General features: G+C 72.1%; 211 protein-coding genes and 6 pseudogenes (1 of these 217 cut by a window edge). 108 read left to right on the top strand and 109 right to left on the bottom strand.

What is annotated here, in order from left to right; genetic code table 11:
- Positions 1–515 carry the 3' portion of a citrate:proton symporter gene (locus ACFMQL_RS39510; protein WP_364068034.1) on the top strand. It extends 811 nt beyond the left edge of the window, so the window shows 515 of its 1,326 coding nt (coding positions 812–1,326); the start codon falls outside the window, past its left edge; the stop codon is at positions 513–515.
- Positions 516–529: 14 nt separating this feature from the next.
- The gene (locus tag ACFMQL_RS39505) at positions 530–2,035 is read left to right on the top strand and encodes a CocE/NonD family hydrolase (RefSeq protein WP_364068033.1); all 1,506 of its coding nucleotides are present in this window, start codon (positions 530–532) and stop codon (positions 2,033–2,035) included.
- An 85-nt stretch (positions 2,036–2,120) separates the two neighbouring features.
- Here ACFMQL_RS39505 and ACFMQL_RS39500 read toward each other — a convergent pair whose 3' ends face one another.
- Both ACFMQL_RS39500 and ACFMQL_RS39495 read right to left on the bottom strand, forming a co-directional pair.
- Entirely contained in the window at positions 2,121–2,978 is an 858-nt protein-coding gene (locus tag ACFMQL_RS39500) for an aldo/keto reductase (protein WP_378789884.1), read from the bottom strand.
- Between the two features lie 8 nt (positions 2,979–2,986).
- On the bottom strand, positions 2,987–4,000 hold the full coding sequence (locus ACFMQL_RS39495) for a hypothetical protein (protein ID WP_364068031.1): 1,014 nt from the start codon (positions 3,998–4,000) through the stop codon (positions 2,987–2,989).
- 101 nt (positions 4,001–4,101) lie between these two features.
- Between ACFMQL_RS39495 and ACFMQL_RS39490 the strand changes: the two genes are divergently transcribed.
- The 4 genes from ACFMQL_RS39490 (at position 4,102) to ACFMQL_RS39475 (ending at position 8,441) form a co-directional block, all read left to right on the top strand.
- Positions 4,102–4,803, top strand: coding sequence for a TetR/AcrR family transcriptional regulator (locus ACFMQL_RS39490; protein WP_364068030.1), 702 nt, complete (start codon positions 4,102–4,104; stop codon positions 4,801–4,803).
- Positions 4,804–5,211: 408 nt separating this feature from the next.
- Positions 5,212–6,123: a sugar ABC transporter permease gene (locus ACFMQL_RS39485; protein ID WP_364068029.1), complete on the top strand. Its 912-nt coding sequence runs from the start codon at positions 5,212–5,214 to the stop codon at positions 6,121–6,123.
- 12 nt (positions 6,124–6,135) lie between these two features.
- Positions 6,136–7,077: a carbohydrate ABC transporter permease gene (locus tag ACFMQL_RS39480; protein WP_364068028.1), complete on the top strand. Its 942-nt coding sequence runs from the start codon at positions 6,136–6,138 to the stop codon at positions 7,075–7,077.
- Positions 7,077–8,441: a sugar ABC transporter substrate-binding protein gene (locus tag ACFMQL_RS39475; protein ID WP_364068027.1), complete on the top strand. Its 1,365-nt coding sequence runs from the start codon at positions 7,077–7,079 to the stop codon at positions 8,439–8,441. Before ACFMQL_RS39480 ends, ACFMQL_RS39475 begins: the two co-directional genes overlap by 1 nt.
- A gap of 94 nt (positions 8,442–8,535) precedes the next feature.
- On the opposite strand, the gene ACFMQL_RS39470 is transcribed toward ACFMQL_RS39475, so the two are convergent.
- Complete coding sequence (locus ACFMQL_RS39470; protein WP_364068055.1) at positions 8,536–8,784, bottom strand: sensory rhodopsin transducer; 249 nt, start codon at positions 8,782–8,784, stop codon at positions 8,536–8,538.
- A 31-nt stretch (positions 8,785–8,815) separates the two neighbouring features.
- Here ACFMQL_RS39470 and ACFMQL_RS39465 point away from each other — a divergent pair, with 31 nt between their 5' ends.
- Together ACFMQL_RS39465 and ACFMQL_RS39460 are read left to right on the top strand one after the other, a co-directional pair.
- Positions 8,816–8,965: a hypothetical protein gene (locus ACFMQL_RS39465; protein WP_378789881.1), complete on the top strand. Its 150-nt coding sequence runs from the start codon at positions 8,816–8,818 to the stop codon at positions 8,963–8,965.
- A 70-nt stretch (positions 8,966–9,035) separates the two neighbouring features.
- The gene (locus tag ACFMQL_RS39460) at positions 9,036–10,052 is read left to right on the top strand and encodes a zinc-binding alcohol dehydrogenase family protein (protein WP_378789879.1); all 1,017 of its coding nucleotides are present in this window, start codon (positions 9,036–9,038) and stop codon (positions 10,050–10,052) included.
- Positions 10,053–10,170: 118 nt separating this feature from the next.
- On the opposite strand, the gene ACFMQL_RS39455 is transcribed toward ACFMQL_RS39460, so the two are convergent.
- On the bottom strand, positions 10,171–10,503 hold the full coding sequence (locus ACFMQL_RS39455; RefSeq protein ID WP_378789878.1) for a hypothetical protein: 333 nt from the start codon (positions 10,501–10,503) through the stop codon (positions 10,171–10,173).
- Positions 10,504–10,636: 133 nt separating this feature from the next.
- On the opposite strand from ACFMQL_RS39455, the gene ACFMQL_RS39450 reads away from it, so the two are divergent.
- Positions 10,637–11,044, top strand: coding sequence for a four-helix bundle copper-binding protein (locus ACFMQL_RS39450; protein ID WP_364068024.1), 408 nt, complete (start codon positions 10,637–10,639; stop codon positions 11,042–11,044).
- Here ACFMQL_RS39450 and ACFMQL_RS39445 read toward each other — a convergent pair whose 3' ends face one another.
- Together ACFMQL_RS39445 and ACFMQL_RS39440 are read right to left on the bottom strand one after the other, a co-directional pair.
- Complete coding sequence (locus ACFMQL_RS39445) at positions 11,045–11,491, bottom strand: ATP-binding protein (RefSeq protein WP_378790264.1); 447 nt, start codon at positions 11,489–11,491, stop codon at positions 11,045–11,047.
- 171 nt (positions 11,492–11,662) lie between these two features.
- Positions 11,663–12,118: a helix-turn-helix domain-containing protein gene (locus ACFMQL_RS39440; protein WP_364068023.1), complete on the bottom strand. Its 456-nt coding sequence runs from the start codon at positions 12,116–12,118 to the stop codon at positions 11,663–11,665.
- Positions 12,119–12,366: 248 nt separating this feature from the next.
- On the opposite strand from ACFMQL_RS39440, the gene ACFMQL_RS39435 reads away from it, so the two are divergent.
- The gene (locus tag ACFMQL_RS39435) at positions 12,367–13,647 is read left to right on the top strand and encodes an MFS transporter (RefSeq protein ID WP_378789876.1); all 1,281 of its coding nucleotides are present in this window, start codon (positions 12,367–12,369) and stop codon (positions 13,645–13,647) included.
- 11 nt (positions 13,648–13,658) lie between these two features.
- Here ACFMQL_RS39435 and ACFMQL_RS39430 read toward each other — a convergent pair whose 3' ends face one another.
- The 4 genes from ACFMQL_RS39430 to ACFMQL_RS39415 all read right to left on the bottom strand — a co-directional run bounded on the left by ACFMQL_RS39430 (position 13,659) and on the right by ACFMQL_RS39415 (position 18,092).
- On the bottom strand, positions 13,659–15,005 hold the full coding sequence (locus ACFMQL_RS39430) for an MFS transporter (protein WP_364068021.1): 1,347 nt from the start codon (positions 15,003–15,005) through the stop codon (positions 13,659–13,661).
- A gap of 144 nt (positions 15,006–15,149) precedes the next feature.
- Positions 15,150–16,325, bottom strand: a complete 1,176-nt coding sequence (locus ACFMQL_RS39425; protein ID WP_378789874.1) for an MFS transporter — start codon at positions 16,323–16,325, stop codon at positions 15,150–15,152.
- A 91-nt stretch (positions 16,326–16,416) separates the two neighbouring features.
- The gene (locus ACFMQL_RS39420) at positions 16,417–17,034 is read right to left on the bottom strand and encodes an NAD(P)H-dependent oxidoreductase (RefSeq protein ID WP_364068019.1); all 618 of its coding nucleotides are present in this window, start codon (positions 17,032–17,034) and stop codon (positions 16,417–16,419) included.
- On the bottom strand, positions 17,031–18,092 hold the full coding sequence (locus tag ACFMQL_RS39415; protein WP_364068018.1) for an LLM class flavin-dependent oxidoreductase: 1,062 nt from the start codon (positions 18,090–18,092) through the stop codon (positions 17,031–17,033). Before ACFMQL_RS39415 ends, ACFMQL_RS39420 begins: the two co-directional genes overlap by 4 nt.
- A 188-nt stretch (positions 18,093–18,280) precedes the next feature.
- Here ACFMQL_RS39415 and ACFMQL_RS39410 point away from each other — a divergent pair, with 188 nt between their 5' ends.
- On the top strand, positions 18,281–18,754 hold the full coding sequence (locus ACFMQL_RS39410) for a MarR family transcriptional regulator (protein ID WP_364068017.1): 474 nt from the start codon (positions 18,281–18,283) through the stop codon (positions 18,752–18,754).
- Between the two features lie 172 nt (positions 18,755–18,926).
- Positions 18,927–19,760 (top strand): alpha/beta fold hydrolase, encoded by an 834-nt coding sequence (locus ACFMQL_RS39405; protein WP_364068016.1) that lies wholly within the window; start codon positions 18,927–18,929, stop codon positions 19,758–19,760.
- A gap of 9 nt (positions 19,761–19,769) precedes the next feature.
- On the opposite strand, the gene ACFMQL_RS39400 is transcribed toward ACFMQL_RS39405, so the two are convergent.
- From ACFMQL_RS39400 to ACFMQL_RS39385, 4 genes are all read right to left on the bottom strand, one after another.
- Complete coding sequence (locus ACFMQL_RS39400) at positions 19,770–20,108, bottom strand: DUF3140 domain-containing protein (RefSeq protein WP_364068015.1); 339 nt, start codon at positions 20,106–20,108, stop codon at positions 19,770–19,772.
- 4 nt (positions 20,109–20,112) lie between these two features.
- Positions 20,113–20,340: a DUF2945 domain-containing protein gene (locus ACFMQL_RS39395; protein WP_364068014.1), complete on the bottom strand. Its 228-nt coding sequence runs from the start codon at positions 20,338–20,340 to the stop codon at positions 20,113–20,115.
- A 92-nt stretch (positions 20,341–20,432) separates the two neighbouring features.
- Positions 20,433–21,734, bottom strand: a complete 1,302-nt coding sequence (locus tag ACFMQL_RS39390; protein ID WP_378789870.1) for an aKG-HExxH-type peptide beta-hydroxylase — start codon at positions 21,732–21,734, stop codon at positions 20,433–20,435.
- Positions 21,731–22,840: an FxsB family cyclophane-forming radical SAM/SPASM peptide maturase gene (locus ACFMQL_RS39385; RefSeq protein WP_364068012.1), complete on the bottom strand. Its 1,110-nt coding sequence runs from the start codon at positions 22,838–22,840 to the stop codon at positions 21,731–21,733. Before ACFMQL_RS39385 ends, ACFMQL_RS39390 begins: the two co-directional genes overlap by 4 nt.
- Positions 22,841–22,944: 104 nt before the next feature.
- Here ACFMQL_RS39385 and ACFMQL_RS39380 point away from each other — a divergent pair, with 104 nt between their 5' ends.
- The 3 genes from ACFMQL_RS39380 (at position 22,945) to ACFMQL_RS39370 (ending at position 27,679) form a co-directional block, all read left to right on the top strand.
- Positions 22,945–23,127 carry a hypothetical protein gene (locus tag ACFMQL_RS39380; protein WP_364068011.1) on the top strand — a complete coding sequence of 61 codons (183 nt, stop codon included), beginning with the start codon at positions 22,945–22,947 and terminating at the stop codon, positions 23,125–23,127.
- A 64-nt stretch (positions 23,128–23,191) separates the two neighbouring features.
- Positions 23,192–26,737, top strand: coding sequence for an FxSxx-COOH system tetratricopeptide repeat protein (fxsT, locus tag ACFMQL_RS39375; RefSeq protein ID WP_378789868.1), 3,546 nt, complete (start codon positions 23,192–23,194; stop codon positions 26,735–26,737).
- A gap of 15 nt (positions 26,738–26,752) precedes the next feature.
- Positions 26,753–27,679 (top strand): hypothetical protein, encoded by a 927-nt coding sequence (locus ACFMQL_RS39370; RefSeq protein WP_364068009.1) that lies wholly within the window; start codon positions 26,753–26,755, stop codon positions 27,677–27,679.
- Positions 27,680–28,796: 1,117 nt separating this feature from the next.
- Here ACFMQL_RS39370 and ACFMQL_RS39365 read toward each other — a convergent pair.
- The 13 genes from ACFMQL_RS39365 to ACFMQL_RS39305 all read right to left on the bottom strand — a co-directional run bounded on the left by ACFMQL_RS39365 (position 28,797) and on the right by ACFMQL_RS39305 (position 47,418).
- The gene (locus ACFMQL_RS39365; RefSeq protein WP_364068008.1) at positions 28,797–30,950 is read right to left on the bottom strand and encodes a hypothetical protein; all 2,154 of its coding nucleotides are present in this window, start codon (positions 30,948–30,950) and stop codon (positions 28,797–28,799) included.
- Positions 30,947–31,780 (bottom strand): hypothetical protein, encoded by an 834-nt coding sequence (locus tag ACFMQL_RS39360; RefSeq protein WP_378789865.1) that lies wholly within the window; start codon positions 31,778–31,780, stop codon positions 30,947–30,949. The genes ACFMQL_RS39365 and ACFMQL_RS39360 overlap by 4 nt, the downstream gene beginning before the upstream one ends.
- 71 nt (positions 31,781–31,851) lie before the next feature.
- Positions 31,852–32,508 (bottom strand): hypothetical protein, encoded by a 657-nt coding sequence (locus ACFMQL_RS39355; protein ID WP_364068006.1) that lies wholly within the window; start codon positions 32,506–32,508, stop codon positions 31,852–31,854.
- Positions 32,509–32,781: 273 nt separating this feature from the next.
- A complete protein-coding gene (locus ACFMQL_RS39350) occupies positions 32,782–34,071 on the bottom strand; it encodes a cytochrome P450 (RefSeq protein ID WP_378789863.1) in 1,290 nt (429 codons plus the stop codon).
- Positions 34,072–34,255: 184 nt separating this feature from the next.
- Positions 34,256–36,865 carry a CBM35 domain-containing protein gene (locus tag ACFMQL_RS39345; protein WP_378789861.1) on the bottom strand — a complete coding sequence of 870 codons (2,610 nt, stop codon included), beginning with the start codon at positions 36,863–36,865 and terminating at the stop codon, positions 34,256–34,258.
- Positions 36,866–36,906: 41 nt separating this feature from the next.
- A complete protein-coding gene (locus tag ACFMQL_RS39340; protein WP_364068003.1) occupies positions 36,907–37,785 on the bottom strand; it encodes a carbohydrate ABC transporter permease in 879 nt (292 codons plus the stop codon).
- The gene (locus ACFMQL_RS39335; protein WP_378789859.1) at positions 37,782–38,726 is read right to left on the bottom strand and encodes a carbohydrate ABC transporter permease; all 945 of its coding nucleotides are present in this window, start codon (positions 38,724–38,726) and stop codon (positions 37,782–37,784) included. Before ACFMQL_RS39335 ends, ACFMQL_RS39340 begins: the two co-directional genes overlap by 4 nt.
- Before the next feature lie 28 nt (positions 38,727–38,754).
- Positions 38,755–40,077, bottom strand: coding sequence for an ABC transporter substrate-binding protein (locus ACFMQL_RS39330; RefSeq protein ID WP_378789858.1), 1,323 nt, complete (start codon positions 40,075–40,077; stop codon positions 38,755–38,757).
- Positions 40,078–40,118: 41 nt separating this feature from the next.
- Positions 40,119–42,329 carry an alpha-galactosidase gene (locus tag ACFMQL_RS39325; RefSeq protein ID WP_378789856.1) on the bottom strand — a complete coding sequence of 737 codons (2,211 nt, stop codon included), beginning with the start codon at positions 42,327–42,329 and terminating at the stop codon, positions 40,119–40,121.
- Between the two features lie 802 nt (positions 42,330–43,131).
- Positions 43,132–43,413, bottom strand: coding sequence for a peptidase inhibitor family I36 protein (locus ACFMQL_RS39320; protein ID WP_364067999.1), 282 nt, complete (start codon positions 43,411–43,413; stop codon positions 43,132–43,134).
- A gap of 449 nt (positions 43,414–43,862) precedes the next feature.
- Positions 43,863–44,912: a LacI family DNA-binding transcriptional regulator gene (locus ACFMQL_RS39315; RefSeq protein WP_364067998.1), complete on the bottom strand. Its 1,050-nt coding sequence runs from the start codon at positions 44,910–44,912 to the stop codon at positions 43,863–43,865.
- A gap of 600 nt (positions 44,913–45,512) precedes the next feature.
- Positions 45,513–46,748, bottom strand: a complete 1,236-nt coding sequence (locus tag ACFMQL_RS39310; RefSeq protein ID WP_378789853.1) for a lectin — start codon at positions 46,746–46,748, stop codon at positions 45,513–45,515.
- 103 nt (positions 46,749–46,851) lie between these two features.
- Positions 46,852–47,418 carry a CGNR zinc finger domain-containing protein gene (locus ACFMQL_RS39305; RefSeq protein ID WP_378789851.1) on the bottom strand — a complete coding sequence of 189 codons (567 nt, stop codon included), beginning with the start codon at positions 47,416–47,418 and terminating at the stop codon, positions 46,852–46,854.
- Positions 47,419–47,503: 85 nt separating this feature from the next.
- Between ACFMQL_RS39305 and ACFMQL_RS39300 the strand changes: the two genes are divergently transcribed.
- Positions 47,504–48,382 (top strand): alpha/beta hydrolase, encoded by an 879-nt coding sequence (locus ACFMQL_RS39300; RefSeq protein ID WP_364067995.1) that lies wholly within the window; start codon positions 47,504–47,506, stop codon positions 48,380–48,382.
- Here ACFMQL_RS39300 and ACFMQL_RS39295 read toward each other — a convergent pair.
- The 3 genes from ACFMQL_RS39295 to ACFMQL_RS39285 all read right to left on the bottom strand — a co-directional run bounded on the left by ACFMQL_RS39295 (position 48,363) and on the right by ACFMQL_RS39285 (position 52,067).
- The gene (locus ACFMQL_RS39295; protein WP_378789849.1) at positions 48,363–50,882 is read right to left on the bottom strand and encodes a polysaccharide lyase family 8 super-sandwich domain-containing protein; all 2,520 of its coding nucleotides are present in this window, start codon (positions 50,880–50,882) and stop codon (positions 48,363–48,365) included. The two genes, ACFMQL_RS39300 and ACFMQL_RS39295, sit on opposite strands and share 20 nt — an antisense overlap.
- 126 nt (positions 50,883–51,008) lie before the next feature.
- Complete coding sequence (locus tag ACFMQL_RS39290) at positions 51,009–51,188, bottom strand: hypothetical protein (protein ID WP_364067993.1); 180 nt, start codon at positions 51,186–51,188, stop codon at positions 51,009–51,011.
- A gap of 528 nt (positions 51,189–51,716) precedes the next feature.
- Positions 51,717–52,067 carry a bacteriocin fulvocin C-related protein gene (locus ACFMQL_RS39285; protein ID WP_378789847.1) on the bottom strand — a complete coding sequence of 117 codons (351 nt, stop codon included), beginning with the start codon at positions 52,065–52,067 and terminating at the stop codon, positions 51,717–51,719.
- Between the two features lie 91 nt (positions 52,068–52,158).
- Here ACFMQL_RS39285 and ACFMQL_RS39280 point away from each other — a divergent pair, with 91 nt between their 5' ends.
- A complete protein-coding gene (locus tag ACFMQL_RS39280) occupies positions 52,159–53,142 on the top strand; it encodes a BtrH N-terminal domain-containing protein (RefSeq protein ID WP_364067990.1) in 984 nt (327 codons plus the stop codon).
- Between the two features lie 71 nt (positions 53,143–53,213).
- On the top strand, positions 53,214–53,804 hold the full coding sequence (locus ACFMQL_RS39275; RefSeq protein WP_364067989.1) for a WHG domain-containing protein: 591 nt from the start codon (positions 53,214–53,216) through the stop codon (positions 53,802–53,804).
- 489 nt (positions 53,805–54,293) lie between these two features.
- On the opposite strand, the gene ACFMQL_RS39270 is transcribed toward ACFMQL_RS39275, so the two are convergent.
- The 4 genes from ACFMQL_RS39270 to ACFMQL_RS39255 form a co-directional block, all read right to left on the bottom strand.
- A complete protein-coding gene (locus ACFMQL_RS39270) occupies positions 54,294–55,265 on the bottom strand; it encodes a threo-3-hydroxy-L-aspartate ammonia-lyase (RefSeq protein ID WP_364067988.1) in 972 nt (323 codons plus the stop codon).
- Between the two features lie 74 nt (positions 55,266–55,339).
- The gene (locus tag ACFMQL_RS39265) at positions 55,340–55,867 is read right to left on the bottom strand and encodes an MATE family efflux transporter (protein WP_364067987.1); all 528 of its coding nucleotides are present in this window, start codon (positions 55,865–55,867) and stop codon (positions 55,340–55,342) included.
- Positions 55,783–56,625 carry a hypothetical protein gene (locus ACFMQL_RS39260; RefSeq protein ID WP_364067986.1) on the bottom strand — a complete coding sequence of 281 codons (843 nt, stop codon included), beginning with the start codon at positions 56,623–56,625 and terminating at the stop codon, positions 55,783–55,785. Before ACFMQL_RS39260 ends, ACFMQL_RS39265 begins: the two co-directional genes overlap by 85 nt.
- Positions 56,626–56,686: 61 nt before the next feature.
- A complete protein-coding gene (locus tag ACFMQL_RS39255) occupies positions 56,687–57,646 on the bottom strand; it encodes a DUF523 and DUF1722 domain-containing protein (RefSeq protein ID WP_364067985.1) in 960 nt (319 codons plus the stop codon).
- 92 nt (positions 57,647–57,738) lie between these two features.
- On the opposite strand from ACFMQL_RS39255, the gene ACFMQL_RS39250 reads away from it, so the two are divergent.
- A complete protein-coding gene (locus tag ACFMQL_RS39250; protein WP_364067984.1) occupies positions 57,739–58,263 on the top strand; it encodes a CGNR zinc finger domain-containing protein in 525 nt (174 codons plus the stop codon).
- 109 nt (positions 58,264–58,372) lie between these two features.
- Here ACFMQL_RS39250 and eno read toward each other — a convergent pair whose 3' ends face one another.
- Complete coding sequence (gene eno, locus ACFMQL_RS39245) at positions 58,373–59,650, bottom strand: phosphopyruvate hydratase (protein WP_378789843.1); 1,278 nt, start codon at positions 59,648–59,650, stop codon at positions 58,373–58,375.
- Positions 59,651–59,793: 143 nt separating this feature from the next.
- Between eno and ACFMQL_RS39240 the strand changes: the two genes are divergently transcribed.
- Both ACFMQL_RS39240 and ACFMQL_RS39235 read left to right on the top strand, forming a co-directional pair.
- Positions 59,794–60,738 carry a winged helix-turn-helix transcriptional regulator gene (locus ACFMQL_RS39240; protein ID WP_378789842.1) on the top strand — a complete coding sequence of 315 codons (945 nt, stop codon included), beginning with the start codon at positions 59,794–59,796 and terminating at the stop codon, positions 60,736–60,738.
- Positions 60,739–60,816: 78 nt separating this feature from the next.
- Positions 60,817–61,719 (top strand): alpha/beta hydrolase, encoded by a 903-nt coding sequence (locus ACFMQL_RS39235; RefSeq protein WP_378789840.1) that lies wholly within the window; start codon positions 60,817–60,819, stop codon positions 61,717–61,719.
- A 128-nt stretch (positions 61,720–61,847) separates the two neighbouring features.
- Here the strand turns inward: ACFMQL_RS39235 and ACFMQL_RS39230 are convergent, their stop codons facing one another.
- Entirely contained in the window at positions 61,848–62,159 is a 312-nt protein-coding gene (locus tag ACFMQL_RS39230; protein WP_378789839.1) for a hypothetical protein, read from the bottom strand.
- Between the two features lie 94 nt (positions 62,160–62,253).
- A complete protein-coding gene (locus ACFMQL_RS39225; protein WP_364067979.1) occupies positions 62,254–62,556 on the bottom strand; it encodes a hypothetical protein in 303 nt (100 codons plus the stop codon).
- A gap of 142 nt (positions 62,557–62,698) precedes the next feature.
- Between ACFMQL_RS39225 and ACFMQL_RS39220 the strand changes: the two genes are divergently transcribed.
- Complete coding sequence (locus ACFMQL_RS39220; protein ID WP_378789837.1) at positions 62,699–62,845, top strand: hypothetical protein; 147 nt, start codon at positions 62,699–62,701, stop codon at positions 62,843–62,845.
- A 242-nt stretch (positions 62,846–63,087) separates the two neighbouring features.
- Positions 63,088–64,197, top strand: coding sequence for a histidine kinase (locus ACFMQL_RS39215; protein ID WP_378789836.1), 1,110 nt, complete (start codon positions 63,088–63,090; stop codon positions 64,195–64,197).
- A gap of 177 nt (positions 64,198–64,374) precedes the next feature.
- Here the strand turns inward: ACFMQL_RS39215 and ACFMQL_RS39210 are convergent, their stop codons facing one another.
- From ACFMQL_RS39210 to ACFMQL_RS39195, 4 genes are all read right to left on the bottom strand, one after another.
- Entirely contained in the window at positions 64,375–64,608 is a 234-nt protein-coding gene (locus tag ACFMQL_RS39210) for a DUF6289 family protein (protein WP_378789834.1), read from the bottom strand.
- Positions 64,609–64,889: 281 nt separating this feature from the next.
- Complete coding sequence (locus ACFMQL_RS39205; protein WP_378789832.1) at positions 64,890–68,234, bottom strand: family 16 glycoside hydrolase; 3,345 nt, start codon at positions 68,232–68,234, stop codon at positions 64,890–64,892.
- A gap of 349 nt (positions 68,235–68,583) precedes the next feature.
- Positions 68,584–69,261, bottom strand: a complete 678-nt coding sequence (locus ACFMQL_RS39200; RefSeq protein ID WP_378789831.1) for a hypothetical protein — start codon at positions 69,259–69,261, stop codon at positions 68,584–68,586.
- A 21-nt stretch (positions 69,262–69,282) separates the two neighbouring features.
- Positions 69,283–69,612, bottom strand: a complete 330-nt coding sequence (locus tag ACFMQL_RS39195) for a helix-turn-helix domain-containing protein (RefSeq protein ID WP_364067974.1) — start codon at positions 69,610–69,612, stop codon at positions 69,283–69,285.
- A 160-nt stretch (positions 69,613–69,772) separates the two neighbouring features.
- Between ACFMQL_RS39195 and ACFMQL_RS39190 the strand changes: the two genes are divergently transcribed.
- The gene (locus ACFMQL_RS39190) at positions 69,773–70,204 is read left to right on the top strand and encodes an STAS domain-containing protein (protein WP_364067973.1); all 432 of its coding nucleotides are present in this window, start codon (positions 69,773–69,775) and stop codon (positions 70,202–70,204) included.
- 153 nt (positions 70,205–70,357) lie between these two features.
- Positions 70,358–71,362, top strand: a complete 1,005-nt coding sequence (locus tag ACFMQL_RS39185) for a substrate-binding domain-containing protein (RefSeq protein WP_364067972.1) — start codon at positions 70,358–70,360, stop codon at positions 71,360–71,362.
- 8 nt (positions 71,363–71,370) lie between these two features.
- On the opposite strand, the gene ACFMQL_RS39180 is transcribed toward ACFMQL_RS39185, so the two are convergent.
- A complete protein-coding gene (locus tag ACFMQL_RS39180) occupies positions 71,371–72,201 on the bottom strand; it encodes an alpha/beta hydrolase (protein ID WP_364067971.1) in 831 nt (276 codons plus the stop codon).
- A gap of 471 nt (positions 72,202–72,672) precedes the next feature.
- On the opposite strand from ACFMQL_RS39180, the gene ACFMQL_RS39175 reads away from it, so the two are divergent.
- On the top strand, positions 72,673–74,106 hold the full coding sequence (locus tag ACFMQL_RS39175; RefSeq protein ID WP_378789829.1) for a cellulase family glycosylhydrolase: 1,434 nt from the start codon (positions 72,673–72,675) through the stop codon (positions 74,104–74,106).
- A gap of 75 nt (positions 74,107–74,181) precedes the next feature.
- Complete coding sequence (locus tag ACFMQL_RS39170; protein WP_364067969.1) at positions 74,182–75,027, top strand: universal stress protein; 846 nt, start codon at positions 74,182–74,184, stop codon at positions 75,025–75,027.
- Between the two features lie 12 nt (positions 75,028–75,039).
- Here the strand turns inward: ACFMQL_RS39170 and ACFMQL_RS39165 are convergent, their stop codons facing one another.
- Positions 75,040–75,285 (bottom strand): hypothetical protein, encoded by a 246-nt coding sequence (locus ACFMQL_RS39165; RefSeq protein ID WP_364067968.1) that lies wholly within the window; start codon positions 75,283–75,285, stop codon positions 75,040–75,042.
- Positions 75,282–75,872, bottom strand: a complete 591-nt coding sequence (locus tag ACFMQL_RS39160) for a TetR/AcrR family transcriptional regulator (RefSeq protein ID WP_364067967.1) — start codon at positions 75,870–75,872, stop codon at positions 75,282–75,284. Before ACFMQL_RS39160 ends, ACFMQL_RS39165 begins: the two co-directional genes overlap by 4 nt.
- A gap of 123 nt (positions 75,873–75,995) precedes the next feature.
- Between ACFMQL_RS39160 and ACFMQL_RS39155 the strand changes: the two genes are divergently transcribed.
- From ACFMQL_RS39155 to ACFMQL_RS39120, 8 genes are all read left to right on the top strand, one after another.
- Positions 75,996–76,424 carry a hypothetical protein gene (locus ACFMQL_RS39155; RefSeq protein WP_364067966.1) on the top strand — a complete coding sequence of 143 codons (429 nt, stop codon included), beginning with the start codon at positions 75,996–75,998 and terminating at the stop codon, positions 76,422–76,424.
- Between the two features lie 152 nt (positions 76,425–76,576).
- The gene (locus tag ACFMQL_RS39150) at positions 76,577–76,984 is read left to right on the top strand and encodes a nitroreductase family deazaflavin-dependent oxidoreductase (protein WP_378789826.1); all 408 of its coding nucleotides are present in this window, start codon (positions 76,577–76,579) and stop codon (positions 76,982–76,984) included.
- 657 nt (positions 76,985–77,641) lie between these two features.
- Positions 77,642–77,959, top strand: a complete 318-nt coding sequence (locus ACFMQL_RS39145) for a DUF3040 domain-containing protein (protein ID WP_364067964.1) — start codon at positions 77,642–77,644, stop codon at positions 77,957–77,959.
- 167 nt (positions 77,960–78,126) lie between these two features.
- Complete coding sequence (locus ACFMQL_RS39140) at positions 78,127–79,134, top strand: LacI family DNA-binding transcriptional regulator (protein ID WP_364067963.1); 1,008 nt, start codon at positions 78,127–78,129, stop codon at positions 79,132–79,134.
- Positions 79,135–79,151: 17 nt separating this feature from the next.
- Positions 79,152–80,720, top strand: coding sequence for an FAD-dependent oxidoreductase (locus tag ACFMQL_RS39135; protein ID WP_378790263.1), 1,569 nt, complete (start codon positions 79,152–79,154; stop codon positions 80,718–80,720).
- A 12-nt stretch (positions 80,721–80,732) separates the two neighbouring features.
- On the top strand, positions 80,733–81,953 hold the full coding sequence (locus ACFMQL_RS39130) for a sugar ABC transporter substrate-binding protein (protein ID WP_364067962.1): 1,221 nt from the start codon (positions 80,733–80,735) through the stop codon (positions 81,951–81,953).
- A 2-nt stretch (positions 81,954–81,955) separates the two neighbouring features.
- The gene (locus ACFMQL_RS39125; RefSeq protein ID WP_364067961.1) at positions 81,956–82,873 is read left to right on the top strand and encodes a sugar ABC transporter permease; all 918 of its coding nucleotides are present in this window, start codon (positions 81,956–81,958) and stop codon (positions 82,871–82,873) included.
- Positions 82,863–83,681 carry a carbohydrate ABC transporter permease gene (locus ACFMQL_RS39120; RefSeq protein ID WP_364067960.1) on the top strand — a complete coding sequence of 273 codons (819 nt, stop codon included), beginning with the start codon at positions 82,863–82,865 and terminating at the stop codon, positions 83,679–83,681. The genes ACFMQL_RS39125 and ACFMQL_RS39120 overlap by 11 nt, the downstream gene beginning before the upstream one ends.
- Positions 83,682–83,942: 261 nt before the next feature.
- Here ACFMQL_RS39120 and ACFMQL_RS39115 read toward each other — a convergent pair.
- Both ACFMQL_RS39115 and ACFMQL_RS39110 read right to left on the bottom strand, forming a co-directional pair.
- A pseudogene (locus ACFMQL_RS39115) lies at positions 83,943–84,065 on the bottom strand (FAD-binding protein); the annotation flags it as partial.
- A gap of 133 nt (positions 84,066–84,198) precedes the next feature.
- Entirely contained in the window at positions 84,199–85,092 is an 894-nt protein-coding gene (locus ACFMQL_RS39110; protein WP_364067959.1) for an LLM class flavin-dependent oxidoreductase, read from the bottom strand.
- A 64-nt stretch (positions 85,093–85,156) separates the two neighbouring features.
- On the opposite strand from ACFMQL_RS39110, the gene ACFMQL_RS39105 reads away from it, so the two are divergent.
- A complete protein-coding gene (locus tag ACFMQL_RS39105; RefSeq protein ID WP_364067958.1) occupies positions 85,157–85,510 on the top strand; it encodes a helix-turn-helix domain-containing protein in 354 nt (117 codons plus the stop codon).
- A gap of 191 nt (positions 85,511–85,701) precedes the next feature.
- On the opposite strand, the gene ACFMQL_RS39100 is transcribed toward ACFMQL_RS39105, so the two are convergent.
- A complete protein-coding gene (locus ACFMQL_RS39100) occupies positions 85,702–87,240 on the bottom strand; it encodes a polysaccharide lyase family 1 protein (protein ID WP_378789821.1) in 1,539 nt (512 codons plus the stop codon).
- Positions 87,241–87,651: 411 nt separating this feature from the next.
- Between ACFMQL_RS39100 and ACFMQL_RS39095 the strand changes: the two genes are divergently transcribed.
- On the top strand, positions 87,652–87,996 hold the full coding sequence (locus ACFMQL_RS39095) for an STAS domain-containing protein (RefSeq protein WP_364067956.1): 345 nt from the start codon (positions 87,652–87,654) through the stop codon (positions 87,994–87,996).
- A gap of 12 nt (positions 87,997–88,008) precedes the next feature.
- On the opposite strand, the gene ACFMQL_RS39090 is transcribed toward ACFMQL_RS39095, so the two are convergent.
- From ACFMQL_RS39090 to ACFMQL_RS39080, 3 genes are read right to left on the bottom strand one after another with little or no spacing between them, the layout of a single operon-like run.
- Entirely contained in the window at positions 88,009–88,167 is a 159-nt protein-coding gene (locus tag ACFMQL_RS39090; RefSeq protein WP_378789820.1) for a hypothetical protein, read from the bottom strand.
- Positions 88,149–88,511, bottom strand: a complete 363-nt coding sequence (locus ACFMQL_RS39085; RefSeq protein WP_378789818.1) for a hypothetical protein — start codon at positions 88,509–88,511, stop codon at positions 88,149–88,151. The genes ACFMQL_RS39090 and ACFMQL_RS39085 overlap by 19 nt, the downstream gene beginning before the upstream one ends.
- 28 nt (positions 88,512–88,539) lie before the next feature.
- Positions 88,540–89,466 carry an amidoligase family protein gene (locus tag ACFMQL_RS39080; RefSeq protein WP_378790262.1) on the bottom strand — a complete coding sequence of 309 codons (927 nt, stop codon included), beginning with the start codon at positions 89,464–89,466 and terminating at the stop codon, positions 88,540–88,542.
- Between the two features lie 3,148 nt (positions 89,467–92,614).
- On the opposite strand from ACFMQL_RS39080, the gene ACFMQL_RS39075 reads away from it, so the two are divergent.
- Entirely contained in the window at positions 92,615–93,157 is a 543-nt protein-coding gene (locus tag ACFMQL_RS39075; protein ID WP_378789816.1) for a hypothetical protein, read from the top strand.
- Entirely contained in the window at positions 93,158–93,817 is a 660-nt protein-coding gene (locus tag ACFMQL_RS39070) for a hypothetical protein (protein ID WP_378789814.1), read from the top strand.
- Positions 93,818–94,036: 219 nt separating this feature from the next.
- Here the strand turns inward: ACFMQL_RS39070 and ACFMQL_RS39065 are convergent, their stop codons facing one another.
- The 6 genes and pseudogenes from ACFMQL_RS39065 to ACFMQL_RS39040 all read right to left on the bottom strand — a co-directional run bounded on the left by ACFMQL_RS39065 (position 94,037) and on the right by ACFMQL_RS39040 (position 98,745).
- Positions 94,037–94,252, bottom strand: coding sequence for a hypothetical protein (locus tag ACFMQL_RS39065; protein ID WP_364067953.1), 216 nt, complete (start codon positions 94,250–94,252; stop codon positions 94,037–94,039).
- A gap of 424 nt (positions 94,253–94,676) precedes the next feature.
- Positions 94,677–94,808: pseudogene (locus tag ACFMQL_RS39060) on the bottom strand (S-adenosylmethionine--2-demethylmenaquinone methyltransferase); the annotation flags it as partial.
- 21 nt (positions 94,809–94,829) lie between these two features.
- On the bottom strand, positions 94,830–95,597 hold the full coding sequence (locus tag ACFMQL_RS39055; protein ID WP_364067952.1) for a DUF899 family protein: 768 nt from the start codon (positions 95,595–95,597) through the stop codon (positions 94,830–94,832).
- Between the two features lie 93 nt (positions 95,598–95,690).
- A complete protein-coding gene (locus ACFMQL_RS39050) occupies positions 95,691–96,173 on the bottom strand; it encodes a CoA-binding protein (RefSeq protein WP_364067951.1) in 483 nt (160 codons plus the stop codon).
- Entirely contained in the window at positions 96,170–97,528 is a 1,359-nt protein-coding gene (locus ACFMQL_RS39045; protein ID WP_378789812.1) for an O-acetylhomoserine aminocarboxypropyltransferase/cysteine synthase family protein, read from the bottom strand. The genes ACFMQL_RS39050 and ACFMQL_RS39045 overlap by 4 nt, the downstream gene beginning before the upstream one ends.
- The gene (locus ACFMQL_RS39040) at positions 97,525–98,745 is read right to left on the bottom strand and encodes a homoserine O-acetyltransferase (RefSeq protein WP_364067949.1); all 1,221 of its coding nucleotides are present in this window, start codon (positions 98,743–98,745) and stop codon (positions 97,525–97,527) included. The genes ACFMQL_RS39045 and ACFMQL_RS39040 overlap by 4 nt, the downstream gene beginning before the upstream one ends.
- A gap of 79 nt (positions 98,746–98,824) precedes the next feature.
- On the opposite strand from ACFMQL_RS39040, the gene ACFMQL_RS39035 reads away from it, so the two are divergent.
- From ACFMQL_RS39035 to ACFMQL_RS39025, 3 genes are all read left to right on the top strand, one after another.
- A complete protein-coding gene (locus ACFMQL_RS39035) occupies positions 98,825–99,373 on the top strand; it encodes an OsmC family protein (protein ID WP_364067948.1) in 549 nt (182 codons plus the stop codon).
- A 10-nt stretch (positions 99,374–99,383) separates the two neighbouring features.
- Positions 99,384–100,625, top strand: coding sequence for an FAD-dependent oxidoreductase (locus ACFMQL_RS39030; protein WP_378790261.1), 1,242 nt, complete (start codon positions 99,384–99,386; stop codon positions 100,623–100,625).
- Positions 100,626–100,829: 204 nt separating this feature from the next.
- Positions 100,830–101,138 carry a YbaB/EbfC family nucleoid-associated protein gene (locus ACFMQL_RS39025; RefSeq protein WP_364067947.1) on the top strand — a complete coding sequence of 103 codons (309 nt, stop codon included), beginning with the start codon at positions 100,830–100,832 and terminating at the stop codon, positions 101,136–101,138.
- Positions 101,139–101,303: 165 nt separating this feature from the next.
- On the opposite strand, the gene ACFMQL_RS39020 is transcribed toward ACFMQL_RS39025, so the two are convergent.
- From ACFMQL_RS39020 to ACFMQL_RS39005, 4 genes are all read right to left on the bottom strand, one after another.
- Entirely contained in the window at positions 101,304–102,254 is a 951-nt protein-coding gene (locus ACFMQL_RS39020) for a hypothetical protein (protein WP_364067946.1), read from the bottom strand.
- 10 nt (positions 102,255–102,264) lie between these two features.
- Complete coding sequence (locus ACFMQL_RS39015) at positions 102,265–102,666, bottom strand: hypothetical protein (protein ID WP_364067945.1); 402 nt, start codon at positions 102,664–102,666, stop codon at positions 102,265–102,267.
- A 229-nt stretch (positions 102,667–102,895) separates the two neighbouring features.
- Positions 102,896–103,909 (bottom strand): NADPH:quinone reductase, encoded by a 1,014-nt coding sequence (locus ACFMQL_RS39010; protein ID WP_364067943.1) that lies wholly within the window; start codon positions 103,907–103,909, stop codon positions 102,896–102,898.
- Positions 103,910–103,935: 26 nt separating this feature from the next.
- Positions 103,936–104,538, bottom strand: coding sequence for an LLM class flavin-dependent oxidoreductase (locus ACFMQL_RS39005; protein ID WP_378789808.1), 603 nt, complete (start codon positions 104,536–104,538; stop codon positions 103,936–103,938).
- 102 nt (positions 104,539–104,640) lie between these two features.
- Here ACFMQL_RS39005 and ACFMQL_RS39000 point away from each other — a divergent pair, with 102 nt between their 5' ends.
- Positions 104,641–105,015 carry a helix-turn-helix domain-containing protein gene (locus ACFMQL_RS39000; RefSeq protein ID WP_364067939.1) on the top strand — a complete coding sequence of 125 codons (375 nt, stop codon included), beginning with the start codon at positions 104,641–104,643 and terminating at the stop codon, positions 105,013–105,015.
- Positions 105,016–105,138: 123 nt separating this feature from the next.
- On the opposite strand, the gene ACFMQL_RS38995 is transcribed toward ACFMQL_RS39000, so the two are convergent.
- Positions 105,139–106,089 (bottom strand): teichoic acid biosynthesis protein C, encoded by a 951-nt coding sequence (locus tag ACFMQL_RS38995; RefSeq protein ID WP_364067937.1) that lies wholly within the window; start codon positions 106,087–106,089, stop codon positions 105,139–105,141.
- A 221-nt stretch (positions 106,090–106,310) separates the two neighbouring features.
- Between ACFMQL_RS38995 and ACFMQL_RS38990 the strand changes: the two genes are divergently transcribed.
- Positions 106,311–107,819: an alkaline phosphatase D family protein gene (locus tag ACFMQL_RS38990; protein WP_378789806.1), complete on the top strand. Its 1,509-nt coding sequence runs from the start codon at positions 106,311–106,313 to the stop codon at positions 107,817–107,819.
- On the opposite strand, the gene ACFMQL_RS38985 is transcribed toward ACFMQL_RS38990, so the two are convergent.
- On the bottom strand, positions 107,803–107,940 hold the full coding sequence (locus ACFMQL_RS38985) for a hypothetical protein (RefSeq protein WP_364067933.1): 138 nt from the start codon (positions 107,938–107,940) through the stop codon (positions 107,803–107,805). The two genes, ACFMQL_RS38990 and ACFMQL_RS38985, sit on opposite strands and share 17 nt — an antisense overlap.
- A 119-nt stretch (positions 107,941–108,059) precedes the next feature.
- Here ACFMQL_RS38985 and ACFMQL_RS38980 point away from each other — a divergent pair, with 119 nt between their 5' ends.
- The 3 genes from ACFMQL_RS38980 to ACFMQL_RS38970 all read left to right on the top strand — a co-directional run bounded on the left by ACFMQL_RS38980 (position 108,060) and on the right by ACFMQL_RS38970 (position 111,735).
- Positions 108,060–109,892: a serine hydrolase domain-containing protein gene (locus ACFMQL_RS38980; RefSeq protein WP_378789804.1), complete on the top strand. Its 1,833-nt coding sequence runs from the start codon at positions 108,060–108,062 to the stop codon at positions 109,890–109,892.
- A gap of 192 nt (positions 109,893–110,084) precedes the next feature.
- Complete coding sequence (locus ACFMQL_RS38975) at positions 110,085–111,323, top strand: Ig-like domain-containing protein (protein ID WP_364067929.1); 1,239 nt, start codon at positions 110,085–110,087, stop codon at positions 111,321–111,323.
- A gap of 103 nt (positions 111,324–111,426) precedes the next feature.
- Positions 111,427–111,735, top strand: coding sequence for a hypothetical protein (locus ACFMQL_RS38970; RefSeq protein WP_364067927.1), 309 nt, complete (start codon positions 111,427–111,429; stop codon positions 111,733–111,735).
- A gap of 237 nt (positions 111,736–111,972) precedes the next feature.
- On the opposite strand, the gene ACFMQL_RS38965 is transcribed toward ACFMQL_RS38970, so the two are convergent.
- The 3 genes from ACFMQL_RS38965 to ACFMQL_RS38955 all read right to left on the bottom strand — a co-directional run bounded on the left by ACFMQL_RS38965 (position 111,973) and on the right by ACFMQL_RS38955 (position 114,979).
- On the bottom strand, positions 111,973–112,248 hold the full coding sequence (locus tag ACFMQL_RS38965; protein ID WP_364067925.1) for a hypothetical protein: 276 nt from the start codon (positions 112,246–112,248) through the stop codon (positions 111,973–111,975).
- Positions 112,245–112,895 (bottom strand): SPFH domain-containing protein, encoded by a 651-nt coding sequence (locus ACFMQL_RS38960; RefSeq protein ID WP_364067923.1) that lies wholly within the window; start codon positions 112,893–112,895, stop codon positions 112,245–112,247. The genes ACFMQL_RS38965 and ACFMQL_RS38960 overlap by 4 nt, the downstream gene beginning before the upstream one ends.
- Before the next feature lie 590 nt (positions 112,896–113,485).
- The gene (locus ACFMQL_RS38955) at positions 113,486–114,979 is read right to left on the bottom strand and encodes a phosphoesterase (protein ID WP_364067921.1); all 1,494 of its coding nucleotides are present in this window, start codon (positions 114,977–114,979) and stop codon (positions 113,486–113,488) included.
- Between the two features lie 168 nt (positions 114,980–115,147).
- Between ACFMQL_RS38955 and ACFMQL_RS38950 the strand changes: the two genes are divergently transcribed.
- Positions 115,148–115,945 carry a GNAT family N-acetyltransferase gene (locus ACFMQL_RS38950; protein WP_378789801.1) on the top strand — a complete coding sequence of 266 codons (798 nt, stop codon included), beginning with the start codon at positions 115,148–115,150 and terminating at the stop codon, positions 115,943–115,945.
- 48 nt (positions 115,946–115,993) lie between these two features.
- Positions 115,994–116,425: a nitroreductase family deazaflavin-dependent oxidoreductase gene (locus ACFMQL_RS38945; protein ID WP_364067917.1), complete on the top strand. Its 432-nt coding sequence runs from the start codon at positions 115,994–115,996 to the stop codon at positions 116,423–116,425.
- Positions 116,426–116,483: 58 nt separating this feature from the next.
- Here ACFMQL_RS38945 and ACFMQL_RS38940 read toward each other — a convergent pair whose 3' ends face one another.
- The 8 genes from ACFMQL_RS38940 to ACFMQL_RS38905 are packed head-to-tail and all read right to left on the bottom strand — an operon-like array spanning position 116,484 to position 123,394.
- Positions 116,484–116,768 (bottom strand): YciI family protein, encoded by a 285-nt coding sequence (locus tag ACFMQL_RS38940; protein WP_364067915.1) that lies wholly within the window; start codon positions 116,766–116,768, stop codon positions 116,484–116,486.
- 34 nt (positions 116,769–116,802) lie between these two features.
- On the bottom strand, positions 116,803–117,696 hold the full coding sequence (locus tag ACFMQL_RS38935; RefSeq protein ID WP_378789798.1) for an amidohydrolase family protein: 894 nt from the start codon (positions 117,694–117,696) through the stop codon (positions 116,803–116,805).
- A gap of 5 nt (positions 117,697–117,701) precedes the next feature.
- Positions 117,702–118,817, bottom strand: a complete 1,116-nt coding sequence (locus ACFMQL_RS38930; RefSeq protein ID WP_378789796.1) for a VWA domain-containing protein — start codon at positions 118,815–118,817, stop codon at positions 117,702–117,704.
- On the bottom strand, positions 118,810–119,694 hold the full coding sequence (locus ACFMQL_RS38925; RefSeq protein WP_378789795.1) for an AAA family ATPase: 885 nt from the start codon (positions 119,692–119,694) through the stop codon (positions 118,810–118,812). Before ACFMQL_RS38925 ends, ACFMQL_RS38930 begins: the two co-directional genes overlap by 8 nt.
- Positions 119,684–120,700 carry a molybdopterin cofactor-binding domain-containing protein gene (locus ACFMQL_RS38920; RefSeq protein WP_364067908.1) on the bottom strand — a complete coding sequence of 339 codons (1,017 nt, stop codon included), beginning with the start codon at positions 120,698–120,700 and terminating at the stop codon, positions 119,684–119,686. The genes ACFMQL_RS38925 and ACFMQL_RS38920 overlap by 11 nt, the downstream gene beginning before the upstream one ends.
- A 3-nt stretch (positions 120,701–120,703) precedes the next feature.
- Positions 120,704–122,155, bottom strand: coding sequence for a xanthine dehydrogenase family protein molybdopterin-binding subunit (locus tag ACFMQL_RS38915; protein WP_378789793.1), 1,452 nt, complete (start codon positions 122,153–122,155; stop codon positions 120,704–120,706).
- The gene (locus ACFMQL_RS38910; RefSeq protein WP_364067905.1) at positions 122,085–122,603 is read right to left on the bottom strand and encodes a (2Fe-2S)-binding protein; all 519 of its coding nucleotides are present in this window, start codon (positions 122,601–122,603) and stop codon (positions 122,085–122,087) included. Before ACFMQL_RS38910 ends, ACFMQL_RS38915 begins: the two co-directional genes overlap by 71 nt.
- 11 nt (positions 122,604–122,614) lie before the next feature.
- Positions 122,615–123,394 (bottom strand): FAD binding domain-containing protein, encoded by a 780-nt coding sequence (locus ACFMQL_RS38905; RefSeq protein ID WP_364068051.1) that lies wholly within the window; start codon positions 123,392–123,394, stop codon positions 122,615–122,617.
- Between the two features lie 101 nt (positions 123,395–123,495).
- Here ACFMQL_RS38905 and ACFMQL_RS38900 point away from each other — a divergent pair, with 101 nt between their 5' ends.
- The 4 genes from ACFMQL_RS38900 (at position 123,496) to ACFMQL_RS38885 (ending at position 126,530) form a co-directional block, all read left to right on the top strand.
- Positions 123,496–124,188, top strand: a complete 693-nt coding sequence (locus ACFMQL_RS38900) for a GntR family transcriptional regulator (RefSeq protein ID WP_378789791.1) — start codon at positions 123,496–123,498, stop codon at positions 124,186–124,188.
- Positions 124,189–124,290: 102 nt separating this feature from the next.
- Positions 124,291–125,571 (top strand): protein kinase, encoded by a 1,281-nt coding sequence (locus ACFMQL_RS38895; protein ID WP_378789789.1) that lies wholly within the window; start codon positions 124,291–124,293, stop codon positions 125,569–125,571.
- A gap of 160 nt (positions 125,572–125,731) precedes the next feature.
- A complete protein-coding gene (locus ACFMQL_RS38890; RefSeq protein WP_364067902.1) occupies positions 125,732–126,124 on the top strand; it encodes a hypothetical protein in 393 nt (130 codons plus the stop codon).
- Positions 126,125–126,239: 115 nt separating this feature from the next.
- Positions 126,240–126,530, top strand: coding sequence for a TraR/DksA C4-type zinc finger protein (locus ACFMQL_RS38885; RefSeq protein WP_364067900.1), 291 nt, complete (start codon positions 126,240–126,242; stop codon positions 126,528–126,530).
- A gap of 377 nt (positions 126,531–126,907) precedes the next feature.
- On the opposite strand, the gene ACFMQL_RS38880 is transcribed toward ACFMQL_RS38885, so the two are convergent.
- Positions 126,908–127,603, bottom strand: coding sequence for an alpha/beta hydrolase family protein (locus ACFMQL_RS38880; protein WP_378789787.1), 696 nt, complete (start codon positions 127,601–127,603; stop codon positions 126,908–126,910).
- A 268-nt stretch (positions 127,604–127,871) separates the two neighbouring features.
- Here ACFMQL_RS38880 and ACFMQL_RS38875 point away from each other — a divergent pair, with 268 nt between their 5' ends.
- The gene (locus ACFMQL_RS38875; RefSeq protein ID WP_364067896.1) at positions 127,872–128,414 is read left to right on the top strand and encodes a leucine-rich repeat domain-containing protein; all 543 of its coding nucleotides are present in this window, start codon (positions 127,872–127,874) and stop codon (positions 128,412–128,414) included.
- A gap of 436 nt (positions 128,415–128,850) precedes the next feature.
- Positions 128,851–130,179, top strand: a complete 1,329-nt coding sequence (locus ACFMQL_RS38870; RefSeq protein ID WP_364067894.1) for an LLM class flavin-dependent oxidoreductase — start codon at positions 128,851–128,853, stop codon at positions 130,177–130,179.
- A gap of 92 nt (positions 130,180–130,271) precedes the next feature.
- Here the strand turns inward: ACFMQL_RS38870 and ACFMQL_RS38865 are convergent, their stop codons facing one another.
- Positions 130,272–130,439 carry a hypothetical protein gene (locus tag ACFMQL_RS38865; RefSeq protein WP_364067892.1) on the bottom strand — a complete coding sequence of 56 codons (168 nt, stop codon included), beginning with the start codon at positions 130,437–130,439 and terminating at the stop codon, positions 130,272–130,274.
- A gap of 185 nt (positions 130,440–130,624) precedes the next feature.
- Between ACFMQL_RS38865 and ACFMQL_RS38860 the strand changes: the two genes are divergently transcribed.
- Entirely contained in the window at positions 130,625–131,446 is an 822-nt protein-coding gene (locus tag ACFMQL_RS38860) for an FHA domain-containing protein (protein ID WP_378789785.1), read from the top strand.
- Between the two features lie 6 nt (positions 131,447–131,452).
- Here the strand turns inward: ACFMQL_RS38860 and ACFMQL_RS38855 are convergent, their stop codons facing one another.
- The 3 genes from ACFMQL_RS38855 to ACFMQL_RS38845 all read right to left on the bottom strand — a co-directional run bounded on the left by ACFMQL_RS38855 (position 131,453) and on the right by ACFMQL_RS38845 (position 135,721).
- Entirely contained in the window at positions 131,453–133,024 is a 1,572-nt protein-coding gene (locus ACFMQL_RS38855) for a glycoside hydrolase family 31 protein (protein WP_364067888.1), read from the bottom strand.
- Between the two features lie 75 nt (positions 133,025–133,099).
- Positions 133,100–134,308 carry a D-mannonate dehydratase ManD gene (gene manD / locus ACFMQL_RS38850; protein WP_364067886.1) on the bottom strand — a complete coding sequence of 403 codons (1,209 nt, stop codon included), beginning with the start codon at positions 134,306–134,308 and terminating at the stop codon, positions 133,100–133,102.
- A gap of 276 nt (positions 134,309–134,584) precedes the next feature.
- The gene (locus ACFMQL_RS38845; RefSeq protein ID WP_364067884.1) at positions 134,585–135,721 is read right to left on the bottom strand and encodes an ROK family transcriptional regulator; all 1,137 of its coding nucleotides are present in this window, start codon (positions 135,719–135,721) and stop codon (positions 134,585–134,587) included.
- 196 nt (positions 135,722–135,917) lie between these two features.
- Here ACFMQL_RS38845 and ACFMQL_RS38840 point away from each other — a divergent pair, with 196 nt between their 5' ends.
- The 5 genes from ACFMQL_RS38840 (at position 135,918) to ACFMQL_RS38820 (ending at position 142,521) form a co-directional block, all read left to right on the top strand.
- Complete coding sequence (locus ACFMQL_RS38840; protein ID WP_364067882.1) at positions 135,918–137,243, top strand: extracellular solute-binding protein; 1,326 nt, start codon at positions 135,918–135,920, stop codon at positions 137,241–137,243.
- Entirely contained in the window at positions 137,240–138,154 is a 915-nt protein-coding gene (locus tag ACFMQL_RS38835) for a sugar ABC transporter permease (RefSeq protein WP_364067880.1), read from the top strand. Before ACFMQL_RS38840 ends, ACFMQL_RS38835 begins: the two co-directional genes overlap by 4 nt.
- Complete coding sequence (locus tag ACFMQL_RS38830) at positions 138,151–139,056, top strand: carbohydrate ABC transporter permease (protein WP_364067878.1); 906 nt, start codon at positions 138,151–138,153, stop codon at positions 139,054–139,056. The genes ACFMQL_RS38835 and ACFMQL_RS38830 overlap by 4 nt, the downstream gene beginning before the upstream one ends.
- 41 nt (positions 139,057–139,097) lie before the next feature.
- Positions 139,098–141,218, top strand: a complete 2,121-nt coding sequence (locus ACFMQL_RS38825; protein WP_364067876.1) for an alpha-galactosidase — start codon at positions 139,098–139,100, stop codon at positions 141,216–141,218.
- A 556-nt stretch (positions 141,219–141,774) separates the two neighbouring features.
- Positions 141,775–142,521, top strand: a complete 747-nt coding sequence (locus tag ACFMQL_RS38820; RefSeq protein WP_378789782.1) for a class I SAM-dependent methyltransferase — start codon at positions 141,775–141,777, stop codon at positions 142,519–142,521.
- A 9-nt stretch (positions 142,522–142,530) separates the two neighbouring features.
- Here ACFMQL_RS38820 and ACFMQL_RS38815 read toward each other — a convergent pair whose 3' ends face one another.
- The 4 genes from ACFMQL_RS38815 to ACFMQL_RS38800 are packed head-to-tail and all read right to left on the bottom strand — an operon-like array spanning position 142,531 to position 144,818.
- On the bottom strand, positions 142,531–143,292 hold the full coding sequence (locus ACFMQL_RS38815; RefSeq protein ID WP_364067872.1) for an ABC transporter permease: 762 nt from the start codon (positions 143,290–143,292) through the stop codon (positions 142,531–142,533).
- Positions 143,289–144,065: an ATP-binding cassette domain-containing protein gene (locus ACFMQL_RS38810; protein ID WP_364067870.1), complete on the bottom strand. Its 777-nt coding sequence runs from the start codon at positions 144,063–144,065 to the stop codon at positions 143,289–143,291. Before ACFMQL_RS38810 ends, ACFMQL_RS38815 begins: the two co-directional genes overlap by 4 nt.
- Before the next feature lie 31 nt (positions 144,066–144,096).
- On the bottom strand, positions 144,097–144,486 hold the full coding sequence (locus ACFMQL_RS38805; RefSeq protein ID WP_364067868.1) for a DUF1048 domain-containing protein: 390 nt from the start codon (positions 144,484–144,486) through the stop codon (positions 144,097–144,099).
- Entirely contained in the window at positions 144,483–144,818 is a 336-nt protein-coding gene (locus ACFMQL_RS38800; protein WP_364067866.1) for a PadR family transcriptional regulator, read from the bottom strand. Before ACFMQL_RS38800 ends, ACFMQL_RS38805 begins: the two co-directional genes overlap by 4 nt.
- 411 nt (positions 144,819–145,229) lie before the next feature.
- Here ACFMQL_RS38800 and ACFMQL_RS38795 point away from each other — a divergent pair, with 411 nt between their 5' ends.
- On the top strand, positions 145,230–151,502 hold the full coding sequence (locus ACFMQL_RS38795) for an RHS repeat-associated core domain-containing protein (protein ID WP_378789778.1): 6,273 nt from the start codon (positions 145,230–145,232) through the stop codon (positions 151,500–151,502).
- A gap of 174 nt (positions 151,503–151,676) precedes the next feature.
- On the opposite strand, the gene ACFMQL_RS38790 is transcribed toward ACFMQL_RS38795, so the two are convergent.
- Complete coding sequence (locus ACFMQL_RS38790) at positions 151,677–152,336, bottom strand: TetR/AcrR family transcriptional regulator (protein ID WP_364067862.1); 660 nt, start codon at positions 152,334–152,336, stop codon at positions 151,677–151,679.
- Between the two features lie 124 nt (positions 152,337–152,460).
- On the opposite strand from ACFMQL_RS38790, the gene ACFMQL_RS38785 reads away from it, so the two are divergent.
- Positions 152,461–152,982, top strand: a complete 522-nt coding sequence (locus ACFMQL_RS38785; RefSeq protein ID WP_378789776.1) for a cupin domain-containing protein — start codon at positions 152,461–152,463, stop codon at positions 152,980–152,982.
- A 3-nt stretch (positions 152,983–152,985) separates the two neighbouring features.
- Here the strand turns inward: ACFMQL_RS38785 and ACFMQL_RS38780 are convergent, their stop codons facing one another.
- The gene (locus ACFMQL_RS38780) at positions 152,986–154,149 is read right to left on the bottom strand and encodes a low temperature requirement protein A (RefSeq protein ID WP_364067859.1); all 1,164 of its coding nucleotides are present in this window, start codon (positions 154,147–154,149) and stop codon (positions 152,986–152,988) included.
- Positions 154,150–154,428: 279 nt separating this feature from the next.
- On the opposite strand from ACFMQL_RS38780, the gene ACFMQL_RS38775 reads away from it, so the two are divergent.
- From ACFMQL_RS38775 to ACFMQL_RS38740, 8 genes are all read left to right on the top strand, one after another.
- Complete coding sequence (locus tag ACFMQL_RS38775; protein WP_378789774.1) at positions 154,429–157,461, top strand: BTAD domain-containing putative transcriptional regulator; 3,033 nt, start codon at positions 154,429–154,431, stop codon at positions 157,459–157,461.
- A gap of 118 nt (positions 157,462–157,579) precedes the next feature.
- Positions 157,580–160,030 carry a rifamycin-inactivating phosphotransferase gene (gene rph / locus ACFMQL_RS38770; protein WP_378789772.1) on the top strand — a complete coding sequence of 817 codons (2,451 nt, stop codon included), beginning with the start codon at positions 157,580–157,582 and terminating at the stop codon, positions 160,028–160,030.
- Entirely contained in the window at positions 159,934–160,185 is a 252-nt protein-coding gene (locus tag ACFMQL_RS38765; protein WP_378789771.1) for a PEP-utilizing enzyme, read from the top strand. The genes rph and ACFMQL_RS38765 overlap by 97 nt, the downstream gene beginning before the upstream one ends.
- 89 nt (positions 160,186–160,274) lie before the next feature.
- The gene (locus ACFMQL_RS38760) at positions 160,275–161,438 is read left to right on the top strand and encodes a hypothetical protein (protein ID WP_378789769.1); all 1,164 of its coding nucleotides are present in this window, start codon (positions 160,275–160,277) and stop codon (positions 161,436–161,438) included.
- Positions 161,439–161,575: 137 nt separating this feature from the next.
- A complete protein-coding gene (locus tag ACFMQL_RS38755) occupies positions 161,576–162,244 on the top strand; it encodes a hypothetical protein (RefSeq protein WP_378789767.1) in 669 nt (222 codons plus the stop codon).
- 536 nt (positions 162,245–162,780) lie between these two features.
- The gene (locus ACFMQL_RS38750; protein WP_364067849.1) at positions 162,781–163,536 is read left to right on the top strand and encodes an FCD domain-containing protein; all 756 of its coding nucleotides are present in this window, start codon (positions 162,781–162,783) and stop codon (positions 163,534–163,536) included.
- A gap of 38 nt (positions 163,537–163,574) precedes the next feature.
- Complete coding sequence (locus tag ACFMQL_RS38745; RefSeq protein ID WP_378789765.1) at positions 163,575–164,759, top strand: mandelate racemase/muconate lactonizing enzyme family protein; 1,185 nt, start codon at positions 163,575–163,577, stop codon at positions 164,757–164,759.
- Positions 164,756–165,724, top strand: coding sequence for a U32 family peptidase (locus ACFMQL_RS38740; RefSeq protein ID WP_378789763.1), 969 nt, complete (start codon positions 164,756–164,758; stop codon positions 165,722–165,724). The genes ACFMQL_RS38745 and ACFMQL_RS38740 overlap by 4 nt, the downstream gene beginning before the upstream one ends.
- A 479-nt stretch (positions 165,725–166,203) precedes the next feature.
- On the opposite strand, the gene ACFMQL_RS38735 is transcribed toward ACFMQL_RS38740, so the two are convergent.
- The gene (locus tag ACFMQL_RS38735; RefSeq protein ID WP_364067843.1) at positions 166,204–166,425 is read right to left on the bottom strand and encodes a hypothetical protein; all 222 of its coding nucleotides are present in this window, start codon (positions 166,423–166,425) and stop codon (positions 166,204–166,206) included.
- A gap of 369 nt (positions 166,426–166,794) precedes the next feature.
- On the opposite strand from ACFMQL_RS38735, the pseudogene ACFMQL_RS38730 reads away from it, so the two are divergent.
- From ACFMQL_RS38730 to ACFMQL_RS38695, 8 genes and pseudogenes are all read left to right on the top strand, one after another.
- Positions 166,795–167,415 (top strand): annotated as a pseudogene (locus ACFMQL_RS38730) (alpha/beta hydrolase fold domain-containing protein); the annotation flags it as partial.
- Between the two features lie 64 nt (positions 167,416–167,479).
- Positions 167,480–167,644 (top strand): annotated as a pseudogene (locus tag ACFMQL_RS38725) (hypothetical protein); the annotation flags it as partial.
- 3 nt (positions 167,645–167,647) lie between these two features.
- Complete coding sequence (locus ACFMQL_RS38720; protein WP_378790260.1) at positions 167,648–168,118, top strand: cellulose binding domain-containing protein; 471 nt, start codon at positions 167,648–167,650, stop codon at positions 168,116–168,118.
- Positions 168,119–168,480: 362 nt separating this feature from the next.
- Positions 168,481–169,533 (top strand): ketoacyl-ACP synthase III family protein, encoded by a 1,053-nt coding sequence (locus tag ACFMQL_RS38715; protein WP_364067839.1) that lies wholly within the window; start codon positions 168,481–168,483, stop codon positions 169,531–169,533.
- Complete coding sequence (locus ACFMQL_RS38710) at positions 169,530–169,784, top strand: phosphopantetheine-binding protein (RefSeq protein ID WP_364067837.1); 255 nt, start codon at positions 169,530–169,532, stop codon at positions 169,782–169,784. The genes ACFMQL_RS38715 and ACFMQL_RS38710 overlap by 4 nt, the downstream gene beginning before the upstream one ends.
- A 13-nt stretch (positions 169,785–169,797) precedes the next feature.
- The gene (locus tag ACFMQL_RS38705) at positions 169,798–170,430 is read left to right on the top strand and encodes a ketoacyl-ACP synthase III family protein (RefSeq protein ID WP_378789760.1); all 633 of its coding nucleotides are present in this window, start codon (positions 169,798–169,800) and stop codon (positions 170,428–170,430) included.
- On the top strand, positions 170,427–170,840 hold the full coding sequence (locus ACFMQL_RS38700; RefSeq protein ID WP_378789758.1) for a 3-oxoacyl-[acyl-carrier-protein] synthase III C-terminal domain-containing protein: 414 nt from the start codon (positions 170,427–170,429) through the stop codon (positions 170,838–170,840). Before ACFMQL_RS38705 ends, ACFMQL_RS38700 begins: the two co-directional genes overlap by 4 nt.
- A 33-nt stretch (positions 170,841–170,873) precedes the next feature.
- Positions 170,874–174,719 (top strand): type I polyketide synthase, encoded by a 3,846-nt coding sequence (locus ACFMQL_RS38695; RefSeq protein WP_378789756.1) that lies wholly within the window; start codon positions 170,874–170,876, stop codon positions 174,717–174,719.
- A 200-nt stretch (positions 174,720–174,919) separates the two neighbouring features.
- On the opposite strand, the gene ACFMQL_RS38690 is transcribed toward ACFMQL_RS38695, so the two are convergent.
- Positions 174,920–175,639 (bottom strand): MBL fold metallo-hydrolase, encoded by a 720-nt coding sequence (locus ACFMQL_RS38690; protein WP_378789755.1) that lies wholly within the window; start codon positions 175,637–175,639, stop codon positions 174,920–174,922.
- A gap of 98 nt (positions 175,640–175,737) precedes the next feature.
- On the opposite strand from ACFMQL_RS38690, the gene ACFMQL_RS38685 reads away from it, so the two are divergent.
- Positions 175,738–176,268, top strand: coding sequence for a TetR/AcrR family transcriptional regulator (locus tag ACFMQL_RS38685; RefSeq protein ID WP_378789753.1), 531 nt, complete (start codon positions 175,738–175,740; stop codon positions 176,266–176,268).
- Positions 176,269–176,501: 233 nt separating this feature from the next.
- Positions 176,502–177,359, top strand: a complete 858-nt coding sequence (locus ACFMQL_RS38680) for a universal stress protein (RefSeq protein ID WP_364067827.1) — start codon at positions 176,502–176,504, stop codon at positions 177,357–177,359.
- Positions 177,360–177,477: 118 nt separating this feature from the next.
- Here ACFMQL_RS38680 and ACFMQL_RS38675 read toward each other — a convergent pair whose 3' ends face one another.
- Positions 177,478–178,311 (bottom strand): universal stress protein, encoded by an 834-nt coding sequence (locus ACFMQL_RS38675; RefSeq protein ID WP_364067825.1) that lies wholly within the window; start codon positions 178,309–178,311, stop codon positions 177,478–177,480.
- Between the two features lie 90 nt (positions 178,312–178,401).
- Here ACFMQL_RS38675 and ACFMQL_RS38670 point away from each other — a divergent pair, with 90 nt between their 5' ends.
- From ACFMQL_RS38670 to ACFMQL_RS38650, 5 genes are all read left to right on the top strand, one after another.
- The gene (locus ACFMQL_RS38670) at positions 178,402–179,316 is read left to right on the top strand and encodes a universal stress protein (RefSeq protein ID WP_378789751.1); all 915 of its coding nucleotides are present in this window, start codon (positions 178,402–178,404) and stop codon (positions 179,314–179,316) included.
- Entirely contained in the window at positions 179,313–179,783 is a 471-nt protein-coding gene (locus tag ACFMQL_RS38665; protein ID WP_364067822.1) for a CBS domain-containing protein, read from the top strand. Before ACFMQL_RS38670 ends, ACFMQL_RS38665 begins: the two co-directional genes overlap by 4 nt.
- Before the next feature lie 106 nt (positions 179,784–179,889).
- Complete coding sequence (locus tag ACFMQL_RS38660) at positions 179,890–180,546, top strand: CBS domain-containing protein (RefSeq protein WP_378789749.1); 657 nt, start codon at positions 179,890–179,892, stop codon at positions 180,544–180,546.
- 28 nt (positions 180,547–180,574) lie between these two features.
- Positions 180,575–181,552, top strand: a complete 978-nt coding sequence (locus tag ACFMQL_RS38655; protein WP_378789747.1) for an Acg family FMN-binding oxidoreductase — start codon at positions 180,575–180,577, stop codon at positions 181,550–181,552.
- A gap of 46 nt (positions 181,553–181,598) precedes the next feature.
- Positions 181,599–182,267: a universal stress protein gene (locus ACFMQL_RS38650; protein ID WP_378789745.1), complete on the top strand. Its 669-nt coding sequence runs from the start codon at positions 181,599–181,601 to the stop codon at positions 182,265–182,267.
- Between the two features lie 46 nt (positions 182,268–182,313).
- On the opposite strand, the gene ACFMQL_RS38645 is transcribed toward ACFMQL_RS38650, so the two are convergent.
- From ACFMQL_RS38645 to ACFMQL_RS38635, 3 genes are all read right to left on the bottom strand, one after another.
- Positions 182,314–183,606 (bottom strand): MFS transporter, encoded by a 1,293-nt coding sequence (locus tag ACFMQL_RS38645; RefSeq protein ID WP_378789743.1) that lies wholly within the window; start codon positions 183,604–183,606, stop codon positions 182,314–182,316.
- Positions 183,607–183,615: 9 nt separating this feature from the next.
- A complete protein-coding gene (locus ACFMQL_RS38640) occupies positions 183,616–183,963 on the bottom strand; it encodes a hypothetical protein (RefSeq protein ID WP_378789742.1) in 348 nt (115 codons plus the stop codon).
- A gap of 638 nt (positions 183,964–184,601) precedes the next feature.
- On the bottom strand, positions 184,602–185,474 hold the full coding sequence (locus tag ACFMQL_RS38635) for a TauD/TfdA family dioxygenase (RefSeq protein WP_364067814.1): 873 nt from the start codon (positions 185,472–185,474) through the stop codon (positions 184,602–184,604).
- Between the two features lie 490 nt (positions 185,475–185,964).
- Between ACFMQL_RS38635 and ACFMQL_RS38630 the strand changes: the two genes are divergently transcribed.
- The gene (locus ACFMQL_RS38630; RefSeq protein WP_364067812.1) at positions 185,965–187,299 is read left to right on the top strand and encodes a lanthionine synthetase LanC family protein; all 1,335 of its coding nucleotides are present in this window, start codon (positions 185,965–185,967) and stop codon (positions 187,297–187,299) included.
- 258 nt (positions 187,300–187,557) lie between these two features.
- Here ACFMQL_RS38630 and ACFMQL_RS38625 read toward each other — a convergent pair whose 3' ends face one another.
- Together ACFMQL_RS38625 and ACFMQL_RS38620 are read right to left on the bottom strand one after the other, a co-directional pair.
- On the bottom strand, positions 187,558–188,829 hold the full coding sequence (locus ACFMQL_RS38625) for an acyl-CoA dehydrogenase family protein (protein ID WP_364067810.1): 1,272 nt from the start codon (positions 188,827–188,829) through the stop codon (positions 187,558–187,560).
- Positions 188,826–189,980 (bottom strand): LLM class flavin-dependent oxidoreductase, encoded by a 1,155-nt coding sequence (locus tag ACFMQL_RS38620; RefSeq protein WP_364067808.1) that lies wholly within the window; start codon positions 189,978–189,980, stop codon positions 188,826–188,828. Before ACFMQL_RS38620 ends, ACFMQL_RS38625 begins: the two co-directional genes overlap by 4 nt.
- A gap of 134 nt (positions 189,981–190,114) precedes the next feature.
- On the opposite strand from ACFMQL_RS38620, the gene ACFMQL_RS38615 reads away from it, so the two are divergent.
- From ACFMQL_RS38615 to ACFMQL_RS38570, 10 genes are read left to right on the top strand one after another with little or no spacing between them, the layout of a single operon-like run.
- A complete protein-coding gene (locus ACFMQL_RS38615) occupies positions 190,115–191,728 on the top strand; it encodes an ABC transporter substrate-binding protein (protein WP_378789739.1) in 1,614 nt (537 codons plus the stop codon).
- A gap of 1 nt (position 191,729) precedes the next feature.
- On the top strand, positions 191,730–193,358 hold the full coding sequence (locus tag ACFMQL_RS38610) for an ABC transporter substrate-binding protein (protein ID WP_378789737.1): 1,629 nt from the start codon (positions 191,730–191,732) through the stop codon (positions 193,356–193,358).
- Complete coding sequence (locus tag ACFMQL_RS38605) at positions 193,355–194,287, top strand: ABC transporter permease (RefSeq protein WP_378789736.1); 933 nt, start codon at positions 193,355–193,357, stop codon at positions 194,285–194,287. The genes ACFMQL_RS38610 and ACFMQL_RS38605 overlap by 4 nt, the downstream gene beginning before the upstream one ends.
- The gene (locus tag ACFMQL_RS38600) at positions 194,284–195,087 is read left to right on the top strand and encodes an ABC transporter permease (RefSeq protein WP_378789735.1); all 804 of its coding nucleotides are present in this window, start codon (positions 194,284–194,286) and stop codon (positions 195,085–195,087) included. Before ACFMQL_RS38605 ends, ACFMQL_RS38600 begins: the two co-directional genes overlap by 4 nt.
- The gene (locus ACFMQL_RS38595; RefSeq protein WP_378789733.1) at positions 195,084–196,667 is read left to right on the top strand and encodes a dipeptide ABC transporter ATP-binding protein; all 1,584 of its coding nucleotides are present in this window, start codon (positions 195,084–195,086) and stop codon (positions 196,665–196,667) included. Before ACFMQL_RS38600 ends, ACFMQL_RS38595 begins: the two co-directional genes overlap by 4 nt.
- Position 196,668: 1 nt before the next feature.
- Entirely contained in the window at positions 196,669–197,847 is a 1,179-nt protein-coding gene (locus tag ACFMQL_RS38590) for an SfnB family sulfur acquisition oxidoreductase (protein ID WP_364067796.1), read from the top strand.
- The gene (locus tag ACFMQL_RS38585; protein WP_364067794.1) at positions 197,844–199,214 is read left to right on the top strand and encodes an LLM class flavin-dependent oxidoreductase; all 1,371 of its coding nucleotides are present in this window, start codon (positions 197,844–197,846) and stop codon (positions 199,212–199,214) included. The genes ACFMQL_RS38590 and ACFMQL_RS38585 overlap by 4 nt, the downstream gene beginning before the upstream one ends.
- A gap of 23 nt (positions 199,215–199,237) precedes the next feature.
- Positions 199,238–200,194: an aliphatic sulfonate ABC transporter substrate-binding protein gene (locus ACFMQL_RS38580; RefSeq protein WP_378789730.1), complete on the top strand. Its 957-nt coding sequence runs from the start codon at positions 199,238–199,240 to the stop codon at positions 200,192–200,194.
- Positions 200,191–201,024: an ABC transporter permease subunit gene (locus ACFMQL_RS38575; RefSeq protein WP_364067791.1), complete on the top strand. Its 834-nt coding sequence runs from the start codon at positions 200,191–200,193 to the stop codon at positions 201,022–201,024. Before ACFMQL_RS38580 ends, ACFMQL_RS38575 begins: the two co-directional genes overlap by 4 nt.
- On the top strand, positions 200,997–201,767 hold the full coding sequence (locus tag ACFMQL_RS38570) for an ABC transporter ATP-binding protein (protein WP_364067789.1): 771 nt from the start codon (positions 200,997–200,999) through the stop codon (positions 201,765–201,767). The genes ACFMQL_RS38575 and ACFMQL_RS38570 overlap by 28 nt, the downstream gene beginning before the upstream one ends.
- Before the next feature lie 50 nt (positions 201,768–201,817).
- Here the strand turns inward: ACFMQL_RS38570 and ACFMQL_RS38565 are convergent, their stop codons facing one another.
- The 5 genes and pseudogenes from ACFMQL_RS38565 to ACFMQL_RS38545 all read right to left on the bottom strand — a co-directional run bounded on the left by ACFMQL_RS38565 (position 201,818) and on the right by ACFMQL_RS38545 (position 204,746).
- Entirely contained in the window at positions 201,818–202,954 is a 1,137-nt protein-coding gene (locus ACFMQL_RS38565; RefSeq protein WP_364067788.1) for an LLM class flavin-dependent oxidoreductase, read from the bottom strand.
- Positions 202,944–203,231 carry a pseudouridine-5'-phosphate glycosidase gene (locus ACFMQL_RS38560; protein ID WP_364067787.1) on the bottom strand — a complete coding sequence of 96 codons (288 nt, stop codon included), beginning with the start codon at positions 203,229–203,231 and terminating at the stop codon, positions 202,944–202,946. The genes ACFMQL_RS38565 and ACFMQL_RS38560 overlap by 11 nt, the downstream gene beginning before the upstream one ends.
- Positions 203,232–203,240: 9 nt before the next feature.
- Positions 203,241–203,701: pseudogene (locus ACFMQL_RS38555) on the bottom strand (DMT family transporter).
- 2 nt (positions 203,702–203,703) lie between these two features.
- Complete coding sequence (locus ACFMQL_RS38550; protein ID WP_364067786.1) at positions 203,704–204,177, bottom strand: DMT family transporter; 474 nt, start codon at positions 204,175–204,177, stop codon at positions 203,704–203,706.
- The gene (locus ACFMQL_RS38545; protein ID WP_378789728.1) at positions 204,174–204,746 is read right to left on the bottom strand and encodes an HAD hydrolase-like protein; all 573 of its coding nucleotides are present in this window, start codon (positions 204,744–204,746) and stop codon (positions 204,174–204,176) included. The genes ACFMQL_RS38550 and ACFMQL_RS38545 overlap by 4 nt, the downstream gene beginning before the upstream one ends.
- Positions 204,747–204,982: 236 nt before the next feature.
- On the opposite strand from ACFMQL_RS38545, the gene ACFMQL_RS38540 reads away from it, so the two are divergent.
- Entirely contained in the window at positions 204,983–205,732 is a 750-nt protein-coding gene (locus ACFMQL_RS38540; protein ID WP_364067782.1) for a GNAT family N-acetyltransferase, read from the top strand.
- 154 nt (positions 205,733–205,886) lie between these two features.
- Here the strand turns inward: ACFMQL_RS38540 and ACFMQL_RS38535 are convergent, their stop codons facing one another.
- Positions 205,887–206,714 (bottom strand): helix-turn-helix domain-containing protein, encoded by an 828-nt coding sequence (locus tag ACFMQL_RS38535; protein ID WP_378789726.1) that lies wholly within the window; start codon positions 206,712–206,714, stop codon positions 205,887–205,889.
- A 142-nt stretch (positions 206,715–206,856) separates the two neighbouring features.
- On the opposite strand from ACFMQL_RS38535, the gene ACFMQL_RS38530 reads away from it, so the two are divergent.
- On the top strand, positions 206,857–207,582 hold the full coding sequence (locus tag ACFMQL_RS38530) for an alpha/beta fold hydrolase (protein ID WP_378789724.1): 726 nt from the start codon (positions 206,857–206,859) through the stop codon (positions 207,580–207,582).
- Positions 207,583–207,597: 15 nt separating this feature from the next.
- On the opposite strand, the gene ACFMQL_RS38525 is transcribed toward ACFMQL_RS38530, so the two are convergent.
- The 5 genes from ACFMQL_RS38525 to ACFMQL_RS38505 form a co-directional block, all read right to left on the bottom strand.
- Complete coding sequence (locus ACFMQL_RS38525) at positions 207,598–208,404, bottom strand: HAD family hydrolase (protein ID WP_378789722.1); 807 nt, start codon at positions 208,402–208,404, stop codon at positions 207,598–207,600.
- Complete coding sequence (locus tag ACFMQL_RS38520; protein ID WP_378789720.1) at positions 208,401–209,126, bottom strand: glycerophosphodiester phosphodiesterase; 726 nt, start codon at positions 209,124–209,126, stop codon at positions 208,401–208,403. The genes ACFMQL_RS38525 and ACFMQL_RS38520 overlap by 4 nt, the downstream gene beginning before the upstream one ends.
- A gap of 83 nt (positions 209,127–209,209) precedes the next feature.
- Entirely contained in the window at positions 209,210–210,547 is a 1,338-nt protein-coding gene (locus tag ACFMQL_RS38515; RefSeq protein ID WP_364067774.1) for an ABC transporter substrate-binding protein, read from the bottom strand.
- Between the two features lie 43 nt (positions 210,548–210,590).
- Positions 210,591–211,466 carry a carbohydrate ABC transporter permease gene (locus ACFMQL_RS38510; RefSeq protein WP_364067773.1) on the bottom strand — a complete coding sequence of 292 codons (876 nt, stop codon included), beginning with the start codon at positions 211,464–211,466 and terminating at the stop codon, positions 210,591–210,593.
- Complete coding sequence (locus ACFMQL_RS38505; protein ID WP_364067772.1) at positions 211,466–212,443, bottom strand: sugar ABC transporter permease; 978 nt, start codon at positions 212,441–212,443, stop codon at positions 211,466–211,468. Before ACFMQL_RS38505 ends, ACFMQL_RS38510 begins: the two co-directional genes overlap by 1 nt.
- Positions 212,444–212,559: 116 nt before the next feature.
- Here ACFMQL_RS38505 and ACFMQL_RS38500 point away from each other — a divergent pair.
- The 4 genes and pseudogenes from ACFMQL_RS38500 to ACFMQL_RS38485 all read left to right on the top strand — a co-directional run.
- A pseudogene (locus tag ACFMQL_RS38500) lies at positions 212,560–212,700 on the top strand (hypothetical protein); the annotation flags it as partial.
- Positions 212,701–213,046: 346 nt separating this feature from the next.
- Positions 213,047–213,361, top strand: coding sequence for a hypothetical protein (locus tag ACFMQL_RS38495; protein ID WP_378789717.1), 315 nt, complete (start codon positions 213,047–213,049; stop codon positions 213,359–213,361).
- A 246-nt stretch (positions 213,362–213,607) separates the two neighbouring features.
- Complete coding sequence (locus ACFMQL_RS38490) at positions 213,608–214,126, top strand: SigE family RNA polymerase sigma factor (RefSeq protein ID WP_378789715.1); 519 nt, start codon at positions 213,608–213,610, stop codon at positions 214,124–214,126.
- Positions 214,123–215,247 (top strand): hypothetical protein, encoded by a 1,125-nt coding sequence (locus tag ACFMQL_RS38485; protein ID WP_378789713.1) that lies wholly within the window; start codon positions 214,123–214,125, stop codon positions 215,245–215,247. The genes ACFMQL_RS38490 and ACFMQL_RS38485 overlap by 4 nt, the downstream gene beginning before the upstream one ends.
- 152 nt (positions 215,248–215,399) lie before the next feature.
- On the opposite strand, the gene ACFMQL_RS38480 is transcribed toward ACFMQL_RS38485, so the two are convergent.
- Positions 215,400–216,665, bottom strand: coding sequence for a cytochrome P450 (locus ACFMQL_RS38480; protein ID WP_378789711.1), 1,266 nt, complete (start codon positions 216,663–216,665; stop codon positions 215,400–215,402).
- A gap of 228 nt (positions 216,666–216,893) precedes the next feature.
- Between ACFMQL_RS38480 and ACFMQL_RS38475 the strand changes: the two genes are divergently transcribed.
- Positions 216,894–217,484, top strand: coding sequence for a TetR/AcrR family transcriptional regulator (locus ACFMQL_RS38475; protein WP_364067761.1), 591 nt, complete (start codon positions 216,894–216,896; stop codon positions 217,482–217,484).
- A 5-nt stretch (positions 217,485–217,489) separates the two neighbouring features.
- Here the strand turns inward: ACFMQL_RS38475 and ACFMQL_RS38470 are convergent, their stop codons facing one another.
- Together ACFMQL_RS38470 and ACFMQL_RS38465 are read right to left on the bottom strand one after the other, a co-directional pair.
- The gene (locus ACFMQL_RS38470) at positions 217,490–218,071 is read right to left on the bottom strand and encodes a molybdopterin cofactor-binding domain-containing protein (RefSeq protein WP_378789709.1); all 582 of its coding nucleotides are present in this window, start codon (positions 218,069–218,071) and stop codon (positions 217,490–217,492) included.
- On the bottom strand, positions 217,984–219,561 hold the full coding sequence (locus ACFMQL_RS38465; protein WP_378789708.1) for a xanthine dehydrogenase family protein molybdopterin-binding subunit: 1,578 nt from the start codon (positions 219,559–219,561) through the stop codon (positions 217,984–217,986). Before ACFMQL_RS38465 ends, ACFMQL_RS38470 begins: the two co-directional genes overlap by 88 nt.
- Between ACFMQL_RS38465 and ACFMQL_RS38460 the strand changes: the two genes are divergently transcribed.
- Entirely contained in the window at positions 219,552–219,680 is a 129-nt protein-coding gene (locus ACFMQL_RS38460; RefSeq protein ID WP_364067758.1) for a hypothetical protein, read from the top strand. The two genes, ACFMQL_RS38465 and ACFMQL_RS38460, sit on opposite strands and share 10 nt — an antisense overlap.
- Positions 219,681–219,698: 18 nt before the next feature.
- Here the strand turns inward: ACFMQL_RS38460 and ACFMQL_RS38455 are convergent, their stop codons facing one another.
- Positions 219,699–220,397, bottom strand: a complete 699-nt coding sequence (locus ACFMQL_RS38455) for an SDR family oxidoreductase (protein ID WP_364067756.1) — start codon at positions 220,395–220,397, stop codon at positions 219,699–219,701.
- A gap of 69 nt (positions 220,398–220,466) precedes the next feature.
- Between ACFMQL_RS38455 and ACFMQL_RS38450 the strand changes: the two genes are divergently transcribed.
- A complete protein-coding gene (locus ACFMQL_RS38450; RefSeq protein WP_364067755.1) occupies positions 220,467–221,039 on the top strand; it encodes a TetR/AcrR family transcriptional regulator in 573 nt (190 codons plus the stop codon).
- A gap of 53 nt (positions 221,040–221,092) precedes the next feature.
- A complete protein-coding gene (locus ACFMQL_RS38445) occupies positions 221,093–222,661 on the top strand; it encodes an OmpA family protein (RefSeq protein WP_378789705.1) in 1,569 nt (522 codons plus the stop codon).
- 160 nt (positions 222,662–222,821) lie between these two features.
- Here the strand turns inward: ACFMQL_RS38445 and ACFMQL_RS38440 are convergent, their stop codons facing one another.
- Together ACFMQL_RS38440 and ACFMQL_RS38435 are read right to left on the bottom strand one after the other, a co-directional pair.
- Positions 222,822–223,829, bottom strand: coding sequence for an aldo/keto reductase (locus tag ACFMQL_RS38440; RefSeq protein WP_378789704.1), 1,008 nt, complete (start codon positions 223,827–223,829; stop codon positions 222,822–222,824).
- A 140-nt stretch (positions 223,830–223,969) separates the two neighbouring features.
- Positions 223,970–224,479 carry an SgcJ/EcaC family oxidoreductase gene (locus ACFMQL_RS38435; RefSeq protein WP_378789702.1) on the bottom strand — a complete coding sequence of 170 codons (510 nt, stop codon included), beginning with the start codon at positions 224,477–224,479 and terminating at the stop codon, positions 223,970–223,972.
- A gap of 158 nt (positions 224,480–224,637) precedes the next feature.
- Between ACFMQL_RS38435 and ACFMQL_RS38430 the strand changes: the two genes are divergently transcribed.
- Positions 224,638–225,234, top strand: coding sequence for an NAD(P)H-binding protein (locus ACFMQL_RS38430; RefSeq protein WP_364067747.1), 597 nt, complete (start codon positions 224,638–224,640; stop codon positions 225,232–225,234).

The following is a 225,234-nucleotide window of genomic DNA, read 5'->3' as shown; positions in this document are numbered from 1 at the left end:
TCGCCGCCGTGGTCAACCTGCCCACCTGGGACAAGCAGCAGGAGCTGCTCGAACGGCACGGCAAGAGCGTCGTCCTCGTCACCACCATGATCTTCGCCGCGGGCGTGTTCACCGGCGTGCTGACCGGCACCAAGATGATCGACGAGATGGCGACGGCGTTCGTCGGCCTCATCCCCGAGTCCTTCGGCGGGCACCTGCCGGTGCTCGTGGCGCTCACCGGCATGCCGCTCAGCCTCGTCTTCACCCCCGACGCGTACTACTTCGGCGTGCTGCCCGTCCTGGCGCAGACCGCGAGCGGCTTCGGCATCGACTCCGCCGAGATCGCCAGGGCGGCCATCCTCGGCCAGATGACCACCGGCTTCCCCCTGAGCCCGCTCACCGCCGCCACGTTCATCCTCGTCGGCATGAGCGGCGTGCAACTCGGCCAGCACCAGCGCTTCATCTTCGGCTGGGCGTTCGCCACCACGGCCGTCATGACCGTGGTCGCGCTCGCCACCACCGCCATCTCACTGTGAGGAGTCCCCGCCCCATGTCGCCCGCGCGCGTCCTCGCCGCCGCACTGACCGCCGCCCTGACGCTCCCGCTCACCGCCCACGCCCCGGCCTCCGCCGCGACAGGCGGCGAAACCCCCGCCGACCCCTTCTTCTCCTACGACCGTCCCGCCACCTACGCCGTCCGCACCGAACGCGTCTCCGTCCCCCTGCGCGACGGCGGCCACCTGGCCTGCGACCTGCACCGGCCCGACGCGGGCGGCCGCTTCCCCGTGATCGTCTACGACTACACCGCGTACGACGACCTCGCGAACCTCGGCAAGGCCGCCGCCTACTACGTCACCCGCGGCTACGTCGCCGCCGTCTGCAACGCCCGCGGTTCCGGTGACTCGCCAGGACGCCTCGACCCGTTCAGCGCGCAGGAGCAGCACGACAACTACGACCTCATCGAGTGGCTCGGCACGCGGCCCTGGTCCACCGGCAAGGTCGGGCAGATGGGCCTCAGCTACGGCGGCCACTCCACGCTGCTCGTCGCCGTCAACAAGCCGCCGCACCTGGCCGCGATCATCCCCGTGGACGGCATCAGCGACTGGTACGAGAACACCATCTACCGCGGCGGCATCTACTCCGCCAGGATCCGCGACTGGCAGCGGCAGGTGGCCCCCGACACCCTCACCACCTACGCCCGGCATCCGCTCTACGACGACTACTGGCGCGAGCGCAGCGTCAAGGCCCGCTGGGAGAACCTCGACGTGCCCACCCTGGAGATCGCCGGCTGGCGGGACAGGTACCGGGCGGGCATGGTGGAGAACTTCCTGGCCAGGCCGGGCAACGTGTGGCTGGTGGCCGGGCCTTGGGAGCACGGCTGGCCCGCCGGTCAGCCCGCCGCCATCGGCAACGGCGCCTACCTCGCCTGGTGGGACCGCTGGCTCGCCGGTCGCGACGACGCGCCGCTGCCCGCCGCCAAGGTGACGTCGTACGAGATGGAAGGGGCGGGCTGGAGGCAATTCCGCAGCTGGCCGCCGCCCGGCGCCCGCACGCGCAGGCTCGGTCTGAACGCCGACGGCACCATCACCGCCCGCCCCGGCGCCCAGGCCACCAGGACGTTCACCGTCAACACCGACCCGGGGCCGGGGACCGCCGGTGAGCGGCTCACCTTCCAGACCGAGCCCTACCAGCGTGACCTGGTGCTGGCCGGGGACATCACGGCCAGGGTCAAGGCCGCGTTCACCGCCGCCGACGGCAACATCGCCGTCATCGCCGAGGACGTCGCACCCGACGGCACCGCCACCCGCATCACGCAGGGCTGGCTCAAGGCGAGCCACCGCTTCGGCCACGAGCGGGCCGTCCCCGTCCGGCCGGGCAGGACGTACGAGCTGGACGTCACCACCTGGCCGGTCCACTACCGGCTGGCCGCCGGGCACCGCCTGCGGATCACCGTGGCGAGCGACGACTACCCGGAGATCGACTCCGACGCCCCGGCCGGGCAGGTGAAGCTGCGCCTGGGGCGCGGCGGCACCGAACTCCGCCTCACCACCCGCTGACCGCGACCGGCCGCCGGGCGGCTCGGTGCTCGGCCGGTGACCCGGCTGGGCGGCTCGACCCCCGGATGTGGCCCGGCCGGGGGAGTCAGGCCGATGTCTCGGACGCGGCGCTCAGCGCGGCCAGGTCGGCAGAGGTGAGCCGGAGGCCGGCGGCGGCCACGTTCTCGGCGAGGTGGTCGAGCGAGCCGGTGCCGGGGATCGGCAGCGTCACCGGTGAGACCGCGAGCAGCCAGGCCAGGGCGACCTGCGCCGGGGTCGCCCCGTGCCGCGCCGCGACCTCCGCCAGGCGAGTCTGGTCGATCGACGGACGCCCGCCGCCCAGCGGGAAGTACGGCACGTACGCGATCCCCGCCCGCTCGCACTCCGCGAGCACCGCGCGGTCGCCCTGGTCGTGGACGCTGAACGCGTTCTGCACGGCCGCCACGGGTGCGATCGACCTGGCCTCGGCGAGCTGGGCCGCGCTGACGTGGCTGAGCCCGAGATGCCGGATCAGCCCCTCACTCCGCAGCTCCGCCAGGGCCGCGAACCGCTCGCCGATCGGCTCGTCGCCCACCGGCCCCAGCCCGCCGACCCGCAGGTAGACCAGGTCGAGCCGGTCCACCCCGAGCCGGCGCAGGTCGTCCTCGACCAGGCCGCGGAGCTGGTCCGCGCGTGCCTCGCCGGCCGGGGCGAGGTTCGCCCCGAGCAGCGGGCCGACCTTGGTGGCGATCACCAGATCGTCCGGGTACGGCGCCAGCGCCCGCCTGATCAGCTCGTGCGCCCGCAGGTCGCCGAAGCCGTAGAAGCCGGCCGTGTCGATGTGGTTCACGCCCAGCTCCACGGCGCGGCGCAGCACGGCGACGCCCGCCTCGGAACCGCGCGCCGAGCGTCCGAGCGCGAGCCGCATCGCGCCGAAGCCGATCCGGTTCACCGGCGTCTCACCGCCCAACGGGAAGGTCGTCATCGGGCGCCTCACTTTCCGTAGCAGGCCGCGACGGCGGCGAACGCCGGCTTGGGGTCCCACCGCAGGCCGGGGTAGGTGTCGCCGTCCCGGTCCGCGTACACCTTGACGATGCCGAGGCTGGCCAGGTCGAGGTCGTCGCGCGGGTCGCCGTCCGGTCGGTGCGGCAGCGCGGGGAGCGCGAACGTGTGCACGAACGCCGAGTCCACGCCCTCCGCCTCGAAGATCTCCAGCAGCTCCCGCAGGTAGGTGGCCTGGCCCTCCTCGTCGCGCTCGTACTCACCGGTCAGGCGCACCGGGAGGCCGGTGACCTCGTCGTACTCGACGATCTCCATGCTGCGGGGCGCCACGTCGGCGGCGCCGCGCCAGGTCGCCGTGCCGAACCCGGTGATCGCGACCGGCCTGCCCTGGGCGACCAGGGCGCGCACGCCCTCCTGGAAGCGGTCGGCGACCTCGGCCGAGCGGATCAGCTCGATCGTGACGAAGTCGAACAGCGACCAGTCCACGGGCTCGAAGGGGATCGCGGCGTAGGTGACCTTGCCGCCGAAGCGCTCGCGGACCACGGTCGCGGCCTCGGCGAGGAACGCGGCGACCCGCTTGCCCGCCTCGGCGACGAGCTCGCGGCGGTTCAGCAGCGCGTCGAGCCGTTCCTTCAGGGTGTCGCCGGGCAGGAAGCCGCGGTCCATGACGGTCAGCTCGCTGCCCGCCACGAACACGACCTCCGCGCCGGACCGCCGGATCCGCTCCGCCCGCTCGGCGCAGTCGGCGAACAGCGCCAGCATCTCCTCAGCCGTCAGCTCCAGCGGGTACGGCGAGAACCACACCTCGAGGCCCAGCTCGGCGGCGCAGGCGGCGGCGCGCTCCAGGCGTTCCGGGTCGCCGCCGACGAGCTGGACGGCGGTGCAGTGCAGGTCGTCGCGGATGATCTCCAGCTCGCGCCGGACCACGTCGAGGTCGAAGCGCTCGACGGTGCCCGACCCGCCGGGGACGAAGCCGGTGTCGTAGCTGATGCCTTTGGCTCGCATAGTGCCGTCCTTTCGTGTTCGAGGGGGCATCAGCGTACGGACGAAAATTGCGTGCGCGCAAGTTTGCGTGAGTGCAAGTTTTCTGGCATGGTGGGGGCGTGATGGCGAGGCGTACGGGGTTGCGCGAGCAGAAGAAGCAGGCCACCCGGAAGGCGCTGCGCGAGGCCGCGCTGCGGCTGGCGCTCGAACGCGGGCCCGACAACGTCCGCGTGGACGACATCGCCGAGGCCGCCGGCGTCTCGCCGCGGACGTACAACAACTACTTCGCCAGCCGCGAGCAGGCGATCGTCGCCGCCGTCACCGCCGAGCGCGAGAGCCGCGTGGCGGAGGCCGTGGCCGCCAGGCCGCCGTCCGTACGCCTGGCCGACGCGGTCATCGACGCGATCGTGGAGCAGTACACCGATCCCGGCGAGGAGCATGCGGCCGCACTGCTGATGATCACCACCCGGCCCGCGCTTCGTGAGGCCTTCGTCGACGCTCCCGCCTCGATGGAGCTCCCCCTCGCCGCCGCCATCGCCGCCCGCCTCGCCGCCCGCCGGGAGGGCGGGGAAGCCGCCGACGCGGCCCGCGACAGTGGTGCCGATCGCGACGACGCCGGGAGCGACGACGACGATCGCGAGCACACCGCGCGCGTTCTGGCGGCCGCCGTGGCCGCCGCGGTGCGGGTCGCGATCGACCGGTGGGTGGGGCGGCCGGGTGCGGCCTCGGCCTCCGGGCTGGTCGTGCCGTCCGGGTCGCTGCCCGGCCTGCTCCGTGCCTCCCTCGCGCCCCTCGTCCCGGCTCTCGACGCGGCCGAACGCTGATCGCGCCGAGCCGTCGCGCGGGCCTTCGACGTGGCCTCCAGGTGATCGCGCACGGCTCTTGACGCGGGCCTCCAGGGGATCGCGCGCGGCTCCCGACGCGGGCTTCCAGGGGATCGCGCGCGGCTCTCGGCGCGGATGGAAACCGATCGCGCGCGATCTTCGGCGCGGTTGACGGCAGATCGTGCCGAACCCCTGCGTGGCCGCGCGATCGGCGATCCCTATCGCCCCGCCTCTCCGCACAATGTCCTATGGCAGGCGGTTAGCAAGTCTTGACATGACATGTCATAGGGAAACAGACTCTCCGCTAACCATTAAGCACTTGGCGTCAAACCGGAGATGTCCCTCAATGTCCGGGAAGGGTACGGATCGCCCCGCGCCGATCGTCCGGTGAGCGGCGTAGGAGAAACCATGGCCACCCCCACCAAGCTGGCGACCACCGGCACTCCCAAGCGACCACGCGACGACACGCGATTGGCGCTCCTGTTCATCCTCCCCGCGCTGATCGGCTTCCTGGTCTTCCTGCTCTGGCCGACGCTGCGCGGCATCTACCTCAGCTTCACCAAGTTCAACCTGCTCACGCCCGCCCGCTGGACCGGGCTGGACAACTACGTGCGCATGGTCGAGGACCCGGTCTTCTGGAACGCGCTGGGCGTGACCGTCTACTACGTGGTGGTCAACATCGGGATCCAGACGATCCTGGCGCTGATCATCGCGGTGCTGATGCAGCGGCTGACCCGCAAGACGTGGCTGCGCGGGCTGGTGCTGACGCCGTACCTCGTCTCGAACGTGGTCGCGGCGCTGATCTTCCTGTGGATCCTCGACTACCAGCTCGGCATCGGCAACACGGTCCTCGAGCTGCTCGGGCTCGACCGGATCGCGTTCCTCGCCGACTCCGCCTGGGTCATCCCGACCGTGGCGCTCATCAACGTCTGGCGGCACGTCGGCTACACCGCGCTGCTGATCTTCGCGGGCCTGCAGACGATCCCCGCGACCGTGTACGAGGCCGGCCGCGTGGACGGCGCCTCCGAGCTGCGCCTGTTCAGGAGCATCACGCTGCCGCTGCTGCGGCCCATCACGGCGGTCGTGCTGATCATCAGCGTCGTGGGCTCGTTCCAGGTGTTCGACACCATCGCGATCGCGACCAAGGGCGGCCCGGTCAACTCCTCGAAGGTGCTCCAGTACTACATCTACGAGGCCGCGTTCAGCCGCTTCCAGTTCGGTTACGCCTCGGCGATGTCCGTGGCGCTGCTGATCGTCCTGACGATCATCACGTTCCTTCAGTACCGGCTGACCCGGGCCGGCAGCTCCGATCTGGCCTAGGAAGAGTGTGACATGGCAACCGTCATGGCCCCCGCCCCGAGCGATGCCTCCGCCGCCGGTCACGAGCCGCCGCCGAAGCCCCGGCCCGGCATCGGCAGGATCCTCGCCTGGGCGTTCATGGTGCTGGTGATCTTCGCCAGTCTGTTCCCGTTCTACTGGGTGCTCAGGACCGCGCTGTCCGACAACAACGCCCTCTACGCGGGCAGCGACAGCCTGCTGCCCGTGCAGTTCTCCTGGGGCGGCTTCGAGCGCGTCTTCGGCCTGCAGACCGGGCAGGAGGCCATCGACGCCGGCGGTTCGGGACAGCCGTTCAACTTCTGGCGCTACCTGCTCAACTCGGTGCTCGTCGCGACCATGGTCACGGCCGGGCAGGTGTTCTTCTCCTCGATGGCCGCCTACGCCTTCGCCCGGCTGCGCTGGCGCTACCGCGAGCAGATCTTCGCGGTTTTCCTGGCCGGCCTCATGGTCCCGGCGATCTTCACGCTGCTGCCGAACTTCGTGCTCATCAAGGAGCTCGGCCTGATCGACACCGTGCTCGGCATCGCGCTGCCGACGATGCTGATGACGCCGTTCGCGGTGTTCTTCCTGCGCCAGTTCTTCCTCGGCATCTCCCGGGAGGTGGAGGAGGCGGCGATGGTGGAGGGCGCCTCGAAGGTGCGCATCTTCTTCAGGATCATCCTGCCGATGTCGGCCGCGCCCATCTCGACGCTGTCGATCCTCACGTACATCACCTCCTGGAACGAGTACTTCTGGCCGCTCATGGTCAGCTACACCGACAAGTCGCGCGTGCTCACCGTGGCGCTCGGCGTGTTCAAGTCGCAGAAGCCCCAGGCGGGCCCCGACTGGGCGGGACTGATGGCGGCCACGCTGGTGGCGGCGCTGCCGATGCTGCTGCTGTTCTTCGTCTTCGCCCGCCGTATCGTCAACTCCATCGGCTTCAGCGGGATCAAGTGATGCTCAGAAGAATCCTCCTGTCCGCGCTCCTGCTGACCACCACCGCCGCGTGCGGCACCGGCGGGAGCGGCGGGGCGAACGGCACCATCGAGTACTGGCTGTGGGACTCCGCGCAGCAGCCGGGCTACCAGAAGTGCGCCGACGCCTTCGAGAAGCAGAACCCCGGCCTGCGCATCAACATCTCGCAGTACAACTGGGACGACTACTGGTCCAAGCTGACCGCCAGCTTCATCGCCGGCACCGCCCCCGACGTCTTCACCGACCACCTGACGAAGTTCCCCCAGTTCGTCGACCTCGAGGTGCTGCGCCCGCTCGACGACCTCGGCCCGACCAGCGACATCAAGGACTCCGACTACCAGGCGGGCCTGGCCGAGCTGTGGAAGGGCAAGGACGGCAAGCGATACGGCGCCCCGAAGGACTGGGACACGATCGCGATGTTCTACAACGCCGACGCGCTCAAAGAGGCCGGAATCGACCCGGAGACGCTCGACGAGCTGACCTGGAACCCGCACGACGGCGGCACGTTCGAAAAGACCATCGCCCACCTGACCATCGACGCCAACGGCAAGCGCGGCGACGAGCCCGGCTTCGACAAGACCAAGGTCAAGAGGTACGGCCTCGCCGCCAACGGCGCCGGCGGCGACAACTGGGGACAGACGCAGTGGTCGGCCTTCACCGGCAGCGTCGGCTGGCAGCCCACCGACAAGAACCCCTGGGGCACCCGCTTCAACCTCGACGACCCGGTGCTCCACGAGACCCTGGAGTGGTACTTCGGGCTCGCCAAGAAGGGGTACATGGCGAGCTACGAAGCGATCGGCGGCACCAACGCGATCACCGCCGACAAGCAGATCCAGGCCGGCATCGCCGCGATGGGCCTGGACGGCTCGTGGACGATTTCGTCGTTCACCAAGCTCACCGACGCCGACGGCAAGAAGCTGAACATCGGCGTCGCGCCCACCCCGATCGGGCCGAAGGGCAAGCGGGCCTCGATGTTCAACGGGCTCGCCGACTCCATCACGACGTTCTCCGAGCAGCCGGAGAACGCCGCCAAGTGGGTCAAGTTCCTCTCCAGTGAGGAGTGCCAGAACATCATCGGCCAGTCCGGCGTGGTCTTCCCCGCCCGGCCCTCCGGGACGGAGCTGGCCATCGAGTACAACAAGAAGGAGCGCGGGCTCGACGTGTCGGCGTTCACCGACCACGTCAAGAACGGCACCACGTTCCCGCTGCCGGTGACCTCCAACGCGGCCGACATCTCGGCGCTGTCGAAGCCCGCGTTCGACGCCGTGTACATCGGGGACGAGCCGGTCAGCTCGCTCTCCAAACTGAACGATCAGCTCAACGAGCTGTTCGAGGTGGTCGGCTGAGCTGAGGGGCGGGCGCAGGCGCTCGCCCCCAGCCGTGTGGTCGGCCAGGCCGCACGCTCTCCCTGGGCGGGGCTTCGGGAGGGCACTCGGCGGGTCAGGCGGCGGGGCGGCCCACCTCGGGCACATCGTCGCCGGCCCGGTGCGGCCGCACGAGCACCGGCGCGTCCGACACCACCACGACGGAGTACACCGTCCCCGGCGGCAGGGCGCCCGCCAGCTCCTCCAGCGTCGCCGACCGGGTGCGCTGTGCCGGGAGCGTCACCCGGATCGGCCCGCGCGGCCGGCCGCCTCGCGCGCACAGCGTCAGCTCGACGTGCGCGGGGCCGGGGCTGGGGTTGAGCAGGCTCAGCCGGTCTCCGGGACGTCATCCGTCGGTGATCGTCATCTTCCAGCTCCCCGCCATGGTGCTCATGCGCCACTCCCGTTCTCCTGCCGCGGCAGCAGGCCGCTACCCCGGCGCGGCCCGCTCTATCACCCGGGTACGCCGTTCGTCCGGCATGGCCCGGCGGCTGCGTGGGCAGTAAACCTGCTACGACCGCCCTGACCAGGGACGACGTCGCCTTCGCCGGGCGCAGGGAAGGATGGCGATGCCGCATGAGAGCCGCCGTACTGCACGATTACGGGACGCCGCCGCACTACGACGAGTTCGACGAGCCGCGCCCCTCCGATGACGCCGCCGTCGTCGAGGTGGAGGCGGCCGGGCTCAGCCACCTCGACGTCGCCAAGGCGTCCGGCACCTTCTACACCGGGCCGCCGCCCCTGCCGTCGGTCGTCGGCAGCGACGGCGTCGGCCGCCTGCCGGACGGGCGGCGGGTGTTCTTCGACACGGTCGTGCCGCCGTACGGGTCGCTGGCCGAACGCGTCCTGGTGCCGTCCGGCGCGCTGTTCGACGTCGCCGAGGGGGTCGACAGCAGGATGGCGGCGGCGCTCGGCAACAGCGGCCTGGCCGCCTGGCTGGCGCTGGAGTGGCGGGCCAGGCTGCGGCCGGAGGAGACCGTCCTCGTCCTGGGCGCGACCGGCACGGTGGGGACGGCGGCCGTGCAGATCGCCCGCGCGCTCGGGGCGGGCCGGGTCGTCGCGGCGGCCCGGTCAAGCGAGCGCCTGCACCGCCTGGACGCGGACGCCGTCGTCGAGCTCGACGGCGCGGGCGGCGGCGGCGCGAGCCGCACCGATGGCCACGGCGGTGACGGCGGCACGGGGGCCACCGGCGGCGGTGGTGCTGGAGCCGGCGGCGACCTGGTGGCCGCGATACGGGAGGCCACGGGTGGCGGGGCGGACGTCATCATCGACCCGCTGTGGGGCCCGCCCGCGCTGGCGGCGATGGGAGCGGCCCGCCACGGCGCCCGGCACATCCAGCTCGGCCAGCAGGCCGCCATGCGGATCGACCTGCCCGCGCCGCTCGTACGCTCGCCCGCGCTCGACATCTGCGGCTTCGCGATCTTCCACGCGCCTGTCGAGGTGCGCCGCGACGCCTACCTGCGGATGACCCGGCTCGCCGCGTCCGGCGGCCTCAAGCTGGACCTGCAGGTCGTTCCGCTCTCCGGCATCACCGGCGCCTGGGAACGCCAGCGCTGCGGCCCCGGCACCAAGCTCGTCGTCGCCTGCCATTGAAGAAGACCGACGCCCCGGCGGCAGACAGAACCGGGCCGGGCTCGCGTTGATGCTCGTGTTGGCGGGTCCTGTCGGGCCTGTGTCAGCGCTCGTGTTGGCGGGTCCTGTCGGGCCTGTGTCAGCGCTCGTGATGGCGGACCCTGTCGTGCGTGCTCAGGCACCGCCTGCCTTGGGCGGGAACGCCCGCGCCTCTCGTCATGCGCGCCCTGATGAGCCGGGCGGCGACGACGGCGCCGCAGGCTCCGGCGAGCAGCGCGGCCACCACCGCGGGCGCGGGCGCGCGCCGCCCCGCCACACGGCTCGCCATGCCGCCTGCCACGCTCCCGGCACGCCCGCCCGCGACGCTGCTCGTCACGACGGCGGCGGTCTCGGCGGCCGCCTCCCGGTCGAGCCGCCGCGCGTACGCCGTGTCGCGCTCGTCCCGCACCGGCTCCCCATGGTGCACTCGCATCACCACTACCTCCTTCGATACGCGCTCGGCAGCCCGCCATACCCGGAAAACACCCGGAAAACCGGCCGGCCGGGAACGCGTTAACGGCCCGCGCCCGCTGGGTAGCTGAAGGGTTCTGCAACGGGAGGCGACAATGACGTCACAGGTGGCGGAGATGCTCTCCGCGTACCCACAGGACCTCGGCCAGGTGGACCAGGACCGCCTCATCAGATGCATCGAGCAGTGCATGAGCTGCGCCCAGGCGTGTACGGCGTGCGCCGACGCCTGCCTGAGCGAGCCCGAGGTCACGGAGCTGGCCAAGTGCGTACGGGGCGACCTCGACTGCGCCGACCTGTGCGAGGCGACGGCACGGGTGCTGTCGCGGCACACGGGCTACGACGCGAACCTCACCAGGGCAGTGCTGGAGGCATGCGCGCTGGCGTGCAAGACGTGCGGGGACGAGTGCGCGCAGCACACCCACCACCCGCACTGCGTCACGTGCGCTCAGGCCTGCCGCGACTGCGAGCAGGCGTGCCGCGAGCTGATGGCCGCACTGGGCTGATCAAAAGCCGTGGGGGCCGGCGCCGTCGGGCCGGTCGGGGTCGTCGGGCTGGTCGGGGTCGTCGGGTCTGAACCTCATGAACAATTCGAGGCGCGACCGGCCGCCGGGATGGTCGAGCGCCACGCGATCGCAGACGCGCTGGATGACGAAGAGGCCCAGGCCGCGGCGCGGTGGCCAGGGCGGGGTGCCCCGGAGGTGCTCGTGGGTCAATGCGCCGCGCTCGTCCTCGACGTGCACGGTGATGCCGTCGGGGTCGCTGCGGGCGCTCACCGTGCCCGCCGCCTGGGCGTGTTCGAGCACGTTGCTCGCCGCCTCGCTGACCGCCAGGACGAGCGCCTCCGTACGTCGCCTGCTCAGGCCGGCCCCTGAGGCGAACGCGCCCACTGAAGCGCGGAGGAGGGCGAGATCGTCGTCGATCGGTACGCGCAGGCCGTAGGACTCGCCCATGGTCACCGCCTGATCCATCCCATCGGCCGCTTCTGCGACGAGCGCGTCGCTCGTCGTGTGCTCATCCCGTTGCCCGAAATCCTAAGCGCCGTCGTACGGCACTCGTCCGGACATTCACGGAAAGGTCTCCGGTGAGCGGCCCGATCCTGAGCCGGCGGACAGGGCGCGCCGCTATTCGACCTTCCGTACGCGGGTGGTGCCGGAGTCCAGAACGCCGCCGTCGGCGCCCACCGGCGTGACCTCGGGCACCGGGACGCCGTCCTTGTCCACCAGGATCGAATGGGGCTCGCCCGGCTCGAAGGCGTGCCGCTCGCCCCACTGGCGCAGGGTGACGATGACGGGGAAGAGGTCGCGTCCCGCGTCGGTGAGCACGTACTCCTGGCGGCGGCCCGACGGCGCGGCCCGCCGGGCGAGCAGCCCGTGAGCGGTCAGCCTGCGCAGGCGGTCGGTGAGGATGTTGCGGGCGATGCCCGTCCGCCGCTGGAACTCGGTGAACGACCGCGCGCCGTCCATCGCGTCCCTGATGACGAGCAGGCTCCACCGGTCGCCGACCAGGTCGAGCGCACGGGCGACCGGGCAGTGGGGGTCGGTCCAGTCGAGCTCGGGTACGCGCTCCGCGGTCGTCACCAGCACACCTCCAGTCGGTTGCAGATTGAAACCATTATGCCCTACGGTCGTGATTGGTTTCGTATTGCAACCAACGAGGGATGGGAGCGCGGCATGCGAGACGGGGCGCGATCGATGACTCGATCGATCAGCGGCGGCACTCGATCGACGGGTGGCGGGGCGCGATCGATCGGCGGCGGCACTCGATCGATGGGTGGTGGCACTCGATCGATGGGCGATGGGGGCCGATCGATTGGCTGTGGTTCCCGATGAACGCCTGGCGGCGGGCGCTGCTCGCGGTGGTGTGCGGCGTCGCGGTGGCGAGCGTCTACGCCGCCCAGCCGGTCCTGGAGCCGATGGGGCGTGAGCTCGGCGTGCCCGCGGATCGCACCGGGTGGCTGGTCGCGACCGGCCAGCTCGGCTACCTCGCCGGGCTGGCGCTGCTCGTGCCGCTCGGCGACGTGCTCGACAGACGCCGGCTCATCGCCGCACACCTGGCGCTCACCGGCGCGGGCACGACCCTGACGGCCTTGGCGCCGGCAGGGTGGGCGGCGTTCGCCGGGCTCGCGGTGGCCGGGGTGTTCGCGGTCGTGGTGCAGACGACGGTGGCGTACGCCGCCTCGATCTCATCACCGGCGGAACGCGGACGCAGCATCGGCGTCGTCACCTCGGGCGTCGTGGTGGGCATCCTGGGTGCGCGGGTCGTCGCCGGCGCGTTGGCCGATGTGTGGGGGTGGCGAAGCGTCTACGCCGTGCTCGCGCTGCTCTCGTACGGCTTCGCGGCACTCGTGCTCGCGCTCCTGCCGAGTGAGGAACGTCGCCTGCGCGGGGAGGCTTCTGGGCTCGCGGCTCCGGTGCTTGCACTCCTGCCGGGAAGGAAGCGCCGTCCCCGGAGGGTGGACGCCTCGGGGCGAAGGCCGTTCGGGCAGCGGCTCTTTCTGACGCGCGGGCTCATCGCGTTCTTCCTTTTCGCGTCGTTCGGAACGCTGTGGAGCGGGCTCTCTCTGCCGCTGGCGGGCGCACCGTGGGGGCTGACCGAGAGCCAGATCGGGCTGTTCGGCGTCGCGGGACTCGCCGGTGCGCTCGGGGCCGCCCGCGCGGGACGGTGGGCGGACGCCGGACGCGCCGCCCCCGCGACCGGTCTCGCGCTCGCCCTGCTCATCTGCTCGTGGGCGGCCATCGCGCAGCTCCCGTGGTCGCTGTGGCTGCTCGTCGCCGGGATCGTGCTGCTCGACTTCGCCGTCCAGGTCGTACACGTGAGCAACCAGCACCTGCTCACCGCCGCCCACCCCGATCGCACCAGCGGCGTCGTCGGCAGCTACATGATCTTCTACTCGCTGGGCTCCGCGCTCGGCGCGGCCACGACCACCGCCGCCTTCGCCGCGTTCGGCTGGACGGGCTCCAGCCTCCTCGGCGCCGGTTTCGCCGCCTGCGCGCTGGCCGTGTGGGCGATCGGCCGCAGCCTGCCCGGCGATCGCGCGAACCCCGGATCGCGGTCCGCCGAACGCTGCTCGCTGACATCTCCGGCGGGATGCGACGGCCGAGGATGAGGCGCCGGCGCTCAGACGCTGCTCTCGGGTGCTGCGGCAGGCCCTGGCGCGGGAACCGCCAGTACGGCTACGGCCGCCAGCGCGGCGGCGACCGCACCCGCCAGGTACGGCAGCGCCGTCCCCGCGTCGAACAGCAGGCCCGCGAGCGCCGGGCCGACGACCCTGGCCGCCGCGGCGGCGGACTGGCCGGTGCCCAGGCGGGCGCCCCGGCGTTCCGAGGGGCCGCAGGCGGCCAGCAGGCTGGAGACGGTCGGGGTGAGCAGGCCGTGCCCGGCGGCCAGCAGGCAGACGGCGGCGAGGCCCTGCCACCAGGTGCCGGAGACGGCCACCGCGACCATGCACACGGTCATCGTGACCGCGCCGGCCGCCGCGACCCGGGAGTCGCCCCAGCGGCGGGCCAGCCACGGCACGAGCCCGGCCTGCGCGGCGGCCATCGCCACACCCGCCGCCGCCAGCGCCAGGCCGATCGAGGTGGCGTCCCAGCCGTAGCGGTCGCGGCCGAGGAACGCGAGCGTGGTCTCCATGCCCACGAACGCGGCCATCGCCAGAAACCCGGTGGCCGCAAGCAACGCCACCGGCGCCCGGCCACTGCTCTGCGCTGTTACGGCAGGCGCCGCACCGGCCGGCCTCGGGACCGCCCCGGCCCCGGCGCCGGCGTGGACCGTCTCGGGTGCGACCGGCTGACCGGATGCTCCGGGCTCGTGAGCGCCCGAAGATCCGGGCGTGCCGGCTTCAGGCGCGGCCGGGTGATCGGGCGTGGCGAGGGCGTGGGCCGGCGGCTGGCCGGGCGTGCCGATCGCGGCGGTCCGGGTGCGAGACGGTTCGGGCAGCCAGATCAGGGCGGCGATGAAGTTGAGCGCGGCCAGGGCCGCCGCCGCGTACGCGCATGCCGCGAACCCCAGCGGCGCCAGCAGCCCGCCGAGCGCGGGACCCAGCACGAAGGCCATCCCGATGGACGCCCCCATCTGCGCCATCGCCCCCGTACGCCGCTCCTCGGGCACCACGTCGGCCAGGTACGCCTGCGCCACGGAGATGCTCCCGCCGCTCGCCCCCGCCACGACGCGGCAGGCCAGCAGCGCGGGCAGAGAAGCGGACAGCCCGGTCAGCGCCATGGACACGGCGGTGCCCGCCAGCGCGAGCAGGACGAGCGGGCGCCGCCCGTACCGGTCGGACAGCCGGCCGAGCAGCGGCGCGGCGACGAGCTGTGCCACGGAGTACGCGCTCATCAACGCCCCGAACCACAGCCCGGTCGCGCCCAGCTCGGTGGCGTAGAACGGCAGCGCGGGCAGGATCAGGGTGAAGCCGAGCAGATCGACGAAGACCGTGGCCGAGATGATCAGCTGCGCCGGGCGCCGCATCGTGTCCCCTCCCTGCGGGTGCGCCACCGCTGTCTCACGGCGGTAACTCTACAGCCTGTAGTAGGCGCCCATTCCATGGATGACCGCCCCAACCTGCGCGTTCGCTTCTCAGAACGCCCGCCGCGCACAGCCGGCCCCGCCGGGTCAGGTCGAAGCGGCGGCGCGGCGGGTGTCCACGGCGGAGGCGAGGAACGCGGCGCAGGCGACGAAGGCGAGCACCACCAGCATCGCCGGCCGCAGCCCCCAATGATCGCCGAGAAAGCCGAGACCGGGCGGTCCGACGAGGAAGGCCACGTACCCGATGGTGGCGACGAGGCTGACGCGGGCGGTCTCGTCCGGCCCGGTCTCGCCCGCGGCCGACAGCGCGACGGGGAAGCCGAGCGACGCGCCCAGACCCCAGAAGAGCACGGCGGCCCCGGCAAGGACCGCGCTGTCGGAGAAGATCACCAGGAGCAGGCCGATCGCACCCGAGACGGCGCTGGCGCGGACGACGAGCGTGCGGCCGAACCGGTCGAGTGCGTACGTGCCGCCGAACCGGCCGAGCGTCATCGCGGCGGCGAACGCCGTGTAGACCAGAGACCCGGAGGCGGCGTCCACGCCGTGCCCGTCCACCATGAGCAGCGGCAGCCAGTCGTTGGCCGCGCCCTCCGCCAGCGCCATCGCCAGCACGATCGCGCCGATCATGAGCAGCCGAGGCTCCTTCCAGATCTGCGCAGCCCGCCCGCCGGCCCGACCGGCCTCCTCCAGCCTGCCGGTGCCCGCGGGGATGGCGCGGATGGCGTACAGGAAGAGCGCGAGCGAGAACGCGGTGACGGCGGCCAGGTGCCAGTGCGCGGGAAGCCGGGCGGCGGTGGCCGCGATGCCGATCCCGGCGCCGGCCACCGTGCCCAGGCTGAAGCATCCGTGCAGGGTGGGCATCGTGGTCTTGCCGGTGACGCGCTCGACGTCGGTGGCGTCCACGTTGACCGCCACGTCGCCGGCGCCCACCCCCGCCCCGAACCCGAACAGCCCTGCCACCACCAGCGGCACCGACGACAGCAGGGTGCCGGTGCTCAGCACGGCCAGGCTCGCGACGAGTACGGCGGTGCCGCCCGCGATGACCGGCCGGGTGCCGAAGCGGGAGGTGAGCCGCCCCGAGCAGAGGATGCCGGCCATCGAGCCGAGCGACAGGCCGAACAGGATCCAGCCCATCTCACCGGTGGACGCCTCCAGCCGGTCACGGATGTCGGGGGTGCGGGTCACCCACGACGACAGGGCGATGCCCGGAAGGAAGAAGAGCAGGAACAGTGCCTGCCGGCGCCGGCGGGTGGCGAGGTCCATGCAGGGGGTCTCCGGGCTCGGGGCGGCCGATGTACCCCTGCATGCTATGGGTGATCTCTCACGATAATTCGGGCGGGGTGTGCTGAAACGGTCAGGTCGCCGCCGGTGCCGACACCGGGCCCGCCGGCGTCGGCGCGGGGCCGGTCGCTGCCGCGGCGGGGCCCGTCGCGCGGGAGCGCAGCAGGTCCGCCACGTCCCGGAGACCGACCTCGATACGTCCGTGGACGCGCGGGTTGAGCAGGGTCGTGCCGTCGAAGTCGCCGGACGAGGCGAAGACCGCCACCGGCACGGTCAGCGCCTGGAAGAAGCCGAACAGCGGCCGCATCGCGTGTTCCAGCACGAGCGCGTGGTGCTCGCCCCCGCCCGTCGCGGCCAGCAGCACGGGTTTGTTCGCCAGCGCGTACTGCTCCACGAGGTCGAAGAAGTGCTTGAACATGCCCGGGTACGAGCCCCTGAACACCGGCGCCGCGGCCACCAGCAGATCGGCGCCCTCGGCCAGCCGCAGCGCGGCCTCCACCTCCGGCGGGACGTCGTCACGCTCGATCGCCCCGGTGAAGCCGGGGCCGAGCCGGTAGACGTGCACGCGGGACACCTCGATCGGCGTCATGCGCCCCAGCGTGCCGAGGATGACGTCCACGAGTCCCATCGTCTTGGACGGCTCGCTCGGGCTGCCGTTCACGACGACGACCCGCAAGGTCGCGCCCGTCACGCCGCGCTCCTCTCGCGCCGCGCCACCTCGTCGCGCACGATGGGCGCCACCTCGGTGCCGAGACGTTCGATGGCCGCCAGGTGCTCCTTCTGCGGCATGCCGCCGAAGCCCATCTGGATGATGGCCCGCGTCACGCCGTACAGCTCGTGGTAGGCGAGCAGCTTGCCGGCGACCTCCTGGGGGCTGCCGACCAGCAGCCCGGCGGCGGGCGTGGCCTGCGCGTCGAACACCGGCCTGGACAGCGGGTAGCCGGCGCCGCGCTGGTGGTTGTTGTCCATCATGCCCTTGGCGAAGTAGGGGTACATGGTGTCGCGGGCGTCCCGGCTGGTGCGCCCGACGTACCCGTGGGCGTTGATGCTGACGCGCAGCGCCGACGCGTCGTGCCCGGCCTGCGCGGCGGCGGCCCGGTACAGCCTGACCGTCTCCTGGTGCAGGGTCATCGGCCCGAGCAGCAGCGCCAGCGCCATCGGCAGGCCCAGCCTGCCGGTGCTGATCGCCGAGGCGGGCGAGCCGCCGACGCCCACCCAGATCGGGATCGTCTCGCCGTCGGCGCGCGGCGCGATGTCCGCATCGACCAGCGGCGGGCGGAAGCGGCCCCGCCAGGTCAGGGGGTTGCGCCCGCGGATGGCGAGCAGCAGGTCCAGCTTCTCGCGGAACAGGTCCGCGTAGTCCTCTAGGTCGTAGCCGAACAGCGGGAAGGACTCGGTGTACGAGCCGCGCCCGGCGATGATCTCGGCCCGTCCCTTGGACAGCAGGTCGATGGTGGCGAACTGCTCCCACACGCGTACCGGGTCCTCCGAGCTGAGCACGGTGACCGAGCTGGTGAGCCTGATCCGCTCGGTGCGCTCGGCGGCGGCGGCCAGCAGGATGGACGGCGCCGAGCCGACGAAGTCGGACCTGTGATGCTCGCCGACGCCGAAGACGTCCAGGCCCACCTGGTCGGCGACCTGCGCCTGCTCGATCGTCTCGCGGACGCGCTGCCTGGGGGAGGGATGGTGCCCCGTCAGGGGGTCCTCCGTCAGCTCGCCGAACGTCATGATGCCGATCTCGAACGGCATGTCGTCTCCTCTCCACATGCGCCCGGTACTCTCCGGACATCTGCATTAATCTGCTTGCGCAGGCAATTATTCCGCGAGGTTTCGCTGGTACAAGGCGGGATGGTGCTGAACGGTGCTTCGTAAGCTTTGCTGTGCAGGCAGATACGCGCGGCTGGCGCACCCGTACGCGGGCCGATACGGTGCTGCCCATGGCGACGGAAAGGCTGGACGAGCTCGAGGACGCGGCCTGGCGGGGGTTCCTGGTCACCCATGACCGCATCTGGCGGGAGATCGAGGCCGGGCTCGCGCCGCTCGGCGTGAGCATGGCCGAATACAGCGTGATGGCGCTGCTGGGGGAGGCGGGCCGCAAGGGCATGCGCATGTCGGAGCTGGCGCAGCGGCGGCTGATGTCCAGCGGCGGGTTCACCCGGCTGGCCGACCGGCTGGAGCGCCGGGGGCTCATCGAACGGCGGCGGTCGGCCGACGACGGGCGCGGCTTCGAGGTCTACCTCACCAAAGAGGGCCGGGCGCTGCTGCGCAAGGCGTGGCGCCGCCAGCACGAGGACCTGCGCAGGCTCTTCTTCGACCGGCTCGATGACGACCACCTGCGCAGCCTCGCCGAGATCTGGGCCAGGCTCGCCCCCACGGACGACGACAAGGCGTCACTCGAACACCCCTCCTGACGGCGCCGGCCCCGCCCATGGTGCCCGGCCTGTCGTGCGGGACCGGCGCGCCAGGGCCCGGCCTGACGTGCGGGACCGGCGCGCCAGGGCCCGGCCCGTCGCAGGCGCCGCGAGCCCGGCCTGGGAACATTTCTGCAATACGCCGCACCCGCCGCCCGGCACAGTGGCGGGCATGACCGTTCACGAAGACGGGCCGCGCGTGCTGGGCGGCCCCACCGAGAGCCGCACCCTGCGCCTGGACGACGGAGACCTCCATGTCCGCCAGGACGGCCCGCGCGACGCCCCCGCGCTCCTGCTCATCCACGGCTCCGCAAGCTCGCTGCGCTCGTGGGACGCGCTCGTCCCGCCGCTCGCGGAGACGTACCACGTCATACGGATCGACCTGCTCGGACACGGCAGGTCGGGCAAGCCGGACGACCGGAGCTACGCGACGGAGGACCAGGCGCGCCGCGCCGGAGAGGCGCTGGACCGGCTCGGGATCGAACGCGCCACCGTGGCCGGGCACTCCAGCGGCGGCGTGGTGGCGACCGCGCTCGCCGAGCAGCGGTCCGGCCTGGTGGACGCGCTCGTGCTCATCAACACCGGGCCGAGCCTGGAGGCGTTCATCCCGCAGGAGCCGCTGCCGCTCTCACCGGACCGCTGGCCGCCGGACGACGAGCAGATCCGCAGGTTCGGCGGCACCGGCTTCAGCCGTCCCGGCTTCGAGGTCCCCCAGGTGCTCCTGGACGAGGTGCGCCTCATGACCTTCCACTCGCTCACCACGACGATGCGGGAGACCACCGAGTACCTGCGGCGGCGGGCGCTCCCCGACCGGCTGGCCGGGCTCGGCAAGCCGCTGCTGGTGGTGTTCGGCGCGGACGACCGCAGGTGGCGCTCGTCGTCCGCCGCCGATTATCGCGCCGTGCCCGGGGCCAGGGTCGAGCTGCTGCCCGGGATCGGGCACACCCCGATCCTGGAGGACCCGCCGGGTACGGCCGCACTCCTGCTGGACTTCCTCGAACGCTGACAGCCGCGCTCACTTGAGCGGGTCGTGACCCCAGTTCATCAGCGAGTAGCGCCACTTGGTGTTCCTGACGTCCCCTGAGGGCCGCTGCGCGAGGTGCCGGTGAATGTAGCCGAGCACCTTGCGCATGTGGGCGTAGTCGTCGTCGGTCAGTTCCGACTTCTTGGCCCGCAGAAGCCGTACGATCCTGCGCCCCGACTCGTGGCCGGTGGACTCGCCGCCGCCGTCCTTCTGGCCGACCGCCTTGGACTCGTCGGTCTCCAGCCACTCCTCCAGCTCCCCGGCGGTCATGTTCACCGCCTCGCCGAACTCCTTCGCGATCGCCGCGCGGTCCTCGCTCACCGCGACCATCGGCTCACCCCTCGTCCTCGTGCAGCGCCGACGGCTTGTGCACGGCCTTCTTGCCGCTCTTCTCGCTGCGCACGACGTACTGGGGCTCCTCCGGCGAGGCCGCGACCGTGCGGCCGGCCTCCTCCTGCCGGCTGGTGACCTTCTTCTCGACCTTGCCATGGGCGGTGGAGCCGTGACTCTTCCAGGTGACCTCGTCACCCACGGACGGCACCTGCTTCCGCTTCTTCGTCATGATCTGCGCCCTACCCGCGCAGCCTTGCGGCGTCGTCGGCGGCGGGCACGGATAGGGCACGGATACCCCCAAGCCGAGGTCAAGGCCGGGGCTCAGCTTCTGTGGCGGGCGACCCACTGAAGCCGGTGCCGGGCGGCAGCGCGGCGGGCCCGCGCCGAGGCCTCGGCGGGGACGCGCTCGGCCCGCCAGGCCGCCAGCGTCTCGAGCATGCCCCTGACGAAGCGGCGGCCGAGCGGTGTGAGCGCGCCGCCGGCGAGCAGAGTCAGGCACACCTCGTACGCGGCGTCCCGCCAGCGCGCGAACTCGCTGTGCGCCACCTCGGGGTCTGCCGCCACGTGGCGCTCGGCCCGCCAGAACCCGGCCACCCCCATGTGCGCGTACGCGCCCTGCAGCAGCGCCGCCGCCGGGCGTGGATCGTCGCGCCACGGCGCGTAGTAGTGGTCACGCACGCCCGGGCGTACCAGGTCGAACAGGTCCATCAGCATGGTCAGCTTGGCGTGCTGAACCTCGTGGGCCAGCGTGAGCGCGGCGGACCTGGTGTCGTGCGGCCGCGACATGGCGACGCTGCCGTACGCCGTCCTGGCCGTCGCGCTGCGCGTGCCCGCCTCCGGAGGCGAGATCGGCACGACGACCTTGGTGACCTCCCGCAAGGCTCGCGCGACGCCCGGGTGACGGGCGTTGAGCAGCCGCATCGCCCGCCGCAGCCGCGTGCCCCAGGCCGCCGCCTCCGGACCGGCCAGCCGCTCCAGCGGCGGGATCGGCCCGGGGAAGCGCCACGGGTCCACGTCGTCGAGCAGGAACCCGGCATCCCGCACGCCCTCCCATCGAGCCCTCTCTCCGTGGGCGCCGCCTGCCTCGGCATCCGCGCGGAGCACGCGGGGCAGCGGGAAGCGCTCGCCGGCCACGTCCAGGCGGGCGGCGCCGGAGCCGTCCGCGACCAGCGCGACCGGCTCGCCGGCCGCGATACCCGGCAGCACCAGCCGCCCGAGGCCGGGCAGCTCCGCCGCGCCCGCATCCGTGTGGAAGCGGACGGTCAGGGGCAGCCGGGCGAGCAGGACGGCGGCGGCGGCCACGGCGGCGAGCCGGTGTGGCGCCGCGTCGTCGGCCCCGCGCTCCAGGGCCGCCACCGTGGCTGAGGCCCACGTGCCGAGCAGCGGATAACCCAGCGTCTGCGCCGCCGCCGCGGGGGCGGCCCGATGGACGTGCGTGAGCAGCCGGTACCCGTCGGCCGCCGCCTGTGCCCCCGGATGTCCGAGCTCGCGGCTGCGGGTGGCCACGGCATGCAGGAGCAGCGTGTTCTTGCCTCGCTCCATCGCGGCGGGCGCGCCGGGCCAAGCGCCGCCGTGTGCCAGCTCGTCGAGCGCCGCGGGAGGCAGCACAAACTCGCGGATCATCCGCACAGCCGGGCCAGGTCGCCGGACAAAACCGAGCCGATGTGCCCGATCAGCCGGTAGAGGTCGGGGCAGTAGACACTGGGCCGGTCGAAGCCGGCGCCGTCGCGGTAGCGGTGCGCGACGTGCCCGCCGCCGCACACCCGCACGTGCGGGCAGGACAGGCAGGCAGCCGGCGGCGGTCGGTGCACCGCCGCGCCGGGCAGGCCGAAAACCGCGTCGAACGGATCGGTGGCCACGTGCAGCCCGGTACGGGCCGCGCCGTGATAGGCGGACTTGAGCGCGTCGCTCTGCTCGATTGAGCCGTCGCTCTCCACCACCACGACGGCCGCCGGCTCCGGCCCGACGCCCTCGGTGCCTGACCGGCCGCCCAGGTACAGCGTGAGGATCGCCTCCAGGATGCGGACCGAGGTCTCCGGGGGCGATGCGCCGTACCACCGGTCGAAGACGGCGACCAGCCAGTCCCCGTACGGGGTGCCGCCCCCGGGCACGCGCCCAGGAGGCGGCTGCGACCAGTTGCCGTGGGGCAGCAGGAAGTCGATGGCCGGCGGTTTGAGCGCGATCAGTTCCTCGTATACCTCCACGGGGTCGTTGCGCAGGTCGATCGTGCACAGCAGCCCGGCGAAGCGGCCCTCACGGGCGGCCAGCGCCTCCACGCCCGCCCTGACCCGGTCGTAGCTGCCCCGCCCTGTACGGGTCTTGCGGTGCCGATCGTGGGCGGCGCGCCCGCCGTCCATGCTGACGCCGACTCGGACGGCGAACTCGTCGAAGAGGTCGAGGACGGCAGGGCCGAGCCGTAGCCCGTTGGTCTGGACGGTCAGGTTGGCGCGTACGGACATCCCGGAGAAGACGGCGAGCAGGGTACGCAGGTGGGCGGGGCCGCACAGCAGCGGCTCGCCGCCGTGCAGAACGACGTTGACCGAGCGCAGGCCGTGTGTCGCCGCGTGCTCCTCGATGCGGGCGGCCGTCGCCGACGCGATCGCGGCGCTCATCATGCGGGGACGGTGGCGCCAGCTCTGGTCGGCGGATTCGTAAACGTAGCAATGATCGCAGGCCAGATCACAACGGCTGTGAACTTTGAGAACGAATGTGCGAAAACTCTCCGGCATGGCTGCGGGAAATAAATGCACTGCCATCCAATTCTCGGGGAAACGCTCACCGGATAATATCGCGTTAACCGGAAATTGCCTACGATTTCGGCCCTGGGGGACAGGTGGAGGAGATTTTCCGTTCGGAGCTGCCGGATCTGCCGGAACTCGACCTCGACGTGGTCGCCCGGCTGCCCGACAGTGCGCTGAGCCGCGCCGTACGGCGGTTGCTGGCGGACGCGGGCGATCCGTCGGAGACTTATTTCCTCGGCCACGACACGTGCCTGCCCGGCACGGGCAAGGATTAGGTCGGTGGGCCCGGTCTCGGCATAGTGCGAAGCAGCGGCGGTGGAGACGATGACGAATGCTCGCGTGATCGGTTTTTTCTCGACCCGGGCCGGTCTCGGCCGCACCATGGCGCTGTGCAACTGCGCGCTTCTTCTCGCCGAGGCGGGAAAACGTGTTCTCGTCCTCGACGAGGAGCCACAGGCACCCGCTTTGTGGCACCATTTGAGCCGTTTCCTCCCCGAGCGCCCGGCCGAACCGCGGACGGTGGGGCCAGGTGACTGGTCCGCCCTGGAGATCGCCACCGAACTGCCCGGCCGGTCCGTGTGGCACGCGGTGCCGTCCGCCGGGGAGATCGACGCCTCCGCCCCCTACGACTACGTCCTGGTCAACCTGCGGCCGGGCCTGGAGCCGTCGCCGCTCATCCGTTCCTGCGACCACGTGGTGATCTGCTTCTGGCTCAGCCCGTACGGGATAGACGAGGCCGCGACGGCGGCTCGCCGGATACAGCGGGCGGGCACCCCCGTCACGCCCCTGCCCACCATGGTCTCCCCCGACGGTGACGACCTGCTGCAAGACGCCCGCCGCCGGGCCACCGGGGCCTTCGGCACGGACATCGCCGTCGAGGTGCCCTACGACAGCGCCGCCTACTTCTCCGATGACCTGGCCGTCATCAGCGAGCCGCCCGGCTCCGGCGGCACCCAGCGCGCCGCCTACGAGCGCCTGGTGGAGCTGCTCAGCGGTGGCGCGGTGACGACGCTGCGCCAGGTTTCGGTCGTTTCCGCGCCCGGCTACGACGTGTGGGGAGAGTGGATCGGCGCCCAGGTCGGTCTGTGGGGCGTCCCCACCGACATCGTCGGTAAGGACGACTACCTTGAGCGCACCCCGGTCGACCTGCTGGCCGGCGACACGCACACGGCCGTGATGTTCGTGGGCCCGGCCGGCGAGCCTACCGGCTTCGACTGGCGGCGCCGCCACGATCGGCCCGCCCCGATTCCCGGCCGAGGGCTCATCCGCGTGCTGGTGGACGGCAAGAGCGCGGGCGAGCCCCAGGCAGGCGAGATGGAGCTGGACCTGCGCGGCCTGGACGAGGCGGAGGCCGCCGACGCGCTGCAGGCCACGCTCGGCGTCGGGGGCGCGTTCGTGGCCGGCGGCGAGGGCGCGGGCACGGCCCGCTTCCCCGGCCGGCCGCCCGACCTGTCGAACCTGCCGCAGCGCAACGACGAGTTCGTCGGCCGACGCAAGCTGCTGGCGAGCCTGCGCGCCGCGCTCGGGCCCCGGTGGGACCGCACCGGCCGCTGCGTGCTCCAGGGCGCGGCAGGCCGCGGCAAGAGCGCCCTGGCCGCCGAATACGCCCACCGCTTCCGCAGCGCGTACGACGTCGTGCACTGGGTGCACGCCGAGGACACCTACACCGCCCGCGAGGGCCTGCGCCGGCTGGGCCAGGAGCTGGGCCTGCCGCCGCGCGAGGACGCGGTGACCACGCTGCGAGAGCACCTGGCCACTCCCCATGCGGGCCGCTGGCTGCTGATCTTCGACGAGGCCGACCACCCCGAGGAGATCCTTGATCTCATCCCGCAAGGTCCGTACGGCCATGTCGTCGTGACCTCGCGCGCGGATGGCTGGCCGGACGGTTTCACCCGCGTCGAGGTCGGCGGCCTGTCCACCGCGGACGCCGTCGAGCTGCTGACCTCGGGCGACGAGCTGCTCAGCGAGGACGGCGCGGCAAGGGTGGCCGAGGCCGTCGAGCGCCTGCCGCTGGCCGTCACCATGGCCAGGGCGTGGCTGGCACGGCAGCTGAGTAGCGCGCAGCGGCCCCGCCGCACGATCGAGGACCTGCGCACGATCACCGTCGACCGGTTCCTGTTCACCTACGAGCGGATCAAGCGCGAGCTGCGTGAACGCGGCCGCCCCGACGACGTGCACGCCGTTTTGGTCGAGATGATGCTCGACCTGCTGCACGGCGTGCCGGGCGGCACGGGCGCCCCCTGGCTGCTGGAGGCGCTGACCTTCGTCTCCTCTGACGGTGTCCCGCTGAGCCTAGCCCACTCCACCGCCTCACGTGACTACGCGGTCTCGCTGGTCCACGAGTACGGCGACGGCTTCATGGTCGACGCCCTGCTGCGGCTGCTGCACGTGCACGCCCTGGCCAGGGTGGAACCGGGGCCGGGCGGCCGGCTGCGCGTGCACCGTGTGACCGCGGCCCTGGTCCGCGCCCGCATGTCTGCCGGGCAGGTCGAGGAGCGCCGCCACCATGTGCTCACGCTGCTGGCCAGGCACGCACCCGCCGACACCGAGGGGCCGGACGCCGCCATGTATCTGGAGCTGGCCAAGCACGTCTTCCCCACGGGCGCTCTCGAATGCGCGGACGAGATGGTGCAGCGCTGGATCATCGGGCAGGTCCGCTACCTGTTCCTGCTAGGCGATCGCAGCGCATGGGAACAGGCGGTCGCCATCGGCGACGGCGCGCTGCGGAGCTGGACCGCCCCCGGCGCCGGGACCAAGCCTGAGCTGGTCAACCGGCTGCGCATGGAGCTGGCCAACACCTACCGCATGCTCGACCGGCCCCAGACCGCCCTGGCCCTGTCCCACCAAGCGCTGCAGGCCTTCAGCCTGGCCAGGCGCGACCACCCGCTCAAGTACATCGCTGCCCAGGTCCACGCGGCCGACCTGCGGGCGGCGGGCGACTTCGAGGAGGCCTACCACTGGGACTCGGTCGCCTACGGGGGCATGAACCGGGTGTTCGGGCCCGACCACGAGTGGACGAGCAAGGCGCTCAACAGCCTGGCGCTGTCCGCCTCGCTCAACGGCCAGCCGCACCGCGCGTACGAGCTGGCCAAGCAGCGCATGGACCGGCGGCGCGCGCTGTTCGGTGACAGCGACCTAGGCCTGCTGCGGACGGCGCAGACGGCCGGCGTGCTCCTGCGCGACCTGGGCAGGTACGCCGAGTCGTACGAGCTGACCCGCGCGGCCGCCGATCGGCTCGCCGGCCTGAGCGCCAAAGGGCAGCCGCGCACCATGCTCATGCTTCGGATGCAGGCCAGCCTCGCGGCGGCCGAACGAATGCTCGGGCGCTCGTTCGAAGCGCTGGCCCGCGACCGGGAGACGCTGGACGAGCTGCGCTCCCTGCTCGGCGCGACCCACCTCTACACGCTGATCTGCCAGGCCGGCCTGGCCGCCGACCTGCACGCACGGGGCGAGCACGCCGCCGCGGCCGGCAACGCGCGGCAGGTGGTCGCCGGGCTCGCCGCCATGCAGGCCGATCACCCCTTCACCCACGCCGCCCGGGTCAACCTGGCCATCTACCTGGCCGCGGCCGGAGCCGAGACCGAGGCGCTGGAACTGGCCGGGCAGGCCCACCGGGCGCTGCACAAGCGGCTGGGGACCCGGCATCCGTACACGCTGGCCGCCGCGGTGACGCTGGCGGACCGGCTGGTGCGGGACGACCCGGCGCAGGCCCTGGTGCTGGAGGAACGGGCGTGGGACCGCCTGGCCAGGATCTACGGCCCCGGGCACCCGCGCACGCTCGCCGTGCAGGAGAACCTGACCAACACCCGGCGCCGCGTGGTCGGCCATCCGGGGGCGGAGGACGTGCCCCGTCACGCCGCCGAGATCGAGATCCTCGGGAACTAAGATGCGGGAGGCCATGTGAGGACGACGCGCTCGCCCTTCGCCCATGCCGGGCACGAGCGGCTGATCACGTTCTGCGAGGAGGCGCTGCCCGGCCTGCCGGACGCCCAGGTGCTCGCCTTCTACGACCGCGGCTTCCACATCTTCACCATCGCGCAGGCGGACGACGAGGAGCGCGCGGCCCTGGAGCGCGCCTTCCGCCAGCTCGTCAACGAACACGTCCGCTTCGACGGCCTGCTACGCGGCTTCGGCACCGGCGAGCTGATACGCACGTTCGTGGTGACCGAGGACGCGGCCGTGCAGTGCGGGCACGTCTTCGAGGAGGAGTTTCTAATCGGCGTGACCCGCGACCTCGACGCCGCCGACGCCATGGACGAGCAGGTCTCCCGGCTCGTCACGCGCATCAGGAAGGAGGTCTACCTACAGGCCGACCAGCTCCCCGGTGGCCGGCACGGCCCCCGGGACCGGCCCGGCATCGCCACGCAGGTGCTCAGGACCACCGCGGGCGAGGGGGCCGATCCCGCGCTGATCGCCGACCTGGAAAGCTGCCTCGGCTCGCTCGCCTGTGTCGACGACCTGCACTACGTGGCCGTCTACCGCGACTGGCGCTTCCTGTGCGCGGCCGACGTCCTCGACAGCCCGGCGCTGGCGCCGTGGTTCGGCGGTGCGGCGGGCGGTGAGGGGGCGCGCAAGATGTATCAGGACTTCGCCGCCCGGCTCCGCTCCGATATGCCGGAGCTGGCGTACGCGCTGCGGCAGCTCTCGGAGGCGCCGCTGCGGCGGCTGGTCCTCGACGTCGTCTCAGGCGCACTCTACGTCTACCCGCTGCCCGGCACCCGGGGGTTCGTGGCCGGTCTCACCGTGTTCCAGCCGGAGGTCTTCGCCGCCGAGAACCGGCTGCGCGAGGGGCTGCACCGGATCGGCGAGCTGCTGGGGACGGGCTGATGTGGCGGCGCGGCCCATGGCCGGATGACCCGCGAGTGGCTACCGTCGCGTAGGGGCCCGGCCACGAGGGGAGAGGGCGTGCGTCCGTTACTGAACGACCCCGCCGCCGACCGGCTGGCGAAGGGAGTCGGCGTGGCACTGGCCGGCTGGGCCTTCGCCGCCCTCGGACCGGGCAGCCATGCCGGGCATCCGGTCTTCCTCTACGGTGTGACGGCCCTGCTCTGCCTCGGCCTGTACGGCAGCGTGCACGGCATCGACAAGGAGTCGGTCGCCGGTGACGTCAGGACGGTCGTGCTCGCGGTCACCGTGGGCGTGCTGCTGAAGACGGCGCTGATCGCGAGCGTCATGTGGCTGTTCTTCGGCGAACCCGCCGTCGTCCTGCTGGCGCTGGCGGTCGCCCAGATCGACCCGCTGTCGGTCGGCGCGCTGATCGGCCGGGCCCGCATGTCGCCGCGCGCCAGGTCGTTGCTGCTGGCCTGGGCCTCCTTCGACGACCCGATCACCGCGCTGCTGACCGTATACCTGTCGTCCCTCGTGCTGGGCGGTCCCGGCGACGGCTACGGCGACTACCTGGCGAACCTGGGGATCAACCTGCTCTTCGCCGCGGCGGTCCTGGCGGCCGTGACGACGGCCCGCCGCCTGGCAGGCCTCAGGCGGCCGCGGCCCGGCCTGGTCAGAGCCGTCTCGCTGCTGGTGCTCATCGCGCTGCTGGCGTTCGCCACCGCGCAGTTCCTTGTCCTCGGCATGGCCCTCATCGGGCTGTTCTTCCGCCCCGCGCTGGGCAGGCTGCTCGACGGGGCGCTGACCGGCGCCTTCTACCTGGCCACCTTCGCGGTGGGCACGCTGCTGGTCGCCGGGATCGAGCCGGCCATGGCGCTGGTGCTCGGCGGCGCGGCGTTCGCGGCGCAGGCCGTCGTCGGCGGCCTGCTCATCACCCGGGGCCTGCCCCTCCGCGACCGGGTGAGCCTCGCGCTCGGCCAGCAGAACGGCATCACCGCGATCCTGCTGGCGCTGACGCTGACGCCCGGCTACCCGCGGGCGGTGGCGATCATCGCGCCCGCCGTGCTGGTGGTGAACGTGCTGCATGTGGCGGCCAACAGCGGCCTGCGGCGAGCGGTCACGGCCGTACGGCGGAGATCACTCCGTTCAGCACCCGGCGGCCCAGCTCGTCCAGCACCCGGGTCCGCTCGTCCGGTCGCGGCGGACGCGTCGGACCCCGTTCAGGAGCCGCCGAGCTGAGCGGCGCAAGCGGCAGCGATTGCACGGTCACCTCGAAGGTGCGGCAGATCGCCCGTAGCTCCTCCTCCTGGGCGGGGCTCAGCCGCCCCGGCGGCGCGCTGGCCAAGAACCGCGCCACCCGCTCCTGAAACGCCCGCACCAGCAGCCGTTGCACCATGGCCGCGCCGGCCGCCTCCACCAGTTCCCGCGAGGCCAGCCGCCGCCGGGCGCGCAGGCTGTGCTCGCCGCCCGCCGGGTCGTCGAAGACGTCGTGCAGCAGCCGGTCGAGCTCGCCGGTGTCCTCGGTGACTGCGCCGGCCCGCTGGAACTGCTCGGCCACGGCCGGCGGCAGCGCCGTGAGCCCGGCTTGCGCGGAGCCGGACGACGGGGCGGACCTGAGCCCGGCGACCGACGCGTGCAACTGGTCGATCATGTTCTGGGTGGCGCTCTGCTGCCTGCTCAGCCGGTCCATCCGGCGGCGCAGGCCCTCCAGCACGTTCTCCTCCGCCGCGGCGGCCAGCCGGCCGAGCGCGCTCTCCAGCGTCTCCCTGAACCTCCTGCCGAAGTCCTGCATGTTGAACAGCAGCGGCTGGCGGCCGGTCAGGCCAGACACCTCGGCCCGCATCCCCGTGGCGAGGTGTCCGTTGACCACGGTGATCACCTCGCACGGCATCCGGCCGGCCCGCACCGCGGCCACCCGCCGTCCGAGCTGGGCGTCGTCGCCCTCGCTCAGCAGGGACCTGGTGACGAGCACGGCGACCGCGGCCCGGCCGTCGGCGTAGCGGACCCAGAAGTCGATGGGGTCGGTGTCGGCCGCGAGCACCACGTCGGTGCGGAAGTCGAGCCCGCTGTCCTCCAGGATGCGGCGTACGGTGGTGGTCACCTCCCACGGCTCGAACTCGTGGCGCTGCCTGACGGCCTCCCTGATCGTGGTGGTGGTCACCGGCCTGCCGGTCGGCTCGACGATCGCCTGCGCACGGCGGAACAACGAGAGGATCTCGCGCGGGTTGCCATCGGTGAGCTGCACCAGCGACTCGGCCACCGCCTCGCTCACCTGGTGGCCGCGCTTGGCGATGAGCTCGACCGTCTCCTCGCGGCCGAACGGCGAGGGCGTGATGATCCGGGTGCGCTGAAACGTGCCCCTGCTGACCAGCGGCAGGCTGTCGGTGGGCCCGCAGTAGATCAGCAGCCCTCTGGCGTCGATGAACACCTTGACCAGCTCTTCCAGGGAGTTGACCGCGTCGCGCGCGGCCTGGCCCTCGCCCCCGAGCAGCTTCTCGAACTCGTCGATCACCAGGACCGTGCGGCGGCGCATGCGGCCGCTGAGATAGACCAGCACCGACAGGGTGTGGTAGGCGTCGGCGGAGGTGTGGAGCTGGCGGTGTACGCCCCGCGCCTTCAGCTCGCGGCTCGGGGGAGCGCCGCTCAGCCACTCCCACACCGCGTCGGTCAGCTCGTCCATCACCATGAGCGCCAGCGCCGTCGCCCACACCGAGTGCTCGGTCAGGTGGCTCAGCACGCGCCGCAGCTCCTCCTGCAGCACCCGCTTGGCCAGGTGGAAGTGCTCGACCACCTTGCGCGGGTCGATCGTGCCCTCGCGCAGCCGCGACCGGATCTCCTCGGCCAGTTCGGGCCCTGCCTGGTCGTCGCCGATGCCGTCCGCGGTCACCTGACCGTAGTAGTCGATGACGAGGTCGTGCAGCCGCTCGCGGCCGAACTGCTCCAGCAGGATGTTGCGGAACAGGTAGCCGAACTCCGAGTGCGGGGTGTCCAGCTTGAGGATGACGGCGTCCTCGTGGCTGCGCGCGATACGGTGCAGCAGGGACGTGGCCAGGTGCGTCTTGCCCGACCCCAGGTCGCCGATCAGGGCAAGGGCGCGGCCGGACTCGCCGAGCCCGCCGCCGCTCGTCGCGAGGTAGCCGTCGACGAACCGGTGGGCGCTGTCGAAGGCCGGCGTGATCACGGTGATCCCGGTGGGATCGGCGTCGTCGGCGAGGCGCAGGGTGTAGGTAACGGGGACCTCGGGCTCGCGCGGTCCTGGGCCGGTTGTCATGACTGCCTGTCTCTTTCCCACTCGGCGAGCAGGCGCGGCACCAGCTTCTCCTTGAACGCCTTGATTTTCTCGAAGGTGATGTTTTCCGTGCCGTATTCGTCGAAGAAGACCGCCAGGTGTTCAAGGGCCTGCCTGGGTGTTGTGAAGTCGCGCACCGCTGCCGAGAGCTCGTTCATTTCCGCGTCCCCTAGGGAGACTTGACGTTTGACCAGAATTTCGCGGATATCGCTGCCCCCGCCGTCCAAGGAACCGATCGGCAGGAAAATCGTATGGCAGGTGGGAAGCCTGCCGAAGTGATGGGCGAGCTTGCCGGCGTCGTCCGAGTCGGACTCGGCGAAGAAGACCATCCGCAGGCGCGCCAGCTCCTGGAAGCCGCGCACCCAGGTGAGCGGCAGGTACGCGGGAAGGAGGATGACGGCGACTCCGTTGCGCTCGTTGAGCACATCCCTGATGCGGCCGAAGGCCACATTCGGATCATCGGTCGTCTCCCGCAGCGACGCCACGTCCTCATGGACGGTCCACTCCTCCTCCTCCAGGAGGACGGTCATCTGGCGGGCCAGCCACAGCGCCATCTGGTGGAAGTCCTCGCAGTCCTGGTGGCCGGTCGCCTGGCTGTAGTCGGCGACGCAGACACGCTCCAGCTCGATCTCCTTGGCCAGCCGATAGGCACAGCGCTGGACGAAGGTGCTCTTGCCCGCGCCGCGCCGGCCGTACACCAGGATGAGGTGGCCGCGGACCAGGATCCGCTCCGCGGTGACCGCGGTGCCGAAGCGCTCGTTGAGCAGGTTGTACATGCCGTCGATGAACGCGAACAGCGGCAGGTGGTCCACCCGCTCGTCGAAGAAGAGCAGCGGCCCGGTGTAGGGGGAGCCGTCGGGGCTCGGCGGGTGGATGGGGTTGGTCATCGGCGGCGCACTTCCAGGTGGAGCCGCAACCGGTGGCGCAGCGCCAGGTTGACGGCCGCCAGCCGCTCCGCCAGCGCGGTCAGCTCGGGCTCGATGTCGCTGTCGTGGGCCCGTTCACGGGTGAGGCGCTCCAGGAGCAGCCGCCGGGCCACCGGCACCTGGCGCCAGCCGGGGCGGAAGCGGCTCACACGGGCCAGCTCGGCGGCCAGCTTCTCGTGGCTCTGCTCGTACGGCCCCGCCTGTGGCGTCCGGCCGGCCTGCAGGGCGGTACGGTACTCGCGCGCCGCCACGAGAAAGGCGTCGGCGGCGTCGCCCAGGTCGTCGGCGTGCTTGACCGCCAGCTCCGAGGAGTTGCGCCATTCGGTAGAGATCAGTGCCACCAGCCCGCCGGCCAGCACGGGAAGCAGGATGGCCACCGCGGCGGGTAACGGGCTCTCCGGGGACTTGGGCGGGGCGACGTAGGTCATGGCCCGGCAGGCCCGGGTGAAGGCGGCGCGGTCGGTTCTCGACCATGTGATCGGGTCGAGCGTGGCGGTGGGGGTGACGATGCGGTCTCCGGCGGCGGTCAGGCGGTGGTCGAGCGCCGCTGCCGCCGCCGCCAGCTCCGTTTGCCGGGTGGGGGAAAGGCACTGCACGATCTGGTCGTCACGCAACGGCTCCGCGGAATTCGAACATGCGGACAGCGAAATGAGGGCGCCGAAGAGCAGTGACCAGCCGGACACCCTCAAACGTCGCATACCTCATTCCTCGCCTCGCCGGTAATCGCCACGATAACCGGCCATCCGGCGTAAGCGTGAGATGTTCATGGTTCGTCATATGACAGCACAGAAAACCTTCCTGTGGAAGGGTGCTTTTCGTACGGGGCGGACGATGGAACGGCACATTCATGCCGTTTACGGAGCACTCGCCCCAAAGCGCGAGGCGGCTCAGCGCGGTGCCGGCGCCAGGCGGTAGCGGATCGGGAGGCGCTTCAGGCCGCCGACGAACGTCGTCGCCGTCCACGCCGGCTCCCCGTCCGGCTCGATGGCCTCCAGGCGGGGCAGCAGCGCGGCGAACAGCGCCTCCACCTCCATCCTGGCCAGCGCCGCCCCCAGGCAGTAGTGCACGCCGGTCCCGAACGCGAGGTGCCGGTTCGGCTCGCGGCCGACGTCGAAACGGAACGGCTCGTCGAAGACGTCCTCGTCGCGGTTGGCCGACGGGTACGACAGCAGCACCGACTCGCCCGCCGCGATCGGCACCCCGCGGACCTTGGTGTCGGCGGCGGCCGTGCGCATGAACGACTTGACCGGGCTCACCCAGCGGATCATCTCCTCGACGGCCGCCGGCAGCAGGCCGGGGTCGCGGCGCAGCCGGTCGAGCTGGTCGGGATGGCGGATCAGCGCCTCCAGGCCGCCCGCCACGGTGGAGCTCGTCGTGTCGTGCCCGGCGGTGGCGATGAGGATGTAGTACGAGGCGATCTCGTTGTCGCTGAGCAGCCGGCCGTCGATGCGGGCCTGCGCGATGTGGGAGGCCAGGTCGCCGGTGGGACGGGCGCGGCGTTCCGCGATCAGGTCGTGGAAGTAGCCGAACAGGTCCTCCAGGGCGGTCGTGTAGCCCGCGCGGCTGCCGGCGTCGCGCCCCTTGTCGCGGTCGTCGTGACCGAACAGCTCCTGCGTGAGCCGCAGCATGAGCGGGAAGTCGGACTCGGGCAGCCCGAGCAGCGCGAGGATCGCATACAGCGGGTACGGCGCGGCGATCTGCTGCGCGAAGTCGCAGGACGAGCCGAGCTCCGCCATGAGGTCGACGTGGCGGCGGGCCAGCTCGCGCACCCGCTCGCTCATGGCCCGCATGGCCTTCGGGCGGAACCAGTCGGCGGCGATCGCCCGCAGCCGTCGGTGCTCGGGGTCGTCGAGGTGCACGAGGCTCGACAGCGCCCTGCCCCGCGCGCGGCGGGCGGCCAGCTCGGCGTCGAGCACGGCGGTGCGCAGCACCGGGCGGGGCGCGTTCAGCCAGAGCGTGTGGTCACGCTCGATGGCGTTCACGTCCTCGTGCCGGGTGATCGCCCAGAACGGGTTGTAGCCGGGCGCCCGCACGTGATGCACGGGGGCCTCACGGCGCAGCAGGGCGAGCGCGGCGTGCAGGCGGTGCTCGTCGGTGTAGGCGTCAGGGGTGGCGAGCGCCCTTCCCGCCTCCTCGATCGTCATGGCGAGGCCGGGGCGCGGCGTGGCAGGCGACATTGGCGGGCTCCTGGTCTGCGGGCGTGCGTACGGGTGGTGCGCCGCCTGCTGGGGAGGAGGGCTCCCGAGCTGCGGTGGAACAGGAGCCCGTCCTCGGCGGGACCGGCCCCGCCTGCATTATGCCGCCGGAAACGCCGGCGCGCCGGAGCCCGGCGGACTCCGGCGCGCTGTGTTCACGGGTACGTCAGCGGCGGGCCGAGTTGTCCACCTCCGCGACGAACCTGGCCAGCTCCACCCGGTCCACGTTCGGCCCCGGCCCGTCGGCGTTGCCGAGGACGAGCCCGCCCTGCATGGTGGTCAGCGTCAGCGGCGTGGCCTGCGACCAGAAGCCGTCCCAGGCGTAGTTGTGCCGGAACACGCCGCGCACCGTCGCGCCGCCGTCCTCGGTGATGTCGAGGTACCGGCTGATCACGTCGGTGTTGTACGGGTGCCCGGTGTTCCTGTCGGCGTTGGCGTAGTGGACGACCAGCACGTACTCGCCGGGGCCGAACCCGCCGGGCCGGTCGAAGGCGAGCGTGTTGCCGGGGCCGCCGCCCAGGTCGCCGACGTACGCGCCGCGCGAGGCGTTCGACGCGCTCGTGGGCGGGACGGTCACCACCGTGGCGGTTCCGGCGAGCCGCGCCTGCTCGGCCTCCACCGCGTGCACGGTCTCGTCCGCCTGGGCGGCCCTGGCCGTGGTCAGCGTGCGCAGCTCGAGCCCGCCGGGGCCGCCCACCTCGACCTTGCTGATCCCGGCGGGCAGGTAGATCCGCGCCCGCGACGCGCCCTCGCCCGGCCGGGTGACGCGCAGGCCGGGGACCTGCCGTCCGTCCACGGTGACCCGCAGGTCGCCGCGCCCGGCGGCGTGATAGGCGAAGGTCAGGTCGTGGTAGCCGTCCTCGCGCGCGGCGACGAAGTACGTGGCCCGCGCCGTGCCGCCGAGGACCACGGCCGGCCCCTTGCCGCCACGGGTGATCTTCGCGCCGCCGGACAGCCGCGCCTCGTCGGCCCCGTGCACCGCCCGGTGCGGCCCGGTCACCTCGGTCAGGTCGAACTTGTCGAGCGTCACGTCGCTGCCCGGCAGCCGCGTGCCGTCACCCGCGCTGGTGCGCAGCGACAGCTCGTGCGCGCCCGCGCTCAGCTCGATCTCGACGTCGGTACGGCCGCGGTAGGTCCAGCCGAGGTCGGCCGGGTACTGCACGATCTGGTCGAGCCTGCCGTCCACGAAGAGCGCGTGCCGGCCGGGCGCCTTGTTCGTGCCCTGGTAGATGCCCAGGCGGTAGCGGCCGTCGCGGGGCACGGTGACGCTGAACGTGACGGCCGAGTCGTCCTGGTTCATGCCGCCGACGTCGCGCTTGCCGGAGGTGGCGTAGAGCTGCGGGTCGGCGGTGGTGTCCTGGTCGAAGACGCGGGCGGAGGTGAGCGTCGCCGACTCGGCCTCCACGGACACCGACCAGGGCGCGTTCGCGGCGGGCGCGGGGCCGCTCGCCGGCACGACGGTCACCCGGTAGGCCGCCATCACGTCGCCGCCCGGCACGTCCACCCGCAGCTCGCCGCCGGACACCTTGGCCCGGGTGGCGGCCACGACCGGCGGCTCCACGGCGTCACCCTCGTAGCCGGTCCAGGTCGTCTTCGACACCACGACGTCCACCCGGTCGCCGAAGACGCGGCGATCGAGGCCGGACAGGTCGAGCCTGACGGGCGCGGCGCCGCCGCCGACCAGGATCGTGCCGCGCCGCGCCGGCTCGTCGATCGCCGCCACGGCCTGCACCGTGTCGGCCTCGTTCAGGCGCGGCGGGGTCGTCTTGACCGTCTGCCCGGTCAGGTCGGCGTACCACTTGAGCAGCCACCAGCCGCCGTTCGCCTGCCGGGTGCGCACCGCGTGGTCGCCGAGGTTGCCGGCGTACGTCCAGTACGCCATGTCGGCGTCCACCTTGGTGTCCTCGAACAGCGAGATCCACTGGATCATCTGGCCGGGCACCGACATGTCGCGGCGGTTGCCGTACTCGTCGATGTTGATGGGCAGCGGCCCGATGCCGAGCTCCCGCTCCATCGCGCGGTAGTGCTCGTAGTGCCCGCGGTATTCGGCGAGCCGCTCGCGCTGCAGCTCGTGCCAGGCCATGATGTCCGGCAGGCAGTGGTCCTGCCCGGCGCAGGGCGTGTCCTTGGCCCAGGTGAGGAAGTCGCGCAGCCGCTCGGGACGGTAGAACGCCTCGTTCGGGCCGACGATGCGGGCCTTCGGGTCGATCGAGCGGATGCGCTCGTACACCGCCTTCCAGTCGGCGAAGAACCGCTCCTTCTCAGTGGCCCAGTCCTCGTACCAGATCCAGTCGGGCTCGTTGAACGGCACCCACACGAACCGGTCGTTGTCCTTCGGCCGCTCCTCGACGACCTTGCGGACCATCGTCTCGACCTTGGCCAGGTAGTCGTCGATGCCGAGCTCCTGGTACGGCCACCGGCTGTAGACGTCCTGCATGTAGATCACGACCTCTTCGCCGCCCGCCGCGAAGAAGCCGTCGGCGACCGCCAGCGCGTCGCCGTTGGGATGCTGCTCGCCGTCCGGGGCCTTCTGCGCGACCGTGCGCGGCCGGGCGCCGGCCAGCAGGCTGTCGCCGGGCACGCCGGGGTCGGACAGGGCGTACAGGCCGCCGGTCGCGCCGCCGTACACGGGGCCGGTGCGCTGCGAGAAGTCCACGGCGACCACATCGGGCGCCGCGGCGGAGGCCGAGGCGGCGGTGGCCGGGGCGAGCGCCGCCAGCGTCGCGACGGACAGTGCGGACGCCAGGGCGGGCCGCGCTAAGCGGTGTCTGGGCATGGAGGAACCTCCTCATAGGGGGTGCGACTAGGGACGTGGCTCTACTTGACGGCGCCGCCGGTGATCCCGGAGATGATCTTGCGCTGGGCGACGGCGAAGACGGCCAGCAGCGGCAGGCTCATGAGGATGATGTAGGCGAAGATCAGGTGCCAGTTGTCGAGGTACAGCCCGGCGTTGGCCACCTGGAACAGGTTCAGCGGCAGCGTGTCCAACCGGCCGCCGATGACGAAGAAGGCGTAGAAGACGTCGTTCCAGACGTACAGGCAGATGAGGATGGTCGCGGTGGCAAGCACCGGCCGCAGCAGCGGCAGGATGACCGAGAAGAACACCCGCAGCGGGCCCGCGCCGTCCATGCGGGCGGCCTCCTCCAGCGACAGCGGCACCGTACGCACGAAGCCCGTCACGAAGAAGATCACCGTGGACATGTAGATGCCGACGTACACGCCGATCATGCCGACCGGGCTGCCCGCCAGGCCGAGCAGGCGCAGCAGCAGCACGATCGTCACCACGGCGGGCGGCAGCACGATGCCGCTGATCGCCAGCGCGTACAGCACGGCGGTGAACCGCGAGGCACGACGGGCCAGGATCCACGACGCCATCGACCCCAGCGCCAGCACCAGCACCACCGACGGCGCGACCACCAGCACGCTGCCGATGAACGCCTTCGGCACCTCGCCCTGCTCCCAGACCTGGGCCAGGTTCTCCCACAGATGCCATTGCGACGGCAGCGACAGGTCGGGGGAGAGCGCCTCCGCCTGCGACTTGCCCGCCGTGACGACGACCAGCCACAGCGGCACGCCCATGACGAGCAGGACGAGCACGACCACCGCGACCGGCCGCAGCCGCGCCGCCAGGCCCCGCGAGATCGGCGGGCCGGCGGCACGCCGCCGCCCGGGACCGCCGAAGACAGGCGCCGTCACAGGATCTCCTCCCTCTTGCGCAGGATCCGGATCACCGGGAACGCCAGCAGCGCCACCATGAGGAACAGCACCAGGCTCATGGTCGTGGCCTGCGCGAACAGGCCCTGCCCGAACGTCCGGTAGATGAAGATGTTGAGGATCTCGGTGCTGCGGGCCGGGCCGCCGCCGGTGAGCGCCTGCACGATGTCGAAGCCGTTCATCGAGCCGAGCAGCGCCGTCGCGACGTTGAACGTCACCGCCGGCGCGAGCAGCGGGAAACGCACCGCCCAGAACGCCTGCCAGGGCGTCGCACCGTCGATGCGCGCCGCCTCCGAGACGTCCTCCGGCACCGACTTCAGCCCCGCCAGGTAGATGAGCATCGACAGCCCCATCCACTTCCAGGCGTGGATGACGGCGGCCAGCACCAGCGTCCACGTGGTGCTGCCCAGCCAGGCGATCTCCACCTGCTCGCCGGTCAGCGCCGACAGCAGCGCGTTCAGGCTGCCGTCCGGCTTGAGCAGCGCCTGGAAGACGTACCCGACGGCCAGCGCGGACATCAGCACCGGGATGACGAACACCAGCCTGGCCGCCCTGTTCAGCCAGGTGTCCCGCTCCAGCAGCACCGCCAGGCCGAAGCCGAACAGGTTCTGAAACAGCGCCACCAGCGCCGCGTAGATCACGGTGATGCGCAGCGACCCGAACAGGGTGCCGTCCGACAGCAGCGTGCGGAAGTTCTCCAGGCCCACCGGCCTGATCTCGCTCTTGAAGCTCGACCAGTCCGTGAACGCGTAGATGAAGTTGAACAGCGTCGGCAGGAAGAAGAAGACGAACAGGATCGCGAAGGCCGGGACGAGGAACCACATCGGATGGGTGCGGCCCCGCCCCGCCCCGGCGGGCGGGCGCGGCGCGGGCGCGCGGCGGCGCGTCTCCTGGCCGGACGGCACGGTCTGCTCCTTGGTCACGGGCCCAGTGATAGGCACGGGTACTCGATCAGAAGCCGGGCGCGCCCGCGGCCTTGGCGAGCTGCGCGAACTGCTTCTGGGTCGCGGCGGCCACCTGCTCGGGCGACAGGCTGCCGGTAATCATGTCGGCCAGGTTCAGATACAGGTCGGGGTTCGCGACCGCGAGCGACTGCATCGACCCGACCGACTCGCCCAGCGAGGCGTGCACGTCCTTCAGCGCCTGCGGCACCCCGTCCGGCGTCGGCACGTCGGGCCGCAGCGAGACCGTCTTACGGTCGTCGACGAACGTCTGGTAGCCCGGCCCCATCCAGTACGCCAGGAGCTGCCGCGCCGCCGCCTCCCGCGTGGCGTCACCGGTGCGGAAGGCCACCAGCGCGTTCGACTGGTCGGGGATCGACGTGGCGACGTTGCCCGACGGCGAGATCGGGAAGAAACCGATCTTCTCGTCCAGCTCGGCGGTGTCCGCCATCGCCTGAAGCTGCCCGAAGAACGAGTTGACCTGCACCACCATGGCGGCCTTGCCGGACAGCAGCGCCTCGCCCTGGTCCTCGAACGTCGCCGTCTTGATGTCGTCGTTGAACAAGCCCTCGTCGATCAGACCCTTGTACGTCTTGATCGCATCGAGGATCGTCTTGTCCTCGAACGTCTCCTTGCCGCTGTTGATCCGGTCCCACAGCCCGTTCTTGGCGGCGTCGGCGAGCTGCACCTGCACCCACCACTGGGTGGCCCACTTGTCGCCGGCCATCTCGAAGAACGGGGTGACGCCCTTGGCCTTGAGCGTGCGGGCCAGCTCCACCATCTCGCCGAACGACTTCGGCGTCTCCTTGATCCCGTTGGCCTCGAAGACCTTCTTGTTGTAGTAGACGCCCTCGACGGCGGGGCTGGTGATGAGCGCCGCGTACCGGGTCTTGTCCAGGATCCCGGTGATGTCGCGCAGCTCGGGCGAGAGCTTGTCGATCCAGGGCGCGCCGTCCAGCGGCTGCAGGTTGGCGCGGGCGTTCAGCGCGGTCAGCATCGACGCCGTCGGCTGCCAGAACGCCAGGTCCGGCTTGTCGCCGGTGGCCACCTTGGTCTGCACGCCCTGCTCGTACGGGTCGGGCACGGTGACGACCTCCACCGTGGCCCCGGTGGCCTTCGAGAAGGCGTCGGTCACCGCCTTGGGGGTGGTGGTGCTGTTCTGGGCGGCCCAGATCGTCAGCGTCACCCCGTCCAGGCGGGCGGTGGGCTCCGGCCAGGCCGCCGGGGCCGAGTCGGTGGTCGCCGCCGGCCCGGCGGCGGGATCGCTGCAGGCGGTGAGCGCCAGGAGCGCGCTCGCCGCGACCATGATCGCGGTACGGGGGGCTCTACGCACGGTTACGTCGTCCTTCGGTCTCATAGCGCCGGTTCGGTGGGCTAGCGGGGGCGGAGGTGCAGGATGCGGGCGGTGGGCGGCGGGACGTGGGCCGTGACGGTCAGCTCGGCGGCACCCGGGTCCCAGTCGAGGCGCCAGCCCCCGGCCTGTGCCGGGTAGGCGACGGTGGCCTCCAGGTCGCGGCCGCGGAGGTGGGGGAGCGAGAGCACGGTGGACTCCGGCGCGCCGGGCCGCCTCCAGACCGTCACGTACGTGTCGCCGCTCGCGCCGGGGCTGTTGCGCGGGCCGCCGTCACTTCGTGGGCTGCCGTCGCCTGTCGGGATGGCGTCGCTTCGTGAGGTGCCGTCGCTCAGCGGGCCGCCGTCACTTCGTGGGCTGTCGTCGCGGAGGGCGAAGGCGAGCCAGGGATCGTCCCAGCCGGGCAGGCCGAGCGGCCAGCACGCGGTGGCGCGCGGCAGCACCGGGCGCAGCCGCCGGTGCACCGCCACGCCCTCCTTGACCAGGGCGAGCCTGGGGCCGTCCATGCGGTGCAGGTTGCCCGACAGATAGAGGCGGCCGAGTATGCCGGTGCACATCGTGAACGCCACCTCCTCCTCCGTCATCTCCGGCTGCGGGTAGGCCCAGTTGGCGGCCTGCTCGGGCAGCACCGACAGGGGAGCGGCGGCCGCGATCGGCGGGTAGCGCAGGAAGTCCTGCTGGTCGCTGGTGGACTGGAGCTGCAGGCGGGAGAGCATCGCGTAGTCCATGCGCATGGCGCCCGAGCCGCAGTTCTCCAGCACCAGGTGCGGGTGGCGGTCGAGCACCGACTCCAGCCAGGCCAGGTGGGCCCGGTTGTGCCCGAGCAGCCCGGCTCCCGCGCTGGGGGCGTCCACGTCGGTGCCCGCGCCCGGGTTGATGTTGTAGTCGAGCTTGAAGTAGCCGACGCCCAGTTCCGTGACCAGCCGGTCGATCACCTGGTCCACGTGCGCCACCGCGGCGGGATGGCGCAGGTCGAGGTGGTAGCGGCCGTGCTCGGCCACCCGTACGCCGCCGCGCTGCAGGAACGCCTCGTCCGGCAGTTTGCCTGCCATCGGGCTGCGCACCCCGATCACCTCGGGCTCCAGCCACAGGCCGGGCGTCATGCCGCGCTCCCTGATCCGGGCCAGCACCTCCTCGATGCCGCCAGGGAACCGGGTGCTCGACGGCCGCCACTCGCCGACGCTGTCCCACCAGTCGCCGCCGTCGTCGTACCAGCCGGCGTCCACGCAGAACACCTCCGCGCCCGCCTCGGCCGCCGCGTCGATGAGCGGCAGCAGCTTCTCCGTGGTCGGGTCGCCCATCAGCGTGTTCATGTAGTCGTTGAAAACGAGCGGCAACCTGTCCCGGTCGGGGTGGGGGCGCAGCGACGCGCGACGGTGCGCGGTCAGCGCGGCCGCCGCGCTTTCCAGGCCGTCGCCGGACACCGCCACCGACACCGGCACCGTGGTGAACGACGCGCCGGGCGCGAGCGGCTGGCTCCACTGGTGGTCCAGGTCCGTCGGGCCGGACAGCGCGGCGTACACGCCGTCCAGCCGGTCGCCGACCTCCCACCGCCAGGGGCCGTTGTGCTCGATCTGCCACAGCCACGTCCGGCCCGAGCCGCGCTCGGCCAGCCCGCCCATCGGGACGTACCGGCCGCTCGACCACGTGCCCAGACTGGTCAGCGCGTACGCGCCCCGCCCGTGGCCGTGCCCCTCCAGGCCCAGGTCGGGCAGGTGGCCGGCGAGCGGCTGCCTGGTCCAGCGGCTCTCGCCGAGCCAGGCGCTGCCCGCGTACAGGACGTCCAGATCGGCCGCCTCCAGGCCGTGGAATCCCGCCGCGAACGAGGTCACCGCCAGCAGCAGCACCGGCTGCGCGCCCAGGTTCGTCACCCGGACCGACGACCGCAGCGCCGGCACGCCCTCGTACGACTCCAGCAGCAGCTCCGCGCCCAGCCCCGACGACTCGTCACGCAGCCGCACCCGCAGCTCGTGCCGGCCGTCCTGGACCGAGCGGTCCGCGCCCGCGTACCGCAGCCGCAGGCCCACCGCCGTCTCCGACAGCCGCTGCGAGGCCCGCGCCCGGCCCTCGCCGGGCACCAGCACCTCCACGACCGGCTGGGACGTCCGCATGGGAGCCGCCGCCCCGCCCGGCGACAGCTCGCGCAGCGTCACCGGGCGATCCTGATGGATCTCCAGGGCGACCGCGAGACCCGAATGGCCCCAGCGGAGGGTCTCCACGACATCAGCAGGCATCAAGCTCTCTCTTTCGGCGTCACAGGGGACCGATCGCGGTGGCAGGGTTCGCGCGTACTGCCCTGGACGGGTGGGCGCTCCCGCAGTCATGTGACCGGTCACACGCCCGCCAGTGTGAACGGTCACACGGCCCCTGCGAAAGCCTTCTTTGCCGATTCGTTACGCACAGGTTTCCTGAGCGCGCGGCCTGGAACGAAGCTGACCAGGGCGCTGACCAGCAAGGTTGTCGGTGCTTCCGAGTCTGCGACGCCGCCTGTCGCATCCACGAATGGACGGAGGCGATGGTCTGGAAGGAGCCGCGGAAGAGGCTGCCAACGGGACGGAAGGCGAGCCGGCCGACCGCTGGCAGGAGCGGTGCGGCCGCCGACCGTGCGGCCGAGATCCCCTGGCCCATCGCCCGCGGCCCGGGGTCGGCGAGCGCCCAGCCTTGGGCCGAGCGCTAAGACGGCCGCGGCGATCCCTGCGCCAGGGGGCTCGGGAAGAAGGGCACGATCGAGTATCGGGTGCAGTACTAGGAGTAGTCGTCTCCAGGTGAAACCCGATGTCGTGAGACACGTGAGGCGCTGAGAATCGCTCTCAGCGCCTCACATTGCGACTGGCCTACGGAACGACCGGGGTGGCGCACGACTTCGGGCCTGGCCTGACGTTCTGCTCGTCATGGCCGCCCGCCTCGCCTGTTCGGCTCGGCCGTGATCCCGCCGATGGCCTCCCGAATCCGTGTGCTGCGCGCTCGGAGTTCGGCAACGCGACCACCCCTCCTCCTTCGAGCTCGGGCGGGCGCGTCATGCCCATGACGCAGCCGTCAGCAGGTGCGGGCGATGGCGTCGACCTTCTCGCCGAAGTTGGTGTCGTACGCCCTGGCGTAGTGGCCGGGCCTGACGCCTCGCCTTTCACGGCTGCCGGTGTCAATGAAGCAGCCTGAGGCGTTGGCGTAGAAGGAGTGGACGTGGTTGCGCATGTTGGCCGGCAACGTGCGATAGCCGTCGCCGGGGCTCCACTTCCACGGGACACCGTCGAAGTTCCGGTCCCGCCACAGGCAGATGTTGCCTGTGGGACAGCCCGCTGCCGCTCGCGTCAGGCTCACCTGTGCGGTGAGGGTAATCAACTCTCGGCGAGATGGCGCGGACGAACGAGCTGCCGAAACCGCGTACTGAGGCGACCGTCCGCACGCGCTCTCGCAGCGGGGCGGGACTTCACACGCGCACGGGACAGACCTCCGGCACCATGCCGGCAGGGCGCCGGACCCGGCTCCGCGTGCCGATCGGTCGCCAGGTGAGGCGCGAAGTGGGCTGGTGAATCGGCGTGGTGCGCAGAGCCGGCCTGTTGTGCGCGTGGCGGAGCGGTGTCACGCCGAATCGGGTGGTGCTCCACGAGCTGGATGCCGCGCCGAGCACATGGGACGCGCTGCGTTGGGGCGTGCGGATACCGAGAGCCCTCCAGAGCGAAGTTCGGTTCGCGCCCCTTCGCTGGCGATGCCGCTTGCCCGGTGCCGCCTGTCCTGTGTGGGCTGCGCCGGGAGCAAGGCGGGATGGGTCAGGTGGTAGGGGGTGGGGCGGTGGATTCGCGGATCATCAAGGCCGGGGGGACCAGGCGGGGCACCGGTTGCGGGAGGCCGGAGAGTTCGGCCATGGCGGCGTCGAAGCAGGCGCGGCCGAGGCCGGGGAAGTCCATGCGTACGGTGGTCAGCGCGGGCGTCCAGTATGCCGCCCCCGGGATGTCGTCGAAGCCCACGATGCTCACGTGACCCGGCACGTCCTTGCCCGCGTCGTACAGCGCCCGCCGGACGCCCTGCGCGATGTCGTCGTTGCCGCACAGAATGGCGGTGACCTGCGGGTCGGCGGCCAGACGGCGGCCCGCCTCGTACGCGGAGGCGATGTCCCACCCGCACCCCAGCACCTCGGGCACGGCCGCCCCCGCGGCGGTCAGCGCGTCGCGCCAGCCCGCCAGGCGGCCGCCCTGCCCGACCTCGGACGGGATCGCCACGTGGTGCACCGTGCGGTGGCCCAGGTCGAGCAGGTGCCGGGTGGCGTCGGCGGCGGCGCCGCGCTCGTCGAGCGCGATCGCGACCCTGCCCCGGTCGGGAGCGGCGGGTTCGGCCACCGCGACGGCGGGCACATGGGCGGGCAGCGCCTCCAGCACGGCGACGCCGATCGCGTCGAAGGCGATCACCACCACCGCGCCGGCGCTGGCGTCGCTGACGTACTCGACGGCCTGCCGCACCTCCGCGGGCTCGGCCGACTCCACGACCCTGACGCCCACGGACATGCCGGCCGCGCGGGCCGCCTCCTCGATGCCCTGGAGGGTGGCGGCGTAGCCGTACAGGACGGTGTCGGAGGTGACCACGGTGATGCCGCGAGCCCGGCCGAGGCTGAGCGCGCGGGCCGCGCGGCTGGGCCGGAAGCCGAGCCGCTCGATGGCCGCGAGCACCGTGGCGCGGGTTTCCGGGCGCACCCTGGGCGAGTCGTTGAGCACGCGCGAGACCGTCTGGTACGACACTCCGGCCTCGGCGGCGACGTCCCTGATGCTGGGCACGGCCGCGTCGCGGGCGGCCGCGCGAGACGCGCGCGGGGGAGTCGGAGTCACCTCCACATCGTATGACCTGATGATCCGCGCTCATGCCGGGCACCGTCCGTCCGCCTCGTCTTCGAGTTCCTGTCGGTCCGGAAACGCCCGAACTTCACATCGAGAACACGCTCTCTCGCATTCGAGCCCTTTTCGCAGGTGCCAATCGTCCTTTGATGAAAGGAAATCACCTGGCTGAACGTGTGCCGGCGGGTAGATTTCGGCGCGACGGGTCAGGGTGCCGCCCGGCCTGTTCGAGAGGTCAGGTGAGACGGGCGCGCGCGGAGTGATCAGGGGCCTGACGCCTAGTGCGGACCCGTGGATGGTCGAGGTGTGCGGGCGCTCGGGCGGCCGGCCGGAAACGGGGCCGATGGGCGTGGGAAGTGCGCAACGCCTCCTGGCGTAGGTCGCGTGATAGGGCTGGCTGGTGGTGGGTGCCGGGGGACCGTCCCCCACGGCCTGTGCCTTGGCGGTGCCGGCCTGCGCACACCCTGACCGGCCGGGTGGGTGCGGCCGGCCTGCCCCATCCCGACCGCCGCGTGGGGTGGGCGGTCGGGATGGGGCCGCGCGGTGCGGGTGCGCGGGGCCTTCCAGCCGGTCAGGTGCGGGACCCCGATCGGGTCAGGTGCGGGTCCAGCGCTGGTTGGTGCCGCCCGTGCAGTCCCAGATCTGCAGGCGGGTGCCGTTGGCGGAGCTGACGTCGGTCGCGTCGAGGCACTTGCCGGACTGCGGGTTGACGATCTGCCCCGTGCCGGAGTCGTACGTCCAGCGCTGCGCCCCGGTGCCGTTGCAGTCGTAGAGCTGCACCTTGGCGCCGTTCGCCGTGGAGCCGGCGGTGACGTCCATGCACTTGCCGAGCGCGCGGACGGAGCCGTCGGAGTTCCAGGTCCAGGACTGGGCGGCGGTGCCGTTGCAGTCCCAGAGCTGGATGGGGGTGCCGTTGGCGGTCTCGGCGCCGGCGACGTCGACGCATTTGCCGCCGATCCCGGTGATCTGGCCGCCGGAGCCGCCGCTGTCGGTGGGCGGGGCGTAGACGCGGACGTAGTCGACGGTCAGCGTCTGCGGGAACGTGGTGGTGCCGTCGGGGTAACCGGGCCAGTCGCCGCCGACCGCGACGTTCATGATCATGAAGAACGGGTGGTCGAAGACCCAGCGGCGGCCGCCCAGGTCGGCGGGGGTGCGGCGCTGGTACTCGACGCCGTCCACGTACCAGACGATGAGGTTGGGCGACCAGTCGACGGCGAAGGTGTGGAACGCGTCGGCGAAGGGGGAGCCGATCGTGTAGCCGGCGCTGATGCCGCCGCCACCGCTGTAGCCGGGGCCGTGGATGGTGCCGTGGACGGTGTTCGGCTCGCGGCCGATGTTCTCCATGATGTCGATCTCGCCGTCGTCCGGCCAATTGGTGCCGCCGAGCATCCAGAACGCCGGCCAGATGCCCTGCCCGCGCGGCAGCTTCATGCGTGCTTCGAACCGCCCGTACGTCTGGCTGAAGGTGCCGAGCGTGAGCAGGCGGGCGGAGGTGTACAGGCAGGTGCCGTAGTGGCACTGGTAGCCGGCCGGGTTCTCGCGGCGGGCGGTGATCACCAGGTTGCCGTTGCCGTCGAGGGCGGCGTTGCGGGTGCTGTCGGTGTAGTACTGGTGCTCGTTGTTGCCCCAGCCGCCACCGCCGATGTCGAAGCGCCACTTGGAGCCGTCGACCGGGCTTCCTGCGGGACCGTCGAACTCGTCCGACCACACGAGCGGGCCGGGGGCGGGCGCGGCGCTCGCGGTGCCGGTCATGGGGACGACCAGCGCGGCGATCGCGGCGAGGACGGTACCGATGGCGAGCAGCAATCTTTTGCGGGGGGTGCGTGCCATGTGGGTTACCTCATGGGTCCACGGGGTGTGAGTTTACGGAAACCTTCCGGCAACGTGAGCGCTCCTGTCAAGAGAGCGCTCTCTCGCTTTCCCCCGCCCGTTTTCAGGCCGGCTTGTGCCGCTGGTAGTGGCGGGCGACGCGGACCCGGTTGCCGCAGCGGGCGGCGGCGCACCAGCGGCGGCGCGGATGGGCGGGCAGGAACAGCGTCACGCAGTCGTCCGCCTCGCACTTGCGGATCGTGGCCACCGCCGGGTTCGCCAGCAGGTCGGCGGCAGCCTCGGCGAGCCAGGCCGCCAGTCGCTCCGCCGCGGAGCCGTCGCGCCTGCGGGTGGCGGTGAGCGCGCCGTCATTCCAGGTCAGCTCGGTGACGGCGGGCGCGGCGCGCTGGGCGCGGTTGATCGCGTCGAGGGCTTCCTGAGGCGGTCGCTCGCCCCGCCGTACGTGCTCCAATGCCCGTGCCGTGTGACCGCGCAGCTCGCGTGCGGTCGCCAGCTCGGGCTCGCCCAGGTCGGCGGCGGCGAGGTCGCGCGCCTCGGGGAACCGGGCGGCCTCCAGGTCGAGCCAGGCGCGCAGGCTCTCCGGCGTGGCCAGGTGCTCACCGTCGGCGTTGCGGGTGTTGACCAGGTCGAGCGCCAGGGGCTCGCCGACCAGGGGACCGGGGTTGTTCATGCTTCTAATGCTACCTGACGCATTTGACGCATTAGGAAGCATACGGGTAGACCTAATGTGTCAGCCGCTCAGAAAGGCATTAAAGATGACCGCACCAGCCCGCACCGCGCACCGCTACGTGGACGTCGAAGGAGTCCGCGTCTTCTACCGCGAGTCCCTGCCCGACCGGGCCGACGCGCCCGTGCTGCTGCTGTTGCACGGCTTCCCGTCCGCCTCGCACCAGTACCGCGCGCTGTTCGACCGGCTCGGGTCCCGCTACCGGCTCATCGCGCCGGACCACCCGGGCTCCGGGCACACCGAGGCGCCCGCCGGTTACACCTACTCGTTCGACCGGCTCGCCGACCTCACCGAGGGCTTCGTCCGCGCGCTCGGCCTGACCCGCTTCGCCCTGTACGTCTTCGACTTCGGCGCCCCGATCGGCTTCCGCGTCGCCGAGCGGAACCCCGAGTGGATCGCCGGCCTGATCGTCCAGAACGGCAACGCCTACGCAGACGGCCTGTCAGAGGCCGCCCGCGACCTGCTCGCACAGCGTCCCGACACGCCCGGCGGCCCGGAGCGGGTGCACGCCGAGCTGACCCTGGAGGCCGTACGCGGCCAATACCTCACCGGCGTCCCCGACCCGAGCCTGGTCGCGCCCGACAACTGGACGCTCGACCACCACTTCCTCGGCCTGCCGGGGCACAGGGAGGCCCAGGCGGCGCTGCTGTTCGACTACCACACCAACGTCGAGAGCTACGACCGCTGGCAGGCGTGGCTGCGCAAGCACACCCCGCCCGCCCTCATCGTGTGGGGCGAGAACGACCCGTTCTTCACCGAGGCCGGAGCCCGCGCCTACCGGCGCGACCTGCCCGATGCCGAGCTGCACCTCTTCGACACCGGGCACTTCGCGCTGGAGACGCACGCCGAGGAGATCGCCCCGCTCGTCGCGGGCTTCCTCGACCGGCTCAACGAAGAGTGGCGGTGAACGTACGGCCGTACGCGTGCCGGGTCGTCGCCTGCACCAGGGTGCCGCCCGGCACTCGCCGTACGGTGACGCCCTCGTCGGCCTCCGCCACCCGCAGCGGGCGGCCCGGCACGACCACGGAGACGCGGTCGCGCTTCATCGTCGGGTCGGACAGGGCGACGGACGTGCGTCTGCCGGACTCCCGCACGATGACCGAGGCGGGACCGTCCACGAGCAGGCGGCCGGCCTGGCGCGGGCCCTTGGAGAAGACGTTGCACGCGATGATGCCGAGCTTCTGGTGCCGCACGGCCTGCACGTGGCGGTTGTTCGCCAGCACGCTCACCGGGCCGCGCGCGTAGCGGCGCAGCGCGTCCTCGGTGGCGTTCGGCACCAGCGCGTACGCCAGCTCGCCCTCGCCCGCGATGGTGGCGGTGAAGACGTTCTTGGTGACGGCGGTGTCGGGGTTGCCGGTCCGCACCACCCTGCGGCTGCGGGTGACGGTCTCCAGCCCGGCCGCGACCGGCCGCCGGTCGAGGAAGACGTAGCCGATGGAGGTACGGCGGGTGCCGTTGGCGTAGCGCAGCCACCGCAGGGGCGTGGCCGCGCCGCCCGGCCGCCAGCCGCGCCCGTCCCAGCGCTCGCCGGTGAGCGTGACCGCGTCGCCGGGCGCGGCGATGCGGCTGTCGACGGTCGTCACCACGTCGCGGCCGCCCTGACCTGCGACGTCCGCCGCCAGCACCACGATCTCGTCGTCGAACATAAACCACGACTTGGTGGCGCGGGCGTTGCGGTAGGCCACGAAGTCGTCGGGCAGCAGGCCCTGCTGCTTGGCGGTGTAGGCGACGTCGTCCGACTGCACCATGCCCGCCACGCCGTACGCGCCGAGCGTGGCGCCGCCGGAGAAGGCGTTCTCGCCGCGCGGGAAGTACACGTAGGTGTTCTGCGACTCCGACGACGAGGTGAAGTTGAGCGGGTGGTCCGGGTTCTCGTACCACAGCCGCCCGTACAGCTCGGGGACCGTCCGCCGCTCCTCCACCGGCGCGGTCACCCCGGCCAGCCGGTACGGCGACACGGTCGTGTAGTAGTCGACCCCGTACACCTGCCCCTGGTCCTCGCCCGACAGGTAGAGGTAGTAGGCGCCGTCGCCCTGGAACCAGGGCATGAGGTTCTCGCCGCTCATGTACTCGTACTTGCTGATCCGCTCCGAGCTGCGGGCCAGCGCGAACGCGTAGCCGGGGCGGCGGTGCACGGTGCGGTCCATCGCGTTGAACGCCACCGACCGCGCGGGCGGGTTGAGGTCGGCCGCCGGGATGGACGCGTCGGCGCGCACGGCGGCGTAGCGGGCGATGCTGCCCGGCGAGACGAAGGCGGTGGTGTCGGCGGCCGGCAGGAATTTGAGGTACTTCTTCAGCGGCAGCGCGTCCTCGACGTGCTCGGTCAGGTCGGCGATGGCCTCCACGACCACGTTGAGATCGGTGTAGCCGCTGGCGGTACGCGAGACCGCCCGCCCCTTGACGATCTCCATCATCCAACCCTCGAAGATCAGCGGGGCGAAGCCGTCGGTGATCCACCGGTACACCACGGACGGCAGATCGCCGGAGCCGGACGTGACGCCCTGCAGCATGTTGAGCGTCTGCACGACGCGGGTCAGCAGGGCGCGGCCGTACGAGCCGGTGTAGGCGACCGAGTGGTGCTGGATGAACGAGCCGTCGGCGTAGTAGCCGTCGGTGTTGCCGTGCTGCAGGTTGTACGGATCGATCGTGGCGAACACCGTGGACTGGTCGGCGATGGCCTTGTTGACGCGGGCGTCGTCGCCGGTCAGCGCGCCCTGCAGGATGCGGTTGGCGGTGATGTCGGCCAGGTTCGCGCCGGTGTGGAAGCGGGAGTCGAGGTCGACGTCGCCGTCCTTGCCGTTGCGCAGGTAGGCGTCCATCGAGGCGATGTACGGCGCGGTCAGCTCGCCGCGCAGCTCCTCGGGCAGCAGGGCGAGGGTCCTGCTGACGTGGGTGGGGATGCCGATCTCCCAGTTGTGCCAGTTGCCGTAGTAGCCGGCCGACTGGTCGCCGAAGTAACGCTCGTGCAGCCAGGCCAGGCCGTCGGCCACCCGCCGCGCGGCGGCGGCGTCGCCCTCCAGCGCGCTGCCGGGGGCGCGGGTGGCCAGCGCGATCTCGTACAGGTACTGGTAGGCCAGGCGGAGGTTCACGTCGTCGGTGCCGAGCGCCAGGCCGGCGAACAGCTCGCCGTCGCCCGCCTGGTCCATAGCGGTCAGCCGCTGCCTGGCGGTGCCGGCGATGGCGGCGAGCTTGCCCGCCACTTCGGGGCGGGCGTTGACCTCGGGGGTGCCGGCGAGGATGGCGACGGAGTTGGCGAGCAGCCGGGCGTGGTCGATGGCCTGTGCGGCGGCCGTGCCGGTCATGACAGGGCCGGTCATGACGGGGCCGGTCGTGGCGGCGCGGGCGGGGGCGGCCACCGCCAGCAGGCCGGTGGCGGGGACGAGGGTGAGCACTTGGCGGCGGGACATGTGCGGCACTGCGAACTCCAGGCCGTTGGGGGGATACGCTGGGGCTCACCGTACATGATCGCCGACGCGCTTCACAGGGCGGAGCCGCCTCCGTGGGGGTCTCCGTGGGGGCTCCGAGGAAGGCTCTCACCACTGCTTGATGCCGACGACCGTGATCACGACCGCGAGCAGCACCGCGAAGGCGATCACGATCGCGGCCGCCGCGACCGACGCCCGGCGCAGCGCCCGGTTGACCCGCCGCTGGTGCCGCATGGCACGACGAACCGCCCGCTCACCTCTTAATCGGGCGATATCCGTACGATCCATGACGCCACTCTGCTGCCGGACGCCCGCCGCACGCAAGCGCCGCCACGGAGCGCTCAGGCCGAGGAGCTCATGGCCTGGCGGAAGAACTCCTCGGCGGTGGCGCCCGGCCCGCCACCGCGCTCGCCGCGCTCGCCGTGCCCGGGGCGCCTGGCCCGCCGTGCCCGGGGCGCCTGGCCCGCCGTGGCTGCCGTGCCCGAGACGCCCGGGGCGGGCGCGGTCTGGCCTGGGCGGGGGAGGGCTGAGGGGGCGGGCTTGTGCGAAAGGCGCGCCGTGTCCGGCCCGGCCGCGCCGGGGTCAGGCGAGGGCGGGCCCGGGAGGGCCAGGTCAGGACCGGGACGGCGCGCAGGAGCGGGCGCGGGGCGGCGGGCAGGAGCGGGCGCGGGGCGGCGGGCAGGGGCGGCCGCAGGGTTTCAGTGCCCGGGTGGCTCAGGTGTGCAGCGGGCGCAGGGTGGCATGCAGGGGCGGGCGCGGGGCTTCGGTGCCCGGGGCTCAGGTGTGTGACCGGTCGGGGCTCAGGTGTGTGACCGGTCAGGCGATCCGGCGGGTGGTGCCGTCGGCGGGGCCGAGGCGGGCGAGGAGCTGGAAGGCGGTGTCCTTGCCGAAGGCGGCGATGGCCGCCTCGCCCATCCGCTCGAGCTCGGGCGCGGGCGGGCTGCCGGGCGCGAACGTCGTCTCGTCGCGGACCAGCGCCTCCATCTCGTCGAGCAGGCTTCGCTGCTCGGCGGTCAGATCAGGACGCGCGGCGCGAAAGCGGATGAGCTGCTCCAGCCAGAGCCCGCTGCGCACTTCCGCCGGCAGGTCCTGGTAGAGCTCGCGTCTGCGGCTCACGGGATGGGTGATGAACTCGTCGTACGCCGCGGAACGCTGTTCGTCGTCCATGGACACCTGCCGGGTCGAGACGGGTGGACTCTCCCCCTGGGGGAGACCCCATGCTACCCGGAGCACGATCAGCCCTGAGGAGAAGCGAAGTATGACCATCGTGACCGGCGTCGAGCCCCGCGGCCTGCACCACTGCGAGACCACGGCGCTCGGTGTGCTGCTCCGCCACGAAGGACTCGACCTGCCGGAGCCGCTGATGTTCGGGCTCGGCTCCGGCCTGTCCTTCGTCTACTGGGACGCCAAGGCGATGCCGGTGCCCTTCCTCGGCGGCCGGGTCAAGCCGTTCGAGCTGACCAGGAACCTGGCCGCCAGGCTGGGGCTGACGCTGGCCGTCCAGGAGACCACCTCGCCCCGCCGGGCCTGGGAGAACGTGGCCGCGGTCATCGACGGCGGCCGCCCGGCCGGCCTCCAGCTCGACTGCTACCACCTCGACTACTTCACCTCGAAGGTGCACTTCGGCGGCCATGTGGTCGCCATGTACGGCTACGACGACCGCGACGCCTACCTCGTGGACACCGCGCAGCAGGGCGGCGCGGTGCGCACGAGTCTCGACGCGCTCGCCCGCGCCCGGGCCGAGCGCGGCCCGATGACCGCGAGGAACCGCTCGTTCACCATCACCCTGCCGCCGCACCCCGTCGCCTGGCAGGAGCAGCTCGTCCCCGCCATCAGGGACTGCGCGGCCGCGTTCCTCTCCCCGCCCATCGCGAACCTCGGTCACCGGGGCGTCGCCAAGGCCGCGACGAAGGTGCCCGGCTGGTGGGAGCGGGCGCAGGACCCGCGCCGCGACCTGCCGCAGGCGGCCCTCCTCATGGAGCGGGGCGGCACCGGCGGCGGCCTGTTCCGCGCGCTGTACCGGGACTTCCTCGCCCAGTGCGCCGAGCTGGTCGGCGGTGCGGACCTGCGTACGGGCCACCGGCTGTACGCCGAGGCGGCGGCCCTGTGGACCGATGTGGCGGCGCTGATCGGCAAGGCCGGCGAGAGCGGCGACCCCGGCCACCTGGAGGAGGCCGGGACGGTCCTGCGCGACCTGGCCCGCATCGAGCGCGAGGCCATGGAGGCGCTGGCCCGCCTGTGACGCACCGTTCCTAGGAGTCCTAGGTATAGCCTAGGAAGGCAAGCCAACAACCTAGGAAGGGTCGGTGACCTATGGCGCGTGCCGGGCTGACCGTGGAACGCGTGACGCTCGCCGCCGCGGAACTGGCCGACGAGGTCGGGCTCGACCACGTCACGATGTCGGCGGTGGCGCGCCGGCTCGGCGTCAAGGACGCCAGCCTGTACGCCCACGTACGCAACCTGGAGGACCTGCGCGGGCGCATCGCGCTGCTGGGCGCGGACGAGAAGACCATCCGCATCGCCGAGGCCACCGCAGGGCGGGCCGGCAAGGACGCGCTCGTCGCCTACGCCGACGCCTGGCGGTCCTACGCCCACGACCACCCGGGCAGGTACACCGCGACCCAGGTCCCGATCCCCATCGACCCCGAGCTGGCCGCCAAGGCGGCCGGGCCGCGCCGGGCGGTCGAGCTGACCTACAGCATGCTGCGCGCGTACCGGCTGGAGGAGCCCGACCTGACCGACGCGGTCCGGCTGATCCGCAGCGCGCTGCACGGATTCGTCAGCATCGAGGCCGCGGGCGGGTTCGCGCACGCGCGACCGGCCGGCGACTCCTGGGTCCGCTGCGTGGAAGCCCTGCACAACGCACTCGAACACTGGCCCTCCCGCACCGGAGGAGACCCCTGATGACCCCCGTGACCACGGGACGGCTGCGCGTCGACGGCGCCACCCTGCACTACGAGGTACGCGGCAGCGGGGCTGTCGCCGGACGCGCCCGTCCGCGTGGCCGGGTGCAGCTCCGGCGCGATCACCGCGCTCCACCTGCTCACCGCCCATCCGGAGCGGGCCGAACGGGTGATCGCGCACGAGCCGCCGGTGGTCGAGGTGCTGCCGGACGCCGCCGCCCACCGGGCGCTGATCGCCCGCGTCCAGGACACCCTGCGCAGGGAGGGCCTGATGCCCGCGGCGGCCGTCTTCGCGGCCGGCCTCCGAGCGCCCGCCCCGGCTCGGCCACGCGGGGAAGCGGCCGCCCCCGCGCTTGCGCCGCACGATGGCCGACGACGGCCGTACTTCCTCGGCCGCATCGTGCCGGGCTTCATGGCGTACGTCCCCGACCTCGGCCGCCTGCGTGAGCTGTCGGACCGGCTGGTGCTCGCGGCTCCAGGGGTCTTGTGGTCAGTGAGCGGCGAGCAGGTCGGCGAAGCGGCGGCTGTCGACGTTCCCGCCCGAGGCGATGAGCCCGATCCGGCGCGGTGTGCCCTCCACGCGGCCGGACAGCACGGCGGCGAGCGCCGTCGCGCCGCTGGGCTCGAGGACGATCTTCAGGTACTCGAACGCGAACCGCATCGCCTCCACGATCTCCGCGTCGCTCACCAGGACGACCCCGTCGGCGAGCCGCCGGTTGATGCCGAACGTCAGCTCGCCCGGCGTCGGCAGCGCCTGACCGTCGGCGATCGTCCTGGGGACGGGGATGGTGACGCGCTCGCCGCGTTCGAGCGACCGCTTGGTGTCGTCGCCGGCCTCCGGCTCGACGCCGATGACCCGGGTGGCGGGCCGCAGCGCCTTGGCCGCGATGGCGGTGCCCGCGAGCAGCCCGCCACCGCCGACGGGCGCGAGCAGCGCGTCCAGCTCGCCGACCTCGTCCAGCAGTTCCAGGGTGGCGGTGCCCTGGCCGGCGATGACGTCGGGGTGATCGAAGGGCGGGATGAGGGTCATGCCGCGCTCGTCGGCGAGGGCGCGGGAGAGCGCGATGCGGTCCTCCTTGTAGCGGTCGTAGGTGACGATCTCCGCGCCGTAGCCGGCGGTGGCCTCGCGCTTGAGACGCGGCGCGTCCTCGGGCATCAGGACGACGGCCGAGGTACCCAGCTCGCGGGCGGCCAGGGCGATGGCCTGGGCGTGGTTGCCCGACGAGTGGGCGACGACGCCGCGCGCCCGCTGCTCGGGGGAGAGCAGGGCGACCGCGTTGTAGGCGCCGCGGAACTTGAAGGCGCCCACGCGCTGCAGGTTCTCGCACTTGATGAACACCTCGGCGCCGGCACGGGCGTTCAGGATGCGCGAGGTGAGCACGGGCGTGCGGTGGGCGATGCCGTCGAGCCTGGCTGCTGCGGCGCGGACGTCGTCGAAGGTCACGGACGTGGCGGTGGCCATGGTGTCACCTCAAGGCGGCCGGGGGCCGGTCGGGGGGTGGGGACCGGCCGGCATGATCAGTTGATCTTCCGATCCTAGGCCGCGGCGGGCGCGATGGCGGCGCTGTGCCGGACGAATCCGGTGATCTGCAGCACCCAGATGAGCGCGCCGGTCGCGGTCATGGCGGCCCACAGCCCGGCCAGCCCCCAGGTGCCGGACACCGGGATCACGGCCAGGGCGAGCAGGCCGTAGCCGGTGCCGACCGCGGCGAGTTGCCAGGTCGAGCGTTTGAGTCCGACCAGCCCGTACGCGGTGACGATCGCGCAGCCGTTCGCCAGCGCGAACCCCACGAGCAGCGGCGACAGCCCCGAGGCCAGGGCGAGCACGGCCGCGTCCCGCGTGAACAGCCGCAGCACCGCCTCGCCCGCGACGAGCAGCGCCGCCCCGCCCGCGAGCACCCCGGCCGCGCCGACCGTGACGGCCGCCACGACGAGCCGCCTGGCCTCGCGGGCCGACGTCGCCCGCGCCACCTCGGGCGTCACCGCCCGCGCGGCGGACGCCGCCGCGAGCCCCAGGAAGCCGTCGAGCGAGAGCAGGATCGCGTGAGCGGCGGCCTGCTGCACGCCGGTGCCGCGGCGGCGTACGCGACACCGCCCATCACCGTGAACTTGACGATCAGCGTGGCCGACAGCGGCAGCCCCACCCCGGCCATCCGCACGATCCGCCGCACGCGCGGCCGCCCCGGCCACCACGACTGCCCCGCCAGCTCCGGCAGCCGCCGCAGCAGCAGGTTGGAGACCGCGACGTGCACGGCGGTGGCGGCCACCATCGCCACGCCGGTGCCCGGCACGCCGTACGGAGGCACGAGCGCGAGCAGCAGGACGACCTGCGCCGCCGTGCCCGCCAGCCCGGACCACAGCACCTTCCCGCTGTGCCGCAGCGCGACCAGCATGCCTGCCGCGCCGCCGCCCGCCGCCGACAGCAGCACCTGCGCCGCCAGCAGCGCGGGCAGCGCGCCCAGCCCGGCGACCGCCGCCTCAGGCGCACCCCCGGCCCGCGCGATGAGGGGGACGGCGAGCATCACGCAGGCACCCGCGGACCCGAGAGCGAGCGCGAGCCAGCGCGCGTCCTTCAGCACCGCCACCGCCTCGGCGGGACGCTCCCGGCAGGCGGCGGCGAACGGCGACAGACCGCGCAGCCCGCCCGCCACCGCGGCGTTCACCGGGTTGAGCACGGCGCTCGCCAGCGCGAACGCCGCCAAGTCCGCGGTCGCGTGGCGGCCGAGCAGAGAGGTGCCGAGAAGCTGCGCGACGATGCCGGCGCTCATGGACAGCAGCAGCGGCACGGCCGCGCCCAGCACGATGCGGAAAGAAGAAGACATGAAACGGAGAATCCCGGGCGGCGGACCGCTCGGGACATGATCATTCTACCGCATACGCGCCTCAGACGACATGGTTACGCAGGCACAGCTCCTCCGGATAGGGCTCGAAGTACGTCTGCTCCGCCACGTACGTGGCCGCCGCGCCCCTGGCGTGGTGGCGCAGCAGCGCGAGCGGCACGCTGAGCGCCACCCGGCGCGCCTGGTAGGAGGCGATGACCTCGGCCACGTCGGCGCGGCGCACCGGGTCCAGCCCGTCGCCGATCATGCCCAGGCAATGCTGGAGCACGTTCACGTGCCGCCCGACCGTCGCAGGCACCGCGAGCGCCGAGCGGAACGCCGCGCTGTAGGCCGCGGCCACCTCCTCGCGCGGCCGGACGCCGGCCTGCGCCGCGACCCTGCCGGTCTCCCGGTAGCCCTCGGTGCTGTGGGCGAGCAGCTGCATCTTGTGCCGGGCCTGGAACGCCATCAGGTCGCGCGGCCGCCACGGTCCTGCCAGCAGCTCGCGCAGCCGGGCGTGCGCGAAGATCCGCTCGGTGAACGCCTCCCGCCGCACCGGGTCGTTCAGCCGGCCGTCGTCCTCGACCGGCAGCAGCGGGTGGGCCTCGATCACCGCGTCGGCGAACATGCCGCGCTGCTGCCGGGTCACCGCGGCGTCGCCGGCGTAGAGCGGGATGCCGTGGATGCCGCAGCTCGGGCTCTTGGCCTTGAACACGTAACCGTCGGCGGCCAGCCCCGCCGACCGCTCGGCCGCCAGCTCCGCCATGGCGGGGGTCAGGTCGCGGCGGCTGCGCCTGGTCATCAGCCGGGGGCCGGAGGGCGAGCGCTCCAGGCGCAGCGCCTCGCGGGGCGCGCCGAGGCCGATCTCCATCTCCGGGCAGAGCGGCACCCAGTCGACGAACGGCGCCAGCTCGTCGGTGAGGTAACGGCTGCGGCTGTGGCCGCCGTTGTGCCGTACCGGCTCGCCGAGCAGGCAGCTCGACACCGCCACCCGTGGCCTGCCGCAGACGTGACCGTCCCCCATGCTGGTCAGCTGCCCACAACAGGGGGTCGCACGCGCGGCCACGCGGCCCTCGTGTAACCCTCAGATTCGCGTGTTCCGGTTACACTGTGCGGGTGCCGGTCGTTCCCGCGTTTGACGTGAGCCACGTCGTCGCGTTCGTCAACGAGTACGCCGACCCGCCGCGCGAGGCCGCGGGCGAGCAGGAGACACCGTATCCCGACCCGGCCCCCCTGCTGGACTGGCCCGACGGCCTGCCGCTGCCCGCGGGCGGCGACCTCGTCAAGGCGGCGAACGCCGTCTTCCCCGTCTTCGCCGCCGCGCGCGACGGCCGGGCGCTCGACGAGCTGAACGCCCTGCTGCGCGCCGTACGTCCGCTGCCCGTCGCCGCCCCCGGCGGCCTGCGCTGGACGGTCGGCGACCCCGCCGACGTGCTGCCCGCCGCGCTGGCCACCTGCCTGCTCGCCTGGCTCATGACCCACGGGCAGGCCCGGCTCGGCATCTGCCAGGCGGCCAGGTGCGCCGACGTCTTCACCGACTCCTCGCCTGCGGGGCAGCGCCGGTTCTGCTCGGCCACCTGCCTCAACCGGCACAAGGTCGCCGCCTACCGCAGGCGCGCGTCGGCCCGCAAGGGCCGCTGACGCGAGGGGCTCAGCCGCCCTTGCGGGCCGGGCGCGGTGGTTCTGCTGCTCATGCGGGCCGGGCGCGGGGGTTCAGCCGCCCTTGCGCTTGCGCGCCGAGTGCGGAGGTTCAGCCGCTTTTGAGCGCCGAGCGTCCAGCGTAGCGGGCCTCCGTGCCGAGCTCCTCCTCGATGCGGATGAGCTGGTTGTACTTGGCGGTCCGCTCGGAGCGGGACAGCGAGCCGGTCTTGATCTGGCCGCAGCCGGCGGCCACGGCGAGGTCGGCGATCGTGGTGTCCTCGGTCTCGCCCGAACGGTGCGACATCACGACCCCGTACCCGGCCTCCTCGGCGGTCCGCACCGTGTCCAGCATCTCGGTGAGCGTGCCGATCTGGTTGACCTTGACCAGGATGGAGTTCGCGATGCCGGCGTCGATGCCCGCGCGCAGCAGCGCGGCGTTGGTGCAGAAGACGTCGTCGCCGACGAGCCGGCAGGTCGCGCCCAGCTCGCGGGTGACCAGCCGCCAGCCCTCGGTGTCGTCCTGGGCCATGGGGTCCTCGATGGACACGATGGGGTAGGCGGAGACGAGCCTCGACAGGTAGGCGGCGTGCTCCTCGACGGTGCGCCGCACACCCTCGCCCGCGTAGTGGTAGGCGCCGTCGCGGTAGAACTCCGACGCGGCCGGGTCGAGCATGACGGCGATGTGCGTGCCGGGGGAGTAGCCGGCGTCGGAGATCGCGGTGACGATGAGGTCGAGCGCCTCCTCGGCGGTGCGCAGGTCGGGGGCGAAGCCGCCCTCGTCGCCGACGCCGGTGTGGTGGCCGGCCTTCTTGAGCGTGGCGCGCAGGGTGTGGAAGACCTCGGAGCCCATCCGTACGGCGTCGGCGAACGTCGTCGCGCCCACCGGCGCGATCATGAACTCCTGGAAGTCGAGCGGATTGTCGGCGTGCGCGCCGCCGTTGATGATGTTCATCATCGGCAGCGGCAGCAGCGCCGCTTCCGGGTCGAGGTAGCGGTAGAGCGGCAGCCGATGCGAGGCCGCGGCGGCCTTGGCCGTGGCCAGCGAGACGCCGAGCAGCGCGTTCGCGCCGAGCCTGGACTTGCCCGGGGTGCCGTCGAGCGCGATCATCGCCTCGTCCACGGCCGCCTGGTCCTCGGCGTCCATGCCGGTGACGGCCGCGGCGATCTCCCCGGTGACCGCCTCGATCGCGCGGCGCACGCCCTTGCCGTGGAAGCGGCGCGGGTCGCCGTCGCGCCGCTCCACCGCCTCGTTCGTGCCCGTCGACGCGCCGGAAGGCACGGCCGCGCGGCCCAGTGAACCGTCCTCCAAGATGACGTCCACTTCCACGGTCGGATTGCCCCGGCTGTCGAGGATCTCCCGGCCCGCCACCCGGACGATTGTCGTCATGTCTGCCTACCCCCTGCGTCAGAGGTCCCGTCTGCGTGGATTTCAGATCGGAACTCACTCAGTTCCAGGAAGGAACTTACACTTGCTCCGGGCGCGGGCGCCATCCCGTACCCCCCTTTGGAAGCGGGCTAGGAGGCGAGCTGGTGGCACGGGAGCTGCGGGAGCAGGACGCCGGATGCGCGATCGCGCAGGCCGCGGCGGTGGTGGGGGAGTGGTGGAGCCTGCTCATCGTGCGCGAGGTCACCCGTGGCCGCCACCGTTTCGACGACCTGCACGCGGAGCTGGGCATCTCGCGCCGGGTGCTCGCCGAACGGCTGAAGCACCTGCTCGACAACGGGGTGCTCGAACGGCGGCCGTACCAGCAGCGGCCCACCCGCTACGAGTACCGGCTGACGGCGGCCGGCCGGGCGCTCGCCCCGGTGCTGGCCGGGCTGCAGGACTGGGGTGAACGCTTCGTCCTCGGCGACGGCACTTCTGGCCCCGGCGCGACGCCCACCGAGATCGACCGCATGCACGGTCTGGTCGGCACCGCCGTTCCGCATCCGCTGGCGCTGCCGGTGATAGGTGGTGGCGAGGTCGCCGGGGATGGCGGGCTGGACGTGGTGGCCTCCGATGCCCGCGTCACGGTCCTCCTCGCCGCTCCCGGTGATGCGCTGGCCGCATTTCTGGGTGCGCTGGGTGCGTCGGCCGCCGCGTTCGCCGAGGCCGGGGTGGCGGTGCGTGCGGTCACCACGCGGGAGCCGGGCGAGCCGCCGGGCGCGGACGCGTCAGGTGCGGAGGCGCCTACGGAGCTGCCGGGCGCGGAGGCGTCGGGTGCGGGGCGGCCGGATGCGGAGTCGCGTGCTGCGAGGGAGTCGGGTCCGGGGCGGGCGTTCCCGGTGCTGTCGGACGCCGAGCTGACGCTGTGCGCCGCGCTGCGGCTGCCGACGTTCCGTACCGGTCACACGCTGCACCTCAAGCCCGCCGTCATCGTCGCCGACGCTCGCCGGACGATCCGCCACGTGCTCTACCCGATCGCCGACGCCGGCGCCGCGATCAAGGACGCCCTCCGCCTGGCGACCGGCGTGACCAGTCGTTTCGTCCGGTGACCGCGCCGCGCGGAATGCCGCCGCCGAGCGGCGTGTTGCGTCTGGCATCCCCGTGATCTCCCGGACGAAAGGTCACCGATGAGCCGTCAGCAGCGCCAGGAGCTGGACGCCCTGCTGCGCAACGCGCCCAAGGCGCAGATCACCACTGTCGAGCAGGCCCGTGCGGACTTCGCCGCGCTCTTCGACGCCCAGGCCCCCGACGGCGTGGCCGTCCGCGAGACCACGCTCGCCGGCCGCCCGGCGCTGGAGTTCACGCCCGCCGATGTGGCCGGTGACGCGATGGTGCTGTACCTGCACGGCGGCGGCTACGTCATCGGCTCACCGCGCACGCACGCCGCCCTCACCGGCGAGCTGGCCAGACGCGCCCGCATCAGGATCGTCTCGCTGGACTACCGGCTCGCTCCCGAGCATCCGTTCCCCGCGGCGGTGGACGACGCCCTGGCCGCCTACCGCGAGCTGCTGGATGGCGGCACGAGCCCGGCCGCCATCGCGCTGGCCGGCGACTCGGCGGGCGGCGGGCTGTCCGTCGCGACGCTGCTCGCGGCCCGCGGCGCCGGGCTGCCGATGCCGGCGGGAGCCGTGCTGTTCTCCCCGTGGACCGACCTGACGCTGACCGGGGCCAGCATCGAGGAGAAGCTGGGGGCCGATCCCATCTTCGCCCGCGCCGACCTGGAGGGCTACCGCACCCACTACCTGGGCGCGGGCGACCCGGCCGCGCCGCTGGCCAGCCCCGCGCTCGCCGACCTGACGGGGCTGCCGCCGCTGCTCGTCCAGGCCGGGTCGAGCGAGCTGCTGCTGGACGACTCGGTACGCCTTGCCGGCCGCGCGGCGGCGGACGGTGTGGACGTGACGCTGCGCGTCTGGGGCGGCCTGTCGCACGTCTTCCAGCACCACACCGCCCTGGTGGAGGAGGCAGGGGAGGCGCTCGACGACGCGGCGCGCTTCCTCGCGCACGCCTACCGCACCGCGGCCGCCGCATGAATGCCGGCCAAGCCTGCGCGACCTCCCGCCGAACGCGACCTACCAGAGCTCGGTGATCCGTCCCGGCGGCAGCCGTCCAGACCCTGAGGCCGGCGTGACCTCGCTGAACGCCGGAGCCCGAGGGGGCGTCAGGCGTTCGCGCGGCGGAGGCGTTCTGCGGCCTGGGCGCGGACCGCGTCGCCGGAGACCGGCGTGTGACCGTACAGGGCCTCGTAGCGGGCGTTGTGCGCGGCGGTCCACAGGCTCGCCGCCCAGGCGACCTCACGCTCCTCGCCGGTGAACGCCCGCCCCCTCGCCTCCTGGTAGGCCGCGAGGAAGGCTTGCGAGCTCTCGATCGGGGCCAGCGTCGGCTGCCCCAGCCGGCGAACATCCCGCTCGCCGCACCCACCAGCGCCGCCTCCGGCTGCCAGGCGAGACTGTCCCAGCCGTGCACCGTCCACAGCCGCCCGTCCTGCCAGCGGAGGTTCTGCGCCTCGAAGTCGGCGTGTCCCAGCACGCGTGGCAGGCCGGTCGCCAGCAGCCGCTCGCGCCTGCTCACACCTCGCCCCCGGGCCGGAACTCCTCGGCGTGCACGGCCAGCGACTCCACCTCCACCACCGGCGTCAACGGCCGCGCGCACGGAAAGCCGCGTTCGGCGAGCCTGGCCTGCGCCGCGACGCACGACGCCGCCCGTCCGGTGCCGGGACGGGCCTTCACCACCACGTCGGCGCCGTCGGCCAGCCGCAGGCCGAACACCATCGACGTCTGCTGCAGCCGGAACAGCACACCCGCGGGTTCGCTGCCGAGGTGGGCGCGACACCAGTCCGGCAGCCAATCCGGCATATCGTTCATAGGCACGGAGAAGACTCTGCCAAAAGCGCTGTCCCCCGTGCGAGCTACCCGCGAATGTCCTCCCTACGGTGACGATCGGCGACTCCCCGATCTCTAGCGTTTTTCCTGAGGCCGCTAGGGGCCGATCGGATCTCGTCTGGGAGTTGTCATGCGATTGTTGACGCAACTCGTGGCCGTCGCGGCGGCCTCCTTCGTGGGCAGCGCCATCGCGGGGGCGGCGCCGGGGACGGCGCTCCGCACGCCGATCCTGGGAGTGGGTCTGCCGATCGGCCTTACCCCCGCGTACCTCTGGTGAGCGGCGTGATGCGGGTCCGCTCGGTGCGGCCCGAAGAGGGATTCGTCGTGCTCTGTCTGATGCTGGCCGGCATGTGGGGGATCAGCGGGTGGCTGCGCCCGCGCCGGGCCCTCGCCGCACATCGCTCTGAACCCGCCCCTGATCGTCCTCCTGAGCCCGCTCCGGCCCCCGAGCGCCGTTCTGACAGCGCTCTCGCCGCCGCACACCGCGCATCCACCGCCCACGATCGCCCGGAAAGTGCCTTGACCATCGAACCCCGCCGTGAAAGCACCCCGCCCACCGAGGCCGACGCTGCCGCCGGCGGCACCGAGGCCGCAGGGGCGGGCGACGCCGCGTCCGCCTGGGACGCCGAACGCCACCGGATCGTCCGCGACCTCCACGACGTCGTGACCCACCAGGTGGCGGCGATGATCGTGCAGGCGGAGGCGGCCCGCTACCTGACCGGCACCCCGGAACGCCTCGACGCCGCCCTGACCGCCGTCACCGACACCGGCCGACGGGCCATCGCCGACCTGCGATACCTGTACGGCCTGCTCGCCTACGACCCCGGCCCGGGCAGGGCCGCGGTCGGTGAAGCCACGAGAGGAGCGCTCACCTCCGCCGCCCAGAACGCGGAGACCGCCGTCATCCCACCCCAACCGGCCGCCCCGGACGCCGCCGGGACATCCGGAGCCGCTGGTCCGAGCAGCACGGGGACGTTCGGGACCGCGACCCCTGGCGCCATCGGGAGGCCGGGCACCGCTGGTCCGGGCGGCACCGGGATGCCTGATCCGGACAGCACCGGGATGTCTGGTTCGGGCTTCATCGGGATGCCGGGAGCGGCTGGGATGTCTGGTTCGGGCTTCACCGGGAGGCCCGGAGCGGCTGGGATTCCGGGAGCCGCAGGCGCGGGGACCGTCATGGCGGCCGAGTCCGTCGGCTTGGGCGCCGCCGTGGTTTCCTCCGATCAGGCAGGCGGGCTTGAGATCGGGGCGCCCTGCGATGGTGACCTGCACGCGCTGGTCGAGGAGATGCGCCGGGCCGGGCAGCCGGTGGAGTTCGCCGAGGCGGGACAGGCGGCGCCGTCCTCCCGCGCCGCCGAACTCGTCGCCTACCGGGTCATCCAGGCGGCCCTCGTCGACGCGCTCCGGTACGCGCCCGGTAGCCGTACGTCGGTCGAGGTGCGGCACGGCGTACGGGAGGTCACCCTGCGGGTGCGCACCGACGGCGCGGTCTTCCACGCCGCGACCGGGCAGGACTTGGCGGGGGTGCGGGCGCGGGTGGAGGCGCTGGGCGGCGAGTTCCACCAGGAGCGCCGCCCGGACGGCACCTTCGTGATCACGGCCGTCATCCCCGCGACGCTCCCGGAGTGACGCTCCCCGTGAGGCGGCGGAGCGCCCGCGACCTCTGACCCGCGGAGCGTCCGCGACCTCCGACCCGCGGAGCGCCCGCGACCTCTGACCCGCTGAGCGTCCGCGACCTCTGATCCGCCAGGCCGGGGGCCGACCGCAGCCCCCGGCCCCCGGGTGAAGGTCCTCGTGGTCAGCCGGTCAGCACGGGCTCTCGTAGAAGTCGAGGTAGCCGGTGCGGACGCCCCACGAGTCCACCCTTCCGTCGCAGTCCTCGTACTTCTCGCCGACCACGGTGGTCTTGGTGGAGTCGCTGTAGAAGACGGTGACGCAGGCATGGCCGATCTTGCAGGCGCGGGCTTCGGCGGGGCTCGCGGTGACGGCCGTGACGGCGGCCACGGCAAGGACGGTGGCGGGCAGCAGGCGGCGGATCATGGGCTTCCTCCTGGAGGGGCGGGGTGCTGCCTTGGTGATCGGCTCAGGTGCCCGGCCCGGCAAGAGCCCGCTGCCAGCCCGGCCCGGCCGCCCGGCACAAGCCGCACGGGCCCGTCCGGCGAAGCCCCTGGCCCACCCAGCGAGAGCCGCTCACCCAGCGAGGGGCGCTCATCCAGCGAGAGTCGCCCGCCAGGACAGAGCCGCAGCGGCCCGTGCGGCGGGCCCCAAGGCGTGAGCCGCCCGGCCCTCGGCGGGGCGGGCGGCTCACGCATTCACCGGGGTCAGGTGACGGGTTCGATCCAGATGTCGCGGAAGCGGGGGTTCTCGCCGGGGTCGCCGTGGTCCTGGAGGCGGATGCCGGCTTCGGCCGCGTTCTCGGGGATGCTGTCGCCGGTGCCGCCGTCGATGGCGACGTCGTCGTGCACCACCGTGCCGTTCCAGACGACGGTGACCCGCGCGTCGTCCACCTTCTCGCCCGTGCCGGTGTAGCGGGCCGCGCGGAAGGTGATGTCGTACGTCTGCCACGTGCCGGGCGCGGTGGCCATGTTGCGGTCGGGTGCGCGCTTGGAGTAGATCGCGCCCGCCTCATCGGCCGCCGGCGTGGTGTCGCCGTACGACTCCAGCACCTGCACCTCGTAGCGTTCCTGGAGGTAGACGCCGCTGTTGCCGCGCTGCTGGCCGGTCACGTCCGGCGGGTAGTCCGGCTCGTACCACTCGACGTGCAGGCGGAAGTCGCCGAACGTGCGCCGGGTCTGGATGTCGCCGCCGTACGACTCCATCGAGCCGCCCGCGACCGGCCACGTCGCCGCCCCGCCCGACCGCTTCTCCCACGCCGCGAGGTGAGAGCCGTCGAACAGCGTGATCCGCTCGGCCCTGGCCACCGTGATGTGGTCGAGCCCGGCGTTCCCGCCGTCACCGGTGTCGTAGCGGTAGGTGACGGTGTTCGTGCCGCGCCGCAGCCGCAGCGGCTCGGCCTGCACCGCCCAGGCGTCCCGACCGCCGGTGGCGGCCAGCCGTACCTGCCTGACCTTCTTGCCGTTGACGTGCACGCTCACTGACGTGGTGGACTCCGCCGCGTAGCGCAGGCCCACGTTGTACGTGCCGGCGCTCTCGGCCCGCACCGTGAACGACGTGCTCGCGCCCGGCTTGGTGTACCCGTCGACGAAGCCCGTGCCGGTGAAGCCCCGGTGCGCGCTGCTGACGGTCGCGCCGCCGCGCAGCGTGGCCCGCTCCGCCTCCAGCACCGGGCGGGCGGCCACGGTGATCGCGTCGAGGTTGACGTTGCCCGCGTCGCCGGGATCGTACCGGTAGGCGATGGTGTTGACGCCCGCCTTCAGCGCCAGCGGCTCGACCCTGGTGGCCCACAGGTCCCAGGTGCCCGTGGACGGCAGTGGCACCTGCCGGACCTTGGTGCCGTTGACGTACACGGTCAAGGACTTGGTGCCGGGCGACGGGTCGGGGCCGTTGGAGTAGCGCAGGCCCACGTGGTACGTGCCGGGCTCGCGCACCCGTACGGCGAACCGCGTCGTGGCCCCCTCGTTCCAGTAGCCGTCCACGAAACCGGCACCCGAGTAGGAGCGGTGGTCGGTGTTGAACGTCGCGCCGCCGCTCTGCGCCGCGCTCTCCGCCTCGTACAGCGTCTCCGTGGTCTCCGTGGTCGTGGCGCCGGGCAGCGAGTTGAGCGTGTACCAGGCTTCCGTGCTCCACAGCGGCCGCCCCGACGCCGAGGTGAACGGGCGCGGCGAGCGCAGGTGCACCACCCGCCCCGGCTTCAGGCCCGCGACCTTCAGCGTGACCTTCCTGCCCTTCGCCTTCGCCGAGGTGACGGTCAGCGGCTCCTCGTCCACCTTCGGGCCGCCGTAGGTGACGGCGGCGACGTACCGCCACTGGGTGAGCCGGTAGCGGCTCGCGAGCGACGCGGCCGTCTCCGCCGACAGCGGCTCGGTGTACTCCAGCTCGAAGCCGCCCTCGATGGCCCGCATCTTCAGCATGTCGAACGCCTTCTCCTCGCCGGGCGTCAGCTTCTGCAGCCCGTACGTGAGCTTGCCCGGCTGCCCCCAGTTGCCGCCCGCGCCCAGGCCGCCCGCGTAGATGGCGCCGTCAGGGCCGAGGCTGATCCGGTTCACCCCCGCCTCCAGGCCCTGGGTGAAGCGGAACACCGCGCCCTGGTAGGCGCCGTTCACCTTCTCCAGGTACGCGCGCTGGATCCCGCCGTAGGTGACGTCGCCGAACAGCAGCTGCCCCGCGTACCTGCCGCGCTTCATCAGCGCCGGCGTGCTAGGGGAGTTGGCGATCTCGTTGTGCGGCAGCCACAGCACCGGCGGGGTCACCGCGTTCGCGTCGAACGGGCCCTCCGGCGTCGTGTAGTGGTTGAAGAAGCGGCCCTTCTCGATGTGCACGAGCTTCGACGCCGGCAGCCAGCCGCCCTGGTTGTCCAGCACGAACAGGTCGTCGCGCGGTCCCCAGCCGATGCCGTTCGGGGTGCGCAGGCCGCCCGCGAGGTATTCGATCTTCCCGGTCTTCTCGCTGACCTTGATCGTGACGCCCCGGTCGCGGGCCGGCTGCGGGACGGTGGTGGCCCCGCCGTAGTCGATGGCCACCGACAGGTTCAGGTAGAAGTGGCCGTCGCGGTAGAGCAGGCCGAAGGCGAACTCGTGGAAGTTCCCGCCGAACGGCCAGGTCGCGACGGTTCGGTAGTCGTCGATGACCTCGTCGCCATCGGTGTCGTTCAGCTCGACAAGGCGGGATTTCTCCGACACGTACAGCTTGCCGTCCACGTACTTGATGCCCATGGGCTCCTGCAGCCCCTCGGCGATCTTCTTGGCCGTCACCTTCTCGGGTGAGGTCGCGCCGGTCACGCCGCTGAGCAGGTACACCTCGCCGAGCCTGGTCTCCGAGCCGCCCCACGTGGTGATCGCCAGCCGCCCGTCAGGCAGCCAGTCCATCGCGCTCACCTGCGGCTCGAACCCGGCCGGCCGCAGGTCGGTGAGCGTGTAGTCGGGGTGCACGTCCCGCAGCGGCAGCCCGTCGCCGGGGGAGTCGGCGCCGCTCTCGCACTCCTTGCGGCCAGGGGAGGTCACCCGCACCACGTCGGCGTCCGTGCTCAGCGCCTCGGTCGGCACCAGCGTGAACGCCTGGGCGCCCGGCGGCTTCCACTCCAGCTTGAGCTGCTGGCCGTACAGGTGCTCGAAGTGGTCGATGCGCAGCGGGTGATGGCCCTCGGTCAGCGTGATCGTACCGTCGACCGAGACCGGGGCGTGTCGTCCGTCGTTGACGATCACGGCGGTGTCGCCGATGGTCAGCCGGGAGCCGTCGTCGCTGGTGAGCCGGAACTCGTACGTCCCGGCGGACGGCGTGTGCAGATTGCCGGTCACCTCGGTGACGAACATGTCGGTGAGGCCGAAGTCGGCGTCGGACGTCCAGTCGATCGTGGGCATCAGCTTGTCCACGTTCGGCGTCTGGCCGGGCTTGAGCGTGCATAACCGGGACAGCTCGATCTGGACGTCGTACGTGCGCAGCGTGACGCCGGGCTCCTGCGGCGGCAGGTCGTCGTTCGCGCGTGCGGGAGCGGTCAGGAAGGAGAGCGCGATGATCAGCGCAGCGGATAAGAGGGGTGATCTCCGCATGACTTATCCCATCTCGAGAGGGCGCCCATGGTGCGGCGCGGTGGGGGTGCGGCACCGCCGGGCCGGCCGTCGGCGGATGCCGGGTCTCGTGAATCGGTAAGTACGGGGGATAACGCTGCTCTGCGTCGTAATGTAAGCCCGGATTTATGACTTGCCCATACCCTTTCGCTGGAAATCGATAAAAGTCGGGATATGGCGGGGCGAAAGGGGTGCGTGAAACTCCGGCAGAAGCGCGTCACGAAACGCCGGATGGTAAGAAGCCGCCGGCGGCCGCGTGAGGGGCGTGCCGGAAGCAGGCGCGCGAGGGCGCGGACAGACGCCAGGGGCGCTCAGGGGCGCTCAGGGGTGCTCAGGGGTGGGCGAGTGCGAACGACACCAGTGTCTTGCCGCGCTTGATCCGCATGCTCGCCGTGATGTCACCGACCTCGGACGAGTCGCGCGGGTGCAGCCCGCCACAGGCCACGGTGTCGCCGGCGCAGTGCCACGAGCGCATGCCGGGGCCGCGCTCCTCATCTGTCCTGGTGACGATCGGATGGCCCTGGGCGGTGTGCGCGTTGGCCGCCTTGACGGCGCGTTCGAGCTGGTCGGGGCCGAAGCGGCCGGCGAAGGCGTAGTGACACTCGCCGCCGGTCTCCGACAGCGGCGCGCGTACGGGGTAGGGCAGGCTCGCGCCGATCTCGCGTTCCAGCGCCACGTGCAGGAAGTGGGCGGCCGAGTGCAGCCGCATCTGGTGGTAGCGGAACGGCCAGTCCAGCTCCTGGCGGGCCGGGCCGGGCGCGGGCGGCTCCTGGCCGGCGGCGAGGTAGTGGCGGATCTCGTCCTCGGCCTTGCGGGTGCCGACGACGTCGAGCACGAGGCCGCCGGCGAGGCGCAGCCGCCCGCGGTCGCCCTTCTGGCCGCCGCCCTGCGGGTAGAAGAGCGGCTCGGCGAGCACGACGTACGGGCCGCGGTCGTCCGTGCCGGACCGCACCACGGAGGTGTCGGCCTCGGTGCGGTACGGGTCCTCGAAGTACAACATCATCCGCATACTAGGGAGGCGCCCCGGCGGTCAGCCAGTGCTTTGAGCTCCCGGGTCCGGCAGGTCGTGCTCGGCGAACATGTCGATGAGCAGCCGCACCGGCAGGCCGGCCTCCGTCGGGTAGCGGAAGCGGCCGTCGGGGTTGAGCTTGTACTGGTTGCGCCGGCCGACGCGCTCGATCGTGACGTACCCGGCCTGGTGCAGATCCGAGACGATGCCCTGCACGGCGCGCTCGGTGATGCCGATGCTCGCCGCGATGTCGCGCACCCTGGCCTGGGGGGCGCGGGCGATCTCCAGCAGCACCCGGGCGTGGTTCGTCAGGAAGGTCCAGCCGTTCTGACGGTCGGCGGATGCGCTCACTGATTCTCTCCTCTTCTGCCGGGCGGCGGCTCGGCGCAGCGTGATCGAGCGCCTCTACTCATGATCACATACGAAGAATGCTTCCGGTATTACATTTCGGGTAATATGCTTCAGAGCAGGAGAAGCAGCCGGCCCCCGGTCACATGCCCCTGAGGAAGTCATGCACGTACTCATCGCTTGCCTGTCTGGTGGCGGACGGCAGTCCGCCGCATCGCCCCTGACCTTGGGATGCCACACGATGGATGACGGCGTGCTGATCACAGCGAGCGGCGAGGCGGATATCACCAACGCCTCCCGCCTGGAGACCTACCTGCGCCGCCGGATGCTTCCCGGCAGGCCGATGGTGCTCGACCTGACCCTTCTGACGTTCATGGACAGCAACGGCCTGCGCGTCATCGAACGCCTGCACACCTCCTGCTCGAAGGAGGGCTCGGCGCTGCACCTGGCGGGCGTGCGCGGCATGCCGGCGCGGCTGCTGCAGATCACCGGCCTGTGGGACCTGCTGAACGTCCACGACAGCGCCGCCGACGCCGTGCACGCCGCACGGTCCGGGGCGCCGCCCGCGCAGTCCTGCGCCTCCTCCGCCGTCTGATCCTCCGCACGCCTGCTCGGAATCGTCCGCTCGAATCGTCTGCTCGAAATCGTCGCAGAACGCGGATGCGTCGGGGACGCGCGCGACGTTACGGTGAATGCCGCGGCATCGAGGGACCCGCAGCACACGGGTGCCGCGGAGGAGGAGACGACGATGACGAGCGCGACCAAACCGGCCACCCTGGCCACCGTCGCCGCCGCCGCGGGCGTGTCCGTGGCCACGGTGTCGAAGGTGCTCAACGACCGCGGCGACGTCGCCCCCGCCACCCGCGCACTGGTGCGGCGGCTGCTGGCCGAGCACGGCTACGTGCAGCGCCAGGCCCGCGCCAAACGAGGCACCACGGTGGAGCTGCAGCTCGACGGCCGGCTCTGCGGACACTCCGCCGAGATCGTCATGGGCGCGATGCAGGAGGCGGCCACGGCCGGCGCCGCCCTCGTCGTGACCAGCACCGACCACATGTCCGACGGCCTGTCCTGGGCGCGCGGCCTGGTCGACTCGGGACGGCACGCCGTGATCACCCTCGTCGCCGCGCCCAGCCAGGCCCAGCTCGACGTGCTGCTGGAGGCCAACCTGCCGATCGTCGTCATCGACCCGCTCAACGTGCCCGCGAGCCCCGTCACGAGCGTCGGCCCCACCAACTTCGCCGGCGGCATGGCCGCCACCCAGCACCTGCTCTCGCTCGGCCACCGCCGCATCGCCTACCTCGGCGGTCCCGCCCACGCCGCCTCCAACCAGGCCCGCATGCACGGCTACCGCGCCGCCATGGAGGCCGCCGGCGTGCCCGTGCGCCCCGAGTACGTCCGCACCCCCGGCTACTGCTTCGAGGACGGCGTGCGCGAGGGCGCCGTCCTGTTCGACCTGCCGGAGCCGCCCACCGCCGTCTTCGCCGCCAGCGACGAGAGCGCGCTCGGCGCCATCCAGGTCGCCAGGGGCAAGGGGCTGCGCATTCCCGAGGACCTCAGCGTGGTCGGCTTCGACGACACCCAGATCGCCGCCATGCACGCCCCGGCGCTGACCACCGTACGCCAGCCGCTGCGCGAGATGGGCGCGGTGGCGCTGCGCACGGCCCTGCGCCTGGCGGCCGGAGAACGCATCGAGTCCCGCCACCTCGAGCTCGCCACCGAACTGATCGTCCGCGACTCCACCCAGGCCGTCTGAACCCCGGCTCAGCCGCCCTTGACCGAGCAGGCCGCCGTGGTGATCACGCGGGCGACCTCCTCCGGGTGCGAGACGAGGGTCAGGTGGGAGCCGCCCGGGAACGTCGTCACCTTCGACCCGGCCCGCTTGGCCATGGCGAGCTGCGACTGCGGGGTGATGATGCGGTCACCCGTGCTGGCGAAGTACCAGGACGGGATCTTCTTCCACGCCGCCTGTTTCGACGGCGACTGGAAGGCGTTGGTGGAGGCGGCCCGCTGGGTGGCCCAGAGCCGGATCGCGGTGTCCGGGGGCAGGTCGGAGGCGAACGAGCGCACGAACACGTCCCGCTTCAGGTACAGGTCTTGGGCGCCCTGGGGAGCGTCCGGGTAGGTGGCCGTGTCGTAGAGCGACTCGGGTGAGGCTTCGAGCGCCGAGCCCGAGCCGCTGAGCTGGGCGGTGGTCTCCCCGACGTCGGGCACGGCCGCGTCCACGTACACCAGGGCCTTGACGTTGGGCGCCGACGCGGCGGCGTTCGTGATGACCGAGCCGCCGTAGGAGTGGCCCACCAGCACCACCGGGCCGGAGACCGTCTTCAGGAAGTCGGCGACGGTTGCGGCGTCGCCGTCGAGGCCACGGAGGGGGTTGGCGATCGCGCGGGCGGTCAGCCCGGCCCTGCGCAGCGCGTCCACCTCGCCGCTCCAGCTCGACGTGTCGGCCCACGCCCCGTGCACCAGGACGACCGTCGGCCTGGTGCCGTTCTGCGCCGGGCAGGGCGCGGGGCTGCCCGCCTGCGCCGGTGCGGGGTGGAGCGCGGCCGAGGCCAGCGCCGCCAGGGCCGTGATCCGGATGCCGTTCACCATGCGTCCCCAATCGTGCCGGTGGGGGAACCTCGAACAGCTACCTCAGCAGCGCCGCCGCTAACCTCGGCACCCGCCACGGCGAGAGTGGGGGCGTCCACGGCGAGCCGCCGGCCTGTCGCTCTGCGCGCGCCTCGGCGGCCGCTCGGCTGACCGCCTTCACCCGGCGCGTGTGCCGTCGCCTGCCACGCCGGATGCGCCTCGGCGGGGGACGTTCTCCTTGCCGCCGTCGCGCCTCTCGTCGCCGCTTCTCCTGGGCCATATCCGATACGGACCGGCAGCATCTGGGTTCGCCGTGCCCCTCCCACCCCGAAGGACGGAACCCCGCTACTCCCTTCGCTTGGTGTGTCCGCCTTCGCCAGATGCGGGCCCCATCACCCGGGTTTTCTGAGAATTGGGCCTTGTGTGAGGTCGGGTGTCAACTTATGCTGCGCCGGAAGTTAAGAAACTTTCCTAACGGAAACGGAGTCGTTCGTGAGGAGAAGCGCACGTGCGGGCCTCGTCGCAGTCCTGGCCGCGCTGATGGTGCCGCTCTCGGCGCCGTCGGGCGCGAGCGCGGCGGCCGCCGACCCCCTGGTCTCGCAGGGTAAGACGGCGACGGCCTCCTCCGTCGAGGCGGCGGGACTGGAGCCGGGTAAGGCGGTGGACGGCAGCACCGCCACGCGGTGGGCCAGCGCCGAGGGTGCGGACCCGCAGTGGATCCGGGTGGACCTCGGCTCCACGCACACCGTCTCCCGGGTACGGCTGGTCTGGGAGGCCGCGTACGCCACGGCCTACCGCGTGCAGACCTCGCCCGACGGATCCACCTGGACCGACGTCTACTCGACCACCACCGGCGACGGCGGCACCGACGATCTCACGGTCAGCGGCACCGGCCGCTACGTCCGCGTGTACGGCACCCAGCGCGGCACACCCTGGGGCTACAGCCTGTGGGAGCTGGAGGTCTACGGCACGCCCACCGGCGGCGGCGGGGGCACCCCGGTCGAGGCGAACGGCCAGCTGAGGGTGTGCGGCATCAAGCTCTGCAACGAGCACGGCAAGCAGATCCAGCTGCGCGGCATGAGCAGCCACGGCATCCAGTGGTACCCGCAGTGCCTCACCGACGCCTCGCTCGACGCCCTGGCCGGCGACTGGAAGGCCGACGTGCTGCGCATCTCGATGTACATCCAGGAGGACGGGTACGAGACCAACCCCCGCCTGTTCACCGACCGGGTGCACAACCTGATCGAGATGGCCACCGCCCGCGGCATGTACGCGATCGTCGACTGGCACATGCTCGACCCCGGCGACCCGATGTACAACCTCGGCAGGGCCAAGACGTTCTTCACGGAGATCGCCCAGCGCCACAACGGCAAGAAGAACGTTCTGTACGAGATCGCCAACGAGCCGAACGGCGACTCCGTCACCTGGGCCGTCATCCGCGACTACGCGCACCAGCTCATCCCGGTGATCAGGCAGTACGACCCGGACGCGCCGATCCTGATCGGCACCCGCGCGTGGTCGTCGCTCGGCGTCTCGGCCGGCTCGGACGAGACCGAGATCGTCAGCAACCCGGTCAACGCCGACAACATCATGTACACGTTCCACTTCTACGCGGCCTCGCACGGCACCGAATACCTGAACACCCTCTCCCGCGCCGCCGACCGGCTGCCCATCTTCGTCACCGAGTTCGGGACGCAGAGCGCCTCCGGCGACGGGGCGAACAACTTCACCAGGTCACAGCAATACCTCGACCTGCTGGCCCAGAAGAAGATCAGCTGGGTGAACTGGAACTTCTCCGACGACTTCCGCTCCGGCGCGGTCTTCACCACCGGCACCTGCCCGAACGGCCCGTTCGCCGGAACGAGCAGGCTGAAGGAGGCCGGCGTGTGGATCCGCGACAGGATCCGCACCCCCGACGACTTCTGACCCGCACGTGACCTGGGGCCCTGTCTTCGCGGCCGTTCTTGAGGTGCGATGGGAGGTGAGCGAAGGAGGACAAGCATGATCATCGTTGGTGTCGACGGCTCCGACGCCGCCCGCGCGGCCGTGGAGTGGGCCGCGGACGACGCCTTCCGCAGGGGTTCGGCGCTGCGGCTCGTGCACGCGGCCGACACCTCGTGGTACCTCGTCGGCGCCCGCCCCGACGCCACGCTGTCGGAGAAGGTGCTGCGCGAGGGGCGGCGGGTGCTGGACGAGGCCGAGGCGCTGGTCCGGGAGCGGCGGCCGTCCGTCGAGGTGGTCACGCACGAGGTGGAGGGCGAGCCCGTCGCCGTCCTGCGCGACCAGGCCGAGGAGGACGGCGCCGAGGCGCTGGTCGTCGGCAGCCGCGGGCTCGGCGGGTTCTCCGGCGCGCTGCTCGGCTCGGTCGGCGCGAGCCTGGCCGGTCACCTCCGCTGCCCCGTCGTGGTGGTACGCGAGGGGCGGCGGCAGGAACGCGGCGAGGTCGTGGCCGGGGTGGACGACGCGCCCGAGTGCGAGGCGGCCCTGGCCTACGCCTTCGAACAGGCCGCGGCACGCGGCGCCACGCTCAGAGCCGTCCACGCCTGGCAGCTTCCCGCCCTGTACACGCCTGAGGCCCCGTTCACCATGGACGAGGTGCGCACCGCGCAGCAGCAGGTCGTACGGGACCGGCTGAAGCGGCTCAAGGAGGCCCACCCGCAGGTCACGGTCGTCGAGGACGTGCGACGAGCGCATCCGGTCGATGCGCTCGTCGCCGCCTCACGGGAGGCGGACCTGCTGGTCGTCGGCTCGCAGGGCCGGGGCGCGCTCGGCTCGGCCCTGCTCGGCTCGGTCAGCAGGAACGTGCTGCATCACGTGTCCTGCCCGGTGGCCGTCGTCCGCCCTTGAGGGCTCGGACGGTCAGCGGGCGGCCCGTTCTCGCCGGACGGCCGGGTGCCGTCCGGCGAGCGTGCACGGCCGTACGGGCGAGCCCGCGGCAGCCCGGCGCCTGCGGTTGCCGCGGAACTCCATCACCAGGGTCTCGCCTGGCCGGATGTGCCACGGGTCGACGTGGATCGTCCGCAGGCCGGCCGGGCGGGCGGCCTGGCGGGGGCGGAAGTTCGCGGTCTCCGCTCCCGCACGCGCGGAGATCTCCCGCGCGATCATGAGGAGGACGCGCTGAGCACGTCGCGCAGGGGGCGCAGGCCGTCCTCCACGTAGGTGGCGATGGGGCGGTCGCTGCCGTTCAGATACCACTGTTCGAGCGCGGCGAAGTAGCCGAACGCGAGGGCGTTGGCGATCACCCTGGCCTGCGTCTCGTTCACCTTGCCCGTCTTGGTGATCAGCGGGGCGATGCGCTGCCCGGCCTGGTCGAGGGTGGCGCAGACGGCCATGCGCACCGAGGGCGTGGCGAAGAAGTAGCGGACCCGCCGCCACGGGCCCTTGCCGGCCTGCCGCTCCTCGCGCGGGGCCTCGTACGCGCGGACGGCCTGCACCAGGCTGCCCACCGGGTCGGCCGGGTCGAAGATGGCGGCCAGCGCCTCGGGGCTCATGGCGTCGAACTCGATGTCGGTGACCACGATGCCCTCTTTGGTGCCGAAGATCCGGTAGACCGTCGAGGGCGAGACCTCGGCGGCCGCCGCGATCTCCTCGATGGTGACAGCGTCGAATCCACGCTCGTCGAACAGGTCGAGGGCGTGTTCCTGGATGGCGCGCATGGCCTTGAGTCGCCAGCGCTCGCGAAGCCCGCTCATGCACTCACCTTATCAGCAAGTCACTGTCTCAAGCATGTCGCTGTCTCTAGAAATTGACTTTCTAAAACTTGCGTGCTTAGAGTCACTTGCTCCAGACAGTCACTTTCTGAAAGGGGTCATGCCATGACCACGCCACGCGGCCGGGCCGTCCCGGCGCTGCTGTACGTGGGCGCGGCGCTCACCGCGATCGCCGCCCTGCTTCCGTTCTTCGCCAAGGGGACGCTCGCCGACCACATCAGGGCCGGTTACCCCGCCTACACGCCCGGCGAGATCGACGCCGCCGTCAACGCGTACCTGATCATCCTCGGCACCATCGGGTTCCTGGGGCTGCTCGGCTGGTTCAGCACGGTCTGGGCCGTCAACGCCGGGAAGGACTGGGCGATCTGGATGGCCGTCGGGCTGCTGGTGATCGCACTGCTCATCGCGATCGCCGGGCTGACCGTGAAGGACAACTCGGGCGATGTCGGCCTGGCGCCGCTGTTCGGCTGGCTGCTGGCCCTGCCGTGCGTTCCCGGGCTCGCCGCGGTCGCGCTGTGGAGAAGGGCGCGATGACGCAGAAGATCACACGAGGTCAGGGCGGCACGGGCGACTTGGGGAGGAGTCCAGGCGGTCCGGGCGGCTTGATCGGTGTCGTGGCACGCGCGGCCGGAGCGCTCAAGCGGGCGATGTACAGGGGCGATCGTCCGAACGCGTTCATGCGGCTCGTGAACAGGCTCGACGCACTGATGTACGGGGCCGGGTGGCTGACGCCGAGCCAGGCCGCCGTGCTGAAGGTGGTCGGGCGGCGCAGCGGGGCCGTCACGTCGGTGCCGGTCGCGGTCGCCCGCCACGGCGGCGGGGAGTACCTCGTCTCGATGCTCGGGTCGAAGGCGAGCTGGGTGCTGAACGTGCAGGAAGCCGGTGGCGCGGCCGTACTGCGCCGCCGGGGCCGCGACCAGCCGATCATGCTGCGCGAGGTCCCCGTCGGGCAGCGCGCGGAGATCCTGCGCCGGTACGTCGCCATCGCCCCCGGCGCCCGCCCCCACGTGGGGCTGGGCCCGGATGCGCCGCTGGCGTCCTTCCGCCGCATCGAAGACCGCCACCCGGTGTACCGCATCTACGACCGCCCCTGAGAGGTAGCCTGCCGCCACGGCAACCCCTGCCGCGCCCCCGCCCACCGCGCTCCATGCCGCGACCACGTGGTCGCCCTGCCGTCGTGACCACGTGGTCGGCTCGGCGCGGCCACCCGCCGTCCCGGCCGTTCCCCGGCCGCGACCATCCCCCAGGCGCCACAGCCTCTGAGGCGCCGGGGCTCCTCCGCCGCTGCGACCGCCTTCTGGAGGGTGGCGCCCTGGCTTCGCCGCCGGTGCCCGCCCGAAACAGGCGGAGATTTCCGGCAGCGCCGCAGGAGCCCACAGGGCGCCTCTCACACCGGCCCCCGCAGCCGGCGAGGCGCGCGCAGGGCGACAGGCCGGCGGCTCGCCGCGGACGCCCCGGCCGCCGCCTGCCCGCCCTGCCGAGCGGCCGATCCGGCGCACACTCGCATTCCCCTACAACGTCTGGCATACCGCCCGAAAGGGCATGAAGGTCTCTGTGGATGATCCGTGGGGCCCCGGCGACTCACGCGTACGGGCCGCCGCTCACTCGAACGGGCCGCCGCCTGCCCGCAGCCGCCGTGCCGCCCCTCCGCTTCCCGCGGCACGACCACCACACCTCCGGACGTGAGCACCCCGGCGGCGGCGAGCGCGGCCGAGCGGACCACAATTGACGATGTAGGGCGGTGATGAGCGATGCACCTGTCGGACCGGGAACGCCGGATCCTCGCCGAGATCGAGATGGCGCTGCGCAGGAGCGATCGTGCCTTCGCCCGCCGCATCGACGCGCTCAACGCCGCCGCCCGCCGCAAGAGGGTGTACCGCTTCGGCCCGGGGACCAGTCGCAAGGAGATCGCGGGCCTGCTGGCGGCGGTCGCCGTCCTGACCTTGTTGATGGTGTTCCTGGTCGTCTTCACCGGGCACGCGTCGTCGCCCGCGCCGTCCGGCCCGTCGCTCGCCCCGTCGCAGCCCGTCACGGTGCAGGCGCCCCTGCACGAGGCCGGCGGCCGCTGAGCGGTCCGGGATCTCACAGAACGGATCTCACAGAACGGCCGCGATCGCCCAGGAGACCTCCTGCCGATCTGCTAATACGAATTATTACTGGGCCATCACCTCTTGACGGCAAGCACGGCAAGGTCCCACACTCGTTGGCTAATGCGCATTAGCGAGGAGACCCAACCGTGGCAAGACGCCTGACCCAGCAGGACATCGCCCGCATGGCGGGAGTGAGCCAGACCACCGTGTCGCTGGTGCTCAACAATCGCGCCGACAGCGAGGTGCGCATCTCGCCCGAGACCCGGCAACGGGTGCTGCGGGTGATCAGGGAGACCGGCTACATCGCCGACCCCGCGGCCCGCAGGCTCGCCGAGGGACGCAACCGCATACTCGGCGTCTTCACCTACGAGGCGGTCTTCCCCGCCACCAGCGCCGACTTCTACCACCCGTTCCTGGTCGGCATCGAGGAGTGCGCCGAGGAGGTCGGCTGCGACCTGCTGCTGTTCACCAGCGCGCGGGCCTCGGGCGGCGGGCGGCGGCGGATCTTCAACGAGGACAGCCGGGTACGGCTCGCCGACGGGTGCGTGCTGCTCGGCCGCATGGTCGACCGCGACGACCTGGCCAGGCTGATCGCCGACCAGATCCCGTTCGTGTCCGTCGGCCGCCGCGACGACGCCGGCGGGCCCGTCCCGTACGTCGGCGCCGACTACCCCACGGCCACCCGCGCGCTGGTGGAACGGGCGGTGCGGCTCGGGCACCGCAGGCTCGTCTACGTCGGCACCGGGGGAGGGGCCGAGTCCACGGCCGACCGGTACGCCGGCTTCCGCGCCGCCGTCGCGGAGTTCGACGTGGAAGGGCTCCACCTGGCTCCGGACGTGTCCGATCTCCTCGACGCCGTACGCGACACCGGCGCCACCGCCGCCTTCTTCGAAGAGCAGGCCGACGCGGTCCTCTTCGTCCAGGCGGCAAAGGAACGCGGCCTCGCGATCCCCGGTGACCTGTCCCTGGTCACGCTCGGCTCGGCGACCCGCCCCGTGCACACCGACATCGACTTCACCGGCTTCCTCATCCCCCGCCGCGAGATGGGCCGCAGGGCCGTCGAGCTGCTGACCGGGGTGATCGAGTCCGGCGGCACACCCCAGGAACTCCTGCCCTGCGAGCTGATCGAGGGCTCCACACTGATCGGAAGGTGACCCCTCACGTGGTCGAGATGAAAGCGGACGCGGTCGTGGTCGGCGGCGGGCTGGGCGGCGTGGCCGCCGCGCTGGCCCTGCTGCGGGCGGGCCGCACGGTGCTGCTGTCGGAGGAGTACGCCTGGCTGGGCGGCCAGCTCACCAGCCAGGCCGTGCCGCCGGACGAGCACTCCTGGGTGGAGCGCTTCGGCGTCACCGCGAGCTACCGGGCGCTGCGCGACGGCATCCGCCAGTACTACCGCGACTATTACCCGCTCACCCCTGCCGCCAGGGCCAAGCGGGACCTGAACCCCGGCGGCGGCCACGTGAGCAGGCTCTGTCACGAGCCGCGCGTCGCGGTCGCCGTCATCGAGGCCATGCTCGCGCCCTACCGGGGCTGCGGCAGGCTGCGGGTGCTGCAGCCGTACCGGCCGATCGCCGCCTCCTACGACGGCGACCGGGTGAGCGCGGTGCTGCTCAGCGGCGAGGGGCGCGAGGTGTGGGCGAGCGCCCCGTACATCATCGACGCCACCGAGACCGGCGAGCTGCTGCCGCTGACCGGCACCGAGTACGTCACCGGCTTCGAGTCGCAGGCCGACACCGGCGAGCCCAGCGCCCCCAGCGAGGCGCAGCCGCTCAACATGCAGGCCATCTCGGTGTGCTTCGCCATCGACCACGTGGACGGCGACCACACGATCGACAAGCCGGAGTCGTACGACTTCTGGCGCGAGTACCAGCCGCCGTTCTGGGGCGACAAGCTGCTGTCGTGGCGCTGCCCCCACCCGCGCACGCTGGAGATCGTCGAACGCGCCTTCACCCCCAACCCCGACGACGACCCGCTGCTCGTCGAGGCGGACCAGCGGGTCAACCCGGGCGACGCCAACCTGTGGACGTTCCGGCGGATCGCCGCGCGCAAGACGTTCGTCGAAGGCGCGTACGAAAGCGACATCACGCTGGTCAACTGGCCGATGATCGACTACCTGGAGGGCCCGGTCATCGACGTGCCGGACGCCGAGCGGCACCTGAAGGCCGCCCGCGAGCTGTCGCTGTCGGTGCTGTACTGGATGCAGACCGAGGCCGGCTTCCCCGGGCTGCGGCTGCGCGGCGACATCACCGGCAGCGCCGACGGTCTCGCCCAGGCGCCCTACATCCGCGAGTCGCGCCGCATCAAGGCCCTCTACACGGTGGTCGAGCAGGACCTGTCGTACGCGGTGCGCGGCGACAGGGGTGCGGTCAGCTACCCCGACTCGGTCGGCGTCGGCATGTACCGGATCGACCTGCACCCGTCGACCGGCGGCGACAACTACATCGACGTGGCGAGCTGCCCGTTCGAGATCCCGCTCGGCGCGCTGATCCCGCAGCGCATGACGAACCTGCTGCCCGCCTCCAAGAACATCGGCACCACCCACATCACCAACGGCGCCTACCGGCTGCACCCGGTCGAGTGGAACATCGGCGAGGCCGCGGGCGCCCTGGCGGCGTTCTGCCTCGACCACGGCACCACGCCGCACGCCGTACGAGAGAGCGAGTCCCTGCTCGCCGACTTCCAGCACAGGCTCACCCGGGACGGCGTCGAGCTGCGCTGGCCCGCTGTCACCGCGTATTAGGGAGACCCCGCCATGAGGGCATTGATCCCCGCCGTCGCCCTGCTCACCCTGGCCGCCGCCTGCGGAAGCGGCGCGGAGCAGACCGCGCAGTCCGGCCCCGCGACACTGCGCATGTCGATCTGGACGGCCAACGAGGACCATCTCAAGCTCTTCAACGAGATCGCCGCCGGCTACACCAAGGCCAAGGTGACGTTCGAGTCGATCCCGATCGACAGCTACACCACCACGCTCACCACGCAGATCGCCGGCGGCAAGGCGCCCGACCTGGCCTGGATCCTGGAGGGCTCGGCCCCCGACTTCGTCGAGTCCGGCGCGCTCGCGCCGCTGTCGAGCAAGATCCAGAACGCCGCCGAGCTGGCGCCCGCCGCGACCCGGCTGTGGCAGAAGGACGGCGAGCTGTACGCCTACCCGTTCTCCACCTCGCCGTTCGGCGTGTTCGTCAACACCGATCTGCTGCGCGAGGCCGGCAAAAAGGTGCCCGCCAAGGGCTGGACCTGGCAGGAGGCCATGGACGCGGCCGCCGCCGTGGCGAAGAAGGGCAAGGCCGGGCTGATCGTCGGCGACTGGGACTACAAGAACTGGACCAACCTCGCCACCCTGTGGGAGGGCTGGGGCGCCAAGGCGTGGAGCGAGGACGGCGCGACCTGCGGCTTCAACCAGCCGCCGATGGTCGAGGCGATGACGTTCCTGCACAAGTCGATCTTCACGGACAAGGCGCTGCCCGGCCCCGGCGAGACCGTCGACTTCTACTCCGGCGACGCCGCCATGATCGTCACTCAGATCTCGCGGGCGAGCCTGCTCAAGGACGCGACGTTCGACTGGACGCTGCTGCCGCTGCCGCACGGCCCCGCAGGGGAGTACTCCGTGATCGGGCAGGCCGGCATCGGCGTCATCAAGAAGTCGCCCAACGCCGAGCTGGCCGCCGACTTCCTCGGCTACTTCACCAATGCCGAGAACTCCGCCAAGCTCGCCCAGTACTTCCCGCCCGCCCGCACCTCGCAGCTCAACGTCGAGACGCTGGCCAAGTCGAACCCGCTGCTCAAGCCCGAGCAGCTGCAGGCCGTCGTCATCGACGGCATCCCCAACGGCGTGGTCAAGCCCAGCCACAAGGGCCAGGAGGAGCTCATCCAGACCGCCCGCGCCGCGCTCGACCCGCTCTGGCAGCCCGGCGCCGACGTCAAGGCGGTGCTCGACGGCGTGTGTACGAAGATCCAGCCGCTGCTGGGGTCGTAACGATGGCCGTGCTCACCGCCGCGAAGGCCGGGAGCCGCAGCGCGAGCCGCTTCTGGACCGTGCGGCGCCGCGACAACCTCGTCGGCTACCTGCTCATCGCCCCGCAGCTCGCCGGCAGCGTGCTGTTCGTGCTGCTGCCGCTGGCGCTGGTCGGCTGGTTCAGCCTCAACGAGTGGAACGTCCTGGCCGGCACGTTCGAGTACGTCGGCCTGGACAACTACGCCAGGCTGGCCGCCGACCCGGCGCTGCGCGACTCGCTGACCGCGACCGCGATCTTCTCCGCCGGGCTCGTCACGCTCAACCTGACCCTCGCCCTGCTGCTCGCGGTGCTGCTCAACCAGAAGCTGCGCGGCACCGTGGTCTTCCGCGCGCTGTTCTTCTCACCGGTGCTGGTGTCGCTGGTGGCCTGGACGATCGTCTGGCAGTTCCTGCTCCAGCCGAACGGCGGCATCAACGCTCTCTTCGGGGGCGGGCCCAACTGGCTGCGCGGCTCGGGCACCGCGATGCTGTCGGTCATCGTCGTCCAGGTGATCAAGAACGTCGGCCTCAACATGGTGCTCTTCCTGGCCGCGCTGCAGGGCGTGCCGAAGCAGCTCTACGAGGCCGCCCAGCTCGACGGGGCCGGCGCCTGGACCAGGTTCCGCCGCATCACGGTGCCGCTCATCAGCCCGACGATCCTGCTCACCTCGATCATCACGGTGGTCGGCTCGCTCCAGGTGTTCGCCCAGATCGCCGTGCTCACCCAGGGCGGCCCCGGCACCTCCACCACCGTCCTCGTCTACTACCTCTACCAGCAGGCCTTCCCGTTTCACCATTTCGGGTACGGCGCGACGATCTCCGTGCTGCTGTTCCTCATCGTCGGTGCGCTGACGCTCGTGCAGTGGCGGATGCGGAGGAAGTGGGTCCACCTTGAGACGTAAGCTCATCCTGTACGCGGTGCTGTGCGTGCTCTGCGTGCCGTTCGTCTTCCCGACCTGGTGGATGATCACCACGTCGATGAAGCCCATCAGCGAGGTCTTCGACTTCTCCCTCATCCCCCAGGTGTGGGACCTGTCCAGCTACGCCCGCGTCTTCGAGATGCAGCCGTTCGGGCAGCAGTACCTCAACAGCCTCTACATCGCCGCCGTGGTCACCGCCGGCACGATGGCGGTGGCCGCGATGGCCGGGTACGCCTTCGCCCGCATCCGCTTCCCCGGCCAGAACGTGCTCTTCGTCGTCGTCCTGGTGGGCCTGCTCATCCCGAGCGAGGTCACGATCGTGCCGCTGTTTCAGATGTTCAACCGGCTCGGCCTGATCAACACCCACTGGCCGCTGATCGTCGTGCCGATCCTGGGCGCGCCGAGCGTGCTGGCCACGTTCATCATGCGGCAGTTCTTCCTCACGCTGCCCGGCGAGCTGGAGGAGGCCGCCAGAGTGGACGGCCTGGGCCGCTTCGGCACCTTCTACCGGGTCGCGCTGCCGCTGGCCAGGCCCGCGCTCGGCGCGGTGGCGATCTTCACGTTCCTGCACTCGTGGAACCTGTACCTGGAGCCGATCGTGTACCTGTCGACGCCCGACATGTTCACGCTGCCCCAGGCGCTCACCCAGTTCGTCGACGCCTACGGCGGACCCCTCTGGAACGTGCAGCTCGCCGCCGCCTCGATGACCGCCGTACCGATCCTGGTGGTCTTCGTCCTCGCCCAGCGCCACTTCATCGAGGGCCTCGCCCACACCGGGCTCAAGGGCTGACCGCGGATCCGCTCCCGCCGCCGCGTCCTCGTCGGTCATGGCTCTCAGCAGCCCGTTGGTGGTGGTGTTCGGCTGCCGGCCGACGTGGGGGTGCAGGTGCGCGGTGGAGACCAGCGCCGGGTACGGCGCGAGCTGCGCGTGCCGGTCGAGCATGGGCCCGATGCCCAGCAGCGGCTCGACCGCCGCCCACAGCAGGTCGGGCTCGTGCCCGGCCTCGACCCGGACCAGCCGCGCCTCCCGGTCGAGCACCTCGATCCGGTTCATCGCGGACAGGTCGATGACGATGCCGCCGTCGTTCGACGACCGCCCCGACAGGCCGTGCCCGCCGCTGCGCACCGACAGCGCTAACCCCTGCTCGCGCGCGTAGCGCAGCGCGGCGGCCACCTCCCCGGCGCTCTCGGGCAGCAGCACCGCGGCGGGGCTCGACACGGCGGTGTACGTGGAGCGCAGCAGCGCGTACCGCCGGTCGCCGGGCGTGACGACCTGCCCCGCAGCCCGGGCGGGACCGGCGTGAGGCTCATCGCCGCCCCCTGGCCACCTGCTCGCGTACGGCCGGCACGACCTCCGCCGCGAACACCTCAAGCTGCGCCAGATGGTCGGACACCGGCCAGAAGATGAACGTGTCGAAGCCAAGCTCGAGCGCCCACCTGGTGAGCGTGTCCGTCCACAGGCGTACGTCGCCCGCCAGGCCGTGCCCGCCGCGCACGTCGCCGATCGTGCCGAGCACGTTGTACGCCCGCCGGATCGCGGCCGGGTCGCGCCCGGCGGCGCGGGCCGCCTCGTCGATGAGCTTCTGCTTGCCGGGCACCTCGTCAGGGGCGACGTAGATGTTCATCGGCGAGATCCAGCCGTCGGCGGCCCTGCCGGTCACGCCCAGCATCTTCGGCTTCATGCTGCCCAGCCACAGCGGAACGGGGGAGGGCGGCACCGGGCCCGCCTGGTAGCCCTCGACGTCGTGGTGCTCGCTGCGCAGCCGCACAACGCCGCCCGCCAGCGCCGCCCGCAGGATGTGCAGCGACTCCTCCGTGTAGGCGACCATCTGCGCGCCGGTGCGCCGTCCACCGCCCATGCTGGTGATCGCGTCGGCGAACCCGCCGCCGCCCACGCCCAGCACCAGCCGGCCGCCGGACAGCACGCCGAGCGAGGCCGCGGCCTTGGCCAGCATCGCCGGCGGGCGCAACTGCAGGTCGGCCACATCGGTCAGCAACGACACGCGCCGGGTCACCGCCGCCACATGCGTGATCCACGTGAGCGTCTCAAGGTGTCCGGGCTGGTACGGGTGGTCCTGAACGGCCAGGTAGTCGATCCCGTTCTCGTCGGCGACGGCCGCCATGCGCAGGCTCTCGGAGAGCCGGTGCACGCCGGGGTCGAGGCTCACACCGAAGGAGAGGTCATGTCCGTAGTCAGTCATGCCTCCATGCTCCGGACGGCGGCGCTTCTGGGCAAAGGTCAGGTTAGGTACTAATCTTGAGTAAGTGACCACTGCATCCCAGCCTCGCGACCCGATGATCCACGAGCCGAGCTGCCGCAGCTTCCAGAACATCATGGAGACCGTCGGCCGCCGCTGGACCAGCGCGATCCTGCTGGCCGGGCAGCGCGGCGCGCGCCGCTTCGGCGAATACCGCCTGTCGGTGCCGGGCATCTCCGACCGGCTGCTCGCCCAGCGGCTCAAGGAGCTCGAAGCCGAGGGGTTGATGGTGCGTACGGTGATCCCCACCACGCCGGTGCAGGTCCGCTACGAGCTGTCGCCCGACGGCGAGGAGCTGATGCGGCTCCTGCAACCCCTGGTGGAGTGGGGCCACCGCCGCGCCACCGCCGCAGCGAGCTGACCCCCGCGCCGAGGCGGGCCGATCCCTGCCTGGGGCGGCCGAACTGCGCCGGGGCCGGCCGATCCGCGCCTGCTGCTGCCGCTGAGCGGGCTCAGCCACCGGGCGATCGAGCCGCCCACGCAGCGCCTCGGCCACCGCCTGATCGGCCGGATCGGTGCGGGGGCCGCCGCGCGGGCGGCCCCCGGAGGGCGTCAGGAGGCGTAGGTCTCGTACTCGGCGACCCTGGGGGTGCCGTTCGAGCCGGTGATCCTGAACGTGATCTTCTTCAGGGACGTCGGGGTGAAGCTGATCGTGCCCGCCCCGGTGCCGGACTTCAGCACGGCTCCGTTGTCGGCGTTGATGAGCTGCCACGACCCGATCACGCCCGTCGCGCCGGACGCCTCGCGGATCACGACCCTGCCGACCGTCGTGGCCGAGCCCCACTTGATCGAGATGTCGCCTGTCGAGCCATTTGGCGACCAGTACGTGCTCATGTTCCCGTCACGCACGTTGCCGTAGCTCGTGCCGCCGGCCTTGCTCGACCCGTCGGAGCCCGCGCCGATGCTCAGGTTCGTGCCGGTGGGCGGGTCCGTGGGATCGGTCGGCGGATCCGTGGGGTCGGTGGGCGGGTCGGTCGGGTTGGTCGGGGTGCAGTTGCCGTCCGAGACCTGCAGGCCCTTGTTGGCGCCCGCCGTCCTGCTCACGATGTCCGGCACGCAGCTCGCGCCGTCGAGGCGGTAGGAGTAGGGGACACTGACGCTGGTGTTGGACTGCGGGTCGGGACCGGCCGGGTTGTGGTCGTCGTCGCGGGCGCCCCAGGTCACGTTGTCGAAGATGTTGCCGCTGACCTGCCAGTAGCCGGCCTCGTCGGTGTAGAAGGTGCCGAGGACGTCCTTGGAGTCCTCGAAGTAGTTGTTGTCCACCTTCGCCCGGCCGCCCGCCCGGGAGTTGATGCCGGACTCGTTGATGTTCCGGTAGTGGTTGTTGTACATGTGGGCGATCCCGCCCCGCAGCAGCGGCGTACGGGAGTCGATGTTCTGGTACAGGTTGTGGTGGAACGTCACGTTGCCGTTCGAGCGGTCGCTCTCGCTGGAGCCGATGAGCCCGCCCCGGCCGGAGTTGCGCAGGATGCTGTACGACAGCGTCACGTACTGCGTGTTGTTCTTCATGTCGAACAGGCCGTCGAAGCCCTCCGGCTCGCCGCCCGACGCCTCCAGCGTGACGTGGTCCACCCAGACGTTGCGGACGTCCTTCTCCATGCCGATGGCGTCGCCGCCGTTGGAGGTGGGCGAGCCCGACTTCTTGACGTTCCTGACCGTCACGTTCTGGATGATGATGTTGCTGGCCTCGCGGATGTGAATGCCGATCTGGTCGAAGACCGCGCCGCTGCCGACCCCGATGATCGTGACGTTGCTGATCTGCTTGAGCTCGATCACGCCGTCCGCGGTGTTGCAGCTGCCGCCGGACACCTTGCTGGTGTTGCCGTGGTTGATCGTGCCCTCGACCTGGATGGTGATCGGGGTGCTGCTGCTGGCCCGGCTGCACAGGGCCTGGTGGATCGCGGTTCCCGTGGTGGCGCGCACGGTCTGCCCGCCAGCCCCGCCGGTGGTGCCGCCGTTGGCGGAGGCGAAGCCGGTGGCGCTGCCGGCCGCGGCCGACGCCTGCATCGCCGTCACGGCCGTACCGGCCGCCGCGGCCAAGACCGCCGCGGCGAGTGCCGCGCCGGCGCGTAACACGACTGCTCGTCTCATGCTCGTCCCATCTCGTCGTCCGATGCCGGCTGCTGCCCGCAGCCGGTCCTGCTGGTCCGGGCACGACGGGATGACCCGCCGACCGGAGTCCCCCCAGCGAGTGCGCACCGCTCACATGAGTGAACACGTCCGTGTTGGTGGAAGTAGCGCCACCGTAGGAAAGCGCTTTCCGCCTGTCAATGAGCGATGAAACTTTCATCCGGCGGGTACGGGCGGGGCTGCCGCGTCCTCAAATCGGATATTTCGTCAAATTTCCGGCAGTCCTCGGCCTGGATTGCTTAGCTCGCCCGGCATCCGGGAAACCGGCGACTACGCTGAAGAAACCGAGGACCTGCGAAGCACCGGCGCCCGCGCCGGCGCCGCCCCCGGAGTGACCCCGCCCACGTCCAGCCCGTCCGAGGGGGTGTTCTCATGAGGGTCATCGACACCGCCCCGCTCGGCGTCGCAGGCAGCAGCCAACCGACCGTCCTGCGCATCTACGGAGACATCGACCTCTACACCAGCGCGACCCTGCGCGAAGAACTGCTCAGCGCGCTGCACTACAGCAACAGCCTGCTCGTCCTCGACCTGTCGGAGGTGACGTTCTGCGACGCCGCCGGTCTCGCCGTGCTGGTCGACGTCCAGCAGCGCGCCCGGCCGATGGGCATCACGCTCGCGCTGGCCGAGCCCCGCCCGTTCATGGTGCGGCTGCTGCGCATCACCGGCCTCGACCGGGCGCTGCCGACGATGAGCCGCGTCCCGCCGAGCGCCGCCTGACCCCGCCCTCTGTCAGCGGGCGCCCACCGTGATCACGCCCGCCCTGTGCAGGCTGGTGAGCAACGTCCAGTCGTCGGCCGGGTCGAGCCAAACCTGCAACTCTTGCGGTCCCGACGGCCGCGGCAACGTCCCCTCAGGCCGGTAGAAGGACGTCACCAGGACGAGCGGCACGGGCGCCGTCCACTCCTCGGGGCCGGCGGCTCGTGCCGTCCGCCCAGCAGCACCGCACGTTCGCTCTCATCGCATTCGCCCAGCCGCCCCACCGCGAGCCGCGCCTGCAACCGGGCCTGCGCGTCCAGCGCGAGGCGGAGCCGCGCCGCCGCGCGCTCGGCGCCCTCGCCCATCTCGCCGTAGCCGGGGATGAGCATCCCGACCAGCTGGGCCGGCTCGTCCGCGTAACCCCGCAGCGCGCCGTCGGCGTGGATCATCTCGTAGCGGTACGGCCGGCCGTCCGCCTTGCGCGGCGCGGGCGGCGGATCCTGCGCGGCGGGGACGTTCCGCACGATCACGGCCATGGGCGCACTCCTCCGGATGCGGGTCCGGTCATGGTTCCATCCGGTACGGGCTCCAGCGCGTGATCGCGTACAGGGCGGTGAGCTGCTCCTTGTCGGATGCCCGCCAGAACAGCTCGTCCATCAGCAGGCGGAAGGAGAGACTGCCGGCCTCGGTGAGGTCCGGTGCGGAGCCGAGGCGGCGCAGCGCTGCGTGGCTACCCGCAGGCTCCCGCCGGCCCGCGTTGGGCGACAGGCCCAGGGCCGCGGTGCGGAAGGCCGCCTCGACCAGGGCGAGCGACACCTTCACCTGCGCCTGGATGATGGCGGGGTCGAGCGAGCCGTCCCACATGCGGAACTCGACGTGGTCCCGCCTGGATCCGTTCACGGCCGACAGGTTCAGCGCCGCGTGGTGCTCGTGCGTACTGCGTACCAGCTCGATCGAGTCGTATCCCTCGGCCGGCGGCGTGCTCGGAATGCAGTACCCCAGCCCTCGATGGTCCTCATGCTCAGGGTTGTGGCCGAGCCGGTAGAGCGTGTCGCCGTGGTGGTCGGCGTACTCGGCCACGCTGACGAAGTTCGCCACGAGGTGATCGTAGTCTCCGGCGCTCACGTGCACGTGCCCGCCGGTCTCGCCGGTCGCCAGGCCACCGTGAGCGCGGATGATCTCGCAGGCGCGGCGGAGGTTCTCCCACGTCTCGGGCTCGTCGTACAGGATCGGCGAGACCAGCTCGCCCGACACGGTGCTGTCCTCCTCCAGCCGCCACAGGCCGCGCCCGCCGTTCCGGCCGGTCCGGTAGCCGGTCTCGGCCGAGGTGTGGTACGCATGCACGTCGGCGTCGCCGGTAAGACCGGCCTTGTGCAGTTCCTCCGCGATGGCCGTCAGCGATTCCCCGGGCGGCAGGACGAACTCGATCTCCACGCCGAACCCGCGCCCGCCGTCCCTGGCGCCCAGGCCCGCGGTGGCGTCCTCGTACATGTACGGGATCACCGGCTCGCCGCTCTCCGCACGCCGCGCCGCCGCCTCGTAGGCCCGCAGGTAGGCGGGGAAGTCGTGGGTGAACGACACCTCGGGAGCCCGCGGCAGGCGCTGCCACGCCTGGACGCGGGCCTGCAACGACTCGAGGTACAGCTCGTCCATCCCCGGATCGGGCGACCACCACAGGGTGGAGCCCGGCCGCAGGAAACGGCGCAGCCGGGAGCCGCCGCGCAGCTTCTTGCGCGCCTGTTCGTACTCGGCCGCCGCGGCCTTCCTGGCCTCCCTGACGGCGGAAGGCGACAGATCGTGCAGGCCCGGAGCGATCGTGCGCGGGTCGCGCAGGCCAGGAGTGGTCACGCTTGAGTCGTGCGGGCCGGTGGCGGTGGCGTGCGGGTCGTGCGGGCCGGGCTCCGTCGCGCTTGGGTCGTGCGGGCCGGGCTCCGTCGCGCGCGGGTCCGTCGCGGTGGGCGGCTGCAGGCGTCGCAGCGCGTCGATCACCTGCTCGCGATCGACCGGGCCGAACACATCGAACCCGTTCCGCACCGCCTCGGCCCCGCGCGCCATCAGCTCGCCCACGTCGTAGCCGTACCCGGCGCGGTCGGCCAGCCGCCGCAGCGGCTGGAACGTCCAGATCGGCCGCGCCGGCTCAGGACCCGCGAGCTCCGCCAGCCTGGCGAGCACCCGCACCGCGTCGTCGTCCGACGGCGTCAGGCCGTGCTCGACGGTGAGCCGCAGGCCGTTCCACAGGTAGGGGTCGTGCGCCTTGTGCGCGATCAGCACGTCGGCCAGCTCGCGGGGGTTCGCCGCGCCCGCCGGGTCCGCGCCGTGCTCCTGCGCGTCCCTGGCCAGGCGGAACACGTGCGCGACGGAACCCGCCAGGCCGACCTCGTGGGCCAGCGTCTCCATCGGCAGCGGGGCGGACGGCCGGGCGGTGGCCCGTTGCGGGAGAATCCTGATCATGGCGCCGAGCAGCCGGATGCCGGCGTCGTCGAGACCGCGCAGCCCGTACGTCTCCTGACCGCGCAGGCCCTCCCACCACGTCGGGTCCTCCTGGTAGAAGCGGCGCAACGCGTCGTGGAACGCCTGCGGCCCGTCCGCCCGCGGCGGCAGGTGGCCCTGGTCGTACGCCTCCCGCACGACCGGGAGCAGCTCGGTGATGTTGCGGAGGCCGTAGGCGAGCAGCACGGGCGTGATGAACGCCTTGTAGGTGTTCCTGTCGTCCGGGGTCACCATGATCTCCGCCAGGACCCCGGCCGCGCGGGCCTGCTCCGGGGTTCTGACGGAGAACGCGGCGTCGTACCGGTAGCCGAGCCAGCGGTGATGATCGGCCGGGTAGGCGCGGTCGAGCACGTCGATGAGCTCGAACCTGTCGCGTGCCGCCTCGGGCTTCAGGCCCTGGCGTTGGGCGTCTTGGTAGAGCTCGATGAGGGGGGTGATGGCCAGGCGGGTGCCGAAGAACCTGTCCGCCAGGTCCTGTATGGCCGTCTTCGGATCTCCGTCTGCGACGATTTCGCGCAGCGTGCCCAGGACGGCCGCCGAGGTGTCGTCTTGGTTCGCCACGAAGAGCGACCGCATGAGCCGCCGCCCGCTCTCGACCAGGGCCGGGTCGGCGGCGGTGGGGTGCGCGGCTGCCGGTTGCGCCGCCTCCGATCGCGGCGCCGCCGACTGTGGCCCTTCCGGTGACGGGGCTGCCGGCTGTGGCCCTTCCGGTGATGGGGCTGCCGGCTGTGGCGTCTCCCCTTGCGATGCTTCCGGCTCTCCCGGGGCGAGGGCCGGGGTTGTGGGGTTCGGCCCTTCCCGTTCCGGAGCTTCCGACTGCGGCGCGACCGACTGCGGTGCTGCCGAGTCCGCTGTGGTGGGGGCCAGGGTGCTTTGCGGCTCGGAGGCGTCGTCGGTCTCGCCGCTGAGCAGCCGCTCGATATGGGAGAAATCTTCGCTGGTGCCGACCTGGCTGCCGGAGTGCTGGTCGGGACCGACCTGACCCTCGGCGTCGGGGCGGACACCGGGGTCGGGCTGCATGCCGGGGTCACGGCGGTCGGCGGGATTGGGCTGTGCGCCGGGCTCGGGGCGGTTGCCGGGGCCGGGGCGGCCGTCGGTGTCGGGTTGAGCGCCGCGGTCGGGGTCGGGCTGGGCGCCGGGCGTCCAGCGGTGGACGATCGCCGCCGCTTCGGCGAAGGTGCGCGGGTGTGGCGCGGCTATCGGCGAGTACCCCTCGCTGAGCGCCGTGTCCCAGACCTCGCCGGGCGACGCGGACGCGTGGTGCCGAGCCGGACCGTCCGCAGCCTGGTCAGGCTCGGCGGTTACGGGAACGGCGGATGCGTGGCCCTGCGCAGGACCGTCCGCTGCCTCTTCGGGCTCGGAGGCGGCCTGGTCGGCGGCGCCCGTACCCGCTGGTTCACTCTGGCGGGCCTCGTCCGAAGCCCGGCGCGCATCGGCCGGCCTGTGCCTGCCGGGAGTCTCTGGGCGGAGACTGTACGGTGCCTGCACTGCCTGACCGGTGGCCTGGCCTTCGTCGAGCGGCCCCTGGGCGGGCGGGGTGGTGGAGTGAGGGCCGGTGAGCGGCTGCGGCCGGCCTGGCGGGAGCGGGCCGGCAGGCTCGCCCGCCGTCACCGTCGTGTTCGGGCTGGTCGTGTGCCCCGTCGGGGCGTCGGTCGTGGCGACGGTCGGTCTGCCCTCGGCGGTCGAACCCCCGGTTGCGGTGCTGGGCGGTGTGCTGCCGGTGTGCGGCGCGGGCGTCGTGCTTGCGTGCGGCTCCGGAGAGGTCCTCGGCTGGCGGGGTTCGGGCCCCGGCTGCTGCGGCTCGGGGCTGCCGGGCTGCGGCTGGTTGTGCAGGTTGGCTTGAGGCGAGGGGCCGGGGCTCGCCGAACCCTGGCCGGCGAAGTCTGGACCGGCAGAACCCTGGCCGGTGAAGCCCTGACCGGTAGAACCCTGGCCGGTAGAACCTTGAGCGGTGGGACCTTGAGCGGTGGGGCCTTGACTGGTGGGGCCTTGGCCGGTGGTGGGTGGGGGAGTGGCGGCGATGCCGGGTGCGGGCGGGCGGCCGGAGCCGGTTCCAGAGGTTCGGTCAGGAGTCTGGTCCGGGTTCGGGTGGCCGAGGCCGGGGGCGGACGGCTGGCTCGGGGTGTGACGGCGCGGCGAGGAGTCGGCGTTGGGCAGATCGGCGCCCACGCGGAGGGTCGCGCTGGACGAGCCCGCCGTGGACGTACGGGAGGTCGCGCCGGACGACGACCCCACCGTGGACGTCATGTTGGAGGAGCCACCCGTGGACGTCGTGCTGGACGGACCCACGGTGGCCGGCACCGTGGCCAGGTCCGGAGTGCGGACGTTCACCGTGGCGTGGGACGGGTTGGCGTCAGGGCCGGTCGGCGCGCCGGTCGAGGCTGCGGTGGTTCCGGTCGCGGCGGCCCAGGCGGCGGCGTGGGCGGCGTCGGTCCGGTTGGCGGCGGCGTACGCGGAGGCCAGCGTGGTCACCGGGTCCGCCAGAGCCAGGGCCACATCCGGGCTGAACGGGCTGATCGTCCCGGTACGCCCCACACCACCCATGAAGGCGCCCACCATGGACTCGGCGGTGAACGGGTTCGACCACTGCCCGTACACCAGCCCGTTGCCCACGAAGCCGCCGACCGGCGACGCGATCACGTTCGTCGCACCCGTCGTCAGCGCCCGCCCGGCGAACCCCGGCATCACCTGAGTGACCCGCGAGAGCGGCCCCGCCACCACCGAGCCCGCCGCCGCACCGGTCCCGCCACTCAGCCCGGCAACGGCCAGCTGCTGCCAGTCGAAGCCGTTCCTGGTGCCCATCTGGTTCTGCTGGAGCTGGGCGACGAATTCGATGAAGAACTCCTCACCGACCTCCTCCACCAGCTCCCTGCCGAACGGCGAGGCCAGCAGCCGCAGCACCAGAGCCTTCCCGGTCGGGCCGCTCAACGCCGCCACCTTCGCCAGGTGGGCCGCAGTGACCTTCTGCCCGGCAGCGGCCACCAGCTTGGCCAGGATGCGGCTGATCGCCGCGCGTGCCGCCGCCGCGTACGGACCGATCAACGGCGTCGAGACGCCCGCGCTGAAGAACGCCGCCAGCAGCGTGATCGCGATCGCGGTCACCGTCACCCAGAAGGCCACGTTGATCGTCAGCTTCGAGTACTGCGTCTGCACCGCGAAGTTGCTGGCCTGCACCGCGTATGCGCGCGCGTTGTTGCCGACCCCCGAGATGCCGCCCTTGTTGCCGTACAGCTCACGCGCCCGGCCCGCGAACGTCGCGGTCGCCGGCGTCGCCCACCCCGACACGATCGTCCGCACCGCCAGGCCCGCCGGCTCGGCAGACGACATAGAGCCGTCCGACAGCGCCGCGTAACGGCGCGCCAGCTCCGACAGCCCGGCCTCGCTGGCCTCCGGCCACTTCTGACCGGCCGACAACATCGGAATCAGCCAGTGATTCACCCAATCCGGCAGCGACTCGCTCTCCCAAGCAGGCTGAACGTCGCTGTCGATCCGGACGATCTGGTCCCCGGCGAAGTACCCGCCAGGGGTCTGGATGTTCGGGCCCCCCGAGTGCGCCGCCATGAACCGCCGTTCAGACTTCCCGCGTCATTCGGGTCAGGCCGTGCCGGATGTCGGCGTCCGTCTGCAACGTGCTGTCGATCGCGGCGCGCAACCGGTCAGCGGCGTCCAGCGTTTCCCCCGTTCGCCGTGGCAGGCTCCGGCCGGCCTCCTCGCCGGTCGCGGGCCGGGCCGACATCCGCCGCTCCATCACCGGTTCGGCGATGGCGCCCTGCCGCTCCTCCGTCACCGGCACCTCCCATGTCCTGCACAAGCCGGGCCATCACGATCTTGCGCCGCCGTCCGACCATGAACCTCGAACGAATCGGCGTCTCGGCACTTCGGAAACTTCTATCACTCGGACCACAAAAAACGCTGGGAGAATGCCCCGAAATGGGGGTTTTGCCCCGTAACTCTGCCGAATTGTGACGCTGTTCCCCGAGCGTCGTGCGGTGAGCCCGCCCGCATCGGAGCGCCGCGTATGGTGCCGTCACGCTGATGGCCGCCGCCGGCGCGGCCGGCTCGCCGCGCCGGGCGGCCGTGGAAGGCTCGATGGCCCTGCCCGCCGCAACGGGCCCGGTCGGCACATTCGGTGATCTACGTTGTAAAGGCCGGGGCGCTCAACCTCGCGTCACCAGGATGCCGTCGTCGTCGGAGAACAGCTCGGCCCCTGGCCGGAAGCTGGCGCCGCCGTCCACCACCAGCACGCGCCCCTCACCGGGCTCCGACAGCACGGACTTGAGCAGGGCGTTGTCCTCGTGGCAGCGCACGGTCACGATCCGGCCGGAGAAGGCGCGGCGCCCGCCGGATGGCGCGGCCGGCGAGGGTCAGTGGTAGGTGCCGTGGCGGCCGAGGGTGGTGACGGGGGTGGCGCCGGGGCGGGTCCACTGCGCGGTGGGGCGGCTGGTGGGGCCCCACGTGGAGTTCCCGTCGGCGTCCGTGCGCCAGTACCAGCAGGCGTGCCGCCCCTCGGGCCAGCCGTCGGGCTTGTCCTCCCAGGTCTCGCCGCGCCCGTACGGCGTCATGTCGAGCAGCGCCATGGTCGGGTTGGCCGGTTCGGTGCCGCGGCCGGTCGTGGAGTAGGTGAGAAAGGTGCGGTCGCCGTCGCGCAGGTAGCTGGTGAGGTAGCCCATCGGCCCGCCGGCAGGGCCTTCGATGTCGCGCACGGAGTACCAGGGCTGGGTGTAGCCCATGAACGCGACGTACTCGGCGACCTCGTCCCACGCGCCGGTGGTCACGATGGCGAAGGAGACGCCGCGCGCGTTGAGGTAGACGGCGTCCCGCAGGTGCCAGGCCGTGGTGGTGCAGCCCTCGCACTGGCCCTGCGGCGGCGCGCCGTCGTACCACATGTGCTTGTAGACGATGAGCTCGTCGCGCCCCTGGAACAGCTCGATGAACGGGACCGGGCCGTCGGGCCCGGTCACCTCCACGGAACCGTCGAACTCCACCATCGGCAGCCTGCGGCGGGCGGCGGCGATGGCGTCGCCCTCGCGGGTGTGGGCCTTCTCGCGGAGCAACAGCTCGTCGCGGGCGGCCTGCCAGGTGGCCAGATCGACGATGGGCGGGCGGCCGGTGCCGCCGGGCGTGGTGGTCACGGTGTCCTCCGGTATGTGTGTCCAGGTAGGAGCCTCCTACCCGCACCTGGACAGACCAGAGACCCGCGGGAAACTCATCGGAGCCCGGACCGGCTACTGCAGCCCCGACCGCACGGACGTGATGCGCTGGGTGTTGAAGCCGAGCCAGTGCATGCGCCCGACGTAGCGGGCGTGCTCGACCTTCAGGCACCTGTCCATGATCACGGGCAGGCCGGCGTCCTCGGCGATCCGCGCGCCCTCCTCGTTGATCACCCCGAACTGGCACCACAGCGCCCCCGCCTTGACCTCCACGGCCTCGCGGGCGATGCCGGGCAGGGCGTCGGGCGCGCGGAAGACGTCGACGAGGTCGATCGGCACCGGCACGTCGGACAGGCTCGGGTAGCTGGTCTCGCCGAGGATCTCCTTCTCGCGCGGGTTGACCGGGATGACCTGGTAGCCGTGGCGCTTGAGGTAGTAGCCGACGAAGTTGCTGGGCCGCAGCTCGTTGCCGGACAGGCCGACGATCGCGATCGTGCGGGTGGCGTGCAGCACCCGCTGGATCGTCAGCGGGTCCTGGTAGCGCGCGAGGTCGGTCATGCCGTCTCCTCCTTGCCGATCGTCGCGGCGACGCGGGCGAAGCCCTGCTCGAGGTCCCAGATGAGGTCGGCGACCGACTCGGTGCCGACCGACAGCCGCACCGTGCCGGGACCGACGCCGGCGGCGGTCAGCTCGTCGTCGCTGAGCTGGCGGTGAGTCGTGCTCGCGGGGTGGATGACCAGGCTCTTGGCGTCGCCCACGTTGGCGAGGTGGGACCAGAGCGTCAGGCCGCTGATGAGGCCCTGCCCGCCGGCCCGGCCGCCCGCGCAGTCGAAGGAGAACACCGCGCCCGCGCCGCGCGGCAGGTATTTGTCGACCAGCGGCTTGTACGGGCTGCTCGGCAGGCCCGGGTAGGTGACCTTGGAGGCCAGCTCGTGCCCGTCGAGGAACTCGGCGACCGCGAGCGCGTTCTCGACGTGCCGCTCCATCCGCAGCGACAGCGTCTCCAGGCCCTGCAGGAACAGGAAGGCGTTGAACGGCGACATCGCCGCGCCCAGGTCGCGCAGCGTCTCGGCGCGCAGCTTCATCAGGTAGCCGTACATGCCGAACGTCTCGTGGAAGCGCAGCCCGTGGTAGGCGGGTGACGGGTCGGCGACCACCGGGAAGCGGCCGTTGGACCAGTCGAACGTGCCGGCCTCGACGACCACGCCGCCGATGCTGGTGCCGTGGCCGCCGATGAACTTGGTCGCCGAGTGGACCACGATGTCGGCGCCCCACTCGATCGGCCGGCACAGGTACGGCGTGGCGAACGTGTTGTCCACGATCAGCGGCAGCTCGTGCTCGTGGGCGATGCCGGCCACGGTCTCGATGTCGAGCACGTTGCCCGCCGGGTTGCCGATCGTCTCGGCGAAGAACGCCTTGGTGTTGGGGCGCACCGCCGTGCGCCAGGCGTCGGGGTCGTCGGGATCGACCCAGCTCAGCTCGACGTTCATCTTGCGCAGCAGGTGCTTGAGCTGGTTGACGGTGCCGCCGTACAGGGCCGATGAGGACACCACGTGGTCGCCGGGCTGCAGCAGCGTGAACAGGGCGGCCGCCTGGGCGGCGATGCCGCTGGCGAAGGCCACCGCGCCGCTGCCGCCCTCCAGGTTGGCCACCCGCTCCTCCAGCACGGCGACCGTCGGGTTCATGATCCGGGAGTAGGTGTTGCCGTACTCCTGGAGGTTGAAGTACGCCGCGGCGGACTCGGGGTCCTCGAAGACGTAGCTGGTGGTCTGGAAAATCGGTACGGCACGCGCTCCGGTGTTGGGATCGGGCCGCTGCCCGGCGTGCAGCTGCCGGGTCTCGAACCCGAACGCGCGGGCCTGCTCTTGACGGGGGTGTTGCTCGGTCACCAGGGCCTCTTCCTCGACGTTCACCCGGCCCCGCCACGGGCAAGGAACCGGCGGATGATGGGCGTCTGTCGCGCTTCTTCCAGCAGGAAGCAATCGTGGCCGTACGGCGCGTCGATCACTTCGAACTCTACCGGTTTGCCCAGGGAGCGCAGCGCCTGCTCGATGTCCTGGGACGCCGACGGCGGGTAGAGCCAGTCGGAGCTGAAGGCGATCAGCAGCGTCCGCGCGCGCACGTGCTCCAGCGCGCGTTCGAGTGAGCCGCCGCCGTGCTGGCGCGCGAGGTCGAAGTACGTCAGCGCGCGCGAGATGTACAGGTAGGTGTTGGCGTCGAAGCGCTTGACGAAGGAGTCGGCCTGGTGGCGGAGGTAGCTCTCCACCTCGAACTCGGGCTCGGTGATCGTGTAGCGCAGGTCGTCGGAGAACTGCAGCCGCCGGCCGAACTTGTTCTCAAGCGCGGGCCCCGACAGGTAGGTGATGTGGCCGACCATGCGTCCGACGCCCATGCCGGCGTCGGGGGCGCGGCCGGTGCCGTAGTAGTGGCCGCCCTGCCAGGCCGGGTCGCGCATGATCGACTCGCGGGCGATCGCGTTCCATGCGACGCCCTGCGGGTGCAGCGCGTGGGTGCTGGCGATGACCACGATGGAGTCGACCTGGTCGGGATAGCTGACCGCCCATTCGAGCGCCTGCATGCCGCCGAGCGAGCCGCCGGCCACCGCGGCGAGCCGCTCGATGCCGAGCGCGTCGAGGAAGGCCCGCTGGGTGCGGACCATGTCGCCGACCGTGATGACGGGGAAGCCGGAGCCGTACGGGCGGCCGGTGGCCGGGTCGATGGAGGACGGGCCCGTGGTGCCGCGGCAGCCGCCGAGCAGGTTGGTGGAGACCACGAAGTAGCGGTCGGTGTCGAACGCCTTGCCGGGGCCGATCATGCCGTCCCACCAGCCGAGTGCCTTGGCGCTCGCGCCGTCGCGCTCCTCGGCGCCGAACCCGTCGCGGGTGCCCGCCTCGGGCGGCGCCTTGGCGATGCCGGCCGCGTGGGCGTCGCCGCTGAGCGCGTGGCAGACGAGGATGACGTTGTCGCGCTCGGGGGAGAGCGTTCCATAGGTCTCGTAGGCCACCCGCACGGGGTGCAGCTGTGTGCCGCAGTCGAGCCGTACGGGGTCCGGCAGGTCGAGATAGTGCGTCTCGACGACGCCCACGGAGCCGGCCTGGCCGGTCGCGGGCGTCCTTGCTGGCTGCGACATGACGCTTATGCTAGCCGCCACGCCAGGTATATGGTCAAATACCTACCGGAAAACCGGGAACTGCTGGAAGGGCGAAGGTATGACCACGGTCAGCAACGGTGTCAACGTGCAGGCACTCCTTGAGGCGCGCGACGCGTTGAAGGGCGCGCCCGAGGCCGCCCAGTTCGTCTGGAAGGCCACCTCGAAGTGGCAGAACGGCGTGCACAGCACGATCACCGTGAAGGAGTTCTACGGTCTCGGCGAGGAGCGCGCCCACCGTAAGGAGTCCGTCTTCGACGCCGACCACCCCGAGGTCTTCGCGGCCGAGGACAACGGCATCACCCCGATCGAGTACCTGCTCGTCGGCCTGGCGAGCTGCCTGACGGCCGGCGTCGCCTCCGTGGCGCAGAACCGCGGCATCCAGCTCCGCTCGGTCGAGGCCAAGCTCGAAGGCACCCACGACATCCGCGGCATCCTCGGTGCCGACAGCGACGTGCGCAACGGCTTCAACGACATCAAGGTGACGTTCAACATCGACGCCGACGCCTCCCGCGAGGACATCGAGGCCCTGGTCGCCCAGTCGCAGAAGCGCTCGGCCGTGTTCGACGCCCTCACCAACCCGACGAACGTCACCGTCGAAGTCGCCTGAGGAGCCGGCCATCATCGAACGGGTCACGACGGTCGTCATCGGCGCGGGGCACGCCGGCCTCGCCGCCTCCTGCTTCCTAGGCGCGCGCTCGATCGATCACGTGGTCATAGAGCGCGGCGAGGTCGCCAACTCCTGGCGGCGCGAGCGATGGGACTCTTTCCGGCTGCTCACTCCCAACTGGCAGAGCCGCCTGCCGGGCCTGGCCTACGACGGGCCCGACCCCGACGGCTACATGACCACGAAGGAAGTGACGCAGTTCATCGAGCGCTTCGCCGCGCTTGCCGGAGCGCCCGTGCGCACCGGGACGACCGTCACGTCCGTACGTCGCTCCGGCGACGGCTACCACGTGACCACGGACCGCGGGGAGATCGCCTGCCGCACGGTGGTGATCGCCAGCGGTGCCTGCAACCTGCCGTCGGTGCCGTCCTTCAGCGAGGCGGTGCCGGCGGGGGTGCGTCAGATCACCCCGTACGAGTACCGCGAGCCCGGCCGGCTGCCCGACGGGGGCGTGCTCGTCGTGGGCGCCTCGGCGACCGGCGTGCAGCTGGCCGCCGAGGTCCGCGCCTCCGGCAGGCCGGTGACGCTCTCGGTGGGCGAGCACGTCCGGCTGCCCCGCACCTACCGCGGGCGCGACGTGCTGTGGTGGATGGACGCCTCCGGCGTATGGGACCAGCGCTACGACGAGCTCGACGACCTGACCAGGGCGCGGCGGCTGCCGTCGCCGCAGCTCGTGGGCACGCCCGAGCGGGCCACGCTCGACCTCAACGCGCTCACCGACATGGGCGTCGAACTCGTGGGTCGCTGGGCCGCGGTACGCGATGGCAAGGCGCTGTTCTCCGGCGGCCTGCGCAACGTGTTCTCGCTCGCCGACCTGAAGATGAACCGGCTGCTCGGCACGTTCGACGAATGGGCGCGCGAGAGCGGCCGCGACGGCGAGGTGGGGCCGGTCGAGCGGTTCGAGCCGACCCGGGTGCCCGCGTCGGCTCGCTGGCAGATCGACCTCGGCAGCGGCGAGTTCAGCACGATCATCTGGGCGACCGGTTTCCGGCCGGACTACCGGTGGCTCGACGTGCCGGTGCTCGACGAGAAGGGTCACCTGCGTCACGACGGCGGGGTGGTGGACAGTCCGGGGATGTACGCGCTCGGCCTGCCGGTGCTGCGGCGGCGCAGGTCCACGTTCATCAACGGGATCGAGGACGACGCCCGCGAGGTGATCGCCCATCTCGCCGACCACCTGGCCGGACGGCTGTGACGGAGGCGCCTCGTGATGGGGCGCCCCGTGACGGGGCCGTGACGGGGCCGGGCGGCCGTGACGGGGCCGTGACGGGGCCGGGCGGCCGTGACGGGGCCGACCGTGGGGTCTGTGCCCGTGCGTCGGGGACGTCCACCCTCACACCCGCTATATCCCGATTTTTACCCATTGCCACCTATATGGGTGATCTGTAAATAATGCGGGATGGCAGAACGTGATCTACGGACCGGCGACCTCGAGCTCGACCGGGTCATGGCGGAGTTCCGGGCGAACTCCCGCGAGTTCTCCGACGTCATGGCCCAGGTCGGCGAGGTCACCGGCGAGGCGGCGAGTCGTGACGGCAAGGTCCGCGTGCGCGTCACCGCGACGGGCCAGCTGACCGGCCTGCACATCGACCCGCGCGCGATGCGGATGGGCTCGCAGGAGCTGGCCGACGTGATCCTGGACGCGTCGCGGCGGGCGACGGAGGACGCGGCCCGCCGCCTCATGGAGGTGACCCGCCCCTACCTGTGACCCGCCGGCACCGGTGACGCGGGACCCGCGCCGACGAGCGCGGCCCGCGCCCGGTGGCGAAGGTCCCGCACCCGGGTGGCGTAGGCCCGCGACCCGGGCAGTGCAGGACCCGCGCCCGGCGATGAGGCCGGCGTCCCGGCGTCGAAGGTGCGGCAGGCCGGCGCGTCACAGGCGCGGGATGAGGCTGCGGGTGCCGTGCACGATGAACTTCTGGTACATGTCCTCCTTGGTCAGCCCGTGCTCGGTGCCCGGCAGCGGGTTGTCGCCGTGCTGGACGTCCAGCGTCATCGAGTACGCGGTCGAGGCCGTCAGGCGGGGCAGGAAGTTGCCGGTGTTGAGCGTCACGCCGTTCGGCAGCTCCACGTTGGTGGCCACGGCGCGCAGCCCGGGCACCTTGGCCATCAGCGCGGCGCCGCCGTCCACCACCCCGTCGAAGACCATGTTGGCCACGAAGTTCTCGCGGAACGTCCGGAGGTTGTGGTCGAGCGACTGCACCTCGTTGCCCGACATGTCGGTCTTGATGCCGCCCAGCTTGTTGATGCCCAGGGGCAGCAGCACCTCGCCCGAGGCGTAGAGGGCGCTGTCGGCCACCCAGTACGCGAACGCCGGCAGCAACATGGTGACGAACCGCTTCGCCGTGAACATGAGCAGCAGCGCCTGCCGCTTCATGATCGCCTGGAACAGCTTCCAGGTGACCACCTGGTAGCCGATGGTGTACATCATGTCCACCGTGAGGATGTAGCACAGCACCCTGAGCGCGTGGTTGACCTTCTCGATGACGTCGGCATAGGCGCGGCAGGCGTTGGCGGCCCGGCGGTACTTGAGCGAGACCGCCATGACGGCCGGACCGAAGTCCTCGTTCCAGAACCTCGTGAACTCCTCGACGGCGGGGCCGCCGTTCGCACTCCACACCTTGGCGGCCTCTTCGCTCGCCGCGCGGAACTGCTTGTCGATGGCGTCGGCGATCTCGTCGAGGATGTCGGCGGCCTCACTGATCTTCTGGGGGTCGCCCTCCAGGTAGGAGATGCCGAACAGGAACTCGGGCGCCAGGATGCCGGCGGCGCCGGCGCCCGCCATGCCGCCGAGGGCGACCTTGGTCGCGAGCCCGATGGGCACGTGCCGCTCCTCAGTCTCGCTCGACGGGGGTGGACGGCACGGGGATCTCATCGTCGCCGCGGTGGGCGAACTCGATGAGGTTCTTCAGGTACGCGTTCTTGTCGATCATGCTGGCCCACTCGGCCGCCTTGACGTTCGTGCTCATCGCCACGACGCCCTGCCCGATCGCCTTGTACGACTCCGCCAGGTTGCGCAGCGCCTGGTCCAGGTCCTCCAGGGCGTTGTCGAATCCGGGGTGGCCCTCCGTGCCGTGGCGGAAGATGCGCGCGGCCTCGTCACTGTCGGGGTTGCCGAAATAGGGGAGCAGCGGCTCGAGGTCCCCCCGGGTCCGGCTCACGGCCATGGCGAACTCGATCGCTCCGTCGTGGATCTCCAGCCCGCTGTTGCGCATGACCAAGTGATCGATTCTCACGTGACTCCTCCCGCGTGACGCCTGGGTGGCCAGTCTCTGCACCGTTCATTTCGACCAGATGACCATTCGGTTGCCGTTGCGTAGGCGAAGGTGCGAACGGGACGAATGATGATATTTCCGGTGTGCGCTTGGGGGCGGTAAGCCGGGGCGCCGCCACCGCTCGCCTTGCCGCACTGCCGCTCGGCGGGACCGGTACGGGCGAAGGCGGCGCGCGGACACCACCCAGACGTCAGGCGGTGGGGTCGACGATCACCTTGCCCACCGCGCCCATCTGGACGGCGTCCTGGGCCGCGCCCGTCTCGGACAGCGGGAAGCGGTGGATGGGCAGGCCGTGCTCCTCGCCCGCGCCGAACGCGCCGTCCCGCAGCGCCGCGGTGACGTCGTCCGCCGCGGCGGCCATCCGCGCGAAGTCGGTGAAGAGGATCAGGAACTGGTAGCGGACGTCGAGCCGGAGGTTGCTGAGGATGTCCAGCTCGATCGTGGGCCGGTCGTCGGCGTAGACCGCGATCGTGGCGCCGTTCTTGATGACCGCGAGGTCGAGGTCCTTGTTGTGGGCGATGGCGACCTCGACGACGATGTCCACGCCCTCGGGGGCCGCCGCGCGGATCCCGGCCACCGGGTCGCCCTCGCGGTAGTTGACCACGTGGTGCGCGCCGGCAGCCGTGGCCAGCGCCGCCTTCCCGGGGCCGCTGACCGTGCTGATCACGGTGGCCCCGGCCCAGCGGGCGAGCTGGATCGCGGCGTTCCCGACGGCGCCCGCGCCGCCCGCCACCAGCACGGTGCGGCCGTCCAGTGCCTTCGGGGCCAGGCGGCGCGGCCCGTTCTCGGCGACGGTGAGCGCCCGGTGCGCGGTGAGCGCGGGCACTCCCAGCGCCGCGCCCAGCTCGTACGAGGCGTCGTCCGGCAGCGGCCGCACCTTGGAGACGGGCAGCACGGTGTACTCCTGCGCGGTCCCGGTGAGGTGGCCGAAGCTCGCCGCCATCACCCACACCCGGTCGCCGGGCGCGAACGTCTCGACATCGGGGCCGACCGCGTCGATCACGCCGGCGCCGTCGTGGTGCGGGATGACCTCGGGGTACTGCATCGGCCAGCCGGGCGTGGAGCGCGACCGCCAGTCGGTGGGGTTGACGCCGGAGGTGAGCACGCGTACCCGGACCTCGCCGGGCCCCGGCTCGGGCACGTCGCGCTCGATGAGCTTCAGCACGGACGGGTCGCCGATCTCGCGGTACAGGATGGCTCTCATCTGTCTCTCCTCGGGGATGTGGCGGGTCAGGAGCCCGCAGGGTCGATGGGGAAGTTGTCGCGGAACAGGCCGGTCGGGTCCCAGCGGCGCTTGAGCTCCCGCAGCCGTCGCAGGTGGCCGGGCGGGAAGGCGCGGGCCAGGGCCTGCGGTCCGGTGTCGGTCTCGAAGCTCAGGTACGCGCCGCCGAATGTGGCGGCCCGGCCGCCGCCGTCCTCCGCGCGGGCCTCGGCGACGCGTTCGCGGATCTCGGGGGCGATCTCGCGGGCGAACCGGCGCAGCTCGTCCGGATCGTCACTGGCGACGATGAACACGCGCACCCCGTCTTCGACGGCGAGCCTGGCGAGGTCCTCGGCCTTGTCGGCGGGGGTGACGTTGAGCAGGCGGGTGATGGCGCGCGGGTCGCGGCCCGCCCGGGTGGCGGCCTCGCCGATGACGCGGTTGCCGCGGGCGAGGCCGCCCGGCTCGAGCCGGGGCAGGCTGGGCAGCCACCCGTCGCCCTTGCGGCCGACGACGCGCTGCAGGCGCGGCTTGAACGCGCCCAGCCAGATGGGGATGTCGTGCGCTTGCGGCCGGTCGGCGATGGGTGTGACGAAGCTGCCGGAGCGCAGCTCGTGACCGTAGTCGGGCATGGCTCAAGGCTTGCCGACGCCCGCGAGACCGCACAAACGCCCGGTAACCGACTTACGCAAAGTAAGTACGCAGATTTCTGGGAACCGACTTACGCTGGGTAAGTGACCATCCCGAGAACGTACGCGCCGCGCACCCTGTGGGACCACAGCGACGAGGCCGAGTGCCGCCGCGCCGGTCGCGCGATCGAGGTCGTCGGGCAGCGCTGGGCCCCCGGCGTGCTGCTCGCGCTGGCCAGGGGCGCCGAGCGGTTCACCGAGATCGCCGCGTCGGTCGACGGCATCTCCGCGCGCATGCTCACCGTCCGGCTCAAGCAGCTCGAAACCGCCAAGCTGGTCGAGCGCACGGTCATCCCCACGACCCCGGTCTCGGTGCGCTACCGGCTCACGCCGCGCGGCACCGACCTGCTCGCCGCGATCCGCCCCATCGCGGACTACCTCCAGCGGTGGCCGGACGTCGGCACGGACCCACCGGAGTAAGGGCACGGACTCACCGGAGTAAGGGCGTGGACTGGCCGGGGTGAGGGCGTGGACTGGCCGGGGTGAGGGCACGGACCCACCGGAGTGAGGGCCGGTCACGCCCGGCCCTCACGGGCGAACGGGTCAGATCATCTGGCTCTTGTAGAAGATGCTGGCCAGCCGGGCCCCCGCCACGCCCGAGGCGAGGCCCAGGCACAGGCGCGGCTGACCGCTCGCGATCTGGATGCCCATGCCCTCGGGCTCGCGGAAGTCCAGCGACCGGCCGGCCTCGGTGCGGGCCCGCTGCACCTGGGCGCCGGTGCGCAGGTCGAGGCAGGTGATGTAGGTGTTGCCCGGCGGGGGATTGTCGTCGCTGTAGGCGGTGCCGGTCAGGAAGTAGACGAAGTTGCCGTACGCGGCGTACCCCTGGAAGGTGCCGAGCCCGGACGGCTGGGCGATGTGGAAGATCGGCTCGTAACTGCCCGCCTTGACGTCCGCCAGGTTGTAGGCCGCGAAATGGAAGGTGCTGCCGTCGTAGTAGCGCATGACCAGCCGGTTGGTCGACGGGTCGATCGTGCAGGTGACGTTGCGCACGCCGGGGATCGGCGTGTGCTTGGTGAGCGCCGACGACGACGTGGTGAGCGTCTGCCCGTTGACGAACTTGAACCGCGCCAGCCTGGTGCCGCGCGAGCTGTCGCCGTCGCTGACGCCGTCGGTCTCCGTCCACATGTACGCGCTCGAGCCCGACGGCTCGACGCCGAACTGCACGCCGTGGCCGAAGCCCATGAGGTACATGTGACCGAGGATCGAGCCGGACAGGCTGAGCTTGGTCAGGCAGAGGTCACCGGCCGCGTTGGAGCCGGAGCCGTTCTTCACCTGGAGCGTGTAGATGTGGCCGTTGCGGTTGTCGAAGGCGAAGGACTGCATGACGGTCTCGTCATACAGCGGCTTCTTCCAGATGAGCGAGGTCGATGGGGCGGTGAGCTGGAATCGGCCTTCGGCGGCCGCGGCGGGCTCGGCCGCCAGCGCGGCGGCGGCCGCCGCTCCTGCGCCGATGGTGAACAGGTGCCTGCGGGAAACGTTTACAGGAAGCATGCGTGGCGGTCACCTTCCTCAACAGCCCAGGCTGGGCGCGCACTTGGGGGTAAGGCGCGCCGTCAGGTTAACACCGGGGTGTCAGGTAGGCGAGGGTCTTGTGTTACTGCCGTAACATCACCGACATAATCCGCCGTACCGGGTGATCCGGATCTGCTCTTTGCCTGGTGGCTGGCGTGTCATCGTCCGCATAGATGCCGATCGCGGCGATCATGCTTGCTGTGTTGAGCAGGAGATCCTTCCTGGCGGCCGGGCTCACCTCGGGCCTGCCGTCCCTGGTGCCGTCGGCCGGCTTCGGCGAGCCGTTCACGCTCGGCATCGCCAGCGGCGACCCCGATCCCGGCGGGTTCGTGCTGTGGACCAGGCTCGCGCCGGAGCCGCTGGCCGAGGACGGGTTCGGCGGCATGCCGGACACGCCGGTGCCGGTCGACTGGCAGGTCTTCGCCGACCCGGCGGGCAAGCGCGTCGTCCGCAGCGGCACCCACCTCGCCGTACGCGAATGGGTCCACAGCGTGCACGTCACCGTGACGGGCCTGCGGCCCGGCCGGCCGTACTGGTACCGCTTCAAGGCCGGCCCGTACGTCTCGCCCATCGGCCGGGCGCTCACCGCGCCCGCGCCCGGCACGACCGGCACCCCGCTGCGCATGGCCGTCTGCTCCTGCGCCAACTACCAGCACGGCTACTTCACCGCGTACGCGGCGCTCGCCGCGGAGCGTCCCGACCTCGTGGTGAACCTCGGCGACTACATCTACGAGCAGGGCAGCGACCACCTGCTCGGCCCCGGCGGCAACGTCCGCGACCACGGCGGCCCCGAGGCCATGACGCTCACCGACTACCGGCGCCGCCACGCCCTCTACAAGACCGACCCCGACCTGCGGGCCGCCCACGCCGCCGCCCCGTGGGTGGCCGTCATGGACGACCACGAGGTGCTCAACAACTGGACCAACCTCATCCCCGCCGTACGCCGCGCGGCCGCCTTCCGCGCCTACTACGAGCACATGCCGCTCCGGCCCGCCGCCCGCCCCGGCGGCACCGCCATGCAGCTCTACCGCCGCCTGCGCTGGGGCGGCCTGGCCACCCTGCACGTGCTCGACACCCGCCAGTACCGCGACCCGCACCTGTGCGGCGCCGGCTTCCACGACTGCCCGGCGCCCGACGGGCCCAGCAGGACAATGCTCGGCCTGGACCAGGAGCAGTGGCTGCTGGACGGCTTCCACCGCTCGCGCGCCCGCTGGGACCTGGTCTGCCAGCAGATCTTCTTCGGCCAGCGCGACCGCGACCCCGGACCGGGCCGCCTGGTGCGCCAGGACGCCTGGGACGGCTACACCGCCGCCCGGATGCGCGTCAGCGAGGGCTGGCTGCAGGCGGGCGCTCGCAACGTCGCCGTGCTGACCGGGGACGTCCACGCGCACTGGGCGGGCGACATCGTGCTCGACTACGACGACCCGGCATCGCGCCCGATCGGCGCCGAGCTCGCCGTCACCTCCATCACCAGCGGTGGCGACGGCCGCGACATCGACCCGGCCACCGATGCGCTGCTGAACGGGAACCCGCACCTGAAGCTCCACCTGAGCCACCGCGGCTACCTCATGGTGGACGTCACCATGACCACGCTGACCGCCGCCTTCAAGATCGTGCGCTACGTCAGCCGTCCCGGCGCGACCGCCGAGACCGCGGCCACGCTCGCCCTGCAGGACCGCGTCCCCGGCCTGGTCACGGCTCTGGCGTGAGGAGCACCTCGACGGTGCGGCGCGCGTTCATCGCCCGCCGGTTGGCCGGCACCGCGCACAGCCCGGCCGCGCCGTCGCCGGCGACCACCACGGTCGTGCCCGGCTCCACGGCGGCGGCCACGCGGCGGCCACCGCGTCCGGAACGTTGGCCCGTTCCAGGGGGTTCGCGGACGCGCGCATGACGATGGGTCTGCCGCTAAGATCACCCGCTATTGCCTTCTGCGAGGAGTGAGTGATCGTATGGACCGCCGCCGTTTCCTGGCATTGGCCGGTGCCGCCGCAGGCGCGGGCATCGCCGCGCCCGCCTACGCCGCGAGCTACCCCTGCTATGACAGCGGCGTACCGGAGGAGATGCACGGCAAGCTCGCCGAGCTGGCCCCGTACGGCATCACGGCGCTGGCCTTCACGCCGTCCGGCGGCTGGGTGATCGTCACCAAGGACGGCCGCTACTTCGCCCGCGGCATCCCCGACGCGTGCTTCGCCGAGCTCGGCTCGCTGGTGAAGGCCGGTCGGCAGATCACCTGCGTGGCCTTCCCGCCCGAGGGCGGCGACCGCTGGGTGATCACCACGGACAAGGGCGTGTCGGCGCGCGGCCTGCCCGAAGAGTGCCGCCAGCGCATCGACGCGTACTACGACGCGGGGCAGCAGGTCGTGTGCGTCGCCTTCCCACCGGCCGGTGGCGACCGCTGGGTCGTCCTCGCCTCCAACGGCTTCTACGCGCGCGGCGTCGACGACGAGTGCTACCAGATGATGCGCAACCTGACGCAGGGCGGCCGCCGCATCACGCACGTCGCCTTCCCCAAGGCCAAGGGCTGGGTGGTCGTCGCGCAGGACACCTACTTCGCCCGCGGCATCCCCGACGCCTGCTTCTCCCGCATGGGCACCCTCTACAACGGCGGCTGGCAGACGCACTCGCTGGCCTTCAGCCCGTCCGGCGGCTGGGCGCTCAGCACGCGCGGCAAGATGCCGTCCCTGCCCGCCGACAAGGTGCGCAAGGTCGAGAACTCCGTGGGCGGCGGCACCATCTGGCAGCGGATGAACGCCTACAAGACGCCCGGCGTGGCGGTCGCGGTGGTCACCGGCAACAAGATCGCCTGGTCCACCGGCTACGGCTGGCTGGAGGCCGGCAGCGGCGCGGCGGCGCACCCCGAGACCGCGTTCCAGGCCGCCTCCATCAGCAAGGCGGTCGCCACGGTCGGCGTGCTGCGCCTGCTGCAGACCCGCAAGATCGCCCTCGATGCGGACGTCCGCCCCCTCCTCGGCTGGACGCTCGGCCGCCGCTCCTGCCTCACCTCGAACGCCGTGCCCACCATCGACCGGCTGCTGACCCACCGCGCCGGCGTCATCGGCCGCGGCTCCACCTCGCCGGCCGGCGTCTGCTCCGGCTTCGACGCGGGCGGCGGCGGCTTCGCCGGCTACGGCCCGAGCGCCGCCGTGCCGACGCTGCTGCAGGTCATGAACGGCGAGGGCAACTCGCCGAAGATCGAGCTGACCACGGCGCCCGGAGCCGAGTACCACTACTCGGGCGCCGGGTTCGTCCTGCTGCAGCGCATGGTGGAGCAGCAGACCGGGCGGCCCTTCGCCGCGTACATGGCCGACGAGGTGTTCGCGCCGCTCGGCATGACGTCCAGCTCGTACGCCCTGTCGCCCGGCTTCGAGCTGGCCGCCGGCCACACCTCGACCGGCGCGGTCATCCCCGGCAAGCGCAACCGCTACCCCGAGTCGGCCGCCGCCGGCCTCTACACCACGGTCCTCGACCTGTGCCGCCTCATCTCCTACCTCAACCGCGCCTACACCGCGTCGGGTGACATCGACGGCCCGCTGACCAGGGCCTCGGTGCACACCATGCTCACCAAGGGCCCGCAGCCCACCATGGGCCGCGGCGTGTTCCTCGCAGGCGCCGGCACCGACCGCTTCTCGTACCGGCACGACGGCTCCAACTACGGCTTCAGGTCGCTGTTCGAGGGCTTCCCGAAGCTGGGCGCCGGGTATGCGGTGCTGGCGAACGGCAGCGACACGGCGCTGGTGACGGAGATCGGCGCGGCCATCAAGAAGGTGTACGGCTGGGGCTGACCGTCGCGGCCGAGCCCGGCCCGGCCGCCGCCCCGCGCGCGGCCCTGAAGGTGTCCGGACGCCGACCGGCTACAGGGGTCCCAAGACGTGCATCACCGATGATCACCGACTGGTCACAGAATGTCAGCATGATTACCCTCAGTCACGGGCATAACGCTCACCGTCCCGCCAAGGGGCTACCTAGTCGGACATATGGGGGAATCGGAGGCGTCGGCGATGCGGAACGGCGGCACCATACTCATCAGCACCTGCGCGGCGGTGCTGCTCGGCACCGCCGCCTGCGCACCGGCCGGTGACTCCGGCCCGCCGCCGGAGAAGCCGCGCCGGGCCCCGCTCCCGCCGCCCGCGCTGTCGATCACCCCGGCCCACGGCGCGAAGCGGGTGCCGCCGGACACCGGGATCGGCCTCAAGGTCACCGGCGGCGAGATCACCTCGGTGTCCGTCACCGACGCCAAAGGCCGCGAGGTGCCCGGCCGCCTGGCCGCCGACGGGACGTGGCGTCCGGCGTGGCCGTTCAAGCCGTCGTCCGCCTACACCGTACGGGCCCAGGCCGCCGCGCCCGACGGCGGGAAGACGGTCACCGAGCGGGCCGCGTTCACCACGCTGAAGCCGAAGCGCGTGCTCGAGACCGGCATGTCGCCGCTCGAGGGCGAGAAGGTCGGCGTCGGCATGCCCATCCAGCTCCTGCTGTCGAAGCCGGTCACCACGCAGAAGGACCGCGCGGCCGTCGAGCGGTCGCTCACGGTCCACATGTCCAAACCGGTCGAGGGCGCGTGGAGCTGGGTGAGCGATCGGGAGGTGCAGTACCGGCCCCGTACGTACTGGCCGGTCGGGGAGAAGGTCACCGTGGTCGCCCACATGGCCGGGCTGCGGATCGGGCGCGACGTGTGGGGCGCCAAGGATCGTACCGTGCACTTCACCGTCGGGCCCCGCCACATCACCACGATCAACAACAAGACCCACAGGGCGGTCGTCCGCAGCAACGGCAAGGTCGTCAAGACCATCCCGGTCAGCCTGGGCAAGCCCGGCTACGAGAGCTACTCCGGCACCATGATCGCCCAGGAGAAGGCGCCGGACTTCCTCATGGACTCCGCGACCATCGGCATCCCGGGCGAGTACCTGCACCGCACCAAGTGGAACGTCCGGCTCACCTACAGCGGCATGTTCTTCCACGCCGCGCCCTGGTCGGTCGGCGACCAGGGCCGCCGCAACGTCAGCCACGGCTGCGTCAACGCCAGCACCGCCAACGCCCACTGGTTCTACAACTTCACCCAGCGCGGCGACATCATCAAGATCACGGGTACCTCGCGCAAGCTGCGCTTCGGCAACGGCCCGACGCCCTGGACCAAGACGTGGGAGGAGTGGCTGGCCGGCAGCGCGCTCAAGACCTCGACCGACACCTCACCCGGCGGGACCTCGACCGACGCCTGACCCACCAGGCCCTTAACGGACGCCTGACCCGCTGGGGCTTCGAGGGGCGCCTTGACCTGCTGGGACGTCGATGGACGCCTGACCTTTTGGATGGAGTAACCCGATGAACCTTGCCGCAAGAACGATGACCACCGGACTCGCCGCCCTGGCCTGCCTGTTCGCCTCGGCCCCGGCTCCGGCGTGGAGCGCCGCGCCCGAGGGCAACGCCCCGATGTGCGTGGCCGTCTGGCAGACCACAGGCCGGTTCACCAAGACCGGTTTCGCCCGCAACGACTGCAAGACCCGCCTGCGCCTGAAGATCATGTGGGGACGCGGGATGGACGGCGACTGCCAGACCGTCGATCCCGGTAAGACCATCTCCTCACAGGTCTTCAGAGGCGTCCGCTCCTTCGACGGCGCGAACACCTGCTGACCCGACGTCGACCCGACACGACCGGATCCTGGCCGGCGGTGGGGCCGCGCTGAGTGGTGGCCGGCTTCAGGTTGGCGGTGGCGGGTCACGCTGTGGCGGTCGGCTTCTGGCCGGCGGTGACAGGCCGGGCTGAGAGGCGGTCGGCTGCAGGCGGCAGGTGGCGGGCCGCCGCTCAGGGGCGGCCCGCCACCACCGTGGGCCGCCGCTCAGGGCGGCACGCCGCCGCCGTGCGGGACGCTACCCGCGAGCCTCGTGCAGGATGTCCTCCAGGCGCTGCTCGACCGCGGCCAGCCGGTCGGCGAGCGGACGGCTGTGCAGCAGGTCGGCGAGCTGGTCGGCCTCCACCTGGTCGAGCTCCAGGGTGACCGCCGGGGTGTCGGGGTTCTGCCGGTCGTACAGGATGATCGTGCGCTGCCCGCCGGCGCTGACGATGACGGCGAGGTGGTCGCCTCGCCGGGTGTCGCAGTGATGGACGGTGCCATTGCCTGGGACGTGGGTGTGCGTGATGTTCACCGGTGGGTGTCTCCTTCCGTGAGGGGCACTGCTGCCGCGGGGGCGGGGTCGGGACGGCGCGGGACCTCCGCTCGCCGGACGCGGGCGATCAGCTCGCCCCGGAGCGGGACCTGGACGTCGGTGACGGAGAGCAGGGTGACGCGTACGCCCCACCGCCGCGCCGCCCGGCTGACCCGCTCCGCGAGGTCGGGTCCGGCGTGCGTGACCAGGCCGGGAAGGTCGGCCAGGTCCCGACGGCCGACCTCCCTGCGCAGCTCCGCCTCGGCGGCGATCGTGGTGGCGGTCAGCGGGCCGTCGGCAGCGCTCGCGTACCGTACGGGGTCCTCGACGGCCGCCACGGCGGTCGCCCTGACCTGCACGGTCACGCCGTCGCGGGTGACCAGCTCCTTGGCGAACAGGTCCAGGTAGGTCAGGCGCAGCGACACCCGTACCGCGCGCTCCATGAGCGGCCACACGACGACGAGCCCGGGACCGCGCACCCCGGCCGCGCGCCCGAGCCGGTGCACCACGAGCCGCTCGTCCTCCCCGACCACGCGCAGCGTCCGGGCGGCGAGCGCGGCGAGCGGCAGCAGGGCCACGAACAGCCACATCAGCGGCTCCGCCACCGTGAACGCCTGATAGAGGGAGGTCGTCCGGTCGTTCGTCATACCCTCACCCCCTCACCGTTCGTTCCGTTTGCCGGGAATCGGGTTCGCCTGGTTACCAGCTTGGTCGGCGCCTGATGCCGCCACCATCGGGCTCAGCACCCATCTCCGCGGGTGGAAACCATGCAGACGCGTTCCGGTGAGGCCGACGCTGGGAGGCCGAGGTGTGCCAGCATGGCCGGTATGCCGATCTTCGTCCCCCTGGCAGGTCCGGTTCGTGGCTGATCCGTGGGTGAGGAGTGGGGGCAGGTCGGGCGGGAGGTGCTGCGGCGGGCCGCTCAGGAGGCGCCGCGGGCGGCCGGTTGAGCTTCACCTTGGCGCCCGTCGTGCCGAAGGGCCGAGGCGCGCGGGTGTACGGGTGTTCTCCGCATCTCGGGAAGGGGTCGCGTCGCGGCCTGGCACCGCGTGCAGCGGCCGGCTGGTGGACGAGCTGTTCGAGGCCCGCTGGTGCGCGGCGCGCGTTCATCCGCCCGGCGCTGCGTCGGGACCGGGCGGCCGCGCTGCGGTTCTTCGCCGCGGGGCCGCAGCCGGTGTGAGGCGCCGACGGGTGTCCCCGGTGTGAGGCGACCGGCGCGTGTCCCCGGCGTGGCGGGTCAGCGGACGCGGATGAAGACCGGGTTCGAGTAGAACCACAGGTCTTCCCACGGGCTCTCCTTGCCGTCCGCCTGCGGCTCCATCTCGTCGGTGCTGGTGCCGCGCACCCGCAGGTAGCTGTCGTGGCCGACGTCGCGCAGCGTGTAGCGGATGACGCGGTCCTGGCCCTGGCGGCGCCAGTCGTTCGGGCCGAAGCGGGCCACGACCTTGGTGGTGGGGTTGGTGTCGGCGTCCAGGTCGGCGCTGACGCCGGTGACCTGGCCGACGATGAGGTCGACGCGCCGCACCTCGGGGTGGTCGCCGTTGGCGTTCCTGCCGTTCAGCGGCCGGAAGCGGATCTCCACCTCGACGTCGTCGCGGCCACGCGAGTTGATCACGAGCGTCTCGCTGACCGTGGCGCGGCGACCCTGGGCGGCGGCGGTGACGTCGAGCGCGGTGATGAGGTCACCGGTGGTGACGAAGATCCGGCCGTTGCGCAGGGCGTCCATGATGTCGTCGTAGTCCTGGCGGGCCGCCACGTACGTCTTGCTGTACTCGCCGGGCCAGAAGTCGGAGCCGCCGCGCGTCCAGTGGACGTGCGAGTCGGACGTGGCGGTGATCCACCAGTGGCGTCCCTCGCCGAGCAGCGCGTCCCACAGGCCGCCGACGCGGGCGGTCATCTGGTCGAAGCCGCCGTAGGTGGGGTGGTTGCCGTAGCCGCCGCGCGCGCCGCCGTTGAGCGGTCCTGCCTGGTGTCCGGGCGCGCCCTCGAAGCCGACGTACACGTCGGGTGCGGCGTTGTTGCCGTTACGGAACTCGCGCGGCGTGTCCTGACCCCACACGCCGAGCCCGGTCGCCGACCGGGAGGCGTGGTGGGCGATCACCAGCGGCTTGCGCGGCATGGCGCGGGCGGCCTTGAGGAACTCGACCATCTTGGCCTCGGTGTCGCGGCCGGGGTCGGCGGGGAAGGCGTCGTGCTTGGCGAAGCGGCTCTCCAGCTCGAACAGCTGCTGCGCCTCGCCCTCGTGGTGGGGGATCATCAGCGTGTGGTGGTCGAGCGCGGGCGCGTCGAACTCCATGCCCCAGAACTGCAGCACCTCGGGCACCAGCACCCGCGACCGCAGCAGGTCGGGGTAGGCCTGCTCGAGGTTGACCTTGGAGTGCGTGGGGCCGCCGTGGTCGGTGCACATCGCCCAGGTCAGGCCGAAGTACTTGGCCATGATGGCGTTGGTGACGATCGGGTAGACGGCGTCCGCGCCTTTGTGGAAGGTGGGCGGGTTCGTCTTGGTGTCGAACTCGCCGCTGTACTCGGAGTGGACGTGGTGGTCGCCGGCCCGCCACATGCGGCCCTGATTGCCGCCGTGGCCGAACTTGCGCTCGTCGTCGGCCTGTGCGGGGGTGCCGCCTGCGAGGGGCGCCGCGGCGGCGAGGGTCGCGCCGATGCCCGCGTACTTGACCAGCCGGCGGCGGGAAAGCCCGGAGTGCTCGGTCTCCTCGGCCTTCTTGTTCTTCACGGTGCTGCCTTTCCTGCAATAAAGAGGGTGACAGCCGACAAATCTCTGATACGGGCATGAACGACGTATGAAGCCGCGCTGGCGCCCAGGGGAACAGTGCACGCCAGGCGGTCGCGGCGCCGGAAAAGCGTTTGAGACGGCCGGAGAGCGATGGTTAGCCTGCCGTTCATGATTCCGCTTGTCCGGCACCACCTGGCCCCCGAGCAGGCCGGCCCGGCGCTGCGCGCGCTGAGTGAATGGACCCCGGAAGACGTCCCCGCCGGCGGCGTGCACCCCGGCGACATCGGGTGGTATCTCCGGTTCGAGGACGCGGTCGTGTATCTCTGGACCGTCGGCGGCACGCCGGTGGCGGCCGGGTTCCTCGACGGCAAGGCGCTGCGCGTGACGACCGCGCCGGGCGCCGACGTGGAGGCGATCGCGGCGGACGCCGAGGAGCTGCTCGCACCGGACGAGCGCCGTACCGACGGCCTGCCGATGCCCGGGTTCCGGCGCGAGCTTGAGGACCCCTGGGTCGCCCTGACGTGGACCCCGCGCCCGGTGGCCACGCCCCGCGCCGAGTTCGTCGACGCCGGCTCCGCCGCCGATCGGGTGCTCGTGCAGCGCTCGGCGTTCCCCGGCTCGACGTTCACGGTCGAGCGCTGGCACGCCATGAAGCGCTCACCGGCGGGTGACCTCGCGGTGGAGGCGCTCGTACGCACGCCGGAAGGGGCGCCCGCCGCCGCCGTGACCGGCTGGTTCGCGGGCGAGGGCAGGTGCGCGCTGCTCGAACCCGTCGGCACCCACGCCGATCACCGGGGCCACGGCTACGGCCGCGAAGCGGTGCTGGCCACCTGCGCGGCGCTGGTCGAGCGCGGGGCGAGCGCGGTCGCCGTCGTCACTCCGAAGTCGCTCACACCGGCGGTGGCGCTCTACCGCTCGGCCGGGTTCACCCTCGTACGCGAGAACCACGACTGGGTGGCCGCCTGACCCGCACAACCGGGAATGAGATCGGCGCGCCCGTTGTTGATCGCTCCCATGGCTGACCAGAACGTCGAGCTGAGCCCCACCGACTGGGTGCGGGAGCAGACGAAGAAGATCCTGGAGACCGGCACCACCGAAGGCATTGACGTCGGGGGACGGCAGGTGGTGCTGCTGACCCTGCGCGGAGCGAAGACCGGCAAGCTGCGTTACACGCCGGTCATGCGGGTGGAGCACGAGGGCAGCTACGCGGTCGTGGCGTCCAAGGGCGGCGCTCCCGAGCACCCGACGTGGTACTACAACATCAAGGCCCACCCTGAGATCCGGCTTCAGGACGGCACCGTGACCCGCACCTACGTCGCCCGCGAGGTCGACGGTGAGGAGCGGGCGGCCTGGTGGGAGCGGGCGGTCGCGGCCTTCCCGCCGTACGCCGAGTACCAGGAGAAGACCGAGCGCCGCATCCCGGTGTTCGTGCTCGATCCGCAGTGACGAGCCCGCCGCCGTCGCCCGTCCGGCACAAGAGGCGACGGCGGCGGAGTCCATGGTGTCAGGATCCGGCGGACAGGGCGCCGACCGTCACGCGCCACTCGCGCAGCCGCCGGTCCTTGGTGACGCCGAGCTGCGTGTACGGGTCCTGCTCGACGAGCGCCTGCGCCGCCTTCTCGTCCTCCGCACGCAACACGATCATGCCTTCCGTCAGGTCCGTGTACGGTCCGGCGGCGACGAGGCTGCCCTGCTCGTACAGCTTGTTCAGATGGGCGAGATGGTCGTCGCGGCGCTCGGCGCGCAGCGGGGTGTCGTGATAGCCGTAGGTCAGGACGAACAGTGCCATGGCGGGTTGATTCCTTTCATCAGTGTCATACGTGTCACCGTGCCAGCCCGTACACCCGTCGTGCGGTGCCGGCGAAGACCGCCTGCTGGTCGGCGGGCGGGAGGTGGGCCAGCGCGTCCTTCCACGCGCCGACCAGCGGGGGCATGGTGGTCCAGAGCTTCTCGACGGGGAAGTTGGTGCCGAACATCGCGCGGCCGGCGCCGAACCGGGCGATCACCTCGTCGGTGACCATGGAGATCAGGCCCGGGTCCACCCGGTGCACGAACGTGCCCTGCCCGGTGAGCTTGACGACGACGTTCGGCAGCCCGGCCAGCGCGGCCATCCCCGACCGCCACGACTCGGCCTCCTCGTCGCCGATCAGCATCCCGGCGTGCACCAGCACGAACGTGACGCCGGGGAAGTCGGCCACCAGGTCGGCGGCGTCGGCCATCTGGCCGGGGAAGACCTGCAGCTCGAACAGCCAGCCGAGGTCGGCGAGCGCGCCGACGTTCTTCCTGAACACCGGGTCCTTCATGCGGTCGGGCCCGTCGGCGAAGCGGAACTCGGGCCGCTCGTGCCAGTGCAGCTGCTGCCGCACGCCCCGCACCAGCGGGGTGATCGCGGCCTGCCGCCGCATGACCTGCGGGGCGTCCTCGTCGAACATGTCCGCCGCCGCGACCACGGCCATCGGCCAGCCGCTTTCCTCGTGCACCTCGCGCAGCCAGCGCACCTCGTCCTCGACCCGGTCAAGCGGCCAGTTGGTCTGCACGTAGACGGACTCGGTGATGCCGCAGGCGGTGGCCTCGGCGACGTACTCGTCGATCAGGTAGTCGCGCCTGATCGCCTCGTACGGGCCGAAGATGCGCGGCACCATCGGCCCCGACAGCCACGGCAGGTCCGCCTTCCGCCAGATGTGGTGGTGCGCGTCGACGATGGGGCCCGTGTACATGACGATCACTCCCTGCTGAGGGTCTTCAGCTGCTCGTACGCCGTGCGCAGGTCACGGACGCCCGCGAGCCCGTCCAGATGGCCGAGCACCGCCGACATGCCGCGCGTGACCGGCCGGTACGCCGGATCGCAGGCCAGCGGCGTCCACCACAGCAGCCGGTGGCCGAGCAGCGACAACCGGCGCACCGCCGCCCGCATGGGCTCGCAGTCGCCGCGCTCCAGGCCGTCCGACAGCACGATGATCAGCGCGCCGCGCGCCATCGTGACGTAGCGCGGGTTGCCCAGGAACGCCCGCAGCGAGGCGCCGATCCTGGTGCCGCCCTCGGCGTCCAGGACGACCTCGCCGAGCGCGGCGACGGCCGTGTCCACATCCCGCGCCCGCAGCGTCGCGGTCACCCTGGTCAGCCGGGTGCCGAAGGTGAACACCTCGGCCCGCTCCAGCCGCGCGGTCACGGCGTGCGCGAAGCGCAGGTAGGCGGCGCTGTGCTGCTTCATCGACCCCGAGACGTCGATGAGCAGCAGCACCCGGCGCGGCCGCCGCGGCCGGTCCCGCCGGCGCAGCGTCACGATCTCGCCGTGGGTGCGCCACGACTCGCGGCAGATCCTGCCGAGGTCGATCCACGGGCCGCGCCGTGCGGGCCTGCGGCGCCGCGAGCGCACGACGGGCACCGCGCGGCGCACCTCCCGCCGCAGCAGCGTGAGCACCGCCCGCTCGGCCTCGCTCGCCGGGCCGAACGCCGGCCGCCGCTCGTGCTCGGCCTGCCCGGCCTCGCGGCCCGCCCGGCCGCCGAGCGCCGCCGCGAAGGGCGTCTCGTCCACCTTGTCGCGCGGCGCGGGCGTCTCGTCGTCGGGGGACTCCTCCTCAGGTACGGGCCGCGCCCGCGCCGTGCCGAACCAGCGCTCGAACGCCGGGGTGTAGACCTCCAGGTCCTCGGGGGACGCGGTGAGGGTGCTCGCCCCGATCCAGTACAGGTGCGTGACGTCGCGCGGGCCCGCGGCCTCGATCGCCCGCAGGAAGACCAGCCGCCGGGGCACCGGCACCCGCAGCCCCTGCTCGTGCAGATCGCGCAGGAACCCGTGCACGTGCTCGGCGACGCGCCCGGCGAACCCGGGGTCAGTCACGGAACACCTCCGCCGCGTGCCGCTCGACCAGCGCCAGGTCCTCCTCGTGCTTGACGAGCAGCCCGGCCGACCTGCGCATCGCCTCCGGCCAGCTCGCCCCTTCGCCGGCGAGCGTGCGCACGCCGCGCGCCCACGACGCCGACTCCGCGATGCCCGGCCGCTTCAGCAGCTCCAGCGCGCGGATGCGGTGCACCGCGGCCACCAGCCGGGCCGCGCTCCGCTCGTCCAGGCCGGGCTCGCGCGCCTGGATGATCGCCCGCTCCCGCTCGGCGTCGGGGAAGGGGATCCAGTGGTAGAGGCAGCGCCGCTTGAGCGCGTCGTGCAGCTCGCGCGTCCTGTTGGAGGTGAGCACGACGAACGGCCGGCTCGCCGCCCGCATCGTGCCCAGCTCGGGGATCGTGATCTGGAAGTCGCCGAGGAACTCCAGCAGGAACGCCTCGAACTCGCTGTCGGCGCGGTCGATCTCGTCGATCAGCAGCACCGCGCCCCGCTCGGCCCGCAGGGCACGTAGCAGGGGCCGCTGCAGCAGGAACTCCTCCCGGTACAGCGCGCCGACGCCCCGACCCTCGGCCTCGGCGGCCCGCAGCGCCAGGAGCTGCTTCGGGTAGTCCCACTCGTACAGGGCCTGGGAGGCGTCCAGGCCCTCGTAGCACTGCAACCTGATCAGCTCGCGGCCGAGCACCCTGGCCAGCACGTTCGCGATCTCGGTCTTGCCGACGCCGGGCTCGCCCTCCAGCAGCAGCGGCAGCCCGAGCACCCCGGCCAGGTGCACGGCGGTCAGCAGGCCCTCGCCCGCCAGGTAGCCCTCCGCGCCGAGCCGCCGGCCCAGCTCGTCCTGGTCGGCGAGCACCGCGTCGGCCGGTTCCTCAGCCCGCACGGCCGGCCCGCAGCTCGTCCAGCCCGCGCAGCACCTTCTCCGGCGTGAACGGCATGCTCGTCAGCCGCACCCCGACCGCGTCGTACACCGCGTTCGCGATCGCGGGGATCGGCGCGTTCGCCGTCATCTCGCCGATGCCCTTCGCCCCGAACGGCCCGTTGTCGGCGGGACGTTCGAGTAACACGCTGGTCTGCACCGGAAGGTCGGCGGGGCCCGGCATCAGGTACTCGGTGAAGTCGAGCGGGCCGTGCTCGCGCGAGTGCGGATAGTACGGCTCCGTCGACTCGAACAGCGCGTGCGACAGCCCCATCCAGGCGCCGCCCTCCACCTGCTGCGTCGCGATGGCGGGGTTGAGCGCCCTGCCCACCTCGTAGGTGTTGTAGAGCCGCAGCACCTCGATGACGCCCGTCTCGTCGTCCACCTCGACCTCGGCCACCGTGCACGCGTGCGCCTGGCAGGAGTCCGGGTCCATCTCCCCGGTCTCCGGCACCACCGTGCTCGGCTCCTTCAGGAACATGCCCCGGCCGGAGATCGTGCGGCCCTGGCGGAAGTGCGCGGCCAGCGCCACCTCGCTGACGTGGATCTTCTTCTCCGGCGCGCCCTTGAGCCTGATGTGGCCCGTGCCGTCGGTCTCCAGGTCGTCCGCGTCCACCTCCAGCTCGTCGGCCGCCACCTGCAGCATGACCTCCCTGGCCTCGCGCGCCGCCATGATCACCGCGTTGCCGACGCGGTGGGTGCCGCGGCTGGCGAACGTCCCCATGCAGTGCGGTCCCGTGTCGGTGTCGGCGGTGTCGACGATGACGTTCTCGATCGGGACGCCGAGTGTCTCCGCCGCGCACTGCGCGACGACCGTGCGCAGCCCCTGCCCGAGGTCCACCGAGGAGAGCGTCACCACGAACCCGCCCATGGTGGTGGCGTGCACCAGGGCCTGTGAGGGGTCGCCGCCCAGATTCATCCCGGTCGGGTAGTTGACCGCCGCGTACCCGCGCCCGCGCCGCAACGCCATCGCTCAGCCCTCCGCCCGTTCGCCCGACGACATCGCCCGGTATTCGTCCGGCAGCTCGTGACCCACCAGGTCGGCGGCGCGCTGGATCACTTCGACCAGCGCCGTCCCCGACGCGATCTTGCGGTGCGCCTTCATGTCGCCGTCCCGGTAGGCGTTGAGCAGCCGCAGCCGTAGCGGGTCCATGCCCAGTTCCCCGGCCACCCGGTCCATGTGCGACTCCAGCGCGAAGTCACCGATCGTGACGCCGAAACCGCGCATGGCGCTGGACGGCGTCCGGTTCGTGTAGACGCAGTAGCAGTCGACGTGCACGTTCGGGATCGTGTACGGGCCCGGCATGTGCGCCGCCGCCTTGGTCACGCCGTACGGGCTGTGCCGCGAGTACGCGCCCGCGTCCACGTACAAGGTGACCTGGCGGGCGATGATGCGGCCGTCGTTCATCACGCCGTCCTTGATGTAGATGCGCTCGGCCGCCCGCGTGGACGACACCTGCATCTCCTCGGCGCGGCTGTAGACGTACTTGGCGGGCCGGCCGGTCAGCATCGCCGCCAGGCAGGCCAGCGGCTCCACGATGACGTCCACCTTGCCGCCGAAACCGCCGCCCACGGTGCCGCCGACCACCCGCAGGTCCGTGGGCGGGACGCCGAGGATGAGCGCGGTGTTGTCGAGCGTGAAGAACGCCGCCTGCGTGTCACTGTGAATGCGCAGCCGCCCGTCGCCCTGCGGCACGACGATGCAGCCGGTCGGCTCGACCGGCGCGTGCTCGATGGGGGAGGAGTCGTAGCGGCCCTCGATGATCCGGTCGGCCTCGGCGAAGGCCCGCTGCACGTCGCCGAAGCGCACCCTCCGGCAGTGGTGCCCCTCGTAGACGAAGTGGTTGGTGCCGGCCTGCTTGATGATCGGTGCGCCCTCGGCCAGCGCCTCCTCCACGTCGAGCACGGCGGGCAGATCCGTATAGTCCACCTTGACCCGGGCGGCGCCCTCGCGGGCGGCCTCCTCGGTCTCGCCGACCACCGCGACGATCGGCTCGCCCCGGTAGAGCACCCGATCCTCGGCCAGCACCGGCTCGTCGTCGGGCCCCACCCCGATCAGGCGCAGCACGACGTACCAGTTGTTCGGCACGTCCTTGTACGTGATGACGCGCAGCACACCCGGCACCTGCAGCGCGCCGGAGACGTCCACGCTGTTGATGAGCGCGTGGTGCCGGGTGGAGCGGTGGATCTTGACGTGGGTCAGGCCCGGCGGCGTCATGTCCTCGAAAAAGACCGTGCGGCCGGTGACGTGGGAGCGGGCGTCGGAGCGTTGGACGGGGGAGCCGATGACGGAGAAACCGCCGTCCCCCGCTCCCGGGCGAAGTACGAGGTGTCGATCGGGGTGAGGCGGAGGCTCATCGCTCGGCCCCCGCGGGCTCGCGCTCTTCGCTGTCGGACGCCGCTTGGCGGCGGCGTCGGGCCGCATCGAGGACGGCGTTGATGATCGGCTCGTACCCGGTGCAGCGGCAGACGTTCCCGCAGATCGCCTCTATGACGTCCTGCCGCGTCGGATCCGGATTGCGGTCGAGCAGCGCCGTGGCCGACATGATCATCCCGGGGGTGCAGAAGCCGCACTGCGTGGCGAACCCATCTACGAAGGCCTGCTGCACGTCGCTGAGCCGCTCGCCGTCCGCCTGGCCCTCGATCGTCTCCACCGACGAGCCGTCGACCGTCACCACGGGGACCAGGCACGACACCACCGGCCGGCCGTCCAGCAGGACCGTGCAGCTGCCGCAGCCTCCCTGGGCGCAGCCGCGCTTGGCGCCCGTCAGCCCGAACGTCTCGCGCAGGGCGGTCAGCAACGTCATCGAGGGGCGGGCGATCAGCTCCCGCTCCGCGCCGTTCAGCGTGAGCGTGACGATCTGTGACGGCATGCGATCCCCTTTCAGGCCCCGAGCAGGGCGCGACGCAGGTGGACGGGGTAGACCCTGGCGCGGTACCACGCGGAGGCGTACGCGTCGTCGAACGGCTCGAAGGCGTCCGCCGCGGCCGCGCGGGCGATGACCTCGGGGGTGAGCGGCTCGCCGAGCAGCACCCGCTCGGCCTCGACGGCCCGTACCAGGCGGCGCGCCATGCCGCCGACGGCCAGCCGCACGCCGGCCACCACGCCGTCCTCGACCGCGATCCTGGCCGCGATCGTGACGATGGAGCCCGAGTTGAGGTGCCGCCTGGCCGCCTTGTGGAAGCGGAAGGCGCCCTGCTCAGGGGCGGTGAACCGGATGCGCGTCACCAGCTCGCCGGCGGGTAGTCCGCCGGCGGCGATCCGCTCCAGGGGCTCACCGCGTACGCCGTCCGCGTCGAGCACGTCCAGCTCGGCGTCCAGGGCGAGCAGCGCCGCCGCGAGATCGCCGTACGGCTGCGGCACGAAGAGGTTGCCCGCCACGGTGGCGAGGTTGCGGACCGGCGGGGAGGCGATCGAGCGCACGCAAGGGGAGAGGTAGGGGAGCCGGGGGTCGTCCTCGACGTCCGCGAGCGTGGTGGCCGCGCCGATCGCCACGCTGCCGTCCTGGACCTGGATGCCGCGCAGCCCGGCCTTGCGCAGGCTGACCAGCCGGACGTCGGTGCCGGCCGCGTCGTTCAACCGGGGCATCAGGTGGGTGCCGCCACCCAGGGGGAGGGCTCCGTCTCGGAGGTATGTCCTGGCCGCGTCCGCACTGTCCGGCATCTCAACCGATATCAGCATCTGCGCTCCAATTATCGATATCGATAATTTGAAGCTAGATGAGAGGATTTGAGAGTCAAGAGGCAGTTTCGAGGGGAGGTCTGGTGGCGGAATCCCCGGTCCACCCGTCCACCGCGCCGCGCTCCGCCCGGCCGACCCTGAGCCGGCAGATCCGCGACGGCCTGCTACGGCGGATCGTCACCGGCGAACTGGGCGAGGGGGAGCGGCTGATCGAGACGAGGATCGCCGCCGAGTACGGCACCAGCCAGGCCCCCGTACGCGAGGCGCTGCGGCAGCTCGAAGGGCTGGGGCTCATCGAGAGCCTGCCCAGGCACGGCAGCCGGGTGCTGCCCTTCGCCGAGCAGACGATCCGCGAGGCGTACATCCTGCGGGCGGCGCTGGAGGAGACCGCGACGCGCCTCGCCATGCTGGCCGGGGCGCTGCCGCTCGACCGGCTTGAGGAGGCGGTCCAGGACATGTACGCCTGCGCCCGCGCCTCCGACGTCACCGGCATCGGCCTGACCAGCGCCCGCTTCCACCGCCACGTCGTACAGGCGGGCGGCAACGGCCTGCTGACCCGCGCCTGGGAGGCGCTGCAGATCGAGGCCCGCACCGCCATCGCGCTCATGGTCACCCGGCCTGAGCTGGAGCACGTCGCCGACGAGCACCGCGAGCTGCTGGAGGTCATGCGCACGGGGGACGTGGAGGCGGCCTGCCGCCATGCCCGCGACCACCAGTGGGCGTACGCCGACACGCCGCACGATGCGTACGGGACGCCGAGGCGGCCGACGTCCTGACCCTGGGCCGGCCGGGGCATGGCGGCGTGATGTCGGCCATGCGAGGTCAGCGGCCGGTGAATTTCTATGACATTCCGTGTTACTCACGATCTTCCGGCTAAGGTGCTGAAGATCCAGAGTGCTGACACGGGGGACTCATGCCGCAGGCCGAACCGCTCTGGGAGAAAGATCCGCCCGTCGGCGCTGGCCGCCATCCACCAGGCCGGCATCGTGCACCGCGACTTCAAGCCCGCGAACGTGCTGCTGGGCCGCGACGGGCCGCGCGTCATCGACTTCGGCATCGCCCGCGCTCCCGGGCACTCGCTCACGGTGACCAGCAGCATCGTCGGCACGCCCGCGTACATGGCTCCCGAGCAGCTCGCGGGCGAGCCCGTCGGCCCGGCCGCCGACGTGTTCGCGTGGGCGGGGGTGATGGTGTTCGCCGCGACGGGGACGCCGCCGTTCGGCAACGACTCGCTGCCCGCCGTGATCCGCCGGATCCTGCACGACGAGCCGTACCTCGGCGACGTGCCCGCCCCGCTGCGCCCGATCCTGCTGGCCTGTCTGGCCAAGAACCCGGCCGCCCGGCCGAGCATGCAGGACGTGCTGCTCTGGCTGCTCGGCTCCCGCCCGGCCCCGCCGATGCCCCCGGCACCCCCGATCTCCCAGGTGCCGCCCGCTGGGCCGGCCATGGCGCCGCAGCTCGGGCAGCCGATCGGCCTCGCCACCGTGCCGCCCCCGGGGCGGTCTCACAGGCGCGGCAAAGGGACGGCGGTGCTGATCGGTGCGGGCGCGGTGGCCGGTGCCCTGGTGGCGGGTGCGGTCGTGTTCCTGCCACCGGGCACGAGCGGCGCGGCCGCGCCACCCGTACAGACGCCCGCCCTCGAACGGACGGAGGAGAGCGATGAGCCGGCCGCCACGACCGGAGGCCCCGAAGCGAACATCTCACCCTCCACAAGGCCCACGCCCCGCCACAGCAGCAGCCCCGAGCGGACCCCTGAGCGGACCGCCCGTTCCACGCCCCGTCCGAGCACGCTGAAGACCACGGCGGCCGCGCCCAAGACCACCGCCCCGAAAGCCACGAAGACCGGCACCTCATCCGGCGGCACCGTCCGGCTGGTGTCGGTGACGCTCGACGGCGTGAAGATGGGCGGCTGCTACAGCCCCAGCGCGTTCCCGGTCGCCACGCTGTCCGGACCGACGGGCAAGCAGATCCCGTACGGCTACCGCTGGGTCGTGGACGGCCAGGACGAGGGCTGGCTGACCGGATACCTCACCAACGGCTCCGACGTGCTGCGGCGTAGTCCGCTCAGCTCGTTCCCCGCCAGGCACACAATCGTCTTCCGCCTGCTCACCCACGCCAAGGCGTCGAAGACGCTGACGTTCACGATCTGCAAAATCTGACCCTGCCCGCCGCAGGGGTGGGCGCCGCACGAAACCGCGCCGTCCACGGGGAAACCGCGCTGCGGAGAAGATCGGTTGAGGGCGCGTACGCCGAATCGGGCCGTACTCAGTTCCGCGGATGGATGCCCTTTTTCATACGGTCTGGGCTATGGTCGGGCTTATGGCGGGACCGTGGGGCACCACGACACCACGAGGCTCCCTCGCGCTATGCGGCGTGATGGGCCTGCTCCTGCTGTCCCTGCTCGCGGCCGGCCTGATGGCCGGCGCGCCCTCGGGCTGGAACGGCCCTCACCTGGTGACCCGTTCAGCCCTGGCCCCGACCTCGACCGACGACGAACACGCCGGCGACGACGGCCTGGCCAGCCTGCCACCGCAGGCCACCAGCGTCCGTGAACACCCCGTGCTGACGTTGTGGCCGCCCCTGCGCGGCACGCACGACGAGGCCGCCCACCTCGCACTGCTGCCCGGCCCGCGCCCCGACGCGGACCTGACCGGCGACCCCCAGCAGTTCGGGCACCGCACCACGGGCTCACGCAGCCCACCCCTGATCTGACGCCACCCCTGTCTTCATGATCACCATCACTCCAGCGCAGCGCTGGAGGCCCCCGCATCCGACGCGGACGCGCCGTTATCCCCTTTTCGCGTACAGCGAGGAGCAGATCAGCGTCATGGCCGACGACAGATCAGTCCACACCCACCTGCAGCACTACACCGAGCACCTGAACCGGCTCGAGGAGCTGCGCGAGCTGCTCGACGAGCGGCTCGCCGCCACCGACCCCGTGCTCGACCACGCCGCCGCCCACCGCATCAGCGACGCCCTGGACCGCATGGACCGCGGGCTCTACGGCATCTGTGAGTGCTGCGGTATCTTCATCCCCTTCGACCAGTTGCTCCAGGCTCCGGACCGTACGGCCTGCGCGAGCTGTTCGCATGTACGCCGCGAGGAGGCCGCCGCCTGACCGAAGCCGCTGCACCGGAGCCGTCTCACCGGCGTTGCCTGACCGGCGCCGCTGACCGGCGCGCCCGGGGTGGCCGCCGCCCGCACCGCGACCACCCCGGGACCCGCCGTTCCGGCATGCGCTGATCGCGGCGGGCAGTGCTCGCGGCAGCCGCCGAAGCGTGCGATGTCCGGCGCGACGAAGGCGGCCTCCGGCGTGAGCGCCAGCGCCTGCCGCATGGACGCCCGCCGGACCGCCCCCGGAAGGCCGGCTCCCCGCAGCCGCTCGTAGTGGCGTCCGCCGATGGTGACGTCGACCATCGGGTACGGGTTGCGGGGCCGCGGCTCACCGGCGCCGACCGCCGAGGCCAGGCCGACCGGCCCCGGCCGCACACGCCGTCAGAGGTAGCGCGCGAGGAAGTCCGAGAGCGTGCGGGCCAGCGTCACCCGCTGGTCCGACAGCGCGTGGTCGGTGGGCAGCACCCGGTGGTGGAGACGCTCGACGGGATGCTTCTCGTACGCCGCCACGAGCGGGTCATGGTGCACCTCGCTCGGAGTGACGTCGTCGCGGCCGGTGCCCACCAGGAGCACGGGCCGGTCGGCGAGCCGGGGCGCGAGGCCGGCGAGCCGCCAGGCGTCACCGGCGGCCTCCATCTCGGCCACGAGCGCCTCCCCGCTGGTGCCCTTGAGCGGGGTGAGCGAGCCGGCGAACGCCTCGACGTACGCGGCGCGGCGGCCGGGATCCTCGCGGCACTGCGCGACGGCCGCGCCGAAGTCGAAACCGGCGATCGAGGCGACGGCGGCGATATGCGGGTCCGCCGCCGCGGTCATCAGCGCGGCGAAACCGCCGAGGCTGTGCCCTGCCACCGCGAGCCGCGCGGGATCGAGCCGATGCGCGGAGGCGAACTCCGGCTCGCGGACCTTGGCCACCACGGTCGCCGCGTCCTCCAGCACGTTGCCCCACGACCAGGACCCGCCCACACCCCACGAGCCGCGGTAGTGGAACACCAGCGCCGCGTATCCCGCCCTGCGCAGCGCCTGGGCGAGGTCGAAGTTGCGCTCGTTGCCGGGAAAGCCGTGGAGCAGCACGACCACGGGGTGCGGCCCGCGCCCGGCCTGGCACGTGCAGCACGCCGAGCAGGTCCTCGCCCGCGCTCTCGAACGTCACCGCCGGCGTGGTGGCGGGGAACTCGGCGTCGAGCGGCGGGTCGACGGCGAGAGGATCGGTCATCGTACGCTCCAAGCATCACGTCAGGACAAGCCGGTTGCAGCATGTCAGACGGGACCCGGGCATCGGACGCCGGAGGGCGCTTGACGGGGACCCGTGCGTGCGGCCACGAACGGTCGTTCGAGAAAGGACCGCATGCGCGACGTGCTCAACCTGTGGCGACAGCCGCTCGGCGAGGTGCCCGGCGAGGTCTGGGAGCGTACCGGGCTGGAGGTGCTGATCCTCGCCGAGACCGGGCTCATGGCGCTCCCGCCCGAGATCGTGCGGCTGCGCCGGCTGGTCACCCTGGACCTGGGACACAACGAGCTGACGTCCCTGCCCGATGAGCTGGGTGGGCTGACCGGCCTGAGCGGCTGCCTCTACCTGCACGACAACCGCCTGCGCGAGCTGTGGCTGCGCGGCAACCGCATCGAGCACCTGCCGCCCTCGGTGGCCGATCTGCGCGAGCTGCGCCACCTCGAGCTGCGCGACAACCGGCTCGCCGAGGTGCCGGAGCCGATCGCCGAGCTGCCGCTGCTGCGCCAGGTGGACCTGCGGGGCAACCGCATCACCCGGCTGCCCGGCTGGGTCGCCCGCATGCCCGCCCTGGAGAAGCTCGACCTGCGCTGGAACCCTTGCGACCCCGACCCCTCCCTGCTGGCCGCGCTGGAGGAACGCGGCTGCGTCGTCCTCACCTGACGAACGCGCCCGACCTCTCCGCAGGCGCGCGCCGGTGATGCCCGCAGCACGGGCCGGAGGCCGCCGCCCCGCCACCGATGGTTCTGCCGCCTCGGTCTCCAGCCGGAGTCCGCCGAGGCCGCTGGGGCCGCCGCTGAGCCCCGCCCGGGACCATCGAGCTGGTATTTCATGTATAGCCTATAGGAAATATTGACTTTATGAGGGCGTGATCGTACCTTCGAGTGCATGAGCCAGGGCCTTCTCCTGACCCGGCGCCCGCACGTGGACCACGGCCACGTCTCCAGCGCGCAGTGTCGCTGATCACGGATCCTCCTCGCCCCGTGCCCGCCTCGGGGGCGGGCACGGGGGAGGAACCCCTCTTTCACCCGGGCACCCGGGCATCGGCGCGCCCGCAGCCTGACCACCGCCGAGCGCCGCTTTCCACCTGGAGGACCACGTGACGAGAAAACTGCACCTCAACGCCTTCCTCATGGGCGTCGGCCACCACGAGGCGGCCTGGCGCCACCCCCGTAGCGAACCCGGCAAGATCGCCGACGTCCGCCACTACCAGGAGCTCGCGAAGATCGCCGAGCGCGGCGCGCTCGACTCGGTGTTCCTCGCCGACGGGCTCGCGCTGCGCGGCAAGGTACGCCACAACGCGCTCGGCGGCCTCGAACCGCTGACCCTGCTGACGGCCCTGGCCACCGTCACCGAGCGCATCGGGCTCATCGCCACCGTCTCGACCACGTACAACGAGCCCTTCCACGTGGCGCGCAAGTTCGCCTCGCTCGACCACATCAGCGGTGGCCGGGCCGGCTGGAACATCGTCACCTCGGCGAGCGAGGCCGAGGCCGCCAACTTCGGCATCGAGCGCCCCGCACACGCCGCCCGCTACGCGCGGGCCGCCGAGTTCCTCGACGTCGTCACCAAGCTCTGGGACAGCTGGGAGGACGACGCGATCCTCGCCGACCGGGCGGCCGGCACGTACGCCGACACCGACAAGATCCACCCCATCGACCACACCGGCGAGCACTTCTCCGTCAAAGGCCCGCTGAACACCTCGCGCACCCCGCAGGGCCGCCCGCTGCTCGTCCAGGCCGGCTCGTCGGAGGACGGCAAGGAGTTCGCCGCCCGCCACGCCGAGGCCGTCTTCACCGCGCAGCAGACCCTGCAGGACGGCCAGGAGTTCTACGCCGACCTCAAGCGCCGCCTGGCCGCCTACGGGCGGCGGCACGACGAGCTGCTCGTCCTGCCCGGCATCTCACCGATCATCGGCTCGACCGAGGAGGAGGCGCGCGCCCTGGAACGAGAGCTCGACGAGCTCATCATCCCCGCGTACGGGCTGGCGCAGCTGTCCTACCTGACCGGCATCGAGCTGACCGAGGAGCACCTGGACGGCCCGCTGCCCGACGTGCCCATCGAGACCGAGGGCGCGCAGAGCCGCCGCAAGCTCGTCGTCGAGCTCGCCAGACGCGAACGCCTCACCGTCAGGCAGCTGCTGTCGCGGCTCGCGGGCGGGCGTGGCCACCGCGTCGTCACCGGCACGCCCGAGCAGATCGCCGACCAGCTCCAGGAGTGGTTCTTCAACGGCGCGGCGGACGGCTTCAACATCATGCCGCCCCTGCTGCCCAGCGGCCTGGAGGTGTTCGTGGACCACGTCGTACCGGAGCTGCGGGCACGCGGGCTCTTCCGTCACGAGTACGACACCCGCACCCTGCGCGCCCACTATGGCCTGCCCCGGCCGCCCTCCCGTTACGCCGCCCGCCGCGAACCCGTCGCGGTCTGACCGGCCGGGGCCGGGGGAGCGGGGCCGCCGAGCCGCTCCAGGCGCGGGCCGGCCAGGCGGGGGCGGGCGGGCTCGGGTAGCCCGTACCGTGCTCAGGTGGCCCGCACCGTGCTCAGGCTGGGCGACGGCGGAGGCTCGGGGAGCAGGGACCGCAGCTCGATGTTGATGGCACGCAGCCGTTCCTGCTCCCCGTTGTCCAGGGCGCGTTCGCCGTCACGGATGAGGCGATCCGCCGTGGCCTGGTGACTGACGCATCTCACCGCGCAGCCCTCCCCCGGAAAGGCGCGGTCGTGCGGAGACCATCTTGCACGATGTGTCCGCTCTCCAACAGAAAGTCACGAAGAGAGATCGCGTCTGCGGTACCGGAGACGTGACGACCGCCTTTCGTACCGGCTGGTCAGGACTGACGTTGACTTCGTGCGGCAGGGACAGAAAAGATCGCCATATGGCGCGCACCGAACGTCGGCCGCGCAGCAAGGTGCACCTGCTGCCGACGTCCCAGGGAGACGACATCACCGGCCTGCCACCCGACGTGCCCGGCACCCTGTACGTCCGGGGCGGCCGCGGCGGGATCAGGGTCGCCCCCGATGCGGGGTTCGAGGTGGTGTTCGGGCGCTCGGAGCCGGACGTGCACGTCTGCGTGGGCGCCGACGACCCGTACGTCAGCCGCCGCCACGGCTCCATCGTCCGCGAGGACGGGCAATGGGTGCTGTGCAACCTCGGCAACCTGCCGATCCGCCTGCCCGGCGGCCGCCTGGTGCTCACCGGGCACAGGACACCGTTGACGGCCGCGTACACGCCGCTGTTCATCGTCGCCCCCGAGCAGGAACACCTGCTCGAAGTGCGGATCGTCAGGGCGTCCGTGCCCCGGGGCGCGGACGCGGAGACGCGCGCCCGCCTGGAGGCCGAGACCCGCGAGCCGAACGGCTGGGTGCTCACCGAGGTCGAGCGGCTGGTCCTGGTCTGCCTCGGCCAGCGCTACCTGCGGCCCGAGCCGTGGCCGCAGCCGCTCACCTGGTCGCAGGTCGCCGACGAGCTGAGCCGCCTGCGCCCCGGCGAGCAGTGGACCGCCAAGCGCGCCGCCCACATCGTCACCCAGACGCGCAAGCGGCTGAGCAAGAAGGTGCCGGGGCTGCTTGAGGAGGAGATCCCGCCGCCGCTGGGCAACGCGCTCAACCACAACCTCATCACCGCCCTGCTGGTCAGCGCCACCATCGGCCCCGCCGACCTCCGCCTCCTCGACGAGCCGGACGATCCCGGCTCCTGACCGCGCTCAGCGGGCGGGCAGGCGCTCGAAGCGGGGGAGCCGCGTCAGGTCGCAGGCGACCGTGACGCGGGCGGGCCCCTCGACCGCCGTGCCGTCGTCGGCTCGCCAGCGGCCTTCCGGCAGCACGACCTCCCGCTCGGTGGCGCCCTGCGCGAGCACTGGGGCCACGATGAGGTCCGGGCCGAGGAAGAACTGGTCGGTCACGTCGTCGAGCCCCGGCGCGTGGTACGCCATCGGGCGCACGATCGGCTCCCCGGTGGCGGCGGCGTGGTCCACGAGGCCGAGGATGCGGGGCAGCAGCGCGGCGCGGACGGCCAGCGCCTCGCGGACGGCGGCCAGGTGCGTCGCGTCGAGCACGCGGGTGGGCAGCACGGAGAACTGCATGATGGGGGCGAGCGCGGCGACCTGCGCGTACCGGACGAAGAACTCCTGATCGGTCGCCCCCTGCGCGGACACCGAGCCGATCTCGCCGCCGCCGATCATGTCGGGGCAGACGAACGCGTGCCCGATCAGCCCCTGGGCGAGCATCTCCGGGATCAGCGACCCGATCCCGTCCGGCCCCCACAGCGCCGGCTTGTCCTGCAACCGCTGGGCGAGCGGCTGACCGCCCATCCGCCAGCACGCCCGGAACTCGTTGTACGGATACCGCAGCCCCACCCGCGCCCACGCCTCGCACAGATCGACCGGCTCGGCCGGCTCGGCGGTGCGGTCATCGGCCCGGTAGTCGCGCACGTCACCGGCATCGAACTTGAAGCCGTCCACCCCCGTCTCCTCGACGAGCGCGTCGAGCCGGGAGGTGATCCACTCGACGGCGCCGGGGTCGGTGAGGTCGAGGGCGGCGCTGAACCCGTTCCACCACCGCCGGATCGCGGTCTCGCCTGAGGCGTCCCGCAGCAGCACCCCGCGCCCCTCCAGCTCGCGGAACGCGGCCGAGTCGGGGCTGACGAACGGCACCACCCACAGCATCACCGAGCAGCCCCATTCGTGCAGCCGGGCGACCATCGCGGCCGGGTCGGGGAAGCGGGCGCGGTCGAACCGCCAGGTGCCGTAGTCCTCCGCCCACAGATCGTCGATCAGCACCACGCCCGGCGGCAGGCCGGCGTCCAGGAGGTCGCGGGCGAAGCGCAGCACGCCCTCCTGGGTGGGCGTGTACGGGTGCTCGATCCAGGTGCTGTACTGCGGCCCGGAGAACAGCCGCCGGGCGGGGGCCCGCCCGGACGGCGGGAAGAAACGGTGCGCGGCGGACAGGAACGCCTCGCGCAGCGTGCCGCCCGCCCTGCTCACCTCGATGCCGCGCCCCGACAGCCGCAGCCGGCCGCCGTCGAACGCGAACGCGAACGGCCGCTCCGACCACACCACCCGCCCCCGGGTGGACAGCAGCACGGGAGCGCTCTGGTTGGACGGCCCCCCGGGTTCGCGGGGCCCGCCGAGATCGCGGGTGAAGGGCCGCGTGCCGTACGGCATCGACAGCCCGTCGTCCACCGAGCCGCCCCACCACCGCTCGCCCGCCTCCACGGCCAGCTCCAGCTCGTCACCGGCCAGCAGCGGCTCGACAGCGGGGCGGGGAGAAAGCGTCATCGGGGACCCTTCGCGGGCAGGCACGCGATTTCGGATCGACGCTAAAGCAACGGCCCGGCCGCCGCAAACCCCGTCCTACCAGTTGAACATCGTGCCGTCCTCCAGGCGGCTGACCGGCAGGTACGCCCGCTTGTACGGATACCGCTCGGCCAGGTCGTCCCGGTAGTCCACGCCCAGGCCGGGAGCGTCGCCGGGGTGCAGGTAGCCGTCGGAGAAGGTGTAGGCGTGCGGGAACACCTCGTCCGTCTCCGGCGTGTGCCGCATGTACTCCTGGATGCCGAAGTTCGGGATCGACAGGTCGAAGTGCAGCGCCGCGGCCATGGTGACGGGCGACAGGTCGGTGGCGCCGTGGCAGCCGGTACGTACCTGGTGCACCGCCGCGTACGCCGCCGCCGTGCGCAGGTGGGTGATGCCGCCGCCGTGCACGACGGTCATGCGCAGGTAGTCGATGAGGTTCTCGCGCAGCAGCACGGTCGCGTCGTGGATGGTGTTGAAGATCTCGCCGACGGCCAGCGGCGTCGTGGTGTGCTGGCGGACGATCCTGAACGCCTCCTGCTGCTCGGCCGGCACCGCGTCCTCCAGCCAGAACAGCGAGTACGGTTCCAGCTCCCGCCCGAGCCGGCCCGCCTCGATCGGGGTGAGCCGGTGGTGGGCGTCGTGCAGCAGGTGCACGTCCCTGCCGTACTCCTCGCGCACCCTGGCGAACAGCTCGGGCACGGTGGCCAGGTACTTCTCCGTGCTCCAGACGTCCTCACTGGGCAGGCCCTCACCGGCGGGCTCGTAGAACAGGTCGCCCCTGCCCACCCCGTACGTGGCCTTCAGCCCCGGCACACCCGCCTGCACGCGCACGGCCTTGTAGCCCATGTCGATGTAGCGGCCGACGGCCTCCACCGCCTCGCCGACGCTCTGGCCGTTGGCGTGGCCGTACACCATGACGCCGTTGCGGCAGGCGCCGCCGAGCAGCTCGTAAACGGGCACGTTGAGCGCCTTGCCCTTGATGTCCCACAGCGCCATGTCCACCGCGCCGATCGCGGTCATCGTGACCGGGCCGCGCCGCCAGTACGCGCCACGGTACAGGTACTGCCAGATGTCCTCGATCTGGAACGGGTTGCGGCCGATCAGGCAAGGGGCGACGTGGTCGCGCAGGTAGGAGGCGACGGCCAGCTCGCGGCCGTTGAGCGTGGCGTCGCCGAGCCCGTACACGCCTTCGTCGGTGCGGATGCGGATCGTCACGAAGTTGCGTCCCGGGCTGGTGACGAGCACTTCGACGTCGGTGATCTTCAAGCGGTCTCCTTAGGTACGCGCGCGCACCCCGTACGGGGGCTGTTCCATGACGCTAACCGGGGCCGTCGTGCCGGCTGCGCGCGGGTGGGCTCGTGCCGGCTGCGCGCGGGTGGGCTCGTGCCGGCTGCGCGCGGGTGGGCTCGTGCCGGCTGCGCGCGTGGGGCTGGTGCGGGCTGCGCGCGTGGGGCTGGTGCGGGCTGCGCGCGTGGGGCTGGTGCGGGCTGCGCGCGGGTGGGCTCGCGCGGGTGGGCTCGTGCGAGCCGCGCCCGGCGGGGCCTAGTCGCTGCCGGTGACGAAGCTCTGGATGGCGACCACCGCGCCACCGCGCGCCCACTCGCGGAAGTCGTCGTCCTCGATCACCACCTCGACCGAGCCGGGCAGGCCGCGCCGGTGCTCGGTGAGCGCAGCGTCGAGGTCGTCCTTGGCGACGCGGGCCAGCTCCACGCCCTCGCCCGCCAGGATCACGGTCTTGACCAGCGAGATCGTCGCCACCAGCGCGATCAGCCTGCCCAGCGCCCGGCCCGACTCGCGGACGAGCGTCCGGCAGCTCCGCTCGCCGGACGCGGCGAGCCGCATGACCTCGTCGTAGCCGACCTCCCGCCGCAGCGCCAGCCCGGCGGCCATCTCGACCGACCGGCTCGCCAGGTACGCCGTCGGGCACCCGCGATGCCCCTCGGGGCAGGGCGGCCCGCCGGGGTCGAGCACCAGGTGGCCGAACATGCCGAGGTCGGCCTCGGCCGCCGCCACCAGGTGGTCGTGCTGGATGAGCGCGTAGCCGATGCCCGCCCCGATCGTCACCAGCGCGAAGTCCCGCAACCCCCGCCCGGGGCCGAACCAGTGGTGCTGGTGCGCGAGCGCCGCCACGTCGTTGGTGACCGCGCACGGCACGCCGAGCGCCCGCTCCATGAGCGGCCGCAGCTCCACCTGGTGCCAGCCCAGGTACGGCGCGTCCACCAGCAGCTCGCCGCCGACCTGGGTGGCGGCGCGGCCGTTGCCGCCGATCGTCACGCCGGCCCCGACGACCGGCGCGCCGGTCAGCTCGTCCAGCAGCCGCCTGGCCTGCCGGCAGACCGCCTCGGGGTCGTGGTCATCGATCGGCTCGTCCTTGGCGGCGATCACCTCGGCGCGCAGGCCGGTGATCACCGCGTGGATCCGGTCGGCGGTGAGCTTCAGCCCGAGGAAGCGGTGCTCGGCCGCGGCGACGTCGAGCGGGCGGGTCGGGCGGCCGTTGACCGGGTCGTGCACCACGTCCCGCTCGACGAGGAGGCCGGCGTCGACCAGCGGCTTGGTGAGCCGGGTCAGGCTGCCGGTGGACAGGTGCAGGGTCTTGGCCAGCGCGGTCCTGGACTGCGGGCCGTGGATGATCAGCTCCTTGACGATGGAGCGCGCGGCGTCGGGCAACGTGTCCCACATGCCGCCCCATCTTCGGGGCCGGACGGCCATCACGCCAGACTCCCTCCCTGTTGCTTTCGCTGCAAAGCTAACATGCCGCTGAGCTCACTCCTGTCATCGGAAATTTGTGCAGAAGTAGTGACATAGACCTCACTTGTTCTCTAAGTTGGCTTCCCTGCAAAGCCAAGTTGGCGGCTTTGCGGGAAGGAGACGCGAGATGCGTATCAAAGGGGTCTCCCGGTCCGTCGCGGCGCTCGGCATGGCCGTGCTCCTCGCCGCCTGCTCGTCCGGCGGCGGGAACGGCGCGGACGGAGGCGACACGGCCGCGCAGGAGGCGGAGACGGGCCCGGTCACACTGCAGTTCTGGTGCTGGGGCTCCGGGAAGAAGGAGAAGGTCGAGGCGTTCAACAAGGCCCACCCGGACATCCAGGTGCGGCACACCGACGTCGGCGGCGGCACCGACACCGCCACGAAACTGCTCACGGCCAGCCGGGCCGGCAACGCGCCCGACGCCGCCTGCCTGGAGTACCAGTCGCTGCCCGCCATGATCGTGGCCGGCGCGCTGGCCGACATCTCCGCCTACACCGGCGGCATCAAGGACGCGTTCACGCCCGAGGTGTGGTCGCTGACCAGCTTCGACGGCGCCGTCTACGGCGTGCCCCAGGACGTCGGCCCGATGGTCATGGTCTACAACAAGAAGCGCTTCGACGAGCTGAAGATCGAGCCGCCGAAGACGTGGAAGGAGTTCGCCGACGTCGCCGCCGAGGTGCGCAAGAAGGACCCCGAGGCCTACCTCGCCACTTTCGCACCCGGCGAGTTCGGCAACTTCGCCGGGCTCGCCCAGCAGGCCGGCTCCTCCTGGTGGAAGCTCGACGGCGACACCTGGACGGTCGGCATCGCCGACGGCCCCTCCACCGAGGTCGCCGCGTTCTGGCAGGACCTCATCGACAGAGACCTGGTCAAGGCCCAGCCGCTGCTCACCCCCGAGTGGAACAACCAGCTCAACAAGGGCAAGATCCTGAGCTGGCCGAGCGCCCTGTGGGCTCCCGGCGTGCTCTACAGCGTCGCCGAGAAGCAGGCGGGCGACTGGGCGATCGCACCCCTGCCGCAGTGGAAGGAGGGCGACGACCGGGTGGCCTTCCAGGGCGGCAGCGCCATCGCCGTGTCCAAGAACTCCAAGCACGCCAAGGCCGCCGCCGAGTTCGCTGCGTGGATGAACACCGACAAGACCGCCTACGACATTCAGATCTCCGCCGGCGAGTACCCCGCGGCCATCGCGGGCCAGCAGGCCACCGCCGACAGCGACCCGCCCGCGCTGGTCGCCGGTCAGAAGGACTACTGGGAGGTCGCCACGAAGGCCGCGCAGCGCACGATCCCGCACATCACCTGGGGACCGAACGTCAAGACCGCGGAGAGCGCCTTCGGAGACGCCGTGTCCGCCGCCATCCGCGACAAGACGCCGCTGGTCGACGCGCTGAAGAAGACGCAGCAGGTGGTGGTGGACGACATGAAGTCCACGGGCTTCAAGGTCGCGGGCCAGTGAGCGCGCCGTCCCGGGCCCGGCGCGGGACGCGGGCGCCGTACGTCTTCGTCGCGCCCGCCGCGCTGCTGTTCCTGCTGTTCCTCGCGATCCCCATCGGCTACGCGCTCTACCTCAGCGTGCGCGGCCTGCGGCTGACCGGCGGCGGCATCTTCGGCACCCGCGAGGAGGTCTTCGTCGGGCTGGACAACTACGCCACCACGCTGACCGACCCGCAGTTCTGGGCCGGGTTCGGGCGGCTCGCCGTCTACGGGCTGATCAGCGTGCCGCTGACGCTCGGCCTCGCCCTGCTGTTCGCGCTGCTGCTCGACCACGCGGGCACGCGCGCCCGCCGCTTCTCGCGTACGGCGATCTTCCTGCCGTACGCGATCCCCGGCGTGACCGCCTCCCTGCTGTGGGGCTTCATGTACCTGCCCTCGACCAGCCCGTTCAGCTATGTGACCGAGCGGCTCGGGCTGGGGGAGATCCCGTTCCTCGGAGCGGGCGGCATCTTCCCCGCGCTGGCCAACATCGCGGTCTGGGGCGGCGTCGGCTTCAACATGATCATCATCTTCACGTCGCTGCGCGGCATCCCCGCCGAGCTGTCCGACGCCGCCCGCATCGACGGCGCATCGGAGTGGCGCATCGCCTGGCACGTCAAGATCCCGCTGGTGGCGCCCGCGCTCGTGCTCACCGGCCTGTTCGCGCTCATCGGCACCCTCCAGGTGTACGGCGAGCCGACCACGCTCAAACCGATGACCACGGAGATCTCGCAGGGCTGGGTGCCGCTCATGCACATCTACACCAGCGCCTTCGTCCGCGACGACCTGCCGCTCGCCTCGGCCGCCTCGGTCGTCCTGGCCGTCGGCACGCTGGTCGTCTCCGTGGTGCTGCTGAAGGTCACCCAGAAGCGCGCCTTCGGAGGCATGTCATGAGCGCCGTCACCGCGAGCCGCCCCGGCAGGACGGGGAAGAAGGGCGCGGCGGTGGCCGCCAAGCCGCTGCCGCACCAGCGGGCCAAGATCCTGCCCACCGTCGTGCTGCTCATCGGCGCCTTCTACTGCCTGGTGCCGGTGGCCTGGGTCGTCGTGGCCGCCACCAAGTCCAGCGCCGAGCTGTTCTCCACCTTCACCTTCGCCCCCGGCACGGGCCTGCTGGAGAACCTGCACGACCTGTTCACCTACGGCGACGGCCGCTTCCTCACCTGGGCCGGCAACAGCGCCCTGTACGCCGGTCTCGGCTCGGTCGTCTCGACCCTCATCTCCACGGTGGCCGGCTACGGCATGGCCAAGTACGACTTCCGCGGCCGCAACGTCCTGTTCTACGCGATCCTCGCGGGCGTCCTCGTGCCCGGCATGACGCTGGCCATCCCGCAGTACCTGCTCATGTCGGAGATCGGGCTCGTCGGTTCGTACTGGTCGGTCCTGCTGCCCGGCCTTATCTCGCCGTTCAGCATCTACCTGGCCCGCGTGTACGCCATCGCGTCGGTGCCGGACGCGACCCTGGAGGCCGCGAGGATCGACGGCGCGAGCGAGTACCGCATCTTCGGCTCGATCGGGCTGCCCATGATGGTGCCCGGCATGGTGACGATCTTCATGCTGCACTTCGTCAGCACGTGGAACAACTTCCTGCTGCCGTACATCATGCTCTCCGACGAGTCGAAGTTCCCGATCACCGTCGGCCTCTACACCCTGCTCGCCAAGGGCTCCTCCGAGCCCGCCCTGTACGGCATCGCCATCGTCGGCGCCGCCGTGTCCGTCATCCCGCTCATCGCGCTGCTGCTCTTCCTGCAGCGCTTCTGGCGGCTCGACCTGCTCAGCGGCGGACTCAAGGGCTGACCGGCCGCCCGCACGAACCACCCCCGAACGGAAAGCACCGCATGCATCTTCACCATCTCCGAGCCGCCGGCGTGTCGGTGGTGCTCGAATGCCCGCCCGGCGCGCTCCCCGCGATCCTGCACTGGGGGCCGGATCTGGGGCCGCTCGGCGGCGACGACCTGGAGCACCTGGCCGCCGAGCTGCGGCCCAGGTCCGACCAGACCGTCGAAGTGCCGATCCGCACCGCGATCGTGCCGGAGGCGCGTACCGGGTGGATGGGGGAGCCGGGGCTGTCCGGGCACCACGACGGGGGGACCGGCTGGTCGCCCGCCTTCACCGACGTCACCTGCGAGCAGCACGGGCAGCGCGTCGTCGCCGCAGGCGGCGACCCGCACTCCCGGCTCGGCCTCACCGTCACCGTCGAGCTGGACCCGTCGGGGCTGCTGCGCGCCCAGGCCGAGCTGCGCAACGGGCACGACCTGCCCTACACGCTCGACGCGCTGAACCTCGTCTTCCCCGTCCACGGCAACCCCACCGAGCTGCTCGACCAGGCGGGCCGGTGGTCCAAGGAGCGCGTGCCGCAGCGCCGCGCCCTCACCGTGGGCACCCACCTGCGGGAGAACCGGCGCGGCCGTACCGGGGCCGACGCCGCGACCGTGCTGTTCGCCGCCACCGCCGGGATCGGCTTCCGTCGCGGCGAGGCGTGGGGCGTGCACGTCGGCCACAGCGGCAACCACCGCCACTACGCCGAGCGCACCGCCACCGGCCGCACCATGCTCGGCGGCGGCGAGCTGCTGCTGCCCGGCGAGATCGTGCTGGCCGCGGGGGAGACGTACCGCACTCCTTGGGTGTACGCCACGTACGGGCGCGGCCTTGATGAGGCGGCGCACCGCTTCCACGAGCACCTGCGCGCCCGCCCTGCCCACCCGGTGCGCCCCCGCCCTGTGGTGCTCAACACGTGGGAGGCCGTCTACTTCGACCACGACCTCGACCGGCTGCTCGAACTCGCCGACCGGGCCGCCCGCGTCGGCGTGGAGCGGTTCGTGCTGGACGACGGCTGGTTCCTCGGCCGCCGCAACGACGGCGCGGGGCTCGGCGACTGGTACGTCGACCCCGCCGTCTGGCCCGACGGGCTGCACCCCCTGGTCGAGCGGGTGCGCACGCTCGGCATGGAGTTCGGGCTGTGGGTCGAGCCCGAGATGGTCAACCCGGACTCCGAGCTGGCCCGCGCCCACCCCGACTGGATGCTCAAGGCGGGCGACCGGCTGCCCCCGCCCGCCCGCCGCCAGCAGGTGCTCGACCTCACCGACCCGGACGCGTACGCCTACATCAAGGAGCGGCTGCTCGCCCTCGTCGGCGAGTACGAGATCGACTTCCTCAAGTGGGACCACAACCGCGACCTCGTGGACGCCGGCTCCACCGCGCACGGCGGCAGGCCCGCCGTGCACGCCCAGACCGAGGCCGTCTACCGGCTGCTCGACGAGCTGCGCGCCGCGCACCCCCGGCTGGAGATCGAGGCGTGCTCCTCCGGCGGTGCCCGCGTCGACCTCGGCATGCTCCAGCACACCGACCGCGTCTGGGCCAGCGACTGCATCGACCCCGTCGAACGGCAGGACATCCTGCGCTGGACCGCCCAGCTCCTGCCGCCCGAGCTGATCGGCAGCCACATCGGCGCCGAGCGCTCCCACACCACCGGCCGCCGGCACGACCTGTCGTTCCGCGCCGCCACCGCGTTCTTCGGGCACTACGGCATCGAATGGGACCTCACCTCCCTGACCGGCGCCGAGCTGGACGAGCTGGCCGCCTGGGTCGCGCTGCACAAGCGCCACCGCGAGCTGCTGCACACCGGCACGATGGTCCGCGTGGACGACACCCCGGAGAGCGTGCGCGCCCACGGCGTCGTCGCCGCCGACGCATCGGAGGCCGTCTACGAGATCGCCGTGCTCGGCCGTCCCGCCACCTGGCCGCCCGGCCCTGTCCGGCTGCCCGGCCTCGACCCCGAGACCGTCTACCGCGTCCGCCCGCTGATGCCGTTCACCTCGCGCGGCGCCGCACCCGCCTGGGCCTCCGGCGAGCTGGAGCTGCCCGGCTCCGCGCTGGCCGCCGCCGGCATCGCCGCCCCGCCGCTCTTCCCCGAGCAGTCGGTGCTGGTGCACGTCGAGGCCGTCAGCACGACGGCATGACCGTGCGTATAGCGGAATTGTGGTGCACGTGTGGCGGGTGTTCCTAGGCTGGCGCACGCCAGCGAGGACCTGCGGAAAGGGGACCCTGACGAACCCACCCTGACGGCGTGCCGGGCCTCCGCCGCCGCGCCCCGCCGGACATCGGGGCGCGGACGCAGAGCCGGTGCACTCTGTGCTCTCCTCGGAAGGCGCGGCTGGTCGGCCCCACCCCCTCCACGGCCGGCCGCGCCGACTCCTCCCGGCGACCTCCCCCTTGACCGGCCAGGCGCCCGCCGGACTCGCCCTGGCCGGCATCTTCCGCCGGGAAAGCGCGCGGGCGCCCCGCAGCGGCGCCCGCGCCTCATTTCCGCGCGCCCGCGCGGCGGCTGTACGCGCGTTCGCTCCACGCCCGCGCGGCTTGCGGACGCGTACCCGCGCGCTTCTTCGTGTGCCCGCGCGCTTCTTCGCGCGCCCCGCACCCCCTTCTCGCGCCCGCCTCCTTCTTCAACAGCGCTCGGGATGCTGGGATGGAGGCAAAGACGCATCCTGGAATCGCGGGCGAAGGGCGGCGGCGCCGATGTCAGAAGCCTGGCTGTACGACACCATCGGAGCCGGCTACACCGCGACCCGGCGCACCGAGCCGCGCATCGCCGCCCGGATCCTGGCCGCGCTCGGCGACGCCGGGACCGTGCTGAACGTGGGGGCCGGTACCGGCTCGTACGAGCCCGCCGACCGCTACGTCCTCGCGGTGGAGCCGTCGGCGGTGATGCGGTCGCAGCGCCCGCCGGAGGCGGCCCCGTGCCTCATCGGCTCGGCCGCAAGCCTGCCCTTCGACGACGGAGCCTTCGACGCCGCGATGTCCGTCGCGTCCGTGCACCACTGGCCTGACCCGATCGCCGGGCTGCGCGAGCTGCGGCGGGTGGCGCGCCGCGTGGTGGTGTTCACCCACGACACCGGCCGCGCCGGATGGCTGGACCGGTTCTGGCTCACCCGCGACTACCTGCCCGAGGTGGCCGATCTGCTGATCGGGCGGCCGTCGATCGGCGAACTCGCCGCCGCGATCGGAGCCGGGATCGAGCCGGTGCCGATCCCGTGGGACTGCGCGGACGGCTTCTTCGAGGCGTTCTGGCGGCGGCCCGAGGCGTACCTGGAGGAGCGCGTCCGCCGCGGCGTCTCGGTGTGGACGAAGGCCGGCGCGGAGGCCGAACGGCGAGCCGTCCGGGACCTCCGCGCCGACCTGGACTCCGGCCGGTGGGCCGAGCGCAACCGGGACCTGCTCGGCCTCGACGCGGCGGATATGGGATTGCGCCTGCTCATCGCCTGACCAGCGGCATCAGGCGATCTTGCGGCGGTAGATGACCATGGCCAGGGCGTACGTCGCGACGAGCAGCCCCGCGCACCAGCCGACGGCGCTCCACACGCCGGGACCCGCCGGGTGCCCGGCCAGCAGGTCGCGGATGGCGTTGACGATCGCCGTCACCGGCTGGTGCTCGGCGAAGGCGCGTACCGGGCCCGGCATCGTGGCGGTGGGCACGAAGGCCGAGCTGACGAACGGCAGGAAGACGAGCGGATAGGAGAACGCGCCGGCGCCGTCGGCGCTCTTGGCGGTGAGCCCGGGGATGACCGCGAGCCAGGTCAGCGCGAGCGTGAACAGCACGAGCAGCCCCGCCACGGCGAGCCAGGCGGGCAGGCCCGCGGGCGAGCGGAAGCCCATCAGCGCGGCGACCAGCACGACCACCGCCAGCGAGATCAGGTTCGCCACCAGCGAGGTCAGCACGTGCGCCCACAGCACCGACGACCGGGCGACCGGCATCGACTGGAACCGCTCGAAGATCCCGCTCTGCATGTCGAGGAAGAGCCGGAACGCCGTGTAGGCGATGCCGGACGCGACGGTGATGAGCAGGATGCCGGGCAGCAGGTAGTCCACGTACGCGACGGGGCCGGTGTCGATCGCGCCGCCGAAGACGTACACGAACAGCAGCATCATCGCGATCGGCATGATCGTCGTGGTGATGATCGTGTCAGGGCTGCGCGCGATGTGCCGCAGCGAGCGGCCCAGCATCACGGTGGTGTCGGCGAGGAAGTGCCGGGTCATGTGGCCTCCTTGGAGCCGGCGCCGACGAGCGCGAGGAAGACGTCTTCGAGGGTCGGCTGCTTCTCGACGTACTCGACCTCCGCGGGCGGCAGGAGCCGCCGCAGCTCGTCGAGCGTGCCGTCCACGATGATCCGGCCCTGGTGGAGGATGGCGATGCGGTCGGCGAGCTGCTCGGCCTCGTCCAGATACTGCGTGGTGAGCAGGATCGTGGTGCCGCGTCCGGCGAGCTCCCTGACCGCCCGCCAGACCTCGACGCGCGCCTGGGGGTCCAGCCCGGTGGTGGGCTCGTCGAGGAAGATGACCGGCGGATCGCCGATCAGGCTCATCGCGATGTCGAGCCGGCGGCGCATGCCGCCGGAGTAGGTCGCCACCCTGCGCCCGCCCGCGTCGGTGAGCGAGAACCTGGCGAGCAGGTCGTCGGCGACCTCGCCCGGCCGCTTCAGGTGGCGCAGCTTGGCGACCATGACGAGGTTCTCCCGCCCGGTGAGCATCCCGTCCACGGCCGCGAACTGGCCGGTGAGGCTGATGGACGCCCGAACGTCGGCGGCCTGGGTGACGACGTCGAGGCCGTTGACGGCGGCGCGGCCGGCGTCCGGCTTGAGCAGCGTGGACAGGATGCGCACGATCGTGGTCTTGCCGGCTCCGTTCGAGCCGAGTAACGCGAAGACGCTGCCCCGCGCCACCTCGAAGTCCACGCCGCGCAGCACCTGCAGGTCCTTGTACGACTTCTCCAGGCCGCGCACGCTGATGGCGGGCCCCTGGTGGGTGGTCATGTCAGGTCCGTTCTGGGTCACGTCCGCCGGGTCACGGCCGGTCGTCGGCGACGCGATCGATGGCGTCGGCCAGCCGGTTGCGCTCGCGGCTCAGCCACTGGCCTTCCGGGTAGTTGCGCAGGAACGTCTCGGCGAACTCGACCGGGTCGTCCCCGACGATCTCGCGGACCGGCGTCCCGCTCGCCGCGCTCTGCTCGAAGAGGTCGGCGAGGTCCTCCAGCATCGCCAGCAGGCTCTCGCCGGTGCCGGGGCCGAAGTAGACCATGTAGCGCTGCAGCGCTTCGACGGCCGTGCGGTGGCTCGCGGGAAGCCGTTCGACCCGCGCCTTATAGTCGCGGTAGCGCTTTTTGTGCTCGAACGATCCGGTGAGCACCTCCACGTAGCGCCGCAGGCCCTTCCTGGGCTCGCCTTCCGTGGTCATGATGGGTGGCCTCCTTCGCGGAGCTGGTCGAGGCGTTCGGCGAGGAAGCTCCAGTTCCTCCAGAACTCGTCGAGGGTTTCGCGGCCCTGCGCGTTGAGCGTGTACACCTTGCGCGGCGGACCCTTCTCCGACGGGACTTTCTCCACGTCGACGAGCCCGCGTTGCTCGATGCGCACGAGCAGCGCGTAGACGGTGCCCTCGGCGATCTCGGAGAAGCCCTGGTCGCGCAGCCACGCGGTGATCTCGTAGCCGTACGCCGGGCGGCCGGACAGGATCGCGAGCACGATCCCCTCCAACGTGCCCTTCAGCATCTCCGTCAGCTGCCTGCCCATGGACGCCCTTCATCAGCTACTCAGCAATGTTAGGTACCGGTACATAGTAATGCTGAATACCGGCGAGAGCGCAAGCATCTTTTCCTGCGGACATGACGAAGCGGGCCCGTCCAGGAGCGGCACGTACCCGCTGTCGCGGCGCAGCTCGGGCGCCTGCTCCGCGCGGGACGCTCCGCCGATGTGGCGGGCGTGTGGCGGGCGAAAATTTTCAACGGCGACGGTGTGGCTGGAAAATATCGTGAGCAGAACGAGCAGAAGTCTGGATTTCCGGCTTGTCGCAGGTGACGATGCGATCACCGTCGTGATCGTCTCCTCACCCCCGTAAGCGAGACCCGCGAGGGTCTCGTACGCACGGCGCGCCGGGCACCGCACCCCTGCCCGGTCGGCGTCCCGAAGCACTGGAGAGCCCTCATGGATCTGCCAGACGAGTTAGCCCTGCCCGACTCCCGATGGACCGGCCTGCGCCAGAGGCCACCGGACAGTACCGACGGCACCGACGCCCCGGATCAGTCCTGGAACCGGTTCGCGACGGCGGAGGCCAAACCGCCCTCGCGCTGGCCCCGCAGATTAGCCCCCTTCCTCTCCGTCGTCCTGATGGTGGACATGGTCTTCGCCATGCCCGCCCAGGCCGAACCCCGTTCCGCGCCCGCCGTCCAGCGGGAGAAGCCGGTGACCGGCACCAAGGTCCCGGTCAAGCCACCGCTTCCCGACCCCGCCGCCAAGCAGGCGTGGCAGGCCGCGCCCGCCGTCAGCTGGCCCAAGCCCCAGAAGGCCGAGCTGGGCGGCGCCGCCACCGCCAAGACCACCGCGTCGGACTTCCCAGTCCGACTGGCACCACGTGCTGATAAGTCCGAGAAAGCAGCCAAATCTGGTGAGAGCGCCAAGGACGCCGCTCCCATCACCGTCGAGCTGCTCGACACCGACCTGCTCGGCCTGGCCATGCGCATCACGCCGGGACAGGGCGCCGCGACCGCCAAGGCGGCGGAGAAGACCCGCATCGAGATCGACTACTCCGGCTTCCGCCACGCCTTCGGCGGCGACTACGGCTCCCGCCTGCGCGTGGTGAAGCTGGAGGAGTGCGCGCTCACCGGTGCGGCGAACTGCGCCCCGCCGGAGCCCGTCAAGAGCGACAACAACGCCACCGCCGGCACGGTCACCGCCGAGGTCGAGACCAACGGCCTGTACGCGCTCACCGCCGCCACGTCGGGCCCGTCGGGCGACCACTCCGCCACGTCGCTGTCGCCCGCGTCCGACTGGAGCGTCGGCACCCAGTCCGGCGACTTCAACTGGAGCTACGACATGCGCGTGCCGCCGTCGCTCGGCGGCGAGGAGCCGGAGATCTCGCTCGGCTACTCCTCGCAGAGCGTGGACGGCCGTACCGTCTCCACCAACAACCAGACGTCCTGGGTCGGTGAGGGCTTCGAGCTGAACCCCGGCGGGTTCATCGAGCGCCGCTACAAGGCGTGCATGCTCGACGGCAAGAAGACCGGCGACCTGTGCTGGGACCAGGACAACGCCACGATGTCGCTCGGCAACTCGTCGGTCGAGCTGATCAAGGACGCCACCACCAAGCAGTGGCGGCCCAAGCGCGACGACGGCACCAGGATCGAGCTGCTCACCGGCGCCACCAACGGCGACAACAACGGTGAGTACTGGCGCGTCACCACGCCGGACGGCACCCAGTACACCTTCGGCATGAACCGGCTGCCCGGCTGGAGCAGCGGCAAGCCGGAGACCAAGTCCGTGCAGACCGTGCCGGTGTTCGGCAACAACAGCGGCGAGCCCTGCTACAGCAGCACCCCGGCCAACGCCTGGTGCCAGCAGGCCTACCGCTGGAACCTCGACTACGAGGTGGACACCCACGGCAACGCCACCACGTACTGGTACGAGCGCGAGACCAACTACTACGGCCGCAACATGAAGCCCGAGCAGGGCACCCAGTACGTGCGCGCCGCCTACCTCACCCGCATCGACTACGGCTACCTGAGCAGCGAGCTGTTCACCAAGCAGCCCGCCGCTCGCGTCGTGTTCGACGTGGCCGAGCGCTGCCTGCCCAGCGGCTCGATCACCTGCGCGCCCGACCAGCTCAAGAAGGACACCGCGAGTCACTGGCCGGACGTTCCGTTCGACCAGATCTGCGACAGCGGCGCCAAGTGCACCGACCGGCTGGCGCCGACGTTCTTCACCCGCAAGCGGCTCACCAAGGTCACCACGCAGGTGCGCGACAGCTCGGGCCAGTTCACCCCGGTGGACTCCTGGACGCTGACGCACAGCTTCCCCGCCTCCGGCGACGGCATGAGCCCGGCGCTGTGGCTGGCCTCCGTCCAGCAGACCGGGCACGTGGGCGGCACGATCACGTTGCCGCCGGTGACGTTCACCGGCGTGCAGCTGCCCAACAGGGTCGACTCGAACGAGGGCCGCGCCCCGCTGGTCAAGTGGCGGGTGCAGGCCATCAACAACGAGTACGGCGGTGAGCTGCGCATCAACTACTCGGCGGCCGACTGCGAGCCGGGCGACGTGCCCGCGGCGGCCGACAAGAACACCAGGCGCTGCTTCCCGCAGCGCTGGGCGCCGCCGGGCGAGTCCGAGGTCACCGACTGGTTCCACAAGTACGTGGTCACCCAGACCATCGAGGTGGACCGGGTGGGCGGCTCGCCGAACGTGGTCACCGACTACGAGTACCTCGACGGCGCCGCCTGGCACTACGCCGACAACATCCTCGTCAAGCCCGAGCACCGCACGTGGGCCGACTTCCGCGGCTACGGCCGGGTCCGCGTCCGCCAGGGCGACGGCCAGGACGGCAAGCGCACGCTGACGGAGTTCCGCTACTTCCGCGGCATGCACGGCGACCGGCTGGCCGACGGCTCCAAGCGCAACGTCCAGGTGGAGGACTCCGAGGGCGTCAAGAAGGACGACCTCGACCAGCTCGCCGGGTTCGAGCGTGAGGAGATCCTCTACGACGGCGACGGCGGCTCGGTCCTGACCGCCACCGTCCAGGACGCCTGGTCGGCCAAGACCGCCGAGTCCACGCAGGGCGGCGTCACCAAGGCCGCGCACATGGTGCAGCCGAGCTCGATGGTCACCCGCACCGCGGTCTCGGGCGGCAAGTGGCGGCGTACCGGCGAGGACCGCACGTACGACACCAATGGCCTGCTGCTGCAGGTCGAGGAGAAGGGCGACCTCGCCACCGGCGAGGACGACCAGTGCATCCGCTACACCTACGCCCGCAACGACACGAGCTGGATGCTCGACTTCCCGAGCAGGGTGCAGAAGGTGGCGGCCGCCTGCGCGACCGGGCTGGCCAAGCTGTCCGCCGACGAGATCGTCTCCGACGAGAGGATCCAGTACGACGGCCAGTCGAACGGCCAGGCCCCGACCAAGGGTGACGTGACGGCGGTGCAGGAGCTCGTCTCGCCCGACGGCAAGACGATCACCGGCAGCGCCCACACGTACGACGTGTACGGCCGCGAGCTCACCGAGACCGACCCGGTCGGCACCAAGTCGGTCACCACCTACAGCCCGGCCACGGGCGCGCTGCCGACGGAGACGACCGAGACCAACCAGCTCGGTCACACCGAGCGCACGCTGCTCCAGCCGGCCTGGGGCGAGCCGGTCGCCGAGATCGACGCGGCCGGGCGGCGCGTGGACATGGAGTACGACGCGCTCGGCCGGCTGATCAAGGTCTGGCAGCCGGACCGCAGCAAGGCCGCAGGCCAGTCGCCCAGCACCGAGTACTCCTACCTGGTGCGCAACGACGGCCCGAGCGTCATCACCACCAAGACGCTCAACGCCGACGGCACCTACACCACCAGCCACGAGCTGTTCGACGGTCTGATGCGCGAGCGCCAGACCCAGGAACCCGCGCCCATCGACGAGACGGCGCCGGATCCGGCGCTGCGCGAGGGCCGCACGATCACCGACACCTTCTACAACTCGCAGGGCGAGGAGTCCAAGGCCAACACCGGCTACTTCGCCACCGGCAACCCCTCGACCGAGCTGCTCGGCGTGGCGGACACCGCCGTGCCCTCCCAGGTCGTCAAGCTCTACGACGGCGCGGGAGAGCCGAACGCCGAGGTCTTCAAGGTCAAGGGCGTGGAGAAGTACCGCGTCTCGGTCAAGGACGAGGGTGACAGGATCCACATCACCCCGCTGCCCGGCGACACCGCCACGACCAGGATCGGCGACGCCCACGACCGGCTCATCGAGCTGCGCCAGTACAAGGGCTCCACGCCGACAGGGGAGTACGAGTCCACCACGTACACCTATGACCGCGCCTGCCGGCTCGCGTCGGTGACCGACCCGGCGGGCAACGTCTGGCGGTACCACTACGACATGCGCGGCCGCCAGATCAAGACCGAGGACCCCGACAAGGGCGTCACGACCACCACGTACAACGACGCCGACGAGGTCGTCACCACCACCGACGCCCGCGGCAGGACCCTCTGGTACGGCTACGACGCGCTCGGCCGCAAGACCCAGATGCGCGAAGGCTCGGAGAACGGCACGCTCCTGGCGGAGTGGAAGTACGACGGGCTCGCCAAGGGGCACATGCACGCCTCCATCCGGTACGTGGACGGGCAGGCGTACAAGGCCGAGATCAACGCGATCGACGCCGACTACCGCACGCTGCGCCAGACCATCACCATCCCGGAACGGGAGGGCAAGCTGGCCGGCTCCTACCAGCTCAACACCCGCTACACGCTCGACGACCAGGTGCAGTCGATCAGCTTCCCGGCCGGCGGCGGCCTGGAGGCCGAGCAGGTCGTCTACACCTACGACGACCTCAACCAGCCGGTCAAGGTCACGGGCCTGTCGGCGTACGTGACCGCGGCCCGCTACAGCAAGCTGGGCGAGACGCTCCAGTACGAGCTGGGCGAGGGCAGCAAGAAGACCTGGCTGACCTACACCTACGACGAGGGCAACCGCAGGCTCACCAGCATGCGGATGGACCGGGCCGGGGCGTCCAAGAGCGACCTCGACCTGACCTACAGCTACGACGCGGTCGGCAACATCACCAAGATCGCCGACCGGGCCAACCAGGACACGCAGTGCTTCACCCACGACCATCTGCGCCGGCTCACCGCGGCGTGGACGGCCACCGATGACTGCGCGAGCGGCTCGCCGCAGGCGGACAAGATCGGCGGCGTGGCGCCGTACGCCGTCAGCTACGAGTACGACGTCACCGGCAACCGTACGAAGGAGGTCAAGCACGGCTGGGGCGGCACCGCCGACAAGGTGCGCACCTTCACCTACCCGAAGGCGGGCGAGAAGCAGCCGCACGCGCTGCAGAGCGTCGGCTCCGACGTGTTCGCCTATGACGAGGCGGGCAACACGATCAGGCGCAAGGTCGGCAACGCCGACCAGACCCTGGTCTGGGACGCCGAGGGCAACCTGGAGTCGGTGACCGAGGGCGGCAAGACGACGTCGTTCATCTACGACGCCGACGGCGATCGGCTGCTGCGCAAGACGCCGACCGACGCCACCCTCTACATCGACGACATGGAGCTGCGGTTCGACTACGCCAAGAACGCCGTCGAGCAGACCCGGTACTACACGATCGGCAACGAGGCCATCGCGGTCCGCACGCCGGACAACCAGGTCTACTTCATCGGCAACGACCACCAGGGCACGGCGCAGGCGATGGTGAACGCCGGCACCGGTGAGGTGGCCATCCGCAGGCAGACCCCGTTCGGTGAGGATCGCGGGACACCGCCACCATGGTGGCCGGGTGAACGCGGCTTCGTCGGCGGCACCAAGGACGCCACCACCGGGCTGGTGCACCTCGGCGCCCGCGAGTACGACCCCGCCAACGGCCGCTTCCTGTCGGTGGACCCGATCATCGACGCGGCGGACCCGCAGCAGCTCAACGGCTACGCCTACGCCAACAACAGCCCGGTGTCGATGAGCGACCCCGACGGCCAGATCGTCTGGTTCGTGGTCGGCATCGCCGCGCGGGTGGCCGCGCGGTGGGCGATCAAGAAGGCGGCCCAGGCCGCGGCGCGGCGGGCGGCAGCGGCGGCGGCCCGGCGTGCGGCGCTCGCGGCGGCCCGGCGCAGGGCGGCGGCCCTGGCCAGGAAGCGCGCCATCGAGGCGGCCAGGCGGCGCGCCGCGGAAGCCGCCAGGAAGCGGGCGGCGGCCGAGGCGAGGAAGCGCGCCGCGGAGGCGGCCAAGCGGCGGGCGGCCGCCATCGCCAGGCGTAAGGCGGCGCTGGCCCGGCAGCGGGCGCGGGCGGCGGCGGCCAAGCGGCGTGCGGCGGCGGCGGCACGGCGGGCGGCGGCGGCCAAGCGGCGCGCGGCGGCCGCGCGCAGGGCCGTGACCAGGCGGGCGAGCAAGCCCAAGACCACCTACCGGCACCGTCCGGCGGTCCGTCCGACCAGCCGCAAGGCCGTGCAGCGGCAGGCGCCGCCCAAGGCCCAGCGGACGCCGACGAACAGTTCCCAGCCGCGCGGGCTGACCGAGGCGCAGAAGCGCTCGATCGACCAGCAGCTCGGCCGGGTGCATCCCACCGGGTCGTACACCAGGGCGACGCCGAGGGAGGCGGACACCATCGCGCACCAGGGCACCGGCTGGGGCCCGGCGTCGAAGCCGTACGTGTCGGAGACGCCGCGCTCGGACCGCAGGGGCTGGGTGATCGCCTACCGCATCTGGGAGATCCTGCGGCCGCCGGCCACGCCTCCCTCCTGATCGATCGGATACGCAAGAGAAAGGACGCACCGAGCCCCCGCTCCGGACGGAACCCCCGTCCGGAGCGGGGGCTCCCCGCGTTCCGGCTCTTTCCAGGGCGGGCTCCCCGCGTTCACGGCCGGCTGTTTCACGGGCCGGGCCGGGCTTCGCGGGGGCCGGCCGCGTCCACGGCCCTCAGGAGCCGGGTGTGAGCAGTTCGTACGCCGCGTCGAGGGCGGGCGTGCGCGCCGCGTCCCGGGCTGCGGCGACGGCGGCCTTCAGGAAGGTGAGCCACAGCTCCACCAGGTCATCGATCGAGCAGGGCCGGCCGTCCCTGAGCCAGCTCAGCGCGGTCTCGTCGCAGGCCGCGGCGAAGCCGCGCAGCGGCAGCCGCAAAGCCGGCTCGGCGGGGTCGAGGCCGAGCAGCCCGCAGATGGCGGCGAGCCCTTCGCGGCGGGTCGCCTCGAACGCCTCCTGGGCGATGTCGGTGGCCTCCGCGCGGCGCAGGATCAGGTTGAGCGCGGCGTCCTCGTTCGCGGCGAGGAAACGCAGGTGGCCGGCCATATGGCGGCGCAGCCGCTCGACGGGGGCGCCGTCGTCGCCGATGGCGGCCGCGGCGCGCAGGCGGCGGTCGATCTCGCGGACGGTCTCGGCGTACAGGTTCTCCTTGCCGTTGAAGTGGTGGGACAGCAGTCCGTGGGCGACCCCGGCGGTGCGGGCGATGTCGCCGACGGTGACCTCCGCGTACGGACGCCGGGTGAAGTGCTCCAGCGCCGCCTCCAAAAGCTTGCGGCGGGTCTCCCGGGCGGCGAGCTGCCGCCGGGTGGGCGGCTTGCCTGTGACGGGCGGGGTCACGTCGTGTTCCTTCCGGCACTCGGGCGGAATGTCCGGCTCTCAGAGTAGCGGTGGCCCGTTGATTGACTGTCATTCATTGACTTATATTCAACGAAAATACGACCCTCTACGAGAGGAGCCCGCCATGGCTCTGGACCTGCCGCTGCCGTCCAAGGACAACCCGGTCTGGACGGCGGCCAACGGCTTCATCGTGCGCAAGGGCGACGGCGTGATCCGCCGTACCGGCCACGAGGTCTTCTCCGTCAAGGTCACCGGCGATCAGACCGAGGGCGCGTTCGCCTTCATGGACGGCATGATCGAGCCGGGGCACGGCAACGTTCCGCACGTCCACTCCGAGGAGGACGAGGCGTTCTACGTGGTCTCGGGGACGTTCGAGTTCATCAACGGCGACCGCAAGATCACCGCGAGCGCGGGCGACTTCCTCTACATCCCCAAGGGCACCCGCCACGGCTTCAGGAACGCCGGCGACGCGCCCGCCCAGCTACTCGTGTTCTACCTGCCCGCGGGCCCCGAGTCCTTCTTCCTGGCGTACGGCGAGACCGACGGCGAGCCACAGCCGTGGACGGACGAGAAGTTCAACGGCATGATCGACATCCTGGGCGCGCACAACATGGTGCTGCTGCCCACCGGCCACGACTGGGACTGACGCTCATCCGGCGGAGGGAGCCCGCCGGCGCTCGGCGAGCAGCATCGCCACCAGCAGCGCGACCAGGACCGCCAGCTCCGCCAGCCCCGCCCACAGGCCGGCCAGGGCGGCGGCCGGAGCGGCGACCGCGACCACGCCCTTGACCCGCGCCCAGGGCAGCTCCAGCACCCGGCGGAACCAGAAGTCGCCCGCCAGGTACAAGGTCACGCCCACCGCCAGCACGAGCGCCGCCGACGGCTTGAGCGGATCGACGGGATGCCCGATCACCTTCTTGATCCCGGCCGACACCGCCACCACGCCGAGCAGCATCGGGATGTGGCCGTAGAAGTAGGCGCCGAGGATCATCCTGGTCCGCCGCACCGGCTCGGTGGCGGCCAGGGTGCGCTCGGCGGCCGTCTCGTCCTCGCCCGCGAAGTACGCCCACCACAGGCAGGCCGCCAGGCACAGCGCGAGCACCCCCGCCGCGCAGAGGCCGAGGTCGACCGGCAGGTCCTTGGCGCCGATGCCGAGCGCCAGCATCGACTCGCCGAGCACCACGATGACCAGCAGCCCGTGCCGCTCCACCACGTGCGCGGCGCGCAGCGCGAACCCGCGCTGGCCGATGACGTACGGGCTGCCCCACAGCAGGAGCAGCGCGGCCGTCCACGGCAGGTACGACCAGGGCGTCTGGAGGAATCCGGCGACGCCGACCAGCGCCGCCGCGGCCAGGTTGAACGGCAGCACCCGCACGATCGCGTTGGTGGCCTGCGCGTAGAGCGCGCCGTGCACCAGGATCAGCAGCAGGTAGCCGGCGGCGAACGCGACCCCGCCGCCGTCGAACGCGCTCGGGATGGCCAGCGCCATGAGCAGGAACCCGGCCATGCCGAGCAGCACCAGGATCCGCCGCGCCGGACGGGCGGGCGGCACCGCGTTGAGCAGCCAGACGTAACCGGCGTACATCCACCACAGCACGCCGAAGACCAGCAGCGCCTGCAGCGCGCTCTCTGCGACGCTCACCGCCGGATGCCCGGGGCGGGGCTCCTCCATGCCCACCGTCAGCAGCGCGGTGAGCTGGGTGACGGTGAAGACGAAGACCAGGTCGAAGAAGAGCTCCAGGGTGGAGACGCGCAGGTCGGGCTCGTCGTCGGCGTCGCCGGGCCGCTCGGTGAACCAGTGGGGGAGCCGCATGCCGGGCCTTCCAGGAGGCGTGTAATCAAGTAATCGAGTGTCGCGGGCATCGTAGAGGATCACCCCGCATACCTCATTATCCGGACGAAAGCCGCGAAGATTGCCGGCGTTCCGCGCAACCCCCGGCCTCGCCGGGCCCATCCCCTCGTGCGGACCACCATCACCCGCCTGTACGTCACATGGCGGCAGGACGCCGGCCGCCGATCATGATCGGCAATCTTGACGGGTGCGGGCGTTTGCCCGCTTACTGGTGACCCGGAGTCCGATCCAGGGGAGGCCATGGCGGGAGCGACGTTCGGCATCCTCGGCCCCGTCCACGCGCGCCGGGCGGACGGGCGGGAGGTCGCACTCAAGGGCAAGGAGTACGCGCTGCTGACCGCGCTGCTCCTCAACGCGGGCGTGCCGGTCTCGCGCAGGCGGCTCATCGACGCCCTGTGGGAGACGCCGCCCGCCTCCGCCGTGCCCAACCTGCAGACGCACGTCGCGCGCGTCCGCAAGACGTTCGCCGCCGACATCCGGCTGTCCACCGTCGGCCCCGGCTACCTGCTGGAGGTCGCGCCCGGCGAGCTCGACCTGCTCGTCTTCGAGCAGGAGACGCGGCGCGCGCGTGCCGAAATGGAGCAGGGCGACCTGGCCGCCGCCGTGCACCGCTTCGAGCAGGCGCTGCGGCTGTGGCGGGGCCGCCCGGCCGAGGGCGTCCAGCTGCACGACTGGGCGCTGTCCCGGGCGGCCGAGCTGGAGGAGCGGCTCGGCGAGACGCGGCTCGACCGCGCCGAGGCGATGCTCGGCATCGGCCTGCACACCGAGGTGATCGGCGAGCTGCGGCCGTTCCTCGCCGAGCAGCCGCTCAGCGAACGGGCCTGGCGGCTGCTCATGCTCGCCTACGCGCGGGCGGGGCAGCGGCACCGGGCGCTGGAGGCGTACCGGCAGGCCCGCGAGCGGCTCGTCGGCGAGCTGGGCATCGAGCCGGGCGAGGAGCTGCGGCGGCTGCAGGCCGTCATCCTGGCCGACGCTCTCCCGGCGGCCGGGCCGGAGCGGCGCAGACCCGTCTGCCAGCTCCCGCCGGTGCACGCCGACTTCGTCGGCAGGCAGGCCGAAGTGGCCACGGTGACGGCCGCCCTGTCATCGGTGCGCGGCGACGACTCGTCCGCGCCGCCGGTCAGCGCCATCTCGGGTCCCGGCGGCGTGGGCAAGACCACGCTCGCCGTGCACGTCGCGCACCGGCTGCGCGGCGAGTTCCCCGACGGCCAGCTCTACATCGACCTGCGCGGGGCCGAACGGCACCCGCTCGACCCCGCCGAGGCGCTGGCCCGCTTCCTGCGCGCGCTCGGCCTGGACAGCTCGGCGCTGCCCGGCGATCTCGACCAGCGCGCCGAGCTCTACCGCGAGCGCCTGGCCGACTCGCGCTACCTCGTGGTGCTCGACAACGCCGCCGACGAGGCCCAGCTACGCCCGCTCATACCCGGTACGCGCGGCTGCGCCGTGCTCATCACCAGCAGGCACCGCCTGGCCGCGCTGCCCGCCGCGCAGCGCGTCGACCTCGACGTCCTGCCCGTCGAGGACGCGGTCGAGCTGCTCGGCAACATCATCGGGGCCGACAGGACCGCGCGGTCACCCGACGACGCCCGCGACCTGGTACGGCTCTGCGGCGGCCTGCCGCTCGCCGTGCGGATCGCCGGAGCCAGGCTCGCCGCCCGCCCCCACTGGAGCCTGGGCCATCTGGTCTCGCGCATGAGCGACGTCCGCGGCCGGCTCAGCCAGCTCTCCCACGGCTCCGACGAGGTGCGGGCCAGCATCGGCCTCGGCTACCAGGGCCTGCCGCCGCAGGCCCAGCGCATGTTCCGCCGGCTCGGCCTGCTCGAGGCGCCCGAGTTCCCGGTCTGGGCGGGCGCGGCGCTGCTCGACACCACCGAGGAGGCGGCCGAGCAGCTCATCGAGCAGCTCGCCGACGTCCGCCTGCTCGACGTGGCGGGCCACGGCGCCGACGGCGCGGTGCGGTTCCGCTTCCACGACCTGACCAGGGCGTACGCGCGGGAACGCGCCGAGGAGGAAGAGGACGAGCACGAGCGGGCCGCCGCGCTGCGCCGCGCGTTCAGCGGCTGGGTGGCGCTGACCCGGCATGCGCACGGCCGTCTGTGCGGCGGCGACTACCGCGTGGTCCACGGCGACGGCATCACCTGGCGGCCCGGCCAGGCGAGCGCCGACCGCCTGGCGGGCGACCCGCTGGCCTGGATCGAGGCCGAGCGGGCGAACGTCGTCGCGGGCGTCCGCCAGTGCGCCGCGCTCGGGTTCGGCGAGCTGTCCTGGGACTGGGCGACCAGCGCCATGAACCTGTTCGAGACCCGCGGCCTGCACGACGAGTGGCGCGCCACCCACGAGGCCGCCCTGCACGCCGCCCGCGCCTCCGGCGACATCCGCGGCCAGGCCGCCATGCTGCACGGCCTGGCCAGGCTGCGCTTCACCCAGGACGACCTGGCCGGCTGCGCGGCCGCGCTGGAGGAGGCGCTGGAGCTGTTCGAGAAGGCGGGGGACCGGCACGGGCACGCGCTCGCCCTGGTCACCATGGCCGAGGTCGACCGCATCCAGGGCCGCAACGCCGACGCCCTGGCCCGCTATGAGCAGGCCGCCGAAGGTCTGGCGCGGGCGGGCGACCGCAGCACGGAGATCACCGTGGTGCGCGGCATCGGCCGCATCCACTTCAACCAGGGCAGGCTGGAGCTGGCCGAGCCGTTCATCAGGCGGGCGATCCGGCTCGCCGACGACACCGGCGACGTGCGCTCGCGGGAGTTCACCAGGATCGTGCTGGGGGAGATCGAGCTGGCCCGCGGCGATCTCGCCGCCGCCGAGGGCAGCTTCCGCCGGGCGCTGGACGGGCTCGACACGCTCGGCTTCCCGAGCGGCATCGCGTACGCGGCCCTGGGGCTCGCCGAGGCGAGGCTGGCGCAGCACGACGTCGCGGGCGCCGAGCGGCTGCTGCGGCGCAGCCTGGGGATCTACCGCGACACCGGCGACCGGGTGGGCCAGGCGCGCGTGCTGTTCACCACGGCGGAGCTGCGGCGCAGGCAGCGCCGCTTACCCGAGGCCGCCGCCACGCTGCGCGAGGTCATCGGCATCTGCCGGGCCATCCCCGCACCGCGCCGCCAGGGGCTGGCGCTGCGCGCGCTGGGCGACGTGCATCGCGACAGGGGGGATCTGCAAGCGGCTTCTGACGCCTGGCGAGAGGCGCTGGAGGTGTTACGCGCGACGAACGCGCCGGAGGCGGCGGAGGTCGCCGCCCTGCTGGAGCCGCACACCGCTCAACAGCACAAATAAGGCGGTGGTCACGAGACCTCCGCCACTTTCACTGTATAGCAGATCGCCGGGCCTCATGAGAAATCGGAATGTCGTCCATACTTGCCCGTTGCCAGCCGCCCCGACGAACGATGGAGCAATGGACGTGCAGTATGTGCTGGGTTTCGACCAGGCCGACGCGACGGACGCGGCCCGCACCGGCGGGAAGGGAGCGAACCTGGCCGAGCTCTCCCGCGTCGGCGGCGTTCGCGTGCCCGACGGCTTCTGCGTGACCACCGACGCCTACCAGCGGGTCGTGGCCGCCGCGATCGGACCGCGGCTCGACCGGCTCGAAGGCGCCGACCCCGGCGACCGCGCCGCGATCGCCGCCCTCAGCGCGGAGGTGCGCGCGGCCGTCGAAGACCTCGACATCCCTGATGACGTCGCCGCCGAGATCGCCGCCGCGCTCGCCAAACTCGGCGATGCGACCCCCTGCGCGGTGCGGTCGAGCGCCACCGCCGAGGACCTGCCCACCGCCTCCTTCGCCGGCCAGCAGGACTCCTACCTCAACGTCACGGGCCTGCCCGAGATCCTGCGGCACGTCCTGCGCTGCTGGGCCTCGCTGTTCACCGAACGCGCGGTCACCTACCGCGTACGCAACGGCTTCGACCACCGCAAGGTGCGCATGGCCGTGGTCGTGCAGCGCATGGTGTTCCCCGACGCCGCCGGCGTGCTGTTCACCGCCGACCCCGTCACCTCCAACCGCAAGGTCGCCACGGTGGAGGCCGTGTGGGGGCTCGGCGACGCCCTCGTCTCCGGCCAGGTCACCGCCGACGTCTACACCGTCCGCGACGACCGCGTGATCTCCTCCGAGATCGCCGCCAAGACCAGCGTCGTCCAGGCGTCGCCGGAGGGCGGCACCAAGGACGTGCCGGTCGAGCCCGAGCGGCGGGACCGGCCGGTGCTCACCGGCGAGCAGGCCGTCCGCCTGGTACGGCTGGGCCGCCGCATCGAGGCGCACTTCGGCCGCCCCCAGGACGTCGAATGGTGCCTGACCCGCGACGACCTGCACATCGTGCAGAGCCGGCCCATCACCACCCTCTTCCCCATCCCGGAGGCCGGCGACGACGGCAACCACGTCTACCTGTCGGTCGGCCACCAGCAGATGATGACCGACGCGATGCGTCCGCTGGGCCTGTCGTTCTGGCAGCTCACCACGCCACGGCCGATGAAGGAGGCGGGCGGGCGGCTCTTCGTGGACTGCACGCCGCTGCTGTCCACCCGCTCGGGCCGCGCCGCGCTGCTCGACGCCATGCGGACGGCGGACCCGCTGTTCCACGACGCCCTCGAAACCGTCCTCGACCGCGGCTTCGTCCCGCTGAAGGAGGACGACGGGGCACCGCTGCCGCAGAGCCTCGCCCCGCGTGGCGAGCCCGTTCCGACCGACCCGGCCATCGTCACCGAGCTCATCCGGCGCAACGCCGAGTCCGTGGCGAAGCTGCGGCGCGAGATCACCGGACTGTCGGGGACCGCGCTGATCGACTTCATCCGGGACGACCTCGCCGAGCTGCGCCGCCTGCTGTTCGACCAGCGCAGCGGGCAGGTCATCATGGCCGGCATGGACGCGGCCGTCTGGCTCAACGAGCACCTCGACGAGTGGCTCGGCGAGAAGAACGCGGCCAACGTGCTCTCCCAGTCCGTGCCGGACAACGTCACCTCGGAGATGGGGCTCGCGCTCCTCGACGTCGCCGACGTCGTCCGCCCGCACGCGGAGGTCGTCGCGTTCCTCGACCGGGTGGCGGCCGAGGGCCGGCGCGGCAGCGATTTCCTGGACGAGCTGGCCGGGCTGCCCGGCGGCCCGGAGGCGCGCGAGGCCATCCTCGGGTACCTCGACGCGTACGGCATGCGCTGCGCCGGAGAGATCGACATCACCAGGACCCGGTGGAGCGAGAACCCCGCCGAACTGCTGCCCACCCTCCTCGGCAACGTCAGGAACTTCCCGCCCGGCGCGGGCAAGCAGCACTTCGAGCGGGGCCTGGAGGAGGCACGGCGCAAGGAGCAGGACGTACTGACCCGCCTGCGCGCCCTGCCCGGCGGTGAGCGCAAGGCCGAGGAGACCAAGCGGATGATCGACCGCGTCCGCACCTTCACCGGATACCGCGAATACCCCAAATTCGGCATGATCAGCCGCTACTTCGTCTACAAGCAGGCGCTGCTGGGCGAGGCCGGGCGCCTCGTCGCCGCCGGTGTGCTGCGCGAGCCGTCCGACGTGTACTACCTGCGCCTCGACGAGCTGCGCGACGTCGTCGCCACCGGCCGGGCCGACGCCGCGCTCATCGCCCGGCGGCGCGAGGAGTTCCGCGCCTGCCAGGCGCTCACCCCGCCCCGCGTCATCACCTCCGACGGCGAGACCCTCAGCGGCCGCTACCGCCGCGCCGGCCTCCGCCAGGGGCGCTGCCCGGCATGCCGGTCTCCGCCGGCACCGTCGAGGGCCGCGCCCGCGTCGTCACCGACATGGCCGAGGCCCGGCTGGAGACGGGCGACATCCTCGTCACCGCCTACACCGACCCGAGCTGGACCCCGCTGTTCGTGGCGGCCGCCGGGCTGGTGACCGAGGTCGGCGGGCTCATGACGCACGGCGCGGTGGTCGCCCGCGAGTACGGGCTGCCCGCGGTCGTCGCGGTGGACCGCGCCACCCGGCTGATCCGCGACGGGCAGCGCATCCGCGTCCACGGCAGCGACGGCTACGTCGAACTCCTCGACTGATCACTCAAGCCGGGGGCGCGGGCCGGGCGTCCGCAGTACGATCAACTGCTTCTTGCATTCCGCAACGTTTTCGCGGGAGGACATGCGAAATGGTCGATGACTTAGAGCAGAACGCGCCGGGCCGTCGTTCGATGCGGGGCCTGCGCGCCGGGTTCGCCGTGGCGGCCTGCGGCGTCGTGATGGCGCCGATCGTGATGGCGCCGATCGTGATGGGGGCGATCGTGGCCGTGCCGGCGTACGCGCGGCCGGAGCCCGCCGGCCGTACCGTGGCCGCCGCTGCCGCGCGGCCGGTGCCCGCCGCCGGCCGTATGGTGACCGTCGCTCCCGAGCGGCCGATCGAGAAGGCGTGGCCGAAGGCCGTGCACAAGGTGCCGCGCCGCCTGCCCGGCGGCGGGCTCGCGCGGCCCGTGACCATGCTGGGCGCCGGGCGGCTCCTGCTGACCTCCGAGAACCGTCACGAGAGGGCGAACGCCCTGTACGTCCGCCAGCTCCGCAGCGGCAGGACGGTGAAGCTCGCCGACATCCCCCTGCCCAAGGGCACCACGCTCTTCCCCTCCGGCTTCACCGTGGGCCACGGCAAGATCGCCTGGTGGACGGCGCGCGGGCGTACCGCCGACATCTGGGCCGTGCCGGAGAAGGGCGGCAAGGCGCGCAGGGTCGCCTCGGCCCCGCTGCCGCCGCCCTCGCGCTCCGGACACATCACCGGCCTGGCCGTCACGCGGAAGGGTTTCGCCTGGTCGGCGGGCGACTGGGGCGTCTTCACCGTCCCCGCCGCCGGTGGGAGGCCCCGGAGCGTCACGGGGACGAAGGGCCTGCACCTGATGCGCTGGCCGTGGGCGGGCTCGCCCGGCCCCTTCGACCCGATCAAGGCCCCGTACCAGTCGATCAAGAACGTCGAGACCGGCGAGACCCGCGCCGATCCCGCCTCGGGCACCGCCGTGGCCTGCGGCGTCTCCCGCTGCATCGCGCGGGCCGGCGATTCGCCCGCGGGACGTGTGCTGGGCCGCGACGGCCGCCCACAGGGCGCAGTGAACGTGGCCGGGATGCGGCCGCAGCCGCTGCTGCGCGACCGGTTCGCGGTGGCGCAACATCCCGACCGGGCCCTGATCCACGACCTTCGATCCAAGACCAGCGTCGTCATCAAGGGCATCAACACGCGCGTCGGCGACCGCACCGCTGCCGGCGACGACTTCGTGCGCTTCACCCGCGCCGACGGCGCCTACCTCATCGTCGATCTCGCCTCCGTGCGGTGAGGCCGGGCCGGGCTCGCGCGCTCCTCCCCGTGCGGTAGGCGCGGCTCATCCTCGCGAAGGAGGCCGAGACATACCCCTAGGGGGCATCGTGGGAAGGGCGACGGAAACGATCCGGCCGAAAGGAAAGAGGCGCGCGGATGTTGCTCATCGACGTGTACGTCCCCAAGGGAGCCTTCAGCGAGACGGAACGGCAGGAGCTGGGACGCCGGCTCATCGACACGTTCATGGTCGAGGACGACGGCAGTCACGCCGTCGAGGTGCTGAACGCCCAGCGCACGATCACCCAGGTGCTGGTGCACGAGCCCGCCACCTGGGTGCTCGGCGACCGCCCGGCCGCCGACCCCGCCGATCCGCCCCGCTACCTCGTCCGCGTCACCGTCCCCGCGTCGTGGCGCAAGGAGATGTGCGAGCCCGTCCCCGGCCTCGTCATGAAGGCGCTCGCCGAGACCGAGCGGGCGGCCGGGCGCGAACCCGGCCGCCTGGAGCGCGAGCCCCACGCGGTCGTCCTGCTCGAAGGCATCACCGAAGGCGGCATCGGCATCTTCGGCAGGTCGATGAGCAGCATGGACCTCATGGAGTACGTATCCCGCCCGTACCGCGACACTGCCAAAGAGGAAGGAGAGAGCGCCGAGCCGGAGACCGCGGTCGATCCGATCTGCGGGATGTCCGTGGTGCTGGACGACACCGCGCTCACCCTGGTGCACGACGGCGTGACGTACGGCTTCTGCAGCGGCCTGTGCCGCCGCGCCTACGCCGACGAGCACGGGCTCTCGCTCGCCCGCGACCGGCACGCGGACTCGGCCTGACCGCCACCGGGCGGGAGTCCAGGCGCGCATGGCGGACGGCACCCTGTCGCCCCAGCGGTGGAAGGGGACGAAGGTCGGCTCCACCGGGCGGCCCGGCCGGTCGTCGGCCGCCTTGCCGGTGCCCGACCCGGTCGCGCCGTCGCCGCCGTCGCCGCAGCCGCTGAGCGCGCACCGCCCGTCGGCAGCCCTGCCGCGAGCAGCCGCCGGGGGTGCGGGGATCTCTTTCGTCGACGGTGGTCTGCGCCAAAGAGCCGGACGCCGCGCACGGCGGCGCGGAACGGCGAGGCGGAGGTGGGATGGTTCCGGCCACCTTGGAATCCATCAGACAACTCTGCAAGGCATAGGTGCCATCTCGCCGGTTCCCGAGCGGATCCGGCCTGCGATGTCTCGGTGAAACCGCTGCTCGAATGCCGTCTGGTATCGGCTGCCTGTTGTGAACGTATCAGATATGTGTGAAAGTCCTAGACGTGGAAGGGTCGAGCAGCGGCAGGGAACCGGAAGGACCGGAGCCCGTGATGCCGCACCGGCAGGGGATCATGGTCGACACGAGTCGCGGCGGGAGAGACGCCGAGAGCGAGCAGAGCGGTGAGTCCCGCACCGCGAACGTGGTGCGGCACCTGGAAGCGCTCATCTTCGACGGCGACCTGCAGCCCGGCCAGTTCCTCCCCTCGGAGGGCGAGCTGGCCGCCGAGATGGGGGTCAGCCGGCTCACCGTCCGCGAGGGCGTCCGCACGCTGGAGGCCCGCGGCCTGCTCGAAGTGCGGCGCGGCCGCAGGCCCGCCGTCGCCCACCCCAACGCGGCGCCGCTGAGCGGCTTCTTCGCCGCCTCCCTGCGCCGCGACCCCCGCAACCTGCTCGAACTCGTCGAAGTGCGGCTCGCTCTGGAGGTCCACGCCACCACGCTCGCCGCCCAGCACGCCACCCGCACCGCGCTGACCTCGCTGGAGCTGGCCTTCGACACGATGCGCCAGGCCACCGACGAGGAGTCGTTCAACCAGGCGGACGTGCGCTTCCACGCCATGCTCGCCGCCGCAAGCGGCAACCAGATGATCAGTTTCCTCATCGAGGCGATGGACGAGCCCATGCACGAGAGCCGGCTGCGCAGCCTGCGCGGTCACCTCGCCAGGGGCCGCTCGATGGACGACATCATGGACGAGCACGCCCGCATCCTGGCCGCCGTACGCGAGCGCGACGCCCGCGCCGCCGCCGAGGCCATGCGCGAGCACCTCGTCCAGACCCGCATGGACCTGCGCGCCTTCCTCGCCCTGCCCACCGGCGACGGCCAGGGCTGACCCCGAGCGCAAGCAGTCCCCAGCACTCCTGGAGAAAGATGAAGATCACCGCAGTCGACACCATCGTCGTCGGCACCCCGTGGCGGGAGCTGACGTTCGTCGAGCTCACCACCGACGACGGGCTCCGCGGCCTCGGCGAGGCAAGGATGCTGAACAAGACCGACACCCTGCTGGCCTGTATCGAGGAGATGTCGCGCCGGTACGTGCTCGGCAGCGACCCGTTCGACGTGCAGCGCCTGGCGTGGCGGTTCTCCTGGGAGGAGTACGGCCGGGCCGGCGAGGTCACCCAGACCGCCCTGGCCACCATCGACATGGCCTGCCACGACCTCATGGGCAAGCACCTCGGCGTACCCGTCTACCGGCTGCTCGGCGGGCGCTTCAGGGAGCGCACCCCCGCCTACGCCAACGGCTGGTACCAGGGCGAGCGCGACCCCGGAACGATCGCCGAGATGGCCGCGGGCGTGGTGGCGAAGGGCTACCGCGGGCTGAAGATCGACCCGTTCGGCGCGGCCACCGCCGAGCTGTCCGCCCCGCAGCTGCGCAGGGCGTGCGACATCCTCGCCGCCGTACGCGCGGCCGTCGGCCCCGAGGTGGAGCTGATGGTGGAGATGCACGGCCGCTTCACCGCCGCGACGGCCGCCAAGGTCGCCCGCGCCATCGAGGAGTACGACCCGGCCTGGATCGAGGAGCCGGTCCCGCCGCACGACGTGCCCGGCCTGCGCCAGGTGCGCGCGGCGACCTCCATCCCCATCGCCACCGGCGAGCGCGTGCACGCGGTTCCCGAGTTCCGCGAGCTGTTCGAGCAGGGCCTGGTGGACATCGTGCAGGCCGACCTCACGCACATCGGCGGCTTCACCGGGCTGCGCAAGCTCGCCGCGTGGGCGGAGGCGTACAACGTGCTGATCGCCCCGCACAACGTCTGCGGCCCGGTCGGCACGGCGGCCAACGTGCACCTCGCCGTCGCGTCCCCCAACCACAAGATCCTTGAGCACTTCAACGACTTCGCCGACCCGTGGGTGAAGGACCTCGTCCATGGCGCGCCCCAGGTGGACGCGGCCGACGGCTGCTTCGCGCCGCCCACGCAGCCGGGGCTCGGCGTCACGCTCGACAGGCAGGCGTGCGCCCGGCATCCGCGTACGAACGCGCACTTCAACCTCGTACGCGACGGCTGGGAACGCCGCGACGGCGCCGGTGCGACGGCGGTGACGGGGGTGGGGGCATGAGCGGCGTCGGCGGCGGCATGCCGCGCCCGGCCGAGCTGCTGGCCTCGCTCGGGCTGCCCGCGGGCGACCTCCACGACCTGCCCGCCTCGTCCAAGCGCTTCCCCGACGGGGCGCAATACCGCGTGGAGATCCCCAGCGTCGAGGGCCCTGAGTGCCTGGCTGCGGTGCTGGAGACGGCCCGCACGCTCGGCGTTCCGGTCACCCGCGTCTCCCAGGGCACCGGTGTCGGCCTGCTCACCGGCGACGAGCTGGCGGAGATGGCCTCGCTCGCCGCCTCCGCCGGCGTCGAGGTCAGCCTGTTCGCCCGGCCCTGCGCGGGCTGGGACGCCTCCGCGATGGCGCGCAGCACCGCCGGCTCGATACTCGCGCCTGCCGCGCGCGGTCAGGACCAGGTCGCGGCCGTGCTCGACGAGATCCTGCGGGCGGCGGAGCATGGCTTCCGCAGCGTGCTCATCGCCGACATCGGCGTCCTGTCGATCTTCGGCAGGCTCCGGGCGGCCGGGTACCTGCCGCCCGACATGCAGGCCAAAGTCTCGGTCATGCTGCCCGCCGCCAACCCCGAGTCGGCGCGCATACTCGAGGACCTGGGCGCCGACAGCCTCAACCTGCCCACGGACCTGACGCTCGCCCAGATCGCCGCCATCCGGGCCGCCGTGGACATCCCGCTCGACGTGTACGTCGAGGCGCCCGACAACGTCGGCGGGTTCGTCCGCCACTACGAGCTGCCCACGCTGGTCGAGGTCGCCGCGCCGGTGCACGTCAAGTTCGGGCTGCGCAACGCGCCCGACGTCTACCCGGCGGGCACCCACCTGCTGGCCACCACGGTGGCGCTGTCGCGTGAGCGGGTCCGCCGCGCCCGCCTCGGTCTCGACCTGCTGGCCCGGCACCGGTCCGATGTGCGGGGCACCGCGCCCGGGGACGAGGGCGCGCAACTGCGCATCCCGGTCCCCGCCGACCGCTCCTGACGGCACGCCGAGCCCTGTTGACGGCACGCCGAGCCCTGTTGACGGTGCGCCGAAGCCTGCTGACGGCACGTCGAGCCCTGTTGACGGTGCGCCGAGGTCCGCTGATGGCGCGCCGAGCCGTCCCGACGGCACGCTTGCCGCCCGCCCCGGCCCCTCTCATGCGGCCGGGGCGGCCGCGCGCGTGTCAGTCGTGGACCCCGGGCGGGCGTGCGCGTGTCAGTCGTGGACCCCGGGCGGGCGTGCGCGTGTCAGTCGTGGACCCCGGGCGGGCGTGCGCGTGTCAGTCGTGGACCCCGGGCGGGCGTGCGCGTGCCGGGCGTGGACCCGGGGTCGGCGGGCGTGTGCCGGGCGTGGACCCGGGGGCGGCGGGCGTGTGCCGGGCGTGGACCCGGGGTCGGCGGGCGTGTGCCGGGCGTGAACCGTGAGGCCGCCGGCGTGCGCGGGGCGTGCGCGTGTCAGGCGTACAGGAAGAAGTGTGTTCAGGCGTAGAGGAAGAAGTACCGGTAGCGGCTCTCCCACACGCACGAGTAGTCCTGCCACCAGTCCTGCGTGATGCCCTGGTGACCCACCCGCTCGCAGTCGGCGTAGTGCTTGAAGACGCCGACGAGCCGGTCGGCGGCCTGCGCCGGCGCGGCGCCGATGGTCAGCGACATCGCGAGCGCCGTCACGGTGGTGCAGACAACAGCGCGTGCCTTACGCATTCGTCCTCCTGGGGCTGGGGGTCGTGACGCCGGACATTATCACTTACCGAGCGCCGTGAGAATTGTCAGAGCCGATTCGACAGCGGCTATTCACGCGCTTTTTCTGGCGTGATCACCACGGGTGATGCGGGCGTCACTTTTCGGGGTGCCCGGCCGTCGTGTCATAACGGCCTGGAAATGCCTCGGGGGCGGGTATCCGACCGCCTGTGCGCGCCCGTGCTGATCTTGGCGCTCTGTGCCCACTAAGTACGCTTTATGGCGTTTTCTCGCCTTATTAGCGTGCAAGGCGGAGATCTTTGACCATTCTCGCTCTGGTGTCATATCGTCGCCCCGCCCCTATCGAGTGAGCCGATCATCCGGAGCCGCACCATGCACGCTCGACCCCGCACGGCCGTGATCGTCTGCATGGCGATGGCGCTGCTGGCCGCCGTCGGCTTCTCCGCGGCCTTCTCCCGGCCGGCTCAGGCCGCGCAGGTCATCACCGACATCGCCTATGCGCCCGCGCAGCCGACCGGCAGCAGGGGCCACCTGCTCGACCTCTACCTCCCGGACGCCGGCACCACCCCGAGGCCGCTGCTCATCTGGCACACCGGCTCGGCCTGGAGCAGCGACGACGGCAAGGAGGGCGCGGACGCGATCGCCGACGTCTTCGGCCCGCTCGGCTTCGCCGTGGCCGGCGTCAGCGTCCGCAGCAGCGCCCAGGCGACCTTCCCCGCCCAGGTGCACGACATCAAGGCGGCCATCCGATGGCTGCGCGCGAACGCCGCCACGTACGGGCTGGACCCGAACCGCTTCGCGATCGCCGGCGACTCATCCGGCGGCTGGCTGACGGAGATGACGGTCTTCTCCGGCGGCGTCGCCGCGCTGGAGGGCGACATCGGCGTCACCGGCGTCTCCAGCGCCGTGCAGGCCGGGCTCGCCTTCTACAGCCCCACCGACTTCCTGCAGATGAACGCCCAGAACCTGCCGGGCGGCGGCCTCGACCACGACTCGCCCGCCTCGCCCGAGTCCCTGCTGGTCGGCTGCGCCATCCAGACCTGCCCCCGACAAGGTCGCGCAGGCCAACCCCATGACGTACGTCGACGCGAACGACCCGCCGCTGCTGTTCCTGCACGGCCAGGCCGACTTCCTGGTGCCGCACGGGCAGAGCGTGCTGCTCTTCGAGCGCGTCAAGGCGCAATGCGGCCGCGCCACGTTCGTCTCGGTGCCCGGGGCCGACCACATGATGGACCAGATCATGGATCCCGCCCACTACGGCTCGGAGACCGTGCGCACCACGGCCGACTGCGGCGAGACCGCCGGCACCGGCACGCTCAACCCGACCTGGCCCAACTTCGTCACGTTCCTGCGCGGCGGGCTGCGCATGGGCACCTCCTGCGAGGTCTCCTACTCCACCGGCGCATGGAACGGCGCGTTCAACGGCAGCGTGACCGTCAGGAACACCGGCACCACCCCCGTCTCCGGCTGGACCGTCACCTGGATCTGGCCGGGCGACCAGCAGATCACCGACGCGTGGAACGCCGTCGTGACCCAGACCGGCGCCCAGGTGGTCGCCCGTGACGACGGCCACAATTCCTACATCGGCCCCGGCTCCAGCCAGAGCTTCGGCTTCTCGGCGACCGCCACCGGCTCGAACGAGCGACCGGCCGAGTTCAAGGTGAACGGCATCACCTGCACCACGGCGCCCTCCTGAGTGCCCGCCAGGTGAACGGCGCGCGCCTTAAGGCGCGCGCCCGCCGCCGCATGCATTCCTTCCGCCGAATTCCGCTCGGTGAAATTTGATCGACCCCTGTGGAAAATCGGATTTCCGCAATTCAACACGTTCGGGCGCGCGGCGGTCACGATATGTCGCCGACCAAATGCTGGACATCACCATTGCCTCGTTCGGCAGGCCGCCCCTATCCTTGCCGTGAAATCGGCCCGCCGGCCTATTCCGCGGTTTCCCACCCGCCGGACGGGCCCTTGAAATCCCCGGGCCCCGCGCCATTTCACAGCGGTCGCCTTCCCCTTCTCAGAAGGCCGCCGTCCGGGATCGTCGATGAATGAAGGGGACGTGTGCGCATCTCGAACATCTACGTCAGAAGCATCGGCGTCCACGTGCCGGAGAGCGTGAGCGTCGAGCACGCGGTACGCGAGGGCTGGTACCCGGCGGAGGAGGCGGAGCGGTTCCGCCAGCTCGGCGCGGCCGTCGCCGGTGACATGCCCGCACCCGAGATGGCGCGGCTCGCCGTGCTCGACGCCTACGACCGCTGGGGCGAGTCCGCGCCGCGCGAGCTCGATCTGCTGCTCTACGCGTCGGTCTGGCACCAGGGCCCCAACGGCTGGCAGCCCCAGCACTACCTCCAGCAGCACCTGCTCGGCGGCGGCGTGCCCGCGTTCGAGATCAGGGCGGGCTGCGTCGGCATGATCAGCTCGCTGGAGCTGGCGGCCAGCTACCTGCGGGCCGACGACGCGCGCGAGACCGCCATGGTCGTCTCCGCCGACAACCACGGCACCCCGCTGGTGGACCGCTGGCGGATGACGCCGGGCGCGCTCATCGGCGACGCCGCGGCCGCGCTCGTGCTCGGCAAGGACTACGGCATGGCGGAACTGCTGTCGGTCAACGTCGCCGTGATCCCCGAGGCCGACGCGGTCAACGCCGGCGCGTACCCGCTGTTCCCGCCGGACGCCACCGTCGGGCGCGGGCTCAGCTTCTCCGACCGGCATGAGGAGTTCCGGCAGCAGCTGCTCAAGAAGCAGGGCACCGGCATCCACCTGACCATCCAGAAGACGATGATGCAGCAGGTCGAGCAGACCCTCGACGAGGCCGGCATCACGCTCGGCGACATCACGCGGGTGGCGTTCCCGCACGGCAGGCGCGAGGACCTCGACGGGCAGATGGCCTGGCTGGGCATCGAGGAGGACCAGACGACCTGGGAGTACGGGCGGCGCGTCGGCCACTGCGGCGCCGCCGACCAGTTCATCGCCTTCGAGCACCTGCTCGCGACCGGTGCGCTGAAGCCCGGCGACCACCTGCTCGCGGTCGGGTTCGGCTCCGGCACGTCCGTCGCCGCGGCGGCCTTCCGCGTCCTGTCACCCAGCCCCGTCACGCAAGGAGCACGCGCATGACCGACGACCTCACCGGGAAGCTGGTCGCGTTCGTCCAGGACAACCTCGTCCAGGACGGCGACGACCTCACCATCGACGCGCACACCCCGCTGCTGTCCTCCGGGCTGCTCGACTCGCTGCGCACCGCGCGGCTGCTCACCTACCTCCGCAAGGACCTCGGCATCGCCGTGCCCGCCGCCAAGCTCGACCCCGAGAACTTCCGCGACGTCGCCACCATCGTCGCGATGGTCGCCGAGCTCGAAGCCGTCTAGCGGGGGAGCGTTCATGCGGTACGCCGACACCTACATCGCCGGCGTGGGAGCCTTCGTCCCGCGCACCGTCGTCAGCGTCGAGAAGGCCGTCGCCAAGGGCTGGTACCCGGCCGAGGAGGCCGACCTGCACCAGCTCGCCGGAGCGGCCGTGGCCGGCGACCTGCCCGCCCCCGAGATGGCCCTGCACGCCGCGCGCAGCGCCCTCAAGCGCAGCGGCCGCGCGCCGGGCGACCTCGGCCTCCTGCTGTACGCCTCCACCTGGCATCAGGGCCCCGACGGCTGGCCCCCGCACTCCTACCTGCAGCGCCACCTCGTCGGCGGCGACGCCCTGGCCACCGAGATCCGGCAGGGCTGCAACGGCATGTTCATCGCCATGGAGCTCGCGGCAGGACACCTCAAAGCCGGCCGGGCCGGCCCGCCGCCCTGCTGGTCGCCGCCGACAACTACGGCACCCCGCTCATGGACCGCTGGCGCATGGGCCCCGGCTACATCGGCGGCGACGCCGCCGCCGCGCTCGTGCTCAGCAGGGAGCCAGGTTTCGCGCGCCTCGCGTCGATCTGCACCACGACCGTCACCGAGGCCGAAGAGCTGCACCGAGGCAGCGAGCCGCTCTTCCCGCCCGGCGTCACCGTCGGCAGGAAGATGAGCTTCACCGCACGCAACGAGCAGTTCCGGCAGCAGATCATGCCCACCGGCGAGGCCACCGCCGCGCTCTTCTCCATCCAGCGGGCGCTGGAGGAGGTCGTCGAACGGCTGCTCGCGGAAAGCGGCATCACGCCCGCCGACCTCACCCGCGTGGCGTTCATGAACTACTCCAAAGAGATCGTCGAGCAGCGCTGCATGGCCCTGCTCGACCTGCCCATGTCCCGCTCCACCTGGGATTACGGCCGCACCATCGGCCACTGCGGCGCCGCCGACCAGGTCCTGTCACTCGACCACCTGCTGCTGACCGGGCGGCTCGGCCCCGGCGACCACCTGCTCATGCTCGGCACCGGGCCGGGCGTGACCGTCTCCGGCGCCGTCATCGAGATCATCGACACCCCTCAGTGGGCCTGAACATCGCGACACATCGAAGGGAAACCGACGCGCATGGCCGACAGCCCCCGCGCAGCCCGGCAGGAACCAGTGGCGGTGATCGGCATCGGCTGCCGCCTGCCAGGAGACGTGCAGGCACCGGATGAGTTCTGGGACCTGCTGCGCGCCGGCCGGAACACCACCGGGCCGCTGCCCGACGGCCGCTGGCGCCCGTACGAGCGGCGCAGCCCCGAAGACGCCGCCGCGCTGCGCGACGCCGTACGCTACGGCAGCTTCCTCCGCGACATCGAAGGCTTCGACGCCGAGTTCTTCGGCCTGTCGCCCCGCGAGGCCGAGCTGATGGACCCGCAGCAGCGCCTGGTCATGGAGACCGCATGGGAGGCGCTGGAACACGCGGGACTGCCGCCGCACACCCTGGCCGGCACCGACGCCGGCGTGTTCATCGGCGTGTGCACCGCCGACTACGGCGGGCGGCTGCTCGAAGACCTGCCCCAGATCGAGGCGTGGACCGGGATCGGCGCCGCCACCTGCGCCGTCGCCAACCGCGTCTCCTACTCCCTCGACCTGCGCGGCCCCAGCATGGCGATCGACACCGCCTGCTCGGCGTCGCTGGTCGCGCTCCACCTCGCCGCGCAGAGCCTGCGGCTCGGCGAGAGCGACGTCGCCCTGGCCGGCGGCGTCAACCTGCTGGCCACGCCGGGCCAGACCCTCACGCTCGGCACCGCGGGGGCGCTGGCGCCCGACGGGCGTTCGAAGTCGTTCGACGCCGCAGCCGACGGCTACGGACGCGGCGAGGGCTGCGGCGTGGTCGTGCTCAAGCGGCTGGCCGACGCCCGGCGCGACGGCGATCGCGTGCTCGCGCTCGTCATCGGCAGCGCCGTCAACCAGGACGGCCACACCAACGGCATCATGGCGCCCTGCGGCGAGGCCCAGGAACACGTGATGCTGCGCGCCTGCCGCCAGGCGGGCGTCGAGCCGTCCACCATCGACTACGTCGAGGCGCACGGCACCGGCACCCGGCTCGGCGACCCGCTGGAGGCCGCCGCACTGTCCGCCGTCTACGGCGCGGGCCGCCCGCCCGGCGACCCCTGCCTCATCGGCTCGGTCAAGTCCAACATCGGCCACCTCGAAGGGGCCGCAGGCATCGCCGGCGTCATCAAGGCCGTGCTCGCGCTCGACCGCGGCGAGATCCCGCCGACCGTGCTGACCACCCTCAACCCGGCCATCCCGTGGGACGGCTCGGGTCTGCGCGTGGTGACCGAGCCCACCGCCTGGCCGCGCCGCGACCACCCGCGCAGGGCCGGCGTCTCCAGCTTCGGGTACGGCGGCACGGTCGCCCACATCGTGCTCGAACAGGCCCCCGTCGTTCCCGAGCGGCCGGTGGAAGAGCAGACGGGGGAGCGGCTCTACCCGCTGTCGGCGGCATCCTGGCAGGCTCTGCGCCAGTACGCGGGCAGGCTCGCCGACCACGTGGACGGCGGGCTCGACCTGGCGTCGCTGGGACACACGCTGGCGCTGCGCCGTACCCACCTGGCCCGCCGGGCCGTCGTGGCGGCCGGTGGCCGGGACGAGCTCGCCGCCGCCCTGCGCAGGCTCGCTGACGACGTGCCCGCCGAGACCGTCATCACCGGCGATGTGCTGCCCGACCTCGGGCCGGGGCCGGTCTGGGTGTTCTCCGGGCAGGGCTGCCAATGGCGCGGCATGGGACGCGAGCTGCTCGCCGTGCCGGAGTTCGCCGCCCTGGTCGACGAGGTCGAGCCGATCTTCGCCGAGGAGATCGGGTTCTCGCCCCGCCAGGTCCTGTCCGAAGGCGACCTCGGCTCCATCGACCGCGTCCAGACGATGATCTTCGTCATGCAGCTCGGCCTCGCCCGGCTCTGGAACGCCTGCGGCGTCGCTCCCGTCGCCGTCATCGGGCACTCCGTCGGCGAGATCGCCGCCGCGGTGACCGCCGGAGCCCTGAGCGTCGCCGACGGGGCCCGCCTCATCTGCCGCCGCTCCCGGCTGCTGCGCCGGGCCGAGGGCAAAGGCGGCATGGTCATGGTCGGGCTGTCGTTCGAGGAGGCGTCGGAACGGCTCGCGGGGCGTACCGACCTGGTGGCGGCCATCGCGTCCGCGCCCGGATCCACCGTGCTCTCCGGCGATCTGCCCGCCGTCGAGGCCGTGCTGGAGGAGTGGCCCGCCGAGGGCATCGTGGTCCGGCGGGTGGCCTCCGACGTCGCCTTCCACAGCCCGCACATGGAGCCGCTCGCCGCCGAGCTGGCCGCCGCCACCGCCGGCCTCGCCTTCGGCGCGCCGCGCATCCCCATGTACACGACCACGCTGCCCGATCCCCGGTCCACGCCCGTGCTGGACGGTGCGTACTGGGCGGCCAACCTGCGCGACCCCGTACGCCTCGCCGCCGCCACGACGGCCGCCGCCGAGGACGGACACCGCGTGTTCCTGGAGATCTCGCCGCACCCCGTCGTCGCGCACTCCGTCACCGAGACGCTGTCCGAACACGGGTACGAGGACGTCTTCGTCGGCACCACCCTGCGCCGCAACCAGCCCGAGCTGCCGGCCTTCCACGTCGCGGTCGGCACCGCCCACTGCCACGGCGTCGAGGTGGACTGGCGGCGGCTCCACCCGTCCGGCGGGCTCGTCACCCTGCCCCCGTACGCCTGGCAGCGTCGCCGCCACTGGCGCGACCCCTCCACCTTCAACGACCGGCCCGGCCACGACCCCGCCTCCTTCACCCTGCTCGGGGCCGCGACCAGCATCGCCGGGAGCGGCACCCGCGTGTGGCGGACCAGCCTCCAGGACGCCGACCGGCCCTACCCGGGCAGCCACGCGCTCAACGGCGTCGAGATCGTGCCGGCCGCCGTCCTGGTCAACACGTTCCTGCGGGCGGCCGCCCGGTCGCCGGAGGAGGACGTCACGCTGACCGGCGTCGAGATGCTCCATCCGCTGATGACCGCCGAACGCCGGGAGATCCAGGTCGTGCACGACCCCCCGGCCGTCCGTCTCGCCGCCCGCACCCCCGCCGCCCCCGGCGAGCCGGAACCCGCCTGGCTGGTCCACGCAGGCGCCCAGGTCGCCCCCGCCCGCCCCGCCAAACCCGATGTCCTCCCGGACCCCGGCGCCCTGCGCCCCCTCGACCCCGGCTACGTACACCAGCGCCTCGCCTCGGTCGGCGTGCCCTCGACGGGCTTCGACTGGACCATCGACACATTGCTGGGCGGCGACGGCATCCTCCGCGCCACGGTCCGCACCGTCGCAGGGAGAGGCAGGAACGCGGAGGGGCCGGGGAGCTGGGCACCGGCGCTGGATGCGGCCATGTCGGTCGCGCCCTGTGTGTTCCCCGGCGACCCGGTGCTGCGCATGGTCGTACGCATCGACGAGGTCGTGCTGACCGGCACCCCGCCCGCCGCGGTGATCATCGAGGCGGCGATGGATCCGGCGGCCGGCGACACCGTACGGGCGCTGATCGCCGACGTGGACGGCCGCGTGCTCGGCCACCTCACGGGCCTGCGCTACCCGGTGATCGACGCCCCCGCCCCCGCCGACGACGACCTGGGCGGCCCCGCCGAGTCGTTCGCCGGACTGCCGCCCGAGGCGCTGCGCGAACGCGTGCTGCCCGAGGTCCGCGCGGAGATCGCCGCCGTCATGCGGCTCACCCCCGACGCTCTCGCGATCCGTCGTCCCCTCGTCGAGCAGGGCCTGGACTCGGTGATGACCGTCATGGTCCGCCGCCGCTTGGAACGCCGCTTCGGCTGCCGCCTCCCCGCGACCCTGCTCTGGCAGCAACCCACGATCGCCGCCATCGCCGCCCACCTGGCCGGCCTCCTCACGTCTCGCCGCGAGAAGCCGAAGGCGGAGGCGCCGCCTGCGGAGGACAGCGCCCCGGTGATCGCCGGCTGAGCGGGGCGGCCCGAGGACGGAGACCCGCCTCGGGCCGCCCTCCCGCTGCCACCCTCAGACCGCGCGAGCCGTCACACCTTCGAGTCCAGGCCGCCGTCCGCCGGAGGCGTTGCCGTGTTCCGCCCGAGCCGTCGAGTCGTCGTCAGCACGAGCCGGGCGTTGGCGGCTCGGGCCGAGTCGTCTGCAGGTTGCGTCGGTTGTCACCGGGCTGCGGCGGCCTTCTTGATGGTTTCGGCCACCTCGTCCGGGGAGACCTGCCAGGGGGCGCCGTGGCCGGGCAGGACCCAGGACGCCTTCAGGCCGGCGAGCCGTTCGAGTGAGGACAGCGCCATGGCCGGGTCGTCGGTGAAGGGCGCGGGCTGGGGGCCGACGCGGCCGGTGAGGACGTGCCGCGTGGTGAGGGCATCACCGACGAAGACCGCGTCGGCGATCTCCACGTGGATCGCCACGCTCCCCGGCGAGTGCCCCGGCAGAGCGATGATCTTCGGGCTGCCGGGCAGGTCGAGGACGTCACCGTCGTTGACCTCGATGACCTCGCGGACGTACTTCGGGCGCAGGCCGTTCTTGCGCAGGCCGTACGCGAAGAACTGGATCGTCGGGCCGATCCGCATGGGCGGCGTGGAGACCTTGGGCTTCTCGCCCGTACGGACCCGTACGGCGTCGCCGGAGTGCACGAACACCGGCACGCCGTGGGTGCTGCGCAGGCGTTCGGCGAAGCCGATGTGGTCGGAGTCGCCGTGCGTCAGGATGAGCCCGCGGATGTCGGCCACGGTCTTGCCGATGGCGTGGAGCTCCTGCTGCAGGTCCTGCCAGTGGCCGGGCAGGCCAGCGTCGATCAGCGTGATGCCCTCGGGCGTGTCGATGAGGTAGCACGCCACGATGTCGTTGCCGAGCCGGTGCAGATGGGGTGCGAGTCGCATGTGGGCCTTCTCTTCCGAGCCCCGAACGGGCTACCTTGATAGCTAAGGTAATTAGCCATCATGGCTAACGTAAATAGCTATCAGAAGGGTTGTTACGGGTGCCCACTCCCGAGAAGACCTCCCTGAGCAAGATCGTCGCTGCCGGACGCGAGCTGCTGGAGGAGGTCGGCCGCCAGGGACTGACGATGCAGAGCGTGGCCGAGCGGGTGGGAGTGCGGGCCCCATCCCTGTACAAGCGCGTCGGCAACCGCGCGGACCTGCTGCGGGCCGTCGCCGAGGCCACCATCAACGACCTGGTCGCCCAGGGCGAGGCGACCGACGGATCGCTGGAGGAGCTGGTGCGCTCCTACCGGCGCTTCGCCCACGCCCGTCCGGAGGGGTTCCGGTTGATGTTCGCGCCGGAGGCGCCGCGCGACGCGCTCGTCCGCCTGATCACACCGGTGCTGGAGGCGTCCGGGCGGCTGGCGGGGGAGGAGCACGCCCTGGAGGCCGCGCGTACGGTCACGGCCTGGGCCACCGGCTTCATCGACATGGAGCTGAACGGCCTGTTCCGGATGGGCGGCGACGTGGAGCGCGCCTTCGAGTACGGCCTGGCCGCCATCCTGCGCGCACTCAAGGACGGCCACTGACGCGCCGGTACGCCGCCGGAAGCGGATAGTTGCCCGCCACCTGGGGAAATGGGCAGATAAGGCCGTGCGTAACTGCGACCGGCACGCCCGCAAGGCCGGGCCGCCCAGCCGGCGGTGGAACGCGTCGGCGTCGGCGCCCGGCGTACAGGACGCTGACGCGGAGGGACGCTGACGCGGAGGACGCGGGCGTGCGGGATGCCGCGCACGCACCGCCTCGGGGGAGGAGGCGCAAGATGCCCGCATCGACCGTCGTCGGCTTCGACGGCTCGCGTACGGCGTGGTCGGCGCTCCGCTGGGCGGCCGAGGACGCCGCCCGCCGGGGGCTGGGCCTGCGGATCGTCCACGTACGCGAACCCTGGTGCGCCGAACACCCGATGGACGCCTCCGTCGAGACCGACACCATGACCGCACGGTGCGAGAGCATGCTCGCCGACGCCGCCGCGCGCGCCCGCGACATGGCGCAGGAGACGCCGATCTCGACGGCGCTGATCACGGGGGCGGTGACGGAACGGCTCGTGACCGAGTCGGAGTCGGCCGACACCGTGGTGGTGGGCAGCAGGGGACTGGGCGGGTTCGCCGGCCTGGTGCTGGGCTCGGTCGGGATCGGCCTGGCCGGGCACGCGGCGTGCCCTGTGGTCGTGGTCAGGCGGATGCCGCGCGCGCCGGGCGGCGACGTCGTCGTGGGCTTCGACGGCTCACCGGCGGCGGAGCGGGCCCTGGAGTACGCCGCCAAGCAGGCCGTCGCCCGCCGGACCCGCCTGCTCGCGCTGCACGGCCTGCGCTGCCCGCCCGCCGCTCCGCATCCCGCCGGGTTCGGCCCGCTGATGACGGTGGACGACGGCGATGAGATCGCCCGGCGGCTGGGGGAGTGGCGGGACACGCATCCCGGCGTGGAGCTGTCGGTGTCGCTGAGCTTCGAGCATCCGATAGCGGCCCTGTCGGCGGCATCGCGCGCGGCCGATCTCGTGGTCGTGGGCGCGGTGGGACTGACCGGGCTGCCGCCGGGGCGGCTCGGCTCGGTCGTGCACAGCGTCCTGCACCGGGCGCACTGCCCGGTGGCCGTGGTCAACGGCCCGAGCCCGTCGGCCTGACCGCACCCCGCCTTCCCACCACGTCGAGCGCCACGTCGAGTGCCGCGTCGAGCGCTCGCGCCGAAGCGCCGCGCCGAGCGCTCGTGCCGAAGCGCCGCGGCGTCCCCGCACGACGCCCTCACGCCGTACGCGGACGTACCACCGCGACCGGGCACACCGCGTGGTGCAGCAGGCCGTGGCTCACCGAGCCCAGTACGGCGGCGGCGAAGCCGCCCCGTCCTCGCGAGCCGACCACGACGAGTTCGGCCGAGGCGGAGGCGTCGGCGAGCGCGGCGACCGGGTGCGCCCGCACCTGCGACCCTTCGAACCGCACGTCGGGGTACTCGCTCGCCCAGATGTCCAGGCGTTCTTGCGCGGCATCGCGGTCCTCGTCGAAAGTGTCGGTGAACAGGTCGGTGAACTGCGGCCCGTAGGTGGCCAGCATCGGCTGCGACCAGGCGTACACGACCAGCAAGGTCGCGTCGCGGGCGCGGGCCTGCTCGACGGCGTAGCGCAGGGCCTCGCGCGCGGTGTCGGAGCCGTCGTCACCGACCACGATCTTGCCGTGCCCGGCCGTCTCCGCGCCCGCGCGTACGACGACGACAGGCCCTTCGGCGTGCCCGGCGACGGCGAGGCCGACCGAGCCGAGCGCCAGCCCCGCGAACCCGCCGACGCCCCGGCTGCCCAGCACGACGCAGTCGCCGGTCACCGCCTGGCCGAGCAGCGCCTCCACCACGTTGCCTTCGAGCAGCTCGCTGACCACCTCTTGCGCGCCCGCCGCGCGCGCCCGGTCGGCGGCGGCCTCCAGCGTGCCCTCACAGTACTTCAGGCCCTCGGCGCTGCCCCGCCGCTGCTCGCACACGTGCACCAGGCGCAGCGGCAGGCGTCTGCGCCGGGCGTCGGCGGCCGCCCATTCCACGGCCGCGTGGGACGGCGTGGAGCCGTCCACGCCCACTACGATCGGTCGGCTCACTCCACTCCTCCTCACGCGTGCCCGGCTGAGAAACGGCTGCCCAGGTACGCGGTCGCGAGCCTCACGGGACGGTAAAGGCTCGGCCCCGCCATGCTTGCACCGCGCCGGGTTTGCCGGGATGGCCGCTGGTCAGAGGGTGTCCATGGGGGACTCGTCATCGCAGGCACCGACGGCTCGGCACCCGCCACCGCGGCGGTGGAGTGGGCCGCTGACGACGCCAGGCGCACGGGCGCCGAGCTTCGCATCGTGCACGTGCTCGACCGCGGGCCGTACGCCATCGCCGGGGTGGCCGTCCCCATCGAGCCCGAGGACATCCTGATGCGCGCGGCGGAGAAGGTGGTCAAGCAGGCGGAGACGGCCGCGCGCGCCCGGCAGCCCGAGGTGCGGATCACCACGAAGGTCATCGAAGGCGTGCCCGCCGCCGTCCTGCTCGACCAGGCGCGCGAGGCGGATCAGCTCGTCATCGGCGACCGGGGGCTCGGCGGCTTCGCCAGGGCCATGCTCGGCTCGGTGAGCACGCGGCTGGCGGTGCACGCCCCGTGCACGGTGGTGGTGGTGCGCACCGAGCCCGGCGAGCCGTCGGGCGAGATCGCCGTCGGCGTCGACGACTCCGAGCACAGCGAACCGGCGATCGCGTACGCCTTCGAGCAGGCCGCCCTGCGCGGCGCGACCCTTCACCTGATCCACGCCTGGCAGGTCCCGGTGCACGCCTTCGCGCCCGAGATCTCGTACGAGGCCGACACGATCCGCGACTCCGTGCAGCAGATGGTCCGCTCCCGCACCGCGCGCTGGCAGGCCGAGCACCCCGAGGTGCGGACGGTGACGGACATCCCGTGCGCGCACCCCGTGGACGCCCTCACCGGCGCCGACTTCGACCTGGTGGTCGTCGGCACCCACGGCAGGGGACCGATCGGCTCGCTGCTGCTCGGCTCGGTCAGCAGGGGCGTGCTCCACCACGCGCGCCGCGCCGTCGCGGTGGTGCGCCGCGCTGAGGAGGGGCCGTGAACGTCGAGTCGATGACCGCCGCGCACGCCATGAGCCGGATCCTGGTGGTCGTCGCGCCCGACGAGTCGCCGCTGATGGCCTGGGAACTGATGCGCCGCGCCGGCGTGCACCACCTGCCCGTCGTGGAGGACGGTCACGTGCTGGGCATCCTGACCCGCGAGCGGCTCGCCTCCTCCTGGACGTGCGAGCCGGACAAGCAGTCCACCCGCCCCGTACGTTCGCTGCTGCAACGCGTGCCGCTGCCCCGGGTGCGCCCCGACACGCCGCTGACCAGGATCGCCGCCCTCATGGTCGACACCTGCTGCGACGCGGTGCCGGTGCTGTCGGAAGACGGGCTGATCGGCCTGGTGACGGCGCGCGACGTGCTGTCGGCCGTCGCCGGGCGCATCCGTGACGTCGAGGAGCCCGGCGAGATCATCACCGGGATGTTCCGCCTCGAACCCCTGCTGCCCGGCAGGCGCCGCTAGGAGCCGGGCGGGGTGCGGGACCTTCGTCCCTCCGATCGGGGTCGTTCGCCGCTCACGGGGCAGGCGAGGACGAGGGAACGTAGGACGTGGAAGCGAGGTGGACGTCATGTCGATCCTGGTCAAGGACGTCATGGGCCGGGTGGCCATCGCCGTGCTGCCCGATGCGGCGTTCGCGGAGATCGTGGCCGCGATGCGGCGTTACGCGGTCGGCGCGGTCACCGTGATCGACGAGAACAGGCGCCCGATCGGCGTGGTGTCGGAGACCGATCTGATGCTCAAGGAGATCGACCCGGTGCGGCATGGCGTGTCGATGTTCGAGTCGCGTACGCAGCGCCGCGAGTACGACAAGGCCGCAGGCGTGACGGCGGGCGAGCTGATGACCGCACCGCCGATCACCGTCACCCCCGAGACCAGGGTGCGGGACGCGGCCCGGCTCATGCACGCCAAACAGGTCAAGCAGCTCCCGGTCGTCGATCCGGAGACCGGGCGCATCGTCGGCACCCTGCACCAGCGCGACGTGCTGCGCGTCTTCACCCGCCCGGCCGTGGAACTGGAGCGGGACGTGCGGGCCGTGCTGGCGGAGGACGGCACGTTCACGGTCCGGATCGACGGGGGCGTGGTGCGGCTCGGCGGCCGGGTGCGGCGCAGGTCGCAGGTCATCGCGGTCGCCGAGGCCGTACGCGGCGTCGAAGGCGTGGTGGACGTGGTCTGCGAGGTCAGCTTCGACGACGACGACCTCATGGCCCTGCCCCCGCTGCTGTAGCGGCAGGCCATCGACCTTGGAGGCAGCCATGAGAACCCGATCGCCGAAGCAGGCACTGGAGGCCGCGGTGGACGCCGGCCGCTGGGCGCCGTCCGTGCACAACACCCAGCCCTGGACGTTCGCCGTCTCCGGCGAGGAGATCGCGCTGCGCGCCGACACCGCGAGGCGGCTGACCGCCGAGGACGCCTCCGGCAGGGAGCTGCTGATCAGCTGTGGCGCCGCGCTGTTCACGATCCGCACGGTGCTGCGCTGCGAGGGCTACGAACCCGTCGTACGGATCCTGCCCGACCCCGACCGTCCAGCCCTGCTGGCCACGATCGCGCTGGGCGAGGAGATCGAGGCGGACGAGTCCACGCGGATGCTCTGCGGGGAGATCGAGCGGCGCCGCACCCACCGGGCCGGCTTCGCCGCCATGCCGGTGCCCGACCGGCTGATCGACGCGCTGGCCAGGAGCGCCACGGAGGAGGGCGCGCGGCTGACGCCCGTACGCGATCCGGAGGCGATCCGCGTCATCGCCGGGCTCACCCAGGCGGCCCAGGGCGTGCAGCGGCGGGATCGGCGCTTCGACCTGGAGGTCATCGCCTGGGCGCGCCCGCCGGGCAGCAACCGCGCCGACGGTGTGCCCGCCACCGCCTACCCGCGCGAACCCGCCCGTACCGAGCCCGACTTCCCGCAGCGCCACTACGCCTGGCGGCACGGCTGGGGCACGGAGGGCGCGCCCGCCGAGACGGAGACGGGCGTGGTGGCCGTGCTCACCACCCGGGGCGACGGCCGCGCCGACTGGATCGCCGCGGGCCAGGCGCTGCAGCACGTCCTGCTGCACGCCTCCGCGTACGGCGTGAGCGCCGCCTTCCACACCCAGGCGCTGGAGATGGACCCGCTGCGGGACTTCCTGCGGCGGGAGCTGCTGTCGGGGGAGCACCCGCAGATGATCATGAGGCTCGGCGTCACCTTCGACGACGTCAGGGACATGCCGCGCCGCCCGCTCTCCGATGTCCTGACATGACGCCACGAGTGAGACGACCCGCGCGGCGCCACGGAGGAGGTGCGTGATGGCCGGACATGTCGTGCTCGGCTACGACGGCTCGGACTTCTCCATGCAGGCCCTGGACTGGGCGCTCGACGAGGCGGAGCTGCGCACGCTGCCGCTGCTGGTCGTGCACGCCTGGCAGTGGCCGTACGGTGAGGCGGACGAGGAGGCCAAATCCCACCTGGGCAAGGCGGCCGAGCACGTGATGTGGCACGGCGCCGAGTGCGCCAGGCAGACCAGCCAGGGCCTGCGGGTCGACACCGACCTGTACGAGGGCTCCGCCGCCGAGCGCCTGGTCGAGCTCTCCAAGGACGCCGAGCTGATCGTGGTCGGCTCGCGCGGGCTCGGCGCGCTGCCCCGCGCGGTCGTCGGGTCGGTCGCCGAGTACACCGCCGCGCACGCCGCCTGCCCCGTCATCGTCGTCCGCGGGCCTGGACCGCTGCCGTTGCCCGAGAATCCCGGGCCGATCGTCGTCACCGGCCCCGAGCCGGACGCCGCCGTCCTGGAGTTCGCCTACCACGAGGCGCGGCTCCGGCAGGTCGCCCTGGCCGCCGAGGCGGACCTCACGGAGTGGGAGCGCGGCCATCCCGGCGTGCGGATCGAGCCCGCCGCCGACCACCCGCCCGCCACGCTCATGGTGGTTCGCCGCGCCCCGGCCGGCGGCCGGGCATCGCCCGCGACCTGCTGCTGAACGCACCCTGCCCCGTCGCGGTCGTGGGCGCCGCGGATCATGGAGGCTAGCCGGGCCGGCGGACCGCCATGACCGCGACGGCCAGCGCGCAGGCCGCGAACGCGCTCGCCGCGGCGAACGAGGTCGCGATGGCGTCGGCCAGGACGGCGGGGGAGCCGGGGGCGGCGTCGCGGACGGCGGCGCCGAACACCGTGACGAGGACGGCGAGCCCGAGCGAGCTGCCCGCCTGCTGCATGGTCTGGACGGTCGCGGCGGCCGCGCCGGTCTGGTGCGGGCGCAGCCCGGCGAGGATGAAGGAGTTCAGCGGTACGAAGGTGATGCCGATGCCGAGGCCGAAGAGGATCAACGGGCCGGCGATGCCGGTGGCGTACCCGGACATCGCGGAGAGCCGGGTGAGCCAGAGGATGCCCGCCGCGATCGCCACCGTGCCGGACGCGGTGACGGCCTTGGGACCGAGCCGGGACAGCAGCCACGGCACCGCGCGTGCGGAGACCAGCGCGGTGAAGGCCAGCGGCAGGAACGCGATCCCGGTCGCCAGCGGGGTGAAGCCTTCGACGGTCTGCAGGAACTGGGTGAGGAAGAAGAACATCCCCAGCATGGTCGCCGAGATCAGGAACATGTTGAGGTACGCGGCGGCGCGGTTGCGGTCGCGGAACAGCCCGAGCGGCAGCAGCGGGTGCGCCACGCGCGCCTCGGCGACCATGAAGAGGACCAGCGCGACGAGCGCGACGGCGAGCGCGGCCAGCGCGCTCCGATCGCCCCATCCCGCCTCGCCCGCGCGGACGAAGCCGTAGACCATCGCCGTCATGCCGGCCGTGCCGAGGACCGCGCCGGCCACGTCGAGCCCGGTCCGGTGCTTCGCGACGGGGCGCACGTACCGCAGCGCGAGCGCCACGATCACCACGCCGACCGGCACGTTGACGAACATGACCCAGCGCCAGGACGCCAGCGAGGTGAGCAGCCCGCCGAGGATCAGCCCGGCCGACAGGCTCAGGCCGGACACCGACGAGAAGACTGCGAGCGCCCGGGTACGCGGCGCGCCCTCCGCGAAGTTCGCCGCGATCAGCGCGTCCTCAGGTGAGCGGCTCTCGAGCAGCTCGCCGCCCCGCGCGCTGAGCCGGTCGAACCGCTCGCGCAGCACCGCGTCGATCAGCGCCTCGCGGGTGGGGAAGTGCCGGTACAGCGTGGCGATGCCGACGCCCGCGCGCTTGGCGACCTCGGTCAGCGAGGCGTTGACGCCCTGCCTGGCGAAGGCGTCTTCGGCCACGTGCAGCAGCCGCTCGTAGTTCCGGCGCGCGTCGCTGCGCATGGCGGGCGTTCCCGGGGAGTGATCGTTCATCGCGGGGTCTCAGTCGTGGTTGCGGACGTCGATGCGGCGCTTCATGAACTCCCACGCCGACTGCTTGGAGATGCCCAGCCCGCGGCCGATCTGCTCCGGGCCGGCGCCTTCTGCCTGGGCGGAGCGCATGGCGATCCAGCGCTGGGCGGTGAGCATGCCCATGAGGCCGGCGTTGGCCTGCAGCGCCTCCAGCGGGCCGATCTCCGGCAGTTCGGCGAGCCGTGCCTCCAGCCGTGCCGCCTCCCCGCCCCGCCCGGCCGTACGCGCGGCCTCCAGCGCGTCCTTGAGCCGGACCCGCTCCGGGAACGTTGCCCGGTTCTCCCGCAACTCGGTGCCGCGGTCGGTGTTGGCGCTCACGCCCGCCACCTTAGCCGAGCGGGGACACCGCCCAAGGGTGTCAGGTTGACCTGACACCATCGAAGCCCACCAGTACCGAGCGGTCACCGCTCCACGTCACCGTGGCCGGCGGCGCCACGTTCTCGGTGGCCACCTGCCGTATCGCTGAACCTCCCGCACAAGCCGCCGCCCGCATCGCACCGCGAGCCCGCCTGACCGACATCCCCGGCTGCCTCTCCTGGGCCGTCACCCCACCCGCCGGCGGCCCGCGCCGCCCGAGCCCCGCGAGCTGCACGGGCCGGCCGCCCGTACGGTCGAGTCCGGGCATCCGGCGACGGCGAGATCGTCGCCGCCGCCGACGTGCCCGGCACGTTCGGTGGCCCCATCGCCTCGGCCCGCCCCGTGGGGCCCTGGACGGACCCGTTGTCACCCTGCTCGGCGACGCCGTCCACACCATGTCGCCCGGCCGCGGCGACGGCGCCAACGTCGGGCTCCGGCGCACGGCCCTGCTGTCGGCTCTGCTGTCCGCCCGGCCCGGCGCGCGCTGAGCCTCCGCCGCATCCCTCGGCCCCATGCCTCAGCCGGGTCCGGTGGCCGGCGCGCACCGGCTGCGTCGCCGCCGGCCACCTCCAAGGCAGGCTCGTCCGCACCCCCCGACGTCAGCCGGGCGTGGACGCCGGCCCGAACGGGCGGTCGCCGCGCAGCGTGATGCGGTGCATGACCCGGCGCGCGGTGCCGTAGTCGCGGTTGGCGTAGTGGATCGTGCTGCGGTTGTCCCACATGGCGACGTCGCCGAGGCTCCAGCGGTGGCGGACGATGTGCTCGGGCTTGGTCAGGTGGGCGTAGAACAGGTCGAGGAGATGCCGGCTCTCGGCCTCGGAGACGCCGACGATGTGCGAGGTGAAGCCGGGGTTGACGAACAGCCCCTTCCGCCCGGTCTCCGGATGCACGCGGACGACGGGGTGCTCCACCGGGTCCAGCCGGGTCACGACCTTGCCGTCCCACTCGTTGCCCTTGCCGCCGCGCCGCTGGGCCAGGTAGTAGCCGAACTCGCGGTTGCCGTCGTGCACGGCGGTGAGCTGGTCGGCCAGCCGCTGGACAGGCGCGGACAGCGAGTCGTAGGCGAGCTGGCTGTCGGCCCAGCTCGTGTCGCCGCCGGTGGGCGGCAGGATCACGGCCCGCAGGATCGAGCCGAGCGGCGGCCGGGGCATGAAGGTGACGTCGGTGTGCCAGACGTCGGCGAAGCCGTCGTCGGCGCTGTCGAGCGCGTAGATCTCCGGATGCGCCTCGTCCACGCCGGCGACCACCGGATGTGAGGCGGTCAGCTCGCCGAGCCGGCGGCCGAGCGCGACCTGGCCGTCCTCGTCGAGGTTCTGGCCGGAGAAGAAGAGCACCTTGCGCTCCACGAGCGCGGCGCGTACGGCGGCCAGCTCCTCGTCGGAGGCGGTCGCCAGGTCGAGCCCTTCGACGCGGGCGCCGAAGTGCGGTCCGAGCGGCTGCAGGTTCAGCTGGGTGTCGGTCGGCGTGGACATGGTGCGCTCCTGTTCTGTGACGGCCATCCGGCGGCTTGACGGACGGCGTGGCTGACGGTGGCCCGCAGGGCGGAGCAGGCGGGGAACGCGCGCGGCCGGATTCCGCGGGCCGCGGTCCGCCGTCGCCGGGTGGCGGGCTCGGGTGCGCCGCCGGGGACGGTCGTCCGCGGCGGCGCCGCCGCGGTCACCACGCCGGGCGCCTGGTCGGAGGCTTCATGACCGTGAAGCTACGGCGGCCTCCGAGCAAAGTCAACAATTCCTACTAGCTTTATAGGTTATACTCGTGGCACCGGGTACTGAAGCCCGCTCAGGACTCGACCGAGACTTACAGGCGCGGGCCGGCGATGAAAGCACCTGTGATTGCCGACCACCCTCCGGCGGCTCTATGAGCGCGCGCGGCCACGACGAGGCCCGCCGCCTTCTCCATCAAACCTACGGAAATAATCGGAAAAGCCTGCGAAATGTGTCCTATGTGTGCCAGAGTCCGGTCATGAGCCTGGACGAGCTGCGCCCCATGAGTGCTCGTGCCCACTCTCCGATGACGGCCGCCCTCTCCACGGCGCGCTGGATCAGATCCGCCGCCGTGGACGACGAGGACGGCAGGCACTGGCGGGCCAACCCCGACCGGCACGGCAGGTCGGCGGTGCCCCCGCGACCGCGATCCCTGTACTCGGGAGCTGCCGGGATCGTGCTGTTCTTCCTGGAACTGGCCGCCGCCACCGGCAACGACTCCTACCTGGAGGACGCCCGGTGCGGCGCGCAGTGGCTCGCGGCCACCTGGCGGCGCGAGGACGATCTGAGCCTGCACCACGGGCGCACCGGCATCATGGTCGCGCTCATGGAGGCCGGATGGGCGCTCGGCGACGAACGCCTCGACGCCGAGGCGGCGGCCATCGCCGAGACGATCGTCGACGGCGGTCGCACCCGCGTGGACGGCCCCGGCTGGACGTTCGACCCCGCGCTGAGCGGTGACGGCGGCATCGTACTCGGCCTGCTGCGCGCCGCCGCCAGGTTCGGCGAGCCCGCGTACGAGGCCGCCGCCGTCGAGGCCGGCCTGCGCATCGCCGGACTGCCGGTCCCCGGAGGCCGGCACGGCGGCCTCGACGGCCTGCCGTCCGACGCGATCTCCCCCGGCTTCCTCACCGGATCCGCCGGCATCGCCTTCCTCCTCGCCCGCCTGTACGGCGTGAGCGGCGACGAGCGCTTCCTGCGCGCCGCCCGCAGCGGCGCCGCCTTCATCCGCGAGGTGAGCGTCACCGGCGAAGGGCGGGCGCTGGTCCCGCACCATGTGCCGAGGACCGGGGAGCTGTTCTACGCCGGGTTCTGCTCGGGTGCGGCCGGTGTGGCCAGGATGTTCTACGAACTCCACCGGGTGACCGGCGACCTCGACGACCTCGACTGGATGGAACGGCTCGCGCTCGGCGTCGTCGACAGCGCGGCCCCGCCGCGCCGCACCCCCGGCTACTGGAACTCGGCCTGCCAGTGCTGCGGAACGGCGGGCCTGGTCGAGCTGTTCGTCGGGCTCTGGGCGATCACCGGGCGCGCCTCCTGCCTGGAGTTCGCCCGTACGCTCGCCGCCGACCTGGTCGCCAGGGCCGACGACCACGACGGGGGCGGCTACCGCTGGTACCAGGCGTACCGCCGGGTGCGGCCCGGCGAGGTGAGCGCGGACACCGGCTACATGGTCGGCGCGGCCGGCATCGGTGCCGCCCTGCTCCACCTCGACGCGGCGGGCCAGCCCGACCAGGCCCGCCGGGTGCTGCTCCTGCCCGACAACCCGTTCCCCGTCCTGCCGTTCCCGAGCGTCTCCACCGGGCACCCCTGACCGGCCCGGGAGTGCGCCTTCGCACGCGTGAACGGCACGCAGGCGCGCACGAAGCCGCGCCGGGCGTGCGAGGGGCCGCGCGAGGCTTCGCCGGGCACGCGTGACCGGCGCGGGAGCGCGTCCGCAACGAGGCTCCGCAGGACATGCGGGACCGGTGCGGGAGCGCGTCCGCAGCGAGGCCCCGTACGACATGCGGGACCGGCGGGTGACGGCCTGCCGTGGGGGCCGTCACCCGCCGGAGCTCAGGCGAGCAACGGCTCAGAACAGGCCGTTGACCGGCGGCTGCTCGCCGGTGAGGCGGTAGGCGCCGACCACGGCCGCCTTCCAGGCGCGCGGGTTGTGGTTGGCGACCGTCCTGGCGTTGCGCCAGTGCCGGTCGAGGTTGTGCTTGCGCGCGACCGCCGAGCCGCCGCCCACGTCGAACACCAGCTCCGACGCCTTCAGCGCCGACTCCGCCGCGACGAACTGCGCCTGCGCGACCTTCACGGCCGCATCGGTGAGCAGGCCGGAGTCCAGCCCGCCCGCCCACGCCCGGTCGATCGCCGACGCGGCGTGCAGGACCGCGGACTCGGCGGCGTAGGCGCGGGCGGAGATCTCGCCGACGGTGTGCCGCACGTACGGATCGTCGACCGACCGTGCGACGCCGCTGTGCTGGATCGGCCGGGCCCGCTCACGGGTGAAGGCGACGGCGTCGGCCAGCGCGCCCCTCGCGATCCCGGCCAGCACGCCGGCCAGGTAGAGCTGCATGAACGCGCTGACGGGGGAGCGGCCCCCGCCGCCGGGACGCGCGGCGATCTCCTCCGGCGCCACCTTGACCCCGTTCAGCAGGGTCGTCCCGCTGGCCGTGAGCCGCTGCCCGATCCCGTCGAAGTCGTCGAGCAGCTCAAGCCCCTCGCGGTCGCGCGGCACGGTGAAGAACACCCGCTCGCCCGCGTCGTCCACGGCCGACGCGCTGATCCAGTCGGAGTACAGCGCGCCCGTGCTGTAGTACTTGCTGCCGTTGACGACGCCGTCGCCGTCGATGCGGGTGCGCACCTCGCCGTTGGCCCCGCCGATCTCCCAGCCCGCGTTGCCGAACACGTCACCGGCCAGGAAGCGCGGGAACCAGCGCTCGCGGTCGGCCTCCGGGGCGGCGAGCAGGTGCTCGACCCGGCCGTAGCTGGGGCGCAGCGCCTGGGCGATGTTGGAGTCGGCGGCGGCCAGCGAGATGAGGAAATCGAACACCTCGGCCACGCTCGCGCCGCCGCCGCCGTACGAGGCGGGGATGCGGAAGGTGAGCAGGCCGGCGTCGGCCAGCGCGCGGATCTCCCGGTGCGGCAGCTCGCGCTCCAGCTCGCGCCGCGCGGCCCCCGCCGCCAGTTCGGGAAGCAGCTCATCCGCCCGCTTCCGCAGCTCGGCCAGCGTCGACTCACCCGGCGCACCCTCGACCGGCGTGTCCCCGGCAGGCGCGCCCTTGGCCGGCGCGCTCGCGCTCGATGCGCTCTCGGCCGCAGCGTCCTGTGCCGTCGCGCCCTGTGCTGTCGCGCTCATCGGGCCCCCGCCGTGGCGAACGGGACGGACACGGGCTCGGCGCTCCCGGACTCGGCAGGATGCCGCCACAGGCCGCGCTCGCGCAGGATCGGCAGCACGCCCTCGCCGAACCAGTACGCCTCCTCCAGGTGCGGGTACCCCGACAGCACGAACTCGGTCAGCCCGAGCCGGTGGTACTCCTCGATCCGGTCGGCGACCTCGGTGTGGCTGCCGACCAGCGCCGTGCCCGCGCCGCCGCGCACGAGCCCGACGCCCGCCCACAGGTTCGGATAGATCTCCAGGCGGTCCCGCTTGCCGCCGTGCAGGGCGAGCATGCGCTTCTGCCCCTCGGACTCGCTGCGGTGCAGGCCCGCCTGCACCTTCTCCACGGTCGCCTCGTCGATGCCGTCGAGCAGCCTGCGGGCCTGCGCCCACGCCTGCTCGCTGGTGTCGCGGGTGATCACGTGCAGGCGGATGCCGTGCCGCACCGTACGTCCCTCGGCGGCGGCCAGTCCGTTGATCCAGGCGATCTTCTCCGCCACGGCGTCCGGCGGCTCGCCCCAGGTGAGGTACGCGTCCACATGGCGCGCCGCCACCCGGCCCGCGGCGGGGGATGAGCCGCCGAAGTACACCTGCGGCACCGGGTCGGGCAGCCGCGCCAGCCGCGCGTCCTCCACCCGCAGGTGCTCGCCGGTGAAGCTGACGCTCTCGCCCCGCCACAGCGCCCGCACGATGTGCAGGAACTCGTCGGTACGGGCATAGCGGGAGTCCTTGTCGAGGAAGTCGCCGTAGGCGCGCTGCTCGTGCGCCTCGCCGCCGGTCACCACGTTGAGCAGCAGCCGCCCGCCCGACTGCCACTGGAACGTGGCCGCCATCTGCGCGGCGAGCGTGGGGGAGACCAGCCCGGGGCGGAAGGCCACCAGGAACTTCAGCCGCTCGGTGGTGCCGGCCAGCATCGCGGTGGTCAGCCAGGCGTCCTCGCACCAGGCGCCGGTGGGCGTCAAAGCCCCGACGAAGCCGGTCTGCTCGGCGGCCTCCACGATCTGGCGCAGGTAGGACAGGGTCGCGGGCCGGGCGCCCGAGGCCGCGCCCGCGGGAAGCCCGTGACCGCCGCCCACGATGTCACGGCTGTCGCCGTAGGTGGGCAGGAACCAGTGGAACGTCAAAGTCATCGTCTCTCCTCCGCGAGCACCTCGGTGCCGACGGCGATCACGTGGGTCATGTTGTTTCGCCCGTTCTGCGTGTTACGTTAGGGTTCACCGTAATCCCTGCAATGCAGGTAGGCAATGCCTGTTTAAGGACCTCCATGCTCACCCGCTCCACAACGCTCCTCGTCGCAGCCCTGGTCATGGCGGTTTTGGCCGGTTGCGGCGCCGACGCCACCCCGAGACCGGCCGCCGCCGGCTCCGGCCCGAAGCCCGGAGGCACGCTCGTGCTCGGGGAGAACGCCGACGAACCCCCCTGCCTCGACCCCCACCAGACGTCCACCACCAACACCACGGTCGTCAGCCGCCCGATCTTCGACTCGCTGCTGTGGCAGGACGCCGAGGGGAACATCAAGCCCTGGCTGGCCGAGAGCTGGAAGATCTCGGACGACGGCCTGACCTACACCTTCAGGCTCCGCCAGGGCGTGACGTTCCACGACGGGTCGGCATGGAACGCCGAGGCGCTGAAGCTCAACCTGGAGCACATGCGCGACCCGGCGACCAAGTCGCCGCTGGCCGCCTCGTACATCGCGCCCTACAAGGACGCGAAGGTCCTGGACGAGCACACCCTCGAAGTGCGGCTCGGCTCGCCGTACTCGGCGCTGCTGAACGTGCTCGCGCAGTCGTACCTGGCGATGATCTCCCCCAAGCAGCTCAAGGAGGCCCCGGAGAGCACCTGCGAGCACCCGATCGGGTCAGGACCCTTCGTCCTCGACACGTGGACCAAGGGCCAGAGCATCACCTACAAGAAGAACCCCGCCTACGCCTGGGGGCCGACCGGCCGTGAAGGGCCCGCGTACCTCGACCGGCTGGAGATCCGTTTCCTGGCCGAGGACGCCACCCGCTACAACGCGCTGCTCTCCGGCGAGGTGGACGTGATCGACAACACCCCGCCGGCCAACGTCGAGGACGTCAAGGCGAACCCCGACCTGACCTTCATCACGATCGACCGGCCCGGACATCCGTTCTCGGTCTGGCTCAACACCGGCCGCGCCCCCTTCGACGACCGCAGGGTACGCCAGGCGCTCACGCTGGCCGTGGACCGCAAGGCCATCATCGACAGCGTCTCCTTCGGCCAGTGGAACGTGGCCACGAACTTCGTCACCGCCGCGACCCCCGACCACGCCGAGGGCGGCCGGATCGACTACGACCCGGCCCGCGCGAACGCCCTGCTCGACGAGGCCGGCTGGACCGCCAGGGACAAGGACGGCATCCGCCTCAAGAACGGCAGGCGGCTGAGCGCCGTCGCCATCGACACCGGCGTGAACCCGCAGAACACGCAGATCCTCGTGCAGACCCAGGCCGCCGCCGCCAAGGCCGGCATCGAGATCACGATCGAGAACGTCACCTCGCAGGAGTCGCAGGACCGCACCGGCAAGGGCGACTTCGACGTCTCCGTCGGCATCTGGACCACCAACACCGCCGACGTGCTGTGGATCCAGTACTCCTCCAAGAACATCACCACGCCGCAGCGGCGCGGCCAGAACATCACCAGGCTCTCCGACGACGAGCTCGACGAGCTGCTGGAGCAGGCCCGAGCCGCCAAGGACCCGACCGAGCTGTACGCCAAGGCGCAGGCCAGGCTGCTCGACCTGGCGCCCGCCATCCCGCTGTACGACCGGCCGAGCCTCGTCTCGGCACAGTCCCGGGTGCACGGCCTGACCTGGGATCACGCCTACGGCGCTGTCATCTTCCACGACGCATGGGTGAGCTGACATGACCAAGACCCCCCTCGCCGCGCTCGCGCTCGCGCTGCTGCTCGCCGGATGCGGCAGCGCGGCCGGGACCTCGGGCGGCACGAACGACGACCCCGGCACCCCCAAGTCCGGCGGCACCCTGATCCTGGGCGAGAACGGCCAGGAGCCGCCCTGCCTCGACCCGCACGGCAACGCCAGCTCCGACGGCCCGGTGACCACGGTCCCGGTCGCCGACTCGCTGGTGTGGTTCGACGCCGACGGGACGATCCAGCCGTGGCTGGCCGAAAGCTGGGAGGTCTCCGACGACGGCCTGACCTACACCTTCAAGCTCCGCAAAGGCGTGAGATTTCACGACGGAGCGGCCTGGAACGCCGAGGCGCTGAAGACCAACTTCGAGCACATGCGCGACCCGGCGACCAAGTCCCCGCTGGCCGCTTCCTACATCGCGCCCTACAAGGACGCGAAGGTGCTGGACGAGTACACGCTCCAGGTGAGGCTCCGCTCGCCGTACCGGCCGTTCCTGGACATCCTCGCCCAGGGCTACCTCGGCATGATCTCGCCCAAGCAGATCAAGGAGGCGCCGGAGAGCATCTGCACGCACCCGATCGGCTCCGGCCCGTTCATCTTCGAGAAGTGGACCAAGGGCCAGAGCATCACGTACCGGAAGAACCCCGACTACAACTGGGGCCCGAAGAGCGCCAAGCACACCGGCCCCGCCTACCTCGACCGGCTGGAGATCCGCTTCCTCGCCGAGGACGGCACCCGCTACAACGCGCTCGCCTCCGGCGAGGTGCACGCGATCGACTTCACCCCGCCGCAGAACGTCGAGGACGTCAAGGCCAACCCCGGCCTCGGCTTCCTCACGGCGATCCGCCCCGGGCACCCGATGTCGTTCTGGCTCAACACCTCGCGCCCGCCCTTCGACGACGTCCGCGTGCGCCGCGCGCTGCTCGCCGCCGTGGACCGCGAGGCCATCATCAAGGGCATCTCCTTCGGCCAGTACCAGGTGGCGCAGGGCTTCGTCACCACCTCGACGCCCGGCTACGCGCAGGGGCTGAGCGGCAGCATCAAGCATGACGAGACGCTGGCGAACAAGCTGCTCGACGAGGCCGGCTGGACCGCCAGGGACAAGGACGGCATCCGGCTCAAGAACGGCAAGCGGCTGACCGCGTACTTCCCGATCGCCGCGAACTTCCCCGCCCAGCGCATGCAGATCGCCGTGCAGACCCAGGCCGCCGCGCGGAAGATCGGCCTGGACATCCAGATCCAGACGCCGCCCGAGCAGGAGCTGACCGACCGCTCCATCAAGGGCGACTACGACCTCAGCTCCGGCCTGTGGGCCACGAACACGGCCGACGTGCTGTGGATCCAGTACTCCTCCAAGAACATCACCACCCCCGAGCGGCGCGGCCAGAACGTCGCCAGGCTCAAGGACGCTCAGCTCGACGAGCTGCTGGAGCAGGCCAGGGCGGCCAAAGACCCGACCGAGCTGTACAACAAGGCGCAGGCCAGGCTCCTGGAACTGGTCCCCGCCATTCCCTTCTACGACGACCCGCGCCCGGTCGCCTACCAGAAGAAGGTCCGCGACCTCGCCTTCACGCCCGCCTACCCGTCGCCCTACTTCTACGACACCTGGCTGGACGAATGAAGACCCTGACGTTCATCGGATGGCGCCTGCTCGCCGGGCTCGGCGTGCTGTGGGGCGCGGCCACCCTGACCTTCCTCGTCGTGCACTTCACCCCCGGCGACCCGGCCGAGGCCGTCGTCGGCGGCGAGGGCGCCGCGCCAACCCCCGAGGTGCTCGCCCAGGTCAGAGCCGAGTACGGCCTCGACCGCCCCTGGTTCGAGCAGTACGTCTCCCACCTGTGGCGCATCGCGCACGGCGACTTCGGCACCTCCTACCGCCTGCACACCCCGGTCACCCAGGCCATCGGCGAGCAGGCCGCCGCCACCGTCGAGCTGGCCGTGGCGGCCGCCCTCACCGGGCTGTTCCTGGCCGTCGCCATCGCCCTGGCCACGGCGGGCCGCCGCCGCTGGCGCGGCCTGGCCTCGGTGGTGGAGCTGGTGGCGGCCTCGACGCCGACGTTCTGGCTCGGCATCGTGCTGCTGACCGTCTTCTCCTTCGGGCTGCGGCTGCTTCCCTCCACCGGCGGCCAGGGCTTCGCCTCCCTGGTGCTGCCCGCGCTCTGCCTGGCGCTGCCCATCGCGGGCGTGCTCGGCCACGTGCTGCGCGAGGCCCTGGAGGAGGTGCTGGAGGAGCCGTTCATCGTCAGCGCCCGCGCCCGCGGGCTCAGCGACACCGTCGTACGGCTGCGCCACGCGCTCAGGCACGCGCTGACCCCGCTGGTCACGATGACCGGCTTCTGGGTGGGCGCGCTGCTCGGCGGCGCCGTGGTCACCGAGACGCTGTTCACCCGGCAGGGCATCGGCCGCCTGCTCGTCTCGGCCGTCAACGCCAAGGACCTGCCGCTCGTGCTCGGCGTGGTGCTGCTGTCGGCGCTGATCTACGTCCTGGTCAACCTCCTGGTCGACCTGCTCTACCTGGTCATCGACCCCCGGCTGAAGGAGGCGGCGTGAACCGGATCGGCGTGTGGCTCGCCGCGGCCGTCCTGACCGTGCTCGTGCTGGCGGCGCTCGTGCCCGGCCTGTTCACCGGGCAGGACCCGCTCGCCGTGGACAGCGGCGCCACCCTCCAGCCGCCCAGCGCCGCGCACCTGCTCGGCACCGACGAGAACGGCCGCGACGTGTTCGCCCGCATCGTGCACGGCACCCGCGCCTCGCTGCTGCTCGGCTTCGGCGCGATCGCCGTCGCCCTGGTCTTCGGCGGGCTGCTCGGCCTGGCCGCGGGGCTCGGCAACCGGATCGTCGAGAACGTCATCATGCGCCTGTCGGACGTCGGCATGGCCTTCCCCGAGCTGCTGCTGGCCCTGGTCGTCATCACCGTGGCGGGCGGCGGCACCGGCAACGCCATCCTCGCCATCGGCGTGGCCAACATCCCGTCGTACGCCCGGCTCGTCCGCGCCCAGACGCTGGCGATCCGCCGGGCGGGCTACGTCGAGGCGGCGTACGCGCTGGGCCTGCCCGGTCCGCGCGTGATCCTCCGGCACGTGCTGCCGAACGCCGTCAAACCGGTGCTCATCCTGGCCACCATCGGCGTCGGCACCGCCCTCGTGGCCGGCTCCGCGCTGAGCTTCCTCGGCCTCGGCACGCCGCCGCCGGAGCCCGAATGGGGCTCCATGCTGTCCACCGCCCGCAACTTCATCTCCCGGGCCTGGTGGTACGGCCTCTTCCCCGGCCTGGCCATCACGCTGACCGTGATCAGCGTGACCGTGGTCGGCAGGGCGCTCAGATTGCGATCGGAAGGGAGGACCGGATGAGCCTGGTCACGGTGGACGACCTGCGCGTCGCCTTCGGCGGCACACCCGTCGTGCACGGCGTGTCGTTCGAGATCGGGGCGGGGGAGTGCCTCGCCCTGGTGGGGGAGTCCGGCTCCGGCAAGAGCGTCACCGCCCGCACGCTGGTCGGGCTCACCGGCGCGGGCTCCCGCGTCACCGCCGCCGGGCTGACCTTCGACGGCCAGGACCTGACCCGGCTGCGCGAGCGCGGCTGGCGGAGGCTGCGCGGCGGCCGCATCGGCTTCGTCCTGCAGGACGCCCTGGTCTCGCTCGACCCGCTGCGCAAGGTCGGCAAGGAGATCGAGGACGTGCTGGCCGCCCACACCGACCTGTCAGGCCCGGCCAGGAAGGCCAGGGTGGTGGAGCTGCTGGCGTCCGTGGGGGTGCCCGAGCCCGAGCTGCGCGCCGGGCAGCTCCCGCACGAGCTGTCCGGCGGCCTGCGCCAGCGGGCGCTGATCGCGACCGCGCTGGCCGCCGGCCCCGAGCTGATCATCGCCGACGAGCCCACCACCGCCCTGGACGTCACCATCCAGGCGCAGGTGCTCGACCTGCTGGCCGGGATCAAGGCCGAGGGCAGGTCGCTGCTGGTGATCAGCCACGACCTGGCGGTGGTGGCCCGGCTGGCCGACCGGGTGGCCGTCATGAAGGACGGCGTGATCGTCGAGCAGGGGCCGAGCAGTGAGGTGCTCACCCGGCCCGAGCACGAGTACACCAAGAAGCTGCTGCGGGCGATCCCCGCCGAGCACACCAAGGGCACCCGCCTGTCCGGCACCGTCCCGCCCGCGGGCGCGACCGGGCCGCGGCGGCCCCGCGGCGAGGTCGTGCTGCGCGCCAGGGACATCGGCAAGTCCTTCGGCGACCGGGTGGCCGTGAACGGGGTGTCGTTCGAGCTGCGCGCCGCCGAGACGCTCGGCATCGTCGGCGAGTCCGGCTCCGGCAAGACCACCACGGCCAGGATCGCGCTCGGGCTGACGCCGCCCGACACCGGCGCGGTCGAGGTGCACGGACGGCCGTGGACGCGCGGCGACCGCGCCCAGCGCCGCGACGTCCAGGTCGTCTACCAGGACACGCTGGCCTCCTTCGACCCCCGCCACACGGTGGCGAAGATCCTCGCCGAGGCGCTGGACGTGGCCGGCGTGCCGCGCGAACGGCGCCGCGCCCGCTCGATCGAGCTGCTGGAGCTCGTGGGGCTCGGCGAGGAGCACCTGGGACGCAGGCCGCTGAAGCTCTCCGGCGGGCAGCGGCAGCGGGTGGCCATCGCGCGGGCCCTGGCACCGTCGCCCTCGGTGATCGTCTGCGACGAGCCGGTCTCCGCGCTCGACGTGTCGGTCCAGGCGCAGGTCCTCGACCTGCTGGAGGACGTGCAGCGGGAGACCGGCGTGGCCTACCTGTTCATCTCCCACGACCTGGGCGTGGTCCACCACCTGTGCGACCGGGTGCTGGTCATGAAGGACGGGAGCGTGGTCGAGGAAGGGCCGGTGGAGACGGTCTTCCGCGAGCCCGCGCACCCGTACACGAAGGAGCTGGTGGCGGCGATTCCGAGACTGACGACGGCGGTGTGACATGGCACATGTGATCAAGACCGATGACGAGGCGATCGCGATCGCCCGCGAGCTGGCCGCGACCTTCGCCGAGGGAGCGGTGCGGCGCGACGCCGAGCGCGTCCTGCCCGTGGCCGAGCTGGAGGCGCTGTCCGACAGCGGCCTGCTCGGCATCACCGTCCCCGCCGAGCACGGCGGCCCCGGCGTGCGCACCGCCACGCTGGGCGCGGTCATCAGGGAGCTGTCGGCGGCCGACGCCAGCATCGGGCAGATCCCGCAGAACCACTTCTGGTACCTCGACTCGCTGCGCGAGCACGGCAGCCCCGAGCAGCAGGCGTTCTTCTACGCCGAAGCGCTGGCGGGACGCCGCTTCGGCAACGCCGCCGTGGACGCGCGCGGCCCCAATGGCGAGCGTGAGCGTGCCACCCTGCGCCCGCACAAGGACGGCTACCTCATCTCCGGCCGCAAGATCTACTCGACCGGCGCGCTGTTCGCCCACTGGATCCCGGTCACCGCGCTCGACGAGGACTCCCACCGCGTGGCGTTCGTGCCGAGTGACGCGCCGGGCGTCACCGTCGTCGACGACTGGGACGGCTTCGGTCAGCGCACCACGGCCAGCGGCACCGTCCTGCTCGACGACGTGTTCGTGCCCGCCGAGCACGTGATGCGGGTGAAGCGGGCCGAGGTCAGCACGTTCCGCACCTTCGGCCTGCTCATCCACGCGGCCATCGACACCGGCATCGCAGAAGGCGCGCTCGCCGACGCCGCCGCCTTCCTGCGCGGCTACCGAAGGGGCGGCTGGCCGGGCGCCCAGCCGGAGAAGGTGGTCGAGGACCCGGTCGTCATCCAGCTCTTCGGCGAGCTGGCGGTGCTCACCAGGGCGGCACGCGCGCTGCTGGAGAGCGCCGGCGACGCCGTGGACCGGGCCAGATCGGCGCCGCCCGAGGACTTCCCCGAGCTCGCGGCGGAGGCGGCCGTCGCCATGGCCGCCGCCCGCGCGCAGGCCGACCGCGCCGCCAACCGGGTGAGCGCCGAATGGTTCGAGCTGGCCGGCGCCTCCGCCGTACGCGAGCCGCTCGGCCTGAGCCGGCACTGGCGCAACGCGCGCACCCACACCGTGCACGACCCGCGCCGGGCCAAGGTGCACGACGTCGGCAACTACCACCTCAACGGCATCGCCCCCAGGAGCTATCCCCGATGAGCCGCATCATCCACTTCAACCTCTTCGAGATGAACTGCGTCGGGCACATCCAGCACGGACTGTGGACGCACCCCGACAACAACCGCCACCGCTACACCGACCTGGAGTACTGGACCGACCTGGCGAAGCTGCTGGAACGCGGCCTGTTCGACGCCGTGTTCCTGGCCGACGTGGTCGGCGTCTACGACCGCTACCGCGGCGGGCCCGAGACCGCCATCCGCGAGGCCGTGCAGATCCCCGCCAACGACCCGCTGCTCGTCGTGCCCGCCATGGCCGCGGTGACCAAGCACCTGGGGTTCGCGGTGACGTTCTCCACCACGTACGAGCCGCCGTTCGCGCACGCCCGCCGCATGTCCACCCTCGACCACCTGACCAAGGGCCGGGTCGCCTGGAACATCGTCACCTCCTACCTGCGCAACGCCGCGCGCAATTTCGGCCTGGACGACGAGATCGAGCACGACCTGCGCTACGAGATCGCCGAGGAGTACCTGGAGGTGCTCTACAAGCTGTGGGAGGGCAGCTGGGAGGACGGCGCGGTGCTGCGCGACCGGGAGCGGCACATCTACACCGATCCGGCCAAGGTGCACGCCATCGACCACGTCGGCAAGCACTTCCGGGTGGCCGGCCCGCATCTGTCGGAGCCTTCGCCGCAGCGCACGCCCGTGCTCTACCAGGCGGGCAACTCCGACCGGGGCAAGGAGTTCGCGGCCAGGCACGCCGAGGCCGTCTTCACCGGCGCGGCGTCCCTGGAGGCGCTGCGCGAGGACATCGCCGACACCCGCCGCCGCGCCGCCGCCTACGGCCGCGACCCGGACCACATCACGTTCTTCCCCAGCGCCTCCGTGATCGTGGGCCGAACGCAGGCCGAGGTGGACGCCAAGATCGCCGACCTGCAGCGGCACATCCGGGTCGAGGGCTTCCTCGCGCAGCGCGGCAGCGGCATCGACCTCGCGGCCTACGACCCCGAGGAGTTCATCGACGACATCGTGGCGCGCGGCGGCGACTTCACCGAGCGGGCCGTGCGGCAGCTCGTGGGCCGCGGGCTGCGGGTGCGCGACGTGCTGGAGTCCATCGGCCGCATCGGGCGCGGCCCGTTCTTCGTCGCCGGCACCCCCGAACGGGTCGCCGACGAGATCGAGCGCTGGGCCGACGAGACCGGCGCGACCGGGTTCAACCTCATGCAGTACCTGTCGCCGGGCACCGCGGAGGACTTCATCGAGCTGGTCGTGCCCGAGCTGCAGCGCCGGGGCCGCTACCGCACCTCGTACGAGGACTCGACGCTGCGCGAACGCCTGCTCGGCCCGGGCATCCACCGGCTGCCGGACAGCCACCCGGGCGCCGCCTATCGAAACCTAGTAAATCAGTAGGTTTTGTAGGTAGTATGCGGTGCATGCGCAATCGGCCCTCACGGTTGTTCCTGAATGTCATGGGCGTGCTCGTCCTCCTCATCGGCCTGGCCGCCTGCGGCGGCGAGGCGTCGCAGGCCGCGGGCCGCGACGAGCCGCTACGGGTGGGCTATCAGCGATTCGGCGCCCTCACCCTGGTCAAGGCCAGGGGAGTGGCGCCGGATGTGACGTGGTCGCTGTTCGAGAGCGGTCCTGCGGCGACTGAGGCGCTCAAGGCCGGCTCCATCGACGTCGCCTACACCGGCGAAGCGCCGCCGATCTTCGCCGCGGCGGGCCGGATCGACTTCAAGATCATCAGCACCTCGGAAGAGGTGCCGCAAGGCGAGGCCGTCCTGGTCAAGGAGGACAGCGGCATCATCGGCTTCGAGGATCTGAAGGGCAAGTCGATCGCGCTCAACAAGGGCTCCAACGTCCACTGGCTGCTGGTCCGGCTCCTCGAGAAGCACGGCATGTCGATCGACGACGTGAACGTGAAATACCTCAAGCCGGCGGAGGGGCGGCCCGCGTTCGACAACGGGCAGGTCGACGCGTGGATCATCTGGGATCCGTACTTCGCGCTCGCCGAACGGCCCGGCGTCAAGGTGCTCGCCGACGCGACCGGGCTGGCCGGCAACCGCGAGTACCTGCTCGCCTCGCCCGAGGCGCTGGAGACCAAGTCCGCGCAGATCGAGCGGCTGCTCAAGCAGCTCCGCGAGACCACCGACTGGGGCATCGCCCATCCCAAGGAGCGGGCCCAGGCGATGGCGCCCGAGCTGAAGATCCCAGAAGACGTCGCCGAGCGCGCCCTGGCCCGCAGCGCCAGGCCCATCGCCCCGGTCAACGCCGGCATCGGGGCGGAGCTGCAGCGCATCGCCGACGGCTTCACCGCGCTGAAGCTCATCCCCGGCAAGGTGGACATCGCCGGGCGGGTGGACGACAGGTTCAGCGAGGTGCTGCGATGACCGCCACATCCGTACGGCCCGCGCGCACGGAAGGCGAGCGCACCCGCGTGCGGCGCAACCGGAAAGCCCCGCGCGCCGCCCGCTGGCGGCGGGCCGTCACCCCGGTGCTCCTCGTGGTGGTCTGGGAGGGCTGCTCGCGGGCCGGGATCCTGCCGCCGGACAAGCTGTCGGCCCCCAGCGACGTGCTGGCCGCGGGCTGGCGGCTGGCCGCCGAGGGCACGCTGTGGGTCAACCTCGTCGACTCGCTGCTCAGGGCCGTCATCGGCCTGGCCGTCGGCGGCGGGCTCGGGCTCGCGCTCGGCTCGATCGCCGGGCTGCTGCGCATCGGCGACGACCTCGTGGACCCGCCGGTGCAGATGGCCCGCATGCTGCCCCATCTCGGCCTGGTCCCGCTGCTGCTCATCTGGGTCGGCATCGGCGAGCCGCTGAAGATCACGCTGGTCGCGCTCGGCGCGTTCTTCCCCGTCTACCTCAACACCTACAGCGGCATCAGGGGCATCGACGAGCGGCTGGTGGAGGCGGCGCGGACCTGCGGGCTGTCCGCCGCCGCCCGGCTGCGCCACGTCGTGCTGCCCGGCGCGCTGCCGTCGCTCTTCCTGGGCCTGCGGCTCGCGTTCGGCGCGGGCTGGCTCAGCCTGGTGGTCGGCGAGCAGGTCAACGCCGACAGCGGGCTCGGCTTCATGATGATGGAGGCCCGCGAGTTCGCCCAGACCGAGGTGGTCGTGCTGGGGCTGGTCATCTACGCCCTGCTCGGCCTGCTGTCCGATCTGGCTCTGCGCACGTTGGAAGGGAGGGCGCTGGCATGGCGGCGCGGTCTGGAGGCGAGCTGAGCGAGGCCGCACCCGCGGCGGACGCAGCGTCGGACACGGCGGTGGTCGACGCGCGGGGCATCACCCGCGCGTACGGCGACAGGCTCGTCCTCGACGGCATCGACCTGCGCATCGGCAAAGGCGAGGTGGTCGCGCTGCTCGGTGCGAGCGGCTCGGGCAAGAGCACGCTGCTGCGCATCATCGCGGGCCTCGACTCCGGCGCCGACGGCGAGGTGCGCACCAGCGGCCACATCGCCGTGGTGTTCCAGGAGCATCGGCTGCTGCCGTGGAAACGGGTCGCCGACAACATCGCGCTCGGGCTGCGCGGACCGGACCTGGCCCAGCGTACGGCCGCCGCGCTGGCCGAGGTCGGGCTGGCCGACCGCGGGCGGGCCTGGCCCGCGGAGCTGTCGGGCGGCCAGGCGCAGCGCGTGGCCCTCGCCCGCGCGCTGGTCCGCGAGCCCGACCTGCTGCTGCTCGATGAGCCGTTCGCGGCTCTGGACGCGCTCAACCGGCTCAGGATGCAGGCGCTGTTCTTCCGGCTGCGCGACGAGCACGACTTCGCCGCCCTCCTGGTGACGCACGACGTGAACGAGGCGCTGCTGCTCGCCGACCGCCTGCTCGTGCTGGAGGACGGGCGCATCGCCGAGGACACCGCCGTGACGCTCCCGCATCCGCGCGCCCAGGACGACCCGGCCTTCGGCGCGCTGCGCCGCCACCTGCTCACCCGCCTGCGCGTGCCCCTGCTCCCCGACCAGTCCTGACCCGGGGCCGGAGCGCCCGCCCCTCCTCCGGACCCGGGCGCCCCGGCCGGTCAGATCCCGGCGACGATCTTCTCCAGCAGGTGCGGGCCGCGCTCCGCGCCCTCGCGGTCCCGCTTGGCCACCTCCTCCCTGACGATCGGGATGACGTACCGGCCGAAGTCGATGGCGTCGCCGAGCAGGTCGTAGCCGCGCGCGGAGATGATGTCCACGCCCAGGTCGTAGTAGTCGAGCAGCGCCTTGGCCACGGTCTCGGGAGTGCCGACCAGCGCGTTGGAGTTGCCCTCGCCGCCGGTCGCGGCGGACGTGGGCGTCCACAACGCCCGGTCGAAGCGCTCGCCCCTGGCGGCGATCGCGATCAGCCGCTGCGCGCCGGTGTTCTCCGGCCCCTCGGGCGCGTGGCCGCGCGGCGGCCTCCTGGTCGCCCGCCGCGCCTTGATGGCCTCGACCGTGCGGTGCGCCTTCTCCCAGGCCAGCTCCTCGGTAGGGGCGATGATCGGCCGGAAGGCCGCCTGGATGCGCGGCCGGTCCGTACGGCCCGCCGCCCGCGCCGCCGCCCACACCGACTCGATCTGCTGGGCGGTGTCGGCGAGCGGCTCGCCCCACAGGCAGTAGATGTCGGCCTCAGCGCCGCCGGCGGCGTACGCGGCGGGGGAGGAGCCGCCGAAGGAGACGCCGGGACGCGGCCGCTGCACCGGGAAGACGTCGCTGACGTAGTCGTAGAAGCGGTAGTGCTCGCCCTCGTGGTCGAACGGCTCCTTGCTGGTCCACACCTTCTTGACGATCTGGATGTACTCCTCGGTCCGGCTGTAGCGCTGGTCCTTGGTCAGCGTGTCGCCCTCGCGGCGCTGCTCGTGGTCGTTGCCGCCGGTGATGAAGTGGATCGTCAGCCGCCCGTCGCTGATGTGATCGAGCGTCGCGAACGAGCGCGCGGCGTAGGTCGGGTAGGACACGTTCGGCCGGTGCGCGAGCAGGATCTGCAGCCGCTCCACCTTCGCCGCCAGCCAGGCCGCGGCCGGAGTGGGGATCGGCGTGTCGGACCCGTAGGCGAACAGGACCCGGTCCCACCCGTGGTCCTCGTGGGCGCGGGCGAGCTTGAGGGTGTAGTCCTTGTCGAACGACGGGCCCGAGCGGGCGGTGGTCTCCGAGGAGTTGTTGGTGTAGGCGATGCCGAGGAACTCAACGGGCATGGGTGCGTCCTTGTCGGAGAGCGGATCGATGGCGGGTGTACGCGGCCGCGAGCACGCCGCCGACCTCGGCGGTGCTGATGAGCACCGCCATGGTGGCCTGCGAGGCCCGCCCGCCGGTGACCTCGTCGGCGGCTCGCATGAGATATCGGGTGATCGCGTTGCCGGTGACGCCGTCGCGCTCCGCGGCGGCCGGCGCCTCACGTACGGCGGCCTCGGCCACGGCGGAGTCCACGGGGTCCTCGGCCGCGGGGTCCTCGGCCACGGGGTCCTCGGTCACGGGGGCCGATCACTTCTTTTCGGTCGGGCACGGATGGATCTCCCTCTGACGGAGACGGGCTGACAAGCCGGGCAGGGTGAGGCCCAGGAGCACGAGCACCACGCCGGCCAGCCTGATCGGCGCGGGCAGCGCGCCCTGCTGTATGCAGTCGATGACCACGGCGGACAGCACCTGCCCGCTGATCACCAGCACGGAGGCGCTCATCGCGCCGAGCCGGGGAAGACGTAGCTGTTGACCGCGACGAACAACGCACCGAACACGCCGCCCGCGTACGCGGCGATCGGCGTGTCCGTCACGTCCGGCCAGGTGCGCAGCACGAGCAGCACCGCGCTGAGGAAGACGAAGCCGACCACGTGGTTCCAGACGGACGCGCGGAACGCGCCCTTGCGGGTGCTGAGCCGGCCGTTGATCGTGCGGCTGGTGCCGATGAGGACGCCGTTGAACAGCGCCAGGGCGACGAGGAAGAGCATGGTCACGCCCCTCCCGCGACGATGAGGACGCTGCCCGCGAGCACGCAGGCCGCCACCGCCAGGTCCATGAGCGTGATCCGGCGCTGCGGCGTGTGCAGCAGGCCGAACCGGTCGGAGACCGTGCCGAAGATGATCTGTCCGGTGAGCATCAGCGCGACGGTGCCCGCCAGGGCCAGCTCGCTGTTGACCGCGATGGCCGACAGGATGACGACGAGAGCGCCCGGGATGCCGCCCAGGTAGTACCAGAGCGGCGCGCGGGCCGGGCCATCGCCGGTCGCCGGGTCGGGAGCCGGTGCACGGCGGGCGAGCGCCAGCGCCAGGAGCGCGGCCACCACGGCCCCGAGCCCGTGCGCGGCCCACGAGGCGTAGAGGGCGTCGGTGTACCCGGCGAGCACGGCGTTGGCCTGGGTCATCAGCGTGAGCAGCACGCCGCCGGCGATCGCGAGCGCCCAGTCGAGCGCGCGTCCCCCGCTCATCGGGCCTCCTCCCCGGCGCCCTGCCGCGATCCTGCGGCCTGCGGCGACCTGACGGTCTGTCGCGATTCGGCGGCCTGCGGCGACCTGACGGTCTGTCGCGATTCGGCGGTCTGCGGCGACTCGACGGCTTGCGGTGTTTCGACGGTCTGTCGTGGGCCGGCGGCCTGCGGCGCATCCCGCCGGGTCGCTTCGCCGCCCGCCGGCTCGGCCTTCGCCAGGGTGACGACCTCGCCGATGGCCTCGCTGGTGGCCACGGCCAGGACGCTGCCGCGGGCACGCAGCCCCGCCGCCCCCTCGGCCACGCCCGGGAAGATCAGCTCGCGGGCGCGCGGCAGCTCGGTCTCCTTGAACAGGCGCCGGCGGTGCGGGATGGCCTCGGCCACCAGCGCGCCGCCGGGATCCGCGCCCAGCAGGTCGCCGAAGGCGCGCTGGAGCGGGAGCCTGGTGGTGGTGCGGATGGCCGCGGCGGCGGGGGCGGGAGCGTCGAGCGCGCCGAACGCGGCGGTGAAGGTCTCGACGATGGCGCGCGGCGTGTCGACGAGCGTCCCGTCGAGATCGAACACGGTCACGTGACGCATGGCATCCTCTCCGGCTGCTGCAGCTTCAACGTAAGAAGGAATTCTCGATAAATCAAGTGGGTTATGCATGGAATAAAATCCCTAATAACAAGTAGACCTTGACGGATTTTCGCAGCCCGTGCTGAGCTGGGCCGTGGTTCACGGAGGTGAAGGGGAGCCATGCACGGCGAGATCACTGGAGCCGAGGCGGCCCGCGACGGCCGGATCGTGCCGGATAAGGTCGGGGCATGACCGCATCCACCTCCTGCGCAGCCCGCGGTGATGCCCCCGATTCTCCCGTCGAGGACGTGCTGGACGACCCGGTGCGCGCCGCCCTGCTCGGGCCGCAGGCGCACTTCGCCGTACGGCGCGGCCAGGTGCTGCGCTACGCCTTCGAGGTCTCCCCGTTCGTGTCGCTGCCGCCCGAGCCCGGCCTCGCCGACTGGCGTGACGCGGCGGCGCTGGCGGGCGCGGACGGCACCGTGCTGATGACCGGCCCCATGCCGGCGCCGCCCGACGGCCTGGCCGAGGTCACGGAGATCACCGGCTACCAGCTCACCGGCGAGGACGTCGCGGGGGAGAACGACGACGAGGTGGTGCGGCTGGGGCCCGCCGACGTGCCGGAGATGCTGGACCTCGTCCGCCGCACCCAGCCGGGGCCGTTCCTCCCGCGCACCGTCGAGCTCGGCGTCTACCTCGGCATCCGCCGGGGCGGCGCGCTGGCGGCGATGGCCGGCGAGCGGATGCGCCCGCCGGGCTGGACCGAGATCAGCGCCGTCTGCACCGACCCCGCGCACCAGGGTCAGGGGCTGGCGCGGCGGCTGATGCTCGCCGTCATCGCGGTCGTCAGGGAGCGCGGCGAGCAGCCGTTCCTGCACGTCGCCGACGGCAATCCGGCGATCCGCCTGTACGAGCGGCTCGGCTTCCGCATTCGCCGGCCCGTCACGTTCCGCATCGCCCGGCTGACGGCGCCCGCCAGGGTCGAGTCCGGGTCATAAGCCCCCGGGAGCCTCAGGAGGGCACGCGCGTAACGGACACCGAGGTCTCCGGTGGGAGCGCGCGTGATGGGGCGCCGGAGCTTCAGACGGGGGCGCGTGTGAGTGGGGCGCCGGGGCCTCAGGCGGGGGCGCGTGTGAGTGGGGCGCCGGGGCCTCAGGCGGGGGCGCGTGTGATGGACGCGAGCAGCGCCAGCTTCTCGGCGCTGCCGGTGCCGGGATCCGGGTGCATGACCACGAGCGTCCGGCCCGGCGCGCCCTGCACGCCCAGCCGCTCCCGGTTCAGCCACAGCTCGCCGACCTGGGGATGAGCGAGCAGCTTGGCCGCGCCCTCGCAGGTGCCGACGTCGTGCCGCGCCCACAGCCGGGCGAAGTGCGGGCTGGCCAGCGACAGCTCGCCGACCAGCTCGATGAAGCGAGGATCGTCGATGTCGGTGCCCACGGACGCGCGGAACCCGGCGACCATGCCCGGCGCGGCGTTCTCCCAGCCGGGGTGCAGGGCCTGCTCGGCGGGGTCGAGGAACGTGTCGCGCAGCCGGTTGCGGCCCGCCGCGAGCCGCGGTGACAGGGCGGTGGCCAGGTCGTTGGCGGCCAGCACGTCGAGGTAGCGGCCCTCCACGTACGCGGGCAGCGGCAGCGCGGCGATCAGCTTGGCCACGCCCTCGGGGACGGACTCCTTGCGCGGCCGCCGCCGGCGCCTGCGCGGCCGCTGCGCGCCGAGGCGGAGCAGGTAGGCCGTCGCGTCGTCGTCGAGCTGCAGCGCCCGGGCGAGCGCTTCGAGTACCTGCGGTGAGGGGTTGCGGTCGCGCCCCTGCTCCAGGCGCAGGTAGTAGTCGGCGCTGATGCCGGCGAGCAGCGCCACCTCTTCACGGCGCAGGCCGGGCACGCGCCGTACGCCCGATGCGGGGATGCCCGCCTGCTCGGGAGTGACGAGCTCCCGCCGGGCGCGCACGTAGTCGCCGAGAAGGTTGGCTCTGTCGCTCATGCGCCCCACGCTACGCCGTGCCCCGGCGGGCGTGCCTGGTCCTGCCGCCCCCAGGATCGCGGGGGCTCTGGCCCGGCCACCGCTACCCGGGAAGCCTCGTGTCCCGCACGAACACCGTCGCACACGAGTCTGGAGCTTCACCATGTCGACGTACGTCTTGATCCACGGGGCCTGGCACGGCGGGCGCTGCTGGGATCGGGTGGTCCCGCTGCTGGCCGAGGCCGGGCACCGGGTGCTCGCGCCCTCCCTGACCGGCTGCGGCGACCGGGCCCGCCTGCTCGGCCCGCACGTGGGGCTGGACACCCACGTCGCCGACGTCGCGGGACTGCTCGCCGATGAGGACCTCACCGACGTGATCCTCGTCGGCCACAGCTACGCCGGGCTCGTCATCACGGGGGCGGCGGGCCGGGTGCCGGGACGCGTCGGCCGGCTCGTCTACCTCGACGCGATGGTCCCCGAGGACGGCGAGCGTGCGGTGGACGTACAGCCCATGACCCAGGCGCTGCTCGACGCCGCGGCCGCGTCCGGGGAGGGCTGGCGGGTGCCGCCGATGCCCGAGCTGCCGCCGCCCGCCGGCCTGTTCGGGGTCACCGACCCGGCCGACCAGGCGTGGCTGCGGGGGATGCTGTCGGACATGCCGCTGCGCTGCTTCCAGCAGCCGGTCAGGCTGGGCGACCCGGCCGCGCGCATGATCCCGCGTACGCACATCCACTGCACGGCAGGCGTGCCCGAGGGCATCGTGCGCCTGCCCGTCCCCGAGGTCCAACCCGACGGGAGTCCCGCCCAGGTGTGGGAGCTCCCGACGGGCCACGACTGCATGATCACCATGCCGGACGAGCTGGCCGGGCTGCTGCTCAAGCTCGGCTGAGCCCGCGCCTGCGGGTCAGCCGGCTCTGGCGGCCAGCAGCGAGGAGAGGCGGTCGACGGTGACATCCGCCAGCTCCATCACCACCGCGCCGTGCCCGTCGCCCGCGGTGCCGCCTGCGGTGCCGCCCGTCGTGCCGCCCTCGGGGACGGCCACGACCAGGCAGCCCGCGGCCAGCGCCGCCGCGATGCCCGGCGGCGAGTCCTCCAGCGCCACGCAGTGACGCGGATCGACCCCCAGCCGCCGGGCCGCCGTCAGGTACGCCTCCGGATCCGGCTTGGGCAGGCTCACCTCGTCGCCGCACACCACGGTGTCGAACGTGCCGGGTTCGAGCTGGGCCAGCACCTCGTCCACCAGGACACGGTGGCTCGACGTCACCAGCGCCGTCGGTACGCCGCTCCGGCGTACCGACGCCACCACCTCCTGGGCGCCGGGCCGCCACGGCACCCCGAGGGCGAACAGCTCCCTGGTGCGTTCCAGCAGCCACGCCGCCGACTCGTCGGCGTCGGCCACGACGCCGAGGTCGTCCTGCACGAGCTGGGCGGAGTCGCGCAGGTTGCGGCCGACCACCTGGCGGCGGATCTCCGGCCGCAGCGTGCCGCCGAGCTTCTCCGCGAGATCGGCGAGGCTGACGTCCCAGAGCGGCTCGCTGTCGAACAGGGTGCCGTCCATGTCGAACAGCACCGCCGCCATGGGCGGGACGCCGCGGCCCACCGGATGGGCGCTCCCGCCCGCCGGATCAGGGGCGCCGCCCGCCGGATGAGCGCCGCCCGCCGGATGAGCGCTGCCCGTCGGATGAGGGACGCCGTCCGCGCTTACGGTCAACCCAGCTCCTCGGCGAGCCAGCGCCGCACCGTGCGCGGGTCGTCGCCGGTCGTGCCGTCCACGCCCAGCTCGATCCAGTGGCGCAGGTCGTCCTGGGTACGGGTGGGCCAGCCGTGCACGGGGAAGCCCTCCTCGTGCAGCCGCTCGACGATCTCGGCCGTCAGCCCCTCGCCGCCGCTGTGGATCCGGCTCGACCCGGTGTCCTCAAGGAGCTGCCGGTAGCCGCCCGGGTGCTTCTCGGCGTCGGTCCACTTGGACACGATGATGCCGCGCGGGATGTGCGGCAGCTTCTGCGCCACGGTCGCCATCGCCTCGACCGAGAACCCGGTGAGGATCGTCCGCTCGGCGTGGTCGGGGTGCCGGAGGAAGAAGTCCGTCAGGGCCTCGATGGCGGCCAGGTCCTTGATTTCGAGCTGCACGAACCTGGTCGTCGCCTGATACATCTGCTCCAGCGTGGGAACCCGCTCGCCGCCGCCCACGTCCACCGCACTGATCCGCGACCAGGGCAGCCGCGCGACCGGCCCGAGGTCCTTGCCGGTCGCGTCGGCAGCGGTCCTGTCCAGCGTCGCGTCGTGCAGCATGAACAGCTGCCCGTCGGAGCTGATGCGGACGTCGGTCTCCAGCTCGTCGACGCCGACCTCCTCGGCCACGCGGTAGGACGCGATGGTGTTCTCGGGCGCTTCGGCCATGGCGCCTCGGTGCCCGACGATGGCAAATGCCACGATCTTCCTTCCTCAGTGACTTGTTGTGTCCATGACGTCCCGTGTGGGGGTGGCCGGTGCAGCGGCGGCACGAGAGGTCCAGGTCAGGGCGCGACCAGCCGGCGATACTTCGGCATCACCCGCTGGACGGCGGGGTCGAGGTTGCGCACCGCCTCGCGCAGCGTCTCGGCCGGATCGGCGTTGGCCGAGTACACCTTCTGCAGCACGATCAGCATCTCGGAGATGAGCTCGTTCACGTACCGGCGCATGGTGTCCGGCGGACGGGCCCGGCTGAGCTGGTCTTGGGCGACCTGGTACTGCGGTGTCTTGGCGTTGCGCTCCTTGATCTTCGGCGAGTCGAGCGCGCTGGTGGTGACCGGCAGGTAGCCGGTGTTCAGGCTCCACTCGGGCGCGCCGGTCTGGGCCAGGTACTTGACCAGCTCCCAGGTCGCCTGCTTGCGCTCCTTGGTGGAGTTGCGCATGATCGCCAGCCCGCTGCCGCCGGTCGGCACGCCCGGCTGCACCTGCTCGGGCAGAAAGGCCGCGCCGAACTCGAAGTCGGTGGCCTTGAGCAGCGAGGTGAGCGCGCCGGTCGAGGTGCAGATGGTCGCCGCCACGCCGGACGCGAAGTCGCCGTTCACGTCGGAGGCCAGGTAGGCCATCTGGTCGTCGTGGATGAACGCCCGGTCGAACTCCAGGGCGGCGATGGTCTCCTCGGAGGCCAGCTTCGACGTCATGCCGTCGGAGTAGGCGCCGCCGAAGGCCCAGGCCGAGCCCTGGAAGTACCAGTCGTCCTTGCCGTTGTAGGCGCGCATCTTGACCGGCGAGCCGCGGTGCTTGTAGCCCTTGAGCTGCTGACCCCACTCGCGCAGCTCGGTGAACGTCTTCGGCCCGCGGTCGGGCAGCCCGGCCCCGGCGAAGATCTCCTTGTTGTAGTAGAACAGCGGCGTCGAGCGGGCCCACGGCAGCCAGTAGATCTCGTTCCTGATCGTGCCCTCGGCCAGGAACGTCGGGTGGAAGAAGTCGGGCCGGAAGCTCGCGTCGAAGTAGCCGCTCAGCGGTTCCAGCGCCTCGGCGAGGAAGTAGCGGTTCCAGTTCACGTCGCTGAGCGTGACGAGGTCGGGGACCTGCGCCACGGCGAAGCTGGCGGCCAGCTTGGAGTCGAGCGCCGTGTACCCGGGGAACAGCTGGATCTCGCAGTAGATGTCCGTCTGCGAGGCGTTGAACCCGTCGATGATCGTCTGCAGCACCTCGGCGTTGTGCGAGGTGAACGCGCTCCACAGCACCACCCGCTGGCGGCGGGCGAACTTGTCCGGCACCTGGCCGCTCACCTGGGCGTAGTCGCCGAGGCTGCGGCCCGCGCAGGCGTTCAGCGCCAGGCCGGCCGCGGCCGCGGTGGCGGCGGTCAGGAGCCGGCGCCGGCTGAAACTCGTCCCCGTCACGCTGGTTCCTTTCTGATCGAGCCGGATCGCGAATACGTGGTCGTCATCGGCGTAGCGCGCTCCCGGCCAGGCCGGCGACGATGTAGCGCTGCGCCAGCAGGAAGACGATGGTCACGGGCAGGACGACGAACAGGGTCCCGGCCATCAGGGCGCCCCAGTCGTTGATGCCGTCGTTCTCCTTGAGGTAGAGCAGCCCGATCGGCAGCGTCCGCATGTTGACCGAGTTGGTCACGATCAGCGGCCAGACGAAGTTGTTCCACTCGTCGATCAGGGCGATGAGCCCGACCGTGATGATCGCCGGCCGGGACATCGGCATGATGAACGACCAGATCGTGCGCAGGTGCCCCGCGCCGTCGATCTGCGCCGCCTCCAGCACCTCGTACGGGAGCGAGCGGAAGAACTGGTGGAGCAGGAACGTGCCGAACGCCGACGCCACGCCCGGCAGGATCAGGCCGGCGTAGGTGTTCAGCAGGTGGAGATGGCCGATGGTGATGTAGTTGACCAGCAGCGTCACGTGCCCGGGCACCATCAGCGCGCCGAGCATGAAGACGAACAGCCAGCGCTTGCCGGGGAACGGCAGGAAGGCGAAGGCGTAGGCGGTGGAGATGGCCAGCACCACCTTCAGCACCGTTCCGATCGCGGCGACCACGACCGAGTTGATGAGGAACTGCCCGAACGGGGCAAGCTCCCAGGCGGTGACGAAGTTCTCCAGAGTCAGCGACTCCGGGATCAGACGCATCGGCCAGCTGTTGATGTCCTCGTTCGTCTTGAACGCGGTGGTGACGAAGAGGTAGAGCGGCCCGAGGAAGACCAGGGCGGTGAGCACCAGGGCGAGCACGCCCCACCAGGGCGCTCGCCGCGGGTTGTCGGGCTTCCGCGCGGCGGGCTCGGTCGCGGCCGCGGTCGGCATGACCGTCATCAGTAGTGAACCCTCCGCTCGACGAATCGGAACTGCAGGACGGTGATCGCCATCAGCACCACGAACATGATCATGGAGGCCGCGCTGGAGCCGCCGACGTTGCTGCGGTTGAACGCCTCGTCGTAGATGAACCAGCTCAGCGTCGTGGTGGAGCGGGCGGGCCCGCCGCCGGTCATCATGGCGATGACGTCGAAGGCCTGGAAGGCCGAGATCGTCTGGGTGATCACCAGGAAGAACGTGGTGGGCGAGAGCAGCGGCAGGATCATCCGCCTGAACTGCGTCCACCGGCCGGCGCCGTCGATCCTGGCCGCTTCCAGCACCTCCGAGGGGATCTGCTGGATGCCCACCAGGTAGACGATCGCGACGAAGCCGAGGCCCTTCCAGATGGAGACGATGATGAGCGCCCACAGCGCCCACGAGTCGTCGGTGATCCAGTTCGGCGAGCTGGAACCGAACGCCTCGAACACCAGCCGGCTGAGACCGTGGTTGGGGTCGAAGACGAACAGCCAGATCGTCGCGATCGCCGCCCCGGACAGCACGTGCGGGGCGAAGGCGAGCGTCTGGACCGCGTTGGTGCCTCGTATGCGCTGGGAGAACAGCATCGCCAGCGCCAGGCCGAGCACCAGGGTCACGACCACGACGACGACCACCCAGACCAGCGTTCTGAACAGCACCGCGGGGAAGGTCGAACTGCTGAAGAGCGCCTGGTAGTTGAGGAGACCGGACCACTCGGCCGCAGGTGAGATGAAGTCCCACGTGGTGAAGCTCAGGTAGACGTTCTGGATGATCGGCCAGTACGCGAAGACGGCGATCAACGCCAGGTTAGGAAACGCGAACGCGGCGAACAGCAAATAGCCGCGCCGGCGCCGTCGTGCCGCACTGAGCGATCCGGAAGTCTCCTTCGCGGTGCCGGTCGGCCGGCCGGCGCTGACGGAGCGTGCCGATCCCGCTTCGAGATCGCTGACTCCACTGCTCACGGGCTACCACCCATCCGCGTCGGGAACGAACGTGTGCCGACTTTACTTGCGGTTATGTGCTCGAATCTGGTCATTTGGTGCCGAACCTGTGACCATTGCGCGAACGTTTCAATCAGATGTGCAAGGGTGTCCGCGAGATGTCAAGCATGTTTCAAGGCCGTGCCTTCGACCGCCAGCAGCGGATCCTCGCCTACGTACGCAGCGAGGGGCGCGCGGTCGTCTCCGAGATCGCCGACATGTTCGCGATCTCGCCCGCCACGCTGCGCAGGGACCTGCGGGCGCTGGAGTCGCAGCGGCTGATCGCCCGCTCGTACGGCGTCTTCTACCCCACCGACAGCGGCCGCTACGAGACGCCGCTGGAGCACCGGCACAAGGCCAAGACCGCCGAGCGGCTCGCGATCGCCGAGGCCGCCATCGCGATGATCGCCGAGGTCGGCACCGTGCTCATCGACGAGGGGGCGCTGCTCGAAGACCTGATCGGGCCCATGCGCCGGCTGAGCAGGATGACCGTGGTGACCCGGTCGCTGACCGTCGCCGCCGAGCTCAGCCTGGCACACCGACCACGACGTCATCATCGTCGGCGGCCGCCTGCGCCCGACGACCATGGGCACCGTCGACCGGTGGGCCACGTCGATGCTCAGCGAGCTGAACGTCGACCTCACGGTCATGGGCACCAACGGCGTGTCGCTCGAGCGCGGGCTGACCACGCCGGACCCGGCCGTGGCGCAGGCCAAGACGGCGGCGCTGGAGGCGGCCCGGCAGTGCGTGCTGGTGTGCGAGCACACCAAGTTCGGCGTGGCCAGCTTCGCCAAGTTCGCCGACCTCAATCAGGTGACCTGGATCGTCACCGGCAAGCAGCTGCCCAGGGCGGCCGCGCAGCGCTACAGCGAGGCCGGCCCCAAGATCCTGCGCGTCTGACGCTTTCAGCCGGAGAGGAAGCGGCCGATGGCCCCCCACGTCCCGGCCGGTGGTCGCCTTCTCGATGCGGTACGCGCCGCGCAGGTACAGCAGCGGCGTGGCGCATGCCCCCCAGGCTCCGGTTGTGACGGCGTCGCTGACCCGGCTGCCGCGGGCGCACGACCCGGAACACTGGCAACAAGGCTGACGTCGCATACAACCTTTCGCCCGCCCGGCGGCGTTGGGTACGGGCGAGAGGAGATCACATTGGACCGTCACGACGGCTTCCGTGAGTTCGTGCTCGCCCGCCAGCAAGCGCTGATGCGGACCGCGTACCTGCTCACGGGAGACGCCCACCAGGCCGAGGACCTGCTACAGAGCGTGCTGTCCAAGGTCGTGAGGCATTGGGGCAGGCTGGCCAGGGACGGCAACCCCGAGGCGTACATCCGCAAGTCGCTGGTCAACCAGTACACGTCCTGGCGGCGCCGGCCGCGCCCCGAGCAGCCGAGCGCCGAGCTGACCGACCACGGCGCCTCCCACGACGACGCCACGCTCGACCGCATCGTGCTGCGGCAGGCGCTCGCCAAGCTCGGCCCCAGGCAGCGCGCGGTGATCGTGCTGCGCTTCTACGAGGACCTGACCGAGGCGCAGACGGCCGAAGCGCTCGGCTGCTCCATCGGCACCGTCAAGAGCCAGACCCATCACGCGCTGAACCGCTTGCGGGCGATCGCGCCGGAGCTGGCGCCCATGCTCACCGAAGCCGAGATCGAGGAGGTGGCCCGATGACGCGGTTGCGTCGCGCGCTTGACGGCATCGCCGCCGAGGCGCCCCTGGTAGACCTGGCCGATGCGGCCATCGCCCGGCACCGGCGCAGGCGGCGCGCCACGGTGTCGCTCGCCGCGGTGGCGGTCGCCGCGACGGTGGCGGCCACCGGCGTGGTCATGACGGCGCCCTGGCGGGCGGTCACGCAGCCCGCCGTGCAGGTCGTGGACCCCGCCGGGCCAGGTGAGGACCGGACCGCGCCGGGCGAGGACCGGGCCGACGTGGCGCCCGACCTGCCGGACGAGCCGGTGGGGAGACTGAGCCACGCGTACATGCCGAGATGCAAAGCCGTCCCGTGTGACCGCGACGACGAGTGGCGGGTGGTGACCACCGCCGGCACGACCTACCGCCTGCAGAAGGCCGTCGCAAGAACCGCCAAGGGAAGGAGCGTGCCCATCGCGATCAGCAAGAACGGGGGCGTGCTCGCCTACTACAGCCGCGAGGAACAGGCGTACGTCGTCCGCGACATGCAGACCGGCGCCGAGAAGGTCTCACCGGTCAAGATGCCGGAGAAGAAGATTCCGGTCGGCGCCCTGCTCCTGGTCTCCGACGACGGCCGGTACCTCGTCGTCGACGACCCGATGGAGTTCGACGACTACCCCGGAGCGATCATCGACATGCGGACCGGCGAGCGTACGGCGCTGCGCGGCGACTTCGAGCCGTTCATCCTCAAAGACGGCGTGCTCCAGCTCGTCAGGTACATCAAGACCGACCTGTGGCTGATGCCCGTGACCGGCGGCGGCAAGCCGGTGCGCTTCGACGGCAGGTTCATCATGTTCAGCGAAGTCGCGCCGGACGGCCGGACGGTGGTGGCGCTCGACAAGACCCCGGAACCGGAAGAGGCACCGGTGCTCACCGTGCTCGACGCCAAGACCGGCGCGATCGTGCGGCGGCTGCCCACTCCCACCACGTCCGGAGGGCCCGAGCCGCTCTGGTGGCTCGACGACAGGGAGGTCGTCGTCAAGGGGCACGGCAAGGGCACCAAGATGTTCGCGCTGGACGTCATGACCGGCGACCTGCGGCCGCTGAGCGACTACGGCGAGGACCTGCTCTACCTGACCCTGCCCGGCCGCGTTACCAAGTAGGTGACCCGGCCGGACGGGGACCCGTCCGGCCGGTTTCCTGAGGAGCCGTTCCAGGAGCAGTCCTGGAAAGTCGTTCCGGGGAGCCGTGCTGAGGAGTTCGTTCCGGGGAGCCGTTTTGAGGAGCGGTTCTGAGGAGCCGGACCGGCCAGCCGTCACGCCGCCGCCGGGCCGTCCGCGGCGCCGGGCGTCCAGGCGACAGGCACGCTCACCGGTCCCGCGATGACCTGGCCGGGCTTGCGCTGGATCTCCTCCGCCGGGACCGCGAGCCGCAGGGCCGGCAGCTCGCGCAGCAGCAGGCTCACGGCCGCCACCACCTCGGCGTGCCCGAGATGCCGGCCGATGCAGTGGTGGGCGCCGTGGCCGAACGACAGGTGACGGTTCGGCGCGCGGCCGAAGTCCATCCGGCGCGGTTCCGGGAATGCCCGCGGATCGTAATTGGCGGTCACGTGTGACGGGATGACGAGATCGCCCTCCCGTAAACGCGCCCCGCTCGGCAGCGTGGTGTCGCGAATGGCGCGGCGCGGTAACGCGTCCGCCGCGGCCGTGGTGAACATGCGTTCCAATTCCACCACGGCGCTCTCCACATTCTCCGGATGATCGACCAGATACGCGTAAGCGGTCGGATAATCGCCGTACGGATGAGAGAGCAGCACCTGAATGAACGTGCCGATGCTGCTCGCGGTCGTTTCCCAGCCGCCCACGAGCAGGGCGAGCGGCAATTTGATCAATCGGTCGGGAGGAATGCCCTCGCCGCGCGCGGCGATCGTGGACAGAAGATCGTCACCCGGTTCCGCGCGCCGTTTCTCGATCAGGCCCGCCAGATAACCGACCATCGCCATTTGAGCCTCGGCGGCCTCCGACCGGCCGAGCGTGCTGGTGGCCAGGAACGCCTCGCCCCAGGCCCGGAACGGCTCCCTGTCCTGCGGCGGCAGGTCGAACAGGTCGCTGATGACGTTGAGCGCGAGCGGCAGCGCGAACGTCTCCATCAGGTCGGCCAGCTCGCCGGCCCGCAGCATGTGCTTGAGCTGCGCCGACGCGTGGGCGTCGATCTGTCCGGCGAGCCGCCCCACCGCGCGCGGCGTGAAATGATCCGCCACGACGCCGCGCACCGCGGCGTGCTCGGCCTTGTCGAGGCTGAGAATCGTGCCTTCGAGATCGATGTCGTCGTCGCCGAGGGCCTGCTGCCTGGAGAATGCGTCCTGGTCCCGGAACACGGTGATCACGTCGTCGTATCGGGTCACCAGGTAAGCGGGGGAGCCGTTCGGCCGGACGACTTCGTGGACGCCGGTCCCGGCCGCGCACAGCTCGTGGTAAAGCGGATTGATGTAAAGGCCGGGACGATTCACCCCGTCTTCGCCGAGATCCAGCGGATGGGTGATCGGGCAGGAAGACGGCACGTGCGCGTTCGTTGCGGTCATCGCGAAAATCCCCTGTTTCTTCGGATGGCCGCCATGGCGAGGTTTTCTCGGCTGCGGCCAAACCCCTGAGCGTCCGGCTCAGAATAAGAAAGAGATCGCGAACGCACATGTATCGTCACGGTTGCATCGCTCGAACCTTCTTTCCACGCCGCCCCAAGAGCCGATGCGTTAACTCTGGAAAAACACATACCGAAACCGGCGGTTCCCGCAAGTGTTAGGCTCGGCCGCGTGAGTCCCGACCCCGCGCCACGCCCGCACACCGGACGGCGGCGCAACCCGGCCGTCCGGCAGGCCATCCTCGACCACGCCGCGGACCTGCTGATCGCCAACGACTACGCGGCCGTCCCGATCGACGCCATCGCCAAGGCCGCCGGAGTCAGCAAGCACACCATCTACCGCTGGTGGCCCTCCAAGGGCGCGGTCCTGCTCGAGGCCATGGCCGAACGCGCCAGACAGCAGACACCCGGCCTCGACACCGGCGTTTTCGCCGACGATCTGGAGACCTTCCTCGCCGCCACCTTCGCCACCGCCGAGAAGGTCTCCGGGCTGCTGCGCGGCATCATGGCCGAGGCCCAGCGCGACCCGGTGGCCGCCGAGGGGCTGCGCCGCTTCACCGCGGGCCGCAGAGACGAGCTGCGCGCCCTGCTCGCCCGCGGCGTCGAGCAGGGCGACCTGTCCCCGGACACCGACCTCGATCTGCTCGTCGACCAGCTCCTCGGCCTGATGTGGTACCGCCTGCTCATCGGCCACGCCCCGATGAACGCCGAAGTCGCCGTCGCCCTGGCCCGCTCCCTGACCCGGCGCGGGCCGCAGACCTAGACCCCTTACCCGAGCAGCTTGTCCACGGTGATCGGGAGGGTGCGGACGCGGACGCCGGTGGCGTTGAAGACGGCGTTCGCGAAGGCCGCGGCGGCGCCGACCGTGCCGAGCTCGCCGATGCCGCGCGCGCCCGCCGGCCCGAGCCCGGTGTCGGGATGGTCGAGGAAGTGCACGTCGATCTCCACGGCGTCGGCGCTGACCGGGAGCAGGTAGCCGGCGAGGTCCGCGTTCGAGATCCGGCCGGTGGCGGCCTCGACCCTGCCCTCCTCGCACAGGGCCGCCGCCAGGCCGAACAGCACGCCGCCCGTGATCTGGTTGCGGGCGGTGACGGCGTTGAGTATCGCCCCGGCGTCCACCACGGTGGTGAAGCGGGACAGGCGGGGCTCGCGCGTCCACCGGTTCACCCTGACCTCGCAGAAGTGCGCGGCGTACGAGGCGTGCGCGTGCCCGTCGTCCGGGGCCGTGCTGGTGCCGTCGGCGCCGATCTCGGCGGTCCCGGTCAGCCCGAGCAGCTCGCCGAACCCGATGGACGTGCCCGCCCCGATGAGGCGGCCCTTCTCGTGCCGCGCCTCGCCGGCCCGGTGCACGTGCCCGCGCCGATGAGGCGGCCCTCCTCGTACCGGACGTCGCCCGCCCCGCGCAGTGGCGAGCCCTCGGCCGTGGCGGCGTGCCGGACCAGCGCGTCGATCGCCTCCCGGGCGGCGGCGAGTATCGCGGCCGTCACGGTCGCCGTGGCAGCCGAGCCGATGGCGCCGTAGATGTCGTCGGCGCCCGCGACGGGCAGCCGGGAGTCGCCGAGCGCGGGCACGACCCGATCCGCGGGCACTCCCAGGGCGCGGGCGGCCGTCATCGCCATGATCGTCGCCATGCCGGTGCCGGCGTCCGATGTCGCGCAGGCCACCGTGGCGGTGCCGTCGGGGCGGAAGGTCACCCGCGCGGTGGTCGGTGCCCGTCCCGCGTCCAGCACGGCGGTGGCCATGCCCATGCCGACCAGGTCGTCGCCGTCGGTCAGGGAACCGGGCCGCGCGGGGCGGCGCGACCAGCCGAAGCGCTCGGCCCCGACGCGGTAGCACTCTTCCAGGTGCTTGCTCGCGTACGGGATCCCGCCGATCAGCGTATTCGCCAGGTGGTTCTTCACGCGCAGCTCGATGGGGTCCATGCCGAGCCGGTCGGCCAGCTCGTCCATGGCGCTCTCCAGGGCGTAGGAACCCGCCTCGTCGCCGGGGGCGCGCATGATCGTGGCGGGCGGCAGGTTCATGCCAGGGGTGATGGAGAGCTCGATGTGCGCGTTCGGGGTGGCGTAGTACTTCTGGGCGGCGCGGTAGCCGGGGTCCTCCACGAGGCTCTCGCTGACCGTGTGGTGCTTGATCGCGTGGAGCCGCCCGTCCCGGTACGCGCCGAGGCCGATCGTCTGCGACGACGCCGCCCGGTGCCCGGTCACGGTGAACAGCTGCTCCCGGCTCGTCACGATCTTGACCGGGCGGCCGAGCGCGCGGGCGGCGGCCGCGGCCAGCATGGCGGGCGCCCAGGTGAACGCCTTGCCGCCGAACCCGCCGCCCACGTACGGGCTGATGACGTGCACATCGGCGGGCGGGACGCCGAGCACGGCGGCCAGCTCCATCGCGTGCGCCACCGGACCCTGGGTGCCGCTGTAGATCGTCAGCTTGCCGTCGTCCCAGGCGGCGACGGCCGCGTGCGGCTCCATCATCATGTGGTGCCTGGGCGGGACGTCGTAGGTCGCCTCCACCCTGACCTCGCTCGCGGCCAGCGCCGCCTCGATGTCGACGTCCTCCGGCTTGGCGATGACGGGGCCGAGCGGGAGCCCCGGGATCTCGGGCGGCCGCACCGCGTGGCGCTTGGCCCGGCCGAAGTCGGCGTTCGGAGGCCGCGTCTCGCAGGCGACCTCGACCCGCGCCGCGGCGTCGCGTGCCTGCTCCAGCGTCTCGGCGACGACCACCGCCACGATCTGGCCGTAGTGGCGGATCTCGTGATCGGCGAGCGGGAGGCGGGCGTCGGCGAAGAAGCCCGCGGGTTCCGGCAGGGTGCCCGCCGCACGACGCCACGCCCATGGCGGCAACGCTCGCCACTCAGGTCTCGCTGGCCTGCCTCCACACCGCCATGCGGCTCGCGGAGGACCCGGCCGACCTGCCCGCGCAGGTGGAGGCCGCCTTCCGCCGCTTCGACGGCCTCGCCTGACGCCGGCTCGCCCGCGGGTCAGGCGACGGTGAAGCCGCCGTCCACCGGGAGGATCGAGCCGGTCACGTACGGTGCCCCGATCAGGTAGCGGATCGCGGCGGCCACGTCCTCGGGCTTGCCCACCCGGCCCGCGGGGATGGTCTGGGCGGCGGCCGCGAACTGGGCCCGCCGCTGCTCCTCCGGCAGGAACGACCACCACGGCGTGTCCACGACGCCCGGTGAGACGGCGTTGACCCGGACCGGGGCCAGCTCGGCCGCGAGCGGCGAGACGACCCGCTCGATCGCGCCGTTCACGGCGGCGAAGGTGAACGTGCCGGGCAGGCCGGCGCGGGCGCTGGCCGCCGACACCATGGTCACCGACCCGGTCACCTGCGCCTGCTTGATCGCGTACAGGTAGGGGAAGAGCTTGCCGTCGAACGCCGCCCTGACGTGGGCCAGGTCGGTCTCCGCCAGAGTCCCGGCGCCGACCGGGCCAGGGCTGAAGGCGAGCACCAGATGGTCGAACGTCCCGACCCGCCCCAGGAAGGCGGCCACCTCGGACTCGGACGTCCCGTCCACCTGCTCGGCCCCCGCCAGGTCGCCCGGCACCGCGTTCTTGGCCGCGGCCAGCCGCTCCGGGTCGCGTCCCGTGACGATCACTTCGGCGCCCTCGCCCGCCAGGAGCGCGGCGGTCGCCAGCCCGATGCCCGACGTGCCGCCCATGATCACTACTCGCACTGTCGTCTCCTTTTCTAGACGTCTCGTCTCGTTTCTATTCGAGACGCCGCGTCTTGTAAAGTCGGTTCCATGACAGGCGAGCGACGGCTGGGACGCCCACGCAGCCAGGCCACGCGGGCGGCGATCCTCGCCGCCGCGCTGGCCGAGCTGGACGAACGCGGTTACGCCGCGCTGACGATCGACGGCATCGCGCGGCGCGCCGGATGCGGGAAACAGACCATCTACCGCTGGTGGTCGTCGAAGGCCGACGTCGTCCTGGAGTCGCTGCTGGAGCGCGCCGAGACGGCGATCCAGCTCCCGGACGAGGGGTCGCTGCCCGATGACCTCATGGCGTTCCTCAAGGCCACGTTCGCGCAGCGCGGGCAGCGGCCCACGCTGATCGGGCTCATGGCGCAGGCGCTGCTCGACCCCGCGTTCGCGGCCGAGTTCAAGGAGAAGTTCCTGTTCAAGCGGCGCGATGCGCTGCGCGTGCTGCTCGACAGGGCGGTGGCGCGCGGCGAGATCGCCGCGGGCACCGACGTCGAACTGCTCATCGACATCGTGTACGGCGTGCTGTGGTACCGGTTCATCCTGGAGCACGCGCCCCTGGACGACGAGCTGGGCGAGCGGCTCACGGCTCTGCTCATCAAGGCGAGCCGCTGAGCGGAACCCGGTACCATACCGGCGCGAACGATCCCGCTCTGGGGGAGGTTGTGGTGCGCAGCGCTCTGGTGGCGGCGTCCCTCGCCGTCGTGGCAATGATCGCCGGATGCACCACGCCCGAGCAGGCCACGCCCGACGCCGGGCGGAAGACCACCGCGCCCTCGGCGCCCCCGACACCCCCGACGCCCGCGGTCCCGGCGCAGACGTTCTCCCGTACGGGCGAGGTCGGCGCGGCGGCCCCGGTGGACCTGACGGTCAAGGCCGTCGAACGGCACCGCCACCTGACCGCGCTGAAGCTCGAGCTGTCGGTCCCCACGGCCGACTACCAGACGCCGACCTTCGGCTACGGCACGCTGAACAGCGACTTCGCCCGCTTCTGGCTGCTGGACCCGGTCGGCAGGAAGGTGTACTTCACCCTGCGCGAGCAGGACGGCGAGACCGCCTACGGCACCAGGAAGCACAACCCCACGGAGTCCTGCAGGAAGGGCACCCGCTACCCGGTCGAGGTCTACTTCCCGCCGCTGCCCGCCGGCGTGCGCCAGGTCACCGTGCTCGCCGGCGGGCTCGGCGAGCTGACCGGCATCCCGGTCACCGACGGCGCGCCCGAGCCGTCCGCCGCGCCCGGCGACGACGGCACCCCCGAGCCCGGCTCGGTGTACCGGTGGCCGGTCACGCCGCCCCCGTCCGATGCCTGGTCGTACGTCGCCGACGTGCGAGAGTACGTGGAGACGCCCGAGAAGTCCCGCACCCAGGAGGGCGCCGACGAGACCGTCGCCCTGCGGACCGACGTGCTCTTCGCCTTCGACAAGGCGACCCTGTCGGACAAGGCCGCGGCCGTGCTCGACGACGTGGCCCGCGAGACCCGCGAGCGCGCCGACCCGGCCAGGCCGCCGATCCTCATCGAGGGCCACACCGACAGCAAGGGCTCCGACGCCTACAACCAGAAGCTGTCCGAGCGCCGCGCCCAGGCGGTCCTCGGCCACCTCCGGCGCCTGCTCGGCACCGAGTACGAGTACCGCGCCGCGGGCAAGGGCGAGAGCGAGCCCATCGCCCCCAACACCAGGAAGGACGGCAGCGACAATCCCGAGGGCCGGGCCCGCAACCGCCGCGTCGAGATCTCCTACAAGCTGAAGACCCGGGCGCCGGAGGTCACCCGGACGACGACGGCGAGCCCGGGCACGGCGCGCGCCGCGGGACCCGCGCCCTTCCGCCCCGATCTCGGGCCGGAGGCCGGCACGCTGACCCGCGACAAGCTGAAGCTGCACGTCCACCCGCTCTACCGGGACGGCGCCTTCCTCGTCGCCCCCTTCGAGATCGAGAACACCGACACCGAAGGCATCGCGGTGCCCGTGCCGCAGCCGTTCAGGGCCGGCACTCCGCACGAGTTCGTCACCGGCGCCGCCTACAGCGGCATCACGCTCGTGGACGAGTCGAGCAAGGCCCGCTACTACGGCACCAGGGCGGGCGACGGGTTCTACGTGCAGAACGCGGTGACGACGATCCGCCCGGGCGGCGTCCAGCGCGGCTACATCTACTTCCCCGCGCCGCCTCCCGAGGTCACCGCGATGACGTTCGAGGTGGACGGCCTCGGCAAGGTCCAGAACGTGCCGATCGCGCGCTGAAGGGCGCCCGGGGAGACTCGCGCCCCCGTCCCCACGCGAGCCTCCCCGACCGTGCCGTCCGCCCGGCCGCGGGCCTCCCCGACCGTGCCGTCCGCTCGGCCGCGAGCCTGCCCGACCGTGCCGTCCGCCCGGCCGCGGGCGTTCCCGCTCGTGCCCCTGCTCAGGCGCCGGCGGCGTCGAGGCGGTGGAGCTGCTCGTCGGTGAGCTTGACGTCGAGCGCCGGCAGCGCGGCCTCGTACTGCTGAAGGGTGCGCGGCCCGATCAGCGGCACGATCTCCGGCGAGGTCTGGTGCATCAGCCAGGCGAGCACCAGGGCGTTCGGGGTCACGCCGACCTCCTTGGCCACTTCGGTGAGCACGGCGATCCTGGCCTCGGCGTCCGGCCCCTCGTACGGGATCATCGCGCCGTGCCCGCGCCGCTTCTCCGGGTCGTCGTAGATGCCCTTGAGTATGGGGGAGTAGGCCACGAGCGTCAGGTCGTCGTGCGTCTCCAGGTAGTCGAGCTGCTCGTCGTCCACGATCGAGATGTGCCGGACTCCGGCGCGGCGCCGCAGGTAGGAGTGCTGCTGCTGGAGCGCGACCGGCGCCGGCCAGCCGTGCTGGGCGCACAGCTGCCGGATCCGCTCGAGCCGCCAGGTCCGTACGTTCGACCAGCCGATGTAGCGGGCCTTGCCCGCCTGGACGATGCCGGCCAGCGCTTCGAGCGTCTCCTCCAGAGGCGTGGAACGGTCGTCGACGTGCACGTAGTACAGGTCGACGTGGTCGGTGCCGAGCCGGCGCAGGCTGCCGTCGATCGCATCGCGCAACGTCTTGGCCCCCGCGCCGACGAACGTGCGGTAGGCGGCGTCCCAGTCCGCCTTCCCGTCCTTCCACACGGCGTCAAGGTCACGTACGACGGCGCTGCCCTTGGTGGCGAGGAACACCTCGTCACGCTTGCCCGACTTCTTCAGCCAGCGGCCGAGCAGCTCCTCGCTCTCACCGCCGAAACTTCCCGGACGTTCCCACCAGCAGTAGCAGTCGGCGGTGTCGAGGAAGTTGCCGCCGACGTCCACGTACCGGTCGAGCATCGTGACGGCTTCGTCCTCCGGCGTGACGGTCCCCATGATCATGCAGCCCAGGGCGAGCTGGCTGACCTGTTCACCGGTACGGCCCAGTTGTACGGTCTTCATGCGTCTTCTCCCATTGGCTAAGAGGGGGCGAATGATCCGTCGACCAGAGCGAGGCGTCGGCGGTGAGATCGACGCTAGGAGCTGGAGCGCGCTCCAGGTCAAGGCGACATCCTGACCCAGGACCTGGAGCGCGCTCCAGGTCAGTGCGACACCCTGGTGTTCTGGAACGACGCGAAACGCCACCCCTGCGGGGTGCGGACGGCGGTGAAGGAGACCGTCGAGGTGCGCAGCTGCCCGTTGAGGGTGGTGCCGCCCGTGGAGATCACCAGTACGGCGCCGTCGGCCAGCCTCTTGAACCGGGTGTCGGCGGGGGCGGCCATGGTGGAGCCCTTGAGCGGCCCGTCGAACAGCCACCGGTGCGAGGACTCGATGGCGTCGCGGCCCTGCGTGAGCCTGCCGTCGAAGGTGATGTAGTCGGCGTCCTCGGTGAAGAGGGCGGCGTACGCGGTCGCGTCGCCCGCGTTCCACGCCTCGGCCAGGCGGGTGAGCAGGGTGGCGATCTCGGCGTACTCGCCGTTCGCGGATGCGGTGCCCGGGGACGCGCCCTGGCCGGGGGAGAGGGCCTGGCCGGACGCGGAGTGGTCGGACGCGGAGTGGTCGGACGCGGAGTGGTCGGACGCGGCGTTCTCTGTCCGGATCTTGTCAGACATCGTGTGACTCCTGAGGGATTGCCGTTGGCGCCCGCCCTTGAGGTATGCGCCTCCAGGCGGGACAGGCGCCTTGGTGGATCGACTTCACTAATGCAATTTGCACTATAGCCTGCTTCCATAGTTATAGTGCAAACAGCCATATGGAAAGGTGCATCGTCATGAAGATCCTCGTCATCGGCTCGACCGGCCGTACCGGCAAGCACGTCCTGACCCAAGGCGCCGAGCGCGGGCACGAGATCACCGCGTTCGCCCGCCGCCCCGAACTGCTCACCGACCGCAGCGCCCTCGCGGGGGTGCACCAGGGCGACGCGCACGACCTGGACGCCGTACGGGCGGCGGTCCAGGGACAGGACGCCGTCATCTCAGCGGTCGGCGGCAGCGGCATCGCACGTACGCTCATCACCGCCATGCGGGAGGCAGGCGTACGGCGGGTGGTGATGACGAGCAGCCGCTCGATCCCCGCCACCCGCCCCCGGCTCCCGGTCACGCTGGCCTGGCTGTTCTTCCGCCAGGCCTACGTGGACCTGGCCAGGGCCGAGGGCATGCTGCAGGTCAGCGACCTCGACTGGACCATCGCCCGAGCGACCATGCTGAACGACAAGCCGCCCGCCGGCAGAGTGCACATCGACTTCGAAGACAACGCGACGGGCGGCGCCATGCAGCTGTCCCGCGCCGACTACGCGATGGCGCTCCTCGACGCGGCCGAGGACCCCGACCTGATCGGCAAGGCCATGGGCATCTGCGGCCCGAAGTGA

Source organism: Nonomuraea fastidiosa, assembly GCF_042751225.1.
Lineage (GTDB): Bacteria > Actinomycetota > Actinomycetes > Streptosporangiales > Streptosporangiaceae > Nonomuraea > Nonomuraea fastidiosa.
Note: the sequence above shows the minus strand (reverse complement) of the source record. Positions and strands in the feature narration are given on the sequence as shown.

Coding starts and splice junctions, on each gene's coding strand:
- ACFMQL_RS39505 (WP_364068033.1), top strand. CDS start 530: ATGTCGCCCGCGCGCGTCCTCGCCGCCGCACTGACCGCCGCCCTGACG.
- ACFMQL_RS39500 (WP_378789884.1), bottom strand. CDS start 2,978: ATGACGACCTTCCCGTTGGGCGGTGAGACGCCGGTGAACCGGATCGGC.
- ACFMQL_RS39495 (WP_364068031.1), bottom strand. CDS start 4,000: ATGCGAGCCAAAGGCATCAGCTACGACACCGGCTTCGTCCCCGGCGGG.
- ACFMQL_RS39490 (WP_364068030.1), top strand. CDS start 4,102: ATGGCGAGGCGTACGGGGTTGCGCGAGCAGAAGAAGCAGGCCACCCGG.
- ACFMQL_RS39485 (WP_364068029.1), top strand. CDS start 5,212: ATGGCCACCCCCACCAAGCTGGCGACCACCGGCACTCCCAAGCGACCA.
- ACFMQL_RS39480 (WP_364068028.1), top strand. CDS start 6,136: ATGGCAACCGTCATGGCCCCCGCCCCGAGCGATGCCTCCGCCGCCGGT.
- ACFMQL_RS39475 (WP_364068027.1), top strand. CDS start 7,077: ATGCTCAGAAGAATCCTCCTGTCCGCGCTCCTGCTGACCACCACCGCC.
- ACFMQL_RS39460 (WP_378789879.1), top strand. CDS start 9,036: ATGAGAGCCGCCGTACTGCACGATTACGGGACGCCGCCGCACTACGAC.
- ACFMQL_RS39455 (WP_378789878.1), bottom strand. CDS start 10,503: ATGCGAGTGCACCATGGGGAGCCGGTGCGGGACGAGCGCGACACGGCG.
- ACFMQL_RS39450 (WP_364068024.1), top strand. CDS start 10,637: ATGACGTCACAGGTGGCGGAGATGCTCTCCGCGTACCCACAGGACCTC.
- ACFMQL_RS39445 (WP_378790264.1), bottom strand. CDS start 11,491: ATGGGCGAGTCCTACGGCCTGCGCGTACCGATCGACGACGATCTCGCC.
- ACFMQL_RS39435 (WP_378789876.1), top strand. CDS start 12,367: ATGAACGCCTGGCGGCGGGCGCTGCTCGCGGTGGTGTGCGGCGTCGCG.
- ACFMQL_RS39430 (WP_364068021.1), bottom strand. CDS start 15,005: ATGCGGCGCCCGGCGCAGCTGATCATCTCGGCCACGGTCTTCGTCGAT.
- ACFMQL_RS39425 (WP_378789874.1), bottom strand. CDS start 16,325: ATGGACCTCGCCACCCGCCGGCGCCGGCAGGCACTGTTCCTGCTCTTC.
- ACFMQL_RS39415 (WP_364068018.1), bottom strand. CDS start 18,092: ATGCCGTTCGAGATCGGCATCATGACGTTCGGCGAGCTGACGGAGGAC.
- ACFMQL_RS39410 (WP_364068017.1), top strand. CDS start 18,281: ATGGCGACGGAAAGGCTGGACGAGCTCGAGGACGCGGCCTGGCGGGGG.
- ACFMQL_RS39405 (WP_364068016.1), top strand. CDS start 18,927: ATGACCGTTCACGAAGACGGGCCGCGCGTGCTGGGCGGCCCCACCGAG.
- ACFMQL_RS39400 (WP_364068015.1), bottom strand. CDS start 20,108: ATGGTCGCGGTGAGCGAGGACCGCGCGGCGATCGCGAAGGAGTTCGGC.
- ACFMQL_RS39395 (WP_364068014.1), bottom strand. CDS start 20,340: ATGACGAAGAAGCGGAAGCAGGTGCCGTCCGTGGGTGACGAGGTCACC.
- ACFMQL_RS39390 (WP_378789870.1), bottom strand. CDS start 21,734: ATGATCCGCGAGTTTGTGCTGCCTCCCGCGGCGCTCGACGAGCTGGCA.
- ACFMQL_RS39385 (WP_364068012.1), bottom strand. CDS start 22,840: ATGCCGGAGAGTTTTCGCACATTCGTTCTCAAAGTTCACAGCCGTTGT.
- ACFMQL_RS39365 (WP_364068008.1), bottom strand. CDS start 30,950: ATGACAACCGGCCCAGGACCGCGCGAGCCCGAGGTCCCCGTTACCTAC.
- ACFMQL_RS39350 (WP_378789863.1), bottom strand. CDS start 34,071: ATGTCGCCTGCCACGCCGCGCCCCGGCCTCGCCATGACGATCGAGGAG.
- ACFMQL_RS39345 (WP_378789861.1), bottom strand. CDS start 36,865: ATGCCCAGACACCGCTTAGCGCGGCCCGCCCTGGCGTCCGCACTGTCC.
- ACFMQL_RS39325 (WP_378789856.1), bottom strand. CDS start 42,329: ATGCCTGCTGATGTCGTGGAGACCCTCCGCTGGGGCCATTCGGGTCTC.
- ACFMQL_RS39310 (WP_378789853.1), bottom strand. CDS start 46,748: ATGGCACGCACCCCCCGCAAAAGATTGCTGCTCGCCATCGGTACCGTC.
- ACFMQL_RS39305 (WP_378789851.1), bottom strand. CDS start 47,418: ATGAACAACCCCGGTCCCCTGGTCGGCGAGCCCCTGGCGCTCGACCTG.
- ACFMQL_RS39300 (WP_364067995.1), top strand. CDS start 47,504: ATGACCGCACCAGCCCGCACCGCGCACCGCTACGTGGACGTCGAAGGA.
- ACFMQL_RS39295 (WP_378789849.1), bottom strand. CDS start 50,882: ATGTCCCGCCGCCAAGTGCTCACCCTCGTCCCCGCCACCGGCCTGCTG.
- ACFMQL_RS39290 (WP_364067993.1), bottom strand. CDS start 51,188: ATGGATCGTACGGATATCGCCCGATTAAGAGGTGAGCGGGCGGTTCGT.
- ACFMQL_RS39285 (WP_378789847.1), bottom strand. CDS start 52,067: ATGGACGACGAACAGCGTTCCGCGGCGTACGACGAGTTCATCACCCAT.
- ACFMQL_RS39280 (WP_364067990.1), top strand. CDS start 52,159: ATGACCATCGTGACCGGCGTCGAGCCCCGCGGCCTGCACCACTGCGAG.
- ACFMQL_RS39275 (WP_364067989.1), top strand. CDS start 53,214: ATGGCGCGTGCCGGGCTGACCGTGGAACGCGTGACGCTCGCCGCCGCG.
- ACFMQL_RS39270 (WP_364067988.1), bottom strand. CDS start 55,265: ATGGCCACCGCCACGTCCGTGACCTTCGACGACGTCCGCGCCGCAGCA.
- ACFMQL_RS39260 (WP_364067986.1), bottom strand. CDS start 56,625: ATGTCTTCTTCTTTCCGCATCGTGCTGGGCGCGGCCGTGCCGCTGCTG.
- ACFMQL_RS39255 (WP_364067985.1), bottom strand. CDS start 57,646: ATGGGGGACGGTCACGTCTGCGGCAGGCCACGGGTGGCGGTGTCGAGC.
- eno (WP_378789843.1), bottom strand. CDS start 59,650: ATGACGACAATCGTCCGGGTGGCGGGCCGGGAGATCCTCGACAGCCGG.
- ACFMQL_RS39235 (WP_378789840.1), top strand. CDS start 60,817: ATGAGCCGTCAGCAGCGCCAGGAGCTGGACGCCCTGCTGCGCAACGCG.
- ACFMQL_RS39220 (WP_378789837.1), top strand. CDS start 62,699: ATGCGATTGTTGACGCAACTCGTGGCCGTCGCGGCGGCCTCCTTCGTG.
- ACFMQL_RS39210 (WP_378789834.1), bottom strand. CDS start 64,608: ATGATCCGCCGCCTGCTGCCCGCCACCGTCCTTGCCGTGGCCGCCGTC.
- ACFMQL_RS39205 (WP_378789832.1), bottom strand. CDS start 68,234: ATGCGGAGATCACCCCTCTTATCCGCTGCGCTGATCATCGCGCTCTCC.
- ACFMQL_RS39200 (WP_378789831.1), bottom strand. CDS start 69,261: ATGCGGATGATGTTGTACTTCGAGGACCCGTACCGCACCGAGGCCGAC.
- ACFMQL_RS39190 (WP_364067973.1), top strand. CDS start 69,773: ATGCACGTACTCATCGCTTGCCTGTCTGGTGGCGGACGGCAGTCCGCC.
- ACFMQL_RS39185 (WP_364067972.1), top strand. CDS start 70,358: ATGACGAGCGCGACCAAACCGGCCACCCTGGCCACCGTCGCCGCCGCC.
- ACFMQL_RS39180 (WP_364067971.1), bottom strand. CDS start 72,201: ATGGTGAACGGCATCCGGATCACGGCCCTGGCGGCGCTGGCCTCGGCC.
- ACFMQL_RS39170 (WP_364067969.1), top strand. CDS start 74,182: ATGATCATCGTTGGTGTCGACGGCTCCGACGCCGCCCGCGCGGCCGTG.
- ACFMQL_RS39165 (WP_364067968.1), bottom strand. CDS start 75,285: ATGATCGCGCGGGAGATCTCCGCGCGTGCGGGAGCGGAGACCGCGAAC.
- ACFMQL_RS39160 (WP_364067967.1), bottom strand. CDS start 75,872: ATGAGCGGGCTTCGCGAGCGCTGGCGACTCAAGGCCATGCGCGCCATC.
- ACFMQL_RS39155 (WP_364067966.1), top strand. CDS start 75,996: ATGACCACGCCACGCGGCCGGGCCGTCCCGGCGCTGCTGTACGTGGGC.
- ACFMQL_RS39145 (WP_364067964.1), top strand. CDS start 77,642: ATGCACCTGTCGGACCGGGAACGCCGGATCCTCGCCGAGATCGAGATG.
- ACFMQL_RS39135 (WP_378790263.1), top strand. CDS start 79,152: ATGAAAGCGGACGCGGTCGTGGTCGGCGGCGGGCTGGGCGGCGTGGCC.
- ACFMQL_RS39130 (WP_364067962.1), top strand. CDS start 80,733: ATGAGGGCATTGATCCCCGCCGTCGCCCTGCTCACCCTGGCCGCCGCC.
- ACFMQL_RS39125 (WP_364067961.1), top strand. CDS start 81,956: ATGGCCGTGCTCACCGCCGCGAAGGCCGGGAGCCGCAGCGCGAGCCGC.
- ACFMQL_RS39110 (WP_364067959.1), bottom strand. CDS start 85,092: ATGACTGACTACGGACATGACCTCTCCTTCGGTGTGAGCCTCGACCCC.
- ACFMQL_RS39100 (WP_378789821.1), bottom strand. CDS start 87,240: ATGAGACGAGCAGTCGTGTTACGCGCCGGCGCGGCACTCGCCGCGGCG.
- ACFMQL_RS39095 (WP_364067956.1), top strand. CDS start 87,652: ATGAGGGTCATCGACACCGCCCCGCTCGGCGTCGCAGGCAGCAGCCAA.
- ACFMQL_RS39085 (WP_378789818.1), bottom strand. CDS start 88,511: ATGGCCGTGATCGTGCGGAACGTCCCCGCCGCGCAGGATCCGCCGCCC.
- ACFMQL_RS39080 (WP_378790262.1), bottom strand. CDS start 89,466: ATGTACGAGGACGCCACCGCGGGCCTGGGCGCCAGGGACGGCGGGCGC.
- ACFMQL_RS39050 (WP_364067951.1), bottom strand. CDS start 96,173: ATGACCGACCTCGCGCGCTACCAGGACCCGCTGACGATCCAGCGGGTG.
- ACFMQL_RS39040 (WP_364067949.1), bottom strand. CDS start 98,745: ATGTCGCAGCCAGCAAGGACGCCCGCGACCGGCCAGGCCGGCTCCGTG.
- ACFMQL_RS39035 (WP_364067948.1), top strand. CDS start 98,825: ATGACCACGGTCAGCAACGGTGTCAACGTGCAGGCACTCCTTGAGGCG.
- ACFMQL_RS39025 (WP_364067947.1), top strand. CDS start 100,830: ATGGCAGAACGTGATCTACGGACCGGCGACCTCGAGCTCGACCGGGTC.
- ACFMQL_RS39010 (WP_364067943.1), bottom strand. CDS start 103,909: ATGAGAGCCATCCTGTACCGCGAGATCGGCGACCCGTCCGTGCTGAAG.
- ACFMQL_RS39005 (WP_378789808.1), bottom strand. CDS start 104,538: ATGCCCGACTACGGTCACGAGCTGCGCTCCGGCAGCTTCGTCACACCC.
- ACFMQL_RS38995 (WP_364067937.1), bottom strand. CDS start 106,089: ATGCTTCCTGTAAACGTTTCCCGCAGGCACCTGTTCACCATCGGCGCA.
- ACFMQL_RS38980 (WP_378789804.1), top strand. CDS start 108,060: ATGGACCGCCGCCGTTTCCTGGCATTGGCCGGTGCCGCCGCAGGCGCG.
- ACFMQL_RS38975 (WP_364067929.1), top strand. CDS start 110,085: ATGGGGGAATCGGAGGCGTCGGCGATGCGGAACGGCGGCACCATACTC.
- ACFMQL_RS38970 (WP_364067927.1), top strand. CDS start 111,427: ATGAACCTTGCCGCAAGAACGATGACCACCGGACTCGCCGCCCTGGCC.
- ACFMQL_RS38960 (WP_364067923.1), bottom strand. CDS start 112,895: ATGACGAACGACCGGACGACCTCCCTCTATCAGGCGTTCACGGTGGCG.
- ACFMQL_RS38950 (WP_378789801.1), top strand. CDS start 115,148: ATGATTCCGCTTGTCCGGCACCACCTGGCCCCCGAGCAGGCCGGCCCG.
- ACFMQL_RS38945 (WP_364067917.1), top strand. CDS start 115,994: ATGGCTGACCAGAACGTCGAGCTGAGCCCCACCGACTGGGTGCGGGAG.
- ACFMQL_RS38940 (WP_364067915.1), bottom strand. CDS start 116,768: ATGGCACTGTTCGTCCTGACCTACGGCTATCACGACACCCCGCTGCGC.
- ACFMQL_RS38935 (WP_378789798.1), bottom strand. CDS start 117,696: ATGTACACGGGCCCCATCGTCGACGCGCACCACCACATCTGGCGGAAG.
- ACFMQL_RS38920 (WP_364067908.1), bottom strand. CDS start 120,700: ATGGCGTTGCGGCGCGGGCGCGGGTACGCGGCGGTCAACTACCCGACC.
- ACFMQL_RS38915 (WP_378789793.1), bottom strand. CDS start 122,155: ATGCGGCCCGACGCCGCCGCCAAGCGGCGTCCGACAGCGAAGAGCGCG.
- ACFMQL_RS38910 (WP_364067905.1), bottom strand. CDS start 122,603: ATGCCGTCACAGATCGTCACGCTCACGCTGAACGGCGCGGAGCGGGAG.
- ACFMQL_RS38905 (WP_364068051.1), bottom strand. CDS start 123,394: ATGCCGGACAGTGCGGACGCGGCCAGGACATACCTCCGAGACGGAGCC.
- ACFMQL_RS38890 (WP_364067902.1), top strand. CDS start 125,732: ATGGCGGGACCGTGGGGCACCACGACACCACGAGGCTCCCTCGCGCTA.
- ACFMQL_RS38885 (WP_364067900.1), top strand. CDS start 126,240: ATGGCCGACGACAGATCAGTCCACACCCACCTGCAGCACTACACCGAG.
- ACFMQL_RS38875 (WP_364067896.1), top strand. CDS start 127,872: ATGCGCGACGTGCTCAACCTGTGGCGACAGCCGCTCGGCGAGGTGCCC.
- ACFMQL_RS38860 (WP_378789785.1), top strand. CDS start 130,625: ATGGCGCGCACCGAACGTCGGCCGCGCAGCAAGGTGCACCTGCTGCCG.
- ACFMQL_RS38855 (WP_364067888.1), bottom strand. CDS start 133,024: ATGACGCTTTCTCCCCGCCCCGCTGTCGAGCCGCTGCTGGCCGGTGAC.
- ACFMQL_RS38845 (WP_364067884.1), bottom strand. CDS start 135,721: ATGTGGGACACGTTGCCCGACGCCGCGCGCTCCATCGTCAAGGAGCTG.
- ACFMQL_RS38840 (WP_364067882.1), top strand. CDS start 135,918: ATGCGTATCAAAGGGGTCTCCCGGTCCGTCGCGGCGCTCGGCATGGCC.
- ACFMQL_RS38830 (WP_364067878.1), top strand. CDS start 138,151: ATGAGCGCCGTCACCGCGAGCCGCCCCGGCAGGACGGGGAAGAAGGGC.
- ACFMQL_RS38825 (WP_364067876.1), top strand. CDS start 139,098: ATGCATCTTCACCATCTCCGAGCCGCCGGCGTGTCGGTGGTGCTCGAA.
- ACFMQL_RS38820 (WP_378789782.1), top strand. CDS start 141,775: ATGTCAGAAGCCTGGCTGTACGACACCATCGGAGCCGGCTACACCGCG.
- ACFMQL_RS38815 (WP_364067872.1), bottom strand. CDS start 143,292: ATGACCCGGCACTTCCTCGCCGACACCACCGTGATGCTGGGCCGCTCG.
- ACFMQL_RS38810 (WP_364067870.1), bottom strand. CDS start 144,065: ATGACCACCCACCAGGGGCCCGCCATCAGCGTGCGCGGCCTGGAGAAG.
- ACFMQL_RS38805 (WP_364067868.1), bottom strand. CDS start 144,486: ATGACCACGGAAGGCGAGCCCAGGAAGGGCCTGCGGCGCTACGTGGAG.
- ACFMQL_RS38800 (WP_364067866.1), bottom strand. CDS start 144,818: ATGGGCAGGCAGCTGACGGAGATGCTGAAGGGCACGTTGGAGGGGATC.
- ACFMQL_RS38795 (WP_378789778.1), top strand. CDS start 145,230: ATGGATCTGCCAGACGAGTTAGCCCTGCCCGACTCCCGATGGACCGGC.
- ACFMQL_RS38785 (WP_378789776.1), top strand. CDS start 152,461: ATGGCTCTGGACCTGCCGCTGCCGTCCAAGGACAACCCGGTCTGGACG.
- ACFMQL_RS38780 (WP_364067859.1), bottom strand. CDS start 154,149: ATGCGGCTCCCCCACTGGTTCACCGAGCGGCCCGGCGACGCCGACGAC.
- ACFMQL_RS38775 (WP_378789774.1), top strand. CDS start 154,429: ATGGCGGGAGCGACGTTCGGCATCCTCGGCCCCGTCCACGCGCGCCGG.
- rph (WP_378789772.1), top strand. CDS start 157,580: ATGGACGTGCAGTATGTGCTGGGTTTCGACCAGGCCGACGCGACGGAC.
- ACFMQL_RS38765 (WP_378789771.1), top strand. CDS start 159,934: ATGGCCGAGGCCCGGCTGGAGACGGGCGACATCCTCGTCACCGCCTAC.
- ACFMQL_RS38760 (WP_378789769.1), top strand. CDS start 160,275: ATGGTCGATGACTTAGAGCAGAACGCGCCGGGCCGTCGTTCGATGCGG.
- ACFMQL_RS38755 (WP_378789767.1), top strand. CDS start 161,576: ATGTTGCTCATCGACGTGTACGTCCCCAAGGGAGCCTTCAGCGAGACG.
- ACFMQL_RS38750 (WP_364067849.1), top strand. CDS start 162,781: ATGGTCGACACGAGTCGCGGCGGGAGAGACGCCGAGAGCGAGCAGAGC.
- ACFMQL_RS38745 (WP_378789765.1), top strand. CDS start 163,575: ATGAAGATCACCGCAGTCGACACCATCGTCGTCGGCACCCCGTGGCGG.
- ACFMQL_RS38740 (WP_378789763.1), top strand. CDS start 164,756: ATGAGCGGCGTCGGCGGCGGCATGCCGCGCCCGGCCGAGCTGCTGGCC.
- ACFMQL_RS38735 (WP_364067843.1), bottom strand. CDS start 166,425: ATGCGTAAGGCACGCGCTGTTGTCTGCACCACCGTGACGGCGCTCGCG.
- ACFMQL_RS38720 (WP_378790260.1), top strand. CDS start 167,648: ATGATGGACCAGATCATGGATCCCGCCCACTACGGCTCGGAGACCGTG.
- ACFMQL_RS38710 (WP_364067837.1), top strand. CDS start 169,530: ATGACCGACGACCTCACCGGGAAGCTGGTCGCGTTCGTCCAGGACAAC.
- ACFMQL_RS38705 (WP_378789760.1), top strand. CDS start 169,798: ATGCGGTACGCCGACACCTACATCGCCGGCGTGGGAGCCTTCGTCCCG.
- ACFMQL_RS38700 (WP_378789758.1), top strand. CDS start 170,427: ATGAGCTTCACCGCACGCAACGAGCAGTTCCGGCAGCAGATCATGCCC.
- ACFMQL_RS38695 (WP_378789756.1), top strand. CDS start 170,874: ATGGCCGACAGCCCCCGCGCAGCCCGGCAGGAACCAGTGGCGGTGATC.
- ACFMQL_RS38690 (WP_378789755.1), bottom strand. CDS start 175,639: ATGCGACTCGCACCCCATCTGCACCGGCTCGGCAACGACATCGTGGCG.
- ACFMQL_RS38680 (WP_364067827.1), top strand. CDS start 176,502: ATGCCCGCATCGACCGTCGTCGGCTTCGACGGCTCGCGTACGGCGTGG.
- ACFMQL_RS38670 (WP_378789751.1), top strand. CDS start 178,402: ATGCTTGCACCGCGCCGGGTTTGCCGGGATGGCCGCTGGTCAGAGGGT.
- ACFMQL_RS38660 (WP_378789749.1), top strand. CDS start 179,890: ATGTCGATCCTGGTCAAGGACGTCATGGGCCGGGTGGCCATCGCCGTG.
- ACFMQL_RS38655 (WP_378789747.1), top strand. CDS start 180,575: ATGAGAACCCGATCGCCGAAGCAGGCACTGGAGGCCGCGGTGGACGCC.
- ACFMQL_RS38650 (WP_378789745.1), top strand. CDS start 181,599: ATGGCCGGACATGTCGTGCTCGGCTACGACGGCTCGGACTTCTCCATG.
- ACFMQL_RS38645 (WP_378789743.1), bottom strand. CDS start 183,606: ATGAACGATCACTCCCCGGGAACGCCCGCCATGCGCAGCGACGCGCGC.
- ACFMQL_RS38635 (WP_364067814.1), bottom strand. CDS start 185,474: ATGTCCACGCCGACCGACACCCAGCTGAACCTGCAGCCGCTCGGACCG.
- ACFMQL_RS38630 (WP_364067812.1), top strand. CDS start 185,965: ATGAGCCTGGACGAGCTGCGCCCCATGAGTGCTCGTGCCCACTCTCCG.
- ACFMQL_RS38625 (WP_364067810.1), bottom strand. CDS start 188,829: ATGAGCGCGACAGCACAGGGCGCGACGGCACAGGACGCTGCGGCCGAG.
- ACFMQL_RS38620 (WP_364067808.1), bottom strand. CDS start 189,980: ATGACTTTGACGTTCCACTGGTTCCTGCCCACCTACGGCGACAGCCGT.
- ACFMQL_RS38615 (WP_378789739.1), top strand. CDS start 190,115: ATGCTCACCCGCTCCACAACGCTCCTCGTCGCAGCCCTGGTCATGGCG.
- ACFMQL_RS38610 (WP_378789737.1), top strand. CDS start 191,730: ATGACCAAGACCCCCCTCGCCGCGCTCGCGCTCGCGCTGCTGCTCGCC.
- ACFMQL_RS38605 (WP_378789736.1), top strand. CDS start 193,355: ATGAAGACCCTGACGTTCATCGGATGGCGCCTGCTCGCCGGGCTCGGC.
- ACFMQL_RS38595 (WP_378789733.1), top strand. CDS start 195,084: ATGAGCCTGGTCACGGTGGACGACCTGCGCGTCGCCTTCGGCGGCACA.
- ACFMQL_RS38590 (WP_364067796.1), top strand. CDS start 196,669: ATGGCACATGTGATCAAGACCGATGACGAGGCGATCGCGATCGCCCGC.
- ACFMQL_RS38585 (WP_364067794.1), top strand. CDS start 197,844: ATGAGCCGCATCATCCACTTCAACCTCTTCGAGATGAACTGCGTCGGG.
- ACFMQL_RS38580 (WP_378789730.1), top strand. CDS start 199,238: ATGCGCAATCGGCCCTCACGGTTGTTCCTGAATGTCATGGGCGTGCTC.
- ACFMQL_RS38575 (WP_364067791.1), top strand. CDS start 200,191: ATGACCGCCACATCCGTACGGCCCGCGCGCACGGAAGGCGAGCGCACC.
- ACFMQL_RS38570 (WP_364067789.1), top strand. CDS start 200,997: ATGGCGGCGCGGTCTGGAGGCGAGCTGAGCGAGGCCGCACCCGCGGCG.
- ACFMQL_RS38565 (WP_364067788.1), bottom strand. CDS start 202,954: ATGCCCGTTGAGTTCCTCGGCATCGCCTACACCAACAACTCCTCGGAG.
- ACFMQL_RS38550 (WP_364067786.1), bottom strand. CDS start 204,177: ATGAGCGGGGGACGCGCGCTCGACTGGGCGCTCGCGATCGCCGGCGGC.
- ACFMQL_RS38540 (WP_364067782.1), top strand. CDS start 204,983: ATGACCGCATCCACCTCCTGCGCAGCCCGCGGTGATGCCCCCGATTCT.
- ACFMQL_RS38535 (WP_378789726.1), bottom strand. CDS start 206,714: ATGAGCGACAGAGCCAACCTTCTCGGCGACTACGTGCGCGCCCGGCGG.
- ACFMQL_RS38530 (WP_378789724.1), top strand. CDS start 206,857: ATGTCGACGTACGTCTTGATCCACGGGGCCTGGCACGGCGGGCGCTGC.
- ACFMQL_RS38510 (WP_364067773.1), bottom strand. CDS start 211,466: ATGACGGTCATGCCGACCGCGGCCGCGACCGAGCCCGCCGCGCGGAAG.
- ACFMQL_RS38495 (WP_378789717.1), top strand. CDS start 213,047: ATGGGCACCGTCGACCGGTGGGCCACGTCGATGCTCAGCGAGCTGAAC.
- ACFMQL_RS38485 (WP_378789713.1), top strand. CDS start 214,123: ATGACGCGGTTGCGTCGCGCGCTTGACGGCATCGCCGCCGAGGCGCCC.
- ACFMQL_RS38480 (WP_378789711.1), bottom strand. CDS start 216,665: ATGACCGCAACGAACGCGCACGTGCCGTCTTCCTGCCCGATCACCCAT.
- ACFMQL_RS38460 (WP_364067758.1), top strand. CDS start 219,552: ATGGCGGCAACGCTCGCCACTCAGGTCTCGCTGGCCTGCCTCCACACC.
- ACFMQL_RS38450 (WP_364067755.1), top strand. CDS start 220,467: ATGACAGGCGAGCGACGGCTGGGACGCCCACGCAGCCAGGCCACGCGG.
- ACFMQL_RS38440 (WP_378789704.1), bottom strand. CDS start 223,829: ATGAAGACCGTACAACTGGGCCGTACCGGTGAACAGGTCAGCCAGCTC.
- ACFMQL_RS38435 (WP_378789702.1), bottom strand. CDS start 224,479: ATGTCTGACAAGATCCGGACAGAGAACGCCGCGTCCGACCACTCCGCG.
- ACFMQL_RS38430 (WP_364067747.1), top strand. CDS start 224,638: ATGAAGATCCTCGTCATCGGCTCGACCGGCCGTACCGGCAAGCACGTC.